The organism is Psychrobacter muriicola 2pS (assembly GCF_904846535.1).
GTDB classification, from domain to species: domain Bacteria; phylum Pseudomonadota; class Gammaproteobacteria; order Pseudomonadales; family Moraxellaceae; genus Psychrobacter; species Psychrobacter aquimaris.
On record NZ_CAJHBC010000003.1, the window covers coordinates 1 to 230686 of the forward strand.

The 230686-nt window shown below is 42.7% G+C and carries 178 protein-coding genes, 1 tRNA gene, 1 other RNA gene and 2 pseudogenes (1 of these 182 cut by a window edge); 80 read left to right on the forward strand and 102 right to left on the reverse strand.

What is annotated here, in order from left to right:
• Positions 1–103: 103 nt before the first annotated feature.
• Entirely contained in the window at positions 104–433 is a 330-nt protein-coding gene (locus tag JMX93_RS04780; protein ID WP_499204022.1) for a hypothetical protein, read from the forward strand.
• A gap of 428 nt (positions 434–861) precedes the next feature.
• Here the strand turns inward: JMX93_RS04780 and JMX93_RS04785 are convergent, their stop codons facing one another.
• From JMX93_RS04785 to JMX93_RS04820, 8 genes are all read right to left on the reverse strand, one after another.
• Positions 862–1230 carry a hypothetical protein gene (locus tag JMX93_RS04785; protein WP_499204023.1) on the reverse strand — a complete coding sequence of 123 codons (369 nt, stop codon included), beginning with the start codon at positions 1228–1230 and terminating at the stop codon, positions 862–864.
• 112 nt (positions 1231–1342) lie between these two features.
• Positions 1343–1771: a hypothetical protein gene (locus tag JMX93_RS04790; RefSeq protein ID WP_499204024.1), complete on the reverse strand. Its 429-nt coding sequence runs from the start codon at positions 1769–1771 to the stop codon at positions 1343–1345.
• A gap of 59 nt (positions 1772–1830) precedes the next feature.
• Positions 1831–6018: an ATP-dependent RNA helicase HrpA gene (gene hrpA / locus JMX93_RS04795; RefSeq protein ID WP_499204276.1), complete on the reverse strand. Its 4188-nt coding sequence runs from the start codon at positions 6016–6018 to the stop codon at positions 1831–1833.
• 213 nt (positions 6019–6231) lie between these two features.
• Positions 6232–6990 carry a hypothetical protein gene (locus JMX93_RS04800; protein WP_499204025.1) on the reverse strand — a complete coding sequence of 253 codons (759 nt, stop codon included), beginning with the start codon at positions 6988–6990 and terminating at the stop codon, positions 6232–6234.
• A 45-nt stretch (positions 6991–7035) separates the two neighbouring features.
• Positions 7036–7353: a hypothetical protein gene (locus tag JMX93_RS04805; RefSeq protein WP_499204026.1), complete on the reverse strand. Its 318-nt coding sequence runs from the start codon at positions 7351–7353 to the stop codon at positions 7036–7038.
• A gap of 171 nt (positions 7354–7524) precedes the next feature.
• On the reverse strand, positions 7525–8118 hold the full coding sequence (locus JMX93_RS04810; RefSeq protein WP_499204027.1) for a DUF1543 domain-containing protein: 594 nt from the start codon (positions 8116–8118) through the stop codon (positions 7525–7527).
• Positions 8119–8209: 91 nt separating this feature from the next.
• Positions 8210–8998 carry a metallophosphoesterase family protein gene (locus JMX93_RS04815; protein WP_499204028.1) on the reverse strand — a complete coding sequence of 263 codons (789 nt, stop codon included), beginning with the start codon at positions 8996–8998 and terminating at the stop codon, positions 8210–8212.
• Between the two features lie 141 nt (positions 8999–9139).
• Positions 9140–10561, reverse strand: coding sequence for an SLC13 family permease (locus tag JMX93_RS04820; RefSeq protein WP_443511633.1), 1422 nt, complete (start codon positions 10559–10561; stop codon positions 9140–9142).
• A 544-nt stretch (positions 10562–11105) separates the two neighbouring features.
• Between JMX93_RS04820 and JMX93_RS04825 the strand changes: the two genes are divergently transcribed.
• A complete protein-coding gene (locus JMX93_RS04825) occupies positions 11106–11264 on the forward strand; it encodes a hypothetical protein (protein ID WP_198331573.1) in 159 nt (52 codons plus the stop codon).
• 49 nt (positions 11265–11313) lie between these two features.
• Here JMX93_RS04825 and JMX93_RS04830 read toward each other — a convergent pair whose 3' ends face one another.
• Positions 11314–12009, reverse strand: coding sequence for a YoaK family protein (locus JMX93_RS04830; RefSeq protein ID WP_499204029.1), 696 nt, complete (start codon positions 12007–12009; stop codon positions 11314–11316).
• Positions 12010–12119: 110 nt separating this feature from the next.
• A complete protein-coding gene (locus JMX93_RS04835) occupies positions 12120–12926 on the reverse strand; it encodes an enoyl-ACP reductase FabI (protein ID WP_060491067.1) in 807 nt (268 codons plus the stop codon).
• A gap of 343 nt (positions 12927–13269) precedes the next feature.
• Here JMX93_RS04835 and folE point away from each other — a divergent pair, with 343 nt between their 5' ends.
• Positions 13270–13866, forward strand: coding sequence for a GTP cyclohydrolase I FolE (folE, locus tag JMX93_RS04840; RefSeq protein ID WP_193013064.1), 597 nt, complete (start codon positions 13270–13272; stop codon positions 13864–13866).
• 403 nt (positions 13867–14269) lie between these two features.
• On the opposite strand, the gene msrB is transcribed toward folE, so the two are convergent.
• The 12 genes from msrB to ffs all read right to left on the reverse strand — a co-directional run bounded on the left by msrB (position 14270) and on the right by ffs (position 30571).
• The gene (gene msrB / locus JMX93_RS04845; RefSeq protein ID WP_499204030.1) at positions 14270–15493 is read right to left on the reverse strand and encodes a peptide-methionine (R)-S-oxide reductase MsrB; all 1224 of its coding nucleotides are present in this window, start codon (positions 15491–15493) and stop codon (positions 14270–14272) included.
• A gap of 177 nt (positions 15494–15670) precedes the next feature.
• A complete protein-coding gene (locus JMX93_RS04850) occupies positions 15671–16975 on the reverse strand; it encodes an iron-containing alcohol dehydrogenase (RefSeq protein WP_499204031.1) in 1305 nt (434 codons plus the stop codon).
• A 176-nt stretch (positions 16976–17151) separates the two neighbouring features.
• Positions 17152–18843: an ABC transporter ATP-binding protein gene (locus JMX93_RS04855; RefSeq protein WP_499204277.1), complete on the reverse strand. Its 1692-nt coding sequence runs from the start codon at positions 18841–18843 to the stop codon at positions 17152–17154.
• 31 nt (positions 18844–18874) lie between these two features.
• Positions 18875–19957 carry an ABC transporter permease gene (locus JMX93_RS04860; RefSeq protein WP_499204032.1) on the reverse strand — a complete coding sequence of 361 codons (1083 nt, stop codon included), beginning with the start codon at positions 19955–19957 and terminating at the stop codon, positions 18875–18877.
• The gene (yejB, locus tag JMX93_RS04865; protein ID WP_443214586.1) at positions 19957–21018 is read right to left on the reverse strand and encodes a microcin C ABC transporter permease YejB; all 1062 of its coding nucleotides are present in this window, start codon (positions 21016–21018) and stop codon (positions 19957–19959) included. The genes JMX93_RS04860 and yejB overlap by 1 nt, the downstream gene beginning before the upstream one ends.
• A 69-nt stretch (positions 21019–21087) precedes the next feature.
• On the reverse strand, positions 21088–21867 hold the full coding sequence (gene gloB, locus JMX93_RS04870) for a hydroxyacylglutathione hydrolase (RefSeq protein WP_198331567.1): 780 nt from the start codon (positions 21865–21867) through the stop codon (positions 21088–21090).
• 118 nt (positions 21868–21985) lie between these two features.
• Positions 21986–23818, reverse strand: coding sequence for an extracellular solute-binding protein (locus JMX93_RS04875; RefSeq protein ID WP_499204278.1), 1833 nt, complete (start codon positions 23816–23818; stop codon positions 21986–21988).
• Between the two features lie 315 nt (positions 23819–24133).
• On the reverse strand, positions 24134–25243 hold the full coding sequence (gene serC, locus JMX93_RS04880) for a 3-phosphoserine/phosphohydroxythreonine transaminase (RefSeq protein ID WP_496191618.1): 1110 nt from the start codon (positions 25241–25243) through the stop codon (positions 24134–24136).
• Positions 25244–25446: 203 nt separating this feature from the next.
• Positions 25447–26349: a hypothetical protein gene (locus JMX93_RS04885; protein WP_499204033.1), complete on the reverse strand. Its 903-nt coding sequence runs from the start codon at positions 26347–26349 to the stop codon at positions 25447–25449.
• Positions 26350–26512: 163 nt separating this feature from the next.
• Positions 26513–29623, reverse strand: coding sequence for a M48 family metalloprotease (locus JMX93_RS04890; RefSeq protein ID WP_499204034.1), 3111 nt, complete (start codon positions 29621–29623; stop codon positions 26513–26515).
• Positions 29624–29681: 58 nt separating this feature from the next.
• Positions 29682–30278: a LemA family protein gene (locus tag JMX93_RS04895; RefSeq protein WP_193011389.1), complete on the reverse strand. Its 597-nt coding sequence runs from the start codon at positions 30276–30278 to the stop codon at positions 29682–29684.
• 196 nt (positions 30279–30474) lie between these two features.
• An RNA gene (ffs, locus tag JMX93_RS04900) (signal recognition particle sRNA small type) lies at positions 30475–30571 on the reverse strand.
• 329 nt (positions 30572–30900) lie between these two features.
• Between ffs and JMX93_RS04905 the strand changes: the two genes are divergently transcribed.
• Complete coding sequence (locus JMX93_RS04905) at positions 30901–31554, forward strand: SIMPL domain-containing protein (RefSeq protein ID WP_404816557.1); 654 nt, start codon at positions 30901–30903, stop codon at positions 31552–31554.
• A 199-nt stretch (positions 31555–31753) separates the two neighbouring features.
• Here JMX93_RS04905 and JMX93_RS04910 read toward each other — a convergent pair whose 3' ends face one another.
• On the reverse strand, positions 31754–32536 hold the full coding sequence (locus JMX93_RS04910) for a DUF4124 domain-containing protein (protein ID WP_499204035.1): 783 nt from the start codon (positions 32534–32536) through the stop codon (positions 31754–31756).
• Positions 32537–32734: 198 nt separating this feature from the next.
• Positions 32735–34144, reverse strand: coding sequence for a type I glutamate--ammonia ligase (glnA, locus tag JMX93_RS04915; protein WP_193013263.1), 1410 nt, complete (start codon positions 34142–34144; stop codon positions 32735–32737).
• 712 nt (positions 34145–34856) lie between these two features.
• Here glnA and JMX93_RS04920 point away from each other — a divergent pair.
• The 5 genes from JMX93_RS04920 (at position 34857) to JMX93_RS04940 (ending at position 39383) form a co-directional block, all read left to right on the forward strand.
• Positions 34857–35480, forward strand: a complete 624-nt coding sequence (locus JMX93_RS04920; protein ID WP_499204036.1) for an anthranilate synthase component II — start codon at positions 34857–34859, stop codon at positions 35478–35480.
• A gap of 103 nt (positions 35481–35583) precedes the next feature.
• Complete coding sequence (gene trpD, locus JMX93_RS04925) at positions 35584–36705, forward strand: anthranilate phosphoribosyltransferase (protein WP_499204037.1); 1122 nt, start codon at positions 35584–35586, stop codon at positions 36703–36705.
• A 70-nt stretch (positions 36706–36775) separates the two neighbouring features.
• Positions 36776–37654: an indole-3-glycerol phosphate synthase TrpC gene (gene trpC / locus JMX93_RS04930; protein ID WP_499204038.1), complete on the forward strand. Its 879-nt coding sequence runs from the start codon at positions 36776–36778 to the stop codon at positions 37652–37654.
• A gap of 220 nt (positions 37655–37874) precedes the next feature.
• Entirely contained in the window at positions 37875–38606 is a 732-nt protein-coding gene (locus JMX93_RS04935; protein ID WP_193013267.1) for a Smr/MutS family protein, read from the forward strand.
• A 144-nt stretch (positions 38607–38750) separates the two neighbouring features.
• The gene (locus JMX93_RS04940) at positions 38751–39383 is read left to right on the forward strand and encodes a DNA-3-methyladenine glycosylase family protein (RefSeq protein ID WP_499204039.1); all 633 of its coding nucleotides are present in this window, start codon (positions 38751–38753) and stop codon (positions 39381–39383) included.
• Between the two features lie 156 nt (positions 39384–39539).
• Here the strand turns inward: JMX93_RS04940 and JMX93_RS04945 are convergent, their stop codons facing one another.
• A complete protein-coding gene (locus JMX93_RS04945; protein ID WP_443558924.1) occupies positions 39540–41534 on the reverse strand; it encodes a mechanosensitive ion channel family protein in 1995 nt (664 codons plus the stop codon).
• 422 nt (positions 41535–41956) lie between these two features.
• Between JMX93_RS04945 and JMX93_RS04950 the strand changes: the two genes are divergently transcribed.
• The 8 genes from JMX93_RS04950 to JMX93_RS04985 all read left to right on the forward strand — a co-directional run bounded on the left by JMX93_RS04950 (position 41957) and on the right by JMX93_RS04985 (position 56637).
• Positions 41957–43930: a TonB-dependent receptor plug domain-containing protein gene (locus tag JMX93_RS04950; protein WP_499204040.1), complete on the forward strand. Its 1974-nt coding sequence runs from the start codon at positions 41957–41959 to the stop codon at positions 43928–43930.
• 352 nt (positions 43931–44282) lie between these two features.
• Positions 44283–45707, forward strand: coding sequence for an adenosylhomocysteinase (gene ahcY, locus JMX93_RS04955; protein ID WP_443214581.1), 1425 nt, complete (start codon positions 44283–44285; stop codon positions 45705–45707).
• A 13-nt stretch (positions 45708–45720) separates the two neighbouring features.
• The gene (locus JMX93_RS04960) at positions 45721–46569 is read left to right on the forward strand and encodes a methylenetetrahydrofolate reductase (protein WP_499204041.1); all 849 of its coding nucleotides are present in this window, start codon (positions 45721–45723) and stop codon (positions 46567–46569) included.
• A gap of 272 nt (positions 46570–46841) precedes the next feature.
• Positions 46842–47729 carry a 16S rRNA (uracil(1498)-N(3))-methyltransferase gene (locus JMX93_RS04965; RefSeq protein WP_499204042.1) on the forward strand — a complete coding sequence of 296 codons (888 nt, stop codon included), beginning with the start codon at positions 46842–46844 and terminating at the stop codon, positions 47727–47729.
• A gap of 62 nt (positions 47730–47791) precedes the next feature.
• Positions 47792–49504 carry a putative bifunctional diguanylate cyclase/phosphodiesterase gene (locus JMX93_RS04970; protein ID WP_499204043.1) on the forward strand — a complete coding sequence of 571 codons (1713 nt, stop codon included), beginning with the start codon at positions 47792–47794 and terminating at the stop codon, positions 49502–49504.
• Between the two features lie 394 nt (positions 49505–49898).
• Positions 49899–51692 (forward strand): acyl-CoA dehydrogenase C-terminal domain-containing protein, encoded by a 1794-nt coding sequence (locus JMX93_RS04975; protein WP_499204044.1) that lies wholly within the window; start codon positions 49899–49901, stop codon positions 51690–51692.
• A gap of 302 nt (positions 51693–51994) precedes the next feature.
• The gene (locus tag JMX93_RS04980; RefSeq protein ID WP_496191631.1) at positions 51995–53779 is read left to right on the forward strand and encodes an acyl-CoA dehydrogenase C-terminal domain-containing protein; all 1785 of its coding nucleotides are present in this window, start codon (positions 51995–51997) and stop codon (positions 53777–53779) included.
• 377 nt (positions 53780–54156) lie between these two features.
• Positions 54157–56637: a site-specific recombinase gene (locus JMX93_RS04985; protein WP_193012289.1), complete on the forward strand. Its 2481-nt coding sequence runs from the start codon at positions 54157–54159 to the stop codon at positions 56635–56637.
• Between the two features lie 102 nt (positions 56638–56739).
• On the opposite strand, the gene JMX93_RS04990 is transcribed toward JMX93_RS04985, so the two are convergent.
• Together JMX93_RS04990 and rsmA are read right to left on the reverse strand one after the other, a co-directional pair.
• Positions 56740–57582: a symmetrical bis(5'-nucleosyl)-tetraphosphatase gene (locus JMX93_RS04990; RefSeq protein ID WP_499204045.1), complete on the reverse strand. Its 843-nt coding sequence runs from the start codon at positions 57580–57582 to the stop codon at positions 56740–56742.
• A 113-nt stretch (positions 57583–57695) separates the two neighbouring features.
• Positions 57696–58559 (reverse strand): 16S rRNA (adenine(1518)-N(6)/adenine(1519)-N(6))-dimethyltransferase RsmA, encoded by an 864-nt coding sequence (gene rsmA, locus JMX93_RS04995; protein ID WP_499204046.1) that lies wholly within the window; start codon positions 58557–58559, stop codon positions 57696–57698.
• A 1553-nt stretch (positions 58560–60112) separates the two neighbouring features.
• On the opposite strand from rsmA, the gene gad reads away from it, so the two are divergent.
• Together gad and JMX93_RS05005 are read left to right on the forward strand one after the other, a co-directional pair.
• Positions 60113–61492 (forward strand): glutamate decarboxylase, encoded by a 1380-nt coding sequence (gene gad, locus JMX93_RS05000; RefSeq protein ID WP_193012286.1) that lies wholly within the window; start codon positions 60113–60115, stop codon positions 61490–61492.
• A 9-nt stretch (positions 61493–61501) separates the two neighbouring features.
• A complete protein-coding gene (locus tag JMX93_RS05005) occupies positions 61502–63289 on the forward strand; it encodes an aspartate:alanine exchanger family transporter (RefSeq protein ID WP_499204047.1) in 1788 nt (595 codons plus the stop codon).
• A gap of 212 nt (positions 63290–63501) precedes the next feature.
• Here the strand turns inward: JMX93_RS05005 and pdxA are convergent, their stop codons facing one another.
• Entirely contained in the window at positions 63502–64593 is a 1092-nt protein-coding gene (gene pdxA / locus JMX93_RS05010) for a 4-hydroxythreonine-4-phosphate dehydrogenase PdxA (RefSeq protein WP_499204279.1), read from the reverse strand.
• A 347-nt stretch (positions 64594–64940) separates the two neighbouring features.
• Between pdxA and dnaB the strand changes: the two genes are divergently transcribed.
• The 3 genes from dnaB (at position 64941) to argF (ending at position 68691) form a co-directional block, all read left to right on the forward strand.
• On the forward strand, positions 64941–66344 hold the full coding sequence (gene dnaB, locus JMX93_RS05015) for a replicative DNA helicase (RefSeq protein WP_192520311.1): 1404 nt from the start codon (positions 64941–64943) through the stop codon (positions 66342–66344).
• Positions 66345–66477: 133 nt separating this feature from the next.
• Complete coding sequence (gene alr, locus JMX93_RS05020) at positions 66478–67584, forward strand: alanine racemase (protein WP_499204048.1); 1107 nt, start codon at positions 66478–66480, stop codon at positions 67582–67584.
• A 189-nt stretch (positions 67585–67773) separates the two neighbouring features.
• Complete coding sequence (gene argF / locus JMX93_RS05025) at positions 67774–68691, forward strand: ornithine carbamoyltransferase (protein WP_193012283.1); 918 nt, start codon at positions 67774–67776, stop codon at positions 68689–68691.
• 115 nt (positions 68692–68806) lie between these two features.
• On the opposite strand, the gene rpiA is transcribed toward argF, so the two are convergent.
• The 5 genes from rpiA to JMX93_RS05050 form a co-directional block, all read right to left on the reverse strand.
• Entirely contained in the window at positions 68807–69466 is a 660-nt protein-coding gene (gene rpiA / locus JMX93_RS05030) for a ribose-5-phosphate isomerase RpiA (protein WP_443511094.1), read from the reverse strand.
• A gap of 124 nt (positions 69467–69590) precedes the next feature.
• Entirely contained in the window at positions 69591–70901 is a 1311-nt protein-coding gene (locus tag JMX93_RS05035) for an arsenic transporter (RefSeq protein ID WP_198331545.1), read from the reverse strand.
• A 67-nt stretch (positions 70902–70968) separates the two neighbouring features.
• Positions 70969–71706 (reverse strand): arsenical resistance protein ArsH, encoded by a 738-nt coding sequence (gene arsH / locus JMX93_RS05040; RefSeq protein ID WP_443214569.1) that lies wholly within the window; start codon positions 71704–71706, stop codon positions 70969–70971.
• Complete coding sequence (gene arsC, locus JMX93_RS05045; protein ID WP_193012279.1) at positions 71696–72100, reverse strand: arsenate reductase (glutaredoxin); 405 nt, start codon at positions 72098–72100, stop codon at positions 71696–71698. The genes arsH and arsC overlap by 11 nt, the downstream gene beginning before the upstream one ends.
• A 124-nt stretch (positions 72101–72224) precedes the next feature.
• A complete protein-coding gene (locus JMX93_RS05050; protein ID WP_499204049.1) occupies positions 72225–72599 on the reverse strand; it encodes an ArsR/SmtB family transcription factor in 375 nt (124 codons plus the stop codon).
• Between the two features lie 195 nt (positions 72600–72794).
• On the opposite strand from JMX93_RS05050, the gene ilvA reads away from it, so the two are divergent.
• The 9 genes and pseudogenes from ilvA to JMX93_RS05095 all read left to right on the forward strand — a co-directional run bounded on the left by ilvA (position 72795) and on the right by JMX93_RS05095 (position 80343).
• A complete protein-coding gene (gene ilvA / locus JMX93_RS05055; RefSeq protein ID WP_499204050.1) occupies positions 72795–74348 on the forward strand; it encodes a threonine ammonia-lyase, biosynthetic in 1554 nt (517 codons plus the stop codon).
• Between the two features lie 374 nt (positions 74349–74722).
• Positions 74723–74869: pseudogene (locus tag JMX93_RS05060) on the forward strand (excalibur calcium-binding domain-containing protein); the annotation flags it as partial.
• 29 nt (positions 74870–74898) lie between these two features.
• A complete protein-coding gene (locus JMX93_RS05065; RefSeq protein WP_499204051.1) occupies positions 74899–75573 on the forward strand; it encodes an FMN-binding negative transcriptional regulator in 675 nt (224 codons plus the stop codon).
• Positions 75574–75697: 124 nt separating this feature from the next.
• The gene (locus JMX93_RS05070) at positions 75698–76138 is read left to right on the forward strand and encodes an RNA-binding S4 domain-containing protein (RefSeq protein WP_193012275.1); all 441 of its coding nucleotides are present in this window, start codon (positions 75698–75700) and stop codon (positions 76136–76138) included.
• Between the two features lie 206 nt (positions 76139–76344).
• Positions 76345–76842 carry a low molecular weight protein-tyrosine-phosphatase gene (locus tag JMX93_RS05075; RefSeq protein WP_499204052.1) on the forward strand — a complete coding sequence of 166 codons (498 nt, stop codon included), beginning with the start codon at positions 76345–76347 and terminating at the stop codon, positions 76840–76842.
• A gap of 134 nt (positions 76843–76976) precedes the next feature.
• A complete protein-coding gene (gene murB / locus JMX93_RS05080; protein WP_499204280.1) occupies positions 76977–78083 on the forward strand; it encodes a UDP-N-acetylmuramate dehydrogenase in 1107 nt (368 codons plus the stop codon).
• Positions 78064–78846, forward strand: a complete 783-nt coding sequence (locus tag JMX93_RS05085) for a YdcF family protein (RefSeq protein ID WP_499204053.1) — start codon at positions 78064–78066, stop codon at positions 78844–78846. The genes murB and JMX93_RS05085 overlap by 20 nt, the downstream gene beginning before the upstream one ends.
• 125 nt (positions 78847–78971) lie before the next feature.
• On the forward strand, positions 78972–79271 hold the full coding sequence (gene ccoS / locus JMX93_RS05090; RefSeq protein ID WP_499204054.1) for a cbb3-type cytochrome oxidase assembly protein CcoS: 300 nt from the start codon (positions 78972–78974) through the stop codon (positions 79269–79271).
• A gap of 208 nt (positions 79272–79479) precedes the next feature.
• Complete coding sequence (locus JMX93_RS05095; protein WP_499204055.1) at positions 79480–80343, forward strand: sulfite exporter TauE/SafE family protein; 864 nt, start codon at positions 79480–79482, stop codon at positions 80341–80343.
• Positions 80344–80493: 150 nt separating this feature from the next.
• Here the strand turns inward: JMX93_RS05095 and JMX93_RS05100 are convergent, their stop codons facing one another.
• Both JMX93_RS05100 and JMX93_RS05105 read right to left on the reverse strand, forming a co-directional pair.
• Entirely contained in the window at positions 80494–81648 is a 1155-nt protein-coding gene (locus tag JMX93_RS05100) for a DEAD/DEAH box helicase (RefSeq protein ID WP_193012270.1), read from the reverse strand.
• Positions 81649–81934: 286 nt separating this feature from the next.
• Positions 81935–82150, reverse strand: coding sequence for a cold-shock protein (locus JMX93_RS05105; RefSeq protein WP_011513806.1), 216 nt, complete (start codon positions 82148–82150; stop codon positions 81935–81937).
• 465 nt (positions 82151–82615) lie between these two features.
• On the opposite strand from JMX93_RS05105, the gene aroQ reads away from it, so the two are divergent.
• A complete protein-coding gene (gene aroQ / locus JMX93_RS05110) occupies positions 82616–83158 on the forward strand; it encodes a type II 3-dehydroquinate dehydratase (protein WP_496191644.1) in 543 nt (180 codons plus the stop codon).
• A 138-nt stretch (positions 83159–83296) separates the two neighbouring features.
• Positions 83297–84598: an ABC1 kinase family protein gene (locus JMX93_RS05115; RefSeq protein ID WP_193012268.1), complete on the forward strand. Its 1302-nt coding sequence runs from the start codon at positions 83297–83299 to the stop codon at positions 84596–84598.
• Between the two features lie 48 nt (positions 84599–84646).
• On the opposite strand, the gene JMX93_RS05120 is transcribed toward JMX93_RS05115, so the two are convergent.
• Positions 84647–85477 carry an ion transporter gene (locus JMX93_RS05120; protein ID WP_193012267.1) on the reverse strand — a complete coding sequence of 277 codons (831 nt, stop codon included), beginning with the start codon at positions 85475–85477 and terminating at the stop codon, positions 84647–84649.
• Between the two features lie 400 nt (positions 85478–85877).
• Between JMX93_RS05120 and JMX93_RS05125 the strand changes: the two genes are divergently transcribed.
• A complete protein-coding gene (locus JMX93_RS05125) occupies positions 85878–86627 on the forward strand; it encodes a YebC/PmpR family DNA-binding transcriptional regulator (RefSeq protein ID WP_443558961.1) in 750 nt (249 codons plus the stop codon).
• Positions 86628–86730: 103 nt separating this feature from the next.
• Here JMX93_RS05125 and JMX93_RS05130 read toward each other — a convergent pair whose 3' ends face one another.
• Positions 86731–87303, reverse strand: coding sequence for a methylated-DNA--[protein]-cysteine S-methyltransferase (locus tag JMX93_RS05130; protein WP_499204056.1), 573 nt, complete (start codon positions 87301–87303; stop codon positions 86731–86733).
• A 65-nt stretch (positions 87304–87368) separates the two neighbouring features.
• Positions 87369–88790 carry a signal recognition particle-docking protein FtsY gene (gene ftsY, locus JMX93_RS05135; protein ID WP_499204057.1) on the reverse strand — a complete coding sequence of 474 codons (1422 nt, stop codon included), beginning with the start codon at positions 88788–88790 and terminating at the stop codon, positions 87369–87371.
• A 353-nt stretch (positions 88791–89143) separates the two neighbouring features.
• Here ftsY and JMX93_RS05140 point away from each other — a divergent pair, with 353 nt between their 5' ends.
• The 3 genes from JMX93_RS05140 to JMX93_RS05150 all read left to right on the forward strand — a co-directional run bounded on the left by JMX93_RS05140 (position 89144) and on the right by JMX93_RS05150 (position 92527).
• Complete coding sequence (locus JMX93_RS05140) at positions 89144–89308, forward strand: hypothetical protein (RefSeq protein ID WP_499204058.1); 165 nt, start codon at positions 89144–89146, stop codon at positions 89306–89308.
• 84 nt (positions 89309–89392) lie between these two features.
• Positions 89393–90904: a M16 family metallopeptidase gene (locus JMX93_RS05145; protein WP_499204059.1), complete on the forward strand. Its 1512-nt coding sequence runs from the start codon at positions 89393–89395 to the stop codon at positions 90902–90904.
• Positions 90905–90973: 69 nt separating this feature from the next.
• Entirely contained in the window at positions 90974–92527 is a 1554-nt protein-coding gene (locus tag JMX93_RS05150; RefSeq protein WP_499204060.1) for a M16 family metallopeptidase, read from the forward strand.
• A 123-nt stretch (positions 92528–92650) separates the two neighbouring features.
• On the opposite strand, the gene JMX93_RS05155 is transcribed toward JMX93_RS05150, so the two are convergent.
• Positions 92651–93217: a hypothetical protein gene (locus JMX93_RS05155; RefSeq protein WP_193013111.1), complete on the reverse strand. Its 567-nt coding sequence runs from the start codon at positions 93215–93217 to the stop codon at positions 92651–92653.
• Positions 93218–93459: 242 nt separating this feature from the next.
• Positions 93460–94416 carry a D-Ala-D-Ala carboxypeptidase family metallohydrolase gene (locus JMX93_RS05160; protein ID WP_499204061.1) on the reverse strand — a complete coding sequence of 319 codons (957 nt, stop codon included), beginning with the start codon at positions 94414–94416 and terminating at the stop codon, positions 93460–93462.
• A 257-nt stretch (positions 94417–94673) separates the two neighbouring features.
• Here JMX93_RS05160 and rodA point away from each other — a divergent pair, with 257 nt between their 5' ends.
• Positions 94674–95816, forward strand: a complete 1143-nt coding sequence (gene rodA, locus JMX93_RS05165) for a rod shape-determining protein RodA (RefSeq protein WP_193013113.1) — start codon at positions 94674–94676, stop codon at positions 95814–95816.
• Between the two features lie 1237 nt (positions 95817–97053).
• Positions 97054–97395, forward strand: a pseudogene (locus JMX93_RS05170) (septal ring lytic transglycosylase RlpA family protein); the annotation flags it as partial.
• Positions 97396–97573: 178 nt separating this feature from the next.
• On the opposite strand, the gene radA reads toward JMX93_RS05170, so the two are convergent.
• From radA to JMX93_RS05225, 11 genes are all read right to left on the reverse strand, one after another.
• Positions 97574–99013 (reverse strand): DNA repair protein RadA, encoded by a 1440-nt coding sequence (radA, locus tag JMX93_RS05175; protein WP_499204062.1) that lies wholly within the window; start codon positions 99011–99013, stop codon positions 97574–97576.
• A gap of 354 nt (positions 99014–99367) precedes the next feature.
• Positions 99368–100147, reverse strand: a complete 780-nt coding sequence (gene lptB / locus JMX93_RS05180) for an LPS export ABC transporter ATP-binding protein (protein ID WP_406947316.1) — start codon at positions 100145–100147, stop codon at positions 99368–99370.
• Between the two features lie 103 nt (positions 100148–100250).
• Entirely contained in the window at positions 100251–100829 is a 579-nt protein-coding gene (gene lptA, locus JMX93_RS05185) for a lipopolysaccharide transport periplasmic protein LptA (protein WP_499204063.1), read from the reverse strand.
• 90 nt (positions 100830–100919) lie between these two features.
• Positions 100920–101504, reverse strand: a complete 585-nt coding sequence (lptC, locus tag JMX93_RS05190) for an LPS export ABC transporter periplasmic protein LptC (RefSeq protein ID WP_499204064.1) — start codon at positions 101502–101504, stop codon at positions 100920–100922.
• A complete protein-coding gene (locus tag JMX93_RS05195; protein ID WP_499204281.1) occupies positions 101501–102067 on the reverse strand; it encodes a KdsC family phosphatase in 567 nt (188 codons plus the stop codon). Before JMX93_RS05195 ends, lptC begins: the two co-directional genes overlap by 4 nt.
• Before the next feature lie 69 nt (positions 102068–102136).
• Positions 102137–103129, reverse strand: coding sequence for a KpsF/GutQ family sugar-phosphate isomerase (locus tag JMX93_RS05200; protein WP_499204065.1), 993 nt, complete (start codon positions 103127–103129; stop codon positions 102137–102139).
• A gap of 215 nt (positions 103130–103344) precedes the next feature.
• The gene (gene hfq / locus JMX93_RS05205) at positions 103345–103878 is read right to left on the reverse strand and encodes an RNA chaperone Hfq (RefSeq protein WP_193013118.1); all 534 of its coding nucleotides are present in this window, start codon (positions 103876–103878) and stop codon (positions 103345–103347) included.
• 471 nt (positions 103879–104349) lie between these two features.
• Positions 104350–105498 carry a tRNA (adenosine(37)-N6)-dimethylallyltransferase MiaA gene (miaA, locus tag JMX93_RS05210; protein ID WP_499204066.1) on the reverse strand — a complete coding sequence of 383 codons (1149 nt, stop codon included), beginning with the start codon at positions 105496–105498 and terminating at the stop codon, positions 104350–104352.
• A 91-nt stretch (positions 105499–105589) separates the two neighbouring features.
• Entirely contained in the window at positions 105590–107404 is a 1815-nt protein-coding gene (mutL, locus tag JMX93_RS05215) for a DNA mismatch repair endonuclease MutL (protein ID WP_499204067.1), read from the reverse strand.
• Positions 107405–107485: 81 nt separating this feature from the next.
• Positions 107486–108010: a tRNA (adenosine(37)-N6)-threonylcarbamoyltransferase complex ATPase subunit type 1 TsaE gene (gene tsaE, locus JMX93_RS05220; RefSeq protein ID WP_499204068.1), complete on the reverse strand. Its 525-nt coding sequence runs from the start codon at positions 108008–108010 to the stop codon at positions 107486–107488.
• Entirely contained in the window at positions 108003–108626 is a 624-nt protein-coding gene (locus JMX93_RS05225) for a 6-pyruvoyl trahydropterin synthase family protein (RefSeq protein ID WP_499204069.1), read from the reverse strand. The genes tsaE and JMX93_RS05225 overlap by 8 nt, the downstream gene beginning before the upstream one ends.
• A gap of 398 nt (positions 108627–109024) precedes the next feature.
• On the opposite strand from JMX93_RS05225, the gene JMX93_RS05230 reads away from it, so the two are divergent.
• Positions 109025–109147, forward strand: coding sequence for a hypothetical protein (locus tag JMX93_RS05230; protein WP_020443648.1), 123 nt, complete (start codon positions 109025–109027; stop codon positions 109145–109147).
• An 89-nt stretch (positions 109148–109236) separates the two neighbouring features.
• On the opposite strand, the gene JMX93_RS05235 is transcribed toward JMX93_RS05230, so the two are convergent.
• The 4 genes from JMX93_RS05235 to JMX93_RS05250 form a co-directional block, all read right to left on the reverse strand.
• Positions 109237–109569 (reverse strand): YnfA family protein, encoded by a 333-nt coding sequence (locus tag JMX93_RS05235; RefSeq protein WP_193013123.1) that lies wholly within the window; start codon positions 109567–109569, stop codon positions 109237–109239.
• Between the two features lie 2 nt (positions 109570–109571).
• Positions 109572–110384 carry a PhzF family phenazine biosynthesis protein gene (locus tag JMX93_RS05240; protein ID WP_499204070.1) on the reverse strand — a complete coding sequence of 271 codons (813 nt, stop codon included), beginning with the start codon at positions 110382–110384 and terminating at the stop codon, positions 109572–109574.
• A 216-nt stretch (positions 110385–110600) separates the two neighbouring features.
• Positions 110601–110930: a DHCW motif cupin fold protein gene (locus JMX93_RS05245; RefSeq protein WP_198331522.1), complete on the reverse strand. Its 330-nt coding sequence runs from the start codon at positions 110928–110930 to the stop codon at positions 110601–110603.
• Positions 110931–110992: 62 nt separating this feature from the next.
• A complete protein-coding gene (locus JMX93_RS05250; protein WP_499204071.1) occupies positions 110993–111454 on the reverse strand; it encodes a methyltransferase family protein in 462 nt (153 codons plus the stop codon).
• Between the two features lie 293 nt (positions 111455–111747).
• Here JMX93_RS05250 and htpX point away from each other — a divergent pair, with 293 nt between their 5' ends.
• Complete coding sequence (htpX, locus tag JMX93_RS05255) at positions 111748–112662, forward strand: protease HtpX (RefSeq protein WP_499204072.1); 915 nt, start codon at positions 111748–111750, stop codon at positions 112660–112662.
• 194 nt (positions 112663–112856) lie between these two features.
• Here htpX and JMX93_RS05260 read toward each other — a convergent pair whose 3' ends face one another.
• From JMX93_RS05260 to JMX93_RS05270, 3 genes are all read right to left on the reverse strand, one after another.
• Entirely contained in the window at positions 112857–113282 is a 426-nt protein-coding gene (locus JMX93_RS05260) for a hypothetical protein (RefSeq protein WP_443511310.1), read from the reverse strand.
• Between the two features lie 325 nt (positions 113283–113607).
• Positions 113608–114882 carry a saccharopine dehydrogenase family protein gene (locus JMX93_RS05265; protein ID WP_499204073.1) on the reverse strand — a complete coding sequence of 425 codons (1275 nt, stop codon included), beginning with the start codon at positions 114880–114882 and terminating at the stop codon, positions 113608–113610.
• Between the two features lie 285 nt (positions 114883–115167).
• Entirely contained in the window at positions 115168–116388 is a 1221-nt protein-coding gene (locus JMX93_RS05270) for a carboxynorspermidine decarboxylase (RefSeq protein ID WP_499204074.1), read from the reverse strand.
• A 90-nt stretch (positions 116389–116478) separates the two neighbouring features.
• On the opposite strand from JMX93_RS05270, the gene JMX93_RS05275 reads away from it, so the two are divergent.
• Entirely contained in the window at positions 116479–117144 is a 666-nt protein-coding gene (locus JMX93_RS05275) for a DUF924 family protein (RefSeq protein ID WP_443511304.1), read from the forward strand.
• Between the two features lie 166 nt (positions 117145–117310).
• On the opposite strand, the gene rnhB is transcribed toward JMX93_RS05275, so the two are convergent.
• Positions 117311–118174: a ribonuclease HII gene (rnhB, locus tag JMX93_RS05280; protein ID WP_193013132.1), complete on the reverse strand. Its 864-nt coding sequence runs from the start codon at positions 118172–118174 to the stop codon at positions 117311–117313.
• 73 nt (positions 118175–118247) lie between these two features.
• Positions 118248–119555 carry a lipid-A-disaccharide synthase gene (lpxB, locus tag JMX93_RS05285; RefSeq protein WP_499204075.1) on the reverse strand — a complete coding sequence of 436 codons (1308 nt, stop codon included), beginning with the start codon at positions 119553–119555 and terminating at the stop codon, positions 118248–118250.
• Between the two features lie 427 nt (positions 119556–119982).
• Here lpxB and JMX93_RS05290 point away from each other — a divergent pair, with 427 nt between their 5' ends.
• A complete protein-coding gene (locus tag JMX93_RS05290; RefSeq protein ID WP_443511300.1) occupies positions 119983–121065 on the forward strand; it encodes a 3-deoxy-7-phosphoheptulonate synthase in 1083 nt (360 codons plus the stop codon).
• Positions 121066–121215: 150 nt separating this feature from the next.
• Here the strand turns inward: JMX93_RS05290 and pepN are convergent, their stop codons facing one another.
• Positions 121216–123831 carry an aminopeptidase N gene (pepN, locus tag JMX93_RS05295; protein WP_499204282.1) on the reverse strand — a complete coding sequence of 872 codons (2616 nt, stop codon included), beginning with the start codon at positions 123829–123831 and terminating at the stop codon, positions 121216–121218.
• A gap of 371 nt (positions 123832–124202) precedes the next feature.
• Between pepN and JMX93_RS05300 the strand changes: the two genes are divergently transcribed.
• The 3 genes from JMX93_RS05300 to JMX93_RS05310 all read left to right on the forward strand — a co-directional run bounded on the left by JMX93_RS05300 (position 124203) and on the right by JMX93_RS05310 (position 126400).
• Positions 124203–124802 (forward strand): DUF6231 family protein, encoded by a 600-nt coding sequence (locus JMX93_RS05300; RefSeq protein WP_499204076.1) that lies wholly within the window; start codon positions 124203–124205, stop codon positions 124800–124802.
• 154 nt (positions 124803–124956) lie between these two features.
• Positions 124957–125475, forward strand: coding sequence for a peptidoglycan-associated lipoprotein Pal (gene pal, locus JMX93_RS05305; protein WP_193013136.1), 519 nt, complete (start codon positions 124957–124959; stop codon positions 125473–125475).
• A gap of 121 nt (positions 125476–125596) precedes the next feature.
• On the forward strand, positions 125597–126400 hold the full coding sequence (locus JMX93_RS05310) for a 4'-phosphopantetheinyl transferase superfamily protein (RefSeq protein ID WP_499204077.1): 804 nt from the start codon (positions 125597–125599) through the stop codon (positions 126398–126400).
• Positions 126401–126522: 122 nt separating this feature from the next.
• Here the strand turns inward: JMX93_RS05310 and JMX93_RS05315 are convergent, their stop codons facing one another.
• Positions 126523–127407, reverse strand: a complete 885-nt coding sequence (locus tag JMX93_RS05315) for a hypothetical protein (protein WP_193013138.1) — start codon at positions 127405–127407, stop codon at positions 126523–126525.
• Positions 127408–128015: 608 nt separating this feature from the next.
• On the opposite strand from JMX93_RS05315, the gene JMX93_RS05320 reads away from it, so the two are divergent.
• Positions 128016–128774: an IclR family transcriptional regulator gene (locus JMX93_RS05320; protein ID WP_443214541.1), complete on the forward strand. Its 759-nt coding sequence runs from the start codon at positions 128016–128018 to the stop codon at positions 128772–128774.
• 75 nt (positions 128775–128849) lie between these two features.
• Here JMX93_RS05320 and mmsB read toward each other — a convergent pair whose 3' ends face one another.
• From mmsB to JMX93_RS05360, 8 genes are all read right to left on the reverse strand, one after another.
• The gene (gene mmsB / locus JMX93_RS05325; RefSeq protein ID WP_499204078.1) at positions 128850–129779 is read right to left on the reverse strand and encodes a 3-hydroxyisobutyrate dehydrogenase; all 930 of its coding nucleotides are present in this window, start codon (positions 129777–129779) and stop codon (positions 128850–128852) included.
• Between the two features lie 148 nt (positions 129780–129927).
• The gene (locus tag JMX93_RS05330) at positions 129928–131196 is read right to left on the reverse strand and encodes an enoyl-CoA hydratase/isomerase family protein (protein ID WP_499204079.1); all 1269 of its coding nucleotides are present in this window, start codon (positions 131194–131196) and stop codon (positions 129928–129930) included.
• Positions 131197–131256: 60 nt separating this feature from the next.
• The gene (locus tag JMX93_RS05335; RefSeq protein WP_499204080.1) at positions 131257–132039 is read right to left on the reverse strand and encodes an enoyl-CoA hydratase; all 783 of its coding nucleotides are present in this window, start codon (positions 132037–132039) and stop codon (positions 131257–131259) included.
• 82 nt (positions 132040–132121) lie between these two features.
• Positions 132122–133282: an acyl-CoA dehydrogenase family protein gene (locus JMX93_RS05340; protein WP_499204081.1), complete on the reverse strand. Its 1161-nt coding sequence runs from the start codon at positions 133280–133282 to the stop codon at positions 132122–132124.
• A 190-nt stretch (positions 133283–133472) separates the two neighbouring features.
• Positions 133473–134957 (reverse strand): CoA-acylating methylmalonate-semialdehyde dehydrogenase, encoded by a 1485-nt coding sequence (locus JMX93_RS05345; protein WP_499204082.1) that lies wholly within the window; start codon positions 134955–134957, stop codon positions 133473–133475.
• A 295-nt stretch (positions 134958–135252) separates the two neighbouring features.
• A complete protein-coding gene (locus tag JMX93_RS05350) occupies positions 135253–137337 on the reverse strand; it encodes a propionate--CoA ligase (protein ID WP_499204083.1) in 2085 nt (694 codons plus the stop codon).
• A 278-nt stretch (positions 137338–137615) separates the two neighbouring features.
• Complete coding sequence (locus JMX93_RS05355; RefSeq protein WP_499204084.1) at positions 137616–139286, reverse strand: fatty acid--CoA ligase; 1671 nt, start codon at positions 139284–139286, stop codon at positions 137616–137618.
• A gap of 177 nt (positions 139287–139463) precedes the next feature.
• Positions 139464–140660, reverse strand: coding sequence for an MFS transporter (locus JMX93_RS05360; RefSeq protein ID WP_499204283.1), 1197 nt, complete (start codon positions 140658–140660; stop codon positions 139464–139466).
• Between the two features lie 452 nt (positions 140661–141112).
• Here JMX93_RS05360 and JMX93_RS05365 point away from each other — a divergent pair, with 452 nt between their 5' ends.
• Positions 141113–142102: a dienelactone hydrolase family protein gene (locus tag JMX93_RS05365; RefSeq protein WP_499204085.1), complete on the forward strand. Its 990-nt coding sequence runs from the start codon at positions 141113–141115 to the stop codon at positions 142100–142102.
• A 106-nt stretch (positions 142103–142208) separates the two neighbouring features.
• Here JMX93_RS05365 and JMX93_RS05370 read toward each other — a convergent pair whose 3' ends face one another.
• A complete protein-coding gene (locus tag JMX93_RS05370) occupies positions 142209–143000 on the reverse strand; it encodes an ankyrin repeat domain-containing protein (RefSeq protein WP_499204086.1) in 792 nt (263 codons plus the stop codon).
• 303 nt (positions 143001–143303) lie between these two features.
• Here JMX93_RS05370 and JMX93_RS05375 point away from each other — a divergent pair, with 303 nt between their 5' ends.
• Positions 143304–144050, forward strand: coding sequence for a hypothetical protein (locus JMX93_RS05375; RefSeq protein WP_443511288.1), 747 nt, complete (start codon positions 143304–143306; stop codon positions 144048–144050).
• A gap of 93 nt (positions 144051–144143) precedes the next feature.
• Here JMX93_RS05375 and JMX93_RS05380 read toward each other — a convergent pair whose 3' ends face one another.
• The 4 genes from JMX93_RS05380 to JMX93_RS05395 form a co-directional block, all read right to left on the reverse strand.
• Complete coding sequence (locus tag JMX93_RS05380; RefSeq protein ID WP_499204087.1) at positions 144144–144662, reverse strand: Rrf2 family transcriptional regulator; 519 nt, start codon at positions 144660–144662, stop codon at positions 144144–144146.
• A gap of 93 nt (positions 144663–144755) precedes the next feature.
• Positions 144756–145997, reverse strand: coding sequence for an NnrS family protein (locus JMX93_RS05385; protein ID WP_499204088.1), 1242 nt, complete (start codon positions 145995–145997; stop codon positions 144756–144758).
• A gap of 349 nt (positions 145998–146346) precedes the next feature.
• On the reverse strand, positions 146347–146784 hold the full coding sequence (locus tag JMX93_RS05390; protein WP_499204089.1) for a DUF3429 domain-containing protein: 438 nt from the start codon (positions 146782–146784) through the stop codon (positions 146347–146349).
• A 79-nt stretch (positions 146785–146863) separates the two neighbouring features.
• Positions 146864–148285 carry a DASH family cryptochrome gene (locus JMX93_RS05395; RefSeq protein WP_499204090.1) on the reverse strand — a complete coding sequence of 474 codons (1422 nt, stop codon included), beginning with the start codon at positions 148283–148285 and terminating at the stop codon, positions 146864–146866.
• Between the two features lie 199 nt (positions 148286–148484).
• Between JMX93_RS05395 and JMX93_RS05400 the strand changes: the two genes are divergently transcribed.
• Positions 148485–148715, forward strand: coding sequence for a hypothetical protein (locus JMX93_RS05400; protein WP_193013153.1), 231 nt, complete (start codon positions 148485–148487; stop codon positions 148713–148715).
• A gap of 80 nt (positions 148716–148795) precedes the next feature.
• Here the strand turns inward: JMX93_RS05400 and JMX93_RS05405 are convergent, their stop codons facing one another.
• Entirely contained in the window at positions 148796–150280 is a 1485-nt protein-coding gene (locus JMX93_RS05405; RefSeq protein WP_499204091.1) for an aldehyde dehydrogenase family protein, read from the reverse strand.
• 338 nt (positions 150281–150618) lie between these two features.
• Here JMX93_RS05405 and JMX93_RS05410 point away from each other — a divergent pair, with 338 nt between their 5' ends.
• The 7 genes from JMX93_RS05410 to JMX93_RS05440 all read left to right on the forward strand — a co-directional run bounded on the left by JMX93_RS05410 (position 150619) and on the right by JMX93_RS05440 (position 159061).
• Complete coding sequence (locus JMX93_RS05410; protein ID WP_499204092.1) at positions 150619–151221, forward strand: TetR/AcrR family transcriptional regulator; 603 nt, start codon at positions 150619–150621, stop codon at positions 151219–151221.
• Positions 151222–151538: 317 nt separating this feature from the next.
• On the forward strand, positions 151539–152750 hold the full coding sequence (locus tag JMX93_RS05415) for an iron-containing alcohol dehydrogenase (protein ID WP_499204093.1): 1212 nt from the start codon (positions 151539–151541) through the stop codon (positions 152748–152750).
• 158 nt (positions 152751–152908) lie between these two features.
• The gene (gene curA, locus JMX93_RS05420; protein ID WP_499204094.1) at positions 152909–153958 is read left to right on the forward strand and encodes an NADPH-dependent curcumin/dihydrocurcumin reductase; all 1050 of its coding nucleotides are present in this window, start codon (positions 152909–152911) and stop codon (positions 153956–153958) included.
• 236 nt (positions 153959–154194) lie between these two features.
• Entirely contained in the window at positions 154195–154872 is a 678-nt protein-coding gene (locus tag JMX93_RS05425; RefSeq protein ID WP_193013158.1) for a type 1 glutamine amidotransferase domain-containing protein, read from the forward strand.
• A gap of 47 nt (positions 154873–154919) precedes the next feature.
• Positions 154920–155549 carry a glutathione S-transferase family protein gene (locus JMX93_RS05430; protein ID WP_443214525.1) on the forward strand — a complete coding sequence of 210 codons (630 nt, stop codon included), beginning with the start codon at positions 154920–154922 and terminating at the stop codon, positions 155547–155549.
• A 498-nt stretch (positions 155550–156047) separates the two neighbouring features.
• The gene (locus tag JMX93_RS05435; protein ID WP_443511276.1) at positions 156048–157664 is read left to right on the forward strand and encodes an MFS transporter; all 1617 of its coding nucleotides are present in this window, start codon (positions 156048–156050) and stop codon (positions 157662–157664) included.
• A gap of 107 nt (positions 157665–157771) precedes the next feature.
• Positions 157772–159061, forward strand: a complete 1290-nt coding sequence (locus JMX93_RS05440) for an HlyD family secretion protein (protein ID WP_499204095.1) — start codon at positions 157772–157774, stop codon at positions 159059–159061.
• 150 nt (positions 159062–159211) lie between these two features.
• On the opposite strand, the gene pdxH is transcribed toward JMX93_RS05440, so the two are convergent.
• The 5 genes from pdxH to cysS form a co-directional block, all read right to left on the reverse strand.
• The gene (gene pdxH / locus JMX93_RS05445) at positions 159212–159856 is read right to left on the reverse strand and encodes a pyridoxamine 5'-phosphate oxidase (protein WP_499204284.1); all 645 of its coding nucleotides are present in this window, start codon (positions 159854–159856) and stop codon (positions 159212–159214) included.
• A gap of 46 nt (positions 159857–159902) precedes the next feature.
• The gene (gene glmM / locus JMX93_RS05450; RefSeq protein ID WP_499204285.1) at positions 159903–161285 is read right to left on the reverse strand and encodes a phosphoglucosamine mutase; all 1383 of its coding nucleotides are present in this window, start codon (positions 161283–161285) and stop codon (positions 159903–159905) included.
• 214 nt (positions 161286–161499) lie between these two features.
• Complete coding sequence (guaB, locus tag JMX93_RS05455; protein WP_499204096.1) at positions 161500–162972, reverse strand: IMP dehydrogenase; 1473 nt, start codon at positions 162970–162972, stop codon at positions 161500–161502.
• Positions 162973–163372: 400 nt separating this feature from the next.
• Positions 163373–165364, reverse strand: a complete 1992-nt coding sequence (locus tag JMX93_RS05460; RefSeq protein ID WP_499204097.1) for a mechanosensitive ion channel family protein — start codon at positions 165362–165364, stop codon at positions 163373–163375.
• A gap of 216 nt (positions 165365–165580) precedes the next feature.
• The gene (cysS, locus tag JMX93_RS05465) at positions 165581–167041 is read right to left on the reverse strand and encodes a cysteine--tRNA ligase (protein ID WP_499204098.1); all 1461 of its coding nucleotides are present in this window, start codon (positions 167039–167041) and stop codon (positions 165581–165583) included.
• A gap of 230 nt (positions 167042–167271) precedes the next feature.
• Here cysS and JMX93_RS05470 point away from each other — a divergent pair, with 230 nt between their 5' ends.
• Positions 167272–167868 carry a cob(I)yrinic acid a,c-diamide adenosyltransferase gene (locus JMX93_RS05470; protein WP_499204099.1) on the forward strand — a complete coding sequence of 199 codons (597 nt, stop codon included), beginning with the start codon at positions 167272–167274 and terminating at the stop codon, positions 167866–167868.
• 167 nt (positions 167869–168035) lie between these two features.
• On the opposite strand, the gene JMX93_RS05475 is transcribed toward JMX93_RS05470, so the two are convergent.
• Entirely contained in the window at positions 168036–168971 is a 936-nt protein-coding gene (locus tag JMX93_RS05475; RefSeq protein ID WP_499204100.1) for a hypothetical protein, read from the reverse strand.
• A 413-nt stretch (positions 168972–169384) separates the two neighbouring features.
• On the opposite strand from JMX93_RS05475, the gene JMX93_RS05480 reads away from it, so the two are divergent.
• The 7 genes from JMX93_RS05480 (at position 169385) to JMX93_RS05510 (ending at position 178307) form a co-directional block, all read left to right on the forward strand.
• Complete coding sequence (locus tag JMX93_RS05480) at positions 169385–170113, forward strand: glycerophosphodiester phosphodiesterase (protein WP_499204101.1); 729 nt, start codon at positions 169385–169387, stop codon at positions 170111–170113.
• Between the two features lie 443 nt (positions 170114–170556).
• A complete protein-coding gene (locus JMX93_RS05485) occupies positions 170557–171732 on the forward strand; it encodes an acyl-CoA desaturase (protein WP_404816238.1) in 1176 nt (391 codons plus the stop codon).
• 579 nt (positions 171733–172311) lie between these two features.
• Positions 172312–173778: a protein adenylyltransferase SelO gene (locus JMX93_RS05490; protein ID WP_499204102.1), complete on the forward strand. Its 1467-nt coding sequence runs from the start codon at positions 172312–172314 to the stop codon at positions 173776–173778.
• Between the two features lie 360 nt (positions 173779–174138).
• The gene (locus JMX93_RS05495) at positions 174139–176460 is read left to right on the forward strand and encodes an NADP-dependent malic enzyme (RefSeq protein ID WP_499204103.1); all 2322 of its coding nucleotides are present in this window, start codon (positions 174139–174141) and stop codon (positions 176458–176460) included.
• A gap of 207 nt (positions 176461–176667) precedes the next feature.
• Positions 176668–177846, forward strand: coding sequence for a tRNA nucleotidyltransferase/poly(A) polymerase-related protein (locus JMX93_RS05500; protein ID WP_499204104.1), 1179 nt, complete (start codon positions 176668–176670; stop codon positions 177844–177846).
• 14 nt (positions 177847–177860) lie between these two features.
• On the forward strand, positions 177861–178013 hold the full coding sequence (locus tag JMX93_RS05505; protein WP_499204105.1) for a hypothetical protein: 153 nt from the start codon (positions 177861–177863) through the stop codon (positions 178011–178013).
• A gap of 217 nt (positions 178014–178230) precedes the next feature.
• Positions 178231–178307, forward strand: a tRNA-Ile gene (locus tag JMX93_RS05510).
• Positions 178308–178549: 242 nt separating this feature from the next.
• Here JMX93_RS05510 and JMX93_RS05515 read toward each other — a convergent pair.
• From JMX93_RS05515 to JMX93_RS05535, 5 genes are all read right to left on the reverse strand, one after another.
• On the reverse strand, positions 178550–180232 hold the full coding sequence (locus tag JMX93_RS05515) for an NAD-dependent malic enzyme (RefSeq protein WP_198331372.1): 1683 nt from the start codon (positions 180230–180232) through the stop codon (positions 178550–178552).
• 478 nt (positions 180233–180710) lie between these two features.
• The gene (locus tag JMX93_RS05520) at positions 180711–181418 is read right to left on the reverse strand and encodes an ABC transporter ATP-binding protein (RefSeq protein WP_193013523.1); all 708 of its coding nucleotides are present in this window, start codon (positions 181416–181418) and stop codon (positions 180711–180713) included.
• Between the two features lie 64 nt (positions 181419–181482).
• On the reverse strand, positions 181483–182670 hold the full coding sequence (locus JMX93_RS05525) for an ABC transporter permease (RefSeq protein WP_499204286.1): 1188 nt from the start codon (positions 182668–182670) through the stop codon (positions 181483–181485).
• A 77-nt stretch (positions 182671–182747) separates the two neighbouring features.
• Complete coding sequence (locus tag JMX93_RS05530; RefSeq protein WP_499204106.1) at positions 182748–183989, reverse strand: efflux RND transporter periplasmic adaptor subunit; 1242 nt, start codon at positions 183987–183989, stop codon at positions 182748–182750.
• Between the two features lie 365 nt (positions 183990–184354).
• Positions 184355–184720 carry an ATP-binding cassette domain-containing protein gene (locus JMX93_RS05535; RefSeq protein WP_443559060.1) on the reverse strand — a complete coding sequence of 122 codons (366 nt, stop codon included), beginning with the start codon at positions 184718–184720 and terminating at the stop codon, positions 184355–184357.
• A 368-nt stretch (positions 184721–185088) separates the two neighbouring features.
• Here JMX93_RS05535 and JMX93_RS05540 point away from each other — a divergent pair, with 368 nt between their 5' ends.
• From JMX93_RS05540 to JMX93_RS05550, 3 genes are all read left to right on the forward strand, one after another.
• Positions 185089–186216: a siderophore-interacting protein gene (locus JMX93_RS05540; RefSeq protein WP_499204107.1), complete on the forward strand. Its 1128-nt coding sequence runs from the start codon at positions 185089–185091 to the stop codon at positions 186214–186216.
• A gap of 302 nt (positions 186217–186518) precedes the next feature.
• Entirely contained in the window at positions 186519–188807 is a 2289-nt protein-coding gene (locus tag JMX93_RS05545; RefSeq protein ID WP_499204108.1) for a TonB-dependent receptor, read from the forward strand.
• Positions 188808–188919: 112 nt separating this feature from the next.
• Entirely contained in the window at positions 188920–190659 is a 1740-nt protein-coding gene (locus JMX93_RS05550; protein WP_499204109.1) for a multidrug ABC transporter permease/ATP-binding protein, read from the forward strand.
• 105 nt (positions 190660–190764) lie between these two features.
• Here the strand turns inward: JMX93_RS05550 and JMX93_RS05555 are convergent, their stop codons facing one another.
• Positions 190765–192270 (reverse strand): PepSY-associated TM helix domain-containing protein, encoded by a 1506-nt coding sequence (locus tag JMX93_RS05555; RefSeq protein ID WP_499204110.1) that lies wholly within the window; start codon positions 192268–192270, stop codon positions 190765–190767.
• 342 nt (positions 192271–192612) lie between these two features.
• On the opposite strand from JMX93_RS05555, the gene JMX93_RS05560 reads away from it, so the two are divergent.
• From JMX93_RS05560 to JMX93_RS05570, 3 genes are all read left to right on the forward strand, one after another.
• Positions 192613–194883 (forward strand): TonB-dependent siderophore receptor, encoded by a 2271-nt coding sequence (locus JMX93_RS05560; RefSeq protein WP_499204111.1) that lies wholly within the window; start codon positions 192613–192615, stop codon positions 194881–194883.
• A 182-nt stretch (positions 194884–195065) separates the two neighbouring features.
• Positions 195066–195809: a siderophore-interacting protein gene (locus tag JMX93_RS05565; protein WP_499204112.1), complete on the forward strand. Its 744-nt coding sequence runs from the start codon at positions 195066–195068 to the stop codon at positions 195807–195809.
• Positions 195810–196302: 493 nt separating this feature from the next.
• On the forward strand, positions 196303–197028 hold the full coding sequence (locus JMX93_RS05570) for a hypothetical protein (RefSeq protein ID WP_499204113.1): 726 nt from the start codon (positions 196303–196305) through the stop codon (positions 197026–197028).
• Positions 197029–197048: 20 nt separating this feature from the next.
• Here the strand turns inward: JMX93_RS05570 and JMX93_RS05575 are convergent, their stop codons facing one another.
• From JMX93_RS05575 to JMX93_RS05615, 9 genes are all read right to left on the reverse strand, one after another.
• Positions 197049–198218, reverse strand: coding sequence for a beta-barrel domain-containing protein (locus JMX93_RS05575; RefSeq protein WP_499204114.1), 1170 nt, complete (start codon positions 198216–198218; stop codon positions 197049–197051).
• 2 nt (positions 198219–198220) lie between these two features.
• Positions 198221–200473, reverse strand: a complete 2253-nt coding sequence (locus tag JMX93_RS05580) for a type I secretion system permease/ATPase (protein WP_499204115.1) — start codon at positions 200471–200473, stop codon at positions 198221–198223.
• A 70-nt stretch (positions 200474–200543) separates the two neighbouring features.
• Positions 200544–202088 (reverse strand): TolC family protein, encoded by a 1545-nt coding sequence (locus JMX93_RS05585; protein WP_499204116.1) that lies wholly within the window; start codon positions 202086–202088, stop codon positions 200544–200546.
• A 374-nt stretch (positions 202089–202462) separates the two neighbouring features.
• On the reverse strand, positions 202463–203218 hold the full coding sequence (locus tag JMX93_RS05590; protein ID WP_499204117.1) for a D-alanyl-D-alanine carboxypeptidase family protein: 756 nt from the start codon (positions 203216–203218) through the stop codon (positions 202463–202465).
• Between the two features lie 54 nt (positions 203219–203272).
• The gene (locus JMX93_RS05595; RefSeq protein ID WP_499204118.1) at positions 203273–206599 is read right to left on the reverse strand and encodes a UDP-N-acetylmuramoyl-tripeptide--D-alanyl-D-alanine ligase; all 3327 of its coding nucleotides are present in this window, start codon (positions 206597–206599) and stop codon (positions 203273–203275) included.
• A gap of 180 nt (positions 206600–206779) precedes the next feature.
• Positions 206780–209827, reverse strand: coding sequence for an Ig-like domain-containing protein (locus tag JMX93_RS05600; RefSeq protein WP_499204119.1), 3048 nt, complete (start codon positions 209825–209827; stop codon positions 206780–206782).
• A gap of 58 nt (positions 209828–209885) precedes the next feature.
• The gene (locus tag JMX93_RS05605; RefSeq protein WP_499204120.1) at positions 209886–210857 is read right to left on the reverse strand and encodes an OmpA family protein; all 972 of its coding nucleotides are present in this window, start codon (positions 210855–210857) and stop codon (positions 209886–209888) included.
• A 944-nt stretch (positions 210858–211801) separates the two neighbouring features.
• A complete protein-coding gene (locus tag JMX93_RS05610; RefSeq protein ID WP_499204121.1) occupies positions 211802–212470 on the reverse strand; it encodes a cupin domain-containing protein in 669 nt (222 codons plus the stop codon).
• Positions 212471–212593: 123 nt separating this feature from the next.
• Positions 212594–213457 carry a universal stress protein gene (locus tag JMX93_RS05615; RefSeq protein ID WP_198331363.1) on the reverse strand — a complete coding sequence of 288 codons (864 nt, stop codon included), beginning with the start codon at positions 213455–213457 and terminating at the stop codon, positions 212594–212596.
• A 387-nt stretch (positions 213458–213844) separates the two neighbouring features.
• Between JMX93_RS05615 and JMX93_RS05620 the strand changes: the two genes are divergently transcribed.
• The 9 genes from JMX93_RS05620 (at position 213845) to JMX93_RS05660 (ending at position 223619) form a co-directional block, all read left to right on the forward strand.
• On the forward strand, positions 213845–214378 hold the full coding sequence (locus JMX93_RS05620) for a DUF2058 domain-containing protein (protein WP_499204122.1): 534 nt from the start codon (positions 213845–213847) through the stop codon (positions 214376–214378).
• 477 nt (positions 214379–214855) lie between these two features.
• On the forward strand, positions 214856–217042 hold the full coding sequence (locus tag JMX93_RS05625) for a dihydrolipoyl dehydrogenase family protein (protein ID WP_499204123.1): 2187 nt from the start codon (positions 214856–214858) through the stop codon (positions 217040–217042).
• Positions 217043–217093: 51 nt separating this feature from the next.
• The gene (locus JMX93_RS05630) at positions 217094–218413 is read left to right on the forward strand and encodes an ABC transporter substrate-binding protein (RefSeq protein WP_499204124.1); all 1320 of its coding nucleotides are present in this window, start codon (positions 217094–217096) and stop codon (positions 218411–218413) included.
• Positions 218410–220197 carry an ABC transporter permease gene (locus JMX93_RS05635; RefSeq protein WP_499204125.1) on the forward strand — a complete coding sequence of 596 codons (1788 nt, stop codon included), beginning with the start codon at positions 218410–218412 and terminating at the stop codon, positions 220195–220197. The genes JMX93_RS05630 and JMX93_RS05635 overlap by 4 nt, the downstream gene beginning before the upstream one ends.
• Before the next feature lie 99 nt (positions 220198–220296).
• Positions 220297–220953, forward strand: coding sequence for an ATP-binding cassette domain-containing protein (locus tag JMX93_RS05640; protein ID WP_499204126.1), 657 nt, complete (start codon positions 220297–220299; stop codon positions 220951–220953).
• Positions 220954–221017: 64 nt separating this feature from the next.
• On the forward strand, positions 221018–221659 hold the full coding sequence (locus JMX93_RS05645) for a CDP-alcohol phosphatidyltransferase family protein (protein WP_499204127.1): 642 nt from the start codon (positions 221018–221020) through the stop codon (positions 221657–221659).
• A gap of 24 nt (positions 221660–221683) precedes the next feature.
• Positions 221684–222493 carry a sterol desaturase family protein gene (locus JMX93_RS05650; RefSeq protein WP_499204128.1) on the forward strand — a complete coding sequence of 270 codons (810 nt, stop codon included), beginning with the start codon at positions 221684–221686 and terminating at the stop codon, positions 222491–222493.
• 240 nt (positions 222494–222733) lie between these two features.
• Entirely contained in the window at positions 222734–223288 is a 555-nt protein-coding gene (locus JMX93_RS05655) for a carboxymuconolactone decarboxylase family protein (RefSeq protein ID WP_443214502.1), read from the forward strand.
• Positions 223289–223316: 28 nt separating this feature from the next.
• The gene (locus JMX93_RS05660) at positions 223317–223619 is read left to right on the forward strand and encodes a DsbA family oxidoreductase (RefSeq protein WP_499204129.1); all 303 of its coding nucleotides are present in this window, start codon (positions 223317–223319) and stop codon (positions 223617–223619) included.
• A gap of 117 nt (positions 223620–223736) precedes the next feature.
• Here the strand turns inward: JMX93_RS05660 and JMX93_RS05665 are convergent, their stop codons facing one another.
• From JMX93_RS05665 to JMX93_RS05685, 5 genes are all read right to left on the reverse strand, one after another.
• Positions 223737–224348, reverse strand: a complete 612-nt coding sequence (locus JMX93_RS05665; RefSeq protein ID WP_193013484.1) for a TetR/AcrR family transcriptional regulator — start codon at positions 224346–224348, stop codon at positions 223737–223739.
• 185 nt (positions 224349–224533) lie between these two features.
• Complete coding sequence (locus JMX93_RS05670; protein WP_499204130.1) at positions 224534–226057, reverse strand: aldehyde dehydrogenase family protein; 1524 nt, start codon at positions 226055–226057, stop codon at positions 224534–224536.
• Between the two features lie 169 nt (positions 226058–226226).
• Entirely contained in the window at positions 226227–227633 is a 1407-nt protein-coding gene (locus tag JMX93_RS05675) for a YjiH family protein (protein WP_499204131.1), read from the reverse strand.
• Complete coding sequence (gene dld / locus JMX93_RS05680; protein WP_499204132.1) at positions 227614–229401, reverse strand: D-lactate dehydrogenase; 1788 nt, start codon at positions 229399–229401, stop codon at positions 227614–227616. The genes JMX93_RS05675 and dld overlap by 20 nt, the downstream gene beginning before the upstream one ends.
• 51 nt (positions 229402–229452) lie before the next feature.
• Positions 229453–230686 carry the 3' portion of a 5-guanidino-2-oxopentanoate decarboxylase gene (locus JMX93_RS05685; protein WP_499204133.1) on the reverse strand. The gene runs 500 nt beyond the window's last position, so the window shows 1234 of its 1734 coding nt (coding positions 501–1734); its start codon lies beyond the right edge, outside the window; its stop codon occupies positions 229453–229455.

Below are 230686 nucleotides of genomic sequence, written 5' to 3' on the forward strand. Positions count from 1 at the left end.
ATATTATAACATATATAATATATTCATAATTTTGCAACTATTTGCAACTATTAGAATAGTTTTTTCTACGTTTAATCGTCAGAATATTTCGGGAGGCACTAACATGATTCGTTTAAGCTATACTCTCAAATGCTGGGCATTAGGTGTCACTTATTTCTTGGTGTTTTATTTTATGGTGGTCATGAGCGACCCTGGTTTTAGCAAGTATATTTATATGCTGGCACTAAGCACCGTATTATTTCCCGTGGCTAAGCGTGCAGTCGATGTAATGACGGATTTTTTCACACCAAACACCGTATTATTTAACGGATTATTGCCCTCATTATTGATCAACGTGGTGATCTGGATACTCACGCCATTTATTGTAGCACTGACCGTTATAGCATTCGTGCTTTATAGTATGGGTGTGCTGACAGAAAAGATCAGTCACTAATTTTACTCAGGTGCTAAATTTTAGAGCAAAGGTCATATGACGCCACCTTTGCTTTTTTGTTTAATAAAAGATTTATCTGTCGCAGAAAAACAATGACACTTAAAATCAATTCAATGAGATGAATAAAACGATAACACCTGCATCTTGGTTATGATGCGTCTTCTTTTGTCGCGAGAAGACGCAAGAGACTGGTGGCAGTGTATATGACATTGTATTAGAAAAAAACGAGGGATAAAGAGATGCTAAACGATAGCTTGTCTCCTGCCGATATGGTGTATTCAGAATTTAGGGCTTTACTATAATTTATCTTTAGTTCAATAAAAAAGGTTGGGTTAGCGATTGCTAATCCAGCCTTTTTGTCGATGGTGAGTGAAGGTTGGTTACTTAAAATCAGTAGGATATCCATACGATAACCTACTCTATCAAAGCTACGCGCAAATCTCACGAATAGTTATTTGATTTTGATATTTGCCTAGAGACCCATATTGACCGATGGGGCTAATGTTACCAATGACGCAAGTTTCGAAATATTTGTAATAACCTTTTTGATTGAGACTTTTCGAATCTTTAATCAATAACTGCTTTGGGTCTGATACATAGTAAGTGGTGCCATTAGAAACGAATTCATGAACTTCAAAGCTTCTTTTAAACTTACCGCGTAACTGCACTTCTTTTGCCACACTTTCTAGTACGACTGCTTTCACGTCACTATTGCTACTGGCTTGTGTCTCATCACAGCCCGTACTCATAAATATAGTTGATGCAAATCCTAATATTATCAATCTACCTTTAATCATTATTTTTTATCCCACTAAAAAAATTACATCAATCTATACAGTAAAGCCCAGAAAACCTTAGCTCACATAGGGTGCGCCTAGCTCACACTATCTCAGTTCGAGTGTCGCACTCTTACCTGATAGACATGTGACTAACCTCAATGTTCAATATCTCTACGCCATAATATAACGTTGTATCGTGTACACGCCCTGCACTGAACGTTGAAGAGTGATTCTTAGGACGATAACGAACGATGATTTCATCATCTTTATGATATAACGTAACTTCACAAATATTCTTCTTTTCGTTCACTTTTTTGCTAGATAAAACTTGTGTTGGAAATAAAACTTCCCCTAGCGAACTTTCGTGAATGAAGTGAGATGAGATGGTACTTCGTACTTTCTTTTGATAAACATCAGCTAAACAATCTCGATTATGATATACCTTCCATAAATTTAAGAGCTCAAAAACTAAAAAACAAAGACCAACACTCATTATAACATTGAGCAAAAAATGATTACTACTTGTCTGTTCTATACCTTTGTTACCACTATTACTCATATTGACTCACATGAGAAAAATCCATTTATTAATACATCCTTTAGCGGCACTATGATCTCTTAACCCACCTTATCCCACATCTTGCTTAGACGTTTTGGTGACACCGCCATGCGGGTTTTCATCGGTTGCGCGAATAGCTGAATGCGATACTCCTCGACCATCCAGCGATACTCACTAATGGCTTTATCATTGGCACGATTTGCCAGCCGCTCCATATGCACATCAAGCGCGTATACCCCTTCGAGATCGGATTCGAGATTGTGCTCAAGGCGTTCGATACGAATCTCCAGCGCCTCGAGATAGCGTGGATACTGCTGCCAATGGCTATAATCCATGCGATAAACAAAATCAGCCAAGTGCAAATCTTCTAACTGGTCTTCGATATCTTCGATAGACTCACCAAATACCTCTCGATCAAGCATGAGTAAACTCTGGCGAATACGTTGCCAGCGGGTATAAACATTTTTAAGGATTTTTATGACGTTTTGACCCGTCAATAGAAAGTTACCAGCCGCCACTTCCAAGGTTTTCTCGTACTCTTCTGGTGTAAAAGGCAATTCCTCAGCAAGGGCTACGGCAGTATCATCAGCGCTTTCAGGCAAATCGGCACTGTGATCAAATAACACATAATGCTCTTCAAGCGACGCGTCCAATGCCGCGTCGATGACGATGGTTTTTAGCTTCTCCATATCACCAAGTGGGGCAAACGCCAATTTAAATATTTTGTCGATTTGGCTGGTCAGCTGTTTTTTCTTCGCACCAAGCTTACCTTTTATTAAGGTCAAAACGCCAATACGATGCGCCTGCAATGCCGCATTGACATCGGTATATTGATGGATGGATACCGCCTCGCCTGCTTCATCAGCAACCAAAGCAGAAAACTGCTTCATCACTACTCCTGCACTATGATGGTTTTTACTAAAGGCAAAATGCTCAGGGAATTCGGTGTGCGTACCTTGCTGCTCATTCACCGCTTGTCTAGTCTCAGAAGCGTGGCGAATCTGTAGCGTTTGCAGGTCGCGACCCTTTTCGATAATACGATTTTTGTCATCGACCACACAGATTTGTGGCTGCAGATATCGATCAATGCTAGAAGGATTAAAGCTATCAGGCGTCACTGACATAACGCCGCGACGGTTGAGCGCTTGGCACAGCTGCTTAAGCAATCCTTGTCCACCAGCGGGTTGCAATTCATCAAACAAACTATCGGCAGTATCAGGAATCGGTACAATTTGACGGCGGATATCCTTAGGTAGTGACTTGAGCAATTGCAACACCAACTCATAACGCCAACCCGGTACGCCCCATAATAGTTCGATCGCATCAAGCTGCGGTAGCGCGGCAAGTGGCACACGAATGGTCACGCCATCATCGTCGCTTGACGGATCAAAGACATAACGTAGCGGTAGTTTTAAATCACCCAATTTCCACACTTCTGGAAAATCGCCTGTGGTCGGTGCCTGGCTATTGAGCACGTCATCATCGGTAAAGAATAGATATTTGGCATCGGTTTTTTCAACCTCGGCACGCCAATCTTCAAAGGCTTTGCGACTGGCAATATGCTCAGGGATTTTTTTATCATAAAACTGATACAGCGCCTCTTCATCCACCAACAAATCACGGCGGCGTAATTTATCTTCAATGCGCTCGATATCGGCAATTTTATCCATATTATGCTGTAAGAATGGCGCTTGACGCCCCAAGTTACCAGTCACCAGACCATCACGGATAAATATTTCTCGTGACTCAACTAAATTCACTTGCTCATAATTGGTCAGCTGCTTACTGATAATTATGAGACCAAACAAACTAATCTGCGCATAGGCTTTAACCCGTCCGGTCTTCTTCGACCAATGCGGCTCAAAGTAGTGATACTTTAATAAGTTACCAGCGGCTGAGATAATCCATTCAGGTTCAATTTTGGCAACCGTGCGCATAAAGACTTGTGAGGTTTCGACCACTTCAAAAGCCATGACCCAAGGTGGTACTTGTTTAAATACTGTACTGGCTGGGAATATTTTGGCTTTTTGCTGGCGCGCCGCTAAGTATTCACCACGATTTTCAGTTTTATGCGCAATCGTAGACAACAAGCCTGTCAATAATGCGCGGTGTAAATTGGCATATTTAACGGCCTTGAGGTCTTCATCTTCGATCGCGGTAGGATCGCTGCTCATATTTTCTAACGAAGCATTTTTATCAGTACCTTTATCCGAAGCTTTTGCCTCTTTAACATCCGTCAGCTTAAGGTCTGTGACCATTTGTACTAACTGACGATGGGTTTGACTCCACTCACGTACACGCGGGAAGCTCAGATAGTTTTTCTTCGTAAACTGCTTACGCTGATTACCAGACAACTTATTGCCATCTTCATCTTTTTCAAATAGCGCTTTCCACAGACTTAGATAGAATAAAAAATCAGAATCATCTTGACGAAATTCCGCATGCTTTTGATCGGCTTGCTGGCGTTTATTGGCAGGACGCTCGCGTGGATCCTGAACAGCAAGCGCAGCTACTACAATAAGCATTTCACGGATACAATCAAAATCACTACCCGCAACCAACATACGTGCCAGTCTTGGATCGATTGGCATACGCGCCATTTTTTGCCCAGTGGGCGTCAGGCTTAAATGATCGAGACCTTTTTTTGGTTTTGGCTTATTGTTTTGATGAGCAGAAGTTGCTTCGCTTTTAGAAGTAATAGCGCCTAGCTCATCGAGCAACTTATGACCATCAGTAACCAAGCGACTGTCAGGCGGCTCAATAAAGGCAAAATCATCAACGCTACCTAAACGAAGATTGGCCATTTGTAAAATAACCGAGGCTAAGTTAGTTCGCAAAATTTCAGGTTCAGTAAACTCCGGACGACCAGTAAAATCTTCTTCGCTATACAGACGAATACAAACCCCTGGTGCAACACGACCACAACGACCTTTACGCTGATTGGCAGCGGCTTGCGAGATCGCCTCAATCGGTAGACGCTGTACGCGTGAGCGATACGAATAACGCGAAATCCGCGCAAAACCCAAATCAATCACATAGCGGATACCCGGTACGGTCAATGCAGTCTCGGCAACATTGGTCGCGATAACGATACGCCTGCCACGACCTGATGGCTGAAAGATGCGCTGCTGCTCTTCATAAGTCTGCCGTGCAAATAGTGGCAAGACTTCTGTATGCTTTGGCCCATGACGCTCAAGCACCTCTTGTAGCTCACGAATCTCAGCTTCTGTCGCTGCAAATATGAGAATGTCCGCTTGATCGGCATGACCTTTATTTTGTGCATCGCTAAAGCATTCTTCGACGGCGGCCACGACCGCACGTGGCAGATTTTCTTCAAAGTCATCATAGCTGTCATCATCCGAGCTGTTCACTGGCTCATCGGTCAGCGGACGATAACGAACTTCAACAGGAAAACTACGGCCTTCGACATTGAAAATAGGCGCAGGTACGTTGCGTTTTAGCTTATTATCATAGCGGCTAAAATATTCACTAAAGCGTTTGGTATCAAGTGTTGCTGAGGTAATAATCACTTTTAAATCAGGACGTTTGGGTAGTAGCTTTTTCAGATACCCCATAATAAAATCGATGTTTAAGCTACGCTCATGCGCTTCATCAATAATGATAGTATCGTATTTACTCAAGAACCGATCATGCCCCAATTCAGCCAGCAAGATACCATCGGTCATGAGTTTAACAACAGATTGCGCCGTACCCTGCTCATTAAAGCGAATCTTGAAGCTGACAGTATTACCGAGCTGCTCGCCCAATTCTTCAGCGATACGGTTTGCCACACTGCGCGCGGCCAATCGTCGAGGCTGGGTATGCCCTATCTGCCCAGTGATACCGCGACCTGCCAGCATTGCCAGCTTCGGCAATTGCGTCGTCTTACCAGAACCCGTCTCCCCTGCAACAATAATGACTTGGTTATCAATAATTGCCTGTACTAAATCTTCTGCACGTTGACTCACGGGTAAATCAAGATTCAGTTTTTCTGCCAGTTTGTCTGGAATACTATCCATACGTGCCTGCACCGCTTGCTGTGAGCGGCTTTTAATTTTTTCATACTGCGCACGTTTTTTAGTTAGCCCATCATCCGCTTTATCGTCAGAATCTTTTTTATTTTTAGCCACAGTAGCTCGCGCCAGCTCCCGCTCGAGACGACTTAAATAATAACTGTCTTTAGCCAGTACTGGTAAATCAACAACCATGTCGGGCTGTGAAGACGCCTCATCACTGTTCGCCGTCATATTTGAATTATCATTATTTGGGCTTGCTAACTTACTTAATTCATCGGATTTAAACACATTGGTGTTGTTCTCAGTCGGCATATTTGAGGTGTTCTTAGAAGTATTCGGCATATTTACTTAGGCTATTTATTGTTTGGAAGTGGTTAGATTATGAGGGTAATTTGGGCGTGATTCAAGGTGGTTATAGTGTTTGCTTGGCAACTATGCAGACTATTATCTATTTTCAAAACGCTCAGTCAAAATATTTCTAAGCTCATCCGTCATGGGTCTAAATTTAAAATGCTTTGGCTCCATCTGAGCAATCAAAGCATACTGATCATTTTCAATCGAGTTATTCTCACAAGAAAAATGATTCATCTCCTGACCAGTGATGGCATTAATAATATAAAAAGAGGTATCGCTATCTTCAAACTGTGTCAGCTCATAATAATTATTCGGATCCCGCATAACGAGATTAGTACCATTAGAAAGAGTCGTATAATAGGTATCCTCAGTAGCTTGCTGAGCCTCTAATCTTAAAGGATTACCTTGGGTGGCGAAATAATACCTGAGCATATAACCAATATCGCTATTGATCACATCCAAACGTAAATGCTCACCCTCTTGTGTGATGCACTGATAGATCATAAAAGGTTCGTAAATTCGTGGTTCAGTATTGACATTCTCGTCTACTATACTCTCCCACTCCATTCCCATAATGGGCGCATCCAACATGAGGCTTCCATCCTCAGTCAACTTATAACCTGCTGGTACGTCTTGATCTTCGACCGTAAACTGGAGGTTTAACGACTCATTATTCTCTTTTCGAGCATTGTCAGTGTCGTTACTCAGTACCGCTGTAGTGTCGTCCGATGTGTCTTGTTTATTCTTTTTATCCCAAAGTGTTATAGCCACTAGGACAATAAAAAGTCCTATCCCAAGACCAATACCTGCGATAACCCACTTAACAAATCCTCTTATAAAATTTTTCAAACCTGCCAGTCCTATTTTATTTTTGTGAATAAATTATTTGTAAGCTCAAACGCTACTTGTATAAATAATTTGTTGACGAGTGGCAGCCCCCGTAAAGAAAGTCTGCAAATTTTGTAATGGTAGCCTAGGAAAAGGCAGATGCAGCGAAAGTATTAACCTCTCAAACGCTACCATTTCATCAGCTAATGCTTGCGCGACGTCAGGTTGAATTTTTGGGCTTTCATAAATATGATCAATTAACCAAGTGAGTTGTGGAAACTTAGCATTATCATGAATCTGATAAAGAGTGGGTAATAGCTCATCAGAAATTTGGCAACGCGATTTGCGAATCATGCCATTTTTATAGTACATATTTAAAGCCATATTAGAATCTGTCCTTAATTAAATGATGAGACTAAAAATGAAATATATTTTTGTCAGTCAAAGAGACAATTGCAGAGAATATGAACATATTGTCTAAAAACTTGCAAAGAGTGACGGAGATATAACCGCTTTTAGTCCATTAAACTCTAGTCTCGTCAATTGAGAACAAGCCTAGAGTAACTTCCTTAAATTCTTGATACTTAGATAACCAACATACTCTTTATCTTCGTCAGCATTTGCAAGTTCGTGACTATTATTAATCATAGGCTCAATTAAAATCTGTATGTTTAAGACAAGGTCATTCACGTTGTATATATCATCAATATCTACCTCAAATTTATCATCGATGTGCGATGCGGCATTAAAAGGTGTGTCTTGATCTTTATAAGTAAATTGCTGATAAAACTCACTTTGCTTTGCTTGTTTAATAGCATCTGTTTGATTATCAGCAACGATAAGTAGCTTATGGTGAAACTCTTCAAAACTCCCCTGCTGATAGCCGCCTAAATTAATAAAGAACAGTTTTAAACCGTTATCGTTCTCTACTTGATTGTTTGACTCGATCAATTTAATAGTATGGTTTCCCACTTTGGTAATCGCTCTGTATGAATCAATATGCCATTTATTGTTGACTTCTGGCCAATGATTATTGATATCGTCTATCAGCTCACTCATCTGATTGGCCACCCCAAAAAATATATCGTGTTGCTCAATCAAACGATCTTTGGGGCGACCACCAAGTTGTACCATAAATAGTGTTGGCATCTGACGCAGTCCTTATTTAATATACAAAACTCATCGTTAGTCTAATTAATGTAATCAGTTTACTCTAAAAATATGTTGGCAAATTCTACATTTATAACACCCGCCCTGTTCTCAGTGCAAACGCCCAGTCTTCACGACCGTTCATTGAAGCTAATTTAGCCGCAGCCTCATAATCATAAGGCACTTTGATATGCTCAGTTTGCCAGTATTTGCCCTGTTCAGTATCAACACATTTAATAATCGCGTAACTGGCATGGGGCGAATAGGTTTGCATCTTATGCAAAATAGGCAAATCATCTTCATAGGCTGGGTAACCCACGCTACCTGTATTGATGATTATCTGACCTGTCGATAGCGTTACTGTACGTGGAATATGAGTATGACCACATATGATAACGGTGCTATCGATACCGTTAAGCAGTGCCAAAATGGCTAGATTATCACGTACAGTCGGCTGCCCCGTCTCGATATTTTCTAACAAATATACCATGTCATCGGTTGGTGACCCATGGCACAGATAAATATCCTCACTCAAATGACAATCAAACGGCAAATTCTGTAGCCACTTAACCGCTGCTCTAGGTAAGTCCTCGATGATGAAAGCCATGGTTGCGTTGTTGCCAATCTCCGCCGTTGTCGCTTCATAAATCTGTCTATCCTGATTGCCTCGAATAGTAATGATATCGTTCTGATGTGCCATTAAGAGCGCATAGGTATCTTTAGGGGCAATCGGTCCGTATAAAATATCACCCAGATTAACAATTTGATCAATATTACGCTGTTTAATATCAGTCAACACGGCTTCAAGCGCGAAGACATTACTATGAATGTCAGAAATAGCCGCGATAGTATTTAAATGCTTATTATTAGAGTGCGCCATTCTATTTATTCTCCTCACAAACCACTATGTTATACATCGACTAACCGTAAGAAGGAATAGAAAAGAGAAACAAAAAAACCCAATGGCTCGTGAGTATTGAGACATCGGGTTTCATAAGTTATGATTAATGTGATTGCTAAACTATATTAAGAAGAAATAAGCCCACAATCCGACGACAAAGGTAGCAATGATATTAAGAATGACACCCGTACGGATCATTTCGCTCTGTTTAATCAACCCCGTACCAAAGACAATCGCATTTGGCGGTGTCGCAACTGGTAGCATAAAGGCACAAGATGCGCCAATACCGATGACTAATACCAGTACTTCGTGCGGTAAACCCATCTGCTCTGCAATGGCAGCAAATACGGGAACCAGCAGTGCGGCAGAGGCGGTATTAGAAGCAAACTCCGTCAAGAAGATAATAAATGCTGATACCGCAATCATAACCACGATAAGCGGTGCAGAAGACAAGGCATTAGCGACCGTCTCCCCTAGCACCAAGGACGCACCTGATACCTTCAAAATCGTCGATAGGGCGATACCGCCACCGAACAGCATGAGTACACCCCAATCCGTATTATCAGACACTTGCTTCCAAGATACCAAACCTAAGCTCACCACCGCAGCGGCGGCTGATAAGGCAATAACTGCATCAGTATCCGTAATATCAAGCGCGGCACCGATCTTTTTGGAGAAAATCCAGCTCAATGCAGTGACAATAAAGACGATAATCGTCACCACACGCGGTTTATTCCATGCGATAGGTTCGTCTTCAACCAGTACAATTTTACGATTCAGATTGGGTTTAAGGAACAGATACATCGCACCCAATAATAGTGGAAGTAACACCAACATCATTGGTATACCAAACTTCATCCAATCCACAAAGGCAATATTAAGCGCCTTTGCCGCGATGGCATTTGGTGGTGAACCAACGATCGTACCCAGACCACCAAGGCTTGCTGAATAAGCAATACCTAGTAATACAAATACAAAAGTACCACGGTCTTTTTCGCGATCAACTTGCGTTAAAATACCGAGCGCCAGTGGCAACATCATCGCCGCCGTCGCGGTATTCGATATCCACATCGATAAAAATGCGGTCACGCCAAATATCAAAAACACCGCCGTACTTAATTTGCCGCCTGACATCGATAAAATCTTCAGTGCAATTTTTTTATCCAACTGCTGCACATGCAAGGCCGCCGCCAAAGCAAAACCACCAAAAAACAAATAAATGGTCGGATTGGCAAAGCTTTGTAAGCCTATCTCGGCATCGAATTCTGGTATCCCAACTAGGGCACCCACCACTACTACCAATAGCGCTGTAATCGTGACGTGCAACGCTTCCGTTAGCCACAGTACCCCGATGAAAAACAATAAGGCAAGACCCTTATTGGCATTGACATCGAATGGCAATACATTAAAGATAATTATACTAATAACCGCCGCAATAGCGACCACTATCAACCCTTTACCAGTACCCTTTGGAAAGGTATCGGTAAATAAATACTCGTTGCCATCATCAGGAAGATGGCTATCTAGTTTTTGCTCTGACATAAAATGTCCTTATTTTCCCAAAGACAGTGTAAAAAGACGCTAAAATAAAAACGTATGTTAGCGATTGACACTGATTCAACCAGCAACCGTAAAAAATACGTTGTCATAATAACAGATATATAACAAAAATCTGATGCAACAAAGCCCTTATAAGATTTGCAATAAATATTGTCATTTCAAAGGTAAAAAATTACTTTGATGCATTTTACGAAATGCACCTTAAAACAGTACTTTACAGAGATAAATCTTTCTCATGGACCCGTTCACATTTTAATTAAAAACTTAACTCAACAGTTTATTATTGTTAAATCGAATACAGAGTGAGCAACCTATAGCTGAGTAATCGCTTTTCATCAAGTCGCAAGCCTTGTGATGTACGGTTACACATCGTCACTAAACAAGCGTACACTTAGTATGTACAAGCGCATGGTGCTATCTCATACTAAATAAGTCAAAATAAAAATCTAATACCGCTAACAGCTTAACAATTATTTTTTAATAGTATTTATATTGGAAAGTTAATAACAATAAATAGGAGTATTTTATGACAGACACAAATAAAACCGACTCAACCACTAAAATGGCACCAAAAGATATCAATCAAGACGGTTTGGCTAAAGAAGACCAGCAACGTACCGACGACTCAGCACTCGATATGATGCAGGGCATGCATGAACATGAAGACCATGAAGGTGAGAAGTAAGCCAACGTTTTATGATTACCCCAAGCCAAAACACGAAAGGTGCTTATCGTTATGATGAGCGCCTTTCGTGTGTTGGCTCTCTTTTTTCTGGCAGGCGATCTGAGGCGTAGTTATATATAAATGCCGCCGTCAAGACGATAGCAATGGGTACAAATAGAGCTTCATAGCCAACTTTAGCGAATAAAAATGCCCCTACGGCGCTACCACCACAAAAGCAATACCAAATAATGGCTTGAAAACCCAATGTCGGTTTACTAATTGATCGACCAGCCAGCCAGTTGCCAATAGCAGCGCCCATATCTGATGTCAAACCTGTCAAATGGGTGGTACGAATGACTGCACCGCTATAAGTCGCTACCATGGCATTTTGTAATCCGCATGCCATCGCCGCCGCCAATTGTCCTAAATAATCATGCTGTTGATACAACCAGTAGCTGGCCATTAACAGTGCCGCCTCAATATATAGCGCATTACCATAGCGCCTACCCAACTTTAGTGACGTCTGCCCAATCACATAACCGCTCAGTATCGCACCTGCCAAAAAAGACAGTAGCAGCGCACCAATATACAAGATACTACGCACATCCAAGTAAGCAATAGCCGCTGCAAATAGGCTTACGTTGCCCGTGACATGAGAAACAGATAGGTTGGCAAAACCCATTAACGCGGCAGTGTTCACACAGCCAGCACTGAATGCCAGTACAGCACCGCCCCACAATATCCACTTTGGTAGTTTGGTTATCATATTCGCCGCCTAATGGCTTATCACCAAAAATCCACTATTATAACCAAAAAAGGCAACCGATTGGCTGCCTTCCTGATGTATAAAACCTTATAACTAACTATTGAAGAGGATTATTTTGGCTCATCAAGCATCATTAACTGCTCACTGATAGCAACGGTATTAAAACCTGCGTCAACAAACATAATCTCGCCGGTAATACCAGATGCCCAAGGTGATAGCAAGAAAAGAGCCGCATTACCGACTTCGGTCTGTGTGATATTACGTTGTAGTGGCGCAATTTTTTCGCTGATATCGAGCATTTTACGGAATGATTTAATGCCACTGGCGGCAAGCGTGCGAATAGGACCTGCTGAGATTGCATTGACACGAATACCTTCACCGCCCATAGAAGTAGCAAGATAGCGAACACTGGCTTCAAGACTGGCCTTTGCCATACCCATAACATTATAGTTTGGCAATACTGAGATACTACCTTCATACGTCAATGTCAGCATCGAACCGTGACGCATAGCTAATAGAGCACGAGCTTCTTTGGCCAATGCCACAAAGCTATAGCTTGAGATATCATGGGCAATTTGACTACCTTCACGGGTCGTCGCCTTGACAAAATCTCCATCAAGCTGATCCATCGGTGCAAAGCCAATCGCGTGTACCACACCATCGATACCATCACCCCAATGGGCAGTGACTTGCTCAAAGCAGGCGGCAATCGACTCATCAGACGCCACATCACATTCTAATACCAAATCTGCTTCGAATTTCTCTGCTGCCATATCGACACGCTTTTTGATCTTATCATTGGGATAAGTCAGAATTAATGAGGCACCTTCACGGTGCAGTGCCTCAGCGATAGCCCAAGCGATAGACAGTTTGCTGGCAATGCCTGTTACGACAAATCGTTGTCCTTGTAGTAGCATAATGTTTCCTTTTGAGTCGACCAAGATGGTTTAATAATATTACGTTATTTAGAGTGATTAGATACGATGAATATCGCAGCGTAAAAAGTACAAATTATAAGATAAACCATTATACACGAATTAATTTAAGTAAACAGTCGTAAACTGTATTCCCTTGCAATGTCGCCTAATATCGATTAAACACTCAACTGCTCGCCACAGCAGTATGAAGTTAAGCAGTTTTCAAGTATAATCACAGCCCTTCCCAGCTTGCACAATTTTTATAAAAATCCTTTACAACCGTTGTTTGTAAACAAGGATTTAGCGTTAAGCTACACCCACATTTTGGATGGCTGCCAAACTTATGAGTAACACCCCAACAATAGCATCAGATTACCAAGAAAGCGTTGAGTCTTATCGTCAACTGATTCTCTCAACTGGCGAGGATTTACAGCGTCCCGGCCTTGAAGAAACACCGATGCGTGCCGCGAAAGCTTTTGCACATCTAACCCAAGGTTATCATCAAAGCTTGGATGAAGTCGTCAACGACGCCTTGTTTCCATCGAGCAATCGCGAGCTGGTATTGGTACAGAATATTGAGTTTTATTCATTGTGCGAACATCATATGCTGCCTTTTCATGGTATCGCTCATGTAGGCTATTTACCCAATGGTCAAGTACTGGGCTTATCAAAATTTGCCCGTATCGTCGATATGTTCGCCCGCCGTTTACAAGTTCAAGAAAATTTAAGCGATCAAGTGGCACAAACTATTATGGATGTCACTGGCTGTCGCGGCGTAGCGGTAGTAATGGATGCAGCACATATGTGTATGATGATGCGCGGCGTGAATAAGCAGCATTCCACCACACGTACGACGTCGATGCTGGGTGAATTTGTACATGATAACCAAGCACGTACAGAGTTTTTAAGTGCGATCCCTAGACGTCAGCCTGCATTCTAACGCTTCAAATAGCAATAGATAGTCACAAAAAAAGGATACTACGGTATCCTTTTTTAATGCACATCGTTCAATATAGCTGTGATAAAACTTAGCAATCAACCCTTGGTTGGCAATATAACAACAAGGCTTAACTAGAGCGTATTGAACATTCACAAATGGGCACTGCTGATGGCTAAAATTGTTCCAGACAAGGCGCAAGTCAACGATAATGTTAATACCTTAGCTAGAATTGCAACGCAGTATGAGGCAATTTTAGTATCAGCCCGTAGGGACAGAACTCTTTTTTGCCGCTTCATTGTTAAAAAGAGACGCTTAGAATAACTAAACTTACTATTTTTAACGTCGAATCGCCTGAAAAATAGTCCCCGTCAGTGCCATGGTCGAATGTTCAACACGCCCGAACCTAGTTCACTTCATCAATCCAGTTGCCATAACCTTCTGCCTGCATCTGCGCCAGTGGAATAAATCGCATCGCCGCTGAATTCATGCAATAGCGCTTGCCTGTAGGCGCTGGACCATCATCAAACACATGACCCACATGTGAATCAGCATAGCGGCTACGAATTTCGGTACGGCTTCCAAATATCCCGCGATCTTCCTTCTCAACGACCATATCCGCGCTCAATGGACGGGTAAAGCTTGGCCAGCCAGTGCCAGATTTGTATTGATCACGAGAGGAATACAGTGGCTCTCCCGATATCACATCAACATATAGCCCAGGCGCTTTATTATCCCAATATTCATTATCAAAAGCGCGTTCGGTACCGTCTTTTTGAGTGACTTTATATTGAATATCAGTGAGTGATTGCTTTAGATCATCCTTTGCAGGCTTCACAAAGGTATCTGGATTGAACCCTGCACTAGTGTTAGTAGCTGGCGCATTGTTTGATGATACTTGTACGCTATTAGCCGCCGTAGGCTTGAACTGGCTAAAATCCAGCTCATAGTCTTTGCCATAGACACTTTCGATAAATTGATAGCGACCAGAATTAAAGGTATAAGCCTTATAGCGGATTGGATTTTTCTTATAATAGTCCTGATGATACTCTTCCGCAGGATAAAACTTGCTAGCAGCAACAATTTCAATCACAACTGGTTTGCTATAGACACCAGAGTCTTGCAGTGATTGCTTAGCAGCTTCTGCTATCTGCTTTTCTTGTGCATTATTATAAAAAATAGCGGGACGATACTGAGTACCGCGGTCTACAAACTGACCTTTATCATCGCTAGGATCCGCAATTCGCCATAGTGCTTGGACAATACCGTTATAGGTAATTTTCGTCGGATCATAATACACTTGTGCGGCTTCAGTATGCCCCGTACCACCTGCTGATACCGTACTATACGTTGGATTGGTCGATTGACCACCAGTATAGCCGGAGACCACCTCTACCACTCCAGGTATTTTTTCATAACCAGCTTCTACACACCAAAAACAACCACCAGCAACCGTAGCGACTGCTAAATTTGGATCCGTAGGTGCATAAGGATTGTCGATGGAAGTATTTTCCACAGCGGGCGTATTTTCGGTGGCTGCACAACCAACATAAAGAGCACTGCTCGCTACGATAGCGATACCAACAACTTTAGCCTGTAATTTATAATTTATTAATAATTGGCGTGTCATAAGAAGCCCTTAAGAGTAATATTATGTAATGATTGTAACTCTCAGGTATCACCGAAACATTCCCAAATTGTTATATATTTACAATATCTTGAACTATTTAGAAAAATAAAGCCTACTATCCTTTCGGAAATAGGCTTTATTTTTATTTATTGCCAGACTACTAATATGGCAAAATAGTTATGCGACTTTATCGTTATTTTTATTGATCGCCTCATCACTGGCTTGCTTAATTTTCGTTAAAATAGCCTTAATTTCAGATGCTGATAGATAAGTCGGTACTGCATAAGTATCACTGACTTCTTTCGCAGCCGCTTTAGCAATTTTATCAAAATCACTGCTTTGCATACCTTTAACCGTTGGATCAATCTTTAAGGTGGCGATCAGTTCGCGTACTTGCGCGATTAGCTGATCGGCAATCTCAGCATCACTCTTGCCAGCTTGGCCCGATTTTACCATAGCCGTTTTTTTAGCCAGCTCCGCCAATCTTTTTTTGCTCCCTTGACGATTGACGTCAAGCACATACGGCAACACGATGGCATTGGCGCGACCATGAGGAATACTATAATACGCGCCTAACTGGTGAGCGATGGCATGAACGTAACCCAAACCAGCTTTATTAAAGGCGATACCGCCGTAATGGGCTGCAATACCCATCTCTTCTCTGGCTTTCAAGTTGCCGCCATCTTTATAAACCAGCGGTAGGTTTTGCATGACAGATTTCACCGCAGAAGCCGCATAATAGTCCGTCTCTACGCTAGCATTGGCACTCATCCAAGCTTCAAGCGCATGTGTCAACACATCGATACCAGTGTCCGCTGTGATATGCGCGGGCATACCTGTCATAATAACGGGGTCAATAGCCGCTGCTAATGGCACCATTCTTGGGTCGATAGACAAGGATTTTTGATGCGTTTTGTCGTCTGATACCACTGCACCAAGGGTTGCTTCTGAACCTGTGCCAGCTGTCGTAGGGATACAATAGAGAGGTACCGAAGGTTTTCTGGCTTTAAGAATGCCGATAAGCTGTTGCGGTTTGCATCTGTTGCCTTGTGACATCGCAATCATCTTAGCCGCATCAATGACCGAGCCACCACCGATGGCGATAATCGAGTCGCATTTAGCATCGATAGATTTTCGTAGTCCTTCTTCGACGACCTTAAAAGTAGGGTCTGGGGTAATGCCATCATAGACTTTATAACTGATGTTTCTTTTATCTAGATAATCCGTGACTTTGGCAGGGATACCAAGTTTGTTTAATACGGCATCAGTAACGATAAAGACGTTGGCATGTCCTTCATTGATAAGCATATCGCACAGATCCTCACAGGAGGTCTCGCCGATAAATAACATCGGTCTTCTGATAGGTACAATATAAGCAAAGGCTTTTAGCACTTTGGCGCGAGTCTTGGCAACTGCCAAATAACCGGCATACTGCAATGGATTATTACTGACTAATTTAGAAAAACCATTCTGTTTTTTCATAAGCATAAAAATCCTTTTTAATAATGCTAACACTGAGGTCTGTTGAACATCTAAGCAAAGCAAACTACTATTTGAATTTATTGTACCACCGCCATTTTTAGGATGTCGCGATTATTATGAACTGCTATGTTCTGATTATTTACGGTATTCAAATGATTCAGTTTTGACTGTCTATACTAAATGAGACTCGCCTGTAATAACTGCTGAGCATAAGGATGCTGTGGATGATTAAACACCTCTTCAGTACTTCCATACTCTATACACTTGCCCTCTTTTAGCACCATAATATGCTGACACAAGGCGCGTACTACTTTTAGGTCATGACTGATAAATACATAACTTATTTGCAGTTTTTCCTGAATTTCACGTAGCAATCTGACTACAGTGACTTGCGTGGTACTATCAAGCGCGGACGTCGGCTCATCCAATATCAGTAGACTAGGCTGCATAATGAGTGCGCGCGCAAGCGCTACCCGTTGACGCTGACCACCTGACAGTTCATGCGGATAACGCTGTGCAAACGTTAATGGTAAATGTACAGTAGCGAGACTGTCCATCACTGCCTGCTGGCGTGCTGTCTTATCAACGCCTTGCACGAGCAATCCTTCTTCAACGATCTGCATAACTGTCATGCGTGGATTGATACTGGCAAATGGGTCTTGAAATACCATTTGAATTTGCGAGCGAAACTGACGTAGCTCACCCCTGGACAATACTGAAATATCTTGTCCATTAACCATTATCTCGCCACCGACGCGCGCTTGATTGCTAAGCAATTGACTTAACGCAAGCGCTATGGTCGTTTTACCAGACCCTGACTCACCAACGATGCCTAACGCCCACCCCTTTTTTAATGTCATATCGACATTTTTTACCGCATCGAACCAGCGCTTAGTACCGCCAAACAGACTTTTTTCAATTGGGAATTGTACTTGTAAGCTGCTGACGGCTAATACGGTTGATTGCCGACTTTGGTCATCATTATCATCAAATAAACTCAGTGCTTGCCCAAAGTCTTGTTTGATTAACGAGCGGGTATATTCGGCTTTCGGCTGATTGAACACACTGATGGTTTGCCCCTGCTCAATCGTTTGACCTTGGCGCATAACGATGACTTCATCACTGTAGCGCCTGACCAGATTGAGATCATGACTGATTAATATCATCGCCATATTATGCTGACGCTTGAGATCATCTAGCAACTCAAGAATTTCATGTTGCAAGGTGACATCAAGCGCGGTGGTTGGTTCATCAGCGATTAAGATATCAGGCTGCTGGGCTAATGCCATGGCAATCATCACCCGCTGACGCTGACCACCTGATAACTCATGTGGATAACGATTGAGTTTGTCAGCAGGGTCGGTGATATTGACACCATCTAATAAGGCGATAGTTTTTTCGCGCCATTGTTTCTTGGGTACATCGCTGAGACGCAAGGATTCCGAAATCTGCTTGGCGACCGTATGTAGAGGGTTTAATGCGGTCATCGGCTCTTGAAACACCATGCCGATGCGCTGCCCGCGAATAGAGCGCAGTGCAGAATTACGCGACCTATCATTGGCTATCGGTAGTGTCGTCATTATTGTTGCATTTGCTAATTGCACTTCACCGCTAACGGTCAAACTGTCTGGCAACAAGCCTAATAGCGCAAGACTTGCAATAGATTTACCAGAGCCCGACTCACCAACGATGGCCAGTGTCTGACCTTGCCGCAACTCATAAGACAGCTTATCAACCAAAGTTACGCCAGTATTAGTAACAATGCTAAGCTTATCTACTGTTAGCATAAGCTCATTGTCGGCATTACTGTGGTTTTCATTTAAACGGTTATTTTTCTCAATAGCAATTGTCATATTAGCAGGTATCATATTAGCAGGTATCATATTCTCAGTTGTCATATCAGGAGCGCCTCGGGTCAAACGCATCACGCAGCGCTTCGCCAACAAAGATCAGCAATGATAAAATAAAGGTCAAACTAAAGAATCCAGATAGTGCCAACCAAGGTGCATCAAGATTGTTTTTCCCTTGTACCATTAGCTCACCAAGCGACGGTGACCCAGGCGGCAAGCCATAACCCAAGAAATCTAATGCCGTTAAAGCGATAATATTAGCCGTCAATATAAATGGCAGCTGTGACAAGCTTGAAGCTAGGGCATTGGGCAAGATGTGTTTGAGCATAATTTGACTGTCTGAAGCCCCCAGATTACGCGCCGCACGCACATAGTCAAAGTTGCGCGCGCGCAAAAACTCTGCCCGTACCAAACCAACTAATCCCATCCAGCCAAACAATAACATCATCGCAAATAGCATAAAGATACTAGGGCTAAATAAGCTGACCAAAATAATAATCATAAACAGCTGCGGCATACCGCCCCAAACCTCCATGAAGCGCTGCCCTGCTAAATCTATCCAGCCACCGTAATAGCCTTGTATTGCACCGACGACAATACCAATCAAGGCACCTGCAAGCGTCAATGCTAGGCCAAACAATAACGACACCCGCATACCATAAAGTATGCGCGCCAGCACATCGCGACCCAAATCGTCCGTGCCAAGCCAGTTCTGACTATTGGGCGCTGCTGGATATGGAATACCCAGCTCAACGTTTGGTGTCTGATCGGCAAATGGAATCGGCGGCATAATATAAAAGCCCTGCTCATCAATCAGCGTCTGCACCGCAGGGTCTTTGTAATTGGCCTCAGTCTCAAATACCCCGCCAAAAGTCGTTTCAGGATAGGCTTTTAGGACAGGAAAGTAATAATCGCCTTGATACTGCACTAGTAGCGGTTTGTCATTGGCAATCACATTGGCTGCCATACAAATGACGAATATCAGCGCAAAAATAAATAGAGATATGACGCCAAGACGATTTTTGCGAAAGCGATTTAAACGCGCCTGCCAAATAGGATTTAGGCGACGTTTTTTTTCTATAGCAATCGGAGGTGCGGTTGAGGGAGTTGAAGATAATCGACCACTTGACATTAGCGCCCCTCAAAATCAATACGGGGATCAATTAAGTGATAACTTAAATCACTGATTAACTGTAACAATAGTCCCACCAAGGTAAAAATAAATAACGTACCAAATATCACGGGATAATCACGCTGCTGAATGGCTTCAAAGCCTAGCAACCCCAAACCATCAAGTTTAAAAATAATTTCAATGAGAAAATTGCCCGCAAAGAAAATGCCAACAATAGCCGCTGGGATACCTGCGATAATAATCAACATCGCATTACGAAAGACATGACCGTATAAAACCTGACGCTCACCCAAGCCTTTCGCTCGAGCAGTGAGCACATACTGCTTACCCAGCTCTTCTAAAAAGCTAAACTTGGTCAGATAGGTCAAGCCCGCAAAACCGCCAACCGTACTTGCCAATAGCGGCAGAGCTAAATGCCAAAAATAATCTTTGATTTTACCCAGCACGCTTAATTGATCAAAATTTTCAGAGGTTAATCCTTGCAGTGGAAAGATATTCCAGTAGCTACCACCAGCAAAAAATACCAGTAGTATAACGGCAAACACGAAGACGGGAATCGCGTGGCCAATAGCCAGTAGCATGGCAGAGACTTTATCAATCCCTGAACCATGATGCATGGCTTTATAGATACCTAATGGAATCGCTATCATATAAATTAATAACGTGCTCCAGAGTCCAAGCGAGATAGAAACGGGTAGTTTCTCGATAATCAAATCCGTTACTGATTGACCTTTAAAAAAAGACTCGCCAAAATCCAGTTGAGCGTAATTCTTTAGCATTAGCCAAAAGCGCTCAGGAGCCGATTTATCAAAACCGTATTGGGCATTAATCGCTGCAACCATTTCTTCAGATAAGCCACGCGTGCCTTGATAAGTGCTGTTGTTGCTGCCTGCACCAATATTACCAGCGAGCGCATTGTCTTTTGCACCCTGCTCAATAAGCGCCAGCTGCTGCTCAACAGGACCACCAGGCGCGGCTTGTACAATCACAAAATTCGCCAGCAATATCAAAAATAGCGTCGGTAATATCAGTAGCAACCTTTTTAAGATATAACGACCCATAATGGCGGCTTCCTAAAATAAACAAATATAATACCAACCCCAAAAAGTACGATTAGCAGCGGTGACTATTTAAAAGTTGTTTTTAAGCTCACGTAACGCAGCAAATACGGCCAAAGATTTATCGTCATCGATAGTTGCTTTAGACTTAACCCCTGCAATCACACTCGGCTCTTGCGTCCGTAAAAATACATTGACCGCGCGCTCGTGTTCTAAAGTGACTGGCAGCGTCGGAAGACCTTGGGCGGTGTTTTCTTCTGCTTGAGCCAATGCTTGCTGCATTGCTTCATTAGCAAGTTCGATAGATAAACCAAAATGCAGGTTACTGGCAGTATATTCGTGCGCAGGATATAGTAACGTCTCAGCTGGCAGTCCATTTAAACGCTTAAAGCTCTCATGCAATTGCTCAATAGTGCCAGTAAACACACGCCCGCAACCGGCACTAAATAAGGTGTCACCACAAAAGCAATGCTTACTGCCGTCGATATCTAGTATATATGCAACATGACTGGCAGTATGACCTGACACATCCCATACTTGCGCGGCGCAGCCCCATGCGCTTACCGTACTGCCGTCTTTAATAGTCTGATCTTCGTCGACGTTGTGTTCAGTATGAGCAACCAGATGCGTCATCGGATAAGACTCTTGCAGTTCTGCGACGCCGCCAATATGATCATGATGATGGTGCGTGGTCCAAATAGACGTCAGCTCTAGCTCATGTTCCTCTAGATAGGCAACAACTGGCTCAGCTTGACCCGGATCAATGACAATTGCCTGCCTATTATTTTCGTTTATCAATGTCCAGATATAATTGTCATTAAATGCTTTAATCGGGTGAATACGAATACTCATATGAAGTCCTTACCAGTGGTTATCTTTATTACTTATATCTTTTGTTAAATTTTAGAAATCAAGTAACACGTGAAGATGAAGCATTATTTCATTTATGGATTTAAATTATTGTTTGAAGCTATTTTTTCAAATATTGATTAACACCTGCTTCTGCTTGTTTATCCGTCCACCAATAATCAATACCAATGGCGTTGGTTGGCAGTTTTTCAGTATGACGATATTGATTCCAATAGGCGACATTGGTAGCCGACTTACCATATAAGGGCACTAAGTAATATCCAGCACGTAGTAGACGATCAAGCACGTGAGTATATAAAATAATTTCTGCACGGTTCTCGGCATTTGCAAGTGCCGCAACTACCTCATCAATAGCGACGTTTTTAATCCCTATCGAATTATGATTGCCTGGCTCGTTAGCAGCAGCACTACCCCAAAATGCGGCTTGTTCAGCACCTGGTGATAAGCTCTGTGCAAAGATATCGACCACCATATCATAATCAAAACGGCGCATACGCTCATAATATTGTGGCCCATCGACTTGACGTAAGCTTGCATCAAACCCTAGACGCTTTAGATTGCGAATATAAGGCAGCAATACACGTCCCATAGTCTCGCCCGTCATCAAAATCTCAATCTGAGCAAGACTGCCATCTGGCTGATATAACTTCATATCGTCATAATAAAACCCAGCATCTAGTAATAACTGCCGCGCCTTTAATAACGCTGTACGATTAAAGCCACTACCGTCGCTGGTTGGCAATTGCCATTCAGTCAATACCGCTTGCCGCTGAACTGGCTCAAGCTTGGCTAGCAATGGACTTAATACCTGCATCTCAGCAGCAGATGGTGTACCTATCGCAGCAAGATCCGAGCCATGAAAGAAGCTTTGTAAGCGCTCATACTGCCCATGAAACAAGGTTTTGTTCATCCACTCAAAATCATAAGCCGCTGTCAATGCTTGGCGGACGCGAATATCTTGAAAAAGTGGCCGACGCATATTCATCACCAAACCCTGCATCGGAACTGGGTTTTCACTGCTTATGGTTTCTTTATGAATAAAACCTGCTTTGACGGCTGGGAAATTGTAACCGGTAGCCCAATTAGAGGCTTTATTTTCAAGTCGAAAGCGATATTGCCCAGATTTAAAACCTTCAAACGCAATCTCATCACTTTGATAATACACAAACTTAATCATATCGAAGTTGTAACGACCGCGATTGACCATCAAATCACGCCCCCAATAATTGGGGTCACGCACATAGCTGACTGCACGTCCCGCATCGACGCGTCCAAGTTTATAAGGACCACTGCCCATCAATGGTGTCAGCGTGATTTTCTCAAAACCTGTATCAATAGAGGATTTAGCAAAAATAGGGAATTGCCCAACCGTTAATAAAATCTCTTTATTGTCATCGGACTTGAAGACAAACTTTACTTGTTGCTTATCGATAGTTTCAATGTCTTTAATATCACCCAAATAGCTGCGAATATACATCGGTCCTTTGTTTAGTATTGCGTCGTAAGTGGCTTTGACATCGCTACTAGTCACTGGTGTGCCATCCCAAAAGCGCGCAGCAGGATTGATATGATAGATAATCCAACTGGTGTCATCAGGGTCATAAGTCACCTTGCTTGCCAGCTGCGGATACATGGTAAAAGCTTCATTTAGTGAGCCGGTCATCAAGGTATCATACAGATAATCGGTGCCGATCATCGCCACACCCGTGGTCATCCATTTATTGGCTGCGTTAAAAGTGCCACGCGCATCAAGCGACAATGTACCACCTTTGGGGGCATTGGGATTGGCATAGGGCATAAATGGCACGTCAATATAATCAGTAGTACTGTTATGTCCAAGCGCAGTAGTGGTGATGGGTGCCGCGATACTGCCTGGTATCCAGCTGACGGTGATGGTTAGCAAAACAGCTTTTAGCATGGCATCTTTTATCATCATGACGTTGTAACAAACCTCTATGCTAACCAATTTGGATATCAAAAATTAAGGGCTTATAGCAAAATAGTGTTATTGCAAAATTTCATCATAACAAACTTAGGTTTTTTAACCTAATGGTTTACCGTGTTACGTAGCACGAGTGCTGCATCGTTGATATTAAGTATTAACATAGCAGCGATTAAAAAGCCTTGTGCTTATCATTGTATACTTGATAAACATACTCACGAAAAAGGCGCTACCGTTGCCAGTTGCGCCTTTTTTCTTACATCATCTGTATATTAAGACTTTGTATTTAAACCATTATTGATGTGCTTAAGCATGCTTTTTTTCAAATGCGATCATAAAGTCAACCAGTTGCTGTACCCAGTCTAGCGACACCGCGTTGTAAATACTGGCACGCATACCGCCCACATCGCGGTGACCTTTTAAATTCATCAAACCTGCTGCCGCTGATTCTTCTAAAAATACTTTATCAAGGCTGCTGTCTGCTAACGTAAACGGCACATTCATGATAGAGCGATACTTAGGGTCAACTGGATTGCTATAAAAGCTGCTGTCATCAATCGTTTTATACAGCAAATCCGCCTTTTTCTGGTTGATTTTGCCGATAGCAGCAACGCCGCCCTGCTCTTCTAACCAATCAAAGACCAGCCCTGCTAAATACCAAGAATACGTGGCTGGCGTGTTTGACATCGATTCTTTTTCAGCTTGATGCTCATAGTTCATGAGTAATGGGCACCACTCGCTTGCTTGACCTAATAAGTCTTCACGGATAATCACAATAATCAATCCTGCTGGACCGATATTTTTTTGCGCACCAGCATAAATCATCCCAAACTTAGAGACATCAATGGGCTGTGACAAAATGCAAGAAGACATATCGGCGATAATAGGCGCATCCACTTGTGGCGGCTCAAATATCTGCAAACCATGAATGGTTTCGTTGGCACAGTAATGAAAATACGCGGCATCTTCACTCAGGTTCCATTCGCTTTCGGCTGGCACGTCAGTAAAGCTACTGTCTTTACCCGTTGCGACCACATTAACCTCGCCAAGACCTAGTTTGGCATAACGCTGTGCTTCTTTGACCGCTTTACCAGACCAAGTACCCGTCGTCAGATAGTCGGCGCGTCCACCATTTAGCAAGTTTAATGGAATCGCTGAAAACTGTAAGCTAGCCCCGCCTTGTAAAAACAGCACTTTATAGTTATCTGGAATGTCCATTAGCGAGCGCAATTTGGCTTCAGCTTTTTCGGTAATCGCGATGTATTCTTTACTACGGTGGCTCACCTCCATGACCGACATGCCGCGTCCCTGCCAATCAAGCAACTCTTCTTGAGCGCGTGATAATACGGCCGTAGGTATAGTAGCAGGTCCCGCTGAAAAATTGGGTACGCGGTTAGGAGCGGCTTTATTGGTCATAATCAATATCCTAAATATGATGAAGTCATCGTTGTTGTATAAGTTTTAAAGCGGTAGCTTTAGCAGTTCAGTCGTCAAACTATCGCTTTAAAACACGTTGAGGTGGGTCTTATCTCTATTTTTATTTTTAATTACTAGGGTCTAATCAACAGCTATGGCAGCAAGCTGTCAGCCTTTAGTTGTACGGTTTTAATTATAAGCCTTTAACTCTGACTCAATAACTGCTCCCAAAGCTGACGTTTAAGATTACTATCAATAAGCATCTCATCGAGTGTGGGCACAGTAGTAACGTTAGGATGCTCAAGACCATCAGGCAACGCAGTCAATACAGCAACTTTAATCTCTTCGCTACGACCAATTTTAAAGACGTATCCGGCAAGGCTAGCATTAGCAAGCTCTGCTGTATCCATACCCTCACAGATAGGGAACGATGTCGTCTCACAACTGATGGATAAGGCTTGCGTAATATTTTGCCACAGTTTTTGACTGTCATGATTAAGTGCTTGGATATCCACCAAAATCACCCAGTCACCATAGCGACCACCTTGCAAATCAAAGGGCGCTACTTTTTTAAAGCTATCTTCTTTAAAACTGCCATCTTCAAAGCGCTCAGCGTTATTTATACCAGTAATAGCAGTTTTCTGAACAACAGTATCTACAAGGGAGGTAACGGCTGGCTTAGAGATATTATTAGGGGTAGTCGAGTCAAAACTATAGGTAACGGAGCTTTGTTGGTCAGAGTGGCTTAAACCTGTCTCATTAGCATCATCATAATAGTGATTATTAATAGGCTCATCACCTACTATACCTGATAGCGAATCAGCAGATGCTGCTATAGGTGACATCTCAACGCTTATATCATCAGCATTAGAAGACTCAATACTTGGCTGTTCAGTGGTCGCAGCGGCAGAAATAGAGGTCGTACTGATATTATCTATAGTCGAGTTGGCGGTAGCCGGATCAGGGAAAGTAGGCGCAGAAATATCTGCGATACTTCGGGTCTCAGAGCTCGGCTGCACCCACTGATTGATACCCATCATCGCTAAAATCTGGCGCTGCTGCATACGATGCTGCAATACAACTAGCGGCTCTTGGATATCACTCATGCTTATTTACTATCCTACTTATCTAAAATGGATTTACTAACTTTTAATGGCAAGGAAAATATTAAAAAAGGATTAAAAACATATCGCTCCTTCAATACCATTTCCTTCAATATAAAGTTTCTTCATAGCGAAATACTTACTCAGATGCCATCAATGACATTGCTCAAAAAAGCTGCCGAACGCCTAACCAATGATTGGCGAGCATGGATAAGCAGTCATATTCATCTTGACTGACTATCGTATCGTGTAACATCACCGTATGCAATGTACTCAGCCATTGCCGGTAAGTATGATAATCATAAGAATGACTGTCATTGCCCTCGTTATCTGCGTTGCCGTCCTGTCTATGAGCATTATAATCTATTTGATCACCGCCCTGTTGTCTCTGTCTATAATTATCATTACGTTTAGCTTCTGATGCAGAAGACTGACTGGCAGGCGCTATAAAAATAGGCACCGCTTCTATCACTGCCAATAATTGGATACTGTTTATATTTTGCGCAGTCAGTAGTAGCCATTGCAAATTCGCGTCACTAACGGCCGCTAAGTCAATATCGATCAAACGTGCATGACGCCGCAAATCTACGATATAGTGAGCAACACTGTCATTATTATAGCTGAGCGCTGAAATGTGTACTGAGCTATCTAGTGCTGATACGACCTGACCCTTAACATCTTTTGATAAGCGATAAGCCAATAAACTAAGCATGGTTTGCTTCGCAACATCGAGACCATCAAATACCTGTCCTGAAGGGTCAAGCTGAGCATAAATATCAGCCCTACCAGCTTGTAATGTTTGCTGCCATAGCCATAATAGCTGAGGCTGAACGTGCCCCTGTTTTTCGTTTAATACAGTAGAAAGTATAGGTAATAATTGCTGCAGCTGTAGCGCTTGCCATAATGATAAAATCGATGGCAACCGAGAGTCGATATTTCCTGAGTGCGTTGATACTGATATAGGTTTATCGATAGAACCATCATGGCTGGCTATGTTATCAGCGAAATTCTGACTTAAATCCGCCATCAGGTAGTTTTCAAATAGCTCAATGCTACCTTTTTGATAGCGCATCAGCATTGTGCGACACTTTTTTTGCTGCACATAATGTTGATGGTCTTGACTACGATGACTGGCTTCATACTTTGAATGTAATTCATTGATAGCGCTTTCTGATAGGTCATGCTGACTCAGTTGCTTTACCGCCAACGTAATCAATGCACTGTCTAAACGCCGATCCAGACGTGCCACTGCCTCCAATAATTTATGATCTAGTGTATGCGATAAAATTTGCATGTTGCTGCTAATATTAGCTCTAGGATTATTATCGATTTCAGCCGCAGACGTTTTATAGTTAGCAAGTCCAAGCCACATATCGGTTAAGTCATAACTCTCAGTCGTTGATAATATGCGACCTTGATGGCATAGCAGCACTGCTTCAATCAGAGCTTGCGCCCCTAGCGGGTGATAACTGTGATTGAGTATATACTGCGGCAGTGAAACTTTTTGTATATCATCGATACCAATCAATGTATCCGATGGCAAATCGCTATCAGGTTTTGCTTGCCATGGCTTGAGCAACGGATGAATACCGATATCTTGTACTTGAACCTGTAAACGTCCATCGACCACGACATCTTGCTCGATAGCAAACTCCAGTCCCTTATCCGAGTCCAATTCGTTTTTTCTTTCATCAGTAGGAAAAGCAGCGACTTCTTTGTCGATAACATTATGGCAGTTACTAGTAATGCTTTTATCAATTGAATGATTGTTTTGATTAATATCGCTTTGATTTGTATTTAACGTTGATTGAGTTTCAAATATTAATGATTGGGTGTTTTTTTCTTGTTTATTTTTGCTTAGGCTATTTGCCTTTATTGTGCCCCAATCCCCTAATCGGCGCTGCTCATATATCTCTTTTATTTTTTGTTGATTTATGCGTTTTTCTTTAGCCACTTGCACAGCAAAATCATGATAAGCGTTGGCATTGATGGCACTCATTCGCTCAGCCAAGCTCGGATGGGTGGCAAACCAAGAGACGTCACCTAAATCAGCACCACTACTAGCAAAGAAGAAGTGACTAAGGCCATTGACATCGGCGATACTGGTTAAGCGAGAACCAAGCGAATCTTGATGAATGGCTTTCAGTGTTGCCATAATGGCAGGTGAGCGTGTCAGCTGCACGCTGGTAGCATCGGCAAGCAATTCACGCTGGCGATTAAAGCTGTGCTTAATTAACTGAGCACTGGCCATACTTGAGAAGCTTAAACCATGCACTAGGAGTGTCCACACACTTCGCGCTGCCTGACTATCAAGCTTAGCAGTATTTTGCAGCCACTGCGACTGACTTTGTGCTGATGATAGCTGGCTTTTTGATGGGCTGTGCAACTGATTGTAAGCTTGAGAATGCCAATAGCTTACCCATTCACTATGGGTGGTGAAATTGGCGGTTTGAGCTTCAGTGCTACGCGCATGGCTATCGACTGCTCTTTGTGACAAGAGATTGCGTTGATTGACTGCATTATCAAAATAATTGTTATGGCTATTCTGATGACTGAGTTGATGACCAGCGCCAAAACTATTAATAGAATCACTCCAGTCATACAATATTTGTAAGCCTGCTAATACCACCATCAGCTGCAAATTGAATGTCGCATCACCATGCAAGATATGACCATATTCATGGCCAATGAGTCCGTATAGCGCCTCATCAGACAGTTTATCAAGTGCGCCTTGAGTGACGACCAACACCATATCTTGACTATGACGACCAGCGACAAAGCCGTTAATGCCTTGCTCATCAGGTAGCACATAGAGAATTGGCATACGTAAACCTGAAGCAATGGATAGCTGCTGGGCAATCTCATAGTAACGACGGTAGACAGGCGGAAAATCTCGCTCATCACGCACGGCGATATGACGGGCGCTAAACCGAACCTTTGGTACAGGCTCATGCTGATGAGCAACCCCTTGACTATGCTCCCACGCATCTTGGCTGTGGTCAATAAATAGCCGAATGGCGCCCACACGCTGAGCAATAGCGCGACCACCCGCTTCTAAACGCCTGTACTCTAAAAAACTACCGATCACAAAACTGCCGATTGTCCAGATAGCAACCAGTATTAATACCCAATGATAAATGCCACCAGTAAATATCGTCAGCAGTAGCGCCATGATACCCAGCGCTACTGCCAGATGAGCAAAGACAATGAGAAAAAATAGCCCATAGAGCAACAGACTTCGCTGAGTACGGGTGCGCTGTTCACCAAAAAAATCCATCTATATGCCTGACTTAAAAATAGCTAAACGCATCTGAACATATGAATATAATTAAATATCATCCCATATTGACAACAGGTGCTTGAGCGATCACCTTTCTGTCTTCAAACACTAGCGGGCTTAACGGGCGAAAGCCAAAAGTCGTACTAATAAGATTATTGGGAAATACCTCGCGGTCATTGTTGTAAAACATCACGCTGTCATTGTAATGCTGACGGGCAAAGCCAATGCGGTTCTCAGTATTGGTCAACTCATCCATCAACTCTTTAATCATACTGTCCGCTTTTAGCTCAGGGTAAGCCTCCACAACCGCTGAGAACTGCCCTAACGCTTTAGACAGCATACTCTCAGCTTTGGCAAACAGAGCCATATGCTCAAGCGAGTCTGGCTGATGTATATTGGAATCTTGCAAGCTTTGGGCGTGATTACGCGCGCTAATCACACGGGTCAGCGTCTCTTCTTCATGCGTTAGATAGCGTTTAGCGGTTTCGACCAAATTTGGAATCAAATCATGACGGCGCTTCAGTTGTACATCGATTTGGGCAAAACCATTTTTCGCTTGGTTGCGAGCGCGTACCAACTTATTAAATATAGATACGCCAAACACAATCACTAGTAGCACGAATGCAATGAACAACCAAACAAACATCTTCATAAGAAAACCCTAAAGTGTCCAAAATGTTAATAAAAGTTAATACATTGTATTTTAACTCATATTAATCAACCAAAGGTCAAAATCGGACAAAATAAAGGCCAAAAAAAGCCCTTTATAATTAAGGGCTTAATATATCAAACGAGCATTTCTGATTAAATATCAAAACAGCCATCAAATTTTAGGCAAAAAAAAGCGACTCCATCAGCACATCCTCGGCACACATTGTGACTATTACCGTTGCTACCTTCCGGTCCTGGCGGGGTTCATAGAACAATGTTGCGAGGCTACCAATGGAGCCACCAGTTGCAAATTATACAAGAATTTTAAAATATTACAACCCCTATCGCAAAACTCTTTGTTGTATAGCAAAAACACTCTGTAACTTAGGTGACAAAATTCTCACAGCAACCCTGCTAAATTTTGCTATTTTAGTCAATGAAGCTGAGCATACTCGGTATCAACTAATAACTAAAATGGACAGCTTCTCATATAAAGGCGAGCCTTACCTATTGTATGGCTCATCTAAATACCATTGATATAACTCACTTAGGAGATTATTGTGAAAACCACTCTACTTAATAAAGCGGCTCTAACGACTGGCACTGCATTTCTACTCACAGCTATGATGGGCAGTGCACATGCAGAACCCACTGGCTACGACCAGCTTACTTTTCAGACAGAAGTAAAAGAAGAAATCCAAAATGATGAAGTACGAGCCAGTTTATACAAAAAAGCACAGGCAACGGATTCTAAAACTCTAGCGACAACGCTCAATACCTCAATTAATAATGCCATGAAAATTGCTAAGCGCTATCCAACTGTTACCGTGAGCACTGGACAACAACGCACCTACCCTCGCTATGATAAAAACGACAAAATCATTGGCTGGACAGGACAAGCAAACATCGATTTAAAGAGTACCGATTTTGCAGCAACCAGCCAGCTCATCGCCGATCTACAAGAAACGTTGGTGATGGACAATCTGAACTTTGGTGTCTCAGATACCAAGAAAGATGCACTAGAGCAAAAGCTGATGACCAATGCTTCTCGTGCCTTTCAGCAACAAGCTAAAAACCTAACACGCGCTTGGGATGCTCGTGGCTATCGTGTGGTCAATGTGAGTCTAAATACAGGTAGCAACTACCCACGTCCGATGTTTAGCGCCATGAGTATGAAAGCAGGTGCAGCAGATGAATCAGTACCTAGCCAAAGTTTTGAATCTGGCAATAGCACTATCTCAGTGACTGCTAATGGTACGATTGAATTGACTAAATAATTGAGCTAATTTTGCCAGTATAGGTTGGTTAAAACATGGTTTGATCAACTTATACTGTAATAGCGCCGAAGAATGAATAGCTAAACAAAAAGAGGGGCAGTCACTTATCACAGTGACTGCCCCTCTTTTTAATGCCTAAAGACCAAATCATTTAAAAATAACACTATATCTAGTGACTAAATATAATGACTAAGCCACGCTATTTTTTGGTAAAAGCGTCATTAGTCACAGGCTTACTGCTCTGTGCTTTTTGTAGGTTACTGTCTTTTTGGCGCATTTTTAACAGCACTTTTTGATACCAAGGTAGGTTCTGATAGGCTAGAAGCTGTTGTGCGATTTTCTTATTATTTTGCAATGTTTGCGTATTTTGAATCACATAGACTGTACGCTCAACCTGTTTTAGTATCTGCCCTTTCTCATTTTTTAACACAGCTTTTATCTTGTGCGACCCTGGCAAGATATCTACCGTTGCAACAGAGGCGCTGAGACCTTGCGCGATTTCATTACCATCCAAATAAATACTGACACTATCACCTGCTTGTAAATCCGGTTTCACTTGCACATTCACAGCGATATTTTGTGCTGGACGACGATATGCGCGCTCTTCACTGGGTTCAGTAATAGCAAGCTGGTAGTTGATTGCTGGTTTGGCAGCAGGGCTATTTTTAGCAGCAGTATTTTGTGTAGTAGTATTAACACTGCTAGGCGGAGGCGGACTACTCGCATTATCACTGTTGCTTGAGCTGACGGTACTTTCTCTCGTCATGACACCTGTCTGGCTGATTTTTTTGCCTGCCTGCTGCTCATAATTTTGCGGGCGATCGGTAAAGGTGACTTGACCTGTTTTTTCGTCAATAACTTTATAAATAGGCGCAGCATTCACTGAAGGGGTGTAGAGACTTGCCATACTAATCATCGTAGCAGCAATCAGTGCTAACCCTAATTTACTTTTTGAAAAAATCGGTTTTGATAATGAAGTCATAGTCAGTCAACCTAATGAATACCTAATATAATATTATGAATATCTATTATGCGATACTTTGGGCGTTAAATCAGAAATAATTTCAAAGAAGACAGATCCGTTGATTTGGCAAATTATTATTGAGACGTAAAAAAACCAGCTAAGATTTCCTTAACTGGTTTTATGAATTGAGTTTGCTGTGAGCGTATTAGCTATAAATTAGCAGCTGTAGTATAAGTCAAACTCAACTGGATGTACGGTTACATTGACACGTTGTACTTCTTCTTCTTTCAAGGTAATGAACGCCTCTAACATGTCTTTGGTAAATACATCGCCTTTCAACAAGAACTCATGATCGTCACGCAAGGCTTGTAGTGCAACGTCTAAGCTCTCCGCAACAGTTGGGATGAGTGCTTCTTCTTCTGGAGGTAAGTCATACAAGTTTTTGTCAGCAGCTTCACCTGGATGAATTTTATTCTGAATACCATCAAGACCCGCCATTAACAACGCAGCAAACGTTAAGTATGGGTTGGCCGCTGGATCAGGGAAACGTGCTTCAACACGTACCGCTTTTGGGCTACTAACATGTGGAATACGAATAGACGCTGAGCGGTTAGACGCTGAGTACGCAAGTTTGATAGGAGCTTCATAATGCGGTACTAGGCGCTTATAGCTATTAGTCGATGGGTTGGTAATCGCATTCAACGCACGCGCATGCTTGATAATACCACCAATGTAATACAATGCCGTTTCAGACAAACCAGCATACTCATCACCTGAGAAAGTATTAACACCATCTTTAGAGATTGACATATGCACGTGCATGCCTGAACCATTGTCACCAACGATTGGTTTTGGCATAAAGGTAGCAGTTTTGCCAAACTGATGCGCAACATTATGCACAACATACTTTAACTGTTGTACTTCATCTGCTTTTTTGACTAGCGTATTGAAAGCGACACCAATTTCTGACTGGCAAGGCGCAACTTCATGGTGATGAACTTCAACACAGCCTTCACCGATGATTTCTTCTAGACGCTCACACATCACAGAGCGCATATCTTGTGAGCTATCGATTGGTGGTACTGGGAAATAAGCGCCTTTAACACGTGGACGATGCCCCATGTTGCCCCACTCATAGTCATTATTGGTCGACCATGCCGCTTCTTCGGCTGTGATCTTGTGGCTAACGCCAGACATATCAATTGACCATTTAACATCATCAAATATAAAGAACTCAGGCTCAGGACCAAAATAAGCAGTATCACCAATGCCCGTTGACTTTAAGTACTCTTCGGCGCGGCGCGCAATAGAACGTGGGTCACGATCATAACCTTGCAGCGTTGATGGCTCTATAATATCGCAAGTAACGACTACGGTAAGTGAATCAAAGAACGGGTCAAGAAAAGCCGTCTCTGGATCAGGACGCAAGATCATATCTGACGCTTCGATACCTTTCCAACCAGCAATAGATGAGCCATCAAACATTTTGCCATCTTCCATTACTTCTTCATCAATGCTGTGCGCTGGGAAGCTGATATGTTGCTCTTTACCACGTGTATCAGTGAAGCGAAAATCAACCCATTTAGCATTAGAGGATTGGATAAGATCTAGTAGTTTGTTCGACATAAATAGTCTCCGTTGTGTTGATTAGGTTATTGCGATTTGAATTATGAGTGCAATCTGCTGGTTTAAAATCTTTGGTTTGAAAACAGTAAGCGCTGCGTTTAAAGCTAAAAAGCCTGTTCAATATTATGCTTATTATCAGCACTGTCAATATTATTAGTCAAGATAGCGATCTAAGTTATGTTATTGATAAGACCCGTCAGCGTTTTGCTCCGATATTATTCTAACAACATATAACTCATTGTGCTGAACTCTTCAGGCACTTGCTTAATAATAATTACTGAACCACTTTATCACCAAAGATAACCATAACAATAACAATAACAGTGCAAAGGCTATGCCAGTTTTTTATAACGATCACACCACAGAAGCTGAAAAATATTTATTAATAATATTTACAGCAACTTATAGCACCTTTGGCACTATTACAACAGTAGGCTTGCCATCATGGTTGTCACACATATTATTCATGCATAGTCATTAACAACGCATTTACGCACTAAATCAGTGCATAATAAACATATAGATAAAAAATCATGTACTTTTTTAGTGCATTTGAAATATTAACGAATGCCATCTAACAAGTAAAATTTATTTTTATTAACCGCTCATTTGGATCGCTTGTACCCTACATTTGATAGACTGCAAAATAGTGGTAAGATAAAGGCGCTATATAACCATCTCCATAAGTAGAACTCAATTAAGTAGAAAACTAATGATTCTGATGATCGATAATTACGACAGCTTTACATACAATATTGTACAGTACTTCGGTGAATTACAGCAGGACATCACCGTCTGGCGTAACGATCAAACCACTATTGAAAATATTAGAACCCTTGCGCCAGATGCGATCGTCATTGGCCCTGGTCCCTGCGATCCTGATCGAGCTGGTATCTCTTTAGAAGCTATCGAGACCTTTAAGGGTGTGATACCGATACTAGGTATTTGCCTAGGGCATCAGGCAATTGGACAAGCATTTGGTGGACAAGTCGTTAAGGCTGGCGAAGTCATGCACGGCCGATTATCCGCCGTTTATCATACTGACCAAGGTGTCTTTGCAGGCTTACCTAATCCCGTACAAGTCACGCGCTATCATTCGCTTGTCATTGATCAAACCAGCCTGCCCGACTGTCTTGAGCTGACCGCATGGACAAAAAATAGTGATGGCAGTATTGAAGAGATCATGGGTATCCGTCATAAAACGTTTGCGATAGAAGGGGTGCAATTTCATCCTGAGTCTATTTTAAGCGAAGCAGGTTATCAGCTGCTCAATAACTTTTTGCAGAAGCATCAGTTGTCAGCACTAAACTCAGATCAACTACCACAAGTCGGCTAACAGTTTATTAAGGCGTGTCCTAAAAAATCCTTCAATAATTAAAATAAAGTCCATTCTGTTGATAATTTAGAATTAACGTATAACAATATTAAGAGAGATTATAATGAGTACAACAAAAATAAATGAAAGCCCTACCCCAAATAACATTGCCCAACTGTCTGAGGAAGGCACACATAAGCTACTGACGACAGCCTTAGGGCGAATTTTTCAGCACATTGATTTAACCTTTGATGAGATGTATCAGGTGATGCTGATTATCATGCAAGGCAGATGTAGCGACGCCATGATGGGGGCTATTTTGACTGGTCTGCGCATGAAAGGTGAGTCCATCGATGAGATTACTGCCTCTGCCAGTGCAATGCGTGCGTTAGCAGCCAATATTGAGCCAGCCAACTGTGATTACTTAGTCGATATCGTCGGAACTGGCGGTGATGGTGCCAATCTATTTAATGTTTCTACTGCGTCAGCGTTGGTTGCTGCTGCCGCTGGTGCGCAAGTAGCCAAACATGGTAACCGCGGCGTCTCCACCAAATCTGGTAGCTCAGATTTGCTTGAGCAAGCTGGCATCAGTCTGGCGCTTACCCCTGAGCAAGCCAAAGAATGTATCGAAAATGAAGGCATTGGCTTTTTGTTTGCACCCAATCATCATAGTGCGATGCGTTATGCCAACCCAGTACGCCGCGAGCTCAAAGCGCGTACCATCTTTAATATTTTAGGGCCATTAACCAACCCTGCTGGCACACCCAATCTGGTGATTGGTGTCTTTACCGCCCAGCTGTGCGAGCCTATCGCTAAAGTCATGAAAAACTTGGGTGCACGTCATGTCATGGTCGTTGGTGCAAAAGACGGCTTGGACGAAATCAGTCTTGCCACCTCAACCACTGTCGCTGAATTAAAAGACGGTGAGATATCCGTTTATGAAATGATGCCAGAAGATGCAGGTATTGAGTCACAAACCCTTATCGGTCTCGATGTAGACTCTCCAGCGCAAAGTCTTGAGCTGATTCGCGCGGCTCTATCAGGAGAAAAATCTCAAGACCGTGCTGTCCTTAAAGCACGTGATATGATTGCACTAAATGCCGGCGCGGCTATATATACCGCAGGGCTTGCCAGCAATTACCCTAATGGTGTGAGTCGGGCACAGAAAGTCATTCAGAATGGTGATGCTTTACTCAAGCTCGAGTCTCTCGCCAAATACACGCAGCAACTGGCGACGCAGGCTTAATGGCTAAGCACCATTACTGTGCACTCTAGCTATTTTGTCTATTTACATTTAACGATATTCGGATACCAGCATGACTCATACAGAAATTAAGACAGATATTCCTTCCGTATTGCAACGCATTGTCGCCACTAAAGTGGAAGAAGTAAATGCCGCACGCGAGGTATTATCTCTTGAAGATTTACAAGCGCAAGTAGCGACGGATAACAAACCACGTCGTGGCTTTGCGGCGGCACTGCGAGCGGCCAGCACTAAAGAGCATGGTATTGGTATCATTGCTGAGATTAAAAAAGCCTCTCCTTCTAAGGGCGTTATCAATCACAACTTCGCGCCTGCCCTATTTGCCAAGCAATACGAGCAAGCGGGCGCCAGCTGTCTGTCTGTATTGACCGATCGCGATTATTTCCAAGGCGATGATAGCTACCTTATTCAAGCAGCTAATGCTGCAAGCCTACCGATACTACGTAAAGATTTTATGATAGATGTGTACCAGATCTATCAATCTTATCTGATGGGAGCTGACTGCATATTACTTATTATGGCTTGCCTTGACGACATCCAAGTACAAGAGCTACATGCGCTAAGTATCGAATTGGGTATGGACGTTTTGATAGAAGTACACACCAAAGCCGAGCTTGAACGGGCACTCCAGCTACCACGTTCAACGCATAATATTTACGGTATTAATAATCGTGATTTGAATACTTTCGATGTCGACTTGCAAACCACGCTGGATCTAAAAAATATTTTAATCGACGCACTGGCTGCTGATGTGGATAGCGCGCTTAAACCGCTTATCGTCACCGAAAGTGGCATTCATAATAGCGCTGATATTCGTTTGATGTTGAAGCACGATATTCAGCACTTTTTAATCGGTGAACAGTTCATGAAGACTGACCACCCTGGTCAAGCGTTACAATCCTTACTTGCGGGCGTCGCAGCAGACGGGTAAAGTAATTGGCATAGTGCAAGCGCTGATAAGGCTAGATAGCTTATATCGGTAAATTTCTGGCTATTATATAGACTATAGTTAGTTCAATTTAAAAGTGGTGCAAGACAACCGAGTGTAGATGTATATTTAATACTTCAAGCGAGGTTAACGCTGTAACACTTTTATAGTGGAGTGACTATATTAGCTCATTCATTCATCAACCAACGATACGTTAACTTTTATGTCAAACTCTCTATTTTCAAAAGAAATGCAAGACCAGCTCAAAGAGCTAAAAGGCCAACTTAGCAAAGGTCGCGATACCAATTCGCCTGAAGATGAAAACCAAAAACCCACTGATCCCGTATCATTACCTACGCAAAAGCAAGTAAACAAGACTGTCAAGCAAATGGCTAGCGAGCATATTGATGATGACAAAGTGCTGTTTATGCAAGCAATGCATGGTGTCAATCAGCTTGAAGACAAAAACGTGCGCTCACCTGCCAATGCTAGCAAAGCGGGTAAACCTGATGCGACTACCTTGTCTAAACGTGCTGCCGCGCAAGGTAGTGAAGCAAGTGATTTGGGGGCAGGCTTATCAGATATGCAAGCACTACTCAACCCTGTCGCTGCTGAAGCCTATCTATCTTACAAACAGCCGACTTTGCAGAATAAAATCTTTGATCAGCTTAAAAAAGGCAAGCTGCGTTGGTATGACGCCGTAGATATTCATGGTTGCACCATCGAAGAAGCGCGCGTGGCAATGACTCAACTCCTAAGCCAAGCAAAGCAGAAAAACGAGACCATGGTAAAAATCGTTCATGGTAAAGGCAGTGAAGCCATTTTAAAAACGTGCGTCAATGGCTGGCTACGTCAATTACCAGAAGTATTGGCATTTTGCTCTGCACCGCCAAAAGATGGTGGTAATGGTGCGGTATTGGTACTGCTCAAAAAACCTAAAGCTGATGGTGAATAGTTTTTAGTGTTAGATTCAGTAGTGGAAATCAAAAGGACTGCTTGTTTGCAGTCCTTTTTGTTATGCTGGTTTTTAAAATCATTATTTACCTCACATTTAACATCTAGCGATAGCGGTATTTGCATAAATTAGGATCAGACATTTATGAGCATACAAACCATTGAAAACACACAGCAACTAGATGAACACATCAAGGCTCTGATTGTTATCGAGCCAAGATTTTTGTCTATCTATGAACAAATTGGTATGCCCAGTTTACGGCATAATGTTGGTGGGTTTGAGCAGTTGATGCGAGCAATGGTCGGTCAACAGCTATCAGTAGCAGCGGCAAGCAGTATTTGGCAACGATTGCTTGATGCAGACTTAACGAACCCACAGGCAATAATTAAAGCAACAGATGAGGACTTACGAGCGCAAGGGTTATCTAAGCAAAAAACCCGCTATATTCGCTCATTAGTCGATCATGATATAGACTTTGCTGCGTTAGAAACCATGCCTGATGAAGAGGTGCTAAAAGTGCTGACGGCCGTTATCGGTATTGGCCGCTGGACGGCTGAGATGTATTTATTATTCTCTCTAAAACGTGCAGATGTGCTTGCGGTCGATGATCTAGCGATTAAAGTAGCGGCGATGGCGTTATTAGACTTAACAGAACGCCCAACGCCGAAACAGTTAAAGAACCTAACACAAGATTGGTCACCACATCGCAGCGCTGCCAGTTTGTTGCTATGGTCATACTACGGCTTATTACGTAATCAAACTGCTGTCCCTTTATAATGCCAAATACCCAAGTGATGATTCATCTTATCAAACTCGCTTAGTCTAGAATTTAGTATTTGTTTTCTTGGCTGCTCTAATTTTTGTGAATGGTATAAGATAAACGCTTGATACTTACCTCAAGTGCTTATCTTATACATTTTTTAAACCATAATTTTACGGCTGGTTCCATATAGAAAAGCCAGATTTTCTTTTTGCGTACTTGAACTTGATTTTCTTTAACATACGGCTTTTATTTCTCAATGCCTTTAACGCATTGTCTTTTTTACTCTCTACTGATTTAGAGGTTCGCTGACTGCCTTTTTCATCTGTCTTGACGCTATCTTTACTCAAGTCCACGGCATGCTTATCATCGTTATTGTTATCCGTATTGTCGCTAACATCGTCATCAGCATAGCCATCATTTGACAGATCTTCTGTCGTTTCAGCGACGTTATTTTCCTTATTTTTATCTTCAATTTCGTTTTCTATATGATGTTCAAGCTCAGTTTGATTCACGATAAGCTGCTGGGTTGGCAAGGCATGCTCGACATCATATTTCGCCACTTGGTTCAATAAATCAACAAATAAAACGTTCTGTTTATCATAGAACTCAGTCACGCCATTAGCGTTAACATAAGCCTGTAATTGAATGATATAGCAGTCTTGACGTAGCTCTAAAATATTGACCTGATTCCATTCTTGGTTGGTCAAATAATGCTCATCTATAAACTCATCCAAGTCTTTGACCATCTTAAAGACCACATCAATATCAGCAGTGCGTTTAATATATAACTGATGGAAGAAGCGAAACATATCGCGGGACGTAAAGTTTTCAATCTGCATCGATGAAAAATCACCATTTGGTACAGTCACGACCGTGCGCGTCAAGGTGCGCACACGCGATGAGCGAATACCAATATCAATGACTGTGCCTTCATAAGTGCCAAACTTACAATAATCACCAATACGTACGGGCGAATCCGCCACGACCACGACACTACCAACAAGGTTTTCGATGGTTTTTTGCGCACCCAGTGCTAATGCCAAACCACCCACACCCAAAGCGGCAATACCCGTGGTCAAATCAAAACCCAAATTACCGAAGATAACAATCACAGCAAAAATCAGCAGCAACGCTTTGACGACTTTGCGTAGCAGCCCCAAGATAGAGACCCGTTCAGTATAGTTTTTCTTATAACTTAAATTTACCGCACGAGTGAATATAGCATCGATGACTCGTAGCAGCAACCAAGTTAATGCCAACCAAGAAGCAATATCAGTAAAGCGATTGACCGGTTCTCGCAGCGTCACTGACACGCCCGCATATACCATCACTTCTGACAATATCAGCGCCATAATGACCACAGCCAGCGGTAATACGACTTTATTGGGTAATGGCAATGGTACACCGCGCACGCGAGGATAGACGATTCTCAATAGATGGTACAACAGCCACACCAGAATGTAAGTGAACACAAAGCTGCCGATAATCATGGTTAACGCTGCAACCAAATCTGCCATTTGATAACCAAACAGCTTTTTACCTTCTAATGAATCAAAGGTATAGCGAGACACTAGCGTTGGTTCAGTATTTTCTATGACTTCTGGTACTGAGCTGAGCGTATCCGTAGAAAACTGCCAGTACTGCTCTCCCTGCTTAGACACCACTCTTTCAAGTATCAGTGGCACACTTTTTTCGCCTACATTAATCGCACCGACGTTTTCTTGGCTTGGTGGTAGTTGATCGGTTAGATTGCCCTCAGGCGTATTATTAATCTGCAAATCAGGCTGAAAACGCCCTCCCGCATCCAGTGCTTGCTTAAATTGACGGACTATTGTCGTAGGATTGTCAGACTTTGATAAGTTTAAATAATTACTCGCCAGCAGATAATCATTTTCGCCTAGCGCACTAATGAAGCCCTGTACAGTATGCCGCGGTGTATCGCGTCCGAATGAATCTGGTATAGGCGTACTCGCCGATTCCTCACTAGTACTGCCGCCCATCCCCAGTGTGCTAGCTTCAACAGCAAACGCATTATTGGGCAATAAAACACTCAAGAGCATCACAAACAAAAACAAGATTGCCATTAGTGGCATTTTGATCGTTGAGTGTATTGAAGACAACTCGGGGCTAGGAATCATAGGAATCAGGCGATACTTAATAGACAAAACAAACCTCTTAGCATTATGAGTGGTACAACGAAGAACAAATGAGCGCTTCACTATAATAGCAATTATTTATAACAGCAGTGCTTTTGATTACACGTTTTTATGGTCTTCTATGTGAGTTATCTCCTCTCGCCTTTCTTTATGACTTTTAATTTTTTTATAACCTTTAACGAATTCCTTATGAATTTCTACTATGAATGAGAGTGATAATCGTTAAATGAATAAGCCGCAATATATCATGAAAACTACTCAGCTTACCGTGAATAAACATTAGGTTAAAGTGGTTTATAAAGCTGTTTATTTTGTAGATAATGAGCGCAGTTTTGCTTGTCTACTGTTTTTTGTAATTTTTAGCCATATTAACGTCAGTATGGTTACTTTTTATTTATGCATTTTTTAATATGATTACTTTGGAATTTACTATGTCTTTATCACGTTCATCTTCACGTACCTACCTTCGTTTGAGTATCTTAAGCGCATTGGGTTTACTTGCGGTTAACACTGCAATGGCAGTGACACCTGACGTTGCTATCATCAACGATAGCGAGCTACCACAAGTTGAGCTTGATGAAATCATCGTAACAGCAACCCGTACCCCCACTAAAACCAGTAATGTTATTGCACAAACTCGTGTGGTTGATAGTCAAGAGTTACAACGCTATCAGGGTCAAAGTGCCCTCGAAGTACTTAAGCATCAACCTGGAATAAGCTATTACACAAATGGTGGTCCTGGTACTACTTCAAACTTTTATATGCGCGGATATAATAACAAACAAATATTGGTACTCATTGATGGAGTCCGTTACAGCTCCCTGAGTACAGGTGGTGCAACTCTTAGCTTGTTACCTGCTGATCAAATTGATCGTATAGAAATTCTATACGGCGCATCTGGATCAAGCATCTATGGCGCTGATGCTATGGGCGGCGTGATTCAAGTATTTACGAAAGGCACGAACGTTGACAGAACCAATTTTTCAGTGACGGTTGGTGCAGGGTCACATGACGAATATCTGTATGGTGCCAGTGCACAATTTGCAAACCAAACAGGTACAACCTTAAGCTTATCAGCGAGTCATAACGAAACGGACGGCTATAATGCGACACTACCACGTAACCTGCCTGCTCAAACAGATGACGATGGATTTAAAAGCGATAATTACAGCATATCATTTAACCAAAAAATTAATGATAATTTGAAGTTAGGAGTCAATGGTATTTATTCAAAATCAACTACTGATATTGACGCTTATGATGATTACAATACTAGCGCCCCTGCTCTAAAACATGCTTTCTCCGATCAAAATAATGGTGCTGCTAGTGCCTATCTCGAACACACTAACGACAATAGCAATACTAAATTAACTTACGGTTATAGCATTGATGAATCAATAACCTATGAGACTGATTCAAAAAATGGCAGCAAATACGATACTAATCAGCAACAGATAAACTTAGTAAGAGCTCAAGACCTACCGATTGGTAAAGCCATTATAGGAGCTGAATACTTAAATCAAGAGCTAGAATCAAATGTATATACTACCAACGACCGTAAAATTAAAAGCGGATTTTTAGGTTATTTAGTATCACATAATAATATCGATGCTCAAGCAAATGTACGATACGATGATTACTCGGACTTTGACAGCAAAACTACTTACAACTTAGGTGCAGCCTACCACCTTAACCCAGAATTTCGTGTAGGTGCTAACTACGCTAAAGGATATCGAGCGCCTACTTTTAATGACTTATATGGTCCAGCCAGCTGGGGTAGTAATCCAAACTTAAAGCCAGAGACTAGTGATAACTATGAGGCTTTTATCGAGTATATTAACCAAACTCAATCTACTCGTCTTACTGGATATAACAACAAGGTTGAAGAACTGATTGCTAGCGATGGTATCAATACTGTTGAATACCCTTACGGCAAAAACATCAATGTTGATAAAGCAAAAATTAAGGGCGTTACCCTAACCTCTGACTGGAACATGGATAACTATCTCTTTGGTTTAAGCTATGACTATCAAAAAGCAACGGATAATAGTGATTACACTGGTAAAGTCGATTACTTTGGCAATCCTATTAACTACAATGGTAATTATCTTTCTATCCGTCCCGAACATAAAGGTCTAGTGTATTTGGGCTATCGCTTACCAAGCGTAGATATCCGCGCTGAGTATCAATACGTAGGCGATTATTATAGTGGTGTCGCCAATACAGATTCCCAATTGGTTGATTCTTACGGCTTATTGAATATTAGTGGCAACTATAAACTGACTGACAACCTATCTATGACGGCACGTTTAAACAATATTACCAATAAGAAATATGTGACTTTACCTGGCTATAACACCGATGGCACCAACTTCTTCACATCCCTGACCTATAACTGGTACTAAGTGTCTCTTAGCACTATTCAAACTCTCTGAACTCAAAATAAAAAAGGTCATCCATCGATGGCCTTTTTTATGTCTATATCTTTCCGTCCAACACCTTATGAACCTAAGCCGTCAGCTATTTATGTTATCCAACAGGTGACAATTCATGACTCATCTATTACAATAACGACCTCCGAGAGGTGTTGCGCCATAAGTATGAATCATGGATTATGTATTCAAAACTCCACTATTCAGCCCTTATGTTAGGCTCGGTAACTGTTAATAATTATTTCACTGATTATTGACAGCGCAAATAACGGCACCTGCGTTTTTATTCTTTTTATCATACCTTAACCACTGATAGGAGCATATTATGGACGCAGTGTCTAACACCCCATCTGCCCATACGATCGACCCCTCTTTCACTGACTATAAAGTCGCCGACATCAGTCTTGCTGACTACGGTCGCCGTGAAATCACCCTTGCTGAAGCCGAAATGCCTGCCCTAATGGGTTTGCGTAGCCGCTACGAAGCCGATCAGCCGCTTAAAGGCGCGAAAATCGCTGGCTGTATCCACATGACCATTCAGACTGCCGTACTTATCGAGACACTAGTCGCGCTTGGTGCTGAAGTACGCTGGACCTCATGTAATATTTTCTCAACTCAAGATCATGCTGCTGCGGCTATTGCTGCTGCCGGTATCTCTGTTTATGCTTGGAAAGGCGAAACGGAAGAAGAGTACGAGTGGTGCTTACGTCAACAAATCCACGTTGGTGGCGAAGCATCAGGTCAGCTTTGGGATGCTAACTTAATCTTAGATGACGGCGGTGATTTGACTGCTTTGATTCATAATGATTATGCAGAAATGCTTGATAGCATCCATGGTATCTCAGAAGAAACCACCACTGGTGTGCATCGTTTGGTTGAGATGCTAAATAAAGGGTCGCTTAAAGTACCCGCTATCAACGTCAACGACGCAGTTACCAAATCTAAGAACGACAATAAATACGGCTGCCGTCATAGCTTGAATGACGCTATCAAACGCGCTACCGACATGTTCCTTGCTGGTCGCCGCGCCTTAGTGATCGGTTATGGTGACGTTGGTAAAGGCTCTACGCAGAGCTTACGTCAAGAAGGTATGATTGTACGTGTTTCAGAAGTTGACCCTATTTGTGCGATGCAAGCATGTATGGATGGCTTCGAAGTATTGTCACCTTACATTAATGGTGATAACACTGGCGGCGCAGAAAACATCAATACCCGTTTGCTTGAAGATACTGACATGATCGTTACCACCACTGGTAACTACCATGTTTGTGACAGACATATGCTAGCAGCCCTTAAGCCTGGTGCGGTTGTTTGTAACATCGGTCACTTTGACACCGAGATCGACACACAGTTTATGCGTGATAACTGGCGCTGGGTTGAGATTAAGCCACAAGTGCATCAAATCTTCCGCTCGGACGATGAAAACGATTACTTGATTTTGCTTGCTGAAGGTCGCTTAGTGAACCTTGGTAACGCCACTGGTCACCCATCACGCGTGATGGACGGCTCATTTGCTAACCAAGTATTGGCACAAATGTATCTGTTCGAAGAAAAGTTTGCTGACTTGCCAGCCGACGCACGTACTGACAATTTATACGTAAAAGTATTGCCTAAGAAATTAGACGAAGAAGTCGCTGCGGCGATGGTTGCAGGCTTTAATGGTACTCTAACGAAGCTAACTGAAAAACAAGCAGAGTATTTGGGTGTGCCTGTCGAAGGTCCATTTAAGCCTGACGCTTATAAATACTAAAAGGAGCCAGACTGTGACTAAGCCTGCTTTCTCCTTCGAGTTTTTTCCAGCCAAAACCGAGCTAGGTCATGAAAAGCTACTCAGCACTTACGATGAGCTGAATAAGCTATCACCTGCGTACTTTTCGGTGACCTACGGTGCGGGTGGCTCAACCCGCAACCGCACTTTAGATATCGTCCAAGCACTATGCGCACGCGGCGACACTGACATTGCGCCGCATATATCTTGTATCGGTGATGACAAAGCAGAAATCGCTGAATTGCTCGATCTGTATAAGAATTTGGGCATCAAGCGCTTAGTCGCTCTGCGTGGTGATTTACCGTCAGGTCAAGTCGGTATGGGCGAGCTGCCGTTTGCGTTAGACTTGGTTAAGTTTATCCGTGAGCATTCAGGTGACCACTTCCATATCGAAGTAGCTGCCTACCCTGAGATGCATCCCCAAGCGCGTAGCTTTGAGTTTGATATTGACAATTTGATCAATAAATACCAAGCGGGTGCCAATGCGTCGATTACCCAGTTTTTCTATAACGCTGATAGTTACTTATATTTGCGTGATACCTTAGAGAAGCGTGGCATCGATACGGTTGAGCAGCCTTTGATCGCTGGTATCATGCCGATTACCAACTCAAGTAATTTGGTACGCTTTGCCGATAGCTGTGGCGCTGATATTCCGCGTTATGTGCGTAAGCGATTGGCTGACTTTGGCGATGACCGCAAAGCGATTCGCGAATTTGGTTTTGATGTGGTCTATCGTTTGTGCGAGCGCTTGATTAGCGAGGGTGTACCTGCCATGCATTTCTATAGCATGAATAAAATTGAGCCAAACAAGCGCTTGGTTGAAGCACTAGGACTCTCCGCTTAAACCTTTCGTCGAATTTATGGTGTAAAGACTGGCGTTCTTAGGAGCGCCAGTTTTTTATTGCGCCTCCTATTTACTAAAACAAGTTTTTGCTATATTAGGAAAATTTAAACCATCAAGTTATGTAGCGTATGTTGAATATCCATGAATAGGGCTTAAAGCCACTATAAAGTCGTTATCTTTAATAACCTAATGACAAACCCTTTACCCACTCAAACGATATTCTGCTAAGATATTTGAAAATATTATTATTTAAACAATAGGACTAAGCGACTGTGCGACGTTTTTTTTATGACACCAGTAATAACATTAGTGATGAAAGAGGCTTACTCCATCCTCAATTGAGTACTTTGCCTATCGGCGCCAACGTTGAATTAACAGAAAGCATCGCCCATCATTGGTGCCGTGTATTGCGTGCTAATATTGGCGATCAAGGCATTTTATTCGATGGCTTTGGCGGCGAATATCAGGTGCAGCTACAAACCATCAGCAAAAAGCACGCCACTGTGACTTTATTGGCTCATATCAATACGGATCGTAGCGCGTCTATGTTCACTAAAGTCGGTCTGGTGATGAGCCGCGGCGAACGCATGGACTATGCGATTCAGAAATCCACCGAACTGGGTGTCACTGCCATTCAATTATTAAGCAGTCATCATGGCGAGGTGAATTTAAAACCTGCCCAAGTAGAGAAAAAACTGGCACATTGGCAGCAAGTTGCCATTGCCGCGTGTGAGCAATGCGGTCTGAATCGTCCACCGCTTATTATTGCGCCTGTGTCTATCAATGACTGGTTACAAGGGTCAGCGACCCACTCTTTAGATTCACAAATGGACGTTAGCCCTCCTACTGTTAGTCCTATTGTCACAACCCTTAGCCAAGACCCTTATTATCAAATATTACAGCAACCAGCAGATTTGCGGATGCAACTGAGCGTGCCAGCGGCAGGACAACCAGCCATACCTAAGTCGCTACCAGAGGTCTTGAAACAGCAGTCTCCTTATATTGAGCTGTTAATAGGCCCTGAAGGTGGTCTGAGCGTTGATGAATGTCAGCAAGCAGCCAATGTTGGTTTTGAACCTTGGCAAATTGGCTCAAGAATCTTACGCACCGAGACTGCACCCGTGGTGGCGTTGGCAACCCTACAGGCTTTGAGCCATTAAGAGTAAAAATGCCATAGGTGTAATCCTAATTACTGTTCAATTTTGACGTAATGAGTCCAATTATGACTGCTTTCGCTCCTATTTCAATCGCAGACAAACAGCAACTGCTGGCCGATTTATGCGAGCAGCTTGATGATGCCATATTTATCTTGGATGCCAATTTACGCTATCTATCAGTCAATGCCAGCTATGAGATCATCATTGGCTACAGCGATGCATTTCTACTTGGAAGGCCACTTGGCATTTATGCAGCAGAGTTTTTATCAAATGAAGAAAGGGTTATTTTAGCAGATATCACTAACCGTCTAGACCGCAATGGTTTTTATGAAAATGACTTTTCGATGCCGAACCGCTATGGACAAATACTTGACTGTCACATGACTTATCGCAAAATTTGTGCCAATCATAAGACCTACTATGTTGGTATGGTGCGTGATATGTCTGCGGTCGTCAAAGACCAAAAACAGGTGGCTCATTTGCTCAATTATGATCAATTGACTGGGCTACCAAACCGTAAAGTGTTCTTGAGTCAGACCAGCGATTTATTGTTGGACAGCTATCAGGAAGTCGTGATTGTACGCTTCAATATTGACCGTTATCGTAACCTAGCAAGCTTGCTAGGCCCTGATGGCATCAACACTTTGGTAAAAAACTTTGTCACACGCGTGAAGAACCTTAAGCTCGATAATTTACATTGCTTTTCCCATTTTGGCGGCGATGATTTTGCATTATTATTCGAATCTAATGACGCTAATATGGTACGTCATCAACTAGACAGCTTAATGCAAATGTGTGAACGCCCCTTCTCCTTAGATGAGAACACTGCAACAGACGCCAAGATTTATTGTCATGTTTCCGTCGGTGTCAGTTATTTTCCCACTAATGATGACGAACTGACAGGATTATTGACCAAGGCTGAAAAAGCGCTGCATTATGTTAAGCAGCAAGGCGGTGATGACATCTGCTGGTATGATACGGCTATTGATGAAGCCACTGCTGGTAGCTTGCAGTTAGAGGCGGAACTTAGAGCTGCCGCCACTGAAAATCAGTTTGTTCCTTATTATCAACCGAAATTTGAACTGGCTACTGGCATCATTATTGGTTTTGAAGCCCTAGTACGTTGGCAACACCCGACTCGCGGACTACTAAAGCCGATACATTTTATCAATGCCATTATCAATCATAAACTGTCGTTTGAACTGTTCTCGCACATGGCGGTTCAAATTGCTAAGCAGTTATCTACTTGGCAACAGCAAGGATTTTGTCAGCACATCTGTATCAATGCAGATGCAGCCGAATTTAGCCACCCTGAATTTTCTGAGATGGTCAGCAGTTTACTGGTGGAATACCGTATTTCTGCGCAGCAGCTACATATTGAAGTCACCGAATCATCCTTAATTCAGCGTCATGCAAACGTCAAAAAACAGCTTAATTTGCTCAAAGAGCTGGGAATTTGTCTGGCTTTAGATGACTTTGGCACCGGTTATGCGTCTTTAAGTTACTTACAAGAATATCCGTTTGATTTTATTAAAATTGACAAAAGTTTTATATCCAACATCGACACCGATCGTACCCAACATGCCATTGTAAAAGCTATTTTAGACTTGGCAGTTGCACTCGATATGCAGGTGGTCGCCGAAGGAATCGAAACTGAACAACAGCGCGATGTGTTGTTGAAGATGGGCTGCCAACAGGGGCAAGGCTATTGGTTTGGCAAACCAGTGCCAGCAGATGCTGCGACCGACATGTTGATTCAGCAGTACGCCGCCAAATAAACCCCTTTTAATGGATGTTTGTTTATCTAGTATCATTATTACTTTCATATAGTTATTCGTACATTATCTTAGCGCCTAACGTCGATTGTATAACCGATGCAAGATAGGTTCATGACTTATCAGTGCTGTCACCAAACTTGTATAATCCTCTATGAAAGCCTATCTTTTATAGTGAATTTGTTAGGTCTTATAAATTTTTAAGCCGACTCTAACACTCACCATTTTTTAAATATCATATTTATGTAATCAATAATGTAGATGATCTGCTTGACGGCCTATCATTGATTTAGGTTCGCTAAATTAAAGTAGGCGATATCGGTATGCGACACCATCGTGCCCCACTTGCCTACTTCTTCGACTACCATTGATTGCATACTAAAAAGGACAGGAAGTTATGCAATACAAAGCGCCCTTACGTGACATTCAATTCGTGATGCATGAGTTACTTGATAGCGAAAGCCACTATAAAACCCTGCCAGCATTCCAAGAAGCTGACCGCGAGCTAATGGACAGCCTGTTTGAAATGGCTGCAAGCTTTGCTGAAAACGAGCTGTCACCCTTGAATCAAAGCGGTGACGCTGAAGGCTGCCAATTTAATAATGGTCAAGTCACCACGCCAAAAGGCTTTAAAGAAGCATACAAAGCGTATTGTGAGCTTGGCTTCCCAGCCTTATCTGCTGAAGAAGATTTTGGCGGTCAAAACATGCCGTTCTCATTATCGACAGTCATTAATGAAATGGTTGGTACGGCTAACTGGTCATTCTCGATGTACCCTGGTTTATCGCATGGTGCCATTCAAACCATCGAGCATCACGGTACGGACGAGCAAAAGCAAACCTACCTAGAAAAAATGGTCACGGGCGAATGGTCAGGCACTATGTGCTTAACTGAAGCACATGCGGGTTCTGATTTGGGCATCATCCGCACCAAAGCCGAGCCTAAAGAAGATGGTAGCTATAGCATTACTGGTCAAAAAATCTTCATCTCAGCTGGCGAGCATGACTTAACGGATAACATTATTCATATCGTCTTGGCTCGTCTGCCAGGCGCACCTGCTGGCACAAAAGGCATCTCACTGTTTATCGTTCCTAAGGTAACGGTCAACGAAGATGGTAGCCTAGGTGAAAACAATAACGTCGTTTGTGGCTCTATTGAACACAAAATGGGTATCAAAGCCTCAGCCACTTGCGTGATGAACTTTGATAGCGCAACCGGTTATCTAATTGGCCCTGAAAACCGTGGTCTACAGTGCATGTTTACCTTTATGAACGTGGCCCGTATCGGTACGGCAGTTCAAGGCTTAACAGCAGCAGAATATGCGTTCCAAGGCTCATTAACTTATGCCAAAGATCGTCTAGCGATGCGCTCGCTTTCAGGTGTTAAAGCCCCTGAAAAAGTAGCTGACCCTATCATTGTACATCCAGCCGTTCGTAATATGCTGTTGACCGAAAAAGCCTTTGCTGAAGGTGGTCGTGCTTTAGTTTATTACCTCGCACATTTTGCGGATACCGTTGCAAAAGGTGAAGGCGATGATCTTAAGTTTGCTGATCAAATGTTGTCACTATTGACCCCAATTGCTAAAGCCTTCCTAACTGAAACGGGTCTAGAAGCAGCAAATCATGGCGTACAGGTTTATGGTGGTCATGGCTTTATCAGCGAATGGGGCATGGAGCAGAACGTGCGCGATACGCGTATTGCTTGCTTATACGAAGGCACCACTGAAATTCAAGCACTCGATCTACTAGGTCGTAAAGTATTGGGTTCACAAGGTAAACTGCTTGCAAACTTTGTAAAAATCATCCAGACATTCTGTGAAGAAAACAAAGAAAATGACGAGATGGGTCAATTTATTCGCCCACTTGCCAAACACCTTAAAGAATGGGGTGATTTGACTGCACGTATCGGCATGCAAGCCACTGAAAACCCAGATGCAGTTGGCGGCGCTGCTGTGGATTATATGTATTTCAGCGGTTATGTGACGCTAGCCTACTTATGGGCACGCATGGCGTTAGTGGCACAAACTGAACTTGCTAACGGTAGTAGCGAACAAGCCTTCTACGACGCGAAAGTAAAAACCGCGCAGTTCTATTTTGCTAAGCTATTGCCACGTACCACCACTCACGTACAGCGTATCAGCACTGGTGTTGAGCCATACATGAGCATGGACGTTGATCAGTTCGCTTTTTAATTAGACGTTGATCACTTCTAATACTGTCTTTTTATCGGCAACATACTCAGGTGTGTTGCCGATTTTCTTAGCGCTATTAAAATTAATAACGAATAGACTCAACACTTTCAAAAAATCCAATCTTATTTTTATAAAGGCTATCCTTTATCAATACTTTTGGTGTACGCACAATTCACGAAGAAACACACCCGTGCGCAAGCTTATTTGCTAAACTTTGATTATTAACCACTAAAGTTAGACCAAAAGAACAATTCATATCTTTAACAACTTCAATTTTGTTTATTTAAACCAAAGGAATGTTTATGGCTGTTTATAATGCCCCTCTGAATGACATGCGCTTTATCTTAAATGATGTATTTAACGCGCCTAAATTTTGGCAAAACAACGAAAACTTAGCTCATGTCGACATGGAAACAGTCGATATGATTTTGGAAGAAATGGCAAAACTGTCAAAAAACATTCTTTTGCCAATCAACCGCAGCGGTGACGAAGAAGGCGCAACCTTTGAAGGTAATGGCGTCGTCACAACCCCTACTGGCTTTAAAGAAGCCTATAAGCAGTATGCTGAATCAGGCTGGGTTGGCCTCAGTGGTGATTCTGAATATGGTGGTCAAGGTTTCCCAAAGATGGTGACCATGCTGACTGAAGAGATGGTATTCACTGCCAACCAGTCATTTGCCCTCTACCCTAACCTAACCGTTGGCGCGACGCTTTGTCTAAATGCAGCCGCTTCTGAAGAACAAAAACAAACGTATCTAGAAAAAATGTACAACGGCGAGTGGGCGGGCACCATGTGTTTGACAGAGCCACATGCGGGTACTGACTTGGGTATCATCAAGACCAAAGCCGTGCCTAACGATGATGGCAGCTATGACATTTCTGGTACCAAAATCTTCATTACTGGCGGTGAGCATGACTTAACCGAAAACATCATTCATTTGGTGTTAGCAAAAACCCCTAATGCACCAGAAGGCTCAAAAGGTATTTCACTATTTGTCGTACCAAAATTTTTGGTCAATGCAGATGGAAGCTTGGGCGAGCGTAACACCCTAGCAGTCGGCTCTATCGAGCATAAAATGGGTATCAAAGCCTCAGCCACTTGTGTCATGAACTTCGATAATGCTAAAGGTTGGATGGTTGGTGCCGAAAATACCGGTCTGTCGTCAATGTTTATTATGATGAACTATGAGCGTGTGACCATGGGCTTACAAGGCCTTGGTGGTTCTGAGCTTGCTTACCAAAACGCAGCGCTATATGCCAATGATCGTGGTCAAGGTCGTAGCGATACCCAGCTGCAAAGTCCAGAAAAACCAGCTGATGCCATCATTCATCATGCCGATGTGCGCCGTATGCTATTGAATGCCAAAGCCAACACCGAAGCGTCACGTTGCTTTGCCATGTACGTTGCCAAAAATCTTGATGAAGAGAAGTTTAGTACCGATCCAGAAGCCGCTCAAGCTGCCGCCGCACGTGTTGCTCTACTGACGCCAGTGGCTAAAGCATTCTTGACCGACAAAGCACTAGAAGCTACTATTGATTGTCAGCAAGTATTCGGTGGTCACGGCTATATCCGCGAATGGGGTATGGAGCAAATCGTTCGTGATACCCGTATTGCCCAGATTTATGAAGGCACCAATGGTATTCAAGCACTTGACCTACTAGGTCGCAAAGTCGCTCGTAATAATGGTAAGTATGTCACGCATTTCTTGGGTGAAATTCGTGATTTTGTCAATAACATGCAAGCGGATCATGGTATTAAGCAAGCCACACTAGATGCCGCTGATACAATTGAAGCGCTAACCACGACCGTGCTTAGCAATATTAGTGAACGTAAAAATGAGATAAATGGCTGTGCAGTGGACTATATGCATGCCTTTGGTTACCTAGCTTATTCATACATGTTTGCCCTGATGGTTGAAGCAGCTAACGGTAAAGAAGGTGATTTTTATACCAATAAAGCCAAGCTTGCCGATTATTTCGTCGGCCGTATTTTGCCACGCATTGATGCTCATGCGCAGATGGTTCAAGCAGGTAGTGATCCAATGATGAATTTTGATCTGAATTACTTTGACGTACCTGCTAGCTAATTTTTTACTTTTATAATAAAGTAAACCATACCGCACTACGATAAAAGGGACAGTCACGCTACTGTCCTTTTTTTTGCCAAAAATATCATCACGATAATCGTTTCAACAATTAATATAATGAGCGCCACAAAATAACTGCTAACAAAATAGTTAACCGCCCATGCGTTGTTACGATTAAAATAGCGCATGGTCATAAGCATTGAGATCAATACCAATATCCCTAACTCTTAAATTAACAGACTGCAAATTGTCGAGCTTTAAATTAAATATAGAAAATATCACGGCATTGATAAATACAATAATCACTAAAATAAAATATATCCTTGCATATACTGAATAATGACAATGATTGAAATAACCACCACAAGGGATGCAATGTGTCAGAAATAAAACACATTTTACAACAGATTACTGCCTTAAGTGATGTGCCAGATCCTGCGGTACTCAAACGCTTAATCGATGAGCTACGCGTGAGTGATAAAGAGCCTGCGTTAGCCAATCAAAACATTCAAGATCTGATTGATATTTTACGTCAACATCCAGAATATGCAGATGGGCTGTCAAGTTTTGTCTTAAAACTTATTATTGAATATCGTCAAATTGCTTTATATACCGATACTGGCATCATGTCAGATCAAGGGTTTTTTAATAGCCTGCGCCGCCTTATCGGGCATCGTTTTTTACCGCTATTGCCACAAGAAGACTCTGTCGTAGAATTGGTCGGTTATTTATTTGATAAACGCTCTGATGAGCGCTGGCTTGCCAATATTGAAAAAGACAAATGGGATGAGCTGGTCGAGCTACTCAAAGTCGATAAGCAGCATTTAAACTTAGTGGCGACGGCAAAAAACAGTATTTTGAACGCCATTATCATTTTATCCTATCGTATCAGCGGCATTGGCTTGCACCCGGATTTGATGGAATTTTATCCGCAAATGCTGAATTATTCAGCATCATTTGTGGCACAAAATCAAGAAGCGGTCTTGTATGTCAATCAGTACCGTGAAGCTCATGAACTTGATACTTTAACGGACATTACTCCTGAAAAAGCGGTGGACCCAGCGCCGTTATTGGTCATGATTGAACAATGCGAAGATATCGTTGCCACCATACGCAAGCGGATTTATAAAACCGGTATCTCTATTCGCCTAACCAATATGATGCTACGCTTAGATCAAAGCTTGCAGCGTATGCGCATCTTAACTGAGCTGGTAGCAGACAATTATGATAAGCGCGATCAGGCAATCATTGAGCTGATTCAAGCGCTGATTACCACTGCCAGCCGTCGCTATAGTATTGGCTATTTGATTGATAATAATACCAAGCTGTTGTCACGCAAAGTTACCGAAAACGCCAGCCGCGTCGGCGAACATTATATTAGTACCGATAAAGCGGGCTATCAAAAAATGTTCAAAAAAGCATCTATCGGTGGTTTTATCATTGCTTTTATGGCAACGCTGAAGATATTGGCCTATAACCTAGCCCTCGCACCGATGGGACGCGCCTTTGTAAATAGCATGATTTATGGATTGGGCTTTGTTTTCATCCATATCGTTCATGGGACGGTCGCCACCAAGCAGCCAGCCATGACAGCAGCGGCAATCGCCTCTACCATCTCGGACAGTTCTGGCAAAAAATCACACCAGTTAAATAAGCTATCAGAGTTGGTGGTCGATATTTTACGTACCCAATTTGTGGCGATTATGGGTAATATCATGCTAGCAATACCAGTTGCCCTGATTATCTCTTTTGCGTGGTTACAATATACCGGCGCGCCGATGATTAATACCGACAAGGCTGCACACTTACTGCATGATCTTGACCCCTTTCATTCACTGGCACTACCCCATGCAGCAATCGCTGGCGTGTATTTATTTTTATCAGGTCTGATCGCTGGTTACTATGATAACTTGGCAGTCTATAACCAAATCGGTGCCCGTATTCAGCGCCATAAGCTACTTCAATATGTATTACCCAAATCTTGGTTGCAGCGTTTAGGCGGCTTTATAGAAGCCAATCTTGGCGCCATTATGGGCAATTTCTTATTCGGGGTGTTCTTAGGTAGTACCGCAACAATTGGCTATTTATTTGGCTTACCGATTGATATACGCCATATTGCATTTGCCTCAGCCAATCTAGCGCATGGGCTGTTTAATATGTCCGCCAACCAGTGGGATTGGCAGATTGTCTTTGTCTCTATTTTGGGGGTTGCCCTCATCGGTATGGTAAACCTCATGGTAAGCTTCTCACTCGCCTTATTTGTGGCACTGCGCTCTAAAGAAGTTAAATTCCTTGAGTGGAGCCGTTTAACCAAGCAGATTTTTAGTCACATGCTCACCCATCCTTCTGACTTTTTCTGGCCACGTGATAAGCCTATGAAGTATGCTCGTATCGACAGCCAAGGACATATGATTTTTGACGATACCAGCGCTCATAAAGGCGGACAACCTATACCTAATAACTATGTTGTGCGCCGTTTGTCTGATGTAAAAATCCTACCTAAATCTAAGCAAAAAAGCATGCATAATGAACAGGCTATCACAGACATAGATTACGATAATAATATCTCAAATGGTGACGCTGATCCTCTGCTAAAAAGTCGGGAAACACACAACACCACCAATCATATCAGCACTAAAAAAACCATTGAACTCGATGATGGGCTGATAGATGAGGAGCTCAATAGCGTCCCTTATAGCAGTGATATTCAATATGACAAAGCGCATAGAGCATTTCATGAGGATAATGAGACGACTGCCCATTATGAAAGCGATAATAGCAACCCTGAAAGCAAGGCCGCGGGCGATGCTAAAACATCACTGCCTAAACCAAAAAAACCACCAAACCTACCCAGTTAATGGGAAGATTTTGGTGGTTTAAGAAATCGTTTGTCTAAGTCAGATAGCTAGGGCATGTCCTCATTTTAAAAATGGAGATAGAAATGAGGACATGCCTTGATATTATGTTTCTGGTTGTAAGCAATGCGTACTTGACGTGATGATTTTGCCATCGCTCAAGCGATACGCCAAGAGATCATTACCCCAAACGCAGCCGCCGTCAAGTGCACGCGCATACGGTAAATCCACCTCACCTTTCAGCGCTGCCCAATGACCAAATAATATCTTGCGCGTGCGCGGTACTTGCCATTCAAACCAAGGCAGGAAACCCTCTGGCATAAACGCTTCTAACCCTGCTGCAAAGCTAAATTCTAGCGTGCCGTCTTGTTTGCATAGCCGCATACGAGTGAAGTAATTGGCAATTGCGCGCATTTTGGTAAAGCCATTAATATTTGGATGCCAGTCATCAGCAGTCTTACTATAGAAATTCGGCAATAAACGATCCAGCTGTTTTAAACTACTTTGCAGTTGTGACTCTAACTGCTGCGCATAGTTAGCCGCTGCCTCAACCGTCCAATGCGGCGGAATGCCAGCATGTACCAATACCGTCTGCTCATTAGGAAAAGCCAATACCGGCTGATGACGCAGCCATTCCAGCAACTCATCACAATCATCGGCAGCAAAAATAGGTGCTGTCTGATCCTTTTTCTTAATCTTTACAGCACCGCGCCAGACAGCGATCAAATTAATATCATGATTGCCGAGTACTGTCGCTGCGGCGCCTTGCTCACAAAGTGCTTTGACATGACGCAATGTACTTAACGAGTCTTCACCACGTGCCACCAAATCACCTGCAAACCATAGCTTGTCTTGCGCAGGATCAAAATCTAATATTTCAAGTAAATGCAGGTATGCCGCATAGCAACCTTGCAGGTCACCGATGACATACTGATGGCGAAAACTCATAATACCTCTATGCTTTTATGTGATGTTCTTTATGTAAAAATTGTATACTGTCATGATTTTTACATCATAGCTTCTACACACATACTTTTGACGATTAATGATTAATAGGTTAATTAAACCTCTACTTTACGTGCCTGATTGCTCAAATTCACAAAATCCTTCACACTTAAGACTTCAGGACGCGCTTGTGGGTCGATAGCGCAAGCCGCAAAATCGTCCTCGCTCAGCGTTGGCAGCAAGGTTGATTTTTTAAAGATGGCACGTAACGTTTTACGACGATGGTTAAAGGTTTCGCGTACCACAATCGCAAAATACTCTTCGTCTTCTGCCACGATAGGCTTATTGATATGCGGCGTTAGGCGAAAGACTGCGCTGGTGACTTTTGGTGGTGGATTGAAAGCACCACGTGGTACGGTCAATAAATAATCGGTATCACAATGATATTGCATGATGACAGATAGGCGACCGTAAGTCTTGCTACCGACGTCAGCGGTGATACGCTCGACCACTTCTTTTTGCAGCATAAAGTGCATGTCTTGAATCACATCAGCATAACTGAGTAAATGAAAAAGTATTGGCGTCGAGATGTTATACGGCAAATTGCCGACCACACGTAGCTTGCCGCGCTCAGGGCTATACAGCTCACGATAATCGACATGCATGGCATTGTCTTTGATAATCGTAAAGTTTGGATGACTGTTGGCACCGATACGAATACGCAAGCTATCTGCCAAATCACGATCGAGCTCTACCACGGTCATCGCATCGACTTCTGCCAATAGCGGTTCCGTCAGCGCGCCCATCCCCGGCCCAATCTCGATTAAATTGTCATCACGCTTTAAGCGAATGCTCTCAACAATCTCACGGATAACACTACGGTCATGTAAGAAGTTTTGACCAAAGCGCTTACGCGGTTGGTGTTTGGCAGCGCGTAGGCTGTTAGAAATGGATTGAGCATCAAATGTAGTTTTGGACATAAAAAAGTCTTAATGAGTAAAAGATAAAAGGACTATAGCGCTATGGCAACAATATACTGGTTTTATATGCGCTTTTATTTTCTGGCTTTGTAAGACGAAATTATAGCACAGCTCATAATTACACTGTATTTTTGAGATGTTTTAGCGGTAAATCACCTATATCTTAGCGCAATCGATACAGTATTTTTAGTTTACAAATCATTTGCTATAATTTTGATGATATATACGGTTCTCTAGTGAGGACTTGAACCTTTGGCTGTAGCCCAAGTGATTCCAATGGGTATAGACTTTTATATTGAATCAGCATTCATCTGAGTGCACTTAATGAGCTTAGCTTAATGATTACGAAAATTCACCGCTAACTGCTTAGTGACCCTTGCCTTCAAATCCGTAGAAACAAACTTGGAGAATTACTATCTTAAAATAGTCTGATTAATTAAAAGAAGAATACTCCCGTTCTTTTTTCATAAGCAACTTGGAACAAATCGTTGAGATTTCTAAGTAATATATTTCTTGGGTTTTTACCAAGATAACACTCCATAAAACCTTCTAAATTTTTTTGAACCGTCCCGACAATATCGAGGCGGTTCAGATGACTTTCTAATACAATATGAAATCAGAATAATAAATAATTAATACAATCAAATACTTAATTCAAGCGCCTATGATACCCATTTTACGCAAGCATTTAAAGACGTCATAGCGGCTGATGTTAGAATATTGGATTATCCCGAAATTATTCAGGGATTTATTGATAATAATGAGCGCGTGATTAAGTTCTTTAAAGCGCATAGACAGATCGTTACTAACGCAGAATTTAACGCAATCAACAATTCAGACTAATAAATTTAAAGCATGACTTAATCTAAGCATATTAGTCGTTGTCTAAAATTAATTAACTACTACACCTTCAGACGCGGTTTAGCCCTGATAGTAGTATTTTGCTCGTCTAGGCAAAAAAATAATGACTTTTCGGATTATTTTTTTGTCTTACTTTATCTCTCTATTCTCACGTTCAAGTTCTTTAGTTCACTCATCGAACCTTTAAGCTTGTATAACCGTTGAAAATCCATGCTAAAAGGGTCTCAGAGACCTCCATCTTAGAGACAATGGCTTAAATGGCTATCCCTGTGGTGGTGGAGTGATTTGATGCTTCCATAAGTATACTAACAACGCTTTATCTGATTTTAGAGGTACGGTTTACTCTTTTCATCATAATCTCTTACAGTGTTAAGTCTCCGACAATTCCAAGACCGGCCATTATGAGCGCTTGAACAAAATATTGTAAGTTCAAAGACCATTGTGAGGCTGCTGTCATGCTAGCCCATAGGCTTACTTAACAATTTTTGATTAGAGTTCCATATAGTACTTAATTTAGTTAGATAAATTAAATATTTGTTTAATATAATAAATCACTATTTTTAACAATAAAACAACGGTTATGTAAATTTAAATTAACAATAGAACAACATATTTTGAATTTTCAGAGGCGTCTAATATATGTAGGTCGACACAAACAATGATGTTTCAATCACATAATGGAGCGTTAGATTATGCCTTTACATAACAGAAAACGGGTAGATCCTATTGGCGAAGATGCTTATGAAGATCCAATGAGTAATACGTTACTCAATAAATTTCAGTTGCCTCAAAAAAGTACCCAGCCAGAAATTGTTGCCCAGTTTATAAAAGACGAGCTACTCCTCGATGGCAATGCCAAGCAGAATATGGCTACATTTTGTACGACATGGATGGAAGATCAGGTTCATGACCTCATGGACTTATGTGTCGATAAAAACATGATTGATAAGGATGAATACCCACAGACTGCTGAGATTGAAGCGCGTTGTGTTCATATTTTAGCGAATTTATGGAATAGTCCACAATCTCAGACTACCCTTGGCTGCTCAACTACTGGCTCATCAGAGGCTTGCATGCTTGGTGGATTAGCCATGAAATGGCGTTGGCGTCAAAAACGTGAATCAGCAGGATTAGATACTTCAAAACCTAATTTGGTCGTTGGGCCGGTACAGATTTGTTGGCATAAATTTGCGCGGTATTTTGATGTTGAACTTCGCCAAATTCCACTTGAAGGTAATGAGGTTGGTACAAATCCCGAAAAAATAAAAGACTATGTTGATGAGAATACCATTGGCGTCGTTCCTACATTAGGCGTGACTTACACCTGTGTGTATGAAGATGTCGCTGCTATGGCGAAAGAGCTAGATAAGATTCAAAACGAAAAAGGATGGGACATACCTATTCATGTAGATGCCGCTTCGGGTGGATTCATAGCACCTTTCACTCAACCTGACCTTGAGTGGGATTTTCGTATTGATAGAGTGAAGTCTATTAATGCCAGTGGTCATAAGTATGGTTTAGCACCACTAGGTGTCGGTTGGGTGGTTTGGCGCTCAAAAGAAGACTTGCCAGAAGACTTGATATTCTATGTAGATTATCTAGGTGGAAACATGGCAACCTTTGCGCTTAACTTTTCTCGACCAGGTGGTCAAATTGTTGCGCAATACTATAATTTTTTACGATTAGGATTTGATGGTTATAGAGGTGTTCAACAAGCCTGTGTAGATACCGCTCAATGGTTAGCAGATGAAATCTCAAAGTTAGGTCCATTCGAAATGTTTTATGATGGACGAGGTGGTTTACCCGCCCTTAGTTACACCTTAAAAGAAGGAGACTGGGGTTTTAATCTCTATGATTTATCTGACAAAGTTCGCCAGCATGGTTGGCAAATAGCCTCTTATCCACTACCAAATGATCGTCAGGATACCGTCATTCAACGTATTCTAATTCGTCATGGTATCAGTCGAGATATGGCAGCGTTGTTATTGCGTGATATTAAAGCAGCTGTTGAATACTATAAAGCGCATCCAGTTTCACATTCTAGCTCTACTCGTACCTTTCATCACACATAGAAGAGCGTTATGAGTAATCCTACTGTAGTCGGTCAAATATTCGATAAGATAGAGCCTGTTACTGCTTCAGGCTTACATGGATTTTTTCAACTACTTGATACTCAGCCCATAGTATTTATCTTGTTATCATTAGCAGTAGGTACTTATATTGGTAATCGTAGCATCAAGAATATCTCTTTAGGGTCAACAGCAGGTACTTTGCTGGTGGGGGTTGTGCTTTCGATGATTGCACAATCTGTTTATGGTATTACTTATGCCATACCGGGGGTTCTTTCAACCTTTATGCTGCTCCTCTTTATGTATGCGTTAGGGCTTAAAGTTGGACCTCAGTTTTTTTCTGGATTAAAAAAAGGCGGTTTGGCATTCATTAGTATTGGCGTCATTGTCTGGTCACTAAACTGGATTATCTGCTTTTTTGGGGCAAAGTTTGCAGGTTTAGCACCTGGATACGCAACAGGACTTATCTCTGGCAGCTATACCATAACGGCCATACTAGGAGTGGGGCAAGGCGCTTTATCGAGTGGCGCCTATATACCACCGTCAGGGATAACAGCAGAAGAAGTTGGTGCCAATATGGCCGCGGCCTATGCCGTTAGCTATGTCCTATCCACTGTTGGTATCATTTTACTCATTCGCTATTTACCTAAGATTTTTGGTTACAACTCTGCTGAAGAGGCTAAAGCAGCTGAAGCTGATTATAATGGCGGTGCGACAGACCCTTTACCTGGAGCACCTCAGGCATTAACGCTGGGTTTTTCACCGTATGATTTACGCGCCTTTTATGTGACTCACAAAAACATTCTTGGCAAAAGCATCTCAGCGTTAGTCAAAGAATATCCGCAAGCGCCTATCTTACGTTTGGTTAGAAATGGCGCGATTATAGAGTTATCAGACGATCCTATCGTTCAACTGAACGATATCGTTACAGTTAGAGCCAATATTCACGATTTGATTTTTGTAGACAATGAGCTTATCGGACCTGAATCTGATGATCAATTGGCCCGCAATGTTCCTATAGAAGTTGCAGATATTCATATTGGCTCTCATGATATTTCAGGTCAAAATATTGATGACCTCAGCGAGTCTGGAATAGGAGGCGTCACGGTTCAAGCTTTATTTAGAGCAGGTAATGAAATCCCTTTAGGTCCTAAAACACAGATTTCTTTCGGAGATGTGATTAGATTAGCAGGTCCGGATGTGGCCTTAAAAATGGCAGGAAAACGATTGGGAGGACGAGTAATATTACCAACCATGAAGTCTGAAATAATTTATCTCGCCGTTGCGATGGTTATTGGATATTTAGTCGGTATTATAACGGTCCGAATTGCAGGTATCCCATTTGCACTAGGAACTTCAGCAGGTTGTATTCTTGCTGGGATTGCCGTTAGTTATTTTCGCAGTCGTAACCCTGAGTTTGGTGGTCCAATACATGAAGGCGCCAGGAGCTTCTTGCAAGATTTTGGTTTAAACGTTTTTGTAGCGGTTTTAGCAGCCAATGTTGGGCCTAAAGTCATTACAGCCTTACATGGTGATACTCTATTATGGCTAGCATTAATCGGAATAGCAGGTGCGTTAATACCACCGCTCATTGCCTTCTGGATAGGGGTAAAATTCTTTAAACTTAACTCAATTATTGCTGATGGTGCCGTAACTGGTGCTAGAAATAGTACACCTGGACTAAATGCCATTATGGAAGAGTCAAAAAGTTCAGTCGCTGCTATACCTTATCCTGTCAGTTATGCACTTACGACCGTTTTAGCTTTGATTGGTGGTTATATTTCAATAATTTTATCTTGAGTTTTTAGGACTGAAGTTAGTAGCCAAAGATGATTTCAAATCAGTCTATTTAAAGCATACCCCCAACGGAACCATTAAAACTGACCTCTAAATCAATTAATAGACCACTTAAAATAGACTGATATAATTGAACCACTCATATTAGGCCAAATAGTCATGGCTCACACTAAAGTTATCCAGTACTGCATCATAAATTTTGCTAAGTCACCGAATTATGCAAAAGGTCTATTAATAAGCAACTTATCCGCCATCTCATTAGCCATCAGTAGTGCTTGGTATAAACTCGTCGCGCTCGCACCGCCGCGTCCTGCCAAATCTAGCGCCGTGCCATGATCGACAGAGGTACGAATATAAGGCAGTCCTAAGGTTAGGTTGACCGTATCACCAAAACCGTGCGACTTTAGCACTGGCAACCCTTGGTCATGATACATGGCAATCACTGCGTCACAGTTCGCTAAATGCCTTGGGGTAAATAACGTATCCGCTGGCATCGCCTCTGATATATCGACGCCTGCTTTGATAAACTCGTGTAACACGGGATTGATAATCTCAATCTCCTCCGTACCCAAATGCCCGCCCTCGCCTGCATGTGGATTGAGACCGCAGACTAAAATACGTGGCTGTATTAAGCCAAACTTCTCTCGCATATCATCAATGACAATTTGTACCGTTTGGCGTACATTATCCATGGTGATGGCAGCAGGGATGTCTTTTAACGCTAAATGCGTAGTGACGAGCGCAACTTTCATTGCTTGATTGGCGAGCATCATGACAACTTTATCACAGCCACTTTGCTGCATAAAAAACTCTGTATGACCGCTAAACATAGTGCCATCGAGCAGTTTAATATCAGCATCTATCAGTGCGGACTTTTGCAATGGTCCAGTGACGATAGCAGCAACTGTTTTATTAGTTGCCAACTGATGGGCAATGTCTAACTGCTTGGCGACCATTGCCGAATTGCGAGTGTTAATTTGCCCGCAAACAACTGGTTCAGCACAAGATATATTAAGCAGAATAAAAGCCTTATCAACGTCAGTATTTTGCTGCGACATCTGCTCTAAAAAGTTAAAATTAAAGTCGTCGACATCCATATCAATAGTTTGCCAGATAGGTGAATTTGTCAGCACGCCAGCTGCAACCAACTCATCTGCGCGCTTTGTCATAGCGGTGCTATCGGCGGTGACCCAAACTGGGCGTTCAAAATCCTGCAATTTACTCTCAGCCGCTAATAGCAGCACGATATCCATCCCTATACCAGCAGGCTCACCAGTTGTTATTAATAGTGGCAATTTTTTTTGTATATCTTGCATAGTAACTACGCCTTTATATTCATATTAAGTCTTGAATTTTATTGTATTTTTTATGGGAAAAATAAGTGCTGACACTTATATTGTATAGATAATTTTTGACTTATCATAATCCTCATCGAGGATAGATAGTTGTCTATCGGTGCCGAAAAAAGCACATTATGTGTTAAACTTTCGCTTTTCATTATAGCATTTACCAGTCAACACCGAGATCAGGTTTTGGTACTTCAATTATAGTGGCGCGTGGCATTTTATTTGCTGTATCAGCACCCAATTAAACTCCTATATCAAATACACATTTACACCCTCTTTTATATCGACTTTTGACACATTAGGCACTCATGGCAGACAACGAAAAAACCGACGACTTACTCAATCAGACACCGCCGCACAATATCGATATTGAAAAGGCATTACTCGCGTCTTTAATGAGTATCGAAGAGGCGTACGACAAGATTGCTGATATCGTTACCAAAGATGATTTTTATGCAGGGCGACATCAGTATATTTTTGATGCTATTGCCCATTTAGCGGCAGTGAATGAACCCTACGATACGGTCATGGTACACGACTGGCTAGAAGCACAAAAACTCCTTAAAAGTGCAGGCGGCGATAGCTACTTGGCAGATATTTTGAGCCAAAGCCCTGCGACCTTGTTTAACCTGACCGCCTATGCCCAGCGCGTACGTGAGTTATCTACTCTACGCCAATTGATCACGACTGGCAATGAGATGCTCACGCTCGCCTATAACCCTAAAGACCAGACCGTCAGTGATATTTTAGACAGTGTTGAGGGTAAGATATTTAGCATCAATGAGCAACATAACAAACGCGCCGAACAGCGTGGACCTGTGGGTATTACTGCTGTTTTGACCAACGTTATTGATAAGATTCAAGAGCTAAAATCCAATCCTGATGGCATGATTGGTTTACAGACACCGTTTGCTGAGTTAAATAATAAAACGCAAGGTCTACAAGCAGGTGACTTAATCATTGTGGCCGCCCGTCCTTCTATGGGTAAAACCACCTTTGCCATGAACTTGGCGGAAGGGATTTTATTCAATGAAGATCTGCCTGTTGTGGTGTTTTCAATGGAGATGCCTGCTGAGTCTATCGTCATGCGTTTGCTGTCCTCATGGGGCGCAATTAATCAGACGCATCTGCGTTCTGGGCAAATGAATGAAGACGAATGGGCAAAAATGATGAACGCCATTCAACACTTGCAATCTAAGCACCTTTATATTGACGATAGTACAGCGCTGCCACCCTCTGAAATGCGTTCACGCTGCCGCCGTATCGCCAAAAATCATGATGGCAAACTTGGCGCCATCGTCGTCGATTATCTCCAGTTGATGAAAGTGCCAAACTTAGATGGCAACCGTGTTGGAGAAATCTCTGAGATTTCACGGAGTCTCAAGGCGCTAGCACGTGAGCTTGAATGCCCTGTTATTGCTTTGTCGCAGCTTAACCGCAGTCTAGAAAACCGTCCTAATAAGCGCCCTATCATGTCGGATTTGCGTGAATCGGGTGCAATTGAGCAGGATGCCGATTTGATTATGTTTATCTATCGTGATGAGGTTTATAATGAAAACTCAGATCATAAAGGCGTGGCTGAAATCATTATTGGTAAACAGCGTAACGGCCCTATCGGCACTATACGTTTGGGCTTTGAAGGGCAATTTACCCGCTTTATTAACCTAACGCCAGAATACTATCAAAACGTCAGTTATGAGAATGATGAGTAACCAATCTTATAAAGACTAAGGCTTAATCATAAGCTAATAAGTACTTTTTAACAAAATAGCCAGTGCTGCATTAGCCCGATTGATGCGGTACTGGCTTTATAACTTCATAATTCTACTTATAAAGAAGCCAATTATGCGTACTATCACAATCAAACCACAAGCCATTACTCACAACTTAAACCAAGTTAAGAAAATGGCACCAAACTCTAAAGTCCTTGCTATGGTCAAGTCCAATGCTTACGGACATGGCGTGGCTGCAGTGTTGCCAGCATTGCAAATGGCAGATGGTATCGGCGTCGCCACCCTAACTGAAGCGCTGGAAGCTCGGCAGTTGGGCTGGAACAAAACCATTGGTTTGATTGAAGGTGCATTTACCGCTGATGAGTGGCAACAAGCCATTGAGCATGATATTAGCTGCGTGATTCACCATGCACCGCAATTGCAGTGGGCTTTAGAGAATATTCCACCAACCAATAGTGTAACCAGAGTGGTTTGGCTTAAATACAATACTGGCATGAACCGTTTAGGCTTCAATGCTGAAGGCGTTATGGCAGCGGCTAAGCGCCTGCATGAAGCCGGATATCAGTTGATACTAGCAACGCATTTTGCCAATGCTGATGATAGTGCTCATCCATTGAATGCGATGCAGATACAACGTTTTTCGGAGGTATTAGACACCTTACAAGCAACCATTAGCCCAGATATCCAAGGCTCATTATGTAATTCTGCTGGTATCGTTAATTTTCCAGAGCATCATTATGATTGGGTGCGTCCCGGCATTATTTTATATGGTAGCGCCCCTGTGATTGATAAAAGCGCGCATGAGTTAGACTTACAGCCAGCGATGGATTTTAGCGCGCAAATTATCGCCCTGCAAACAGTCCATGCAGACAATGCTATTGGCTATGGCAGTCGCTGGACAGCGCAGAAAGACACTAGAACGGCTCTGGTGAGCATTGGATACGGTGATGGCTACCCTCGTGTCGTAAGCGATGAGGCCTATGTTTCTGTTATCGATACTACCAACAATCAAAGCTACCGATGCGCAGTCATTGGACGGGTGGCAATGGATATGATTGTCATTGACATCAGTACCACGCCAGAAGACATTGCGTTAGACAGCAAAGTAATACTGTGGGGCGATGCACCGCACGTCGATGAAGTCGCCGCACATGCAGGTACGATTAGCTACGAGCTACTATGCCGCCTAAGCAATCGCCCAAATCGTATACAAGTATAATTATGCTGACCTAATCGCTATCCATTTAATAACTGTTTGCCAGACTGATAAATCACGGCAAATTGGACATTTACATTAAGCCTAATTGCGCTATACTAAAAGTTTGTTGTCACCCCAGTATACGCACTGACGCGATACTATTAAAGACTGATGACGTTTCACTGACTGCGATCGACTGCTAGGATTACTATGAGTTTGCGCCATTTTTTGACCTTATCTGATTTAACCAAACAAGAACTAGAAAACCTTATAAAACGCGCCAGCGAATTGCGCAAGATGCAACACGCAGGCGAGATATATCAGCCGTTTGTTGGTCGTACGCTTGGCATGATATTTGAAAAATCCTCAACCCGTACGCGCATCTCGTTTGAGACGGGTATGGGTCAGTTTGGTGGTAGTGCTATATTTTTATCGCCAAATGATACCCAGCTTGGGCGTGGTGAGCCACTAGAAGACTCCGCTCGTGTCATATCGAGCATGGTCGATATCATTATGATTCGTACCTTTGGTCACGAAAAAGTTGAGACCTTTGCTGAATACTCAAGCGTTCCTATTATTAATGCTTTAACTGACGAGTTTCATCCTTGCCAGCTACTAGCTGACATGCAAACCTATTATGAGCATCGCGGTAGTATAGAAAATAAAATCGTCACTTGGGTCGGTGATGGCAATAATATGTGCGCATCCTATATGCAAGCGGCTCATCAGTTTGGCTTTGAGCTACGAGTAGCAGCTCCTTATGGATTTGAGCCTGACCCTGAGCTGATGAAACGTTTCTCGCATTGCGTCAGTATTGTCGAAAACGTGCAAGAGGCAGCGAAAGATTCAAACTTAATTGTCACTGATGTATGGGCAAGCATGGGACAAGAGTCTGAACAAAACACTCGTGCGCGCCGTTTTGCCGCTTATCAAGTAACGCCATCGCTATTAGATAAAGCCGATCCTGAAGTGGTATTTATGCACTGTCTGCCCGCGCATCGTGGTGAGGAGATCTCTCATGATATGCTTGACGACCCACGCTCAGTGGTATGGGATGAAGCTGAAAACCGCTTACATGCACAAAAAGCCTTGATGGAATTCTTATTACAAGACAAAATCAAACTTTAAAAAATATAGTCGTAACCTATTTATTAAAGAGTAAGTATAAAAAAGGCAGACCACATTTAGTATGGTCTGCCTTTTTAATTGTCAGTCGACAGTTATTACTCAGCTAACGAGCCATTTAACGCATCAACGTCTCGACCCCACCGCTACTTGCTTTAAGCAATACATCAGCTTGGTTAGCAGCAAAAATACCATTACACACGACCCCAACGATATTATTCAGTTGCTGCTCAAGCGCTATTGGATTACTAACGTCCAAATCATAAGTATCTAAGATGACGTTACCATAATCAGTCACAAAGTCTTCACGATAAACAGGCTCACCGCCCATTTTTGCCAATTGTCTAGCGACATATGAGCGGGCTTGGGGCAACACCTCTATCGGCACTGGGAATTCGCGGCCGAGTATCTCGACACTTTTACTCTCATCAACCATGCATATAAATTTCTTAGAAGCAGCTGCCACGATTTTTTCACGAGTGAGCGCGCCACCGCCGCCTTTTATCAATTGCAAATGCTCATTGACTTCGTCAGCCCCATCGATATAAATATCAAGCGTACCCGCAAAGTTCAAATCAATAATCTCGATACCAAGGGCACGAAGTTTGTCTTCAGTGACCTGTGAGCTAGCCACCGCGCCAGCAAGCTTTACGGTCGGCAATAATTCAATCAAACAGTTGACTGTACTGCCTGTGCCTACTCCAAGTATCATGTCATCTTCGATATAACTTAGAGCCGCTTTGGCTGCGGCTTGCTTTTGTGCTTGCTGATCACTCATCATAAATCCTTGGCAGAATAAACGTATCGTTTTAAAAAAGGTAAAATGCGCCGCTATTATACCCGATGAGTTTGATGGATGTCAGCGTAATAGCCACGCTAATCGCAAGACATTCACTCAACTTTTAAAATGTAGACAGATAAGGCAACCAAAAAACCAAGGCCAGTAGCGTGACCAATAGTACGGGCGGAGTAATAAGCAGTCCAATTTTCATATATTGCCCCCAGCTGATTTTATAATCCTTTTCTGCCAATACATGGAGCCACAATAAAGTTGCCAGACTACCGATAGGCGTAAATTTCGGCCCCAAATCATTACCAATCACATTGGCATAAATCATGAGCTCTCGAGTAGCAACGGGTACTTGAGCACTATCAATCGCCAGTGCACCAACTAAGGTCGATGGCATGTTATTCATGATAGACGCTACAATAGCAGAGAGGAATCCTGTCCCTAATGTTGCTATTACAGCACCTTGCTGCCCCAACCAATTCAATACTTGTGCACCATAGGCCGTTAACCCTGCATTACCTAAACCATAAACGACCAAATACATGCCGATGGAAAATAATACAATTTGCCAAGGCGCATGACGCAGAACATCGGATACAGAAACGACGGCACCACGACCCCCTTGCCACCAGCGACCGGCGATAGCCATTAACAATAGCGCAGCCACTCCTGTCACAAATGAGATAGCAATGCCCAATGATTCCGTCGTAAAGTAGGCAATAAGTAGCAACGCGAGCAGTGGAAAGGCAGCTTTAAAGACAAGCGGATCTTCAATCGCGGACTCTGGTGCGCTTAGTTCAGCCACAGAGTAATGTTTTGGAATGTGCCGCGCATAGACTACCCATAACACGGCAAGCGTCGCTAATACAGACACGATATTGACTGGTATCATCACCGCTGCATAACGGCCAAAACCAATATCAAAATAATTGGCACTAACAATATTGACCAGATTAGAGGTAACTAACGGCAGACTTGCAGTATCAGCAATGAAGCCTGTCGCGATGATAAACGCCAAAGCGGATGGTGGTGAGAATTTAAGTCGCAGCAAAATAGCGATGACAATCGGGGTCAGTAGTAATGCTGCCCCATCATTGGCAAAGAACGCCGAGATAAATGCGCCTAAAATCACAATCATGGGAAACAATAATCGTCCTTGCCCATTGCCCAGTCTGGCCACATGCAGCGCTGCCCACCCAAAGAATCCAGCTTTATCTAAGATAAGCGAGATGATGATAAGTGCCACAAAGGTAAAAGTCGCATCCCAAACGATGTCCCACACAATTCCAATATCGGAGAGCTGTACCACGCCAAAAGCCAAGGCAACCAATGCGCCACCCATCGCACTCCAGCCAATACCCAGTCCTTTAGGTTGCCATATCACTAAAACCAAAGTCACGATAAAGATAGTTAATGCAAGCATTGAGTAACCTTTCTAGGCTTAATTATTATAAGAGCAAGTATTAGAAAATGAATTATGAGCGGATAAATTAGAGTGATTTTTGATTGACGCGCTGCGACAACTCCTCAGCGCTTTCTACTCGTTCAGAGTAGCGGTCTGTTAGATAGGCTGAGCGTCCACGAGTCAGCCAAGTGAATTTCACCAACTCCTCACAAACATCCACGAGACGCAAATACAAAGGAGACTTGTCCATACGATCATCATCGTTAAATTCTAAAAAAGCTTTAGGAATAGACGATTGGTTAGGTATGGTAATCATCCGCATCCAACGACCCAGAATGCGCAATTGGTTGACCGTATTGAAGCTTTGGCTGCCACCGCTAACTTGCATCACTGCCAAAGTTTTACCTTGGGTTGGACGTACACCGCCTAATGATAATGGAATCCAGTCAATTTGTGCTTTCATAATACTGGTCATACTGCCATGACGCTCTGGGCTCACCCACAGCATACCTTCTGACCACTGCGCCAACTCTCGCAGCTCTTGTACTTTTGGATGATCTGCATCAACAGCATCAGGCAATGGCAACCCCGTCGGATCAAATGTTCGAACCTCACAACCATACCAACGCAATAGACGGCTCGCTTCTTCACTTGCCAGTTTAGAGAATGAGCGCTGGCGTAGAGAGCCGTATAACACCAATATTTTAGGGGGATGGCGCGGGTCATGTGTACCAATTAAAGACTCAATATCAATCGCTTGTATTGCACTTGCATCAATATTGGGCAAATCGATCACATCCAAATCTGCTGTATTATTTGCCATAATGAACCACTTCCCCATCTTCTTTAGTAAAGCTACCCACTGGATTGTCTAATAACTCAAATACGCGTTCTGATGGGCGGCATAATGCGGCGCCTTTATTCGTGACCACGATAGGACGATTGATTAAAATAGGATGGGCAATCATCGCATCAATGATTTGATCGTCAGACAGTTCAGGATTGTCTAATCCTAGTTCATCATTGACAGGCTCTTTGCTTCGTAACAGCTCTCTTGGTGAAAGGTTCATTTTTGCCAAGAGCTCAACTAAGTAATCACGGCTTGGTGGGTTTTTAAGATATTCAATCACCTCTGGATTTTCGCCTGATGCTTTCATGATAGCTAACGTATTGCGAGAAGTACCGCATTTTGGATTGTGAAAAATCAATGATGTCATAGTAATTTTACCTATTTTATGAGTATGCTCAGGGTATGTCGTCAATCTTAACGAAATTGACTAAATGAGCTAAAAATGAGGACACGCCCTAGTAATAAAGAGGTTTGTTAAATCAGTTATGGGCTTACTGGTTGTTTGAAAGACTGTCTGCATCAGCAGGTTTAGCACGCTCACATCTGCTCAGATTTTCCATGAGCGAGGCACACAATTCTGGGTGTCCCGCACAACAATCTTGCAATAGAAACTGAATCACCCCCTCCATATGTGCTAGTGATGCACGATAAATTATATGGCGGCTGTGCCGTTGAGACACCACCCACCCTGCTCGAGCCAGCACCGATAAATGGGCTGACATGGTATTGTGCGGCACAGACAGTTGACGAGCAATTTCACCTGCTGGCAGACCAACGGGCTCTTGGCTGACAAGCAACCTAAAAGCTTTTAGACGAGTATCTTGAGAGAGCGCAGCAAAGCTTGCGATAGCATTAGTTATTTCCATATGTCCAATAATACAGACATATAAAAATCATTCAATACTTCTTGGACAAAATATTGAAATAAAACCAACCCCATCTTTCATCAAATCTTAAAATCACTATAAAAACTGCAATTGAGTCTTGCAAGACCATCAAAATCAGCATAGGCTAATCTATTTAATTTTTCTATTCAATCACACTTTTTATTAGGGAACATTATGCTGTCACATTGGGTACGAGCCATCTTGCAAGCCACCGTCTATGACGTGGCAATTCAAACACCACTTGAAGCGGCACCCAAGCTGACCCAACGTTTCGCTAATGACATTCGCTTTAAACGCGAAGACTTGCAACCGGTCAAGTCCTTTAAATTACGCGGCGCTTACAATCGAATTAGTCAGTTAAGTGATGAGCAAAAAGCACGCGGCGTCATTTGCGCATCAGCGGGTAATCATGCTCAAGGGGTTGCTTATTCTGCCCGTAAACTTGCCCTAAACAATATCATCGTGATGCCGACCACCACCCCTGACATTAAAGTAGATGCGGTTAAAGCACTGGGCGGCAATGTTGATTTGTATGGTGATAGCTTCGATGAAGCCAACCGTTATGCAATCAATCGCGCTGAAACAGAAGGTCTAACCTTTATTCCACCTTATGATGATGAATTGGTCATTGCTGGACAAGGCACCATTGGTCTTGAGCTAACCCAGCAATGGCGCAATATGGATTATGTATTCGTCGCGGTTGGCGGTGGTGGTCTCATCTCAGGTGTCGCGGCATTCTTAGGTGAAGTTGCGCCGCATGTCAAAGTCATTGCTGTAGAATCTGAGCAATCAGCTTCTCTTAAAGCAGCGCTTGAAGCCAATGAGCGAGTTAAGCTTGAGCAAGTTGGACTGTTCGTCGACGGCGTGGCGGTTGCTCAAATCGGCGAATTGCCTTTTGATATCGTTCGCCTGCAAAAAAGTGATAAATCAGGTCCTTTAGTCGAGCCGGACGTGGTGACTTGTACCAATGATGAAGTATGCGCTGCGGTGAAAGACATCTTTGAAGAAAACCGTAGCATCGTTGAGCCTGCGGGCGCGTTACCCGTTGCTGGCATGAAGAAATATATCGAAGCCCATAATCTACAAGGTAAAAACTGCGTCGGTATCATTTGTGGTGCCAATATGAACTTTGACCGCCTACGCTATATCGCTGAGCGCACTGAGATTGGTGAGAAAAAAGAAGCCATCTTTGGCGTGACGATTCCTGAACAAACGGGAGCTTTCTTAAATTTCTGCCGCAGCTTACACGGACGTAACATCACTGAATTTAACTACCGTGCCGATAGTAAAAAATCACCTGACTCTATGGAGCCTGCATCAATATTCGTCGGTATCGCGCTAAAAGAAGGCGACAAAGAGCGTAAAACCATTCGTACCCAATTGGCAGCTGATGGCTATACAGCGCATGACTTGACCGATGATGATATCGCCAAATCCCATATTCGCCATTTGATTGGTGGTCATGCACAGGTCGCAAACGAGCAGTTATTAAGTGTGGTTTTCCCAGAGCGTCCAGGTGCATTGTTGACTTTCTTAGAAAAACTGGGTGATGACTTTAATATCACTTTGTTCCATTATCGCAATCATGGTGCCGCCGAAGGTCGCGTATTGGTCGGTTTGCAAGCGTCTGAGGGTAACTCTCGTCAATTACAAGACGCGTTACTCGATATCGGCTATGACTGCACCATGCTCAATGATAATATCGGCTATCAGTTATTTTTGAAATAAAAATAGACGTCGACTATCAATACATCAATGGCCATTTTTTAATCACTAAAAAACGGCCATTGATGAATGAACAGTAATTATTCGTTGGTAACTTTCATTAATTTATAGCGACCATGATTAGGTGGTAAACCGTGATTCAAAAGATATTGATGTTTGTATTATTACTGGTTTTAGCACTTGTGGGTTATAAGATGCTGCAACCTAAAAACACGACCAGCAACAGCAACCCTATTACTAACGCTGCAACTGATAATCCAGTTGACGCTGCTTTTACCTCAACTGATTTGGATGACATACCGCCAACGTACGTCGATTCAGAGGCAACGTCAACATCAGTCTCGGCAGTAAAACCAGTACTCACGTTATCAGGCTCAGCAGCAAGCTTTACCTGTGATGGCCGAAAGCATTGCTCTCAGATGACGTCATGCGCAGAAGCCACTTACTTTATACAACACTGCCCTAATACAAAAATGGATGGTAACAATGATGGTATTCCATGTGAGCAGCAGTGGTGTCACTGATTTTATATCAAACATAAACTGAGAATAGCATGCATACTCCTGCCATTTTTACCGAAGAAAACCTAGAAAACATTATGAAATTTATCGCAGCCAATCCCTTAGCGACCTTGGTTGCTCAAACTAAAAATGGCATCGAAGCCTGCCATATACCGCTATTCTGGCATAACGATAATTTTATGCCTGATGTTGGTTCTGACATTAACTCTAATGCTCAGCACGGCTATCTTTACGGTCATTTTGGTCGTAAAAACCCTATTTATCAAGACGCCTTACCAAATACTTCGTGGTTAATTATTTTTCAAGATTCTGGACACTATATCAGCCCCAACTGGTATCCTAGCAAAGCCAGAACTCATAAAGAAGTGCCCACTTGGAACTATCAAAGCGTCCATATTCAATCTAAAATTGAATTGCTTGAAGACGCCGATACGCTGAAATGGATATTAGCAACCATGACTGCGCAGCAAGAGGTGCTATCCGACCATCCTTGGTCATTAGATGAGGCACCTGCTGCTTATATCGATGCGATGTGCCGAGGGATTATTGGCTTTAAGCTGCCCATCGATTCTATACAAGCCCAATTTAAATTAAGCCAAAATAAAACCGTAGAAAATATCACAGGTGTGATTAATGGTTTAGCGCAGTTGAAGACAAATGATGCGGCAGAAATGGCTGTGAAAGTTGCCAATCAGAATAATGGCTAAGACGAGCCTTTCTGCTTCACCATAAGAATCTATTTTTAAACATTTTGATAGCGCATGGCTCTTTCAATTTGCAAAAAAAGCACCATTATTATTATCTTACTTTATGGATATCTATGAGGTTTTGATGAGTAAACACAACAAAAACCACAATCAGCCTAACCATAGCCAACCTGATGTCGTGCGTATGCGTCTCGATAAGTGGTTGTGGGCAGCACGATTTTATCGCACTCGCAACCTTGCCAAAGAAGCCATCGAAAGCGGACGGGTGCATTATGCGGGTAGTCGCGTAAAGACAAGTAAAGAGATTATGATTGGCGATGAACTACAGATTCGTCAAGGCTCAGCCACTGCCATGACTGAAAAGACCGTCGTCGTTGAGGCACTAACGGCGCAACGTGGTAATGCGCTCGCCGCTGAAGTTTTGTATTCAGAAACTGAGGAAAGCGAAGAGCGCCGCGCTTATTATGCTGAGCAGCGTAAACTTGCCAATCTTGCACGGCCTGATAATAAGCCCAATAAAAAAGAGCGCCGTGATCTTCAACGCTTTAAACACAAACAAGAGTAAGCTGGTCACAGCACTACCTTAGGCTATAAATAATATCGTCAAAAATCCGTGAGCAAATGACCGTATTGTTTAGCTTCTACCCTTGCCATTCAAGGCATTAACCGTTAGGCTGACAGCCGATTTACTTAATTAATTGCATGCTAATAAAAGCCGCACTAACATGGCGGTCTCTTATAGCATGTTTTTTTGTTATACAAGGTCATATTATGCTGATGAAAACCTGTACTCCGTCTTCTGTATTATTGGTTTGTTTGGGAAATATTTGCCGATCGCCAACGGCTGAAGAAGTCTTTCGTCAGCAAGCAGCGATTGCTGGATTGTCAATCAAAGTAGATTCAGCAGGGACAAGTGACTGGCATATTGGTCATGCGCCTGACACTCGCTCGCAACGCCATGCAAAAGCGCATGGTTATAAAATCAACAAACTGGTCGCCCGCCAAGTCAGTACCGATGACTTTCGTAATTTTGATTTAATTCTAGCAATGGATACACAGAATTTAGCTGATTTACAAGCCATCAAGGACAGCTTGACAGACACAGAGGAGCATTTGGCCAAGTTGGCTTTATTTAGTGAAGAAGATCCTACTTATGGCGGTGACGATGTGCCAGATCCTTATAAAGGCGATGGCGATGACTTTGAAGAAGTGATTGAACGTATTGAGTCAAGCGCACAAGCGTGGATTGAAAGCTGGAAAGCTTGCTAACGATAAAGTTAACTTTATGCCACCTTTATGTCTTGCATCCTTTATAATAAACACTGTGTAATTCATTATCTATCTGCCACATAGGCTATGTTATGACCTCAGTTTCACGCTTGGACTCTAGTACTCAATTTGCCATGACAACTGATTTGCCAGCGAGCTTATTGACCCGTGAATTAGTCGATTTGTCACATGGTAATACCATGGCCTTAGCCTGTGTCGCGGATACTGTCGTGACACTGACGGCTGAAGCACAGCTTGACGATTTTATGGCAAATCATGCAAAAGACATAGCGCAAAACAAGCCGCTATTTGTGTTGTCTGGCGGCAGTAATGTGTTATTGCCAGCGCACCTGAATGCTATCGTATTACAGCCCCAAATGCGAGGTATCAGCCTAACCGCTCAGACAGATAGCCACGTCGATATTGCAGTGATGGCAGGCGAAAACTGGCATGACTTGGTGGTATATACGGTCAATCAAGGTTGGTACGGGCTAGAAAATCTGGCGCTGATACCCGGTCTAACTGGCGCTGCACCCGTACAAAATATCGGTGCTTATGGTGTCCAATTAGAAGACTGCTTACAGTATGTGCGAGCCTATCACTTACCCACTCAAACTTGGCATCATCTCACAGCCACCGACTGCGAGTTTGGCTATCGTGACAGCATATTTAAACGTGCGCCTAATACCTGGTTAATCAGCTGCGTTGGATTCAGACTACATACCGATGCAACCAAAATCCTAGCCAGCTATGGTGATGTGCAAACCGTTGCAAAACACTATGCCGAGCAACACGGTCGTACGCAGCCAGTGCCTGCGGATGTGATGCACGCGATTATCAATATTCGTCAACAAAAACTTCCTAACCCCAAGCAGCTGCCAAATTGTGGTAGCTTTTTTCAAAACCCCATTATTCCTCAATCGCAATTTACTGCTTTACAATCGATCTACCCTACTATCGTCGGCTATGCTATACCTGATGCCCTGGTAAAGGTTGCGGCAGGATGGTTGATTGAACAGAGTGGCTTGAAAGGTGGTGGTATTGCACCAATTGTCACCCATCAGCAGCAAGCCTTGGTGCTGACCAATCACGCCCCTTATTACGCCACTCAAGACGATGTAGCAGATGCCCAACGACATATCTCCGATACGGTCTATGAAAAATTTGCGATTCAGTTAGCGCGTGAGCCAGTTTGGGTAAATACTGATGGCTCTATTGGGTATGAAGAGCATGTGGTCTAAGCGGTTATTATCTAAGCGACTATGGCGTTATTACTTGCGTTCAGCTGAGCGTATGATCAAGCTATTTCGCATCATTAATATTACCTTTTTACTTGGTTCAACAACTGTTATTTTAGTAATCATCAGCCTGTTTACGCCGCTGTTTTCCCAAGCGATTGTTTATCTATTTACGCTTTTGCCATTACCCAGCCTACCCTCTGCTGCCTTGAGCTCACCGCCTACCGCTTATGTGGTATTAGGCGGCGGACTAACCAATGATAATGACAATCAAATTATTCTTAATAGCTATAGTCTTAACCGCGCCCGTACCGCTGCCAGCGCTTATCACGACTTACCCCTACCTATTGTGCTAAGCGGTGCTGAAGCGCCGTGGCTCGGTCAATGGCTCCTTGAGCATGGCATTGATGGGCTGATAAGCGAAAATGCCAGTATGAATACCTGCGAAAATGCGCGTTTTACCGCCAAACGTATTCCACTGCGTCACGTGTATCTCATTACTGACAGCTACCATATGGCGCGTGCTCGTAGACAGTTTGCCTTAAACGGTATCAATAGCACACCACTCAGCGCCCCCTTACCTGTAAGCCGTGACTGGATGAAGCCTGCGCAGAACTTAAGTCATTCACGGCGGGCTGTTTATGAGGTTGCCGCTTATTTGCGCGATGTGATACGTCCGCAGGTAGATTGTCGTCATGCCAACGACGTGACTTCACAGCAGCTGTTAACCCCAAGAGGTAACGCCGCAAAAAAATCTGATGAATAGATTTCAATACAAGCAGGTAGCCAATTAAATATCTTCTGAGAACTCAGCAAAATCACTACTGATCATCCACTACACTTGTGATGAGTGTATAATAATAAAAGAAAATGCTATTTAAGAGAGTTACCATGCTCAGTATATTTTTGTTAATTCCATTAAGTCTCATGCTGTTTGTGGTTGCCATTTGGGCGGTGCGTTATGCTGTCAAATCAAACCAGTTTGAAGATTTGGACAATGCATCACAGCGCATCATATTGGATGATCGCCAAGAGCGTCGGCAAACCATACAGGCTCATGAACACTCAATGCCTGTTTCGCAAAATGACGCTACCACAGCGACTGATATGATCGCTGATGATAAGGCGATCCATCCTGATGATATAAAGTCAGTAACTCAGTCTGACCTTGATAAACATCCAAAAATCTAGCCTTGATCTACCTTATCTATAGTAGAAGCTATTAAAAGTATAAATATATGGCAACTGAGCGCAAATAGTACGAATTGGTGCATTGAGCGAGGTGAACGCCGTAACCATTTATAAAGGCTTTAACTATCTGTATTACTTACTACTAAGTGTTGATTCAATACCGACTATATAAGTAGGTACACCTTTCATTTTTTAGGAGAATCGCCCCATGACCACCGCCTTACTTATTGCGGCATTACTGATGGGATTTTTTGGTTCGCCGCATTGCTTAGGCATGTGTGGCGGTCTGGTGACAGCATTTGGGCTATCGATGAAAGACGTCAGCCCCACCAAACGCCGTGCTCTTGTGGCCACTTACCATATAGGTCGTTTGACCAGTTACGCCTTTTTGGGTTTGATGGCAGGATTGATTGGCATCACTGTACTAGAACCCTTAATGAAAGGTAATAGTACGCCGCGTATCTTACTAGGCTTGGTGTTAGTATTCGTCGGCGTGACCATGCTGGGCGCACCATTTTTAAAAAATCTTGAGCGTTTTGGTATGCGTTTCTGGCAATATCTCAGCCCACTTCGTCAAAAAGTATTTCCACTCAACACCTTTCCGCGAGCATTAACTGCTGGGCTGCTTTGGGGATTTTTGCCTTGCGGACTGGTTTATGGTGCATTACTCATTGCAGTCGTCGCTCACAACCCGCTCAGCGGTGCCGCACTCATGTTTGTGTTTGGCTTAGGAACCGTACCGATGCTGGTCGCCACGCACGAGACCGTTGGCTGGTTACGTGACAAGATTGGTCGTTTTCGCTTGAGACAACTTAATGGCGCTGTCATGGTTTTATCTGGTTTAGCCGTTGTGTTTGTACCTATAGCAATGTCTAGTATGCATGGTGGGCATGATATGTCCAATATGCAAATGAGCGATTCACAAATGATGGATCACAGCAGCCATAATATGATGCCAGCTGATGCCAGCACCTCTCACCAAGGTATGGATCATAGTATGCATGATATGAGTGATAGCACGATCAATATGAATCACCATGAGCATTCTGAAATGATGGAACAAACTCAATAAAAATCATCGATAACAAATACTGTTAAAATATAAAATCATTTAACATCAAAACCTACCACACAAAAAAGCCCTTAACATCAATCATGACGTTTAGGGCTTTTATCATTTCGTCAGCGGCGTACTATAGCAGCACTAATGGCTTAGAAATCACTACTCTTGCCACTGCTCAAGCATAAACTTAGTATCTAAATGCTTCTCTAGCGCTGGTATATTAAAAGCATCATCTTCACTCACAAAACTAATGCTGATGCCTGTTTGTCCAGCACGACCCGTACGACCGATACGATGTACGTAATCATCTGGCTGGTCAGGCAAAGTATAATTGACTACATGACTGATATCATCGACATGGATGCCGCGCCCTGCGACATCGGTTGCCACCAAAATAGAAGCATGACCATCCTTAAAACGCTGTAGATACTTTTCACGCTTTTGCTGAATGACATCGCCTGACAACATCACAATTTTATGCGCTTGACGCAGCTTATGATAGAGGCGCTTGACTTGGTCTTTACGATTGGCAAAGACAATAACTTTATCCACTGCCTCGTCACTGATAATACGCTGCAACGCTTCTAACTTTTGATCTTCTGTCAGTAAGTAAAAGTGCTGATCAACCAATTCGCTGGTTTTGTGTTCCGGCTCGATTTCAACAAACTGCGGCTCATGTAACCAGCGATAGGCCAAATTCATCACATCTTGGTTAAAGGTAGCAGAGAACAGTAAGCTTTGACGGTCTGTATTGGCTGGCATCCGACCTACCAAACGCTTGATGTCAGGAATAAAACCCATATCCAGCATGCGATCCGCTTCATCTAATACCAGTACTTCCACTCGATCTAAATAAACCATGCCTTTATTGGCAAGATCAATCAAACGCCCAGGAGTTGCGACCAAAATATCAACGTATTGACGCTCAAGCTCATGCTGTTGGGTTTCATAATTGGTGCCACCCATGATACAAACACTGTGTAGCGAGGTGTATTTGGTTAGAGCAATGCAATCGTCAAATATTTGCTGAGCAAGCTCACGAGTGGGCGCCATGACAACAGCACGTGGCTCACCCAAATAACGCTCTTCATCATTGGTAAAAGGACGTTTAAGCAAAGCTTCCATAATAGTCAGTAGAAAGGTTGCTGTCTTGCCAGTACCCGTTTGTGCCTGTCCAATAGCATCCTGATTTGCCAACGTATGCGGTAGTATTTGTGCTTGGATAGGCGTCAATGCAGTAAAACCTAGATCACTTACGGCACGTAAGGTCGGTGCTGAAAGTGGCAAATCAGTAAACGTGGTGAAATTACTCAAAAAAATATCCTTTTAAATTAATCGCTTGTTCATTAATGATAAGTAGACTTATGATAAATAGGCTCATAATAAACCGTTATATCGCTATCTAGATTAAGCAACAGCAATATTAAATCTATGTACAGCTGACTGAGATACGGGCATAAAAAAAGCCAAGCCTAACGCCTGATCCTACCAAACATGCTGGTTTTGACTCAACATGGGTAAGATAAAACGGGCTTGACTCAGTAGTATATCAGTAGTGTCTACAGACATTATAGCTAAACCGCTCTAATGACTGGATAGATTACTCTTCTACTTTTCTGACTTCTTCAGCTTGAAGGCCTTTATCACCTTCTACCACACTGAATTCAACTTTTTCGCCATCTTTTAAAGAACGATAGCCATCACCTTGAATCGCGCGGAAATGGACAAAAATATCTTCTCCGCTGTCACGTTGAATGAAACCAAAGCCTTTTGAGTCATTAAACCACTTAACGATACCTTGCTCACGAGCTGACATAATATTGCTTCCTAAAAAAGTCCGCTTAGCCCCAAATTCCTTTGCAACATTGCATATAAACGGGATCTAAGATAATGAAATCAAAAACTTAAAAGTACTACCCTAACTACTATCACATCTATAGCAAATAGCGGTATGTACCAAGACAGCCACTATTTACAAAAATAACGACTATCTTGCTTACTACGCTACTTCGGCATAAGCTGCTTCGACAGTAGCAACAAACTTGCAATAATTATTGCATAAAAAATATCATAGCACGGGTTTTTAGCAACATAAAGACTTTTAACATGATTTTTTGTCTTTAGCTTTATTTTTCATGTAATTTTTTTATAACCTCGCCATCAAGCTGTTATCATAAAGAGAAAGGTTTGATTAAACAGCGCAATTTCATACTTGTATAATACTTAAACCTTATAACAAATAATAAACCATCAACCTCGCTTCATCGTTATAGAGACCATTATGACCTCTTCTTCTCAATCTATACCAACCGTCAAGCCTTCTAAGCAAAATGCCGATAAAACACTCACTCATAAGTTGTTACTGGTTAATGGAGCCAATTTGAATTTATTGGGTAAGCGCGAACCTGAGATTTATGGTCATACGACACTAGCAGATATCGAAGAACGTCTGATTAAACGTGCAGCTCAGCATGGCATTGAATTAATATGCATACAATCCAATCATGAAGGCAAACTGATAGATGACATCCAACATCATGGACTCTTAGCGGATAAAACTGCGCAAGTAGATGCCATTATTATTAATCCTGCAGCCTTTACTCATACCTCAGTTGCATTACGTGATGCGCTCTTGGCCACACAAAAACCATTTATCGAGGTACACTTATCCAATGTGCATGCGCGCGAGCCTTTTCGCCATCATTCTTATCTAAGCGACGTCGCCGTCGGTGTTATTTGTGGTTTGGGGCATTTGGGTTATCAAATGGCATTGTCCTATTGGCTTGATAACCTCTACTCTGTCACAATCAGCGACTCATACTAATTTTGATAACCGAAAATAATCAATTGTATAACAGCGTTTTATCAATGTATTATCAATAGCACACGAGTTAAACAGCAATTGTTTGACTAAAACACTAAAATTACGGCTGAGCAAACAACCCACTATATGGTGATATGAATGGCAAAATCGTCTGGAAAGCGCTTTATGAAATTGGCTGGCATGACAGCAAGTATTGCCGGAAAAGCAGCTAAAAACTCATTTAAGCACCTCTCAAGTGACGAAGAAAAACGTTTGCAAGCACGCTCAGAGCTGATGCAAGATGTGGGTGTCCAGATAGCCGAAACATTGGGTGAAATGAAAGGCGCGGTGATGAAAGTCGGGCAAATTGCCTCTCAATACAAAGACGTGTTCCCACCTGAAGTGGCGACAGCATTAGAAAAGCTGCAAAAAGATGCGCCGCCCATGCCGTATGCTCAGATACGTGCACAAATCGAACGCGAGCTTAAAGCACCTGTGGCAGAATTATTTAGCGAATTTGAAGAGACACCGTTTGCTGCTGCTTCCATCGGCCAAGTGCATAAAGCCGTTTTGCTATCGGGTCAAAAAGTGGTGGTCAAGGTTCAATACCCTGATGTCGATGAGAACTGTGATAGCGACCTCAAACAAGTGCGAATGGCACTAAAAATCGCGGGTGTGCTCAATATGAGCAAACAGTTGCAGGAACAGCTCTTCAACGAGATTCGCCAAAGCTTACATGATGAGTTGGACTATATTAAAGAAGCGCATAACTTACGAGTGTTTGGCGCATTTCATGCAGAAGACGAAGGTCTTATTATCCCTAAGGTCATTAGCAGCCACTCTTCTAAACGGATTTTGACATTAACAGAAGAGATGGGAGAAACGCTAACCGTCGCGGCGACTTGGGACAACGACATCAAACAAGACATAGCCAAGCGCCTGTTCCACTTTACCGCAGGACAACTCTTTGGCTTATACCGTATGCACTGCGACCCACATCCCGGTAACTTCGCCTTTCGCAAAGATGGCAGTGTGGTGGCTTATGACTTCGGTGGTATTCGTAGCTATAGTGACAGCGAAGTTCAATTATTCCGCCGTTTTGCCAAGCATGCCATTAAAGGGGATGTGACTGCACTTGAGCAAGACCTCATCGCTCTTGATATTCGCCGTGATGATGATAAAAACATCCCTGGGGAGTTTTATGAGAAATGGCTATCCATTGGCCTAAAGCCTCTGTCCATTCAACCTTATCAAGAAGGCGCTTTTGATTTTGGTCAAAGTCAGGTGCATCACGAAGCCATTGCGCACATGCGGACGTCGTTGAAATACTTTGGGCAATTCCAGCCTTCTGCAACGACCATGATGCTAGATCGCACGGTATCAGGGCAGTACTGGAATTTGGTCAACCTTGGGGTTGAAATTGACTTATCACCACTCGTTAGTGAATACATCGATGTATAGTAATATAAAATATAGATATTGACGAAAGTAGACAACGCGTCAAAACTGCTAGATATGCAAAGCGTGCCCACAACGATCACAGAATTCTGCTGCGACAGCATGACCAAATTTGCCACAATTAGGACAAGTTACAGGATTGAGTTGAGGTCGCATATTACGCGCCAACTCCGAGGTAAAAATACCCGTTGGCACTGCAATAATCGAATAACCCGTAATCATGACCATGCTCGCAATGGCTTGACCGAGCGGTGTTTTCGGTGACATATCACCATAGCCAACTGTGGTCATGGTGACGATTGCCCAATAGATAGACAGCGGAATACTGGTAAAACCATTCTCTGGTCCCTCTACCACGTAGATAATCGAGCCAAAAATCGTGACCAATAATACCAGCGACAAAAAGAATACCGTGATTTTTTGCTGACTGGTTTTAAGCGCTGAGGCCAAAAAACCCGCTTGTTGCATATAGGCTTTGAGTTTGAGTACACGAAACACGCGTAAAATACGCAAAACCCGTATCACTAATAGATACTGTACACCCACAAACATGAGGCTCAAGTAACTTGGCAGCACAGACAATAAATCGACTACCCCATAGAAACTAAAAACGTAACGAAAGCGGTTGGGTGCTGAAAACCACCTAAGAGCATATTCTATCGTGAATAAAATGGTAAAAAACCATTCGGCATAGAAGAATATAGTGCCATATTGCAGGCGCATGTATAACACACTGTCGAGCATGACCACAGCCACACTGGTCAAAATCGCAATCAGTAATACAATATCAAAGATTTTACCCAAACGGGTATCTGTGCCTTCAATAATGATATGAATGCGGTTACGCAGATGGGTAATGGCTTCAGCGGTTGGTTGCTTCATAGAGTCAGTAGTATCGAGTCAGTAGCGCTATAAAACCGATGGCTTGATGACAACCAATGATTTAAAATACGCTGGATAAGGCCAAGTTAGTCAAAATACATAAAACTGGTTTATAATATTGTTCACGTATCACAGTGAATACAATCTATAAGTTGCCACAGTGTAGCAAAAAAGCACTCTCAACAACATACAAATCGTTAACGTGTCGGTAGCTCTGTTCCTTTAAATAGATAAGGCAATCTATATCATAAAAATACGCGAACCTAGTGTGTGTCATCATGCAGATTGTAAAGTCTTGAGATGTATAAACACTCTCATTAATGACACATTCTAGAATGAAAGATTGTTATTAAATATTTTTTAAGCACAATAAATAATACGCAAAACTTAAGGATGTTATATGGCAGGCCATTCAAAATGGGCAAATATTAAACACCGTAAAGCCCGTCAGGATGCGGTAAAAGGCAAAATATTTACTAAGATTATTCGTGAAATTGTTTCTGCTGCCAAGCAAGGTGATCCCGACCCTGACAAAAATCCACGCTTACGTGCTGTCATTGAAAAAGCACTGTCAGTCAATATGACACGAGATACCATCAACCGAGCAGTTGCTCGTGGTACAGGTGGCGATGACAATGATAATATGGACGAAGTCAGCTATGAAGGCTATGGTGTCGGCGGCGTCGCAGTGTTAGTCGAAACCATGACTGACAACCTTAACCGTACGGTCAGTGAAGTGCGTCATGCTTTTACTAAAAATGAAGGCAATCTTGGCACTTCAGGCTCAGTGGCTTATCTATTTACTAAACGCGGCGAAATCACTTTTAATGATACAAGTTTAGAAGACGAAGTCATGTTGATCGCACTAGATGCTGGCGCGCTTGATATCGAGAATGATGGTGATAGCCTGCTGGTTATCACCGAATGGGAAAGTTTCGGTCAAGTCAAAGATGCACTTAATGCTGCAGGTCTGGTCTCTGACAATGCTGAAGTCACCATGTCACCATCCACTGTTGCGGAAATAGACAATGTGGAAGACGCTGAAAAAGTCATGAAAATGATTGATATGCTAGAAGATATCGATGACGTGCAAGAAGTTTATAGCAATGTGAACTTTTCTGCTGAAGTAATGACACAGCTTGAGCAATAGTATTTATCCCGCAACCATTTATGTGTCAATCATACAAAAGGCCAAACGTTTAAAATGTTTGGCCTTTTTTGTTTAGCAATATCTGACGAGCATTTTTTTCAAACTAAGTTTTGCAAGTGACGCCTTCAAGTGCTAACAAGTATGTTTTCTTATCCAGTCCACCTGTATAGCCACCCAGCCTACCATCGCTAGCAATGACTCGATGACAGGGAACGATAACGCTAAAAGGGTTTTTACTGTTGGCATTGGCCACCGCGCGAAATCCTTTGGGATTATCCACATTTTGTGCCAGTGTCGCGTAGCTGATTGTTTCGCCATAACCGATATCTTGTAATGCTTGCCAAACTTGTTGCTGAAACTTGGTTCCTAAGCTTACATCAATTGGCAAATCGAATGCCTGACGCTCACCCTTAAAATACGCTGTTAATTGCGCAATAGTCTCTATCAGTAGCGCTTGAGCAGGCTCGTTTTTGCTTAGGCTATCGTTATTGATGAACGTAAAACTTTGATCGACAAGCCCATAGTGCTTCTTAAGTTTAGGAATAGATTTCGAGCTATGCCAAGAGTCACCTGCTAGCAGCCAATTGACTTCCACCAGTTTAGGGCTGCTATGCTCATTGACACTCGCAATTAACGTTAACTGGTGTGCTCCAAAAGCTGCTTCGGTGACTATCATGATGCTTCCTTTCAAAGTATGCTGTTTTCAAAACTCATTCATCGACTAAAATGACCTATCGAGCGCTACTCTTTATCATCAGTCTCAAACAAGGCAGCGACAAATTGTTTTGGACTAAAGGCACGTAAATCATCAATCGACTCGCCAACACCAATATAACGAATAGGCACATCTGTGGTTTCGGCAATATTAAAGACCACGCCACCTTTTGCAGTACCATCTAACTTAGTAATAGTAATACCGGTTAATGGTACGACTTTATTAAACAATTCAACTTGGTTAATTGCATTTTGACCCGTGCCAGCATCGAGAACAATCATACCTTCGTGCGGTGCGCGTGGATCGGCTTTACGCATGACGCGTACGACTTTTTCTAGCTCCGCCATGAGATGCGTTTTGTTTTGCAAGCGTCCAGCGGTATCTGCTATCAGCACATCAATGTTTTTTGCTTTGGCAGACTGCATGGCATCAAAAATGACAGAAGCACTATCAGAACCATGACCTTGCGCCACGACTGGAATGTTATTGCGCTCACCCCAGATTTGCAGCTGTTCGGTTGCGGCAGCACGGAACGTATCACCAGCTGCTAGCATAACTGACTTGCCTTCACCTTGTAGACGCTTGGCAAGTTTACCAATCGTCGTGGTTTTGCCCACACCATTAACGCCCACGACTAAAATCACAAAAGGTTTTTTGCTGGTATCAATAATTAGCGGTGCAACTTTCGGCGTTAAGATATCAACCAGTTCAGTTTGCAATGCTTTATATAATGAATGCGCATAAATCAGATCACCACGGTCTGTCTGCTCGGTGAGACTTTTGATAATACGATTGGTCGCGTTGACACCGATATCGGCGACCAATAGCTGATCTTCAACTTCTTCCAATAGCTCATCATCAATCTCTTTGCCACCGATCAAAATACTGACCATACCTTCAGCAAGATTTTTACGCGACTTACTCAGTCCCGTTTTCATGCGGTTAAACCAGCTACCTTTTTTCTTGTTTTCTTGCAGCTCTGTGGATTCGACTTCTGGCTGAGTGGTCGCTTGTACAGCACTACTTGCAGGACTGACATTTGGGCTATCCCCTAGCTGCTCCTGTAACGGCATGATTGGGGCAGTAGAAATAGTGCTAAGCTTAGTATCAATATTTTTATTATCATTATCAGCTGATGAAGCGCTTATAAAGCTTTCAGATGCATTTTTAGACGTGCTTTGCTCTTCTGTCCTCACAATCGGCGCACCCAAAGCAATATTTTGTGCTGCATCAGCGCTTGAGACATCTTTGTTTATCGTGCTGTCTTTTTGCTGATCTGCGACGCTTTTATCATTGGGCGTTTGGATAGAGACCGATTCTTCTTTCTCATCGATAATGGGCACAGATTGCGAAGGCAGACTAGGTAAGGTAATATCATCGTCATCTAATTCATCAAGATCGCCATCGAGATTAATGATCACACGACTGCTATTATTGGAGTTATTCATAAGCTTGCCCTAAAAGTTATCACGATCAGTTATTTGATTATTTTAAATGGGTTGGTATGTCGTCATGTTTTTGCCATGGGTCATGACACACGACAGACAATTTTTAGCGTAGTTTATCATAATTCGAGTTGCGCTCAGACCTTACCATCATAGCCTATCGTCAATTTTTGCAAATCTAGCAAGCCATACCATCCATTTAGAAAGTTTCGCTTAAGATTTGGAAACAAAAATCTGACCTTACACATGCTAAACTTCGCCTACTCTACCAGAGTTTATTGTAGAAAAAGCCTTATTCCAAAACTTACTAATTATTTCACTATCGCTTACTCAACCATCATTTTTAGGAATTATCTATGCCATCACTATCTAACACTGGCAAAACGTACGGTAAAAAAGCAATCAACATCAGCTCAGCTTTACTAGTAGCAACACTGGTACTATCCACGACAGGCTGTAACACCACTCAAGAATTTAAACCAACGGCCAGTGTGATGGTTGGTGCACATAAATCTTTATAAAACCTGCTATCTATCGCTCGTATTGAAAGTGACCTAGGCACTTATCAATTTACAAGTTGCCATTTTATATAAGTAGAACATACCATGCCACTGCCTTTATCATCGTCGCCCCTACATACCGCCTCTCTACGTCTTGCCTGCGCCTTAGCAATAGCAACGACTCTTGCTGCTTGCCAAACCAATACTATCAGCGCTAGCGCATTGTCGACTGTTCAGAATCCAGTGACTCAAAATACTTTGGGTAAAGATGAGGTAGGTCCAAGTAAAGCAAGTCAAGATATTCAGCCATCATCAGCATTGACCATGGATATGTCAGGTCGACATGAATATCAGTTAGAAAACGGTCTAAAGGTAGTTGTAAAAGAAGACCATCGCGCACCTGTGGTAATGACCCAAATCTGGTATCGGGTAGGGTCAGCTGATGAGCCGCTGGATAAAGGCGGTATCTCGCATTTGCTCGAACATATGATGTTTAAAGGCACTACTGATGTTTCGAGCGACGACTATGAGCGCTTGATTGCTAAATTTGGCGGCGTCAATAATGCGTTTACCAGCTACGACTATACAGGCTATTACGAGCTATTCCCTGCCAACCGCTTGTCTTTGGCGCTAGAGCTAGAAGCAGATCGCATGAAAAACCTATTGTTTAATGAGCAGGAGTTTGTCAAAGAGCACCAAGTGGTCATGGAAGAGCGCCGCCAACGCACTGATGACAATCCACTTGCCAAGGCTTACGAGTCATTTCGTTTGCTAGCCTTGCCCGACAGTCCAAAAGGCGAATCCGTCATTGGTCCGATGGATGAGCTTGAATCCATTACCCTTACAGATTTAAAAGATTGGTATAAGACATGGTACGCACCAAACAATGCAACGTTAGTCGTCGTTGGCGACGTTAAGCCGCAAGAAGTACTGGCTCAAGTCAAACGTTACTTTGGTGAACTACCCCCAAGTGACCTACCTAAACGTCCTGCCGTCAGTCAAAAAGGCTTTCGTGGCTATCAGCAAGTCGACTCCGAGCAAGCCGTACAAGTGCCAGTATTATTAATGGGTTATAACGTCCCGAGCCTTGTGACAGCAGGGACAGGCAATGAAAAACAAGCTTATGCGCTCTCACTGGCTCAGGATGTATTAGATGGTGGTCTATCTGCGCGACTTGAGAGTCGATTGATACGCGAACAAGGTCTGCTTACCACCGTAGGTACTTCATATGACTTGCTAGATCGTGGCGATGGGCTGTTTTTAATACAAGCAACACCACGTGAAGGTGTCAGCTTAGCACAAGCACAACAAGCCATCATTGCTGAAATAGAAAAGCTCAAAACCGATCCCATTGCCGCCGATGAAATTGAGCGTGCCAAAACCAATACGGTCACAGGGCTCGTCTATGCGCAAGACAGTATGGAGGGTCAGGCGCGGATGATTGGCTCCTTACAGTCTATCGGTCTTGACGATACGCTGCTTGCCGAATTACCCGCCAAACTCGATAGCGTGACGATTGCTGACATACAAGCTGCTAGCAAAAAGTATTTGGTAAAGGACAATTTAACAGTGATGCATATCATCCCGCCTAAAGACCAAGCAGCGACAGAGAAATAATAGTGTCCTGTTAGCTCTTTATTCGATACAAGCGCCAATCATAAAGACCTTATTTATAAGAAGAAAACCATGACTCAGAATAGTGATTTATTGCAAAAGAGAAAAAAAGCGTTCAACTTAATACCATTAGCAATGCCAACCATGCAAAAACTGTCACATCTTAGTGTTGGTATCTTGTTAGGTCTAACAACATTGACGATGGCAGCACAAGCAGATACAACCAGTGCTGAAGAATATCGTGACTCTACGGCAGTGGATACGAGCGCACCGATTGCCGCATTATCAAAGCTAACCAGCCTTGACGATAACAAACCGTTAAAAGTTACTGTCCCAACGATTCAGCAGTTCAAAACCAAAGCAGGTGTACCCGTACGTTTTGTACAGACGACAGCCTTACCAATTGTCGATATCGACTTACGCTTTAACGCTGGTAGCGCCCGTGATGGCAGTATTAGTAGCACAGGCTTTGGTATTGCTAATATGACCGCTACCATGCTGACGCAAGGCTCTAAACGCTTAGACGAAAATGAATTTACTCGAGCTGTTGAAACCTTGGGCATTGACCTAAACAGCAGTGCCTATAAAGACATGTTTATTGTCTCGCTACGTAGCTTATCTGATGACAAACATTTACTTCCAGCCGTTGATTTAATGACTCAAATGCTCAGCGAGCCCGCTTTTGATGAAAACATCCTAGCACGCAATAAAGCACGATTATTGGTGGGCTTGCAGCAGCAAAAACAAGATCCCAACAGCCTTGCTAGCATCGCATTTAACGAAGCATTGTATGGGGATCATCCTTACGCCCATCCATCAGCGGGTACGCTTGAAAGCGTCCCTACTATCGAAAAGCAACAACTGATAGATTTCAAAAACCGCTACTTGGTCGCAGCAAATGCCTCTGTTGCCATCACTGGCAATCTAACCTTAGAGCAAGCAAAAAAACTTGCTGAAGATATCACTAGCAAATTACCGAAAGGTCAGCCCGCAACTGAGCTGCCTGAACCCAAACCACTGAGCCAAGCCAAGCACATTCATATTCCCTTCCCAAGCACTCAAACTACCGTACTCATGGGACAATTGGGAGATAAGCGCGCCACCGATCCCCAGTCTCAGCAAAAGCAAACCAACTTTGCAGTTGGTAATGAGATACTTGCAGGCGGTGATTTTAATGCTCGACTCATGACTGAGGTTAGACAAAACTTGGGCTACACTTATGGCATATCAGGCTCTATGAATCCCATGCTAGCACGAGGACCGTACCAAATTGGTTTTTCAACGCGTAATGATAAGGCTCGTGCGGCTATCGATGCCAGCTTAGCAGTCATCAACGACACCTTAGAAAAAGGTGTTACCAACACTGAGATGCGCTTAACGACGGACAATCTTAAAAACAGCTTTCCAATGAGTTTTGCGAGCAATGCGGGAATTAATGGCTTACTTGGAATGATGAATTTTTATCAATTACCGAATAATTATCTGACTGATTATGTCAAACGTATCGACCAAGTACAGCTATCAGAAGTCAATCAAACCATGCGAGATACCCTTAAGCCTGATGATTTCTTGATCGTTACCGTTGGACAAGAGGATCCTTGGAAAGATAAAAAGACCAATAAATAGCCATACAAAAAAAATGCTGGGCAACACTATTTAGTATTACCCAGTATTTTTTTATACAATGACACTATTTATGAATGGTTTTAAAAGTCGATACTAAGTTATCCATCCTAGAAAATAAGACACTTAACCAGAAACAGTCACTGCCACGTCGTACATAAAATTTTCAGGTTTATAAGTTGCACCATTATAGGTCAATCGAATCACGTGCTTGTCATAAGAGTCTACTTGATAATCACCATTGGCAAAGTTATGCAGCGCTGGCACTATTAAGAGGGCTTCAATTTGACTGCTGTTAATGCTAACCGAGATGTGCTGCCCACTTCGTGGATATAAGAAATAATCACAGTGGTTATTCACCATCACTTCTGCAGTACGCTCAACAACCTCACTGCCCACTTCTTCTTGTATAAGTTTTGGACAGATATCTGAGCGCTGTGAAGCCAGCTGAGCATAGGAATTTCTGATATTGTCTTCAATATCCTGTAAGTTTCTGTCAGGATCAGTAGGGGAATCCTCTGTAATTAGAGAGCTTTCTTCAGAAAACGTTTCTGGGCTACAGGCACTGATCAATGAAAGAAACAGAAAAACTGAACCAAATAAAGCCACATACGTGTTATTTGATTGCAAAAACGCTTTTTTTGGCTTAGCAGACTGATACGTTTTTACTGTTGCTGAATACCGCTTTTTCATAAATCCTACTTATAATAAACGCTATATGACTTCATAAACCAAATAATCATTAAACATAGGTTTTTAATTCCAGGCTAAGCGAGCTTGATACCGTATCCGGTTTATACAATATAGACCATATTATGATTCTAAACTGTTCATCATTTAGTGCTGCCTTTCATAAGTATTATTATAGCCCTTTTAATCTAATTTTATTACCTTTGGCTCATATTTATTTGATTTTTCGATAGCTTATGGATGACTTAATAGCGGCACGAAGATGAGCTACTGGCGTGATTAAAGCCCCATTTACGATAACCATCCGTGTCTAAATGTATAGCACCCGTAGCATATAGGCCTAAACCAAAATTATGGGATTGCCCCTGATATTGCCAAAACTGACATAAGCCATCTTGCATAGTACTAAGCTGCCATAAGTTATCTTCATAATCTGGTACCCATATATCGATAGCACTGGCATTCATATGCTTGCTACTATCGGCACCGCCTGCACAGTCGTTAAGACCAGGACTCCGATATACCGAGCGTATTTCACTACTGATGGGTAGAATGCCTTGATGCTTTAACTCACCATACAAACGTAATGTCGGGACGATATTTGCCCATAACTCCTGCGGTGGCAGCTGATAAGGCTCATAGCCACATTTGCTCCAGCTTCGTGCTGTCGTGAGTAATTGCGACATAGGCGGGACATTTTGTGCGCCCACTCGTGAATTTAGGTAACGTTGATAATCTGCCACTTGCCTAGCACGGTAGCTATTGCTATTCAACCATGCGTTAAAATCCATACTAATAGAATCATTATAATTGCTATTATAAGTATTGTTCGCCGTGCTGTAGCTGTTATTACTGTAAGTTGTGTTATAAGCAGGCGCGCGCCGATTGATATTCATGCGCTTATTTTCTTCAATAGACAGACTGGCATCGAACTCAAAATCACGCTGCTTTTGGGCTATCAAGCCCTGCATGCTATCGCCACTCAGCATGGTAACGCCAGGATTATGGCTTGTGGTATTTGAAGAAGGTCTGATGTAAGCATTACTGCTACTATCCGCACTACTACCATGACGTACTTGGATACGGCGCTCACTATTGTCACTTATAATAGCGGCATGAACAGAGAAGCTACTGGCACACACGAGTAGTGCAATAATAGGCTTGTGGATCTGCCTATAGGGATGTTTTTTTGTATTAGTCATTGCAAAAATCTACCGCTAAAAACGTTTTATCGATACTATCAAATTTTCAGCAAGCAAGCTAAACTATCGCCTTCAATCAGAGGCGTGTTATTCGTAATTAACACTTATCCTTATAATTTTTATAATTATGTGACTTTATCTCTTATGTGTTACTTTGTCCACGATATTTTACTAGTAAAGATATCATACAATTACTTTAAAGCATGGTTCTGATTTGAAACTTCCCTCTTACCTCAATTGCCAGACACACTTTGCCTATGTCTTCTAATCCGCAATACCGTTTTTCACGTCAGAGCCATCATTTAGGCCAAGGCCATGCACCGACGTTATGGCAGCGTATACATATCGATCCATGGTTGACCCTCCTCTTACTGACGGTTTGCTGCATTGGTTTGACTATTTTATATAGTGCTGCTGGCCAAGATGTCGGCATGGTATTACGTCAAATGGTCAGCTATGGTGTTGCCTTTACGGTTATGTTTATCATGGCACAGATACCGCCTAGTCTTTATCGCACTTTTACACCCATATTTTATTTACTGGGATTAATTCTATTAGTGTTGGTCGATATCATCGGTGAGGTACGTATGGGTGCTCAGCGCTGGATTAACTTACCAGGGTTTGGCAGTGTGCAACCATCAGAGTTTATGAAGCTTGGGATGCCAATGATGTGCGCTTGGTTTTTATCCAAACGTGACCTACCACCCTCTCTATCAAGCATCGCTATCACCTTGGCCTTAATCATCGTTCCTGTGTTATTAATTGCGAAAGAGCCTGATCTTGGGACGTCACTCTTGGTAGCAGCCAGTGGTATCTTTGTGCTTTTTTTGGCAGGGCTATCTTGGCGGTTGATTTCAGCTGCCGCCATATTAGCGATACCGCTTATTGCGATTGCTTGGAATTTCCTATTACATGATTATCAGCGTACACGTGTCTTAACACTGCTTAATCCTGAAGCCGATGTACAAGGGGCTGGGTGGAATATTATCCAGTCAAAAACTGCCATCGGTGCGGGTGGTCTTACTGGTAAGGGTTATTTAGAGGGCACGCAGTCGCATTTACATTTCTTACCAGAAGGTCATACTGATTTTATTATCGCGGCTTTTTCAGAAGAGTTTGGCTTGTTGGGCGTGATTTTATTGATGTTCATTTATTCCTGTTTGCTCCTACGTGCCTTATACATTGCTTTCACCCATCCGGATGTTTATAGTCGATTACTAGCGGGTGCTATTGCCATGTCTTTCTTTGTTTATGTGTTCGTTAATGTGGGTATGGTTGGTGGTATTTTACCCGTCGTTGGGGTTCCTCTGCCCTTCATTAGCTATGGTGGTACAGCAGTAGTGACGTTAATGGCTGGATTTGGACTACTTATGTCCATTCACACTCATAAGCCCAGTTAAATTACAGTTACCAACAACTTTTTAATGAAAATTTAGATTTTATGTTGATACTATTCATGATGCTATTCATATTGATGCGATTAGTGTTTGGACAATATTTGAAGCTAACGTTTGGAATCGAAAAAATACATCCTATCGAAAGCCTTGAATGGAATAAACCAGTAAATTAAGGCCCTCATGCATTTAAACAATGATCTTAAATAAATAATAACCAACCAGAAATAAAGATTTTTAATCATTTCGATTATTTAATTTGTTCATGGCAAGTTGCATGACTTGCCATAAAAACCCTCATATCTACCTTCGAAATTAAATACAAATATTTGATTTAATTGAGATAAATACAAATACCCCTCATATTCTTTCTTACTACAACACTTCGTTGCTAATTGGTACGGATAGGTTTTAATCCTTGTTTTTTACAAATAATTGCGTTAACCTCGTTTTACTGTACTTTGATACATAACCCGTACATAGCTACTAATAAACTTTGCATTTAATTATATTTTGGTTGTAGCTCGTACGTATAGTTAGCGAATTGTAGATTCCAAGCTTTCAAATACACTACTTAATTAACGGTTTAATAACAAAGACACACGCAATACCTTTTAAAACCTTTATTAATTTAGCAATGTGAGAAAGTTTGTAATTAGCACATATAGCGGACTCGACACTCAACCTTTGTATTCAAATTGGGTGTTTTACTAATATCGTTGACTATCATTTGAGCGTTTCATAAGCATCTTTGGTCATATTGTATTGACCCGCTTATGATAATGAAATGAAAAATTACCATACCTTAAAATCTATAAAAGCCCCATTTATTTAGCATCAATAATTATATGAAAAAAAGATTGATGATGTGGCTTTAGAGTTTGTGACGCTGTTAGATTGGTCTAACACTGCCACTCTCAGTCTAAAACTATTAGAGTTAGATTTTAAAGTATAAGTTATAGAGGTATCTATGAATAAGCGTTTATCTGGTTTACTTACCATGTCAGCAGTATTATTTGCTGGCTCTGCAGTTGCTACTAATGCAAATGCTGTAGAAGCAAAAACCTCTCTTGCAATGATTTCACAAGATAACGCCTCCCATATCGATCGTGTACTTGGTGAGCTCAGCCGTCAGCATGATGGTGCATCAAGTTTGGTTAAGTCAGCACGCCAACCGACTTCGTTGGCACTTAGCAGCTCACTGTTAGCCAGTGACACTACTCAACTGACCAATGATGAAGATGTATTAGAGCGCCTGACAGCCGTAGCCTCTAACTCGGTCAGTAAGTTCAAACAAACAGGTCTAGCCTCTTGGTATGGTCGTAAATTCCATGGTCGTAAAACAGCCAGTGGCGAAACCTTCGACATGAATGGCTTAACAGCAGCACATCGCTCGCTACCGTTAAACTGTTATGTTAAAGTCACAAACAAGACTAATGGTAAAAGCGTTGTGGTAAAAGTTAATGATCGTGGCCCATTCCATGGCAACCGTGTGCTAGACTTGTCTTATGGTGCTGCCAAAAAACTTGGTATTACAGGTAAAGGTGTGGGTAATGTTGCTATTGAGCGCGTTTCAGGACCATAATTCTGAGAAAACAGTCTCTCTGAATTAGAACATAAAAAGCGCCTAACACATCAGTGATTAGGCGCTTTTTTGTGGTTCCAGTTTATTGTATTCATTAGCCTCTACGAATAAACTTATAGTCCTTAGAAAGGACTTATGAGATAACTTATAAAACAACCATAATCAAAACCATTAAACCTTACAATTCGAACGCACTTTCAATGGCATCATCAAGACGTTCAACGGCAATCACATTGATACCTTTAAACTGAGGCGCATCTTTAGCAGGTGCGTTGGCTTTTGGAATAATGGCATGCTTAAACCCATGTTTCATCGCTTCTTTTAAACGTTCTTGACCGTTCGGTACAGGACGGATTTCACCCGATAATCCCACTTCACCAAATACGGCCAATGACGATGGCAATGCTTTTTCTTTAATACTTGAGGCACAAGCCAACAATACCGCTAAATCAGATCCAGTCTCTATGACCTTGACACCACCGACGACGTTGACGTACACATCTTGTCCGCTGGTGTGAATACCGCCGTGACGATGCATGACGGCCAGCAGCATGGACAGACGCTGAAAATCCAACCCTAATGCCATTCGTCTAGGTGAGCCTTGTGAATCATCGACTAACGCTTGCACCTCCACCAACAAGGGTCGTGTGCCTTCGCGGCTGACCATGACGACAGATCCAGCAACAGGTTTGTCATAGCGGCTCAAAAATATCGCTGATGGATTGGCGACCTCTTTCAGTCCCATATCAGTCATACCAAAAATACCTAATTCGTTGACTGCACCAAAGCGGTTTTTAACGGCACGAATCATCCGAAAGCGTGAGTCTGATTGACCTTCAAAATATAAGACAGTATCAACCATGTGTTCAAGGACGCGTGGCCCTGCGAGAGTGCCTTCCTTGGTCACATGACCCACTAAAAATAGCGCTGTACCAGTCTGTTTGGCATAGCGAGTCAAGATAGCCGCAGACTCTCGAATCTGACTGACACCGCCAGGTGCAGAATTGATTGCATCCGTATAAATGGTTTGAATAGAGTCAATAATAGCGATGGCGGGCTGCTCTTGAGTCAGGGCTGCACAGATAGTCTCTACATTGGTTTCAGCCAGCACGCGTAATCTATCGGCTGGTAAATCCAAGCGTCTAGCGCGCATAGCAACCTGTGCCAATGATTCTTCACCAGTCACATACAATGCACTACCTGCCAATGAGTCGGCACGTGCCATATTGGTCGCAGTTTGCAACAAAATCGTCGACTTACCGATACCAGGATCACCGCCGATCAAAACGACTGAACCGGCAACCAATCCGCCACCAAGTACACGATCAAACTCACTGATACCAGTTGGTAAGCGTGTGTCTAGCGTTACACTCACGGCATTAAGTGGCATGACCGCACTATGCGTGCCCGAATAGTTTCCTGTTGGTGCACTGCCTGATTCACGAGTTGCTGAGCGATTTGCTGCTGGTTTAGAAACATTTTTATTATGATGTGGCATGCTGACATTGGGTGCTTCGACCAAGCTATTCCATTCACCACAATCGGTACATTGCCCTGCCCACTTACCAAAATGCGCGCCGCAATGCTGACAGACATAACTGCTCTTATTTTTTGCCATAACTTATGAACCTTATTCAAGTGTCCAATCAAGATTAATTGATAAGATATCGTGACGCTCTTATAAGCGTTAATTTGAGAATGATTTTGAGATAAATCAGCCATCGATATGATGAACCAGATCTTATAGAAGAAATGAGGCTAAATGTGATGAATAGCTAGATATAAGAAAAGTAGCAAGCGCTGTCTTGAGAGCTTAATGAAAACTATAAATCCAACAGACAGTTTAAATAGTAACGCGAAAAATGCATTGAGGTGTTAGGGCGTATTGAACACTCGCAAATAGCTACCGCTAATCGCTGCTCATTTAGCAAAAATGTGTTCGAGACAAGTCGAATATTCAACACATCCTAATTCACACTTGAAAGTCTTTACCCAGATAAACGGCTTTCACCAATTCATTTTCTAACACTTCACTAGAAGTACCCTCAGCAATAATAGCACCTTCTGAGACGATATAAGCTTTCTCACAAATGGCTAAGGTATCGCGGACGTTATGATCAGTAATCAAAACACCAATACCACGATTTTTTAGGGTCAAAATAACGTCTTTGATATCACCAACAGAGATAGGATCGACGCCTGCAAACGGTTCATCTAATAAAATAAACTTTGGGTCAGCCGCCAATGCACGGGCAATTTCACAGCGACGACGCTCACCACCTGATACGCTCATGCCTAATGATTTTCGCACATGCTCTAGATGGAATTCACCGATTAGCTTTTCAAGCTCTTGCTTTTGCTCGCTTTTACTCAATTCTTTACGAGTTTCTAAAATAGCCAAAATGTTGTCTTCGATAGACAATTTGCGAAATATAGATGCTTCTTGTGGTAAGTAACCAATACCCGCACGCGCACGCTCATGCATGGCATATTTAGACAGATCCATTTTTCCTAGAGTGACACGGCCTTTATCCATATTGACCAATCCTACCACCATATAAAAACTGGTTGTCTTCCCTGCACCATTTGGACCTAATAAACCAACGACCTGCCCTTGTTCTACGGAGAAAGAGACATCTTTCACAACCCAGCGCTTGCCATAGCGCTTGCCTAGATTTTGCATCGATAATCGCGTGGCAGGCGCTGTATTATTATTGGTTGCCAAAGGGTTTGTATTTTTATTATCACTCATAACTTACTCATACGGTTGCAGAATTCAAGCACTAATACGCTAAGGGGTGTTAATACAGTTACAGTTACAGTTACAGTTACAGTTACAGTTACTATTCAGCTTTTTAGCGGATGCTACTTTGGCTACTATTACTACTGGGCGGAAAGACCAACTCTACGCGCTGATTACCGCCAGCAGTTGCTTCGACATCACCAGCTTTTAGGCTATAACGAATGACATTACCAGAAAAACTTGCACCATTTTGAACCAACTTAGCATTACCCGTTAAAGTAACAATACCAGTGACTGCATTATAATCAATCTTATTGGCTTGACCTTTAGCCAGCCCTTTTTCTTGTGTGACAACCTGTTGCATGGTTGCAGGGCGTCCGGTCGCTACTGCCGAGTTGATACTGCGACCCTGTGATAGGTTAACCGTAATGTTATCAGCGGTCATTTTAAACGTACCTTGAGTGATAATGACACTACCCGAATAGCTGGTAACGCCTGTACGCTCACTATACGTCGCTTTATCAGCCAATAGTTTGATTTCTTGATTGGCATCTGATGGCAGCGCATGACTGTAAAGTGGCAGTGCCAGCAGTATAACCGTTGGCAGCACATGTAATTGACGCAAGCGGCACGATGTTAGATTGAAGCGTGCTAATGATGAGCGCAAAGTAGGCAAAAATTTAGATGTCATAAAAATCACTCGTTTTATAATGGGTAGTAGGATTTGCAAACTTTATGCTAGCTGCTATTTTTATTACATAGTCAATAAGAGTTATTGCAATTAAAACAATGCTTTGTCTTGGCGTTCAGCTGGAGTAAAAGCGACAGCAACTTGACCAAACTCATATTCACCAGTCTCAAGGTTGGCGGTCATGCTAGAAGCTTCAAACCGATTCATGCCTTGTTCAACCTTAACAGGCGCATCACTATATACTTGCCCTGATTTGGTATTGCCCTTAAGGATACTACCTGTCACCTTTATCGGTTCAATATCTGGTGCGTCTTTATTACCTTCACTGACCAGTGAAAAACCCCCTGACAAGCTGAGTTCACCCGTCTGCTGACTGATAGCAGCACTGCCCGCTTCAATACGATAGCGCTGCTCTGCCGATGGCTCCCAATTCATAGTGATGCCTGACATCTCATCTAAATTGGTCTCTGGATTGTGCGTCAATGTTTTGGCAGTCAGCTCATACTCAGTTTCGCCTTTCTCATTAGTCTGTACCGCTTTGATGTCTGTTGCTTCATAATCAACATCAGTCGCTTCCATACTAACTGGTGGCGCTATCTCTCCTTGTTGTTGAAAAAACCAGCCTGCAATACCGGCGATAATCAAGGCAAGGACTATTAAAACACGAGTATTCACGACAAATTATCCTGAGTTTTGACTTCATCAAGCGTATAGTGCGCGATAAAGTCTTGATAGTGTCCATGACCTTTCAAAATGAGGTCACATATTTCACGTACTGCGCCAGTGCCACCTGCTCGAGTAGTGACCATATCACTGCGATTGATGACTTCGGCGTGTGCATTGGGTACTGTTGCAGCAAATCCAACGGTTTGCATCGCTTTAATATCTGGCAAATCATCACCCATATAAGCGCAGTCGGCAGCCGTGATATTGAGCGCTGGATCAAGTATGCTTAGCAGCTCATTTAAAGCAATCAGCTTATCATCACGACCTTGCACCACATGATTAACACCCATTTCCGCGGCGCGCTTATCCACCATAGCACTGCTACGACCTGTGATAATAGCCGTCAAAATACCATAACTTGCTAACGACTTAACCCCTACGCCATCATGGACAGAAAAAGCCTTGGTCTCGATACCATTGGCATCATAGATAATTTGACCATTCGATAAAATACCATCGACGTCCATTATCAACAGTTTTACTTGTCCAGCTTTTTTGATTAAGTCTTGCATCATGTCCCTCTTTCTTAACGCTGTTTTTTAAATTTTATTGTTATAAATCAATATTTTTATTAATTCTCGTTATTTTACACCGGCTTGTAGCAAATCATGTACCGTAATAATCGCTTCTAAACGGTCTTCGTCGTCAATGATTAGCAACTGACTGATGCCATTTTCATTCATTACACTGAGCGCATCTGATGCGCGCATGCTCTTGCTAATGCACCGTGGATTGCTGACCATTACTTCACGCATCGGCGTTTGCAAATCGATGCCTTTTTCTAGACCACGGCGTAGGTCACCATCTGTAAATACCCCAACCACCTTATCATTATCATCGGTCACCACCGTCATACCTAACCGCCCAGCAGACATAGTGAAAAGCGCTTCTTGCAGGGGTGCTTGCTGATGAATGAGCGGTAAATCTTCCGATCTAGTATGCATTAAATCTTCAACTCGCGTTAGCAGCTGACGACCTAATGCGCCTGCTGGATGCGATAATGCGAAATCTTCTGAGGTAAAGTTGCGCGCATGTACTAAGGCAACGGCTAATGCATCGCCAAGTGCCAATGTCGCCGTGGTACTAGAGGTAGGAGCAAGATTAAGTGGACAAGCCTCTTGCGATTTACCAAGCGTCAATACAATGTTAGCGGCACGAGGTAACATACCGCGCTTATCACGGCTAATACTGATCAGTGGAATATTTAGATGTTTGACCACTGGCAGCAGCATCTTAATCTCATCGGACTCACCAGAGTTAGAGATGGCAAGCAGTACATCACCTTTTACCAACATGCCTAAGTCGCCATGCCCTGCTTCACCAGGATGCATAAAAAAGGCTGGCGTACCAGTAGAGGCAAACGTCGCCGCTATTTTACGCCCAATCAATCCTGACTTACCCATACCAGTGACCACAACTCGACCTCTACAAGCCAAAATAATATCGCAAGCTTGCGCAAATCTATCGTCTATCTGCTCTGTTAGTAAAGCCAACGCCGATATCTCAGTATTAATCGCTTCGATAGCCTTACTGATAAATTGCTCATGGGTTAGATTGATTGGGGTATTACTCATGGATTCGCTCTATTTTATAATGAATCAATCACGTATTTTACTATACTATGCCCAATATTAATAATAATCTGCGAAACCAATCGCTAACAGCTCTGCATGTAATCTCAGACCATTATTATACGTTTATTTATACAAAAAAAACCCACTATAAAAAGCAGGTTTTGATCGGACAAATCATATATTAATAATACACCTTGGATAATGAATCTTGCTTTCTAACCATTGTTATCATTAGATTCATCGTTTGACTTATCCTCAAAACCCGTATTGTCTGCTGGATTTTCGAAGCCACGGTCTTGACCAAAACCGCCGCGCTCAAAGCCGCGATCCTGACTCTGACCAAAGCTACCACGCTCAAAGCCACGATCTTGACCTTGGCTAAAGCCGCCACGATTAAAACCACTACGACTAGACGCAAAACCGCGCTCTTCAAAGCCACCTGTACTAGCAGGATTACTACCACGCTCAAATCCGCCGCCTTGATAACCTGCTGGAGCAGTGCTTTGCGGTTGAGTGCTAGTACCTGTCGTTGTCGTACTGCTACGTGGATTACGTGCTGGCACGACGGTTGAGATAGCGTGTTTGTATACCATTTGACTAACTGTGTTTTTGAGCAATACTACGTACTGATCAAATGATTCAATCTGACCTTGCAGCTTGATACCATTGACCAAAAAAATAGAGACAGGAATGCGATCTTTGCGCAGCGAGTTCAAAAACGGATCTTGTAAAGTTTGTCCTTTTGACATGAGAGCTCTCCTAAATATTATTAATTATGTTTTAGTGCCAATTATTTTAAGTGTTAATTTAATTATAATGGCTAACGGCAGATACAATAATAAATTTTCTTTATAAAACGTATCTAAATAAACGCTAATTGTTCTTAAGTGATTCCACTTTATCGCGAATACATTATTATTGTAAATAATTAAGTAACTAGTTGTTTCATTAGTTATTCTTATCAACAAACGTCAATTAATATTGATTAAATACACAGTTAGGCTAATACCACACCTACTATTTTGATGAATGTAAATTATAACAGCTATCTACAATATATTTTGATACTAATTGTCATTACTTTCTAATAGTTGTATAGAGCTTTTTGCAACACTGTGCTTTCAGTACACAATACCGTATTTATAAGGTATTAACTCGTACCAGATTTTGAAGCGCTGGTAGTTTTGCTATAACTGATAGCTTTAGTATCATTGATAGCTTTAATATAAATAGTCTCTTGCCTGTGCCATCGTCGTAAATGTTTTTACCACCATATCGCGGTCTGCAGAAGAATCTTTATCGCTAGATGCATCTGCTGCTAACGCCATATCTATGGAGGTATTAGGCAATTGCATGACTTTACGTAACCATGTGTACTGTCGTTTTGCCAATTGTCTTGTCGCATATAATGCCTTATTTTGCATTTGCTGACAAGCAAGCACCTCGGTCTCGCCATCAGATAAGCTTGATTTATCTGATGACTGAAGCACCCCAAAAGCACTGTAAAATTGTGCTTTGTCTAGATGAGATTGTTCAAAGACTGGGTGATTGATATGTACTAGGTATTCTAATACTTGTCGATAACCAACACAGCGCATGGATGGCAGGTTTGGCGTCAAAGGATAGCGCTCCAGCAGACCAATGACCTCAGTCACCAACCCATCATTCCACATGATATCTAAACGCTGCTCGATACGTGTATGTAACCATGGACGATCAGGCATGACTGTCAATGCATGCCATTGCTGGTTGGGGTTATTTGCCAATGCTTTCTTGGGCTTTCGCTGCCAGTCACTTATAGGGATGTTAGTTTGCAGATAGACTTCAACTGCTCGGGTGATGCGCTGAGTATCAGTCGCATTAAGGCGCTCATAGCTGATCGGATCTATCTCACCCAAATAGTCGTAAAGTGTACTAATGCCTTCATCTTGCCGCCACTGCTCCACACGTACGCGAACGCTATCATCACTGTCAGGTACTGGAGATAGCCCGTCTAGCAACGCCATGTAATACATCATAGTACCGCCAACCAGCAAAGGTATTTTGCCATTCTCGTGACAGCTATCAATCAAACGGGCAACGTCATTCACAAATTCAGCGACGCTATAACTCTGCATAGGATCGATAATATCAACCAAATGATGTGGATAACGCGCCAACTCAGTAGCTGTTGGTTTCGCTGTACCGATATTCATATCACGATATATCAGCGCTGAATCTACTGAAATTAGCTCATAACGCCCTGTATCATATAACTCATAAGCCAGTGCAGTCTTGCCACTTGCTGTCGGCGCCATCAAACACACCACGCTATTATCCGCTAAATTAGAGTTTAGGCGATAAGATGAGCTATCAGATGAAAGTTGCATAGAATTGCCTTTATTAATGATATTAGTAGCAATAAATAAATTTGAGCTGTGTCATTGCTAAAATTTGCTTATTAGATTTTTGTCGTTACAGCTATCTTGACTCAGGCGCTGATAATAGTATTAATGTTGCTAATTGATTACCATTTATAGCTTTGATCGCATGCTGAGTCAGTAACGCGTCGATATCCGCTAAGAACACCATTAAGTCTTGTTTTGACATTTGCATACTCACGGCAGAAATTTGCTGATTAATGTCATCTGCACCGGGCAACAATTGATATTTTTTATATACTGTATTGCTAAGTAAACTTGACTCAAATAACGAACCAATCTTTGATTGCCAATTCTCTGCACCAATCAGTACACATTGGCTTTGATGATAAAATAACAACCAAGGCAGCGCTTTATCCTCAATACATGTCGTGTCAACAGATTCAATTAACACCTCATTTAAATGAGTAACAACGTCTAGGCAATAAGGCAAAGATGTCGAATGTATTGCTACATCGTTAGCGATATCGTTGGTGTTTTGACTTATTTTTTCAGAAACACTTGATACGTTTAAGGTTTGAGGCGAATACCTATTTTCTGACAACTGATAGGGTTGTTTGGGCGCTTTAACCTGATGGCTTTTGCTTGAATGAATGGTCGGTAGTGTCTTTGGCATTGCAGTAGTGAATGCCTTATTTATAGACAGACTATTATCTACTGTCTGACTATCACCTACTATCTGAATATCATCATTAGAAGACTTGATCGTCTCTGTAGTCACTACCGTTTTAAGTTTTGTCCGAATCGCATGACTTATATGCGCCATGATATTATTGAGCGGACTTATTTTAATGCGCTGTTTAGATGGATGCACATTAACATTGAGCCACTGAGTGGGCAAATCAAAATAAAGCGCATAGCCAATACCTACCAACTGAGCAGTTTGGGCAAGTTGGCGTAGCTGATTGCTTATCAATGCTTCTTTTACCAGTCTGCCATTCACATAGATTAACTTTGGTAAGGTATCCTGCGAATCAGTGATAGGCCATAACCAACCCTTAATGCTTGCTTGATCGGCAATGCTATTATTGGCATACTCTCTGGATGGCTGCATTAAACTGGTGAGGTCTATCGCTATTTCTAATGCCTTCTGGGTTAACGGCGACCCAGTCGCTTGCTCAAGACGTGATAATGGCAAAGGATTGACACTATTATTGCTATTAGCCTTTGTAGAAACAGCACTTAAAGACACTGAACTTAAGGGCATTGAATTTGATGACATCGCACTTGAAGAAAGTGACAGCCGTTTTTTATTGTCATGAAAGAGCGTCAGTGCCACATCTGCGCGCGCCAAAGCCACTTCGCGCACAATCGTTTCAATATGACCGAACTCCGTCGCAATAGATTTCAAGTTACCACGGCGGGCTGGTACATTAAAATATAAATCCTTAACCGTAATGCTCGTACCACGATGATGTACAACTGGCATGAGCTTTGCCGCATCATCTAACACACCGGCGACTTGCAACTGGCGACCAATGCCACTGTCGTCATGGCTACTGGTTAAGGTCAGTCGAGATACTGCCGCCGTTGCTGCCAATGCTTCCCCGCGAAATCCCAACGTCGTAATACCCTGTAAGTTAGCGACATCCGCGACTTTACTGGTTGCATGACGAGTAATTGCCATGACCATATCCTCGGGATGAATGCCCACGCCATTGTCGACCACTTCAATCATACCCATGCCGCCTTGAGTAATATGTATCTCAATATTGGTCGCACCAGCGTCAATGGCATTTTCTAATAGCTCTTTGACCACTGCTGCTGGGCGCGTCACTACCTCACCCGCTGCCAATTGATTGATGAGCAGCGGCGATAGTTTTTTGATGCGAGTATGAGAATGATTGTCTGACATTTGTGGCATTAAGAGGTATCGTTATTTTACGTGGTAATAAGTAGTGCTAGCAGATATCGATGACTTATATTGAATGTATAATTAAATCTTAATAGAGGATAAATCCAAGTCTTGCGCTTGCCCAGCCTTCGATAGCCGCAGCTCAACTTGACGAGACTCATTATCCTTATCATTGCTAGCAGCTTGCGTCATATCGATAAACAAGGTGGGCGGCGGTAAATAGCTGTCCGCACGGCTTGCCCATTCGATGATAACCAACGCATTTGGCTCATCCAAATATTCATCAAAACCGATAAAAGATAACTCTTCTGGGTCTTGCAGACGATACAGATCAGCGTGATAAACTGGCTTGACTGAGCCGTCTTTTTGCGCGATGTTATAAGGCTCGACCAAGGTGTAAGTCGGGCTTTTGACGGCACCTGTATGCCCTAACGCCTGCAACCAATAGCGAGTCAGAGTAGTTTTACCTGCCCCTAAATCACCTGCTAACCAGACACTACCTGTCAATGGCAACGCTGCCAATTGCTCAGCCAAACGCTGAGTGTCAGATTCTGTATGCAGTATCAACGTCTTAGTGTTTTGGTCTTCTGTTGTACTATTAGGCATCAGGTGTACCTGCCTGCCCTTGCGGCTGTACCTGCATCGTCACAGATGGATTAACAAAGCTTTCACCGCGAATCAGTTTGGCATATAGCTCAGGGTCGTGCCACTCGGTACTGACTTGGTCGCTGAACTCGAACGCTTCTAAATTAAGCTTACCCATTTGCTCGTTCGCCACATCATCAGCAAAGCACTGCGCGTAACCGGTAGCAGTTTCGTGTGCAATCACCGAATAAACGCTGACATCAGATTCACCGTTTTGCATTTGGGTTTGTTTTAGAATTTCTTGCGCCCAAAAGAATATCACGCGTGAGAACTGCTCTGCCGATGGCGATACCGGCAAACTTATCCAGCGCGCACTGAATTTTTTACAGGCAGCGACATACTCAGGGTCGTCTTGATTCCAAAAACAAATCGCGTGATCGAAGCTATCGATAATGTCCTTGATAGACGATTTTAATAAGCCAAAATCATAGACCATTTGCCCATGATCTAAGCGCTTAGCCTCAAGAATCAATTCAATCTGATAGCTATGACCATGGATAGAGTGTTTGCAGCGCTCAGAGCTACAATTACGCACAATATGCGCATTTTCAAATTTAAAAAGTTTACGGATACGCATAATAATCAACCAAAACAGTAAGCATTTTTATGCTAAATATGAATATATTAAAAGTTTGCCGCTACGACTTATCGGCTTGTGGCTTATTATAGCAAATCGTGATGACTCCGTAAGTAAGCACTTATTAATAGCAGTATTGACTAAATAAATCCATGGCATCGAAAATCTACTTATAAAACCCATTTATCAAACAAAGTTTTGAGAAGTAGCATCAAACAAGGGATGGATACAGGATTGACTCGAATCGTAGGTGAATTGTGCTAGCGCTATCTATTGCGACACCTTAAGCATATACTCATTGCAGTACGCACTATTTGCGTCATCAGCATTAATCTAACCTTTAAGCCTGTTTGTTTTGGTTTTAAAGGTATTAAGGCTCATCTCAAGAGGAAAAAACCATGAGTAAAGGTCAAGACAGTAAAAAGAACGTAAAAAAGAAACCGCTATTAACGGCAAAAGAGAAAAAAGCTGCCAAACAATCTAAGAAAGATGACAACGGTAGTATCTTAGGTAAACACTAATATTCATTGCATCAGTATACTGCTTGCAACTATGCCAATCGAACCTCAACGTTTGATTGGCATTTTTTATGCTAGGTGCGGTCTTTATGCTAAGTACTGCGCGGTGCAAACATGATAATTGCCATGCCTAATAGCGCAACTGCCGAGCCCAATATATCCCACGTGGTCGGCCTGATACCGTTCACCGTCCACAACCATAAAATCGCCATCGAGATATAGACACCGCCATAAGCCGCATAGACTCTACCAGCTGCGGTAGGATGTAAAGACAACAGCCAAACGAAAGCAACCAAACTAAGTACGCCAGGGACAAGCAGCCAAACCGACTTACCTTCTCGCAGCCATAGATAAGGCAGATAGCAACCCGCAATCTCTGCCAATGCGGTTAGCGCAAACAGTCCAACGGTTTTTAATTCAGTCAAACCTATGACTCCTCGATCGTGATAAAGCCTGTCATATACTTAACGGCATGACCAGAAATAAACACTCTGTCATCAGCGACCACACAGTCTAAAACCCCGCCGCGACGAGATGCTTGATAAGCGACCAAGTCATTTTTACCCAAACGCTCAGCCCATAATGGTGCAAGCCCTGTATGAACTGAACCCGTCACTGGATCTTCATCGCCACCATTGGCTGGCCAAAAATAACGTGAAATAAAATCATAGTTTTTGTAGTCAGCAGACATAGCCTGACAAGTCACCACCACATCTAAAGGCGCAAGCTGTTTTAGCTGCTCGTTATCGCGCGCTACTGTTAATACGTCAGATTCAGCATTATAAACCACGAAATAGGCTTGAGCATTTTTATAGACCTCAACTGGTGCAATAGATAGTCCTGCAAGCAAACTATCAGGAATATTGTCAAATTTTTCAGGCTTAGTATTGGGAAAGTCCATTTGTATCTTGCCATCGTCTGTTTGCACAATGGTCAATATACCAACCGCTTTAGCTGAAAATTTAATACATTCTAAATGAGGGTTTTTGTTAAATAACACAAAGGCAGATGCTAGCGTTGCATGTCCACAAAATGCAATCTCAGTGAAAGGTGAAAACCAGCGGATGTGATAAATGCCTTTATCAGCAACAATAAAAGCCGTCTCAGATAAATTATTCTCAAAAGCGATAGACTGCATCAAATCATCAGACAACCAATGCTCCGTAATGATAACTGCCGCTGAATTTCCTTTAAAAATAGTATCAGTGAAAGCATCGACGACATTAATTTCTAGTTGCATTTTATATACTCATTTTTATGATTTTTATGGTGTTACTAGGGTGCGTCCTCATTTTAAAAATGGTGATAAAAATGAGATAAATTGCCGCCAAACAAGGAAAATAGCGCAAATAATATCGAGATATTCATAAGCTATTTAACGCAGTTTGGCAAAATTTAGCCATTTTTAGCCCATTTAGAGAATGCTCGATTGAATTGAGGACATGCCCTAGCAATATCAATCGACAATAAATAGTTTAGCACCCATCTTAGTTGACGAACGATGCGCAATCGTATTGTCCGCTACTTGATAAGTCATGCCCGCTGTTAAGGTAAAAGTACGACCATCTTTTAACTCAGTGTTCAGCTCGCCCTCAACACAGAATAAAATATGCCCTTTATCGCACCAGTGATCGGCAAGGTAGCCCGCGGAGTACTCAACCATATGCACATTGATATTGTTAAATTCGCAAGTCTTCCAGTACCCTGTGCCAGTTTCACCTTTGTTTTCTACCGCTTCCACTGTCGTCCAATCGGTAATAGCAAAAGGTATATTTTTCATTTCCATAACGTCATCTCCCTGATTTTATTGTTCATTCATTTATCTCCAATATCTTTACTTACTATACCTCAAATCCAGCGCCGCACTTTATTTAGATAATCCTGATAAGTTTTACCGAATTTTCGTGCCATCATCCGCTCTTCTGGCTGGATTTGAAAGCGCGTCATATAAAGTATAAAAATGGGCAATAATACAAACGCCAGAAAGTGAGAAAGATAGAACGCCCAGCCTAATAATATCAGCACCAGACCCACATACATTGGATTGCGGCTATACTGATATACGCCGCTGGTCACTAAACCAGAGACCTTCTCTAACGCTTGCGGATTGGGTGTGGTCTGAGCTATTCTAAATTGAGTCACACCCATAATACCTAGGCTCAGCCCTATCACACCCAAACACCCTGCCAGTGCAGTTGAACCGTTGAGTGAGAACGTCAAAGTAGGAAGCATTTTAGAGACGCCATACATAGCAGCGGCGGTAATAATAACTTGAGCGACTGGAGGGACTTTAAGTGCTAGAGCGTTCATGATTAGACCTTATAGCGCGTTAAATGACAAACCTGAACATTCAGTGCTCATGATACCTGCTAACTATTTTCGTTTTAATTGTTTACTTTTAGCCCTTTACTATTTAATGGCTTTATCATTTATTTTTATTCTTTACTCTCTAACCATATCACTGTATTTATACGGTTAACGGGGATTGTTATTTATCAAAATAACGCCATTTATGTAAAGTAAAAACATATATAAAAATATAATACCTCATAGAGGATTATGTCTTAAAGCTGTCTTTAAATTTAAATGAGGAAACTGGCATCATGATGCGTATTGGATTGTTCTTATTGACCAACTTAGCGGTGATTGTGGTATTTAGCATCGTGTTTGGTATTTTATCCAGACTCTTTGGGATTGGTGGCGTACATGGCGCGGGCGGACTAAATTACACCAGTCTTGCCATTATGTGCGGCGTATACGGCATGGTTGGTTCGATAGTATCACTATTTATCTCGAAGTGGATGGCCAAAAGATCAACGGGGACGGTGGTTATTGAAACGCCAAGCAATGCCACTGAAAAATGGCTGGTAGATACGGTCGCAAGACAAGCGCGAGCGGTAAATATCGGCATGCCAGAAGTGGGGGTTTTTAATAATTCCCAGCCAAACGCGTTTGCCACAGGCTGGAATAAAAACAAAGCGTTGGTCGCTGTTTCATCTGGCTTACTGCAAAGCATGACACCCGATGAAGTAGAAGCGGTATTGGCGCATGAAATTGGTCACGTTGCCAACGGTGATATGGTCACACTGGCGCTCATTCAAGGTGTAGTGAATGCCTTTGTGATGTTCTTTGCACGTATTATTGGTAGCTTCGTCGATCGGACGGTGTTTAAAAATACCAGTGATAGCCCAGGTATTGGTTACTTTATCACGAGTATTGTGATGGATATTTTGCTTGGATTTTTGGCGTCTGCCATCGTTATGTGGTTCTCGCGTCTACGCGAATTCCGTGCGGATCAGATGGGGGCCAAACTTGCCAGCCGCGAAAAAATGATTAGTGCGCTTGATGCTTTGCGTCCTTCTGAACAGCGTCCAGATCAAATGCCCGAAAGCATGAAAGCATTTGCTATTTCATCAGGACAATCTACGGGCTTTAGTATCGCAAACCTTTTCCGCTCACACCCAACGCTTGATGACCGTATTGCGGCGTTGAGAAATTATAATCCTAGTGATGCGTGATAGAGAATTTTTGAAATGCTACAGGCATAACTTTTACATTAAAGTGTCTAGAAGTTATGCCTTAGTGTGCGTTTATCATGTACATAGAGTTCACCCTACTAGGCTACATATGCACAAATTTTATAATAGTAAATTTGAAACCAGATATTGCAAGAAAAGAAAATTTAATACAAGGATTACTCTATCAGCCGAATTTAGTCAAATTCTTTATGATAAATGTCTCCACATTTATGACACATCCATTGGTTTAGCCAATAGTTATATTTCGTTGGAAATTCATCTTTATTATAACTCAATATTTTCTTCATAGAGTAAACTGCAAATCCTATTAAGCCAATACCTAAGAGCTTAAGAACCCACCCACCAGCTAGCATGAAAATACCGATGACAACCATAATGACGAACATACCGATACTTTGTTTTGAAGGAGGTGCGGCTTTGTTTGCAAGTGTAGACCTAGATGTGCCACTTGTAGTAGTGTGAGCAGCTCCGCCACCTACACCTGCTCTTGCAACGCCACCACCAACTGTGCGACTAGTAGTATTAATTTGTTGAGTGCCAGATTCATATACAACCTCTAGTCGTTGACAATTATCCGAACCACATTTTAGACAATTCATTATAAGTTTCCTCACCTACTAATAGTTAAGTTACATGACGCTGTTTATTTATTCTAAGAATAGTACATGTACAGTAAATCCAAAATTATCAAAATTTAAATCGATGAATGTTGACTATATTCAGATTATAAGAATAATCTAAAACATACATTTAAGCAATATTTAGCAAGTTATATTTATAAATAAATTACATATCCAGTTTATTAGATAATAGCGGATGGCAGGATCAGCTCCCCTGCTTCCTCGTAAAATTAACGTAAAAACCCAGACATAAAAAAAGCCTATCTATAAAAGATAGGCTTTTTTGCTGAATTGAATTTGCTAATTAAATATCAAACTCAAGCGCTCTATCACCTTCGCTATCTTTGATACGCGTTGGCAAACCAATCTTATTCAATAGATTGATAAATGGCTTGGCATCCAGCTCTTCGACGTTAACCATCTTGCCAGCATCCCACTCACCAGTCGCGACCAGTATGGCAGCAGCAACGGGTGGTACGCCTGCGGTATAAGAAATACCTTGGCTACCAACCTCATTATAAGCATCTTTATGATCTGAGATATTGTAAATAAACACTTCGCTATCAACGCCGTTGATTTTGCCTTTGACTTTGTCACCGATGCAGGTCTTGCCCGTATAATTCGGCGCAAGAGAGCTTGGATCTGGGAGAACCGCTTTGACCACTTTTAACGGAATCACTTCTTGCCCTTCAGCAGTCATCACCGGCTGCTCAGAGAGTAGGCCCAAACTTTGTAGCACAGTGAATACATTAATATAATGCTCACCAAAGCCCATCCAAAAACGGATATTTGGTACGTCTAAATTGGCGGATAACGAATGCACTTCATCATGACCACTTAAGTAACTGTTTTGCACGCCAACTACTGGTAGATCGTCAGTACGTTTTACTTCGAACATTTTATTAGACTGCCACTTGCTATCCTGCCAAGAATAGACCGTACCGGTAAATTCACGGAAATTAATCTCAGGATCGAAGTTAGTAGCGAAGTATTTACCGTGGCTGCCAGCATTGATATCAATGATATCAATATCAGTCACCGAACCTGCATCCATCATGTCATAGCCGAGACGCGCATAGGCGTTTACCATACCGGGGTCAAATCCTGCCCCTAAAATCGCCGTGACATTATTGTCCGCACAGCGCTGTTTACGCTGCCATTCGTAATTGTCATACCATGGCGGCGTCTCGCAAATCTTACGCGGATCTTCGTGGATAGCGGTATCAATATAGGCAACACCTGTCTCGATACAAGCTTCCAATACCGTCATATTCACAAATGCCGAACCAACATTGATGACGATCTGAATACCCGACTCTTGAATCAGCTGTATCAGCGCCTGAGTATCCATAGCATCCACTTGGTGCGTATGCAATACCGCAGGCTGCTTGAAGCTATTTTTTTCTATGACGCTTTGGGCGATGGCATCACATTTATCTTGCGTGCGCGAGGCAATATGAATCTCGCCAAGGACATCGTTATGCATCGCACATTTATGCGCGACTACTTGGGCGACACCGCCTGCACCGATGATAAGTACATCTTTTTTGCTAGATTTGGTTTTTTGGTTTGTGTTCAATGAACAATCCTCCTTTGTGTCTCTGTCGATACCATCGATAGTGGCGAGTCAAAACAGAAACGAGTGAATGATATGCGTGAATTAAAAAGGAAGACCGAGGAAAACCCACGCACCCGTCGGGCAAAGCACCATTTGATTGCTGGTTTTTGCCCGTGGCGATTATAACAATTTTTATGACGTCATCGGTAAAAATAATGCATAAAAAACAGACGGGTTAAAGTGATCTAAAAACAGACTTAAGTCTTTGTTTTTTAAAATCCAAACTAATTTACTGAAACAATTAAATCAAGACAAGCTGGCTTTGTAATCTTGATACTCAAATTTGCGCTGCACATCTATACTGCCATCTAGACGACGAATCACAATTGCTGGCATATTAACACCATTGAACCAGTTCTTTTTCACCATGGTATAACCTGCGGCATTACCAAACGCAATCTTATCACCTATCTGTAAATCGTTAGGTAAAGCATACTCACCAAAGATATCGCCTGCCAAGCAAGAACGGCCATAAATAATGGTGTTGTCTGATATGTTAGCTGTTTTAGCCATATCGACAGGTGAGATATTCATCGCTTCTTCGTTAATAGCCGCAATGGGTGCGGACTCGCGATAAATTAGCAAATCCAGCATATGCGCTTCGATAGAAGCATCGACGACAGCTAAGTTTTTTTCATTATGCATGGTATCTAAGACGGTCGTAACCAGTGACCCAGCACCATGGATACTTGCCTCACCCGGTTCAAGATAAACTTGAACACCATATTTTTCACTAAAGCCTTTTAATCTGTCAGCCAGTTTTTCTAGTGGATAATCAGGCGTGATAAAATGAATGCCACCGCCCAAACTCACCCAATCAAGCTGCGCTAAAACATCACCAAATCTGTCTTCGATATCCGCCAAGCTGGCACTAAAGGCTTCAAAGCTGTCATTTTCGCAGTTGTTATGAATCATAACCCCAGTGATGTCACCAAGTACCGCCGCAATCTTGTTTTTATCATGTTCACCCAAACGGCTAAAAGGACGCGCAGGATCAGCGATAATAAACGAGGAATTACTGGTCTTAGGGTTTAAGCGCAGTCCAACTGGTATATTTTTTGCCGCCGCTTGACCTTTAAAAGCATTTAATTGTGAAATAGAATTAAAAATAATCTTATCAGCATAGCTCAACACTTCATCGATTTCATCAGCGCTATAGGCGACGCTATAGGCGTGGGTTTCTTTCTTATCTTTGCTATTAGCATCGGCGTTATTACCAAAGGTCTCATAGCCCAAACGCACTTCATTGAGTGACGATGAGGTTGTGCCATGCAAATAAGGTTGCATCACATCAAACACGCCCCAAGTGGCAAAGCATTTGAGTGCCAATAATGCTTTAGCGCCTGATAGCTCACACAGCCGCGCGATAATCTGCATATTGGCAACGATTGCCGCTTCATCAAGCAAATAATAAGGCGTGGGCGGTAGAGATGATGGGGTGGTTTTTAGCGAAGTTTTTGCATTCATAAGAGGTTACCTAATAGCTGCGGTTGGCATCATGACAGACATAAATATTTGCGCTATAGTAGACTAAATTCATCATAATTAGAATATCTTATGTCACTATCAACCGATTATTCCACCACTACTAGCCAAACCCATTCATCACAGCTCGACCCAAAAAACATTCATTTAGAACATCTTGATGCTAATGCGCGTGCAGTATTGGAGTTTTGGTTCGACAAAGACAATGAGCAATATTGGTTTGCCCAAAATGATGACTTTGATACGCAGATAAAAGATAAATTCGGTGATATCTGGAAAGCTGCTAAGCAAGGTGAATGTGTGACGTGGCGTAGCGCAGACGCGCCAACCGATAGCAATAGCTCAATCACGGCATTGGCAGGAAGACTAGCCGAAATTATTGTCTTAGATCAGTTTTCGCGTAATCTGTGTCGCGAACAGGCCTGTGCTTTTGCCCAAGACGGTATGGCACTAGTCTTAGCACAAGAAGCCATTCAGCAGCCATACTTTGATACCTTACCAATGCAGTGGCGCCGTTTTATGATCATACCGTTTATGCATTCTGAGTCAGCGCTGATTCACGATCGTTATTTACCACTATTTAAGCAGTTAGACGATGCAACCACGCTAGATTTCGAAAATCGACATAAAGATATTATTGAAAAATTCGGTCGCTATCCGCATCGCAATGATATTTTAGATCGTGAGTCAACGGATGCAGAAGAAGCCTTTTTACAGCAACCGAACTCGTCATTTTAGAGCGTATATATTTATATAGTTGATTAAAATATAGGGGCTTCAACTTAGAGAAGTGTAAAGTACAAGGCAACCGAATATAGTTATATACGATATATCAAGCGAGGTGAATGCCGAACTCCTTTATCGTGTAATGAATTGACTATAATAATCAAACACAAGGGCTGAATCAGATAACTGGTTCAGCCCTCTCTAATGACTTTCTGACGGGCGCAAAACTACGTCTATGCGCAGATAATACGCCGTATTTTTCGATCGCCTCCATGTGTGCACGTGTTGGATAGCCTTTATGTTTGGCGATACCATACTCTGGATGCTCAGCATCAAGCGCATACATGGCTTTGTCACGGCTGACCTTGGCCAATATACTGGCGGCAGCAATGCTGGTATGACGCGCATCGCCCTTTACCCATGCTTGGCAATCAATAATCGATTTTTCTATACCCAATTCAGCGAGCATGGCATGATTTAACTCGGGGCAGCGATTACCATCAAACAAAACTTCGACCTGCCTCATAGAGGTGACAAAATGATGGGCAATGGCTTCCAACAACACTTCGGTACATAAGCGCATACCTAGCATCGTCGCTTGCAAGATATTTACTTGATCGATGACCGCTGCTGGGATCTCAGCGACAACATAACCAATAGCATGCTGCTGAACCAATGGATAAAGGCGGTCACGCTTCTTTTCACTCAGCTGTTTGGAGTCCGTCAAGATAGATAATGGCGTGTCTTTTAATGGCTGCATCTCAATTAATCCTGACCAAGTTTCAGGCAATATCGCAGCAGCCACATTGACGCTACCGAGCAACGGCCCACGTCCTGCTTCATCAACACCTATTTGTAGCATTGACTGCTGTAAGCCTTGCTCCACATTGATCGGATACTGAGCGATTAGCTCACCAATATTTAACTGACCCGATAAACGGATAGGCTCAACTAGCTGTAGATATTGACCTTTGATATCAATTTGCTCAATACTTATTTCAATCGGTGTGACAGAGTTGTCGGTTTGGTACTGGTTATTCATAGGGTCGCGGTGTCTTTGTTATTAGGTATCATTGTTATTAATAGAAAAAGGAGTGATCGCAATCGATGATGGCTTAAACCCGATGTTTCGCTTGGATAAACCACTGCTCAATCACACTATTAGCGGGATCATGATTACTCTGCTGTTGTAATAAGTGCTTGGTGGCTACTAGATCTTTTAATTGCTCAGCATAGGCTCGCGGTTGCAGTAGCCGCATGACCGTACGACAGATATTGTCACCACTCGCCTGCTCTTGAATCAGCTCAGGAACGATTGCGGTATCAGCCAAAATATTGGGCAGCGCCACATAAGGCACTTTGACCAAGCGTTTGGCAATCTGATAGGTGAGCTTATTTAATTGATAAACCACCACCATTGGCCGCTCTAGCAGCATCGCCTCTAGCGTTGCAGTGCCAGATGCCAGCATCACAATATCTGAGGCTGCCATCGCTTGTTGACTAAAGGCTGGCTGGCTATCATCATAGACCACAACGATGGCAGCACGCAGTTGCTCTGAGCGCTGATCAATAACATCTTGGACGATGTATTGGTGATTCTGATCGACGGTCGGAATGATAAAGCACAGCTTGGGGTCTAGCAATATCAACTTTTGAATACCATCTAACATCAATGGCAAAATAGCCGTGATTTCACCACGACGAGAACCTGGCATCACACAAATAAGCTGGCTGACATCGTCAAATCGTTCAATAAAAAACTGCTGCAAGCCGTCATTGTGCCAAACCAGCTCACTACGGCGCTGATTGATCGGTGTCTCTAATAATGTTTGATCGATAGTACGCAATAGCGGATGACCGACGCATATTGCTGGATGGTTATGACGCTCATAAACGGACAGCTCAAAGGGGAACAAACACAACACGAGGTTGGTCGCCGCTTTAATATTATGAATACGCGACTCACGCCATGCCCAAATAGAAGGACTGACATACTGCACGCAGAATACGCCTTGCGGTTTTAATTTTTTAGCCACTCTAAGATTAAAATCAGGTGCATCAATGCCAATAAACCAATCAATATCAGCGGCTTTAAATGCGCTTAATAATTCACGGCGAGCTTTAAGTAAGTCAGGTAATTGCGCCATGACTTCTACCAAACCCATTACCGCCAAACGCTCCAACGGAAAAATGCTTTGCAGCCCTTGCGCTTGCATCTTTGTACCACCAACACCGACCCACACAATATCATCGCGTAGATTATTCATCTGCTGCATGAAGTCTGCACCCAAGCTATCACCTGACACCTCACCTGCGACGATACCGATAACTAATGGCACAGTCTGTAATTCAGCACCTTGAGGTTCAGTCTCTGTTTGGTCTATAAAATTATGATATTGATCAGGTGTAGCATAATCTGTCATGACAAGCTCTCGATATGAAAAAATACAATAAATGCATATAAAATAAGAAAATGATTATTATAAAATATGACACATAAAATCTGCGCGAAAGCTCTGTGACGCATAAGCATTCGCTATCCTCACTATTTTATCGTCATACCCTTTATATTGTCATCATACGTGACGATGATACAAATAGCTAAATTAGCTGATAAAAACCAAAAACAACCACTTAACAGGTTAACCCGATTTTCTTTATGGACAGAGAAGTTGAGTCACCATCTTACTTGTTGAAGTTCTCATATACGATTGCCGCTGAACAAGTATAACTAAGTTTTGGTTTCCTCATTCCAGTTATCAGTCAATTAACTGCGCGACTGCCCTTGTCAACCAACACTTTTGTCCGCATAATGAAACTCCCTATAAATCAGCTAGACGATATATAACCATGACAACATCAGTTACCCATAATGCAGATATTGACGACGTGAATATTGAAAAGTTCATTCCTTTGATCACTCCCGCTGAGCTAAAAACTGAGCTACCTTTATCAGATGAAGCCTATAAAACCGTATTAAACGGTCGAAATACCATCCAAAACATCTTGGACGGTAAAGATAAGCGCCTATTTGTGGTCATTGGCCCCTGCTCTATTCATGATATCAAAGCCGCTCACGAATATGCTGATCGATTGGCCGTATTGGCAAAAGAAATCGAAGATAGCGTGTTTGTTGTGATGCGCGTATATTTTGAAAAGCCACGCACAACCGTTGGCTGGAAAGGCATGATTAATGACCCTGATATGAACGACAGCTTCGATATCGAAAAAGGTCTGCGTACTGCCCGTAAGCTACTGCTCGATTTGAATGAAAAAGGTCTGCCTTGCGCCACCGAAGCACTAGACCCGAATACCCCGCAGTACATGCAGGATTTGATCAGCTGGTCAGCGATTGGTGCACGTACCACCGAGAGCCAAACGCATCGTGAAATGAGCTCAGGCTTATCGTGCCCAGTAGGCTTTAAAAATGGAACAGACGGCGGTATGACAGTCGCTGTTAACGCAATGCAAGCAGTGAAAGAAGGTCATAGCTTCTTAGGTCTGTCAGCAGATGGCAAGGTCTCCATCATCAAGTCTAAAGGCAACCCTTACGCACACGTGGTACTTCGCGGTGGTAACGGCAAACCCAACTATGACGAGACTGCGGTTGCGCAAGTGGAAAACGAGCTGGCAAAAGGCAAAACCAATAGCAAGATTATGATTGACTCAAGCCATGCCAACTCAGGTAAAGACCCGTATCTACAACCGATGGTTATCCAAAACGTTGCAGAGCAAATTCAAAACGGTAATAAATCAATTATCGGCATGATGATTGAGAGCCATCTAAAGGGCGGCAATCAAAAACTAACGGCTGACTTGAGTCAGCTTGAATATGGCAAGTCGATCACTGATGGTTGCTTAGACTGGGATAGTACGGTCACTGCCCTATATAATCTACGTGATATGGTCAAAGACGTTTTGCCTAACCGTTAATATTGACAGTCCCTCATCACGATAAAGACCACTCTATCGTGATAAGTTGCTCAGCAAAAAGCCCGTTTGACATATCATGTCAGACGGGCTTTTTTATTCTTTAACTTATCAAGTTTAATTTTTTAAACTTAACTGATAAAGCATGGCATTTTACTCACTTACTGCACCTTCATTTGCCGCACCTAAAACACTGTTTAAACTTTCAAGTACGTGCTTAGAAGAGGCTTTCTTTTGCAACTCAATCAACCGCTCATGCGCCATCTGACGACGTGGCTCAGCCAAGGTATTCCAGCGTGCTAGCACTTGCAATAAGCGCGACGCCAAAACAGGATTGGCATCATCCAACTTTTTAATCACACCAATATAAAGATCTAACCCTTCTACCGTCCATAAGGCCGTCGGCTGCGAGGTAAAGGCGCTGACTACTGAACGTACACGATTGGGTGTATTCCAATCAAAATCTGCATGCACAAGCAAAGATTGAATAGTATCAGCGGTGACGGTATCAGCAGACGCTTGCACACTAAACCATAAATCGATGACCAAATCATTATTTTGGAAGCGATTATAGAAATCCGCCAAATACTCATCAGCATTTAGCAGTTGATGATTGACCATCGCTTTTAACGCGCCGAAGCGCTCCGTCATACAACTAGCATGATCATACTGCTGCTGCGCCCATTCATTTGCGCCATCGACATTCGCGGTCAGCGCCATATCGAGTACTACATTACGTAAGGCACGGGTGCCACGAGCTTCGGCACTATCTTCATAAGCCTGCATAGGTAACTGCTTATAAAGCTCAGCCCATTGATCGTTTAGCGCCTCTGCAAGCTGTTGATACAAGTCGTCGCGCTGCGCTTTCACCAATACTGGATCGTAATCTTTATGAATAGCAGACGCCAGCTCTTGCGCTGATGGAATATCAAGCAAGCGGGCAGCCAACATCGCATCCTCAGCCGCGAGCACAGGCAATGTCTGCGCTAGTGCTTGCAGATAGATATCAGGACTGCTCTTCTCGCCTTGACCTTGTAACAAGATACGATTGACCAGCATCTGCGTCACTTGCCAGCGGTTAAAACCATTGGTTTCATGTTTGAGCAAAAATGCCAAATCTTCATCTTGATAATCATAATTGAGCTGTACTGGCGCACTAAAATCACGTAGCAAAGAGACAACAGGCTCGCGTGCTATGTTTTCAAAGGTAAATGTTTGCATTGCTTGATCGAGGAGAAGCATACGCTCAGCCACAATGTCACCAGTGTCTTTATCAAATAGCGCAGTCGCTACCGGAATAGGCAATGGTTTTGGCGCATCAAAGCCACTGACATGACGGGTGTGCTGACTTAACGTAATGGTCAGTGTCTGCGCTGCATGGTCATAATGTTGATGACCAGACACCATTGGTGTGCCCGGCTGACGATACCAGTCGATAAAGCTTTCAATTTTGCTATCAGTAATACTAAGTGCTGACAAAAAGTCCTCAACGGTGACTGCTTGCCCATCATAACGGCGAAAGTACTCATCCGTGCCTTTACGAAAATTCTCGGCTCCCAAAGTATTGGCAATCATGCGAACGATTTCAGCGCCTTTCTCATAAACAGTCGTCGTATAAAAGTTATTAATCTCAACAAAACTCTCAGGGCGTACAGGGTGTGCCAGTGGCCCTGCATCCTCAGAAAACTGATGAGCACGTAATGTCGCCACATCATCGATACGCTGTACGGCACTCGACTGCTGATCCGCTGAGAATGATTGATCGCGGTAAACAGTAAAGCCTTCTTTTAAGCACAATTGAAACCAATCACGGCAAGTGATGCGATTGCCTGTCCAGTTATGAAAATACTCATGGGCAATAATGGCTTTCACACTAAAGCTACGCGCATCCGTCGTCGTCTCAGGGCTGGATAACACACAAGCGGTATTAAAAATATTCAGACCTTTATTTTCCATCGCGCCCATATTAAACTGACTCACGGCAACAATCATATAGCGATCTAAATCGTAGGCGCGACCATAATTGACCTCATCCCATTTCATCGAATCTTTCAACGCTTGCATACCGACATCACATTTATCGATGTCAGCAGACTTTGCATATATTTCCAGCAACACCTCACGACCTTCACTGGTGGTATAAGAATCCGTCAATACGTCTAAATCAGCGACGACACAGGCAAATAGATAGCTTGGTTTATTGGTTGGATCATGCCATATCGCATAATGACGGTCTGGGGCATCTGACACCTCACCCGCTTCAACCAAGTTACCATTGGCCAATAGTGTTGGATAGCGCTTATCTGCCTCAAGGCGCGTGGTAAATATCGCCAGCACATCGGGGCGGTCTGGATAAAAGGTGATTTTACGAAAACCTTCAGGCTCACACTGGGTGACAAACATCGTCTCATCACCACTGCCCGCCATATAAAACCCTTCAAGGGCAGTATTGGTCTGTGGACAGATGCGTACTTGAATCTCTAAAACAACCGCATCAGGTGCATTAGCAATCGTCAACGTACCTGCTTGTTTTTGATAATCCTCAGCCGTCAATGGCTTACCATTCATCGTAATGGCGATCAGCTCCAACTCCTCACCGAATAATACGAGATCTCCTGCCGTTTGACGTACCATCTTCAGGGTGCTGTCTACCTGTGCATGATCTTCGAACAGCTTAATATCCAAATCAACCGTTTCCACATCAAAGCTAGGTTTTTGGTAATCTTTTAAATTAATTTTACTTGGCGCATGCGGTGGCACATCTGGCATGTCAGGATTAATAATTTGAGCATCAGTTTCAGCAATAGACATGGGTATTCCTATTATTATTTATGGCAAAAAATATATATGGTAAAAAGCATGATAAGTTAGGTTAAGATCGGTCATCAATTGGCACAATTTTTATGACCATTAGCATTATAGCGGCATCTTGCTACATTGACCTAAACTGCCATATTTCAAGAGCAGATCTCAAGTTTATTATGTTCATTGTCTGTTATATTTATCAAAAGGCGATGGCAATGAGAGAGTCGACACATTAAAAGAGCGGCATAATTAGCATCAATCACCAATTGGATAATCGCGATTAAAATGATTTAATAAGGTCACTGATGACCAACACTCGATAAACGGCCTATTATATGACAAAGAAAACTGCCAGTCGCTCAGACATCACGTTACCATTACTGATAGATTACGTTGATGCGCTTCTACCGTCACTAGACATTCAAGAGAACACCTCAACAACGATTGAATCTGCTAATAATGACCCTGAGCTACTGTGGGTCGTCCCAGACCCAAATGCACGGTTAGCCTTAACAACACTGCTAAAAAACACCAAGGCACTACAAATATCGACACTATCAGAGCTCAATCAACGACAACTGCCTGAACGTTATGAGCTCGCCTGTTTTTGGTTGCCCACACTATCACCAGAGTTGCTACAGCATTATATTCCGCTGCTCATGCGCTATCGGGATCTTTATGCGGCACACCTGCTCATCGCCCTTGATGACACCCTAGATTTAAAAGCTTATGGTTTTACCCCATTTGATATCTTGCATGAGCCATCTTTAGAGAGCGATAGTATCAGCCAAACAGAACAGCCTTTACCTGCAAACTCCTCATCAGTATCCGCCACACTTTGGCAGTTCGATTTATATGATTATAAACAGCTCCCAAACTGGTTGAATGCGGATTATTGGGCAAATCCTGAAAATTGGGGTAAGCACCGATGGTAGTACATCCCATATCTATCTGTAACTTCTAGCATTATTTACAGTAATACTACTTACATAAAGTAACATTTAGTATATGATAGATAGCAATTGCCTAAGTTTTATCGTAAGCAGTTCAAAAAACAATTTTAATTAATTAAAATTTTAGGAGCTCATTATGTTAACCAATTTTTCTAAGATCGCAGTGCTCGCTGTATTATCAAGCGCTGTAGCACTAACCACAGGTTGTGCGACCAAACGTGCTACTTCTGAAGTTGTGATTGCGCCACTAGGTATTCCAAGTGGTCAAGCTGGGTACACTGGCGCCGTTATCGTAGATAACTCAAACGTAATTATTACTGAAGCTGAGAATCTACAAGCGGTTGTCTACTTTGCTTTTGATAGCAGTGAAATTACTGCACAAGCAGCGAGCATTCTTAATCAACACGCAAGCTTGCTCAATTCAAATCCAGGAGCTAGTGTTGTTATCGCAGGTTACACTGATGAGCGCGGTAGCCGTGAATATAACTTCGCACTAGGTGAACGCCGTGCTCAAGCAGCACGTGACTACCTTGCGACTCAAGGCGTCGATGTAAACAACATCCGTGTCATCAGCTATGGTGAAGAGCGCCCTGCTGTGGCTGGTAATACTGAAGAAGATTACGCACTAAATCGCCGTGCGGTATTGTCTTACTAAAACCAGTAAAACAGATTACAATCAATAAAGCTCAATATATTTTATAATGGAAAGCCCAGCAATAGTATATCGCTGGGCTTTTTGCATGTTACTAAGCGAACCAATACAACAGACATAATCAATGATGCCAAGCTCTATCTTAAATTTGACTCATGTCCAATATACCCAGCTCGACCCTATGACGTGGTGCGCCACTGCGCAAGTGAGCGAATGCTTATCTATCAACTTTCAAAGTTTGTGGAATAAATCACTGCGGTCAGCAATTAATCCTATATCACATGTGAATTTTCATAAACTTTACAAGCTCAATTGGCATTACTGCCTGCCACCAGTAATTTTATCAACACGTGAAATAGCGCAGCATCAACGTCAACTACAACGTAAAGGCGTTCGATTATTGCTACAACAATTACTGGGTGAGCTAAAGCTCAGCGATACTTTGGATGAATCAAATTTCCCCTATCGGCTTATCGGTAGCAAACATTACGTGTGCTTTAGCCATACAGGCATCAAGGCTCATAATGATATTAACAAAGACGCTGTTCAGACAATCAACACACCATCAAACAGTAAAGTGACCGTAGTTATTAGCCGTCATCGCCCCATCGGTATTGATATAGAAACCAACCCTGTAGCGTGGCATGTGGCACAGCGGTTCTACTCTGAGCATGAAATGGCTGCTTTACAATCCCTGTTACCGCTTCAGCGTGAGATTATCGCTAAGTTACTGTGGCAAATAAAAGAAAGTTTTATCAAAATTCATCAATACAAACTGGCACAAGGTTTAGGAATGGATTATTCCCACCTTATTGCGGATTTAATTCATATTATTAGAGAGCCATCACCTTTAATGGTCATAGCAGACGCTAAGTCCGATTACCGTATCGCGGTGTTATCAGTGCAACAAACCATCGTTATTTTCTAGACCATTTATACATGTTATTTATTCTAACAACTGCTTTTTTACAGACAAAAAAAACGACCCTAAAAAAAGGATCGTTTTTTTCTTACTATTCTTCTAACAACAGTACTTAAACTGTGATTAGATTAGAAACGGTAAGTTGCACCAACTTTAACAATTGGCATCCACTCGAGATAGTCTTTACGTTCTAATTCTTTTTGTGCTATAGCTGCAACATCTTTACCTGTGAAATTAGGATCTCTAACTTCGTTTCCACCTACCTCTGTAACTCCAACGGCAGTATCTGGATTGCTTGAAGTAACAGTTGCATTGGTTTTACCCATGTAAGCTGCACCAATCTCGCCAAACAGACCGAAGTTATTAGTGATGTTAGGACGGAAACCAATAGTACCATAAGGTGCTAGCTTGTTACGATGCTCTATAGTACCTGACAAAGTACCAGTATCAGCAGCATTATAATCGACGTTATCGATTCTGTAGTTAGGGCCTTTTGCATTAGCGGTTACGTCGATATCGTTGTCAGGTACGATGATACCAGCACCCATCGTGAACCAGTTACCAGTAGGGCGTAATTGCACACCTAGATACGGGTTACTAAAGTCTGCATCTTTAATATCATATTCAATATCGTTTACATCAATGTCGCCGAATAGATCAGAAACATCACCACCAGCCCAACCAGCTTGTAATTCAGTTTTCTCGTTTAGTGACCAACCGATGTTAGCACCATAACCTAGTGTACCAACTTCAGCGCTAACAGATGCTGGGTGAATGACTTGTTTGAAGAAACCTGTAGTACCACCAACGATAGCACCAGCAGTGTTGCGAACTATACCAGCGTCAGTATCGTATGCATAAGCAACAGGCTCGGCTTCATACGCAACAGCAACTGGCTCAGCTTCATAAACAACTGCATCGTTACCATCAACAACGATAACAGGCTCAGCAGCTAGTGCAGCAGTTGACGCTAAAACGGCAGCAGAAATTGCTGTTAATTTAATAAGTCTCATAAATACTCTCCTAAAGTGTGGAATAACTTGCCCATAAAAAATGACAATTTAGCTTTTTTTAAATCGATCATTTTGTTGAGCAGATTAAAACAATTTTGGCCGGAAAAGTCACCCCTGTAGGAGCGCTTTTTATTTGCCGTTATGTAAAGATTGCATAGGTATTGTAATAATTACTACACCAATCAGCAAAACTTCGACTTTCTGTTACACAATGCTCTTAAAGTAACTCAACAGCGTAGACATGAATATCGGCTAGCTTAATGTTCATGTAAGGGTATTACAAAATATGTAATTATAATGACCTACCTCTTTATTTAACTCAATGACAGTTATATAGCTTATTACTACAGTTTGTTGTGTTTTGTGAGTTGGTGTAGTAATTATTGCTTTTAGAAAATTTTTCAGACATCCACAACAGTTATATAAATGTTTCTAGATCGTATGACGTTACTATCAGCAGATAAAGTAACTAGCTCTTGTCTAAGCTTGATATTATGCTAAATTAGAGGTTAGGGAAAATGTGTCGCAAGACTGCGAATTTACTATTATTTAGTAACTCCTTGTGGTATTTCCTGCTGTATTCTTTTTATTCTTATTGAGCCACTCATATGCCTAAAGTATCGTCAATTACCCGTGTGTTAGAGATCATCGAAGCGGTGTCTTATGCTTCTAAGCCTCTCTCGCCACTTGAGCTGTCACAAGAGCTAGATATTCCTAAGCCAACCATCCATCGATTGATTCAGAATCTGCTCGATGAAGGGTTTGTGACCGTCGATATTGGCGGCGGCATCATACCGGGCAAGCGTGTACGCAATTTGGGTGTTGAGCTTTGGCAACAGCGACTGTTCTTTAATGAACGACAAATGATTTTGCAAAAGCTAGTCGATGACCTGAAAGAAACTTGCGGTATCGGCGTCCCGTATCAGATGAATATGATCTATACCAATCGCGCACAAACCACTTTGCCGATTCAGATTTATTTGCCTGTGGGTGCAAAGTCACCGATGTGGTGCACTGCCACTGGCAAGCTATATTTAAGTCAGTTACCGCGCGCAAGCCGCGACAAGATACTACAAAACTTATCGTTGGATAAATTTACTAAAAATACGATCACCGATATTGAGGCATTAAATGCTGAGCTTGATCATATCGCTGCTACTGGTATAGGTATCGATAACGAAGAGTTTATTTCTGAGATGGTGGCAATCGCAGTACCGATACGAGACAGAAAATCACGCTACCTTGCTTCGCTTTATCTACACGCACCGACCATACGAGTGTCTTTAGATGATCTATTAGCCCATGTACCACGACTACAAAAAGCAGCGCAAGACATTCAGTCTCTGGTCTATGAGCTACCAAGCTAAATGTTTTCATATAAACCAAAAAGGACTGCACTATTATTATAATGCAGTCCTTTTTGGTTTATATATGAGATAGTATTAAGACAATACGGAGCTATCGTGACGCGCCATGATACTAGAAAAGTCCTTATCACCATTTTCTAGCGTATGTGCTTCATATAACTCTGTCGCTTTAGCACCCATTGGCGTTTCAACATCCGTATCCTTAGCCGTTTGCATCGCAAGGTTAAGATCTTTTTGCATGAGCTTACTCATAAAGCCACCCTTATAGCCATTGCTAGATGGGACGTTTTCCATCACTTGTGGATAAGGATTATAAACTTCTAATGTCCAGTTACGGCCTGAGCTTTGTAGCATAATATCTGACAACACTTTTGGGTCGAGACCGTTTTTGACCCCCAAATTAATCGCTTCTGCCGTCCCAGCCATCAAAATTCCTAACAGCATATTATTGCAGATTTTAGCCACTTGTCCGGCACCGTGGTCGCCTGCATGGAATATATTTTTGCCCATAACTGCTAGTATTGGCTCGGCTTTGGCAAAGGCATCGTCGCTGCCACCCACAATAAACGTTAAACTACCAGCGATGGCACCGCCCGTACCACCGGAGACTGGTGCGTCTAAGAAGTCTATACCAAACTTACTTGCTGCCTCTGCCACCACTCTTGCATCAGCAGCAGCGATAGTACTGCTATCAATGACTAATGTGCCTTTCGGTAATTGTGCCAGCAAGCCATTATCTCCCAGATAGACAGAATGAACATGCTGGCCAGCCGGTAACATACTAATGACGACCTGTGCATTGCTTGCAGCCTCTTTAGGACTATCAGCCACACTCGCACCTGCTTGCTGCAAGCGCTTGGTCGCTTCCGCAGACAAATCATAGACAGACAGTGCATAACCTGCCTTTAATAAGTTTTCTGCCATTGGTGCGCCCATATTACCAAGACCTATAAAGGCTATGTTTGGCTTCGCAGTATTATTTAAACCTGTATCCTTTGTACCCATCTCATCACTCCTTGATGATTGATTATTAATTACACATATATGTATGCAGACCATGCTGCGCACAGTTTTTCGTTATCTATTTGAACTTAATTATTTTTAATATTTAAATATTCCACAGACCTTAATAGTGAATCCAAAAATAAAACTTTTAGCGCACAAGCTGACTGCCTAACGCCTCATCACCCAACCAATCGCCTAACGGATGCTCACCTTTAGCATAAGGATTTACGAAGTGCTGCTGTATGTACGCCTGCCCTTCGCTACTGAGGCAGTCTGCTAGTGAACGCGACCATTGTGGACTGCGATCTTTATCAATAAGCAGCGCACGTACACCTTCTTTAAAGTCCGGATTGGCTGCACAATGTACGGCTACGTTGGCTTCTAGATACAGAACCTGTTCTAGCGATAAATCCGTGACTTTATGATACAGCGCATAAGTTAAAGCAGCGGTCACTGGGCAGCCATGACGATAAGTGTCCACTGCTCGCTGCGTCCAACTGTCATTAGCAAACTCCACATTTAATTTTTCAAGTGCCGCATCATTTTGTAATAACACATCGATATCACCCAATCCGCCGCTGTTCATCAACTGCTGAATAGGTTGCCAATAGGTTGCCAATTTACTCGCCGGCAGTTCAGCTACTGGTTGCGCAGCCAGTGCATGGCTAACGATACTATGGGCACTATTGTCATCGCATTTGTCCGTACTACTAGCTGACACTTGCCAATCGCTCTGTTTTAAACTTTGTATGATGGCACCATAGTCACTACTGGTGACGGCATATTCTGCAAGATTGGCCAATATCGCATCATTGCCATTGCACATCGCCCCCGTTAACCCTAAAAACAAACCTGTCTTCGCTGGCATACGCTGCAAAAACCAACTGCCAGAGGCATCAGGGAACAATCCAATAGTCACTTCTGGCATAGCAAAGCGAGTGCGCTCGGTGACTAAGCGATGACTGCAACCTGCCATCAGCCCCATGCCGCCACCCATGATAATGCCGTCACCCCAAAGTATTAATGGCTTTGGATAAAAGTGCATCTGCCGATACAGACGATATTCATGACCAAAAAACTCTGTCGCATAAGGGTTCGGTAACGGTGCATCGCTAGACATGCTGTCATAGAGCTTACGAATATCACCACCCGCACAAAATGCCTTGTCACCTGCTCCTTGTAACACCAAAGCCACTATCTGATTATCACTCTGCCACTGCTCTAGCTGTTGTGATAATAGTTGACACATCTCAACGCTGAGCGCATTAAGAGATTTTGGGGTATTTAACGTCATTATTCCAATGAGATGACCACAATCTGTCGGCTCAGTACTGAACAATACTGGTGCTTCTTGTGCGGTTTTTTCTACGGCTTTTTGATTATTAATATCATCCGTCGCTGTGATAGCTGCTGTCATAAAAGTGGCCTACAAAAATTAAAAGGGAAAATATTAGAATAAAGTCATATTCAATTTGGCCTATTTATTTTGCCAATTAGGTTTACGCTTTTCTAAGAAGGCTTGTACGCCTTCACGCTGATCTTTGGTATCGAATAACTTAACAAAAGCTTCGCGCTCATGAATAAGGTTTTGTGCAGGTGGGGTATTTCTTGCCGCTTGGATAAGCTGTTTAGAGTAAGTGACGGCAACGGGTGATTGCTTAGCGACTTTTTGCGCAAGTAACTGTGCCGCTTGCAAACCCTCTCCTTTAGCGGCGACTTCTTCCACCAAACCAATACGCAAGGCTGTCTCTGCATCGACGCGCTCACCGCACAATATCATACGCTTTGCCCAGCCTTCACCGACTAAAGCTGTTAGATTTTGCGTACCACCCGCACACGGTAACAGTCCCACACCGGTCTCAGGCAATGCCATTTGCGCATGCACTTCTGCAATACGAATATCACACGCCAGCGCACACTCAAGCCCGCCGCCCATCGCATAGCCGTTGATGACCGCGATACTGACTCCACGATACGCTGATAGCGCTTCAAATGCTTCACCAAACGCTATTGCCATACTAATCGCACGACCTTTATCACCATCAGAGAAGTTATTTAAATCTGCACCTGCCGAAAAAAACTTCTCACCATCGCCATGAATGATTAAGGCATAAACATCATCATTGGCATTAAGGTCAGTAACCAGTTGCTTAAGCGCTGGTAGACTGTCCATCGTCCACGTATGGGCTGGTGGGTTATTCAATGTTACGGTAGCAGTATGACCGTCAATCGATAGGTTTAAGTTGGTATAATCCTTCATAGAACATCCTTGTTATAAACTTTTTATAAAATCGCTTTATTCATAGAGTTGAATAGGCAGGTTATTCATTCATATAAAGTGATTAACGTAACTGACTCAACGCATCATCTTGCAATAGCTGACGCGAGACAATCACTCGCATGATTTCATTGGTGCCTTCTAAAATCTGATGGACACGCAAATCTCGCACATGGCGCTCAAGCGGATATTCATTTAGATAACCATAACCGCCATGCAGCTGTAAGGCTTCATTGGCAACATCGAAACAAAGATCAGTCGACAAACGCTTTGCCATCGCACAATAAGTAGACGCTTGCGAGTCATTGTTATCGACTTTACTGGCCGCTAAATATAGCATTTGCCGTGCAGTGATGGTTTGAGTCAGCATATCTGCAAGCTTAAATTGTACCGACTGTAAACTAGCAATCGGACTCCCAAATTGGCTGCGCTCTTGCACATAATTGGTGGCTGTCTCCAGTGCTGACTGCGCCGTACCAACTGCACAGATACCGATATTGATACGACCGCCATCTAAACCCTTCATAGCGATACGAAAGCCTTGGCCTTCCTCACCTATCAGGTTTTCTGCTGGGACTTTGACATCTTTAAAGCTAATTGTCCGTGTTGGCTGCGCTTTCCAGCCCATCTTATGCTCATTTTTTCCATATTCGATACCAGCACTATTGGCATCTACAACAAACGCTGATACGCCCTTTGGTCCTGCACCACCAGTACGCGCCATCACTACTAATACGTCGGTTGAGCCTGCACCTGAGATAAAGATTTTCTCTCCATTGAGTACGTAATAATCGCCTTGCTTATCGGCTTTGGTACGTAATGAGGCGGCGTCAGAACCGGCATTCGGCTCAGTTAAACAATAGCTGCCAAGCCATTCACCACTGACCATGTTAGGCAAATATTTTTTACACAACGCATCGCTGCCATATTCACCAATCATCCAGCCAGCCATATTATGAATACTCATATAAGCAGCTACAGCCGTATCACCCCATGCTAGCTCCTCAAACACCATCGCAGAGTCTAAGCGTGGTAGCCCTAGGCCATCATAGTCGGGATTGGTATACAGTCCTAAAAAGCCAAGCTCGCCTGATTTCTTAATCACATCGACTGGGAAATGCGAGGTTCGATCCCATTCAGCCGCGTTTGGCTTTAGCTCTTTTTGCGCAAACTGACGAGCAGTTTGGCGAAAGGCGATTTGGTCTTCGGTCAATGAAAAATCCATAGGGTCATCCTTGTGCATGCAAAGCAAATATGGTGGAGAGAAATTAATAAGCCATCAGTTTAATATTATTTATACCGTGTATTTTATACAGTATAACAGCGGCATAATGACAATTATAAAATCATACTTTTCTAGCAAAAAATATGTTGAGTAAGATTGACATTAGACCGAAAATATAGTGGATTGACGATTAAATTGAAATAGTCGTATTGACGCCGCGGCTCGCTTCATCATCAAACCAACGTGCAGTGACCGTTTTTGTTTGCGTATAAAACTGCACGGCTTGCTTACCATAAGGACCGAGATCGCCAAGCTTACTGGCACGTGAGCCTGAGAATGAGAACATAGGTAGTGGCACAGGAATTGGCAAGTTAATACCGATTTGACCAACCTGAATATCTTGTTGGAATTTATGTGCAGCAGCGCCTGACTGGGTAAAGATTGCCGTGCCATTACCATGTGGATTGGCATTAAGCAGCTCAATCGCTTCATCTAAGCTATTGGCGCGCATGATACAAAGTACTGGCCCAAAGATTTCTTCTTTATAAATTTGCATATCTGCAGTGACATTATCAAAGATAGTCGGTCCTACGAAGTTACCCTTTTCATAGCCTTCAACCGTAATACCGCGACCATCAAGAAGCAAACTGGCCCCTTCTTCTACACCAGTACCAATTAAATGCTCAACACGGGCTTTTGCCGCAGGAGAAATCAGTGGACCTAAGTCTTTATCATGCTTACCAGCTGAGACGATTAAGCCTTCTGCTTTGGCTTTGATATCATCAATCCACTCACCAGCAGCGCCCACTAGTACCACAACTGACAATGCCATACAGCGTTGACCCGCTGCTCCAAATGCCGCACCTGCTAGCTGATTAAGGGTTTGCTCTTTATTGGCATCAGGTAAGATAACGCCATGGTTTTTCGCGCCCATCATACATTGGGCGCGCTTGCCGGATTTGCTGGCACGCTCGTAGACATGCTTACCGACGTTGGTCGAACCGACAAAAGAAACCGCTTTAATATCTGGATGGTCACAAATTGCATCGACGGTTGCTTTGCCACCATGCACCACATTGAGTACACCTTCAGGTACACCCGCTTCAATCGCAAGTTCCACCAGACGCATGGTCACCATCGGGTCTTGCTCAGAAGGTTTTAGAATAAAGGTATTACCCGTCGCAATCGCCATTGGGAACATCCATAGCGGTATCATCGCTGGGAAGTTAAATGGAGTGATACCAGCACAAACGCCTAGTGGTTGCCAAATACTATAGGTATCGACGCCTGAGGCGACATTTTCAACGAAGTCGCCAATTTGCAGATTGGCAATGCTAGCTGCGTGCTCTACCACCTCTAAACCACGGAATACATCACCGCGAGCATCAGCAATCGTTTTGCCCTGCTCTGCTGTTAAGATTTCTGCCAGCTCATCCATATGCTCGCGTATCAATGCTTGATACTTTAAAAAGATGCGCGCACGTGTGGTAATTGGTGTTTTTCGCCATGTTTGAAACGCTGCTTGAGCCGCTGCAACAGCTTGATTGATTTCATCGTCGGTGGTTTGTGGGACTTTGGCAATAACTTCTTGGGTGGCGGGATCGGTGATATCAATCCATTCGCTGGTATTAGAATCAACAAATTGACCATTAATGAGCTGCTTGACGTGGTGCATAAGATATCCTTATCTTGTTTGCGAGATTACCCTTTAGCGGTAGTCTTGGTATTCAAAAAAGAGATAAAAAACAATAAGTTTTTATCAATCAAATATAATTTTAAAATGATTTATTTCGTATCATTATTGACTATAACAATAAAACAATTTTAGGGTCAAGCCCTTTATCATTCTTTTAACAAAGTTAAATTTACCGTCCGATTTATCTATCACTATCCGCAGATCATTAACAACAATAAAAAAAGCCCATGAGCATTCATGAGCTTTTTAAAATCAACACGACTATAAAGTTTACTTAATAATCTTTCATAGACTGTTTAATCGCGTCAATCGCTGTTGGATTATCAAGCGTTGACATATCTCCTGTTTCCTTGCCTTCTGCTAAAGCACGAATGGCTCGACGTAAGATTTTGCCAGAACGCGTCTTTGGTAGTGCTTGCGGGAAATAAATTGCCGCTGGCCTTGCGATACCACCAAGGGACTTGACCACAGCACCAATGACTTGCTGCTCTATGCGGAAGCGATTTTCGGTCGTTGCCACTTGCTCATGATCTCTCAGTACGCAAAAGGCGATGGGCAGCTCTCCTTTTAATTCGTCTTGAATACCCACAACCGCACATTCTGCCATCTCTGGATGCGTGCTAATTGCCTCTTCAATTTCTTGCGTGCCAATACGATGACCAGCAACGTTAATCACATCATCAGTGCGTCCTAAAATATAAAAATAACCCTCCTCGTCAGTTACTGCATAATCTGAGGTTGAGTATTGCTTGCCATCAAACAGACCAAAATAGCTACTGACAAAGCGGTCATCATTACGCCATACCGTGGTCAGACAACCGGGCGGCAATGGTGCACGAATCGCGAGCAGTCCTTTTTCGCCAGCTTTACAAGGTTCGCCTGTTTCTTCATTGATGACATGGGCATCATAACCATACATGGGGTAACCGGGTGATCCTTGTTTATGCGGTTTATGATTAAATTTGGGCGTGTTACTTAGGATGGGCCAGCCAGATTCTGTTTGCCAATAATGGTCTAAAATTGGCACACCTAAATGCTTAGTCAGCCAATGGGCTGTCGATTCATCCAGTGGTTCACCTGCCAAAAAGAAGGATTTTACGCTGGAAACATCATAGCGTGTCATCCATGTCTCATCTTGTTTTTTCAGCATACGGACACCCGTCGGTGCCGTGAATAAGATATTGACCTTGTTTGCTTCAACAATTCGCCACCAAATACCGGGGTTCGGACGATGTGGCAAACCTTCGTACATCACACTCGTCATCCCAGCTAGTAATGGCGCGTAAATAGTATAAGAGTGTCCCACTGCCCAGCCGATATCTGATATCGCCCAAAACGTCTCGCCCGCCTTGCCATCGTAGATATAGTCCATCGACGTCGTTAGCGCGACCGCATGACCACCTGTATCACGTTGCACACCTTTTGGCGTACCCGTAGTGCCTGAGGTATAAAGAAGATACGATGGGGTATTTGACTCGAGCCAAACAGGCTCGACAATCGCATTGGCTTCACAGCTGATACGACGCTGGGTCGCATAATCGATATCAATACTTTTTGGCACAAACGGTAAAATACCGCGATTGACGACCAATACATGTTCGGGCTTAATCGTTGCTTGCTCGACTCCTTGATTGACAAGATTTTTATAATTAATAACTTTACCGCCACGCAGACCTGCATCCACCGTGATGACCATTTTTGCTTCGGCATCATCCATACGAATGGCTAAGTTATGCGCAGCAAAACCACCAAATACCACTGAATGTACGGCACCAATACGAGCGCAAGCCAACATCGCATAAGCGGCTTCCAATATCATCGGCATATAAATGACGACGCGATCACCCTTGCCAATACCATGACGCTGTAGCACATCAGCAAAGTAATTGACTTCTTTATAGAGATCATTATAGGTCAGGCGACGCTTGGTATAGTCCGTATAAAGCTCAACGTTATTGCCCAAATCTTTAAACGCATCGACGACTGCAGGAAAGGTTTCTATTAACTCTTGGTTAATCTCAGAGGATAGCCAGATAAAAGCATCCTGCTCTGCGCGCTCTGCAAGATGGCGATCCACACAGTTATAACAAAGATTGGTCTCGCCGCCAACATACCATTTGGCAAAAGGTAGATTGCTGTCATCAAGGATTTGCTCAGGCTCTTTATGCCAATAGATACGCTTGGCTTGCTCAGCCCAAAATTGCTCTCGGTTATCGATGGAAGACTGATATATATCTGCAAAGGTTGGGTTGGTATCAAGTGCCGCTTGGGAGTTTTGGCTAGAGAATGGATTGAGGCTGTGATTATTATTATGATCCCCAGCTTGATTGCTGTCTTGATGATTGGCTTGCTCGTTCATAATGGCTGTCCTTAGCGTAAACGATGGGTAATGCAATAAGATTTTATAAAATGTGATTTTATAATAGAAGCTCTTATGGAACACTATCATAATATAAGTCTGACTATCCCTACCAGAATTGAAAAACCGATACACTACGTATCGATTTAGTAGGTATCGGTTTAAAATGTAGCAGAGCTAACAATAAAGGTCAACTATTAAGCGCTCAATCTATTTTGTTATGATTAACATTAGATTGGCTTAACAGCTGATAACTTTAGCAAATAAGAGAGGTAAAGCTACACCTCAGTTTGATCAGCATACATCTCACGCATCACTTTTTTGTCATGTTTACCAACAGAAGTTTTTGGCAACTCATCGACAAACTTAAACTGACTTGGCACACCATATTTCGGGATAATACCCCGCTCTACGGCTTTCTCGGCAATGGCTTTGATGTCATCAACGCTCGTGTCTTGAGCATCAGACTTTAACACAATCAAGGCCAATGGACGCTCACCCCACTGTTTATCACGTACCCCGATCACAGATACGTCAGCGACCGCTGGATGTAACGACAAAATCGTCTCAATCTCTAGCGATGAAATCCACTCGCCGCCTGACTTAATAACGTCTTTTAAGCGATCAGTGATTTTAATATAGCCATCAGGGCGTATATAGGCGATATCTTGGGTGTGCATATAACCATTTTCCCAAAGCTCTTTGCCAGCATCGTCATTTTTTAGGTAGCTTTGCGTTAGCCAAGGGGCCCGTAATACCAGCTCGCCAGTATTGTTTTGACCAGTACCAACCGACTCATTATTGGTACTCCATATTTGAGCGTTAACCATCAGTACGGGCTTACCAGTCATACAGCGTCGGGCAATGTCTTCATCCTCTGTCATCGCAGGCTCATTTAAGCTAAATTCTGTCAAGCTAATAAGTGGGGCCGTCTCTGACATACCATAACCGGTATATACTTCGATACCTTGTTCCATGGCTGTTTTTGCCAGACCTTCAGTCAATCTTGAACCACCGATGATCATTTTTAAACCATTGAAGCTGGCACCACGATCTTGTGCTTCTTTGAGCACCATTTGCAAAATCGTTGGGACACAATGGGTGATACTGACTTTTTCATTAATAATCAAGTCCATCAATACATCTGGTGCATAGCGTCCCGGATACACTTGCTTCAAACCAGCCATGGTCGCGGTAAATGGAAAGCCCCACGCATGAACGTGGAACATCGGCGTCATCGGCATATAAACATCACCGTAACTGACGCCTTGCTTGTCGGGCAGCATACCTAATGTCGCCGCTTCGGTGAGGGTATGCAATACTAACTGACGGTGGCTAAAGAACACGCCTTTTGGATCGCCCGTCGTGCCTGAGGTATAGAAAGTCGAGGCAATGGTGTTTTCATCAAAATCTGGGAAGTCAAACTCACTATCAGCAGCTTGTAATAACGCTTCATACTCACCTACTACGCGGTTTTGGTTACCACCGAAGACTCCTTCGGATGTCACACCATCATCATCTAGCCAAATAATGTGCTCAATACTAGAGTTTTCAAACTGATAGTTTTTGACCAATGGCGCAAACTCAGAATTGAGCAATAACACCTTTGGTTTAGCGTGATTGATGGTATAAAGAATTTTTTCTGGCGACAAGCGGATATTGACGGTTTGCAAAATATACTCTGACATCGGCACCGCAAAATACGACTCAAGATAACGATGGCTATCCCAATCCATCACTGCCACTATATCACCTGCATCCAGATTCAAACCTGCTAAGACGTTGGCCAAGCGATTGATACGGTTGAACAAATCTTTATACGTAAGGCGTTTTTTGTCAGCATAAACGATTTCTTGCTCTAGCGACACCGTTTTGGCACGGTTTAGCAGCTGTTTAATTAATAAGGGATAATCGTAAGCAGAAGGTGCGCTGTGGTAAATATTTGACATATATGTGACGTCCTTGTTGGTCATGCGGATAAGTTATTATGCGGGTGAATCATGGATAATTGATGGCGTATTGAGCATACTATATCGATAGTAAGAAAAAATCGACGCTATGTAAAGCGACCTTACGTAAGCGTCCTAAGCTGCAATAGCTTGATGAATATTGCTCAAAAACGGCCATCAAACCACGCGTGATTTTGTTTTAATCATACCAAAACTGGCAACCAGTAATGCCAAAATCTGTACAAATAAGAGCAACCATACTGTGAGCGACCACTGCCCACGCGCATAAGCCATGCCGCATAACCACGCGCCCATCGTACCGCCAGCATAATAACCCATATAATATAAACCAGACGCCAATGAGCGCCCTTTTTTAACATTGACGGCGATATAACTAATGGTGGCAGCTTGGGTAATAAAGACGCCTGAGGACATAATCGCAAGACCAGTAATAATGCCCCATAACGGCGTTACCAGTGTTAATAGCACCCCAATCATAGAAACGCAAACAGCCACACGCACTGTGCGGGCTGAACCAAAGCGACGTAATAATGTCGTCGATAATGGCGTAATGATAACGCCTATCAAATAAACGGCAAAGATATTGGCGAGCGCACCGGTACTCAACTCATATGGCGTCTTAGCAAGATGTAGATTGATGAAGGTAAAACAACCCACGAGTGAAAATAAGACACACGCCCCTAACAGACAAGCCGTCACCACATAACGATTGGTTAAATGCTCACCGAGCGTCTGCATCGCGGAACGAAAATTCGGATTGGCCACAAACTGCTGTGACGATGGCAGCATCTTGCCGACCCACAGCGCACCGATAAGGGTCATCGCTGCCATCACATAATAGCCAGCACGCCAGCCGATAAGCTCGTGCAAGTGCCCAAGCAAAAATCGCCCCATAAAGCCGCCAAGTACCGAGCCTGAGACATAGAACGACATCAATTCTGTGACAGCACGTCCCTCAAACTCTTCACCGATATAAGCAATCGTCACCACTGTAATGCCCGGTACAGACAACCCTTGCATAAACCGCCACATGCCCATCCAACCAATACTGGGACTTTGGGCAATTAAAGCGGTGGGTATCGCTAAAAACAATAAAGCGCCAACGATAAAGGATTTACGCCCCACAGCGTCAGACAGCATGCCCAAAAATGGCGACATAATAGCAATCGCCATCACCGTTGCACCGACGATCATGCCAGCTTGCACCTCTGTTGCTGATAGATCCACCATCAATACGGGCAAAATGGCCTGAATAGAATACACTTGCAAAAAAGCAAACATCCCAATCAAGCCGATAGTGAGTTTTAATACCCACGATGTCGAATTGATTGGTGTAGATAGAGGTTGTGGCATATTATTTTGGGATTTACTGATGGTATTTTTCACAGGGATACAGGCTATATTGGACGCGGATTATCTGGCGTGAGTGATAGAAGTAGGACGATAATAGCTGAAATAATGACAAAAAATAATGGCTGATGCTAGAGATATGCGTCATATATGATTTTAGCATACCAAATACCAGACTCTGGTTTCAGTGTGTTATCGATATTGCCTTATTTATACTTGACCAATCATATTATTTTAACAACATTAATAGTGCTAGCCAGCTGGCTTATTGTGCTGCTTGAACACTAAAAATTGCTGCTTTACATACTGCGTAGGTGACGTATATTTTTGACAGCAAGCAGATTACTGTCTACTATTATTTTGACCTATTATATATAAATGCGATCCACAAAAACTTATACCAACAAAATATAACCTGCCGCGAAATCCAACTCACCTATAACAGACTCCTTATCATGCCCAAACACCCTTTTTATTCGCAATTGATTGTCGCTATAGGTGCCCTAATTTTTTCTATAAATGTGTCGGCAGTTACGTTGGGCGAAGTAGCCGCAATTCATAAGCTCACAATTAAAGAGCAACCGACCAAAATATTATCAACCCCGATAGCATCATCGGTTACAGTAACATCACCAATATCAACATCAACCTCGCCGTCAAACTGTATCGCTGATAGTATTATTACGGCGGCTAACCTGTCAGATACGCGTGATAAGGGAGCTTTTTCGGTAGCTAAAAAACCCGTTTCTCGTCAGTTAGCCAATGGCTTCGGTGGCGGAACCATTCATTATCCAACCAACGCAGGCGGCTGTGGCCTGTTAGGCGGAATCGCTGTGATACCCGGCTATGTGTCCTACGAATCTTCTATTAAATGGTGGGGGCCGCGTTTGGCATCTTGGGGGTTTGTGGTTATTACCATCGATACTAACTCTATTTATGATGACCCAGATAGCCGTGCGACTCAGTTGAATGCTGCGCTTGATTATATTCTTAGTGACAATACGGTGGGTGCTCAGATAGATAGTACGCGCTTGGGTGCTATTGGCTGGTCAATGGGCGGCGGCGGTGCGCTCCAGCTAGCGACAAAACGTAAGACGGTTCGAGCCATTGTTCCGCAAACGCCCTATCATGATAAAGACTACGGCGAAATGGACACGCCCGCTCTATTCATTACTTGCCAGAATGACCGCATTGCCTCAAATAAAAAATACAGCAGTCCTTTTTATGATAAGGCTACGGGCGCAAAAATGAAGATTGAGATAAAGAATGGTAGCCATTTTTGTCCCAGTTATCGTTTTAATGAGATATTACTGAGCAAACCAAGTATTGCTTGGATGCATCGCTACGTAAATGGCGATACCCGCTTCGATAAGTTTTTATGTCGTAACGACAATTATGGCAACAATCCTCGTATATCGGCTTACGACTATAAAAACTGCTCATAAAGTAAACGTTTATAAACAATCCACTGATAAACGTCTGACTTATGAGCGCTTAGTATAGAAAAAGGCTACCAAAATGGCAGCCTTTTTTATAAAGTCATTAACGCCATTATTCACAGCTGGCTTTGCCAGTGCGATGATTCACAGCACCATTGGCGGCCAATAGCTTTTGCATATCAACCAAATCTCGCGAACACGCATATGAATAGGCACCTTGATTATACGAGCCCATTTTTTTGTCTTTGGTCGTTGCCACTAGATTTGGATTGGCACCTTGCGCCAATAAGTACTTGACAGTCTCAAGGCGATCATTGCTGGCAGCAACCATAATCAAGGTTTCGCCATCACTCTCTACCGTCTGATCATTTAAATCTACAGGCGCTTTGTCATTCAATAACATATGTACTTTTTTGACAATATTGGTATTTTTTCCCAGCACAGCAGATTTCATGACGTTATATACATCACCGTCATCTTTAGCATAGATATCAGCGCCTTTATTGACTAAGTAATCGACCATATCTTCATAGCCGATAAAGGCAGCCCAGCCTAATGCCGTTTGATTAAGGCTACCTGTATCCTTAACTTCTAAGTCTTGACCATTATTGACCATGTATGTGACCGTGGCTAGGTCACCATGTTTTACGGCATCAAACCAAGTAGCATCTGCACCTGTAGAGGGTTTGTCATAAAACACACGCCAAGAAAGTTTGTTTTGGTTGGCAAGATCAACATTCTCAGCAGCGCTAAAGCGAAAATCCACTTGCGGGATTGGTGCTGTTTGAGCAAGTTGGATAGTATCCGTTTTGGTTGCGCTGTTATCAGTGTTTAGGCTTGAGCAACCTGCTAATAACATCGTTGCAATAACCGCTGATGCGCTCATTTTATCAAAAAATCTCATCACTCAACCTTCAAACATAAATAAAATAGTAAGAAGTATTATACAGATTCATTAAATAATAATCTATAAATTATAAGCTGTGAATGACAATGCTCATCGATGAGTATAAGTTTGCATTAGACTTTATGCTCATACGTTGACTATAACAATCGACATCTTTTTTATAACAGACTTTAGGTACATGACTCACCATACTCTTAAGGTGTAATCTAATAAATAGTATTCGTCATTAAAAAATCTAGGACATTGAAAATGTTTAAGGATTTAAGAACTCAAGCAAAAAAATATTAAGGAATAATTTAAATGACCGATAAAATGCATGATTTAGGCGCAGGATTTTGGAATATACGCGGAGATTTTCGCATTGGCGGTGTTCTAAACATTGGCACCCAGTGCTCGCTGGTCAAGCTATCTTCAGGGCGCTTTATCTTTTTGGACAGTTACGCCTTAACAGGTGATATTCGAGACGAAGTGATGGCACTGACTAATAATGGTCAGGATGTCGAAGCCATCCTCAATGTTCACCCGTTCCATACGGTACACTGTGCCCAAATGGCAAAAGACTTCCCACAAGCAACATTCTATGGCAGTAGCCGCCACCATAAAAAAATACCTGAAGTAAAATGGGCAGATGACTTGGTTGAAAGCGAGGCAGTCGCTAAGCGTTACCCTGAGCTTAAGTTCTCAATGTCACAAGGCATCTACTATATCTCACCCAATGAGATGATTCATGCAGGCTCACTGTTAGCCTATCATCCTGCCAGTCAAAGCTTGCACGTCGATGATACCTTTATGAGCCCACCGATGAAGTTATTAGAGGCGATATTGCCTGAACTGATACTGCATCCAACGACCAAAAAAGCGCTGAAAAACGAACCTGATGCAGGCAAGAAATATTGCGATTGGGCAAGCAATCTGGCACATGAATGGCGCGATGTGCGTAATTTCTGCGCCGCACACTCTTACCTCGTTCAATTCAAGGAAGGCGAGTTTGAGAAAGCATTATTAAAAGCCATTGATAAAGCCCGTCCAAAATTAGAAAAATCTTAATTGACCGTATAATCTCGCATTAAAAGCATAAAAAAGGGAGTGGCCAAGATGGTCACTCCCTTTTTTAAAATGAATCCATCAACATCAAAACCATTAACGAAACAATAAAGATGCCAGTTCATCTTCGTTGTTGAGGATATCTGCCAAGGTATAGCGCTCAAGGACATTAATAAATGCTGTCAATGCTTCAAAAAACACATTTTTTAGTTGGCATGCTGGGCTAATAACACAGCCCTTAGCATTAACTGTCGTTTCATCAATCAGCGTAATAGGCAAACCTGTCGAACCAGTCTGTCGACCATCACTGCTCTTAGCATTCGTGGGTGTCGCAAAGCACTCGACCAAATCAAAGTCCGGCTCCATTTGTTTGATTAATACACCCAAATTGATATCTTTTGGCGCACGAGCCAAACGTATACCGCCATTTTTCCCACGCACACTTTCTATATAACCAAGCTGACCCAACTGATGAATAATCTTGGTCAAATGACTTTTAGAAATGCCGTAACTATCAGAAATATCACTGATATTTGCGAGTAATGGCGGCTCTGGTCTCACTGCCAAATAAATCAATGAGCGTAGCGCGTAGTCACTATAATTGGTCAGTCGCATTCATTTGCGCTCCTTTTTCTTCGTATAATTTTTTTAAGCCAATCAATTTGGTCAAAGTAATTCATCTTTTGACAATGGCATCATTAGATCGCTCTAACCAAACAGACCATCAGGTCTAGGACGTGCCAGCATCGGTAAATAACTGATGCAAAATAGCACAAAACAAGCAATCCAAGCGCCTTGAGCAATCATAATCCATAATAGGTAGTGGCTCATATCAGCTAATGGTAACAGTACTCGACTGACAAATACTAATACCATCAAACCATACATGAAGCTTACCATTTTGGGCGGCTGATGAATGCTACGACCAGTATGACCAAGAGATACTCGCGTCATCATTGCCAACGTCATCATACCAACACCTGCAATCGCAAGTCCATGCATCGCAATACTATGAGTATAGCCCAACCACGGTTGCAGCGCATACAGTAGAAAACTCAAACACATGCCCAAAAATGCAACATATAATGACCAAAGTAATGGCTTTTGCCAAATACCGCGATGATACCAGCCTACCAAACGGATGACATTAACCACTGCTACGCCAAGTGCCGTAATAGTCAGCAGATACTTATTAGGATAAAACAAGTCACTAATAAAAAAGGCTAAGAAAAACAATAAGCTCGCAACATCCTGTATTTTACTATTGCGCAACTTGATGACCTCCGTCGTTCCAACACTAAGACCACGTTCGATAAAGAATGGCACCACGCGGCGACCAATGGTTAATATCAAGCCAATGATCAAGTAAAACCCTAGATAAAGCCCTATCTTAGTCATACTCATATCGGCATTGATAATACCCCAGTAGCAGATTCCGTTGCCAACGGTCAATAACGCCAGTTTCGCTAAGATACCCATTTGCTTATACTGCTTGACCTGTAATACTGCTCGACATATCAAAAATGCCATCGAGGCGATGAATAATAAGTCAAATATTGCGGCGACATATAACAACCATATACTGCTACCCGCAACCGTCATACCAAGCCCAAAACCTGCCCAGCTCAAACGTGCTAGCAGCCAACAGCCAAATATAGCCAGCAGCTTATAACCATGTGGCATCATTACTCCTGTCCATGTCTTTACCGCTGTTAGCAAAAACCCTGCGACCACTGCCAATGCATAACCGTAAACCATCTCATGGCCATGCCAGTACAACGGGCTCAATACCTGTGCGTCGATATCCGTGTGACCAGTAAATACAAAAGCCCATAGCAGCATCGTTACCACTGCAAATAGCGCAGCAGCACTAAAAAATATTCGAAAGCTCAAATTAAGAATAGGATGCGGAGAACTGGGCGGCTTACTAGGTAAATTGATAGATTGCATGGTGGTCTTCTTAGAAGAATATAAATAAAGTCAGTTCTATAAAATTCATATTAAATAAATGTTATAAAACTTGCAATGTATCTATCAAAATATCATGACTGCAAACACTTACCGATTTTAACTTCTGACTTGATATAAAAACGAAGAAAGCAAATTATCAGTATTAGGGCGTGTCCTCATTTTAAAAACGGTGATAAAAATGAGATAAATTGCCGTCAAACAAGGAAAGTAGCGAAAATAATATCGAGATATTGATAAGCTATTTGACGATGTTTGGCAAAATTTAGCTATTTTTAGCCCATTTAGATAACAATCGGTTGAATTGAGGACAAGCCCTAGCCAGTACCATTCATAACTGCACAGCGGTCATGATTAAGGACGCAACCACTATGGCTGTGACATAGGTTCTCACTTTGAAATAGTCTTGCGTAATAATGCACGCTCGATTGAGACCGTAATCAATAATTAACATACTGGCAAATCCAAGAATTAACAACCAAATAAAACCGATGGCTGATAACATTAAAAACCCTAACCATAGGCCTATCGCGATCATATTACTCACTAAGGGCAATATAATCGCCCATCTATTATCATCAGCTAAGCTCAAATGGTTGCCCCATTGCGCACCAGCCATAAAAGAGGCAATCACCAGACCATAAATACTCAATACATCAGTTGTTGCCCCTAAGTAGGGCAAACTATCAATGTTTATAGCAAGTAAAAGTGCACAGGCGACAAACGGAATAGCACCTGCAAAGGTTAGATAAGGGCTTGGTTTTTTCATCGTTCATACCTATCTTGTATTTAGTCTGTTGATATTTCTAACATATAAATTTTTAACCAGTAATTTCAACATATATTAATTAACCGCTTTGCCCTACCACCCCTTGCCACTGACGAACAAAATCACCATTTGAATCGTATTGCTGAGTTTGTTTGTTGAGATTAAATTGCCGACATCCTCTTGGGTCAGCGCCGACACTAGCTAAGTACTGCCAATTCCCCCAATTACTCGCGACATCATAGTCGATAAGATGCTGTTCAAAATAGGTTGCACCATAACGCCAGTCTAAACCCAACTCATGAATAAAGCAGCTAGCAACGATTTGTCTGCCTCGATTGGACATATACCCTGTTTGCTTAAGCTGATTCATGCAGGCATTGACGATAGGATATGGCGTGGTGCCATTCTGCCATTGCTGCAAACGCTGATCATCGAAACGAGTGGCTGGTAACTGATGACCAATTCCCTTAAACAAAAATAAGTTTCTTCCATGTTCAATCGCATACCAATAAAAATACTCGCGCCACAGCAGCTCAAACCAAATCCAATACGTTGACTCATTGGCGATAACCTCACGCTCATAATGACGTAAGCGGTTCAACAATATATTGATAGACAAGCAACCATTTGCCAGCCAAGGCGAGAATTTAGTGGAATGCGTCCAGTCATCCAGCGCATTACGTGTGGTTTTATACGTGCGCGGCGCAGCAGAATCAAAATAGTGAGTTAAATGAATCATTGCATTTGCTTCACCACCTTTAAAACTATGTGCTTGCTGTGCTTGCTCATCAAATGGTAGCGCTTTAAAAAGGTAGTTACTACGTCCTATCAACGCATCAGGCATTGGCGGCAGCGACTTTGGCATAGGAGAAACAGCCACCTCATAGTCCGCATTCAATAAATCATGGCTTGCTTCTACCTTTTTGCGAAACTGCGTAAAGCTTTTCGGCAGGTCTTGTGTCGGTAAATCAGCAAATAGCGTATGGGTTGATTGACTGTGCCATATTATCTGCGGATATTTGCTCTGCAAGGCAACATAGCCTTTATTTTGATTATAATCTGCCGTGTGGCTGACACAGATATCGGTGACTTTTTGCTGCTCAATGAGCTGGCATAACTGAGTAAAGGGGCTTGAGGCAGACTCTACATTATCTGACGACAAATGACTTTTTGATAAACAGCTTGGCGACAGATACAGCAATCGATTACCAAGGCGCTGAAGCGATTGATCCAAATCAGCCAAGCTCTCAGATAAAAATTGCTGACGAACAGCGCCCATCTCATTAAAGTGGTAAGCTTGACTGCTATCTTTCGATTCAAGGCTATCAGCCAAAAAATCAGCATAGATGAGCATCAGACTCCCTTGGTTGCTTTCAGCCAATGTCGCCGCTTTGACTAACGTCTCATTGTCCTCTATGCGCAAATCGTTATGAAATAATACCAATACCACTTTTTTATTGACTGACTTATTTGATGCATTGCCTGATTGGTGATTTGACATACTCTCGATTCCCAAGTCGTTAAACACGCTCACTTAAAGCTGAGTCTAGACTATAATATTTTAGAATGTGACACACAGTATAGAGCGTGTTATCTGTTCAACTTAAGTCGCTAGCATCGTTGTTATCTGCGTTATACTAACCATAAGCATTGACTATGACTGAGCTGACTGCTTAGATGGTTATAACTAGGAGAATGTCATGACTAAAGAACACGCTGCCCTTGAAAAGCGCAAAATCATCGATAAGTTTTTGATGAAACTCACTAAAGAAGATCCGCAAATGTATTATGCCAGCACTTATGAGGTCGCTCGTAGTATCCACACTATGATAAAAGAGCACACCAATCGCTTGTCGGTAGATGACCAAGCACTCGTTAGACATATGACCGTCGAGGAGATACAAGGCTTGCTAGGCTTTCACCTTAAATAATCACACTTTCAACGTTCCCATAAAAAAAGACCGCTATAAAAGCGGTCTTTTTTATTATTCTTCATTCTAGTCTGATGCTATTAAAATGGATACTCACGTGGTTCGTTTTGCATTGAAATCCAATGCGTTCTGGTGAACTCTTCAAGCACCCACTCGCCATTAAAGCGACCAATACCTGAGTTTTTCTCACCACCGAATGGCGTATTGCTTTCATCGTTGACTGAAATGTCATTGATATGGGTCATACCTGCTCTGATACCGCGAGCGAAACGTAGACCTTTCTGCATATCAGCAGTAAATACGGCGCTAGACAAACCATACATAGAATCATTGGCTATCGATAATGCATCGTCTTCATCTTTAGCACGAATAATACCGACCAATGGTCCAAACACTTCATTACGTGATAGATTCATTTCGCGAGTCACTTCAGTAAAGATGTGCGGCGGTACTACTTGGCCTTTAATTTCGCCACTTAGTATCATTTTTGCGCCTTCTTCCTGCGCTTTAGTGATTTTTTCTTTGAGCGATTTGACTTGTTTTTCATTGATAATTGGACCAACAGCAGTGTCTTGCTTATTAGGATCGCCTACATTCAATGTTTTGACATGTGCTAAGAAACGCTCAACGAAGTCATCATAAATCTCGTCTTCAACAATCACTCTGTTGATGGCGATACAGATTTGACCTTGATGCAAGAATTTACCAAAGGCAGCAGCTTTCACCGCTTGCTCAATGTCAGCATCTTTTAATACCACAAATGGACTATTACCACCCAGCTCGAGTGCTACTTGCTTGATGTACTCACCGCCATTGGCAAGCTCACCGATATGTTTACCCACTGAGGTCGAACCTGTGAATGACACTAAGCTTGGCGCTTTATGCTCAACGATTGCATCGCCTATCTCGCTACCTGAGCCGACTACTACGTTTAACAGACCTTTTGGCAGACCCGCTTCTTCAAACACTTTTGCAAGTAACAGACCACCAGTTACTGGCGTATCGCTAGCAGGCTTGAGCACGACAGCATTACCAAGTGCTAATGCTGGTGCGATAGAACGCTGGGTCAAATGCAGCGGAAAGTTCCATGGGCTAATGACTGCTACCACCCCGATTGGCTCGCGATAAATAAAGTTTTCTTTACCAGGGGTGTTTGATGGGCGGATCTCACCATGTACACGGTTAGGGAACGTTGCTGCCTCAAGTGTAATCGCACGTGTCGCACTAAACTCAACCATCGCTTTGATCCGCGTACTGCCTGACTCTTTAATCAACCAGTCGACGATTTCATCTTGGCGCTGATCTAAGATATTGACTACCTTATACATAACAGCTGCACGCTCAGCTGGGGTCGTTTTCGCCCATTCGGCTTGAGCTTGGCTAGCAGCATCGTATGCTTCATTTAGCTGATCTTTAGTCGCTTGCTGAATCTCTACAAGCGTATCGCCATTATAGGGATTAGTGTTGGTATTAATGCTATCATCTTTACCTTTTTGCCATTCACCGCCGATGAATTGCAAATGAAAATCATTGTAGGCACGGCTACTATTATCATTGGTTGACATAATTATCCTTATTTTTGCTTTGTTATATAAAAATTTATTTTCAGTACTTTAAATAAAATAGTTGAAGCTGTCTTATAGGTAGGAAATTCATAGTCACGGTTAGATCATAAATTGAAATGAAAACTTTATGGTAACTGATAAGAACAAAACCTACCTTGATAGACGACTGGTCTAATGCTACCATAGCTACTAATAAAACAAGACTACTTTGTCAGTGAATAGTGTTGATAAAACGTAACACATATAAATATATCCTATTACAATACGCCATCAACATGACGTTCAAATGAACGCTGACTATCTTATATATACCGCCACTAGAGGAGAAAATCCTACCTATGTCTAATATAACAGACACTACTACACCAGATACCAAAGCTCACTTACTTGCCACTGGTTACCAATTAATAGCCAAAAAAGGCTTTACCGCTGTCGGCCTAAAACAAATCTTAGACACAGCTGGCGTGCCTAAAGGCTCTTTTTATCATTACTTCGCTTCTAAAGAAGCTTTTGGTGAAGCGATCATTAATCATTATTTTAGCTTGTATAAAGCCCGTCTAGATATCATCGACGCACAAGATGTCAGTGCCCAGAAAAAGCTATATGATTATTTTCAAAATTGGTATGACACCCAACAAAATGGCTGTGACCACGAGAAATGCTTGGTTGTTAAGCTCAGCGCAGAGGTGGCCGATATGTCAGAAACCATGCGTAAAGCACTTGATGCGGGCTATCAGCAAACGACCATGTGGCTCGCTGAGCAGATTAAGGCGGGCTGGACAGATGGGTCTGTACCCCGTCACGATAATATATCAGCTGAGAGTATGGCCAAACGTTGGTATTTCGCTTGGCTTGGTGCCAGCCTAATGGCTAAGATTAGTCAAACAAATACGCCTCTAGCAGAAATTTGGCACATGACGACGACTCAGATGGGACGTTGATAACAAACCATACTTTTAACGTAAGCATCAAGGCATGATGAACATTCATAACGCTCATAGGTACTAGCTGTCAGTATTGTGCTTGAGTATTCAATATGCCTTATTGCTCTCTGTTTCCTGAATCACTCCTTCGAATACATTTGCATTTGACTCAAACAGTTATACGAGAGTTTTGTAAACACTACTAGACGACTGGTCTAATTGGTGTACAATGCGCATCAAGCTTCAGAGTAAATGCACCAATAAGTATTGCTTACCATTCATTGTTTAACGTCAAAATATTTGACGGAACCATTTTTATCAACATTAGGAATTTTATGAATAACTTTCAATATTACAATCCAGTACGCATCGTTTTTGGTGAAGGCCAAATCGAACAATTATCAGATCTAGTGCCTACCGATGCACGCGTACTTATTACTTATGGTGGTGGTTCAGCACAGCGTACCGGTACATTGGACGAAGTAAAAGACGCTTTAGCAGCGAACGGTAACCGTACGATATTTGAATTTGGTGGTATCGAAGCCAACCCAGAATTCACCACGCTATTAAAAGCAGCAGATATGGTGAATGAGCACAACATTGACTTCTTATTAGCAGTCGGCGGTGGCTCAGTAATTGACGGCAGTAAATTTGTTGCACTAGTATCTTCATTGACTGAAGAAGATGGTACTGTCTCACGTGATCAAGCTTGGGATGCATTAACGGGTTATTGCAAAAACATCGACTCTGCTATTGACCTAGGTGCGGTATTGACTATTCCAGCGACTGGTTCTGAGATGAACTCAGGCGGCGTCATCAACTACAGCGAACGCCAAGCAAAACTACCATTTGGTAACCCACTTGCCTTCCCTAAATTCTCAATTCTAGACCCAGTCAAAACGCTTACATTACCTGAACGTCAGGTAATGAACGGTGTGGCTGATGCATTCGTCCATGTGATGGAACAGTATCTGACTTATCCAGTCAATGCTAAAGTCCAAGACGCTTTTGCTGAAAGCTTGCTCAAAATCCTTATCGATGAAGGTCGAATAGTTAAACAAGATCCAGAAAACCTAGAAACACGTAAAAATATTATGTGGACGGCGACAATGGCATTGAACGGTCTGATCGGTACTGGTGTACCGCAGGATTGGACAACCCATATGGTCGGTCATGAGCTGACATCGCTACACGCGATCGATCATGCACGTACATTAACTATCTTATTGCCATCAGTGATGCGTGAGCTAAAAGAAAGTAAAAAAGAAAAATTGCTTCAGTATGCACGTAACGTATGGAACATTACCGATACTGACCTAGATGACGATGCCATCATTGAAACTGCCATTGTTTACACTGAAAACTTCTTCCGCGAGCTTGGCTTGCCAGTTAGCCTAGAAGATGCCAATTTGACTGAATCAGCGATTGATCCAATCATCAAACAACTAGAAGCACACAACATGGTTAAGTTGGGCGAGCACGGCAAGAATGATTTAGAAGTGTCACGCCGTATTCTGCAACGTGCCATTAGTAGCAAAGCTGCTTAATAAAAACACCACCGTAATAAGAAACACATATAGTTATGCTATTTATAGTAGTTACTCAGCACTGAGTAGCTACTTCATTCACAATCAAAACCTCAGAACCAGTAAAATATTAAGACCCATAGAATCTTAAATTTAATAAATAGAAAAGGAATCTAATAATGAGCTTTGATAAGCAACAAAACCAAAAAACAAACCGTCAAATCAAATTGGCAAGCCGTCCAATAGGTGAGCCAAAAGCCGAAAACTTTGATATGGCAACCAGCGATATCCCATCGCCAAATAACAATGAAATGCTGCTGCGTACCGTTTACCTATCATTAGATCCATACATGCGTGGACGTATGAGCGATGCAAAGAGCTATGCTGATCCGCTAGACGTTGGTGATGTCATCATGGGTGCAACCGTGGCCCAAGTTGTAGAGTCCAATATTGACAAATTTGCTGTGGGCGACTTGGTTGTTTCAAACTCAGGCTGGCAAGACTATAGCGTCAGTGATGGCGAAGGTGTCTTAAAACTTGACAAGAACATGCCGAACCCTTCTTATGGTTTGGGCGTACTAGGTATGCCAGGCTTTACCGGTTACATGGGTTTGACCGACATCGGTAAGCCGCAAAAAGGTGAAACCTTGGTCGTCGCTGCCGCAACGGGTCCCGTTGGTGCAACGGTAGGTCAAGTTGGCAAGCAGTATGGCGTACGTACTGTTGGTGTGGCTGGTGGTAAAGAAAAATGTGACTTTGCTGTCAATGAGCTCGGCTTTGATGTCTGTATTGACCATAAAGCCGATGACTTTGCCGAGCAATTAAAAGCGGCGTGTCCAGATGGTATCGATATCTATTACGAGAACGTCGGTGGCAAAGTATTTGATGCGGTCATGCCATTATTGAATGCTCATGCACGTATCCCAGTCTGTGGTCTGGTTGCGCAATACAACGCCACTGAGCTGCCTGATGGTAAAGATCGTTTGGGCGTATTGATGGGCAATATTCTAAGCCGTCGTCTAACCGTTAAAGGGTTTATCATTTTTGAAGAATATGGCGACCACTTCCCAGAATTCTTAAAAACCATGAGCAAATGGGTCGAATCAGGCGATGTTAAAACCAAAGAATATATCGCTGAAGGCTTAGACGATGCGCCAAACGCCTTTGTTCGCATGCTAAATGGCGATAACTTTGGTAAAACAGTGGTTAAAGTATCTGACGTTCAGTAACTCATGTTAAATAATTGACGATAGGTAATAACTATTGTTAATAACCACTTAACAACACAACTTGCTAAGATCACTACTGAAAGTTACGTCTGAAGCAGGAATAATATTAACGGTCACCACTTATACTGATAACGTTTTGGTCATCTGGCTCGCCATTTGAATGAATCCCCTATCAATAAAAATGTGGCTGTTAATGATTTGCTTTACTCACATATAAACAATAAATAAGGATAATTATGAATATTTTAATGGTACTAACCTCACATGATAAATTGGGCGATACTGGCAAAAAAACGGGCTTTTGGCTAGAAGAATTTGCCGCGCCGTACTATGCTTTTATCGATGCAGGCGTCAACGTAACACTAGCCTCTCCTGCTGGTGGCCAGCCGCCGCTTGATCCTAGCAGCGACACTGAAGACACCCAAACCAAAGATACCAAGCGTTTTAAAGAAGATAGCGATGCTCAAAAGCAGCTTGCCAATACTAAAAAACTCGCTGATATGAAAGCCGAAGACTTTGATTCAGTCTTTTATCCGGGCGGTCACGGTCCACTATGGGACTTGGCAGTTGATAAAAATTCGATCAATTTGATTGAGACTTTTGTCAAACAAGACAAACCTGTCGCCTTTGTTTGCCATTCTCCAGCCGCTCTTAAAAACGTCAAAATTGATGGTGAGTATTTAGTAAAAGGCAAAACAGTGACTGGCTTCACCAATTCAGAAGAAGACGCCGTTGGTCTAACAGATGTCGTGCCATTCTTAGTAGAAGACGCCCTAAAGGCCAATGGTGCTAACTATGAAAAAGCCGCTGATTGGGAGTCATTTGTTGTTGAAGATGGTTTATTAATCACAGGTCAAAACCCAGCGTCTTCAGAAGAAGCTGCCAAACGCTTAATCACTAAGCTAAAAGCTTAATATCGGTTGAACGTTAATATAACCGTCCATGCAAAAAGGCCACTATCATGATTCGCTTACATCATCTCAATCAGTCTCGCTCATTACGTATTTTATGGCTCTTAGAAGAGCTGGGCGTGCCTTATGAGATCATTAGTCATCAACGCGATGCTGACACTCATTTGGCACCAGACAGTTTAAAGGCGATACATCCACTCGGTAAATCTCCGGTTATCGAGATGGATGGTCAACTTTATGCTGAGTCGGGTGCGATCACTGAATTATTGATTGAGCGATTTGCACCAGAGCGTCTGCGCCCTGCTACAGATAGCTCGGATTATGGGTATTATCTGCAGTGGATTGACTTTGCAGAAAGCTCGCTGATGTTGCCATTAATGCTTGAGCTATTTACCAAAAAAGCAGGCATTGATGACAATGATTTTTTGAATGGCTATATCGATACAGAAAAAACCAGATTGTTTGAGTATCTGGATGCATCGGTTGAAGGTAAGTCGTTTATTGTGGGTGATAAGCTAAGCGGCGCTGACTTCATGTTGTCATTTGATTTGATCATTCTTGCTAAGCGTCAAAAACTCGATGCTTATCCACATATCAAACAGTATGCCGAACAGTTGGCCAGTCTTGATAGCTATCAGCGCGCTATGCAGTTAGAAGCAAAATATGACGAATCAATTTAACGTAATACATTAACTGATAAACCTATTTTCTGATAAACAAAAACAGCTCTTTATAGAGCTGTTTTTTATGTTCAAAGGTGGCGTGAGTAGGAACTTTTGAAAATTTAACTGACTTTTTTAGCGAGCGGAGGATTCATACATGCTAGCTCAGATAACAGGCAAAAAGCACCGTTCAACGTCATGACATTCTTAAATTAGGTGAGCAGTTTTTAATGTAGTGCAAACCGAGAGTGTGAGACAGTCAAACATGCTATCTATACACAAAAGACAATGGTCTTCATATCTTTTAACTTAAATTTTAATCAGTTAGTCAAGCGTAATAAATGTTCAACAAAAACCATGATAAAATATCCCGAACAGAGTTTAGAATACTTTTTTGGCTCTGTCAGCCTATTAAATGACTTGGGACTCCTTGAGTTTCATACCAATCAAACGAGCGCGATGCTTGTCTAAGAAATGCTCTATGCCATTCTATCCTTCTACGCAGATTATCCATCCATGAGTACTGAATACCAGTTTAAGCCCCATGAACGACCATTCATGTTGGGCTCGCCTGCCACCCCTGATCATCCTGTACGCCGTAAAGTATTTTATTTGCTGATTGGTATTTTTATTGGCTTGACTGCCAGCTTTCAGAATGGTTTATTGGTCGCCAATCTTACCCAAATTCAAGGTGAGATGGGCTTAACGCCAGTAGAAGGTGGCTGGATATCAGTCGCTTACAATATGACCAATGCTTGCGTCACGGTACTACTGTACAAAATTCGTCAGCAATTTGGTATGTCGCTATTTAGCAAAATCACTCTTTTCTTTTTGTTGGCAGCCACCAGTATGCAGTGGTTGGTCAGTAGTAATCTACTCAGTACGATGACTGGAGTTAACATTGAGCCTTATTATTTAGAACTACTCGCCCGTGGCTTTAGTGGTGTAGTGGCTAGTGCGATGACGGTATTGTCTATTTTTTATTGTCTACAAGGCATGCCAACTGCTCGGCGTATCAGCGGACTGATATTGGGGTTTGGCTTGGTGCAGTTTGGCATTCCACTGTCACGGATTATCTCGCCTTATCTAGCAGTTGATGGTCAGCTTGAAGGTTTGTTTTTATTCCAAGTGGGATTATCGCTGATTTGCTTTGGGCTTATTAACATTCTTGAGCTACCACCGGGCAATACAGAAAAAGTCTTTGAAAAACTTGATTTGGTGAGTTTTGGCTTTTTTGCCAGTGGTCTGGCTGCCCTATCGGTATTTTTAGTACAAGGTAGGATTCAATGGTGGACGACGCCTTGGCTTAGCTATCCATTAATCATTGCCGTCGTGACTATTTCGATTGCTTTATGGATTGAGACGCACCGCAAAAACCCTATGTTACAAGTGCGCTGGATGCGTAGCCGTAACATTATTGCCTTTATGATTACCGGTGCCGTCATGCGTATTTTGCTGTCTGAGCAAAGTGTTGGTGCCGCAGGCTTACTAGCAAACCTTGGTTACGGTAATGACCAGCTGATTGTTTTTTATGCCGTCATTTTGGTGGCTAGCATACTAGCATTGGTGATTAGCATTTTTACAACCAAGGCGACGGATCTACGCCGACCCGTTATTTTTGCAGTTACACTGATTGCGATTGGTGCATGGATAGATACAGGTGTGTCACTAAATTCTGCCCCTTATATGTTTTATTTCAGTCAGTTTATGATTGCTTTTGCCGCCGTTTACTTTATGGGACCAATGGTATTTGAAGGTATGTTTCGTGCCATTGCTAACGGGCCTGCCTATATTATTAGCTTTTCGGTGATTTTTGGTATTTCACAAACCGTGGGTGGTTTGGCAGGTGCCGCAGGTATTCAGGCATTTACCACCATTCGTACCCAGATACATTATGCTGATATGGTCAGCTCAATGGATGCCAGTAATCCTGCTACGATGACCCAAATGCTGCAGGGTGTGCAACGCCAAGCAACGGTCGCAGCTTATGATGATTTGTTCTTTTTGATGGCCGTGAGCGCCACCATCACTGCGCTATATTTATTGATGGTTTATCTTTATTATCTTTATCATAAACGCAATCCACTTGGTAAAGAACTTGCCGCATTGGCAGAAATGATGAGTAAAAAATAGCAGATGATAATCATACGAATTTTCTGCTATTACCTTTTTTTCTTATGCTAATTACTATATTTTTAAAAGTTATCTACTATGTTTATTAAATTCATTAGGAGCGCATCATGAGCGAAGACAAATTGAATGATCTTGATGACCACAATCAAGACACCGCTCAAGCTGCCACCCAAAACACTGCTGAAAACAATCAGATACCATCCGATGCGACCACAATAGAGAGGACTCTAAAGGAATCGACAAATGATGATACTGTGACTGTACCGAAGAAAGAGGAGTCGGTAGTGACGTCAGTTGCTGATGCTGATGAAACTCCAATGCCGCCAAAAGAGCCTATTCCTGACGCTACAGGTTGGTCGCCTAAAAAGAAATCTTACTTTAACCTAGGCTTATTGATTGCTCTAATTATTATTGGCGTACTTTTGATTCTTTATGCGTGGAAGCTACCGCCCTTTACGCCTACGGTTCAGCAGACTAATAATGCCTTTGTAAAAGGTCAAACAACGATTATCAGCCCGCAAGTTTCTGGCTATGTCACAGAAGTAGCAGTGCAAGATTTTGAAAATGTACAAGCGGGTGATTTGTTGGTTAAGATAGACGATCGTGCCTTTCAGCAGCAGCTCGAACAAGCACAAGCCAATATCGAAGTTGCTATGACCGACCGCTCAAGCAATGTGCAAGATACGGGCACCAGTCAGGCGCAAATCGAAGCACGTAAAGCGGACTTATATAGTGCCAAAGTTAGCGTTGATAGTGCACGCGAAGACGTCAAGCGCTATCAAGGACTTGATGCCATTGGTGCTGTGTCGAAAGCAGAAGTTGCTCATGCCCAAGCTCAGCTCGCTCAAGCACAAGCTGGCGTTCAGCAAGCAGAAGCCAATTTACAAGTCGCCCTTGAGGCTAGCAAAAAAACCAGTGGTAGCCGCTCATCACTCGATGCCAATATTAAAAATGCAGAAGCAGTTGCTAAGCAAGCAAAGATTAATTTAGACAATACGATTATTACTGCCCCTGAATCAGGACAACTGAGTCAAGTCAGCGTCAAAGCTGGGCAATATGTCAGCGCGGGCACACAGCTCATGTATGTGGTTCCAAAAGGCGTGTGGATTATCGCCAACTTTAAAGAAACCCAAGTGGCAAATATGACTGTCGGTGAGCCTGCGACTATTCATGTCGATGCGCTGAGCGGCGTTAAATTTCGTGGTCATGTCAGTAATATTTCACCAGCGACTGGCAGTGAATTTAGCGCAGGCGCATCAAACCCTGCGACTGGCAATTATATTAAAATCGCTCAACGTATTCCGGTACGGATAGACTTAGAACAAGGTCAACCTGATCTTGCTCAGTTGCGCCCCGGTATGTCCGTTTCAGTCGATGTCGATACTAAAACGAATTAGAGTGTATTGAACATTCACGAATAGGCACTGCTATTCGCTAAAACCTCTCCAGTGAAGGCGTAAAATAAAAAGCCAGTCCAGATGTCATAATCGCTATGACGCCTAGACTGGCTTTTCTACTTATATGCAAATATGAATAGCGCGCTTGGGTTAAGGTAGCAGGCGTTTGGTAATCCAGCTTTCGCTATTGTCTTTAGTATAGACAATACGGTCATGCATGCGATTGGCACGACCTTGCCAAAACTCAATCTCATGAATGGTAATCTCGTAACCACCCCAAAACTCTGGTGTTGGCACTTGGCTATCTTCTGGATATTGGTTTTGTAGCTCATCAAACTTGGCTTGCATCACCTCACGATTAGCAACTTCGCCACTTTGAGGTTGGCTGACCCACGCACCCACCTGACTGTCGTGAGGACGCTTTTGAAAGTAAGCAGCTGACTTATGAGCATCGATTTTAGCAATACTGCCACTAATACGTACTTGGCGCTCCAATTCGTGCCAAAAAAACAGTGCCTCAGCATTCGGGTTTTCAGCAATATCTTGACCTTTAGCACTTTCATAATTGGTGTAAAAAACCACACCATTCTCGGTAATCTCACGCATGAGAACGATACGTACACTTGGTTTATTATCAGAACCGCACGTCGCAAGACTCATGGCATAAGGCTCTTGGACCTTTTGCGCTATTGCTTCATTCATCCACTCTTTTAACAGCTCAAATGGAGAGTCTGGGACAGATTGTTGATCAAGCGCCCCTTTTTCATATGACAAACGTTGATCGGTAAAATCCATGCTCATGGTCATTCCTTATTTATTTGTTGTTTTACAATTAACACGATCAGCCCAATACCGCTTTGATTTGATTAGCCAAATCGTTTGCCAACACATCACATTCGATTTCATCATCTGACTCAACCATTACTCGTATCATAGGTTCTGTACCTGACTGGCGAATGAGAAGACGACCGCGACCCTCTAAAGTTGCCTTTGCTTTGTCAAAAGCAGCGACCAGCTCTTGGTGTTCAAAAGGATCTTGCATTTGACTCAAACGCACATTGACCAGTTTTTGTGGCAATTTTTCAAACCCTTCGGTCAGATCACTGAGCGCTTTACCGCGTGCTTGCATCACCGCCAGTACTTGCAAACCAGCGATAATAGCATCGCCCGTACGACTCTTATCTAAACATAAAATATGACCCGATGGTTCGCCACCTAGTATCCAGCCATTGGCTTCAAGCTCATGCATTACATAGCGATCACCGACTTTTGCACGAGTAAATTTAATATCTGCTGCTTTGAGTGCCAGCTCTAAGCCCATATTACTCATCAGCGTACCAACCACACCCTTAGCTTTATTCTGACCTTGGGTTGCCAGTACGTATAAGATACCATCACCATCGACCAACTTACCTGCCTCATCGACCATGACGATACGATCACCATCACCATCTAGCGCAATACCCACATCTGCTTCGTGCTCGATGACGGCTTTTTGCAGACTTTCAGGATGGGTAGAACCGCAGTCGGCATTGATATTGATGCCATCAGGCGTATTGTTAATAGCAATCACATTGGCACCCAGCTCACGCATCACTCTTGGTGCCACGCTATAGCCTGCACCATTAGCACAATCCACGACGACTGTTAGATGACTCAAGTCATATTGATAAGGAAAACTGCCTTTACAAAATTCAATATAGCGACCTTTGGCATCATTGATTCGATTGTTTTTACCCAATTGTGCTGGATCAACAATAGGCATGATCACGTTATTGTCCGCCTCAGAGGCACTCATAGAGGCACTCATAATGGCTTTTAGCTTGTTATTAATAGAGTTTTGCATCTCATCAGTCAGTTTTTTGCCATCACCTGAAAACAGTTTGATACCGTTATCATAGTAGGGATTGTGCGATGCTGAAATGACCACCCCAGCATCTGCATTGAAACTACGGGTCAAGTGCGCAATCGCTGGTGTGGGTAATGGTCCAAGCATATGCACATCAACACCAGCGGCATTAAACCCCGCTTGTAATGCACCTTCAATCACATAACCTGACAAACGAGTATCTTTACCGATGACCACACTTGGCTTGCGCGCAGGATTGTCATTATTCTCTATCAGTACACGTCCCGTCACATAACCCAATTTTAAAATAAAATCCGGTGTAATCGGTGACTCACCAAATTTTCCGCGAATACCATCGGTACCAAAGTAGCTCATCATGTATGCTCCCAAATCTAAAGGTGAAAGGCCAGACTCATACGCAAACAATAACGTATAAACAGTCTAAGTAGTTGTTCTAATAATCTGTTTGTGTATTTTACAAAAAAAACAGCCAACAATAACAAGGCATTGTTGGCTGTTTGTATCTTAAGGTCACTACAGCACTGCAAAACAGCTATCTTTGACGTAATGCAGGATTATAAAACATCTTTTAATTCACACGATAGTTCGGTGCTTCTTTAGTGATTTGCACATCATGGACATGTGACTCTTTCATACCCGCCGATGTCACCTTGATGAATTGCGGATTGGTACGCATGTCTTCGATGGTCGCAGATCCTGTATAGCCCATTGAAGAGCGCAAGCCGCCAACCAACTGATTAACGATACCAGCGACTGGACCTTTATAAGGAACACGGCCTTCGATACCTTCTGGTACTAATTTTTCTACGCCATCTTTGGCATCTTGGAAATAACGGTCTGATGAGCCATTTGAGCCTGACATTGCACCAAGGCTACCCATACCGCGGTAAGCTTTGTAGTAACGACCTTGGAACAGCTCAACCTCACCTGGCGCTTCTTCAGTACCAGCCATCAATGAGCCTACCATAATGCACGATGCACCAGCGGCAATGGCTTTTGCCATATCACCTGAATAGCGAATGCCGCCATCAGCGATAAGCGGAATACTGTCTTTTAATGCACTAGCGACGTTATCAATGGCTGAGATTTGCGGTACACCGATACCTGCGATGATACGTGTGGTACAGATAGATCCAGGACCAATACCGACTTTTACCGCATCAGCGCCTGCATCACGTAGTGCAAGTGCGGCATCACCAGTTGCGATGTTGCCACCGATGACTTGCACGTGTGGGTAGTTTTTCTTAATCCAGGATACTTTATCAATCACACCTTTTGAGTGACCGTGTGCCGTATCGACCACGATAACATCGACGTCAGCAGCGATTAATGCTTCAACGCGCGCTTGGGTATCTGCACCAGTACCAACCGCTGCACCGACACGCAGACGACCTTTCTCGTCTTTACACGCATTTGGATTGTTTTCGGCTTTGGCAAAATCATTGACCGTAATTAAGCCACGTAAACGGAAATGATCATCGATAACGATGACTTTTTCAATACGATGCTCATGTAGCAGACGTTTGATATTTTCGTTGCTCTCACCTTCATGCACCGTAACCAACTGATCTTTTGGCGTCATGATTTTGCTGACTGGCAAAGACAAGTTGGTTTCAAAGCGCCAATCTCTGTGAGTCACAATACCCACAACATTATCAGTGCCCTTTTCTACCACAGGTACACCTGAGATATTGTTATCTTGGGTTAGCTGTAGCAGATCACCAATCGTCATCTCTGGATGCACGGTGATAGGATCGACTACTGTACCCGCTTCAAACTTTTTGACACGGCGTACTTGTGTGGCTTGCTTGGCGATATCCATGCTCTTGTGCAAGATACCCATGCCGCCTAGCTGTGCCATCGTGATGGCCATTTCAGATTCAGTCACGGTATCCATCGCCGCAGAAATTAGCGGTAGATTCAGTGTGATGTTTTTGGTCAAACGGGTAGACAGATCGGCAGTTTTTGGCAAGACTTCAGAATAAGCTGGCAACAATAAAACGTCATCAAAGGTTAAGGCTTCATCGACAATTCGCAACATACAGACCCCTAGTGGTGGTTATTTTGATGGGTGGGATTTTCGCATTAAGACAATCAACCAAAATCACCGATATGACTTTATGAAGCTAAAGTCTTGAAATTAAAGACCTTGAATCATAGCGTTTTAGATAATAAGCAACGAGCCAGTCGTTGTTTATCATTAAACAAACAGCGACACTCGAAAACTGCAATTGATTGAGGCTAGGTAAGTTTGCATAAATATAGCGCGCTCCTACTCTTAATCGCTCATTTATCCCTTAAAAATAACGCCATATTATAACAAATAAGCTGACAAATCGCATGCTATATTTGTCAGCTTATTTTACTAGCACCTGTCTATCGATATCGACGCCTTTGGCGCCCAGTTGTTCAAAAACACAGAAAGTACAATCACTCGCTACTTACTCGTTTTTACCCCTCAATATCAAACGCTCAGCGGGCAGATAAGCTTTTTGTTCGCTATATAAATAACTCAGCATCTGCTCACGTATCTCACAGGCTAGCGTCCATGCTTCTATGGGACCTACCGCTGAAACAGCGCCGCGCAGGTGAATGGTGTTTGCAGTCACCTCAACGACAAACATTTCAGGCTCAGTTTTGTTGTCCCAAAGCTTGTTCTCTTTAGTCACCGATATAAACTGCTGGCGAATGGCATCAATATCTGCGCCATAATCAATATATAAAAATACAGGACAGGTCTGATGTACTTCTGTATGTGACCAGTTCTCTACCATTTCAATGATCAATTCACGCATCGGCACGATTAATCGACGTTCATCCCATGTTTTTAGTACTGCATAAGTGTAACGCAGGTCTTCAACAGTACTAAAGTTGCCATCCATTATCACACTGTCGCCAATCCGTACCGGCTGGGTCACTGCCACCTGTACGCCAGCAATGATGTTACCCAATATTGGCTGAGCGGCAATACCAATGACCACGCCAGCAATTCCAGCCGACGTCAGTAAAGTTTTGCCAAGGCCTTCCATATTGGCAAACTCACTCAGACCTATCCAAATACTGCCCAATACCATGACAAATATGAAGACGCGGCGAAATATCGATACATAAGTGCGACGACGGCGCACTTTATCAAAATGCTCCTCTCCTAGGTTTTCAATCTGCATGTCTTGATAGCGATTAGCAAAAAAGTTAATAACGCGGATGCCAAGCCACAAAGTACTAAATACTAGCCCAATCCAGATAAGCGGACGAGTTGATGACGCAACCGCATCTAAATAAGGAAAGCCGCCTGACACCAAAGTAAAGACGAGCGAAAAACTGATGGTAAAAGTCAACGGCACGGTCAGCTTATTGACCAAATCTGCCACACCATTGCTACTACCGACATAATTGATGTATTTCTCATCATCGATATAACGGCTGATAATTTTTTCAGCACCCTTACTAAGTAACCACCCGACTCCCATAGTCAATAAGAAAAATAGCGCTAATGCTAAAAACTCCCATAGTGCGATACTGAAAATTTTAAGCTTCAGCCACGCAGGTAAATAACGCTCAAATTCCGCTGGATGATATTGCTCATAGAGATTGTCAATATTACCCACTGTCTGTGCAGAAAACACCCAAATAGGCGCAGCATCACCAACTCGTACTCGTTGCAAATAGATAGGAACACGGCGCTCACGGTAGTCGATATAGCCTAGCTGAATCGAACGTCTAGGTATACCCATAATACTACTAGTATTACCAAGTGGCGGCTCGATTAAACCATCTGGGCGATCTGGTAGATCATCAAAAACATAAAGCTCTTTTTCCGATAACAAAAAATCCAGCTGCTTTGATAGCTCAAGCGCATGGTTACGCTGAATGGTCTGATCGATTAAATTCATGTTAAGTGCATAAGCGGCCAAGTCATATTGTTGCTTCATGACTGCTGACTGAAAAAACTCTAAAGTCGCCAGTGGCGTGGTTAGGTTTGGTGGCTCAGACAATGGTGGCAAGCCTACATTGAGCTTATCTAGCAAATAGTAGCTTTCATTAAACTCTCCTGTCAGTGCTGAATCACCCTGTAGCGTTCCAGCCTGCTCTACTGCGCTGCGCTCAGTGGGATCAAAAATCTCTTCTGCCACTCCAGAGATGCTGAGACTCTCATCTTTAAGCGTATTGATTTTCTGAGCGGCATACTCAGCCAGATCGTCGGGTTTGTGAGAGGGCTGAGATGTCGCTTGCTCACTCGTAGTTATCTCATCGTTATTACTCGCAGCATTGACGGGCATACCAATAGCCATCATGGCTATAACCATACATCCAAGCAGTAATTGCCAAGTGTGGTGGAAAATATGACGTGGCTCTTTATTTAAGTCATGATCGTAGTCAGAACTCGTGACCGTTCTGTGACAATCAATAGGGCTATTTTTAAAAGTATTCATATTTGATAAATCACTGGTTTGCGAGAAATGATGGGTAAACAATGCACTGAATAAATTTTAACTTAATTCAATATACAAAAAAAAGCCAGCGCAAAGCTGACTTGATTCATTACGATAATTGTAAGGCGTTAATTTATTCTATCAATCGCATTTGAACATTTGAGAAAAAATGATATAAATCGCTGTCAGTTAATACGTTTTTCAGTCAGTCATTTTTTAAGCACGGCGCCATGTCGTACCAGCACGGCTGTCTTCAAGCTCAATGCCAGCTTCTTTCAACTGCTCACGTATCTCATCAGCACGCGCAAAGTTTTTATTAGTTTTGGCATCCGCACGCTCAATGATTAAACCATCGATAGTCGCATCGGTTAAACCATCATCCGCCTTGTCACCAATCACTGCTTGCAAAAACTGCTGAACTGGCTGTTGTAAAATATTGAGCACCTGTGCCAATGCTTTGAGCTGCTCTGCCAATTGCCACGCGGTGTCTACGTCTTCAACTTTAATGGCTTTATTAATATCGCGCGCCAGCCCAAACAATACGCTAATCGCTGTTGAACTATTAAAATCATCGTTCATAGCTTTGATAAAGTCTTGCCCAGCGCTGCTGCTATAAGCGTCATTTATTAGCGTATCACTGACTATGAGCATCTGCCCTTTTTGTTGTTCAGCCAATTTTAACGCATTATACAATCTGCTTAGGCTATTATGTGCTTCATCCAATGCACTATCAGAGAAGTTTACTTGGCTACGATAATGACTTGATAATAGGAAAAAACGCACTGTTTCAGGTAGGTATTTTGCTATCACATCGCGAATGGTTGAAAAGTTAGCTAATGACTTGGACATTTTTTCGCCATCAACATTAATAAATCCAACATGCATCCAGTTGCGCGCATATTCACAGCCAGTCGCGGCTTCAGACTGCGCTATCTCGTTTTCGTGATGCGGAAATTGCAAGTCATGACCACCGCCATGAATATCAAAGGTATTACCTAAGCACTTGGTCGACATCGCTGAACATTCAATATGCCAACCTGGACGCCCTTGTCCCCATGGTGATGCCCATTGCGGCTCATCAGGTTTCGCGGCTTTCCACAGCACAAAGTCAAACGGATTACGCTTGTCATTTTCGACATCGACACGTGAGCCTGCCTGCATCTCATCGAGGTTACGCTTAGACAATTTGCCATAATCTGCAAAGTTATCGACGGCATAGTAGACATCACCATTGTCGCCTGCGTAAGCATAGTCACCTGTAACCAATGTCTCAATCATATGTTGCATGTCATCAATATGGTCAGTCGCTCTCGGCTCAGCATCAGGTGCCAAGCAGCCAAGTGCTGCGAAATCTTCGTGCATGGCTTCAATAAAACGCTGAGTTAATGCACCAATCTCTTCGCCATTCTCGGCGGCGCGCGCGATGATTTTGTCATCGATATCGGTGATGTTACGAACATAATTGACGTCATAACCCAATTGCGTGAGCCAACGTACAACCATATCAAACCCAATCATCATTCGAGCATGACCGATATGACAATAGTCATAGACGGTCATACCACACACATACATGCCTACTTGCCCTGATTTGAGTGGTACAAACTGACGTTTTCCGCCAGTCAGTGAGTCATAAATAGCAAGCTGAGACATCGCATCGGCAAGTGGTGTGGTCATGGTTAAAAAGCCTTTTAATATAAATGAAATAGATAAAATAAAAACAAAAATATAATCAATGCTTGGGTATTAAACAGCACTGATTACGGTTGTTATGAATGTAAAAGCAGCGGCAAAAATAGCAGCAATATAAAACTTAACCCATTATCTTAGCGAAAACAGCCATAAAATACTACAATGAGCCCGCAACTAACATCATTCAATCATAAAAAACTGTTAAGGATTTAGATATGGGCAATCGTTTAAGCAAAATATATACGCGTACTGGAGATGATGGTAGCACTGGCATGGCTGATGGCAGCCGCGTCAGCAAAGCAGACAACTTATTTAGTGTCATGGGTGATATCGACGAGCTTAACTCACACATCGGTCTGGTACGTGCTCAATTACAGCATAATAAAGGGCAGTCTATTGAGAAAGAGTTTTCTCAAGCTTTAGTCATCATTCAGCATTTACTATTTAACATCGGCGGTGAGCTGGCTATGCCAGAATATGAAGGCGTCAATGCCACTCACATTACATGGTTAGAACAGCAAATTGATGCGATGAATACTACCTTGCTGCCGTTAAAAGATTTTATTTTGCCCACAGGTTCGATATTGGTCAGTCAACTGCATATTGCACGTACGGTCTGTCGCCGTGCTGAGCGCCAAGCAGTGCTATTACAAAACGAGCGACCACAAGCGATTCGCAGTACGGCCGTGAGCTTTATCAATCGCTTATCGGATTGGTTGTTTGTCGCTGCTCGCTTTTGTACAGATCCCAATAAAGTCTCTGAAGTACTGTGGGACAGTCAGGTATTACAAAAGTTCGATGATGGCAAATAATTACACTTGACTACTTCAATTGACTAAAACGCTAAAATAAAACCCTAGAATCAGATCCTAGAATAAAATGAAAAAAGCCCGCAACCTTAACGTTGCGGGCTTTTTACTGATTTAGCTATATTATTCAGTAAAGACAATATTATTCGACAACAGTGTAAACCTTCTAATTAGTAAGTAGCGCTGTCATCTTCAATAATGACCATATCGATGCTTTCATCTTTAGGTACTGACTTTGGTGCAGCTGGTGTGGCTGGAGTTTTAGTCTCAGGAGTGGCTGACGTGCTGCTATCCGTATTACTACTGCTTGGATTGTTAATAGTCGGTGGCGTTGCAGGCTGAGTAGGACGAATTGGCTCAACTGGCGTGACAGTTCTAGGCTGACGAACGGGTTCTGACTGGCTGTCATCGTTTTGGGCTGCACGGCGCTCAGCGTTAAGTTGGGCGCGCTGCGCATCCATCGCTGATTTGAATACAGAACCTGCCATCACATCAGCGACCACGGTAATCAATGCTGGTTGTCCAGCAATACGTGTGCGTACCTGACCGCCTTGGGTGCCAACGACATAGGTAAAGGCATCATCAACCAACATATTATTATTGATACGAATATTATTTTGCGCTAAGCGTGATTGTAGGCTCGGCAGATTATTAGCTGCTTGTACTTGACTGGCTTGATATAAATCTTCACTTGGCAGCGTCATGCTCACGCTTGCCTGACAAGTCGTCATACCATTGTCATTGGCTGCTTGTAAGACCGCTGCATTTTGTACATCAATCACAATACCGTTGGTTTTATTAGTGATGGCGCCACTAGCGAGGCTGATCTCTGCATCATTTGCGTAGTTGGCGGCCAGCGTTTGTGCTTGTTGATTGAGCGTATTTTTTAACGCAGATTTCAGGCGATCTTGTACCATAGGATCATCACAGCTTACGGCCATGGCTGCCGCGTTTTCACTAACCGGCGCTTCTTGCTCAGTCACTTCTGCCGTTTCAATATCATCGTCTTTTTCTGAGCGATCACAACCAGCAAGCGCTAAACCACATACCAGGCCAATACCAGCCACTTTATACCACTTGCTCACGTTTTTATTTGCTACGCTCATATTTCTTTTGCTCCAATTCACTGATTCGTACCATCGCTAACGGACAGTATTTAACATTTAAATTATAAAACTCAAATCTAACCGAAACAGGCATTGAGATAGATTTGAAAACCACATTATTATACGGTGTTTGAATGGGATGGTCATCCATGTAGCTGACGGATATACAAATAACGTCCAGCATTATGTACAAAATCCAGCTTTGGTTGCAAAAAAACTACAAATATATATTTAATATAATGAATATTGAGATGATGATACAAAATTCTAGTAGCTCAAAAATTTTGATAGGTACTTTGGCAAATACGCGTTGGTAAGTAATAGCGTTAGATGCTATTTGTAACAGACTATATAATATTCCAATGATATTGCTCAAAAATTATATTGCCCAAAATAGGTGATGGTTACCGGTTATGATAGATCTTAAAAACACCTTGCTACTCGGTCATCGTGGTGCGCGTGGCGAAGCATTAGAAAATACTTTTTCAGGTTTTGAGCACGCTCAACACTTAAATATAAAGGGCTTAGTAGGGGTTGAGTTTGATGTACAACTGAGTGCGGATGGTCATTTAATTGTGTTTCATGATGACACGCTGCAACGCATGTGTGGTCAGCAAGCACGTGTTGATCAGTTGAACCTTGCTGAGATTCAACGCCATTCGCAGTTTGGTCATCAGATTATGACGTTAGAGCAGGTCACGCCGTTGCTAAATGGCTTTACTGATATTGAACTGGAGATTAAAACGCATGACCGTACTGATTACACTAAATTGGTAAAAGCATTGACACGCAATCTCATCGATAGCCCACTTGCCAAACTACCCATAGTATTAACCAGCTTTGATGTCGAGCTGCATGCTCGCGTGCAGCGCAGTACTTTATTAAAGCATATACCACGTGGGCTACTTATTCGTGAGCCCAAACTATTGAAACAGGCACCCAATACTGCCTTGCAACTTGACTGTGTTCAGCTGGGTATCCACTACCCTCTTATCAGTCGAGCGGTCATTGAACATAGCCACCGCTATGGCCTGCCAGTTAGTGCATGGACGGTCAATGATATTGATACGATTAAACAGCTGATCGTATGGCAAGTTGATGTGATTATCACCGATTACCCGAGTCATTTACTGCTAAATTGATAAGCACAGCTTTGATTTGATTTATTTAAAATCATCTACATATCTACGGCGTTACTTACACTTCTCCTCAATGCCTGATAAGTCATTCGTTATTTTCGTCAACACATTCCATAATCAATACAAGTTATTGTTATTTAGCAATATTTTTCTAGTGTATAACTGTTCACTTTACTCTGTTTTTACGGTAATATAGAGGCTGAAATTTATATCATTAGGAATACTATATGATTGCTAAGAAAGTAATAGGCTTACCACTTAAAGGCTTGCGTTTTGCTGTTAAGTCTGGTGATACGCTTATACAGTATGCTGGCACTCAAGCGTTACGCATCAAGACGTGGCTCGATACTAGCAAAAGCAAAACTGATGACGCGGCTGACAAGTTCTCTACTACTAGCGGCAATGAAGATGCGAATGCAGTGATCAATTATGAAGGCATTGACCCTCTGGAACTTGAGTTTCAAAAGTCACCAATTAACTTGGTTCCAGCAATTTTTTTGATTGCAACGCCTATTGCTGCTGCTGTCATTACGCCGTGGTACTTGCTAACTCATCAGGTTAGTGCACCGGTCTGGGGCGTATTCGGTGCTTTTATGGTATGGACAGGTATTAGTATTACTGCAGGCTATCACCGCCTACTGTCGCATCGTGCTTATAAAGCGCATCCTTTGGTAAAAAACTTTCTATTACTAGGCTCAACCCTAGCTGTTCAAGGCTCAGCCTTTGACTGGGTATCAGGCCACCGTACGCATCACCGTCATGTTGATGATCGCATGGAAGACCCTTATTCAGCACAGCGCGGATTTTTCTTTAGTCATATTGGTTGGATGCTACGTAGTTATCCTAGCGGTCGCTTTGACTATAAAAATATTCCTGACTTGACCAAAGATAAAGTGCTACAGATTCAGCATAAATATTATGGTCTATGGGTATTGGCAACTAACGTTGCTATGGTTGCCGCTGTTGGCTGGTTAGTTGGTGATGTTTGGGGTACGTTAGTCTTAGCAGGTCTACTACGTTTGGTACTGACGCATCACTTTACCTTCTTTATTAACTCGTTATGTCATATGTTTGGCACGCGTCCTTATACTGACACCAATAGTGCCCGTGATAACTTCTTCTTAGCCATATTTACGTGGGGTGAGGGTTATCATAACTACCATCACTTCTTCCAATACGATTATCGTAATGGCGTAAAATGGTGGCAATATGACCCAACCAAATGGTTGATTGTTGGCCTATCAAAGCTTGGCTTAACCAGTGAGCTACGTACGGTTGATGACACGACTATCAAACATGCAGAAGTGCAAATGCAGTTTAAAAAAGCACAACAGCAGATTGATACAGCATCTGTGAGCGGTCTTGATCTTCCTCATGCAATGAAAAGCTTCCAAGATCGTATTAAGTTTGAATATGATGCCTTTATGCAGACTGTTGAAGAATGGCAAGCGCTAAAAGCCAAAACCATTGAGCTGAAAAAAACAGAGTATGCCGATCGACTGCATGAAGTTGATGACAAGTTAAAGCATGACTATGCTAAGATCGAACAAAAAATCCTTGAGCATAACAGCAACTTGAAGACAGCGTTTCGCTCTATTGGAATAAGTAAAAAGGCTGCATAATAGCTGCTTACTTGGCTGTATTTTATTACCTTTGTGATGAACGATGATTGTAAAGTTTCTCCTTCCCTCTATCTGCTACAGATAGAGGGATTTTTTTGCTCATCGTTTATATGACGTGTCGAATATTACTTTATAAAAGTAAAAAACAAAGAGGATAAGTGGAAGCAATATCTTTGATAGGCTAGGGTCTGTTGAACATTCAAATATGGTACTGGCAGAGGCTATTTTTTAGACAATACGCAGTGAAATTTTTGACGCCTAGTCATTCTAGGTTAGACAATTTCGCCATATATTGGCAAAAAATAGTCCTGCTCTGAAAGGCTGATGCTAAAACCACTCTAAACGTTGTTGCAAACCTAGCTAATGTCTCGACATTATCGTCGATTTACGCCTAGTTTGGTGCGATTTTAGCGATCAGCAGCCCTAATATTTGAATGTTCAACAGACCCTAAATGCATTCAAACTTACTCATGGTTTTTGGTTATGCTATTACAAGAGATGGACAGAGTGCAACGATGCTATATGAGAGCTATGTTATAGTGAGATTCTCACTTTTATATTTGAATGGAAACGGCCTGTATGCGTTATCAAAATACCTATGTCAACCTCGACACGCGCCTTTATCATGAGCAACCGCCTACGCCACTGGAAAATCCACGTGCTGGACACTTCAACACCCAAGTTGCGCAGCAGTTAGGCTGGACAGATGATGAAGAGCTGATGACAAACTGGGTTGAGATACTTGGTGGTCAATACGTGCCAGCGGACTTTAAGCCATTGGCCATGGTTTATGCTGGTCACCAGTTTGGACAATGGGCCGGACAACTGGGTGACGGGCGCGGCTTACTCATGGCGCAAGTACTCGATAACAATAATCAATTGCAAGACTTGCACCTTAAAGGTATCGGTCTGACACCTTACTCGCGAATGGGTGATGGTCGCGCTGTGTTGCGCAGCACCATTCGCGAGTATTTATGTGGTCATGCGCTTACACAATTAGGCATTCCTTCTTCTAATGCTTTGGGATTTGTTGTCTCCGATACCAGAGTGCGACGTGAGCGTATGGAGGTAGGCGCGGCATTAATGCGGGTGGCAGATAGTCACATTCGCTTGGGTCATATCGAGTGGATTGCCAGCTTTGCCCCTGACTTGCTCGCTGAGTTCACCGATTATATGATCGACACTTATTATCCAGAGTGCCGTGATAGCGACGCTCCCATACTGACATTTTTAACCACAGTGGTTGAACGAACCGCGCGGATGATCGCTGACTGGCAACTGATTGGCTTTGCTCACGGCGTGATGAATACCGATAACCTCTCCATCACTGGTAGCACCTTAGACTTTGGTCCTTTCGGTTTTATGGAGCGATTCAATCCCGCTTGGATCAACAACCACTCTGATCATACTGGTCGCTATGCTTACCAGAATCAACCTGCTATCGGTCATTGGAATCTCAATGCTTGGCTGCCACATTTTATGCGTTTAGATGGTGTAACACGTGAGGCGTTAGCAGACTGTCTAGCGCCTTATGAAGCCACATTTATGCAGCACTATCAGCAAGGGCTTTGTCGTAAGCTTGGGTTGCCCCATCAAAGAGAAAGCTTAACCTTAGCCTTTGACTGGTTAACCTTACTAGAAGACAACTTGTTGGACTATACCAATAGCTTTCGTGCGCTACTCGGTTTGGTCGCGCCGAGTGAACACCATTATGAAGAGCAGCTATTGTCAACCATGACGAATGAGCTTAGCGATGATGCCCAACAAGTCTGGCAAGATTGGTCGACTCGTTATGTGGCTCAAATACAGCAGCTGCCACTTGAGCAAGTTATCAACGATATGACAGCCAACAATCCTGTTTATGTACTGCGTAATAGTATGGCGCAGCGTGCCATTACTGCAGCAGAACAAGGACAGTTCGAAGAAGTGAGTCGAGTGTTCGATTTACTGGCTGACCCTTATCAGGTACAAGCAATCGCTACCCATCTCGATACAATGCCGCCTACCCCACATGCGCCGCAAATGCCGATTAGTTGCTCGTCTTAATAAAATATTGTTAAACTGCTATTCTGTAATATTTTGAAACATTATGAGATTAAGGTTGATATTTAACTCTATTTTTTGGCATTATTAATTGGCTAAATAATGAATATCATTTCATTATATTATCCGCACAATTCGCCGCTGTTGACTAGGCAGTGAATTGCCAATAATGCTAGAATAACTGTTTTTGCTAGATTACTTTTTTGATCCAATCCTTAGTTGCTAATCCTGCCACTTTGAATTATTAGCTGTTTAGCGTTACGTTACCCTTAGAGGATTATCATTCCATGATTTTTTGAGGGTAAAACGTTATTTTTATCACCATTTACTTTATTCCAATTTATTCCAACCATGGCAATTATTATGAATGACGATACCACTTTGAATACGGATAACCTTCCTACAGAAAAAGAGCAGTTTGAACAAGCTGCCTTACATTATCATGAGTTCCCACGTCCAGGTAAAATCTCTGTTACCCCTATTAAGCAGTTGGCAAACCAACGTGACTTAGCACTTGCTTATTCACCAGGTGTGGCAGTTCCTTGTCTTGAGATTCAAAGAGACCCGACATTAGCGGCTAAATATACCGCACGTAGCAACTTGGTTGGTGTTATCACCAATGGTACTGCGGTACTGGGTCTAGGTAATATCGGTCCATTGGCATCAAAGCCTGTGATGGAAGGTAAAGGCGTTCTATTCAAAAAATTCGCAGGTATCGACGTTTTTGATATTGAAATTGCCCAAAACGATCCAGATAAATTCATCGAAGCAGTCGCTTCTCTTGAGCCTACTTTTGGTGGTATCAACCTAGAAGACATCAAAGCACCAGAATGTTTCAAAATTGAGCGTGAATTACGTGAGCGCATGAACATTCCAGTATTCCATGATGACCAACATGGTACGTCAATCATTGTTGCAGCAGCGATGCTAAACGCACTATTGATTACTGGCAAAAAAATCGAAGAGATTAAAATTGTCTGTTCAGGTGCTGGTGCCGCAGCCATTTCTTGTTTAGATATTATTTGCGCACTTGGGGTGAACAAAAATAACATCTTTGTTTCAGATTCACGCGGTATTATTACTACTATTCGTGAAAACCTTGACGAAACCAAACAGCGTTATGCACGTGAGACGACTGCGACCACTATCGACGAGGTTATGGACGATGTCGATATGTTCCTTGGTCTATCTATGCCTGGTACGTTATCTGAAGATATGGTTCGCCGCATGGCAAAAGACCCTATCGTCTTTGCGCTTGCCAACCCAACGCCTGAGATCATGCCAGAATTGGCGCACGCCGTACGTCCAGATGTCATCATGGCAACCGGTCGCTCAGACTATCCAAACCAAGTAAACAACGCTTTATGCTTCCCTTATATCTTCCGCGGCGCATTAGATGTTGGTGCGACGACTGTTAACGAAGAGATGAAAGTGGCCTGTGTAAGAGCTATCGCTGCGATGGCACACGTTGAAGCAACACCGACCACAAGCGCTAGAAATATCGAAAAAATGCAAAGTTTCGGTCGTGACTACTTGATTCCAGGTCCGCTAGAGCCAAATCTAATCATCGAGATCGCATCTGCGGTCGCTCAAGCGGCAATGGATTCAGGCGTTGCAACCTTACCTATCGCTGATATGCAAGCTTACCGTCAGCGTCTGTCTGAGTTTGTCTATAATTCTGCATTCGTGATGAAGCCAATCTTTGCTCGTGCCAAATCCGATCCAAAACGTATCGTTTACTGTGAAGGTGAAGACAATAATATCTTGCTCGCTGTGCAAGTTGTTGTTGATGAAAAGCTGGCAAAGCCTATTTTAATTGGTCGTCCTTCAGTCATCGAAGCCAATATCGAAAAATTGGGTTTGCGTCTAAAAGATGGCGAGAACATTACTATCGTCAACATTGATGATGACCCTCGTTATAAAGACTACTGGCAGGGCTACTACGAGAAGAATAAACGTCTTGGTGTGAGTATTGAACTTGCGCGCCGTGACGTTCGTCGCAAGACCACTTTGGTCGGCTCACTATTAGTCGAAAATGGCGCTGCAGATGGCATGGTTTGTGGTACGTTTGGCCATTATCAGTTGCATTTAAAATATGTACAAAGCGTTATTGGCAAAAAAGCAGATGTGAACGACTTCTATGCTATGAATGCTGTACTAATGCAAGATCGTAATATTTTCATCGCTGATACTTATGTCCACGAAGATCCAACGGCTGAACAATTGGCTGAGATGACTGTCCTAGCGGTTGATCAATTACGTCGCTTTGGTATTGTACCGCGCGTCGCGCTAGTCTCTCATTCTAACTTTGGCGCTTCAGATCGTACCAGTGCTGTCAAGATGCGTAAGGTCTATCAACTGCTGACAGATATGAACGTAGACTTTGAGTTCGACGGCGAGATGCAAGGTGACGCAGCGCTGAATGAGCATATACGTTTAAACAATATGCCATCAAGCCCGTTAAAAGGTGCAGCAAACCTGCTCATCTTACCAACGCTTGACGCATCAAATATTGCCTTTAATCTGCTCAAGACAGCAACTGGTAGTGCCTCTATTGGTCCTATTTTATTAGGTACTAGCAAACCGGTACATATTCTCACACCATCAGCTACTGCGCGTGGTATCGTTAATATGACGGCTCTTGCCGTCACTGAATCTCAGGATTTGGCAAGCGAAAATCAGTAATATATCCTGCGCCACATAGTAGTATCTGTTGTCGAGATGGTCTCTATTATTCATTTATAGAGGCCGTCTGCTATACTAAAACCAGCCAATGCTATTAAATAGCGTTGGCTGGTTTTTTTTGCTCATTATAAACTGGCTAAGACGTAGCACAGCCTTATTCAGTATCAGTCATCACTTGCTCAATTAAAACAAAAGATAGAGGATATCATGCAAATTTACCTTGTCGGCGGCGCAGTACGCGATCAACTATTAGCACGTCCTATCAAAGATAAAGACTTTGTCGTCGTCGGTGCAACCGTTGCAGAAATGCTTGACGCAGGATTTCTGCAAGTGGGCGCAGATTTCCCTGTATTTTTGCATCCTAATAGCCATGAAGAATATGCACTGGCACGCACTGAACGCAAAGAAGGCTTGGGATATAAAGGATTTAGCGTACATGCCAGTCCTGACATCAGCTTAAAAGAGGATCTACAACGTCGAGATTTGACAATTAATGCCATGGCAATAGAAGTCACTAGCTTAACTGATGACACTCCTATCAACGGTGACGTCATTGACTATTATGGTGGCATGGCTGATATAGACAGTAAAACCTTACGCCATGTATCAAATGCGTTTAGCGAAGACCCACTACGGGTGCTCCGAACCGCTCGCTTCTATAGCCGTTATTATGACCTAGGTTTTGTCATTGCTGATGAAACTTTAATTTTGATGCGCCAATTGGTTGACTCAGGAGAGCTTGCACATTTAAGTGCGGAGCGTATTTGGCAAGAATCTAGCCGTGCAACCATGCAGCTATCACCGCACGTATACTGGCAACAACTGTTTGATATTGGTGCTCTCACAGAATATTTTTCTCCACTACATGAAGCTTGGGCTGATGCTCATATACGAGAGACAGTGCAGACAGCGCTTTATTTCGCAGGCCAAATGAAATTAAACTTATCACAACGTTGGGCACTATTAATGGCAAGTCTTAACGCAGGTTTATTTAGGTTGATAGATAAAGACCTTGATGCTAATGAATCAGCAATCGCCAAAAACATTAGCAAAATAGGCAACGCCGCTAAGGTACCAAAAGTACACACCCAATTTGCGACTCTCTTCACTCAGCAAGCCACAAAACTAAATGCGATAAATCATTTAAATGCGGCTGAAAAAATTGACCTCATACAAACTTGCAGCGCTCATAAAGAGCCTGATAAGCTCTCGCAACTACTCGTGTGCAGTCACGTCTTGCAGTTGGCAACACAGCACCGTCAGATGATGCTAGCACTGAGTAGCTTTCATGCCATTAGTATGCAAGATATTGATTCAAAGCTGACAGGCCCTGCGATTGGTGCAGCACTCAGACAAGCCAGAATTGAACACTTACTGTTAAGCTAAGGGCGGACAATCTTATGATGGTACAATCGCTTGCATTGCCGATTACACGAGAAATGTGTGTCAATGCTGGTGCTTTCGAGGTAAATATTTTACCTGAAGTATATAATGATCAATCACTCAATAATGAACAGCAACGAAATATCATCGATGCTATCCCTATGCTGTAAGCAAATCGACCTAACAAGATTGCCCATTGTATGATTTATCTTATACAAGTAATTATGTCACTGATGCAATCATCACAGTCGAGGGTAGTCTCTGCCTTATATTGGTTATTGGTCTTATTTAGTAGAAAAATAGGGTTTTATTAAAAATATCTCTATTACTTCTTATGTTTTACTTGAAAAATTAAATAAATCAGGTATCATTGTGCGTCTAACGTTAGGGCCCATAGCTCAGTTGGTTAGAGCAGAGGACTCATAATCCTTTGGTCGTAGGTTCAAGTCCTACTGGGCCCACCAAATTTAAATCCTTACAAGCCAATGCTTGTAAGGATTTTTTATTGTCTAAAATTTAATGGAAAACAATCATTGAGCTATGCTGAAAAAATGGTAAAAGCAAACTTGGTAAACTCATGGATTTGATAGAAGCAAAAAAGGTTGCCAACACTATATATAATATAGCATTAACAACCTTTTTTCATTTAGTGTTTTACTTAGATTATATGCTTAATATTAGAATGCGCTATATCTAATTTATAAAACTAGAAAGAAGTACGGCGATAATTACGATATTCAGGTAACCAAAAATTCGCTTTTAATCGGCGTTGTAAATTCTCCACCGTGATGGGTAGTGCCAGCTTATCTTGAACTGCTTGCAATGCCACTGCATAAGCTATTTTTTCACTAATCTCTCTGATAACTTTAATAGGCGGTAGTATGGCACCTGGTGCTTTTTCGTATTCCATTGATATATCTGCAAGGGCTTGGCTTGCCGCCATTAGCATATTATCGCTGATACCCGTCGCCCGTGCTGCTAAAACACCCAGACCGATACCGGGAAATATGTAGCTGTTATTACACTGAGAAACTTCAAAAGACTGACCGTTAAAAGTGGTATGGGGAAAAGGACTACCCGTTGCAATAATTGCCTTACCCTTACTCCAATTAGTCACTTCTTGCGGCGTTGCTTCCACACGAGAAGTTGGATTTGAAAGCGGTAGTACAATTGGGTTTTCAGTATTAACACATAATAATTCGATCACCTCTTGGGTGAACAGACCTTTTTGTCCACTGACGCCGAATAATACGGTGATTTCTGCTTGTTTGACCACTTGCGCTAAACCCAGCTTTTGACTTTTGTCCCAGTGCTCAATAGCAGACTGCTTTTGCACTAACGGTTCTTGGAATTTTTGTAGCTCTGTCATGCTATCAGTAAGCAGGCCATAACGGTCAACCATAAATACTTGACTGCGAGCCTGCTCTTCAGTCAACCCTTCACGCTGCATTTGACGAATGATATGCTCAGCAATACCACATCCTGCCGATCCTGCCCCTAAAAATGCTATTTTTTGCTGACTTAGTTTCTGACCTTTATTTAGGCACGCTGCAATCAAAGCACCGACCGAAACCGCAGCAGTCCCTTGAATATCATCATTGAAGCAGCATAACTGGTCACGATATCTGTTCAATAAAGGGGTGGCGTTTTCCTGTGCAAAATCTTCAAATTGTAATAACACCTCTGGCCAACGACGCTTAACGGCTTGAATAAATAAATCGACAAACTCATTATATTCATCACCAGAGATGCGTGGATTTCTCCAACCCATGTACATAGGATCGTCAAGTAGCTGTTGGTTATTGGTGCCGACATCCAGCAAAATAGGTAGACAATAAGCTGGGCTGATACCACCACAAGCCGTGTACAAAGCTAACTTACCAATGGGAATACCCATACCACCAATACCTTGATCTCCTAGGCCCAATATACGTTCGCCGTCAGTGACAACGATTACTTTGACGTTTTGTTTGGTGGCATTTTGCAGCATATCATCGATTTGATGGCGCTCAGGATATGAGATAAACAAACCCCGTTTACGGCGATAAATTTGCGAGAATTTTTCACACGCTTGACCAACTGTTGGCGTATAAATGAGCGGCATGACTTCCTCAATATGCTGCTCAATTAGATGGTGAAATAAGGTTTCATTGGTATCTTGTATATTACGCAAGTAAATATGCTTATCCATATCATTAGTGAATGAGCGCAGTTGATGATAAGCACGTAATGATTGCTCCTCAATCGTCTCAATATTATGAGGTAATAGCCCGGTTAAATTAAAGCTATCACGTTCTTCTGATGAAAAAGCACTGCCTTTATTCAGTAAAGAGGTCTCTAGTAGAGCTGGTCCAGCAATGGGAATATATAAAGGACGTTTGTTTGACATAATGGAATCTTCTTATTAAGGACGTATGAGTGGAAACTATGCTAGTGCTGCATTATACATAGCATCAGCCCATATTTAACAATAGATAACAAATCATTTTGAGTAAGCATGGTTCTAAACTTGATGACACTGATACATTTACCTATAAATAATATCATTTTCTATGGAGATGCCTAAAAGGAATCAAATGCCAAGTTGATCTTAGTCAAGCACATGAAAACTCTGTATCTATCCCAACAGAGCCTAGGAAATGGTGTAGTATATGCATGAACAGATAGGATGCTAGTACATATTGAATAAAGAATAAAGCCTGCTAGCTACTTGCTCGATTGCTACTTAGAACCAAAGCTTTATCGATTATTGCTATTTATTTTAATACTCTAAATTTATTGATAAGTATATCTACTTGTTGATAGATGTATTTAGCTTTTACCCTAAATTTTTATAAAAAGGGTTTTTTATTATCCATACAATATTTTTAATTATTCAACGTATCACTCTCAATACGACCATCAACCAAATTAATCGTTCGATCGCAGGATGCTGATAAGCGTGGATCATGAGTGACCAGCAATACTGCGCAATCACGTTCCTGATTGACCTTGCGGAACAGCTCAAACACCTCGGCAGCTGTAACGGTATCAAGATTACCCGTAGGTTCATCAGCCAATAACAATGCCGGCTCAGTTATCAAGGCTCGTGCAATCGCCACACGCTGTTGCTGACCGCCTGATAGCTCGTTAGGCTTACTACCAGCGAATCGCTCTAGACCAACAGCTGCCAATAGCTCTCGCGCTTTTTGAATAGCAACCTTATTCGGACGACCCTGTGTCAACGTTAGAGGCATTAAGATATTGTCTAATGCGCTAAAAGCTTGAATCAGATGATGGAACTGAAAGACAAAGCCAATACTACTGCCACGTAACGCGGTGCGACCGGCATCACTCATAGCACTGGTTGCTTGACCCAAAAGATATAACTCACCGCTGGTTGGCTGATCCAGTAAACCTAGTATATTTAGTAGAGTGCTTTTACCCGAACCTGAAGGACCAATCAGTGCTGCAAAGTCATTAGTACTAATAGTTAAGTCAATACCGTGAAGCACTTCAATCTCATTAGGTTGACCGATATTATAAGACTTTTTTAGTGCCTCTAAACGCAAGACTTCGTGAGATTCACTAGGCATAAGGGTTGACGTCTTATCAAAAGGACTAGCAGAATGATTATTAAAAGTGGCACTGGAATCATGATTAGACATAACGAATAGCCACCACTGGATCGAGTGCTGCTGCTCGCCGCGCTGGGATAGCTGCTGCTATAACACCTGTTAGCGTTGCTAGCGACATAGTCACTAAGATTAAGTTTATCGATATTGGAATCGTAAATATATTGGGTCCAAAAGTATTAAAAGACCAGACCAATACATAACTGACACCACTACCAACCATGGAGCCTAACAAGCCAAATATGGCCCCTTGAATCAAAAATATTCGTAGGATTTGCTGACGAGTTGCGCCCATTGCTCGTAGAATACCGATCTCTCGCGTACGCTGTACCACGCTAACTGATAGGACACTGGCAATGCCAAAAGCCACCGAAATTGCCACAAAAACCACAATCATATTGCTAGATAAACTTTGAGCAGTGAGACCATTTAGCAGTTGGGCGTTGGTTTCAATCCAGCTTTCTGCTTGCAACGAGGTTAAGCGCCCAACTTGGGCAGCGATTTCTTCTGCCTCAAAGATATCTTCAACCGTCAAATCAATGACTGTGATACCGCCCGGTAGGTTGAGTAATGACTGCGCTTGTTTTAAGTCTAGATAAACGTAGCGCGCATCAAGCTCTCGTACGCCGAGCTCAAATATACCAGCGACATTGACGACAGCGCTGTTACTACTAAGGTTGCTACTCAGATTGTTGCTGCTATTATCACTACTGTCTTGACCCGTGTCCAAACGTAACTTACTGCCGACTTCTACTCCCAAATCTTTAGCCAGCTCACTACCAATCAACACATTATCTGCGCCGACTCGAAGCTCACCACTGATTAAGTATTCATCAAGTGGGATAATGTTCTGATAGCGCACCAAATCAGTACCCACTAATATCACCGACTCTAGTGCCTCACCACGCCTGACAAAACCTGGCCCAGATACGTTTGGTGATACTGCAGTCAATAAAGGTAATTGATCTAAAGTGTCAGTGATTTGCTGCCAATTATTGATTGAACGCAATCGTTGCGGACGCTTGTCTTCTTGTATCAGTTGCAGGGTATCAGCAGCAGCAGGCGCTATTAGGTTGACTTCGTCTGGCGGTAATAAGCGAATATGTGCCTGACTGCCGAGGGTACTATCGATAAGATTAGTCTGTAACCCTTGAATCAATGCCGTTATGAATATGATGACCGCGACACCTATCGCCACTCCTAAGGTAATCATGAGCGACTGTATGCGTCCCTCACGTAAAAAACTGATGGCAATAGTAGCGTTAATCCAAAGTTTACCGAAAAAAGCCGTCAATTGACTGTCTCCGCTGCTTGGCTCTTATCAGGTGCCGTCGTCATCTTGTTAGCCTCAGTATCGGCAAAAGGTGCGGCTTGCAGCGTAGTTCTAACTCTTTCGCCATCAGCCAACGAGGCTGTCGCATCAACCAATATCTCATCACCTTCACTCAGTCCCGAAAGTACCTCTGATGCTGCCAACCCGCGCAACCCCAATCTTACTCGCTGGCGCTGGACTTTACCATCACGCAATAGTAAGACTTCGGCGTTGTCTTCTTTAACATTGGCCAGTGCATCATTAGGAATGACTAAGGCTTTTGCGCGTTGATCCGTTTCGATATTCACTGATACTGTCATATCTTGACGCAAAAAATCAGGTACAGGGTCAACAGCCAATCTCACCTCTACCGTACCGCGTTGCGGATCTATGCTTGGTGCAATAAAACTAATACGTACTGGGAACGGTTTATCCGGATAGGCATCGGCAATAGCGACAGCTGGTTGCTGCAAAGCCAGTCGAGATAAATTACGTTCATCAAGCGGCACTCTTATTTCAGTCTCACCATCGAGGGCAATAGTAAACAAGCTCTGACCCGGCTGTACCAAATCGCCTATCTCGACATTACGGGTCAGAATAGTGCCTGATACTTTGCTACGTACTTGCGCTTTGTTGAGCTGAGCCTGCAGTGCTGCGATACGAGCACGTAATAAATCTTCTTCAACACCACCAGATGAGAGTGCATTTGCTCTCAGGCGTGCATTTTCAAGGTTATTGCGGGCTTGAGCTTGGGCTTGAATCGCCTGCTCCAGTTCTTCATCAGAAATGGCCGAGATGGCCGCCAATTCACGCCTACGCTCGACATTACGGGCAGCTTGCGCCAACGCTACTTCGGCATTGGTCAAATCCACCACTGCTTGTGGACGAGTGCTACTAATCAATTCCGCCAACTCGGCTTCTGCTTGACGCACTTGGGCTGCAACGTCATCGGAGCTCAATACCAACAATAAATCTCCTGCAGCGACTTGTTCGCCTTCTTGCACCAGCCGCTCTAATACGATACCTGATATCTCACTACCAATGTCAGTATTTGATACGGCGACGACCCGTCCAGTCGCTACTACCGTCTGCACCAAAGGCATCGAAGATATTCTATAGCTTGGTAATAGTGGTCCTTGCCACCAGCGAAAGGCAAAAAATCCCGCAACAATGATGAGCAGTAGTGCGCTAACAATAAGTTTATAAGGAATAGCGCGCAATGAGTTTCTCCAGTTCAGAACAAATACCTAGTGGTTTACAGTTTCTACTAAATCCGATCGTTATGCGAGTTTACTTCAAATATTTTACTAAAATAATAGTGGTTGGTGGATTTTTTTAGGAAAATGAGCAAATGATTTATATTAATTAACCAGATAATAAAGTGACTTTTTAACTAAAATAGAGGATATCAACTCATAATTTTTTAGATTTAAAATTATTTATTAACTGAAAATCATCCTGTTTGTATGATTATATTTTGCATGGTTATATTAGGAGCATTTGCTTCATTACAATAATTAAGATGTTAAAAAACCCTTCATGCTATTATTTATATAGCATGAAGGGTTTTTTATTACCGAATAAATCAGTGCGATATAAACAGAGTAAAACGCTCATGTTGTCCAACCCAAGCGATATGACCATCATTCATGACCTCGTTGATAGGCTGACCGTAAATCGTAATGTGACCATCCGTTTTAAGCGCAGTTCCTGTGTGTTGACCCAAAACTGTATGCAGCAACGTGCTTTTACCCGCGCCATTTGGTCCGATAAAGGCGACCAGCTTTTGGCTTGGCACGGTTAGCTTGTCTATTCTTAACAATGCTTTATGACCGTGCGAGATATGAATATCTTGCATCGACAGTAACTCACCTGCATCACTACTATTTATACGACTGTCTCGATTCGCTAGCGATGTCTTTGATGTAGCCGTAAAAAATGAATGAAACATAAATACCCTCTCCGATTAACGGCGGCTACTACGCACGAACAGCCAAATAAAGAATTGACCGCCAAGCAACGCTAAAACGGTGCCAACCGGTACATCCATATGCATCGTCTAAGAGTCACTATCGCTGATCATTACAAGAAAAATATCAATCATCGTATGACACCAGCCCGTTTATGATTGTAAATAAATTAACCTATGGTATATTATCGTAATAAAAACCTAGGTGACATTAATAATCATTAGCATTTGAATTTTTTTATGCATAGCAATTATTACATTTCTATCTCGCCCTTAATCAGTAGCCAATCATTCATTGATTAAAACTTTCTGCTTAACGATTATTTGAATTTTGGCTTGGATGACATTTTATGGCTCAATCACCTGCTCAGTACGATTTCGATAAAACACCGCTAGACATGGCTGACAAAGACCAGTTTATGAGTCATGTCAATGAAGAGCATCAAGATGAACTCGCTATGTTTATCAATGCCTTCACTACCACGACAGTGAGTGAGCACGAGATCGCCTCGATAAAAGAGCTGTATACTGATGGAATATTGATGGATGTCACAGCCACCAACCATGACAACGACACCTTAACAAACAGCACCATGCTTAGAAGTCAATATTTTATCGATTTTACGGCTCCTATTAGTGAATCTATGACGCTACAAGAGCAATATATAACGCTATTGCAAACATCTGCCAATAAGCTTGGCAAGCGCACTATCAAGCTTAAAGAACAGCGTTTTACGGTCATTGATGGCTATTACGCCAGCCCCAATATGTATCGACTGGTGGTAACCGCACCCGATAGTACGCCACTCACTCATCCTGGCTACGCGTATTTGTTTGAGCTGGATTCGGATGGTCTATCTGCTACAAAAAATCATTCAAAAGATAGCGACAAACCTTTACAGCGCTACTATACCTTGCGAAAAGCATGGCGAGATTCGAGCAGCTCGTCCGTCCAAGCATGGATAGACGTTTACATTCATGGCGACACGGCGGGAGGCATTTGGGCGCGTGCACTTGACTGTGGCAGTCAAATCAAAACGGTACGTGAATATCCAGAGAAAATAGAACATCTCAGCACTGGTCAGTGCTTACTCATCTGTGATGAAACCTCTTTGCCTACGGTAGCCAATCTATTGGAAAGCTGGCAGAATCCTTTACCGCCTCTTGTCATTGCCATCACTAATGATCCAGATGATATCCGTTATTTACATACGCTAACACTCAGTAATCAACTGCGCCACGATGCGCATTTTTTGCAAGATAATTTGTGCCACCTGATTAACACCCCAACGACTGATGTTACTGAGCAAATAATGGCATTATTAAACACACAACTCGCGAGACTGCCTCTCAAGATTGGCAAAGTATGGGGTGCTCTGGAAGCAGCGGATATCAAATCATTACGACAGCAACTAAAGGCAAACCTTGGGTTATCACGTCAGGATATGGTCATTAAAGTCTATTGGCGTGCGCAATAATCATTATTTTTTATAGACAGCATCTTTTTATAAATAGCCTTTTTTTAAAACAGTAGGCATTTAATCATCAATAGAAAGTATTTAGCCATCTACCAAACACTTGTGATGGCTCATAGATTGAGCTATTAATAATCGTTGCTGCTGCCATAGCGTGACTGACCAACTTTAGACGACTCGTGGTACCGTTTATCAAAAACGTACACTTAATACGATAAAATATATTGAGATTTAATCCAGTAATATATTGTAATGAAAATGATTATCATTATAATGAGCATTTAATCTATGTGCTGGAAATATTCATGCAACTGTCTCGCTTATACTCTGCGTTATTTCGCCCTAATCCTTTAAGTATATCTCGTCATCCATTTTTACTAAAATCACTGTGCTCATCTTGTTTGTCCACATCGGTAATATTACTGGGTGCAAGCCAAGCCGTATGGGCACAAACAGATTCAAGTATCGATGCTCAATCCAGTGCCCCAAGCGTGGTCCTCGATGAAATTGTCGTGACCAGTAGCGCCGATGCTTCAGCAGACGGGCTGCCAACCGCTTATGAAGGTGGTCAAGTTGCAACTGGTAGCCGCGTGGGAATCTTGGGCAATCAAGACATTATGGATACGCCGTTCTCGACCACATCATATACCAATGAATACATAGCCAATCAGCAGGCACAAAGTGTGGGCGACCTGCTCAAAAAAGACCCGACTGTCCGTGTCGCGAGAGGCTATGGTAACTTTCAAGAAGCGTACTTTATGCGCGGCTTTGTCACTACCTCCGATGACACGATGTACAATGGTCTGTACGGTATATTACCAAGGCAGTATATCGCGACTGAACTGTTTGAGCGCGTTGAAGTTCAGCGCGGTGCTTCGACCATGCTAAATGGTGCTGCGCCCAGTGGTGGTAACGCTGGCGGTACGATTAATCTATTACCAAAACGTGCTGGCAACGAACCGCTACGTGAGCTGACCTTGGGTTATGGTCAAGGCGATCAAGGCAAAGTGGCAGTAGATGTTAGTGATCGCTTCGGTACAGATGATGCCTTTGGCGTTCGTTTTAACGCTGCTTATCAAGATGGCGACAGTGCAATCGATGACGAATCTTCAACATTGGGTCTGGTAGCGTTGGGATTAGATTATAGAGGCGATCAGTATCGACTATCAGCTGATTTGGGCTGGCAAGACAACAAACTCAAAGAAACTCGTCCTAGTGTCACACTTGCTGGTGTTTCTAGAGTACCAAAAGCACCAGACGGCTCAAAGAATTGGGCGCAGCCTTGGACGTATTCAGATGAAGAAGATGTCTTTGGTACCATTCGAGGAGAATATGATTTTACTGATAATATTACCGCTTATGGTGCTTATGGTGTACGAAGTGGTGAGGAAGAAAACTCACTGGCTAATTTAACCGTCAACAACGTTGATGGTGCGGGCACAACTTATCGCTTTGATAACTCTAGAAAAGATCTGGTACAAAGTGCCGAGCTCGGTTTGCGTGGTAAATGGCAAACGGGTGAAGTGGCTCATAATTGGGTACTAGCAGCGGATCTCTATGACCAAGAAGAAAAAGGCGCTTATGCTTTTGACTTTGGTAACCAACTTGCAACCAATTTATATCGTCCTACTGACTACGCTGAGGTCCCTTTTACAAGCACAGCAACCTTCGGTGGTAACTTAGACGATCCAAAATTAACCAACGAGAAGCAATTCCAGAGCTTTGCGCTAGCCGACACTATTTCTATGTTCGATGACAAGTTAAAAACTACTTTAGGTGTGCGTCATCAGAATCTAAAAACCACCAGCTATGATCCTAATACTCAAGTGCAAACTGCTGATTACGATAAAAGCGAGTGGACACCAAGTATTGGTATTGTCTATCAACCGAGCATGGACTGGTCTGTTTATGGTAACTATATCGAAAGCCTAGCGCCAGGTGCAAGGGCACCTCTGACTAATAATGACGGTGCTGTCACCAATGGTGGTCAAAATTTAGACCCTTATGTGAGTGAGCAAACTGAGGTTGGCGTTAAGTATGACAATGGTTTGATTGGCAGTAGTTTGGCGATATTCCGCACTAATGAGCCGCGTGCTTATGTCAATGACTCAAATACGTTTACCGCTGCTGGAGAAAATCGCCATCAAGGGGTGGAATTGACTGTATTTGGTAGCCCGAGCGAAAACATGCGCTTCAATGCTGGTGTTACTTACTTAAATGCTGAGCAAAAAGATACGGGCGATGTGACGTTAGACGGCAACCGAGTCATCGGACTGCCCACGCTACAAAGCAACGTCAATCTAGAATATGATGTTGCGGCAGTCGAAGGAATGACCTTAACCGGCGATATCATTCACACAGGTGCACGTTATGCCGATGCCGCCAACACCTTAAAAGTTGACGGTTATACCACATTAGATCTAGGTGCTCGCTACAAAACCATGCTCGCTGGACAAGACGTAACGCTAAAAGGAGTGGTTACTAACGTTACTGGTGAAGACTATTGGCAATCAGTGGGTGGTTATGCGGGTGCTGGGTATTTAAATGCCGGTGAGCCTACTGCCCTAAAAGTGTCAGCCACTTTCGACTTTTAAGACATGCGGATTAAACCACGTTTATAAGACTTAGATAAAAGGGATTAGGCATAACCTACTCCCTTTTATGCCATCAAAAATACGCAAAAAACCATTCTATTATTGAGCCATTATGTCCTCTCGCGCCACCGTTTCTTTATATCATATGATTTGGGCAAACTATCGTCTGCCTTTTCTTAAAGTCATTTTACTTAATTTGGTGAATGCCGCGGTCAGTGTGGGCATCATCGCTTATATCAACCACACCTTTATCAGTCAGCCTGTATTCAATACCTTATCGTGGTTGAGCTTAGGGCAGTTTACTATGCTCGTGCTGTTATTGTTGGTGACCACCTTTGTGTCGCAATATGCACTCACACGCTTGGGGCATCAGTTTGTCTACGAGCTCAGAACCAAGCTGGTCAAACAAATCATCGATACTAATGTCCCGCAAATAGATCATTTGGGTAGTGCGCGATTACTCGCCAGCTTGTCATCAGATATTCAATCCATTACCGTTGCTTTTGTCCGTATGCCAGAACTGGTGCAAGGTGTTATTTTATCGATTGGTGTGGCGCTTTATTTGGGCTGGCTCTCACTGCCATTACTACTGATAGTCATATTTTGGATTGCAATGACAATTTGGATCAGCACCATTTTGGTCAAGCATGTGTATCATCACCTAAGAGCCATCAGAGAAATTGACGATGCACTGTATCAAGATTATCAATCGATCATAGATGGTCGCAAAGAGCTGGCATTAAATCATCATCGCGCCGAACTGATATACACGCATGATTTTTTAGATCATGCAAAAACCTACAAAGAGCGCGTCATCAAATCAGACACTTATCATTTATCAGCCGTGAACTGGTCTAACATTATGATGTTCGCCGCGATTGGCGTGGTGTTTGCCGTGTCAAATTATCTCGGCATCTCGATGGGCATCGCCACCACTTTTTCTTTAACGATTCTATTTATGCAGTCACCGCTGCTCCATGCCGTCGGTGCCTATCCAACATTGCAAACGGCTCAAGTCGCCCTAGACAAAATACAATCGTTAGAATTGGCTGATTATCAATCAGCATTTAGAACTGGCAACACCAGCCAACACTGGCAAACCATCTCGCTGACTGATGTTAACTATCGCTATAATGTTTCCAATAACAGTGGTGACAACAATGCCGATGATGTCGATGCTCAGACATTAACAGCCAAAGACAGCGGCCGCTCTAGTGATATTTTAAAAAACGTCAATTTAACGCTACAACGAGGCGATGTAGTGTTTTTGATCGGGGCCAATGGTAGCGGCAAGTCTACGCTGGCCAAGATTATCACAGGCATTTTCACGCCTACCACGGGTACAGTAAATATCGACAAACAACCCGTTGATTCACAGAATAATGCTGATTATAGACAACTGTATTCTGCTATTTTTAGCGATCAGCATATTTTTAAGCAATTGATTGGCAGACAAGGACAGCAGCCGGACGAATCACTGGTAAATGCGTGGCTGCATAAATTGAACTTGCAAGATAAAATAAGTGTGGCTGATAACCAGCTGTCTACGGATAAGCTATCGCAAGGACAACGCAAACGCTTGGCTATGCTGATCGCAGTCGCTGAACAAAAAGACATCTTGTTACTCGATGAATGGGCTGCCGATCAAGACCCTGCTTTTCGCCGAGTGTTCTATCAGACACTGATACCTGAACTAAAAGCATTGGGTAAAACGCTCTTTATTATCAGTCATGATGATGGTTACTTTGAACATGCTGATCGACTCTTGCTGATGAAAGAAGGTCGCCTCATTGAGCTTAATGCTGAAGAACGACAGCGTGCCAGTGCCGATGCAATCTCAATGTTGAAATAGTACCAGTTCCAAAAACAAAGCAACAATGATAACAAAAAAGGGGCGTCTGTCTAACAGATGCCCCTTTTTATACTCAAAAACAAAATACTTATTCAATGTACTCTTTTATTTTAATAATTTCTGTAAAAAACCAACCCGTGAAATCACTAAAAAGTCCAATAGCGCAATAACCACAATCGCAATGATGGCGGTTGGGAATATGATAGCCACTGCCAACAAAGGAATAGCGAGCGGCCACCAAACGGTAAAACGCTGCCCACGAGCTGGCGGATTGAGTCCACAATTTTCCTCACTGGCATGACGCGGACGACGCTGCCACCACATGACATAGCCACTCACACACATGGCAATCACCGATAGACAAAACAGTACATTGGCCAGTAAGATCCACCAGCCGAGCGTGCCCATGTGCAGCGCGAGACCTGCCGCCATAAATTTACCAAAAGCATTATAATCATCAAAACGTATATCCGCCAAGATATTGCCCGAATAGCGGTCGATATGTACCGTGCGATCAGCTGTTGGGCTCTTCATATCATAACTCATGGAGTCTTGGCTAAGCGTCCAGACGCCAGTACTACCTTGGGGCAGATTTAATTGATAACGCCCGTTAAAACCAATTTCACGAGCAAATCGATCTACTGTATCAATCATAATCGGTATATTGGGTGCAATACCATCTTTCCCCATGGTAGTGCCTGATACTGGCATCGGTGTCAGTTCAAGCACCCAAGGCACTTCTTTGGCTTTGCCTGAATTTAGGACACTGCCATGCGTAGGTACGACAGCGGGCGTCGACCCATGAACGTGCGGCGCGGCATCAACGTTATCCATATCCATACCAGCGTGGTGCTGACTGTGGTCGATAGACGCCGGTACTGGTGCCACGCCCCACTTCCCTGCAGGAAACTGGCTCCATGCTTGTACGACTCTCTCGCCCCATACGCCTGCCCACGCCATTCCTGATATACAAAAAAACAGCAGCAACACAGATATCCAACTGCCCAAGGTCGCATGAACGGTACGGATAAATGAGCGTTTTTTCTTATTGCTCATAATGTCATTAGGGATAAGCATGGCTTTGATTGATCTGCATTTTTGCCACCATAGATACCAGCCAGACAAGATCAGCAAAATGGTTAATGAGGCAGCGGTTTCTAGAAGATAATCACCAAATTTACCTAATAGCAAATCACTATGGATACTGTCAAAGGTATAGTACAAATTGCTATTCGCAGGACTACTATCAACGATATCAGCTGTGTAAGGGTTCACTGCCACCATATTATCGTGATCTGCTGACTTGATTTGGAATAAGGCAACCGTATCCGTATCGCGTGGTGCAATATATTTTATCAGTGTACTGTCAGGTAGCGTACTTAGCGCATTCTTTGCTTGCGTCGCGATAGGAGCCTGAACCGTCGATTCTGGAATAGCGACAGTTAAACGGTCATTATCACGGCCTGCGGTGTTGGACATAAACAGCATACCGAGTGCGGTACACGCTAGGATAACTAAAAAAGGCGCGACAAACATCCCTGCATAAAAATGCCAGCGCCATACCGTAAAATAGCGTTGGTTGTTAGTAGATTGACGTATGGGTTCGTTCATAAATATGACCTTTAACAACTCTGATTGCTCGATAAACAACATGGATCTATCAATAGCGGTACTTAACAATACTCACTTGTTTACTTACGCTCAGATATACGCGTGCATCATACGAGAAAAGTCATTTAAACACCATCGGTTATGACAATAATTATCGTCATATTGGGACGTTTCCTCAATTTGCATGATAGTCATCTTAAGAGGCTAAAAATGGAACTCCCTTACTCAATATCTCATTAAAAAAGCCTTGTTTGTAAGTTTTAAATGATAATAATAATTATTAATGTTACTATTCCTTTTCTTTTGCTTTCAACACTCCATAACAACTCACAAGGAAATATGATGCGCTTTGTCTCAACGTCTAGATTTGGTCGTCAAAAACGTTTAACGGTAGCAGTGCAACTGGGCTTGGCAATGAGTCTGAGTCACTCAGCTTATGCTGAAGATATATCGAATAGCCTCAAAAATAATAGCGCAGACAACAATGAAGCCAATATCGACCATAGCATCAAAACCAGCATTGAAAGCACGCTTAAGAACGATAAAACTGAGAACAATGAGACTGCTGGGCCATCAGCCACTTTGGATGCTATTACTGTCTATTCAGATGGCTATCGTAGTACTGGCACCAAAACCGCCTTAGACCCCAATGATGCGCCCATGAGCTATACCAAAATCGATCAAGCGCTATTACAAAAACGTCAAGCAGACAGTGTCAATGCAGCGTTACGTTATGAGCCAGGAGTGAGTGCGGAGAGCCGCGGTACTGTGTCTATCTTTGATGAATATAATATTCGCGGTTTTAAGACCTACTCCAACTTTTATGATGGGCTAAGATTGCCTTATGATGGTGCTTGGAATTTGATGCCGCAAGTAGACATTTATGCAACTGAAGCGGTAGAAGTGTTAAAAGGCCCAGCATCTTCACTCTATGGCTACGCGTCACCCGGTGGTATGGTCAATCAAGTAGCCAAAACGCCAAAAAGCACCCAAGCATCTGAGGTGCAGGTGCAGCTGCGACTTGGCAATCAAAATCTAAAAGAAATAGCAATCGATACGACAGGCCCTGTTTCAGACACGCTCAATTATCGTTTGGTGGCATTAAAACGTAAAAAAGATGGGCAAATGCAGACCACCGAAGAAGAGCGTACACTGATTAATCCCTCACTTGAGTGGCGACCAACGGATGGTGTCTCTGTTCTTGCCAATCTCTTTTATCAAGATGACCCAGAGATGGTGCCTTCCACTCCGCTGCCTGCCGTTGGCACTGTCTATAATGCCAGCTATGGCAAACTGGGGAGTGATGCTTATGCGGGCGACAAATGGAATCGCTTTAGCAAAGAAGTATTTATGCCCAGTGTCACCGTCAATTGGGACATCAATGATAAGTTAACGTTCAAACACATACTTCGCTATACCGATGCAGAGTCTCAGCAGCGTAATATGTATAACAATAAACTTACTGAGGGTAGCGATAAGATATTGAAGCGTAGCGCTTACACTACCGATGAAAGTATGACCAATTGGACCACAGACAATCAGCTTGCTTATAAACTAGATACTGCCAATACCTCCCATAACCTGTTGTTCGGGGTTGACTATCAAGAGACTGACAGTGCTGCCAACTATCGCGATACACTGGCAAATAAAGCACCCTCTATTGATCTGTCCAATCCTGATTTCTCTCAGATCAATCCTGATACGCTACCACTCGATACCTACTCCCAAAAAGATGATATCGAGCAAAGCCAAATGGGTATCTATGTGCAAGACGAGATGACGTGGCAAGATTTGACAATCGTGGCTGGACTGCGTCATGACAACTTCAAAAGCCGTAACCATCAGATATTTGCTAGTGAAGGCTTGGTATATAATGAGTCAGATACAAACAATGATGCCAAAGAGACCAGCGGGCGCATCGCTGCTATATATGACTTTAGTAATGGCTTATCACCTTATGCTAGCTACTCGCAATCATTCCAGCCCGTTGTTGGCAGTAACTCTATAACTGGTAAATCATTTGAGCCTACTACCGCCGATCAGTTAGAAGCCGGTATCAAATATCTCTCTGCCGATCGAGCCACACAAGGGACACTGGCCGTTTTTGATATCACACAAGAAAACGTCATAGTTTCAGAACCGCCTAACTATGTGCGAAAAACTCAAACAGGTGAAATCACGTCCAAAGGATTCGAGGTTTCAGGCAGCCACCTACTCAATGACTGGATAGATATCAATGCAGGCTACAGCTATACCGATGCAGAGATTACCGAGGACGAGTTCAACCCTGAGGTAGTCGGTAACACGCCAGCGCAGACTGCCAAGCACAAAGCGACGCTATGGGCAGATTATTACGCCACAGATAAGCTCACTCTCAACGCAGGCGTTCGCTATGAAGGCGGTATGCAACTTGATAAACAAAACTCAGATGAGCTACCAAGCGTGACTTTGGTAGATATCGGCGGCAACTATCAAATCAATCCGATGCTCACTGTCGGTGCTAGCATCAACAACCTCTTTGATAAAACCTATGTCGGCACTTGCTATGACATCAATAACTGCTGGATGGGACCTGAACGGCAAATGTCAGTCAGTCTAAAAGCCAATTTTTAATCATCTCAAAACTGTTTATTGATTAAATGAGCAAAATTCCATACCGCCAATCATACTTGTTGAAAGTGGTATTAATAATGAACAACCATCAAATCAGTTTGATGGTTTTATTCTGATGGTTTAGTCACAATATAATAGAAAACACTTTGAGCACTACCGTTATAAAAGAAGGAAAATATATCATGGCAAAACCCAATCCAAGATTACTTGAAGTCATTCGTACGACATATATCACGCCAAATATGTGCCGTGTCACGCTTGGTGGTGATGATTTACTAGACTTTCCAATCGATCAAGAAAGTGCTTATATCAAACTCATATTTCCTCAGGGCGAAGATGCTCGACCACTGATGCGCACGTATACTGTGAGCATCCAACGTAACGATGAAATCGATGTCGATTTTGCTTTGCATGAGGCTGAAGGCCCTGCCTCGACTTGGGCGCGAAATGCGCAGGTGGGTGACCAAATATTGGTGGGCGGCCCCGGCCCAAAGAAACTCATCAACAATGATGCCGATTGGTTTTTATTGATTGGCGATATGACTGCCCTACCAGCGATTACTGTCAACCTTGCCCAGCTGCCTGATGATGCACGCGGCTATGCTGTACTTGAAGTGACGACTGAGGCGGATCGTCAAACCCTCCAAAAGCCAGAAAACATCGAAATCCACTGGGTCATTAATGCCACGCCAAATGCTGATAGCAGCCCATTACTTGCGCACACTAAAACCCTGACTTGGCTGACAGGACAACCTGCGGTTTGGGCGGCTTGTGAATTTCATAGTATGCGCGCCCTGCGCCAGTATTTTAAAGCAGAGCGTCCGATAGCAAAAACGCATTTATACATATCGAGTTATTGGAAAGTTGACAACACCGAAGATCAGCATAAAATCGAGAAGCGCAATGATGCAGCAAGCGTCGACTAATAGGGTCGATTCACTTTAAAAAGAATACAGCGATGCTGGGATGAATTTTTCGATGCCTCTGGAGTGCAAAGCGCACAGCAAGCGAGGAAAGTTTATACCAGCAGAGTACCATATCTATCGTATCTTTTTTATATTGAACGGACTATACGCGACGTGCATTTATTATTTTGACAGTCTTTACGCTTCTTTAAGCGATGCGATGATATTCAATGATTCATCGTGGCGCTTAAGGGATTTTTTTGCTGTTTGTTGAAGTAGAAGAGGAAAGAAAGACGTTATTCGCCACAATCTTTCAAAAGTTGCCTCAAATCAATTACTCTCTATAATCTTTCACCTTACACAAATTGAATATGCCTGACTTCAGAACTTTGTTTAAGGAGCATTTTCAAAACCAGCATTGTTAATGGCTTATATCAATAGCAACGCGCTTCATTATTTGATAATCTCAATATATTGAGTACACGCTATAATATAAAAAAGGTGAAGCCATCTAATGATAATATTCCGTGAAAAATGGCTTTGGGCATTGTGTCTTGCAATATTAGTACATGTAGGATTTTTCTTTATCTTCTATTTAAATATCACTAAAGAAGATCAGGCACAGGCGGCTGATAAACCTGTAAATACAGCTAAGACCTTGGTTACGACTGATGTAAAGAACGATTACACACCCAGTATTGCCAAAACCTATACTGAGACCACCAATCAAAATACAAATCTTGATAAAGTCCGTCAAGATGATGTTAAGGAAACCAAGCGGACGACCAATGCAGAACCACTTAATACATCAAACGAAGAAAAAACAATGGCTTCTCAAAATGTTGAATCAGGTAATAACTCCATTTCTAAAGAACTAACTCCTACGCTCAAGAACAGAATCCAAGACAATCAGAACCTAAACCCTCGATCAGATGAAAATCCTCTGACTATGGCTTCAAACAGTGATGAGACTTTAGAGAATATCAAAAACCGTGCAGGCTTACTGGCTATAGATACGCCGAGACAATCATCTAATATCCAACTAGATAAAGCGTATCTTGCAGCAAAATCTGAAGTGGACGACATTAATAACCAACTTAGCGCTGCCATCAATGAAGTTAAAAAACGCAATCAACAAAAAATTGATGAGAGACAGCAACTAAGGAATGGCGCTAACACGACAGAAAATCAAAACAGTACTGGGATTTATGAACAAGAAATTAAAAATGATGGATTATAAAAATGCTGATGATTAAAGCCTTACCGCTCACCCAGACCTTCTGATAAGGTTTTAGTAATAGGTTTGGTCAAGTAAGATAGTACCGTACGCTCCATCGCTTTTATATCTACAGAAGCGGTCATACCTGGTTTGATGACAATTTTGTCTTTCCGGCCCTCGAACTCAGCGCCAGTAATAACGATCAATACTCGATAGTAAGGCTCTTCTCCTTTGGGCGTTTGCTCCATTAGCGTATCTGGACTAATGTAACTGACGGTGCCATTCATCGCACCAAATATCGAATAATCATAGGCATCAAGCTTGACGTTCGCATCTTGACCTTCTTTGACATAAGCAATGTCAGCAGGACTGACCTTCGCATCTATGACTAAATCACTACTGGTCGGGAGAATCTGCATGATGGTTTCACCCGGTTTGACCACACCGCCAATAGTCGTCACATTGATATTGTTGATCTTACCTTCTGTCGGTGACAGCAAACGCTTTTCCTCTAGTACTTGCAAACTGTCTCGCAGCTGCTCAAGCTCAGTATCTAGCTCCTCTTGTGCTTTGGTCATCTCAGCTTGAGCTTCTTCAAAATATTTATTACGCTTATTATTAATTTGCGCCTCAATGTCAGCGACTTGACGACTCAGCTTTATGACGTCTGCCTGACTGACATCACCGTATTCTAATAACGGCTCATTCATACTCAGCTCTTGTCTAGCCAGCACGAGCATTTTTTCAAGAGATGCGACATCTTCATTGATTGCTTGCCGACGGCGATTATAAAGCGCCGTTTGGTTCTGTATGTACTCTGGATAATTTTTAACATCTTTCGTAAATACCAGAGGCGTTTCAAAAATTTCTGCATTGAGACGCGCCAATTTGGCTTTCAATGCCGCTGTTTTAGAAGCAGAATTGTCTACTGCTGCTTTTGCGCGCTCTTCTTCTAAAACAACCAGCAACTGCCCTGCTTTCACCTCTTGACCTTCAACAACCGCTAGCTCTGTTAATACGCCACCTTCTGATGCTTGAATTTCCTGCGTTCGAGCACTTGCAATCACCGTTGCTTTGGCACGCGTTACTTGATCAATTTTGGCAAAGGAAGCCCATATGAGCAAACTCACAATACCGACTAAAGCAATCCAAATATTCAATCTTGAACGGCCAACGTTCAGTTTAGTGGGCATATATTTGTAGTCTGCCATATCTATTGACCTTGAATATGTGTTGAATTTTTGGTGATAATAGGCTGTATCTTGCTGTCTTTATCTGCTGATTGACTCGTCTGGTTCTTTGTTTGCTCTTTCGTTCTTAACTCATCAAGAACGGCCTGTTTTGGACCATCTATAATGATACGTTGATTGTCCATGATAATAATTCGATCAACCAATGCTAGTAATGCTGTTTTATGCGTAGAAACGATAAATGTCTGTCCATTGGTCAGCTCTTGACGCAAAACTTGTAGGCAACGTTGCTCTTGCCGGTTATCCATAGAAGCGGTAGGTTCATCGAGTAAAAATACATTTGGCTTGGTCAATAATAAACGAGTAAAGGCAACGAGTTGCTTTTGTCCGCCTGACAGTCCGCGTCCGCCTTCACTAATAGGCAAATCCAGACCGCTCGAATGGCTCGATACCAAGTTGATCAGTCCTGTTTTTATCAATGCTTCTTGGAGCATGTCATCGTCAGGCGCCGCCATTCCTATCAGTAAGTTCTCTCTTAATGTTCCTTGAAATAATCGATGATCTTGTTGCAAGTACCCCAAGCGCTCACTTAACGTTTCGCGACTGATCTGATGTATATCTAAACCGTCTAATAAAACCTGCCCTTTCGTAGGGGCATATAGTCCCGCCAGCACTTTTAGTAAAGTGGACTTACCTGATCCTATGGGCCCAAGTATGGCGATACGCTCCCCAGCACGAACGATTAGTTTATTAATCTTGATAGCAGGTCTGTCATTGTCCTTATAGTTAAATATCAGGTTATCGCACTGATAAGAACCATTGATACGACTGGGTGATAAAGGATACGCGACGTCATGATTATCTTGTTCTAAGTCAAACAAGGATTCAATATTCGATTTAGCAGCTTTGGCATGAGCATATTGCACAAGCAAACTTGGTATAGCCATAACAGGCGCAAGTACTCGACCGCCAAGTATTGAGCAGGCAATCAATCCACCCATCGTCATGTCGCCCTGCATCACCACAAATGAGCCTACAATCACAATGCCAACGTAGCTCACTTGTTGCAACATTTGCGTGAAGTACGTTAAATTATCATTAGCGTGTTTCATGTCTAGGTCATTTTTGATTGTCAAACTCATGACATCAAGCCAGCGTGACAAAAACTTCCAATTGCCCGCACCTGCTTTTATTGTCTCAACGCCTTCTACCGCCTCTACTAACAAGCCTGTTTTATAATAAGAGGCCTTCGCACCTTCAGCCGCAATGGCATCAATGCGTCGACGAGCTGACAATCCCATCACTATAGCGATCAAAGCGGCTATCACTGGTACGAGCGCAACAAACGGCGACCCAATAAAAGCCACCAAACTGATAAAAATAATGGTCATCGGTAGATCGACCAATCCAAATAAGGTACTGGCCGTAAAAAAACTGCGGACTTGTTCATAGCCACGTAACTGCGCTGCCATAGAACCAACCGATCCTGGCATCTGATCAATGCGTACTTTAAGCAATCGCTGGAATACTTCGCGAGACAAATACTGATCGAGTCCCACAACCACTTTGTCCATAATCCTTGATCGTGAGAATTTCATAAACGCTTCGAAAATGATAACGAGAAACACACCACTGGCTAAGATAATGAGCGTATATTCACTACGTGTTGGTATCACTCGATCATAAACTTGCATGGAAAATAGCGACACTGCGAGTGCCAGCATATTAATCAAAAAGGTGGCCATAACCGCTTCAAGCAAAATGCCTTTATAATTGCCCAAGTCAGACTTAAGCAATTCAGAAAAAGAGACTTTGCGCTGTTTGATAGGCTCGTCTTTTAAACGAATTTTGAGTATTAACGAAAACTCATTAGTACGTGTGTGAACTTGGTCTTTTTCTTGGCGAAAATTCCAGCTTTTTTGCGGGGTTTGACTCTCAATGACACCCCATCCTATATCAGGACGATAAGCCAGTAAAGGCAAAAAAGCGGCGTCTGGTTGTTCTAATATTTCTGGTATATCTGTTATACCGATACCTTTTAGAACAGCAATGACTCCGCCTATTTCCTGAATACTTTGGCCTTTATTTTCAGGTCGCTCACTATGTTTTTTGACGATATCATTCAGACGTATATTATCTACCGGATACCCTTGCTGACTGAGTAAACGCCTGATAGCATCTACTAGGGTTGAGGCCATATCAATCTGATCAAGATCGTTATGCGACTCACCCTGACGAATAAAAGCAGCTTCTGTCTTTTTTAAGTTTGAACTCATATTCATCGCTTATTGAGTATTTAGGACAGCCATCCATTGGTAGCCCTGATTATTTTTAGTATCGTTTCGCTTAGCGGACTTCATTGTCCTCAACGATGGGCGTAATGCTGTAGTCTTCGTTCAACATGATATGTTCGCCTCTATTAAGGCTTTCTTCCGCAGCGGCAGGTAATCTGATCTCTATATACTCATCATTTAACTTTTCATCTAATTCTGATTTATAACCCAAGTTACGGCTTGATCTTTTTTTATCCTGTTTATTTAGCCACTCTTTTACTGGGTCTATCGGATTAAATAAAGTTACGGGCTTACGATTATGTCCAAACTGTTGCCACGGCATAACGCCAAAGTCCACTTGCAACCGATGAAACGCGCCCAGTATATCTGCACGCGTTTGTACCAGCTGTACTTGATAATCATTGTGTTCACGAACGGCATTCAATACTTCAAGCCACGACTTACGACCAGCGATAAATTGCCGACGATAAGAGCTCACCACGATCTGTGCGCCTGCAACGGCAGCGACTAATGAAGTCTCTCTGTCTTTGGCACTCACAAACTGCTGATACTGAACCTGAATGTTTTCTATCACACTGCGACGTGCTGCTTCTTGAGTTTGCACCAAACTGTTGACTTGGGCCTGTGATGCTCGTGCTAAAGCCAAATTAGAGAAACCTGCACCAGGTGCATAACTCAGCCCCAGTGAGAACTTCCCTTCATTTTCACTGTCTTCATGATAGTAGGCATGCTCATATTGGGCATAAACAGTGGGATATCGGGCAGCCTGCTGAGACTCGACCCCTTGCTTGGCCGATTCAATCTGAAACTGTTCTTTTACGATGATAGGGTTATAAAAGCTGAGCTGATCAAATGCCATTCTTTCAAAATTGCTTGATTGCTGTTTGGCTTGATTCACGAGCACCTTGATATTTGGCAGGTTCATTGCACTGACTTGAGACAATGGCTGACCAATGATTTGCTCAAGTCTAGCGGCTGCAATACGTTGCTGCTCGACTGCTCCTTGATAAGCCGTTTGCTCCTGCAAAATACGATTCGTCACCAGATCAAGCTCAATACGAGCTGATACCCCTTGATTGACACGGCGCTGCATCATGGCTTCAAATTCGTTCAGCTCTTTTAAGGCATTAGAATGAACTTCTTGTTTTGCGATAGCTTGAATATAACTTTGCCAAGCATCAATGGTTGTCTTGGCCACGAGGTTTTGTTGCTCATAGATATACTCAACTGCCGCTTTGTCATCGAATATTGCTTGGTTAACATCTGCTGTGAGCTTACCGCCTGTCCATAAAGGCTGACGAAGGGTCACTTGTGAGACAAAATCATTGTCCCTATCGTAGCCTGAGCTCACACTTGGCGTCGGCAAAAGATTCAACTTAGCGGCGTTAATACCTTCTGTTGTTGCTTGTTGACTGGCCCTCGCTGACCCCACTAAAGGATGCGTCTGAATGGCTTGAGTAATCAAACTATCGACTCGTAAGTCCTGTACTGCTGCTTGCGCTGTCATAGTCAAACACGTACCAACCGCCAAAAGCGCAAAACAATGACGCAGGGGCAATTTACGAATTAATTTTTTTTGATTTAACAAATTATTCATATTAGGGTTCAGTAGTTAGCCATATAAAAATATCTTTGAATACGTTTTGATATTTTTACTCTAAACCTTACTAAAACTTATCTGATAAGGCAAACAGATAATGAACAAATAATGAACAAATAATGAACAAATAATGATTAATTTTATAGATAATACATAATTAAAGATTAGTGCTTAGTATTAATAAAAATAACTTAATAATGAATATGTTTTTTTATAGAATTACTTATGAAATTAAATGATAGAAAAATTAAAATCCTGACTCATAAAATTAAATATAAAATTTTTAGACTAAAAAACGCTAACAGGTTTGGTTTGAGTACCAAACCTGTTAGCGTCATTAAAAATTCTTAAATTAATACACACAAAATAGATTAAAAGTAACTATTCATGATTTTTTCAGACAGCTCATAACAGTTATCTCGACTCTCAGCGCCCAAAACAATACTGATATAATGCATATCATCATCAAGCCAATAATTGACAAGATTAGAACCAATACCCATTAAAGTACCTGTTTTCAACCCTTTAATATTTGTGTGAGAGCGCATAAGCCTATTGGTATTGATAACTTTTTTACCATTAAACTCAAAAGACTTTAGAGAGCAGTAGGAAGCGATTGCAGCATATTGACTGATAAATACTTTGGCAAGCTTACTCATATCTTGGGCAGTCGTATAAGCGTTTTTCTCAAGTCCTGAAGAACTGGTCCAATGACTGTCTGTCAGGCCGAGTAAGTGTGACTTACGTACCATTTGCGACACAAAATGCCACTCAATACTAGAATGCCAGCATGCTAAAGCAAATGCTGCCTCATTAGAGCTGGCGATTAAAGCGGATTCAATAAGTACTAGTAAAGGTACTTTTTCCCCTTTTTTATAAAACTGATAGTATCCACTGCTACCCTTTAATAAGTCTACAGGCATCTCAATCAGAGTCGTTACAGGATCAACCTTATCCTGTTTTACTTTATCCCATACCAACATAACGGTCATTAATTTAGCCAGCGATGCCATCATTTTTGGTATTTTTGGCTGAATAGCCATAATCAAACGTTGGCTGCTTAACTCATTGTTCTGTAGTTTAAAACTCTCTACCAGTATGGCGGCATCAGTGTTAAAAACATTCATAGCAGTACCTCTTACCTTAGTGGCTTCTATGTCTTGATTGCAGACAACTCAGTTTTAATCATCTAAAAAAATTTTATTAAGTCCGATACCGTTAGATGCTTTGATAAAAATATGGTCACCATCTTTAATAAACGTAGGTAGTTGGATAGTCAAAGCTTGTGTATCTTGAAAACAATAAGACGCTATATCTGATTTTTTAAGCGTATCAACCAATACTTTGATCTGTTTACCAACCAAAATTAAAGTTCTAAAATCCATTGTTTCAATGACAGACATCAGTGCTAAGTGATACTTGCTACTATCATTGCCAAGCTCCAACATATCACCCAAAATTAATATTTTTTGGTGAGCAGGTACGGCTACTTGCTGAAAAGTTTCAAGCGCAGCTTGCATTGATAATGGATTGGCGTTATAAGCTTCGTCATACAGTGTGATTGGTGTACCTTGATAACTCATTTCAAGTACTTGTCCGCGTCCAGCAACGGCTTCAAATGACTTCAACCTAATAATGGCCTCATGAATAGACAACTGGTAATGCTTGACCACTGCTAAGATAGCCATCGCATTTAGTACCATGTGTTGACCACGAGTCGTCAGATTCAAAGTATAAGTCTGACCATCAATAACAATCTGTGCTTGGGCATTTTTTTGAGTATAGCTTAGCAGCTTAATCATAGCGTCATCATGCTCACCATAGCTGATAACGTGAACGCCCCACGTATTCGCCAAACGCTCAATCAAATCATATTGCTCAATATCTCGGCAAACAACGGCTAAAGAACCAGGAGCCATACCTTCAAAAATACGCGATTTTTTGAGTGTAATATTTTCAACATTATAATGATACTCAAGATGAGCGGGTGCAATATTGGTAATCAAAGCCACATCAGGGCGTACCAAATCCGTATTGGCAGACATAGACCCAATGGCCATTTCCAACACCCAATAGTTGATGAATTGAGGCATACAAGCCAAATTCCACGCGATACCTGCTGGTAGATTTGCACTAGATTGCGTATAACCAGCCTCGCCAAAACCATTTAAAGTATGGGCTAACATATGGACTGTCGTGGTCTTCCCTGCACTACCCGTAACACCAATGACTTGACCACCAAAGGCTTGCCGAGTATAACGACCAATATCAATAGTCGCTTGGCGCACAGTGTGCACGTACAATACGGGAACGCCTATGTTTTTATAGGCCAATAAATCATCGGTAATAATTGCGGAAGCCCCTTTTTTTACTAAGGCCTCAACCGCTGTTTTAGCCAGATAGCCTACCGCCATGGTTTTGCCTCGAGCCACTATCATCTGACCTGATTCAAAACTTGGTGGCCAAATACAAAGGCCTGTCGCCGACCAATCTTTTGATGGTGCGACCAGCCACCTTCCCTTGGTGGCTAATATAAGCGTACGGGCTGTCAATACAGATTTTTCTAAATGCGGGTTATTTACTTCGGACTGCTGCGGTTTTTCTGCGTTATTTGTAGGGGTTATTTTATTAGTGCGCTGATACTGCTTAGTCGCTACTCTTGGATACTTTGCTGTTTTCAAAAAATTTAGGTACGCAATCAGTCCAGATAGATAATGCTCCACATCATCAATGCGTAATCTAAACGAATGATGGCGAATGAAAAAACCATGCAAAATAGTCTGCGGCGCTTTATAAAACATCGCCATCTCTGGAAAGAAAAAACCATTCATTAAATGATTGGCACGCACATGTAGTGCCTGATAAAATCTTTGAATATCAAAACTCTCCAGCACATCATAAAACTCTGGATGTTCATCCAATTTTAAAAGCATTTTGTGAAATGCCATTGATAGCTCGAGCAATGTAGGAAAAGTGGTGATACGGTTTTTGATAAAGTCGGTATAGCCTGCGATGTTATTAACCGCGAACTGGAAGTACTTTTTTTCAGGTTTGTAAATGACAAGCTCATTTGAGCAATAAGACAGCCAATGATCATGCGCTTGGTGGTGTTTGGCTTTGATAAAATAATCAAAAGCACGAGTCACACAGTCGAGCCAACGCTCATCTTTGGCCAAGCCATATAAACGCATCAGCGCAAATGCGGCTTCTCCGTCATAATAAATGATACGGTTTTTTGCTTTTAGGGATAGATCTTGACTATGTAATACATGTACAAAGCTACCATCCTCTTGCTGCATAGCAACGATGCCTAGGGCTAACTTATTTGCTAAATTAATATAATCAGTAGCTAATGGTGTCTCCGTAAATACCTGCAAATACTTAACCAGTGCGAGTATGGCGACGGCATTTGCCCCCAGTTTAATTTCTCCACCAGTATCTACTACATAGGCTTTATCATCATAGACGTGAATCAATTGATGAGTCAGATAGCTCATTGCCTTATCAATACTGCTCTGCATCTCAGTCAAACTTGGCTTGGCAGGTATCGCTGATGCTGTCTCTGAGCGGTCGATGGCATCCTCAACATTGCGACGATCTAAATGACAACAGGCTTCATAACCTTCTATCAGTGCATAAGTACTACTGGCATGACGTAAGCTATTATAAGTATCTATCGTGCGACCAAAGCAGGGAAAGTGACCATATATATATTGCCCAGAAGGCTGAACTTGTCTGGATAAATAATGTGTCGCCAGCTCAATGATAGGCTGGGTAGAGTCTGCCGATAGTGGTAACAGCTTACGATGACCTTTAAAGCGTGGCTGTATATCAAGGTTATGACACGCGCCCGTATCCGCATCAATAAATATACCCGCGGTGTTAAAGCTGATTACTGGCAAATCATCGCTAAAATTAGGGATCTGGCTACTACCATGGCGAGTTTTAAAGTAGACATTCAGATTGGTGGTATTTACCTGCGCATGAGTAACGGTATTCCCTGCGTATAGACAAGCATTGGCATTTAGCTCCATTTCTGTCAGCAGTAGCCACGGCTCTCGTACGCCTACAAAAGCAATACCTGAGCGATAGTAATTTCTTTTAAAGTTTTTTAGACTTTGCTGTAAGTTTGCCCAAGTCATTAGCGACGCTTGATTGAGCCACTCAAGTCTTAGCCAAGTAATGGGTGATTCAAAATTTTCTGATAATTTGTCAATTTTTGCAATAATAATAGGCAGTATGTTTGCAAAATTATCAAAGCTATTGATAGTATCCGCTTCAAGTTTTTTCACTAAATCATCAACAATAAAACTAACTGTTTTAGCTTTTTTATGACCATCAGATACAGACAAAACAAATGTGTTAAGCAAAGTGTCAGTCGCAATATTTTTTATACGATTATTATTATCTAATTGAGTGATATGATTTTGTGACCAATTATCATAAATGGCAGAAATATTATCCTCTAAATAGCTCATCAAACGCTTAATTTTTGTATATTCATCCATGTTTTTATGATCCCTTATAATTTTTATTTTGTAATACTTTCGAAACTAAATATAAGGCAATTATATTAAAAATCTATATTTGAACACTATTAACTGTACCCTAAAAGAATTAGGTATATAGTGCGAAAAAACGCTCCCATTTCGAGAGCGTTTTGAATATCTAAATACGATTAGCCAATATTAAATAACATTAGTGATATTAGTATCGATATAAATCTGTGTAGATACATCCTCACCTAATTGCCAAGCATTGTATATGTCAGTGCCTAAGGTAGTCTGTTCAACGTTAGACCAGCCATCACCCTCTAAGTTAACGGTATCATCACTATCACCTTGGACGTAGATAGCAGAATTAATATCTTCTGCTGCTATGTTTAAGATATTAGCACCAATACCACTGATATCGATGATATCAGGTTGCATAATATCAGCTAGACTGATAGCTTGATCAGCACCCTCAAAGCTTAGGATATCGAATCCTTCATCTGAGACTAATAATGACATCTGAGGAAGATCGATAGCATCAGCATCATCTGCCAGTGTGAAGCTATTCTCTAGCATCATACGAGCCGAAAATGGCACAGGCGGTGTGTAATCACTAGTGATGTCTATGCTAAGCGTAGCGTTATCCGTATTACCATTACCATCATCAATCGTGTATTCAAACTCATCCGTCTGACCAATCCCACTGACATTCTTAGTCGGCGTGTAAGTATACGAACCGTTAGAGTCTATGACCAGCGTACCATAGTCACCTACAATAGTAGTCTCGCCACTAACAGGATCACCATTGACGCTAGTCACTGTTATCGCTTGTCCAACACCATCATCATTGCTAGTGACATTGCCGATGATTGGGGTCGCATCTACAATAAGATTATTAGAATCCGTCAGTATGCTAGAGTCCGTTTCGACATTTATTCGAGTCAACGCTCCAAGATCTAATAGCGTACCGGCATTACCAACAACGACATAGTACGTCGCACCGCCAGAGAAAGTGTTAAGTTGCAAAGGTGCACCTTCCCAACTTCCCAAAAGAGCACCAGCGATGCCTGGACTATAATCGAGCCAGTTTGTTTGCACCTGAACCAATGAAGCTTGGTTGCTACCATCCACTTGCCTATAAATAAGAAGATCAAGATCTTTGTCAGTCCCAAGATTTACCCCTAAAAGCTCATCCCCGCCGCCAGATACAGTAATCTGCTGTGTGGTACCAGTCGCTACATCTACCGTAAACGCAGTGCTTGCGGTCAGCAGATTAACGCTGACCGTATCACCGATCAGACCAAGGCTAATAAGACTGCCAACATCTCCACTAGGGCCACCATTGAGGGTTGTTACGGTCGGTGCCACTGTAAGATCAGTAGAGTTCTGATCATTAACAGCTATCGGCGCGACCGTGTCAATCGCGATATCGGCAGTGGCTGCAGCCCCTACGTTTCCAGCAGGGTCTGTTGCGGTGGCCGTTAAGGTCTCTGGCCCTTCGCCCATGGCAGCCACGTTTGCTTGAGTGACAGCAATGCTCCAGGTATTTTCAGCCGTGACGATGGCGGTACCGATCACGGCACCTGCGCCATTGGTCAAGGTGATGGTGTCACCTGCGACGCCCGTCCCGGTGACGTTAAAGCCATCCGCTGCTTCTTGAGCGTTGACGATGTCATCCATCGCAACAGGACTGTTGATGGTTGGGGCAAGAGGTGCGGTGGTGTCAACCACACCTACAGTATCAGTCAAGGCCTCTGAGGTATTACCAGCAGCATCTGTGATGGTTGCTGTGACGTCAAGTGCTTCACCTTCAACAGGTGCTGGTACTTTAACGGTGACGCTGCCATTGATAAGGTCATCAGGTGTCACGGTTTGTTCTATACCATTGACACTTACGATGTCACCAGCAACCGCATTGCCTGGAAGACCGACGATGACATCCACATTACCATCTATATCAGTCTCATCAGCTGTGATAAAGCCATCATCATTGCCCACCGTGGTGGTGAGCGGCGCATCAGGCGCGACCGTGTCAATCGCGATATCGGCAGTGGCTGCAGCCCCTACGTTTCCAGCAGGGTCTGTTGCGGTGGCCGTTAAGGTCTCTGGCCCTTCGCCCATGGCAGCCACGTTTGCTTGAGTGACAGCAATGCTCCAGGTATTTTCAGCCGTGACGATGGCGGTACCGATCACGGCACCTGCGCCATTGGTCAAGGTGATGGTGTCACCTGCGACGCCCGTCCCGGTGACGTTAAAGCCATCCGCTGCTTCTTGAGCGTTGACGATGTCATCCATCGCAACAGGACTGTTGATGGTTGGGGCGTCAGCGTCAGCATCAGCATCAGCATCAGCATCAGCGTCAGCGTCAGCGTCAGCATCAGCATCAGCATCAGCATCAGCATCAGCATCAGCATCAGCGTCAGCATCAGCATCAGCATCAGCATCAGCATCAGCATCAGCGTCAGCATCAGCGTCGGCATCAGCGTCGGCATCAGCGTCGGCATCAGCATCAGCGTCGGCATCAGCATCAGCATCAGCATCAGCGTCGGCATCAGCATCAGCATCAGCGTCGGCATCAGCATCAGCATCAGCGTCAGCGTCGGCATCAGCGTCGGCATCAGCGTCGGCATCAGCGTCGGCATCAGCGTCGGCATCAGCATCAGCATCAGCATCAGCATCAGCATCAGCATCAGCATCAGCATCAGCATCAGCGTCAGCGTCAGCGTCAGCGTCACTGTCATCATCGTTGTTAGAGTTAGAGAATGTAGCGCCTATTAACCCTACTCCTGCAAGACCAACTAGCCATGGCAATGCATCAAAGCTCTCAGCTTCTGTAGCACCTACCCACCAAGGTGTCGCTTGGGCATTCCCACCTAGCGCCTGACCTTGTATATCACCCATCTGTAGCTCAGTGACATAATCTGCCACTTCACCTGTATCAGGAATATAGTAATAATAACTACCATCTTCAGCGACGCCAATGAGCGCGCTATCAATATCATCATAGAATCCTTCAATAATAAGATCAGGGTCTAGACTGTCATTTTCAAAAGAAATATGAAGATTTTTATCTATTCGCTTAGTAACAATATTGTTCGGAGCTCGACCAGTTGCTTCATCAAGGAGCTCATAATTAATTTTATCAGCGGCTTTTATTGTAGTAGGTGTGCCCTGCTTTGTGACGACCTTGTGTTCAGCAACCGTTTCATTTTGCGTGTTTACTTTGACAGTGATAGTGCTCATAGAATCATCCTTGATTAATTAATTCTAAATGAAATAAGTATCAATTTAGAATGATGAGTTAATTTGGTTGGTTGTCTTGGCTAACAGTAGCAACAACTCGGCGGTTATTTTGCCGTCCCTGCTCAGTATCATTGGTATCGATAGGCATAGACTCGCCATAACCTATAGCGCTTAAACGCATAGCGTCAATACCATATTGATCTATTAAAATATCTTTAACGAGGTTTGCACGGGACTGAGAAAGCTTGAGATTATAACTTTCAGACCCTCTGCTATCGGTATGACCTTCTAAGGTAACGTCCGATTTTGGATAAGAATGAATAAAATTCACCATACCATCTAGCACAGCATGATTATTACTTGTCATATGCGCACTATCAAAATCAAACAATATATTGAATTGCTTAGGATTTTTAATTTTTATTTGATTGTTAGTCGAAGAACTTTGGAAAGAGGTTTGCGGTAGCATTTGGTTTGCCGTATTACAATTTGATAAAACACGGCTTATTTGATGGTTTTGACGCATACTTTGATTTAATAATGACAAGGCTTCATCAGCTGATACTTGCTGAATAGCAGGGTTGCCTGCCTTTGATAGACTTATTTTTAAATACGTCGTTGTTTGAGGTATAAGCGGATAACTCTCAGAATAAGAAACAATCTTACCGCTTTCTTTATCTAAGATAGAAGCACTAATAAGCTGAGAGCCATGGCAAATAATTTTTTCTGAATAATAACCATTCTGTAGACTGGTATGAAAAACCTCATCACGCCCAATACTTATATTGATATTATTTTGATTCTCACTATCATCAGCATGACGAAAAACAACAATCCTACTCTCACTGGCTTTCAAATTACTGTCGATGGGTACGCGAAACAATTCGCCATTTTTGTCCCACACAGCTTGTTTAACTTGATAATGAGCATCAGAATCAAATGACATTCGCTCATTTTTTACCGTTTGACAGCCTAATAAACTAATTGCTGCACAAAGTGTTACTGGTAATAGTAAATTTCTGCTATCCATAGCATTTCATCCTAATAAACGAAAAATTCAGTAAAGATCTATCCCTTTATTTTCACCTTAGTATTTCTAGATAACCAAACAAAAAAATCTAATACGCTTTTTTATAAAGCGCTTACTTTTTCATTATTACCACAACATAAACTTTATTATAGCTCGCTATATTTTTATTGCAATCATATAATTTTTTTAAACTCTATAAATATTCTTATTTTCAAATATAAAAAAACTGTTTGAGCTAGCTTTGTACGATCAACTATTAAACCTATGAAAATCATTAATTGGCATAACCTACTGTTTATTCTTCGCTTTCTATCATTGAAATCAATTTATTCAAATATGTGAATATATAAGAATAGATTAACTCCTATAGGTTTTTTTAATAACTGAGGATGCGTTTTTTACCACGGAGATATAGAGGAATTAAGATCGTTTCTCATGCAGGAATGCTTAGGTGGTAGCTGAATTTTTTCGACGTAAATATTTATCATAAAACCGCTAAGTGAGTGCCGATAAAGCGATGAGGCATAAAAAGCTAGATGAGAAATCTCAATCAATGACTCAGCATGACGACTTATCGCACTACTTCGGTAGAGAAAATGTTGTTGTCTAGGATTTTTTATTAATAAGAAGACCAGTAAACGAAAGGAATGGTTGTTGAAAAATACCCATTAGACATGGCTATTCAACATTTTTTTTAATAGCAAAGCTATATAGGTATAAATAAAATTTATGATAGTCGAATATTATATATTGAATAATATATGAAATGGTCACTGTCACTTGATACTCATGGAGATAGGATTTTTAGTGGAAAGCGACTTTGATAGTGCGGCATTGATTGTACGTAGATAATATAGTGCCTAAAGCCAGCGTGAATAATCTACAACCAAACAACTTGGTTATAGATTATTCACGCGCACCGCATGCTCAGCTCAGAAAAATGCTTACAACCCTATCACTTGCATTAAATGACCTGTCTTGAGATACACCGTTGCCCCTTCTGACCCTGCCTGCATTTGCGCATGCTCACCTGCTGGCAGACGTATCCATCCGCCGCGCTGATAAACGTTACCCTCATCTATCAACTCACCTGCTAAGACCAGTATTTCTGCACCGCCACAGACTGCCTCATTAAACAGTAACTCGCCTGCCTTGATACGCTGCAAACTCACTTGCTCATTATCACCTGAGAATAGAGGACAAACATCTCGGCTGTCCTGCTTTTGCCAATGAGCCTTATCTTTAGTATCGATAGCCACATAACGAGATTCATCAGACGGCATTTGACGTAGCTTGACGAAAATCACTGCTCCTTCATCACTATAAGGCTTGTGTCCCGAGGTCGGTGGATTACGCAAATACCAACCTGCTGGATAATGTTTGTCATCTGCAGAAAAAGTACCTGACAATACTAAAATTTCTTCACCACCTGGATGTAGATGATGCGGAAAATAAGAATTGGGCGCATAGCGTACAAGGCTGGTGGCACGCGCTTTTTCTGCACCCACACGGTCAAGCATCACGCGCTCTACCCCATTTTGTGGTGACTTAATCCACTGGTGTTGTTCAGATGTAAGGGCAGCGCGGCGAGTAAAGTCTGCGTTAATAAGCATAAAACCATGTCCAAAAACAGTATGATGAGATGACCCTTTAGCAAACGTCAGTGATGATCATTGAACGTTATCGACAGCTGAAGGCGCAATGATTGCACCTCGCTATTATACCTTACTAGGTTTTCAACGTACTAAAATCACAGGAGATAGCGTACTAGCGATAATTTCTGTCGTGGTACTACCAAGAAATAATTGTTGCAATTTCGAGTGCCCGTAAGCACCCACTACCATCATATCAATGTTGTTTTCTACCTGAAATCTTAACAAGCCGTCAACGGCATCGGAGGCAGATAAATGATGTGCCGCTACGCTAAAACCTGCGTCCTCCAATTGTGCAGCTGCGGCGCTTAAGCTCTGTTTTGACGCGTCGTTATGATTGCCTATCATGACAATATGACCTTGCAATCCTTTTAATACAGGACTTCTTGCAACCATCCATGCTGCTTTGATAGCGGTTTTGCTACCATCAAAAGCTATCATGTATGAGCTGGGTTCTTTGAACGTCTCTGAGCAAATCAATATTGGAACGTCAGATGCGCGGGCAACGGTTTCGATTTGGCTACCGATATTAATACGGCTGCTTTTGTGATCTTCACCTCGGCGTCCCATGACGATGGCACGATTTTCTGCTTTAAAATGTTCAATGGCAGGTAACAGCTTGCCGCGACGTTGATAGATACGAATATCGACTTGAGTAAAGTTGCCTTGGATATGGCTTTTTGCGTCTTGCACCAAAGCATTACTATAATTGTTCACCACCTTCGCTCTTTGCTCGTCTAACTGCGTCAACTCTTCCAATAAAAACTGGCGGCTATTGACTCCTATTGCGCCTGACAAATCGCGTCTGGTCGAGGCTGGAACCTCACTCACATGCAACAACGCTACGGGTAAATTTAACTTACTGGCATACCATGCTGCATAGTCACAAACCGATTCAGTCACTGCCGAGCCGTCTATACAGGCTAAAATGTGCTGTGATGTTGTCATATTTCATCCTTAAATTTAACAATTTAATCCTATACAGCTTTCTATGCCCACTCTAAACATGGTCACCGAAAAACATGGTTACCAAAAAACATAGTGGCAAAAAAAAGCGTATCCACTGCCTTGATAATAACCAATTTAAACGGCTTCAGCCAGCGATGTGTGTCTGCTTCTAGCATAATAGTAAGTTTATTATCATCCTCATTTCTCAAGGTTTTAAAAAGCCTTTAGAAGCATCGTCTTAAAGCACTACCTTCAAACATTGTCTTGATAGACTGCCTTGCTACACTAAAAAGTCTTGTCATCGTCTAACAACATGCCGTAGCAAATTTTGCTACAATGGCTTTTTAGCATTTATGATTTAAGTGTCCTTATCTAGGTGATAGAATTATGGCAAAAAACGCCCTACAGGCTCAGTTATTAAAAGCAGGATTGGTGGATAGCAAAAAAGCCAAGAAAATCAGCAAGCAGACTCAGCATGCCAAGCGTACTGGTGACTCAGAAAGCATGGAAGCAAAAAAAGCGTTGGCAGAAGCCCAAGCGAAGAAACTAGAAAAAGATCAAAAGCTCAATCAAGAAAAACAACGTATCTTAGAAGAGAAGATGCTCAAAGCCAATATCGTACAAATGATTAAGCAGCATCAGATTGCTGATACCAATGGCGATGTTAATTATCAATTTGTCGATAATGCTAAGGTTAAAAAAATCTTTGTCACTCAAAAACTATATGACCAAATCGTCGCCGGTCATGTGGTAATTGCACGCTTAGAAGAAGGCTATGCCCTCCTTCCTCGTCCGTTGGCAGATCGCATCGATGTGAAAATGGAGGGCTTCATGGTCGTGTCTAACGATACATCAGAAGAAGTACTGGCAGAAGATGATCCTTATGCCGCCTATGTGATTCCCGATGACTTGATGTGGTAACCGTTCAATGTCTTGATGCTCATGATGTAAGCGAAAAGCCTTTCATGGACTATATCAGTCTATGAAAGGCTTTTTATTATGTGACAAATGAGCACCTTTAAGCGAGCCTTGCTGCTTTGGTTGAAAAACGTAACAACGCTCTAGAACCGTAGCATGCTTGATGCTTTTCTTAATGAGAACGTTGTATCCCTTAACTTTGGGCAAAAAATTTTCTTTAGCATAAACATCAGTCATATTTATCGTTAGATTGAACATGCATAAATATAAATACTAGCCTACGAAACTTAAGCCCTATATTATGAATACCCCTGATTTAGTTAGCTGTTTTATTATAAATAAATGAACAAACCATGCAAAAAACTTAACGTAATTGTTATTACCACTAACTTTTCATTATCACTAACACGGTCAAGGTTCTTAATCATAAAAGAATGACGATGACTTTAGCCTTCGCTCTACTACTTAGCCGGATATTTTATGATTAAAAGAATATTGTTGATACTGTTAATATTAATATTGGCAGCAAGCTTTTTCTATTTTGACCTCAATCAATTACTAACGCTTGACGGCTTAAAAGGCTCAATGGCGCAATTTAACGACTATAAAACGCAATCACCATTATTAATTATCGGTGGATTCTTTTTACTCTATGTCGTCGTCACCTCCCTATCCTTACCGGGCGCCGCTATTTTAACCTTGGCAGCTGGCGCATTATTTGGTTTATGGCAAGGCTTACTGGTTGCCTCCTTTGCCTCCAGTATTGGCGCGACACTCGCCTTTTTAACCTCACGTTATTTACTACGTGATACGATTAAGCAGCGCTTTCCTGAGCGTCTTGCGGCTATAGATGCTGGCGTTGAAAAAGAAGGCGGATTTTACTTATTCACCCTACGCTTAGTGCCGATATTTCCCTTCTTTTTAATCAACCTATTGATGGGTGTCACCGCGATTAAAGCAAGGACATTCTACTGGGTAAGCCAAATCGGTATGCTAGCGGGTACTTTTGTATTCGTTAATGCCGGTACGCAACTGGCGCAAATTAACAGTTTGTCTGGGATTTTATCGTTTAATTTGATTGTCTCATTTGCGTTGTTAGGTTTCTTCCCATTAATCGCAAAAGGCATATTAAATATGCTAAAAAAACGCCGCGTCTATAAACACTATAGCAAGCCTAAAAAATTCGATCGTAATATGATTGTGATTGGCGCTGGTGCTGGCGGACTAGTCACCAGCTACATCGCGGTGACCGTCCGAGCAAAAGTAACCTTAATCGAAGCAGGTGAGATGGGCGGTGACTGCTTAAACTATGGCTGTGTACCCAGTAAAGCCCTCATTAAAAGCGCAAAAGTGGCAGAACAAATGCGCCATGCTGAGCGTTACGGCTTGGAAAATACCCCACCAGAGTTTTCATTTAAAAACGTCATGACCCGCATCCATAAAATCATCGCTGACATCGCCCCAAATGACAGCGTCGAGCGTTATACGGACTTGGGTGTCGAAGTGCTAAAAGGCTATGCCAAATTCATCGACCCGTGGACAGTAGAGATCGCGCTAAACGATGGCGGCACGCAAACACTCACCGCACGTTCCATTGTTATCGCTACTGGCGCGCGCCCATTTATCCCAGATTTGCCGGGTTTGGAAGAAACGGGTTATGTGACCAGCGATACTATATGGAAGAAATTTACCGAATTAGAAGCAGCACCGAAACAACTGGTCGTCCTTGGCGGCGGACCAATCGGCTCTGAGCTGGCGCAAGCCTTTGCACGCTTAGGCTCCAATGTAACCCAGATCGAAAGAGGCGCGCGTCTCATGAAAAAAGAAGACGTGGAAGTTTCAGAGTTTGCGCAGAAAGTGCTCGTGGAGAGTGGTGTGAATGTCTTAACCTCGCATCAAGCGATGTGCTGTGAAACTCGCAATGGTAAAAAGTTCATTATCGTTGAGCCGCAAGGCGACAGTACAGATAAGCAAGACCGTCAAAACAAGCAAGAAATCGCGATTGAATATGATGAGTTGCTTTGTGCCGTCGGACGTAGTGCCCGCTTAGAAGGTTATGGTCTTGAAGATTTGGGCATCGAAACGAAACGTACCATCGAGACCGATGATTATCTAGAAACCCTCTATCCAAATATATATGCTGCAGGTGATGTCGTCGGCCCTTATCAATTTACCCATGTGGCCTCCCACCAGGCATGGTACGCTGCCGTAAACGGTTTGTTTGGACATTTAAAGAAGTTTAAAGTAGATTACCGCATCATTCCGTGGACGACTTTTATAGACCCAGAAGTCGCACGCGTTGGCTTAAATGAGCAGGAAGCTATTGAAAAAGGCATCGACTTTGAGATTACCCGCTACGACTTTAAAGATTTGGATCGCGCGGTGACAGAAAGCGCCAATGATGGCTTTATCAAAGTCATTACCCCTAAAGGCAAAGATAAAATACTTGGCGTGACCATCGTCGCTGAACATGCTGGGGACTTAATGCCAGAATTTATACTGGCGATGAAGCACGGTTTAGGGCTGAATAAAATACTCGGCACTATCCATATGTATCCAACGTGGGCTGAGGCTAATAAATACGCTGCTGGTGAATGGAAACGCAATCATGCGCCTGAAACGCTATTAAACTGGCTTGAGAAATACCATACATGGCGTCGAGGTTAGGTGAGTTTTTGTTAACTGCGCTGAAAACATATCATCATAACGGAAACTTAAATGTACGTTATTAAATCTCTGCCCGCTTTGACCACGTTAAAAAATCTAAGCCGCTATAGTGCCTATGCTGTAGCGCTTAGCATTTGTACCGTTATTTCTTCCAGCATCTCTGCCAGCACCGCTTCCTCCATTACCGTTGCCAGCACTGAAGAGCCCTTGCATTGGCAGCAGATAGAGGCGCAAAGTAAAAACCAAGATGTCTACTTTTATGCATGGGGCGGTGACCCGCAGATAAATGCCTATCTACAATGGGCCGCCAAGCAAGTCGATGATAAATATAATATTAACTTAGTTCATGTCAAATTGAGCGACACCAGTGAAGCCGTCAGTCGCGTACTCGCGGAAAAGTCTGCCAATAACAACGATGAAGGCAGCGTGGATCTCATCTGGATAAATGGTGCCAACTTTGCCACCATGAGTGAGAATTCATTATTACTGAAACAATGGGCGAACAAGCTGCCTAACTTCGCGCTGACCGATCCAGAGAATAATCCTGCCGTTAACTTTGATTTTGGTGTGCCAACCGATGGTATGGAAGCGCCATGGGGACAAGCCTCGCTGACCTTTTATTACGACAGCTTATCAACTGACAAGCCACCAACCACTTTAAATGAGCTGGTCAATTGGACGGCGCAAAACCCCGGGCGTTTTAGTTATCCAAAGCCGCCTGACTTTTTAGGAATGAGCTTTTTAAAATACGCTTTAGTCATGCTACACGAAAAGCAAGATGCTAAAACAGGCGAAAATATCAAAGCACAGCTCAACCTGCCAGCCACTGAGCAAAATACAGATATTATATTAGCCCCTTTATGGACGTTTCTCGATGACTTTCATCCCACCTTATGGCGTAAGGGTGAGCAATTTGTGCAAACGGGCGCGCACATGCGCCGTTTGGTCGATGATACCGAGCTGAGCTTGGCATTTAGCTTTTCCGCTCCCGAAATTCCTGCAGCAGTGCAGCGTTATGATTTACCCCAAAGCATTCGTAGCTATGCAATGAGTGATGGCAGCTTAAGTAACACGCATTTTGTGGCCATTCCTTATAACGCCAGCCATCCGCAAGCCGCGCAGCTGGTCGCCAACTTTTTGCTGAGCCCAGAAGCACAGGCAAAAAAGCAAACCCCTGCTATATGGGGTGATAAAACCGTACTTGTTCCCTCTACGCTCAACCCTGAGCAACAAGCACTATTTAAAGACAATAAACCACATCCTAGCGCCCTGCCCTTTGATAGCATCAAACGTACCGTGAGTGAACCACATCCAAGCTGGGTTGATGCCATTATGCAAGGCTGGCAAGCGCGTTATGGGGTCAGCCCATGAGTAGAGATACTAATCATAAAACGGCAAAGGAAAATGTCCATTTTGCAACAATCACTGGCATAACTGCGCCTTATAAAACAGATCTATTTACGCGTATCGTCTCCTTTAGTCCGACATTTTTACTGCTGCTACTGATATTACCGGTACTTGGTGGTTTGGTTTGCGTGCTGTTACCTGCCTTTAGCTGGGTGCCTGCACTTGAGCAAACGACGGTTAGTCTACAAGGCTTTAACGATCTTTGGCAGACGCCTGGTCTTAGCAAAATGGTAACATTAAGCATCGCTACTGGATTAATCAGCACGCTATTCGCTTTTGTCATGACCTTAATGATCTTGGCGGCATTTTTTAATAGCGTTTGGCTGACTCGTATTGAGCATTTGCTGAGCCCAATCTTGGTCATTCCTCATGCAGCGGCAGCCATTGCGGTTGGTTTTTTAATTGCGCCTTCTGGTATGTTTTCACGCCTCATCTCACCATGGCTAAGTGGTTGGGAATTGGCTCCAGACGGTATTTTTCCACATGATCCCTACGGCATCAGTATTATCTTGGGTTTAACCTTAAAAGAGCTACCGTTTTTATTACTCATGGCGCTAGGCGCTTTGGCACAACCAGAGCTTGGTAAAAAGCTACGTCAGCAGTATAAAGTCGCGCTAAATCTCGGCTATTACCCCATTACTGCCTTTTTTAAAGCAGTACTTCCTGTCCTCTATCCTTTTTTACGTTTGCCTATCTTAGCCGTGCTTGCCTATGCCAGTGCCAGTGTCGAGATGCCATTGATATTGGGTCCGAACACGCCGCCAACGCTGGCGGTCACTATCATGCAATGGTTCAACGATGTTGATTTAAACTTACGCATAAAAGCCTCGGCAGGCGCGTTATTACAGCTGGCGTTGACGGGTGGTTTAATCTCCTTGTGGCTAGGCGCCGAGAGAATCCTTAAAACTTGTTTTAATGGCACGTTGGTCAATGGCAAGCGCAACTATGCCGATGCGCTGTGGCAAAAAATCACCGCAGCGTTGACCACTGTGGTGATTGGCTTTATCTTGCTAGCGCTCATTGGGCTGGTAATGTGGTCAGTGGCTGGTTTTTGGCGCTTTCCCGCTGTATTGCCAGAGCAGTTGGTGTTATTACATTTTCAAAGTGCCTTTACGCAAATGGGTACGCCGTTATTTAATACCATTACAATCGGTATCGTGAGTACCGTATTTGCCATTGTGCTGACTTTATTGTGTTTAGAAGCGGAGCAATTAAGTAAAAAATCACTCTCAACATTTACCAGTTTTATTATCTATTTGCCGCTGTTAGTGCCGAGCATTGCTTTTTTATTTGGCTTAGTATGGCTACAGCAACTGGTGAATAATCAAACAGCGTTTTTTAATGTGGCATTTACCCATCTGCTCTTTGTGCTGCCCTATGTGTTTTTATCGCTTGCTAGCAGTTATCGACGTCTAGACCCTCGTTTTGCTCATGTAGCGGCAAGCCTTGGTGCGACGCCAGCCAAAGTATTTTTGCAGGTCAAATTACCACAACTGTTTGCGCCGATTTTGATAGCCATTGCTCTTGGTTTGGCGATTAGCTTCGGTCAATATTTGCCGACATTATTAGCAGGCGGTGGACGTATCGCTACCATTACCACAGAAGCGGTGACCCTCGCCAATGGTGCCAGTAGGCGCACCAGTGCGGTGTATGCCATCATCCAAATGGCGCTACCGTTAGTTGGGTTTATATTGGCGTGGATATTACCAAAGTATTGCTTTAAAAGTGGTAAAAATAGCAGCCGTTAAAACGTTTTTTGAAATACATTCATTTTGAAGAGCACTGATTCTAAATAGCACTGATTTTGAAAAACAACTCACTATAAAAACGCAGATAAAAGGTCCTTGATGCAATCCTCTTTACAGATAAAAAACTTGCAGTTATATCGACAAGGCGAGCTATTACTGAGCCTAGACGAGCAGATTACTGGTGGTGAAATACTAACCGTCATGGGCCCCTCTGGCAGTGGTAAATCGAGCTTATTAAACTGGCTCACAGGTATCTTGCCAAACGGTTTTACCGCTACTGGTGACATCTGGTTAAATGATAAAAACCTGAGTCATCTGCCGACGCACCTACGTCACATTGGGGTACTGTACCAAGATGCCCTACTGTTTTCACATTTATCGGTCGCGGGTAATATCGCTTTTGCAATGCCTCAAGACAATAAGAAAGGCTATAAGAAGCTCAATAACAAACAGCGCCGTGAAAAAATAGAGCAGGCACTTGAACAAGTGGGATTAGCAGGTATGGGAAATCGCCATCCTGACAATTTATCAGGCGGACAACAAGCACGCGTGGCGCTACTGCGAACCTTGCTCAGCGCACCAAAAGCGATACTACTCGATGAGCCTTTTAGCAAACTCGATACCCAGCTTCGGGTAGATACGCGGCAACTGGTATTTGAGCAAATTCGCACTCATAAGCTCCCTGCTATCATGGTCACGCACGATCATAGAGATGCCGAGGCCGCAAACGGTAAAATCATTCATTTAGACCTGTAGTTTCAGAATTGTAGTTCTATACATAGAGTCTTAAACGTCAAAGTGAAATACAAAAGGCAAGCGCATGCTAGACAAATTTCTTACGCCCATGATTAAGCGGATACTAAGCCCTGTCGTCGTTGTCTTGCACAAACGCGGTATTACGGCTGATCAACTCACGGTGGCAGGCTTTTCAATCGGCATGTTAGCCTTGCCATTACTCGCGTTTGAGCTATGGTATGGTGCACTGGCAGCCATTGCATTGAACCGTATCTTTGATGGTCTCGATGGCGCGCTAGCTCGCCATGCCAATCAAAGCTCAAGCGCAGGCGGCTACTTAGATATTACACTCGACTTTCTCTTTTATGCAGCAGTTCCACTGGGTTTTATCTTGGCAAACCCTGAACAAAATGCCATTGCTGGCGCTTTGTTACTCGCTACCTTTATCGGCACAGGCTCTAGCTTCTTAGCATTTGCCATCGCGGCAGAAAAGTTTACACTGGATAAACCACAGTTTAAATATAAGAGCTTTTACTATTTAAATGGTTTGACGGAAGGTACCGAAACCATCGTGCTGTTTGTCGCCTTTTGCATTTGGCCACAGCACTTTGTATTACTCGCCAGTATTTTTGCCACTGCCTGCGCGATTACGATTTTTACCCGTATCCATGGCGGCTACCACACCCTTAGGCAGCTAGAAGGAAATATCGATAAAAACAGTATATAAATAGGATAAGAAAAGAGGCAGCTAATGACTAACGAAGTATGGTGGCGGCTTGGGTTCTTTTTGAGCATCTTAGTGATTATGATGCTGATTGAATGGCGCATGCCTGCACGTAAAGCACCGATCAAAAGTAGAAAACGCTGGTTCGCTAACTTTGGCTTGGTTTTTATCTCATCCGTTATTGCTCGTCTAGCGGTGCCTGTCGGTCTAACGGCTGTGGCGCTGTATAATCAGCAGCATGGGATTGGTCTATTTAATATCATCAATTTGCCAAGCATCCTAGTCATCATACTAAGCTTAATATTGCTCGACATCATCATTTACTGGCAACATCGATTATTTCACCACGTGCCTATACTATGGCGTTTGCATAAAGTTCATCACGCTGATGCACATGTCGATGCCAGTACAGGGCTTAGGTTTCATCCTATCGAAATCGTTTTAAGCATTCTAGTGAAGCTCGTCGCCGTCAGCTTGTTGGGTATCCCTGCCATCGCCGTGCTGATATTTGAGATTGCCCTAAATGGTTTAGCGATATTTAATCATGCCAATATTCGCCTGCCGCCTGCGATTGAAAAACCTGTACGCTTAATATTAATGACGCAGATTTTGCACCGTATTCACCATAGTCAACGCGTCAGTGAGACCAACTCAAACTATGGATTTAGCGTCATCTGGTGGGATTGGATTTTTGGTAGTTATAAGGGTGAAGCACAGCAGTCTGATAATGAGCTAGATATTGGACTAAAAGAATATCCAGCAGCCAAACAAAATGCCTCGCTATGGGGATTATTGGCAATGCCATTTAGCAATGACTTGGTTAAGAAAAATAAATAACTGTCTCGATGCTGCCTACCTTTGAATGTAAATCAAAGTTACAAATACTTGAGTGTTCATTCAAATAAAATTTGAGCAGTTACTCAAAATGATTTATAGTGGCTGCAGTTGTCGAGCTATTTGAGAAAATATCATCTGTCAAATTGATCAATCACTCAAATATATATCAGTTATTTTCCAGTAGATCGCCACACCTGATTTTTACAACCATTTATCAACCACTATCAGAAGGATTTTCACATGACTGAATTTACCCTACACGACAAAAATACTGCCCCAGCAGAAAGCAAAGACTTGCTTGATGTATCTATCAAGGCGTTTGGCAGAGTCCCAGGTCTACATGCCGTCATGGCTGAAGCACCTGGACTGTTAGAAGGCTATCAACGTCTGCATCAGTTGTTTTTAGATAGCAGTTTTGATGATGAGGAAGTCACGGTCGTCTGGCAAACCATCAACGTCGAACATGAGTGTCATTACTGCGTTCCTGCCCATACAGGCATCGCCAAAAGCATGAAAGTAGATGAGGCCATTACCGAAGCATTGCGTAACGAGACACCATTACCGACTGAAAAATTAGAGGCGTTACGCGACTTTACACTATCGGTCATTCGTGATCGTGGTAACGTTAATGATGACGCGGTACAAGCATTTTTGGATGCAGGCTTTACTAAGCGTCAGATTTTAGAAGTGGTACTTGCAGCGGCTCAAAAAGTGATGAGTAACTACACCAACCACCTCGCTAACACGCCAATAGACAGTATTTTTCAAAAATATGAATGGCACAAAGCTAATTAATGCGTTATTGACGGAATCAGGGAGCACTATGAATGAGTCAGAGAAACCATTACGCATAAACATCGTATCAGATGTGGTTTATCCATGGTGCGTCGTCGGCTATCGACAATTGGCAGCGGCATTAAAACAAACCAACACCGCCCATGAAATTCATTGGCATCCATTTGAGCTGAACACCAAAGAAATACGCGCAGCCGAGCAATACTGTCAGCAACAAGGCGCCCAAAGTGTGCCGTCCATGATTTTCAATGAGCGTCACTTAATCAGCGGTGCTCAAGGCGTTGACAATTATAAAAGCATCTTACAGCAGTTGGCGGAGATGCCAGACTAAATCATTTTTCATTGATGGTTAGGTCTTTAATAACAAGGGTTGTAGAAGCGTTATTAGTCTTAGACTATGTAATGCCTCTACAACCCTTTTTCATGACCTTTTTTTATGATACGAATCCTAAACCTTCGCAGGCTCATCAATACGCAGCGCTTCTATAGAGAGCGCCATATCTTCAGCCAACGCTTGCACCGCTGCACTCTCGACATCACGCTGCGCAAAAGCACGCAGCCCCATGATTTCCGCCTGTAGTCGTCGTCCAAGCCTAGTCGCGTCAAGCTCAGTATCAAGCTCACCCAGCCGCTGTGCTTCGGTAAAGTAATTTATAAAACGCAGCTCCATATCTGCCAGCAGCATTTCAACTTTTTGTAGCGCTGTCTGCTCACGAGCACCAAGCTCTAGTAAGCTTTTGACCAGCATGCAAGCCTGACTCGGCAAACCTTTATCACGAATACCGCCCAGCTGACGTACAAAAGCGGCCAACCCCAGCAACGGTGATTGATAAGCGTCCATTACCCGCTCAAGCTCACTCAAACCTAGGCGAGCATAGTAATCTAACGCTTCTTGAAATAATCCATCTTTACTGCCAAACGCAGCATAAATGCTTCCCGGACGCATATCGAGCGCCTCTTCTATATCTTTTAAAGAAGTAGCATGAAAGCCTTTTTGCCAAAAAAGCTGTAACGCGCGTTCTAAGGCATCCTGACGGTTATAAAGTGCGGTACGTGACATAGTTTTTCCATCTCAAAAGCCGTAACCTCATGTAAAAATAAGCACAGCGATAAAATTTGAATGATTGCTCAATTTTATCTTGAATGGCATTCTTAGTCCAGTAAAGTTAATTTACAAAGCAAATACCTCATTTAGCGATTGGTAGCAATATCAATGTCATAATGAGATATGAAAGCGCCCAACGTTTAAGCCGTCAATAGCACATGCTTGCTTTTTTGATATGCAGACAAGCCATCCACACCCAGCTCACGCCCGATACCGCTTTGCTTAAACCCGCCCCACCCTGACTCTGGCAATACAATCTGTTGTTCATTGATCCAAATATGACCCGCTTGTATCTGTAGCGCCATCTCTATTGCCGCCGTTTCATCAGCGCTGACAATGCTCGCCGCCAACGCATACTTACTATCATTGGCTAAAGCAATTGCCTCTGCATGGTCTGTAAACGTCTGACTCACTAGTACTGGCCCAAAAACCTCTTCTGTCCATAATTGACTGGTCACTGGGACGTTGGTATAAATGGTCGGCATCGCAAAATACCCTTGCCGATTTAAAACCTCACCACCAGTGAGACAAGTCAGGCTTTCGGCAGCAGCAATGTCAAAATATTTTTTTACTTGATTCAGTTGCTGCTCACTAACCAGTGGACCCATTTGCGTGTCAGTGTCAAAGCCATCACCGATTTTCAGACTTTCTGTCTTAACTTTTAATGTCTCAAACAACGACTGAGCAATGCTTTCATGAACAAGCAGCCTTGAGGTGGCTGAACAGATCTGACCAGCATTGGTAAATATACCACCGATGATTAAATCACAAGCGTCGTCGATATCAGCATCTGCACATACGACGATGGCTGACTTACCGCCCAGCTCTAGACTGATATCCTTGATACCTTTTGCCGCTTGGCTCATGACCTTTTCACCAACAACGTTGCTACCGGTAAAAGAAACTTTGTCAATCAAAGGATGGCAGGTCATGGCAGCGCCCACTTCGGCTGCACCCGGTAAAATATTAACGACTCCTTTCGGTAGTTTAATATCAGACAATATATTGCCCAGCATTAACTCTGGCAATAATGTCACCTCAGAGGGTTTCAATAGCACCGTACAGCCGGCAGCCAATGCAGGAGCTAACTTCCAAGCAGTGGTCACCATCGGAAAATTCCATGGGACAATAAGGGCGCAAATACCAACAGGCGCATACGTTTTTAGCAAGCGTATGCCTGACTCGCTGGTGGATACCTCCGACCAAGTCGCTTGTTCTGTGATGAGATTGGCATAATAGCGATAGCAGGCAATGGCATCGCTCACGTCTATTTTTGCCTCTTCAATGGGCTTACCATTATTTAACACAGACAATCCAACCAATTTGTCAAACTGCTGCTCCATCGTCTCGGCAATGGCATTGAGATACGATGCACGCGTGCTTACGGTGGTTTGCGACCAAGATGGATACGCGGTAGCAGCCGCTTTGACTGCCATTTCTACCTGTGCTTTGGTACACAATCTAGTTGTAGCGATGATTGCTCCCGAATTTGAGTCATATAAATCATAGTTTGCATCATAGCTATCTGCGCCAGCAATATCGGTAGCAGGCGCTTCAATAGTCATCCATTTGCCATCTATATACGCTGCATTTAACATCACTTCATCTTGAACCGTTTGGCTGGCGCTTTCTCTCGTTAAACTGTTAGCATTCGTCATTTCCATGATGGTCAATCACCTTGTATGGTTTGATATAATTGTCTTTATACGTATTATCTTTATAAGTACCGCTGTCAATCATTCGCTAGATAATTGGTTTACCTGACTAAAGAATAAACCGACTATTTAGCACATTATCGTTACACTAGAGGCTTGGTTGATATTGGCTGCATGGCTAATAAAGTAGATGCGCCACTGAGGTAATCACCACCAAACTGATAAGAGTACGAAGAATAAAAATCATAAACAGCTCTAACACATTGAGCTTAATATTTGATTTCAAAATCAGCGCGCCCACTTCAGACATATAGATAATCTGAGTAATAGAACATGCACCAACGATGAATCTTGTCATCTCACTCTCAATGCTTTTACCAACCAAGGCTGGCAAGTACATATCCGCAAAGCCCATAATCATGGCAGGTGCAGCTTTTGCCGCTTCTGGAATCTGTAACCATTCAAGCAGCGGTACTAGCGGTGTAGCCAACCAGTTGAAGACAGGCGTGTACTCTGCTAAGCCAAGGCCAATGGTACCAATCGCAAAGATAACAGGGATCAGTCCAAAGTAGATGTCGAACAGATTGTTTAGGCTGCGTTTGAACACGTGACCCAAGCTAGGCATAGAATGTGCGCGAGTAACTGCACGATTGACCGCCCATTGGTATGTTGTATACTCAGCAGGAATGCCTTCGTCTAGCATGCTTTTACCGGAGTGATAAGTATCAGGCTTTAGTGATAATGGCGGTATACGCGGCATAATAATCGCAGCGATAAAGCCCGTCAGAGCAATGGTCAGATAAAAATAGACAAAATTATTGTCCACGCCGATAGTTTTGGCAACCACATAAGTGAAAGCGATAGAAGTCACTGAAAAGGTAGTTGCAATGATGGCCGCTTCACGCTGGCTGTAGAAACTCTTATCATACTCTTGCATGGTGACTAGCAAGCCGATAGAAGCCGCACCAAACCAAGAAGACATCGCATCAACCGCTGAGCGTCCTGGCAACTTAAACAGCTTGACAAATATTTTGCTCGCCAGTGTGCCCAAGAACTCCATGAGACCAAAGTCAGTCAAAAACGGCAGCGATAAAATAGCAAAGAAAAACAACGGAATCAGAATAGGAATCAAGTCTTCGAAAATGACGCCGCCCGTATTACGATTGATAATAAACTCAGGGCCGACTTGTAGATAAATCATCCAAACAAACACCATACCTAACAAACGCGTGGTGAGCCAAAACCAATCAACATCAAAAAGATTTTTTATTAGTGAACCTTCCTGCAAATTGGGTTTTAAAGCCTTTACTGCTAGTGCCCCAAGACAGGAGATGGTCACTATCGCCATGGTGATATAGACCACAAATCCGCCCAATATTGCTTGCAAAGTATCGGTCAACACGCCCAATAAAATTGTGACCTTGCCGTCCCATTGAAACGGAATGATAAATAGTGCAATACCCAATGCTGAAAATAGTAAGAACTTCCACATTGACGCACGCCACTGCTCTGCTTGCGGCGTTTCTGAATCGAAAGCAGCGTTTCCTAAGATCGGTTGCTGCGACTTATCGAGATAATTCGTCATTTAATTCCTCCTTGATGGGCGACAATCGCCAATTTTTCCATTTTGCTGTCTGACCAATGCCTGGGTTTAGCGAATTGGTCGGATCTAGTTTTTTATAAAAATTATGTAGTGCAGGTTTTGCGGTATATACATGACCGACATTGTGTTCAGCAGGGTACTCTATACGACGTTGATCGTAGAGCGCCAACAACTCATCCTTGAATTTATTTGCATCCACTTCAGGGTATAACAGATAGTCTTGATGCATGACATGACAGAAAAAATGCCCCAAATAAAAAGTTTTACTTACCTGCTTTTGTAAGTTAATAGGTAGCACTTCATCCCAATCTACGGCATTCCTTGGTAAGGCAATATCGGTAGACAACAGCTCTCCAAACTTTGTGTGGTTAAGGTTGTGATAACGAAACATGGCAGCGGTTGCGGCACTGCGAAACACCAATAATGCTTGCGACTCTTCTGCTGTACAGAGATGTACGACGCCTTGATGCTGCTGCATATGGGACTGTAGAAATGCTTGAGCGGCGGCAATATGATGATTACTACCATTATCACTGTCATTCGCGACTTTAATGATTAAATGATAACGATAGGAGCGCGCCTGCTCAGCCAAAGAGTCTGGTAATGACGGCGGCATGAAAACACCAGCTATTTGTAGCATTCGGTCTGGTAAAGTCTGAGGCAGTCGCCATTTAGCCAAATAATGACCAATCTTGGCTTGTAACCGATACAACCCGCCTATCTTACTGGCAGGCAGTTTTCGCATACTTAAACAAGTATCACGGCCATGGCGCATGGTAATATCGTTATAATTTTTGTGCATATATTCTGCCAAAATAGGCAGGTTCAGCGCACTTTTTAACCACTGTTGCCTGAGTGTGGTCAAAGTATTGGCATCATTGGTCGAGATATAGAATGTTTGCTCTTGCGTCGATTTGGCAAATGTCGCGACTCGAACCGCAAAGACGATGACTTTGCCTGCTGAACCAGAAGCTTCATATAATCCGTTAGGGTCATTATTAAATCTGGCAGGCGTGTCTGCCTCGCAATCGCGCACTTTGTGTTGATAATAGTGGTTTGTACAGGACTTACTGTTGGCACTCTCTGGATTTTTATTGAACGTGCCAGTTTGTAGGTTTCCAAGCATCTCTTCTGGATCTGCACCTAAATCAATGCCTAAGTGATTGATTAATTCAAACTCACCCATAGCATTACGTTTGGCAAATAGCGACATCTCGGTATACGCCGGACCACGCTGCACCAACATACCGCCAGAGCTGTTGCAAATACCGCCAATCACCGAAGCACCAACACAACTAGAGCCCAGCACTGAATGTGGCTCACGCCCTAATGGCGTAAGCTGAGACTCCAACTGCTGAAGGCTAGCTGCTGGCAATGCAATAAGCTCTGCTGCGTCATTGAGGAGATGAACACCGCCCAATAGTTGCATAGAAATCACGACGACTGCTCGATCGTACTCTCCATACGGTGTGGAGCCTCCGGTCAGCCCAGTGTTAGCGGCCTGCGCAATAATGATCACATCAGCCGTCGCACAGAGGTTAATGACGCGCCATAGTGCCACAAGAGAGTCTGGTATCACCACTGCCACGACAGCATTCGTGATAGCCGCAATCGCCCCTTGTGTATACGACTGCTGCTGACTGGGCTTGGTCAATACATTGGTCGAACCAACAACGGCAGATAAATCCGTTAATAAGCTTGCCAGCGAAGTACTTAAGCGACCAGACGAGCGGTTAGAATGTGGCATCATAGACGTTCTTCCTTGAGCGACCAGTCTTTAGTATGCTTAGTGTTGGTATTGTTAGCTAAAGCAGGTAAACGTCTTACCCATTTCAATCAGAAAGTCATCGGCTTCATCAATTTCATAAATGATGGGTTGCTTGCCTTTGATGTCTTCTTTTAAAGCGTCGAGCAGTTGCTGTTTTGCTGTAATTCTGCGATAGCCTGCGCCAAAGCCTGCTGCTAATGGCTCAAAATGCGGCGTCTTAATATTAACCCCGATCAGTGGCAACCCACCCTTCTCCATATAACGACGAATTTCACCATAGCCTTGGTTGTTCCAAAGCAGTACAATCAATGGCAGCTCAAGCTCGGCGGCACAAATGAGTTCCGCAATCGTAAACTGAATCCCACCATCGCCAATCAAGCTGACAACCGGATTTTTTGAGCCAATTATGGCCCCAATGGCGGCAGGCAAACCATAGCCTAACGTGCCAAAGCCCGTTGAGGAGTTAAACCATTTACGCGTTGCCAATGCCTCAAAACCAAGATTGCCGCTATAGACAGGCTGCGTCGAGTCGCCAACGAAGATGACGTCTTTCACTTCATCTCGAATCAACTGAAGTAGCGCATTTTGCCCAGAAAAATCTGGTGTCACATCATTTATTAGTGCTTGTTTTGCCTCGTTCACTCGTGATATCGCTTGATGATTTAACGCCTGACCCTCTAAGCGTTTACAGAGACCACTCACAGCCATTTGTGCATCAGACAATACCGCAATATCAGCTCTAAAAGGACGCTGCAATTGCTGGGCATCGCAGTCAATGCGAATCAACATACCGTTGATTTTAAACTCGCCATTAAAGAACACGTCATAATCAGTCTCACCCAGCTCAGTACCAATCGCCAACACCCAATCAGCCTCAGCAATAACGGCGCGACCTGCCTCTAATGACTGATTGCTACCCAAACTTAACGGGTGGCTAGGTGGCAGCAAACCTTTGGCATTGATGGTCAAAAACGTCGGTGCATCGATAAGCTCTGCCAGTATTTGCGCATCATGATCGACATCGACGCAGCCACCACCATAAAGTATCACTGGATTTTTTGCCACTTCTAGAGATTCAACAATCAAATCTAATTGCGCAGGATTCGGCAGTGGTCTCATTACCTGCGGTAGCGTTAAATCATGTGCATCAGCTGAATTGTTTGCAAAGTTATTTAAATAAGGTGTTAAATTAGATGGCTTGGCGACATGACTGGCATCGGCGGTAATCACATCAATGGGAATCTGGATATGCACTGGCCCTGGACGT

Coding starts and splice junctions, on each gene's coding strand:
- JMX93_RS05550 (WP_499204109.1), top strand. CDS start 188,920: ATGTCCTCTCGCGCCACCGTTTCTTTATATCATATGATTTGGGCAAAC.
- mutL (WP_499204067.1), bottom strand. CDS start 107,404: ATGTCAGACAATCATTCTCATACTCGCATCAAAAAACTATCGCCGCTG.
- ftsY (WP_499204057.1), bottom strand. CDS start 88,790: ATGAATAACTCCAATAATAGCAGTCGTGTGATCATTAATCTCGATGGC.
- JMX93_RS05535 (WP_443559060.1), bottom strand. CDS start 184,720: ATGTTTCATTCATTTTTTACGGCTACATCAAAGACATCGCTAGCGAAT.
- JMX93_RS04975 (WP_499204044.1), top strand. CDS start 49,899: ATGCAATACAAAGCGCCCTTACGTGACATTCAATTCGTGATGCATGAG.
- serC (WP_496191618.1), bottom strand. CDS start 25,243: ATGACCAATAAAGCCGCTCCTAACCGCGTACCCAATTTTTCAGCGGGA.
- JMX93_RS05515 (WP_198331372.1), bottom strand. CDS start 180,232: ATGTCAAACAAACGTCCTTTATATATTCCCATTGCTGGACCAGCTCTA.
- JMX93_RS05560 (WP_499204111.1), top strand. CDS start 192,613: ATGCGCTTTGTCTCAACGTCTAGATTTGGTCGTCAAAAACGTTTAACG.
- radA (WP_499204062.1), bottom strand. CDS start 99,013: ATGGCAAAAAATAAGAGCAGTTATGTCTGTCAGCATTGCGGCGCGCAT.
- JMX93_RS05050 (WP_499204049.1), bottom strand. CDS start 72,599: ATGGAAATAACTAATGCTATCGCAAGCTTTGCTGCGCTCTCTCAAGAT.
- JMX93_RS05505 (WP_499204105.1), top strand. CDS start 177,861: ATGATGGTACAATCGCTTGCATTGCCGATTACACGAGAAATGTGTGTC.
- JMX93_RS04835 (WP_060491067.1), bottom strand. CDS start 12,926: ATGCTACTACAAGGACAACGATTTGTCGTAACAGGCATTGCCAGCAAA.
- JMX93_RS05115 (WP_193012268.1), top strand. CDS start 83,297: ATGGCAAAATCGTCTGGAAAGCGCTTTATGAAATTGGCTGGCATGACA.
- JMX93_RS05460 (WP_499204097.1), bottom strand. CDS start 165,364: ATGAATACTTTTAAAAATAGCCCTATTGATTGTCACAGAACGGTCACG.
- JMX93_RS04780 (WP_499204022.1), top strand. CDS start 104: ATGATTCGTTTAAGCTATACTCTCAAATGCTGGGCATTAGGTGTCACT.
- JMX93_RS05615 (WP_198331363.1), bottom strand. CDS start 213,457: ATGACAACATCACAGCACATTTTAGCCTGTATAGACGGCTCGGCAGTG.
- JMX93_RS05585 (WP_499204116.1), bottom strand. CDS start 202,088: ATGAATAATTTGTTAAATCAAAAAAAATTAATTCGTAAATTGCCCCTG.
- mmsB (WP_499204078.1), bottom strand. CDS start 129,779: ATGGGTACAAAGGATACAGGTTTAAATAATACTGCGAAGCCAAACATA.
- JMX93_RS05625 (WP_499204123.1), top strand. CDS start 214,856: ATGATTAAAAGAATATTGTTGATACTGTTAATATTAATATTGGCAGCA.
- JMX93_RS05130 (WP_499204056.1), bottom strand. CDS start 87,303: ATGATAGTCACCGAAGCAGCTTTTGGAGCACACCAGTTAACGTTAATT.
- ahcY (WP_443214581.1), top strand. CDS start 44,283: ATGGACGCAGTGTCTAACACCCCATCTGCCCATACGATCGACCCCTCT.
- JMX93_RS05195 (WP_499204281.1), bottom strand. CDS start 102,067: ATGCAAGACTTAATCAAAAAAGCTGGACAAGTAAAACTGTTGATAATG.
- JMX93_RS04970 (WP_499204043.1), top strand. CDS start 47,792: ATGACTGCTTTCGCTCCTATTTCAATCGCAGACAAACAGCAACTGCTG.
- gad (WP_193012286.1), top strand. CDS start 60,113: ATGCCTTTACATAACAGAAAACGGGTAGATCCTATTGGCGAAGATGCT.
- JMX93_RS04820 (WP_443511633.1), bottom strand. CDS start 10,561: ATGTCAGAGCAAAAACTAGATAGCCATCTTCCTGATGATGGCAACGAG.
- JMX93_RS04890 (WP_499204034.1), bottom strand. CDS start 29,623: ATGGATTTTTTTGGTGAACAGCGCACCCGTACTCAGCGAAGTCTGTTG.
- JMX93_RS05320 (WP_443214541.1), top strand. CDS start 128,016: ATGCCTAAAGTATCGTCAATTACCCGTGTGTTAGAGATCATCGAAGCG.
- JMX93_RS04805 (WP_499204026.1), bottom strand. CDS start 7,353: ATGGCTTTAAATATGTACTATAAAAATGGCATGATTCGCAAATCGCGT.
- curA (WP_499204094.1), top strand. CDS start 152,909: ATGAGCTTTGATAAGCAACAAAACCAAAAAACAAACCGTCAAATCAAA.
- JMX93_RS05555 (WP_499204110.1), bottom strand. CDS start 192,270: ATGAACGAACCCATACGTCAATCTACTAACAACCAACGCTATTTTACG.
- JMX93_RS05035 (WP_198331545.1), bottom strand. CDS start 70,901: ATGCTTGCATTAACTATCTTTATCGTGACTTTGGTTTTAGTGATATGG.
- JMX93_RS05355 (WP_499204084.1), bottom strand. CDS start 139,286: ATGTCAAATATTTACCACAGCGCACCTTCTGCTTACGATTATCCCTTA.
- JMX93_RS04875 (WP_499204278.1), bottom strand. CDS start 23,818: ATGATAAAAGATGCCATGCTAAAAGCTGTTTTGCTAACCATCACCGTC.
- JMX93_RS04830 (WP_499204029.1), bottom strand. CDS start 12,009: ATGATAACCAAACTACCAAAGTGGATATTGTGGGGCGGTGCTGTACTG.
- JMX93_RS05240 (WP_499204070.1), bottom strand. CDS start 110,384: ATGCAACTAGAAATTAATGTCGTCGATGCTTTCACTGATACTATTTTT.
- JMX93_RS05105 (WP_011513806.1), bottom strand. CDS start 82,150: ATGTCAGCTCGTGAGCAAGGTATCGTTAAGTGGTTTAATGACTCAAAA.
- argF (WP_193012283.1), top strand. CDS start 67,774: ATGAGTTTGCGCCATTTTTTGACCTTATCTGATTTAACCAAACAAGAA.
- JMX93_RS04860 (WP_499204032.1), bottom strand. CDS start 19,957: ATGTCAAGTGGTCGATTATCTTCAACTCCCTCAACCGCACCTCCGATT.
- folE (WP_193013064.1), top strand. CDS start 13,270: ATGAGTAACACCCCAACAATAGCATCAGATTACCAAGAAAGCGTTGAG.
- JMX93_RS04940 (WP_499204039.1), top strand. CDS start 38,751: ATGAGCATACAAACCATTGAAAACACACAGCAACTAGATGAACACATC.
- JMX93_RS05655 (WP_443214502.1), top strand. CDS start 222,734: ATGACTGAATTTACCCTACACGACAAAAATACTGCCCCAGCAGAAAGC.
- JMX93_RS05245 (WP_198331522.1), bottom strand. CDS start 110,930: ATGGAAATGAAAAATATACCTTTTGCTATTACCGATTGGACGACAGTG.
- lpxB (WP_499204075.1), bottom strand. CDS start 119,555: ATGACAGATTATGCTACACCTGATCAATATCATAATTTTATAGACCAA.
- JMX93_RS05640 (WP_499204126.1), top strand. CDS start 220,297: ATGCAATCCTCTTTACAGATAAAAAACTTGCAGTTATATCGACAAGGC.
- JMX93_RS05140 (WP_499204058.1), top strand. CDS start 89,144: ATGCCATCACTATCTAACACTGGCAAAACGTACGGTAAAAAAGCAATC.
- rodA (WP_193013113.1), top strand. CDS start 94,674: ATGTCTTCTAATCCGCAATACCGTTTTTCACGTCAGAGCCATCATTTA.
- JMX93_RS05145 (WP_499204059.1), top strand. CDS start 89,393: ATGCCACTGCCTTTATCATCGTCGCCCCTACATACCGCCTCTCTACGT.
- gloB (WP_198331567.1), bottom strand. CDS start 21,867: ATGAGTATTCGTATTCACCCGATTAAAGCATTTAATGACAATTATATC.
- JMX93_RS05605 (WP_499204120.1), bottom strand. CDS start 210,857: ATGGATAGCAGAAATTTACTATTACCAGTAACACTTTGTGCAGCAATT.
- JMX93_RS05480 (WP_499204101.1), top strand. CDS start 169,385: ATGATAGATCTTAAAAACACCTTGCTACTCGGTCATCGTGGTGCGCGT.
- JMX93_RS05495 (WP_499204103.1), top strand. CDS start 174,139: ATGAATGACGATACCACTTTGAATACGGATAACCTTCCTACAGAAAAA.
- JMX93_RS05575 (WP_499204114.1), bottom strand. CDS start 198,218: ATGGCAGACTACAAATATATGCCCACTAAACTGAACGTTGGCCGTTCA.
- JMX93_RS05415 (WP_499204093.1), top strand. CDS start 151,539: ATGAATAACTTTCAATATTACAATCCAGTACGCATCGTTTTTGGTGAA.
- JMX93_RS05400 (WP_193013153.1), top strand. CDS start 148,485: ATGACTAAAGAACACGCTGCCCTTGAAAAGCGCAAAATCATCGATAAG.
- JMX93_RS04785 (WP_499204023.1), bottom strand. CDS start 1,230: ATGATTAAAGGTAGATTGATAATATTAGGATTTGCATCAACTATATTT.
- miaA (WP_499204066.1), bottom strand. CDS start 105,498: ATGCAACTTTCATCTGATAGCTCATCTTATCGCCTAAACTCTAATTTA.
- JMX93_RS05490 (WP_499204102.1), top strand. CDS start 172,312: ATGCGTTATCAAAATACCTATGTCAACCTCGACACGCGCCTTTATCAT.
- JMX93_RS05600 (WP_499204119.1), bottom strand. CDS start 209,827: ATGAGCACTATCACTGTCAAAGTAAACACGCAAAATGAAACGGTTGCT.
- JMX93_RS05315 (WP_193013138.1), bottom strand. CDS start 127,407: ATGAGACTTATTAAATTAACAGCAATTTCTGCTGCCGTTTTAGCGTCA.
- JMX93_RS05260 (WP_443511310.1), bottom strand. CDS start 113,282: ATGAATTGTCTAAAATGTGGTTCGGATAATTGTCAACGACTAGAGGTT.
- JMX93_RS05335 (WP_499204080.1), bottom strand. CDS start 132,039: ATGAAGGATTATACCAACTTAAACCTATCGATTGACGGTCATACTGCT.
- JMX93_RS05340 (WP_499204081.1), bottom strand. CDS start 133,282: ATGGATTTTTCATTGACCGAAGACCAAATCGCCTTTCGCCAAACTGCT.
- JMX93_RS04980 (WP_496191631.1), top strand. CDS start 51,995: ATGGCTGTTTATAATGCCCCTCTGAATGACATGCGCTTTATCTTAAAT.
- JMX93_RS05125 (WP_443558961.1), top strand. CDS start 85,878: ATGGCAGGCCATTCAAAATGGGCAAATATTAAACACCGTAAAGCCCGT.
- JMX93_RS05095 (WP_499204055.1), top strand. CDS start 79,480: ATGACCACCGCCTTACTTATTGCGGCATTACTGATGGGATTTTTTGGT.
- JMX93_RS05150 (WP_499204060.1), top strand. CDS start 90,974: ATGACTCAGAATAGTGATTTATTGCAAAAGAGAAAAAAAGCGTTCAAC.
- JMX93_RS04905 (WP_404816557.1), top strand. CDS start 30,901: ATGATGGGCAGTGCACATGCAGAACCCACTGGCTACGACCAGCTTACT.
- JMX93_RS05475 (WP_499204100.1), bottom strand. CDS start 168,971: ATGAGCGTAGCAAATAAAAACGTGAGCAAGTGGTATAAAGTGGCTGGT.
- JMX93_RS05005 (WP_499204047.1), top strand. CDS start 61,502: ATGAGTAATCCTACTGTAGTCGGTCAAATATTCGATAAGATAGAGCCT.
- JMX93_RS05385 (WP_499204088.1), bottom strand. CDS start 145,997: ATGCAATCTATCAATTTACCTAGTAAGCCGCCCAGTTCTCCGCATCCT.
- JMX93_RS05370 (WP_499204086.1), bottom strand. CDS start 143,000: ATGAGATTTTTTGATAAAATGAGCGCATCAGCGGTTATTGCAACGATG.
- JMX93_RS05085 (WP_499204053.1), top strand. CDS start 78,064: ATGAAGAGCATGTGGTCTAAGCGGTTATTATCTAAGCGACTATGGCGT.
- pal (WP_193013136.1), top strand. CDS start 124,957: ATGTTAACCAATTTTTCTAAGATCGCAGTGCTCGCTGTATTATCAAGC.
- arsH (WP_443214569.1), bottom strand. CDS start 71,706: ATGGCAAATAATACAGCAGATTTGGATGTGATCGATTTGCCCAATATT.
- murB (WP_499204280.1), top strand. CDS start 76,977: ATGACAACTGATTTGCCAGCGAGCTTATTGACCCGTGAATTAGTCGAT.
- rsmA (WP_499204046.1), bottom strand. CDS start 58,559: ATGTCCAAAACTACATTTGATGCTCAATCCATTTCTAACAGCCTACGC.
- JMX93_RS05660 (WP_499204129.1), top strand. CDS start 223,317: ATGAATGAGTCAGAGAAACCATTACGCATAAACATCGTATCAGATGTG.
- JMX93_RS05395 (WP_499204090.1), bottom strand. CDS start 148,285: ATGTCAAATCACCAATCAGGCAATGCATCAAATAAGTCAGTCAATAAA.
- JMX93_RS04815 (WP_499204028.1), bottom strand. CDS start 8,998: ATGGCGCACTCTAATAATAAGCATTTAAATACTATCGCGGCTATTTCT.
- glmM (WP_499204285.1), bottom strand. CDS start 161,285: ATGAGCTACTTTGGTACCGATGGTATTCGCGGAAAATTTGGTGAGTCA.
- JMX93_RS05380 (WP_499204087.1), bottom strand. CDS start 144,662: ATGCGACTGACCAATTATAGTGACTACGCGCTACGCTCATTGATTTAT.
- JMX93_RS05365 (WP_499204085.1), top strand. CDS start 141,113: ATGCCCAAACACCCTTTTTATTCGCAATTGATTGTCGCTATAGGTGCC.
- JMX93_RS05570 (WP_499204113.1), top strand. CDS start 196,303: ATGATAATATTCCGTGAAAAATGGCTTTGGGCATTGTGTCTTGCAATA.
- dld (WP_499204132.1), bottom strand. CDS start 229,401: ATGATGCCACATTCTAACCGCTCGTCTGGTCGCTTAAGTACTTCGCTG.
- lptA (WP_499204063.1), bottom strand. CDS start 100,829: ATGACATCTAAATTTTTGCCTACTTTGCGCTCATCATTAGCACGCTTC.
- JMX93_RS05670 (WP_499204130.1), bottom strand. CDS start 226,057: ATGGAAATGACGAATGCTAACAGTTTAACGAGAGAAAGCGCCAGCCAA.
- htpX (WP_499204072.1), top strand. CDS start 111,748: ATGATGCGTATTGGATTGTTCTTATTGACCAACTTAGCGGTGATTGTG.
- JMX93_RS05225 (WP_499204069.1), bottom strand. CDS start 108,626: ATGCGTATCCGTAAACTTTTTAAATTTGAAAATGCGCATATTGTGCGT.
- msrB (WP_499204030.1), bottom strand. CDS start 15,493: ATGACACGCCAATTATTAATAAATTATAAATTACAGGCTAAAGTTGTT.
- JMX93_RS04790 (WP_499204024.1), bottom strand. CDS start 1,771: ATGAGTAATAGTGGTAACAAAGGTATAGAACAGACAAGTAGTAATCAT.
- JMX93_RS05310 (WP_499204077.1), top strand. CDS start 125,597: ATGATGCCAAGCTCTATCTTAAATTTGACTCATGTCCAATATACCCAG.
- JMX93_RS05275 (WP_443511304.1), top strand. CDS start 116,479: ATGTCACTATCAACCGATTATTCCACCACTACTAGCCAAACCCATTCA.
- JMX93_RS05155 (WP_193013111.1), bottom strand. CDS start 93,217: ATGAAAAAGCGGTATTCAGCAACAGTAAAAACGTATCAGTCTGCTAAG.
- alr (WP_499204048.1), top strand. CDS start 66,478: ATGCGTACTATCACAATCAAACCACAAGCCATTACTCACAACTTAAAC.
- JMX93_RS05500 (WP_499204104.1), top strand. CDS start 176,668: ATGCAAATTTACCTTGTCGGCGGCGCAGTACGCGATCAACTATTAGCA.
- JMX93_RS05430 (WP_443214525.1), top strand. CDS start 154,920: ATGATTCGCTTACATCATCTCAATCAGTCTCGCTCATTACGTATTTTA.
- JMX93_RS05665 (WP_193013484.1), bottom strand. CDS start 224,348: ATGTCACGTACCGCACTTTATAACCGTCAGGATGCCTTAGAACGCGCG.
- JMX93_RS05360 (WP_499204283.1), bottom strand. CDS start 140,660: ATGCCACAACCTCTATCTACACCAATCAATTCGACATCGTGGGTATTA.
- JMX93_RS05545 (WP_499204108.1), top strand. CDS start 186,519: ATGCAACTGTCTCGCTTATACTCTGCGTTATTTCGCCCTAATCCTTTA.
- JMX93_RS05290 (WP_443511300.1), top strand. CDS start 119,983: ATGACAACATCAGTTACCCATAATGCAGATATTGACGACGTGAATATT.
- JMX93_RS04910 (WP_499204035.1), bottom strand. CDS start 32,536: ATGACTTCATTATCAAAACCGATTTTTTCAAAAAGTAAATTAGGGTTA.
- yejB (WP_443214586.1), bottom strand. CDS start 21,018: ATGGGTCGTTATATCTTAAAAAGGTTGCTACTGATATTACCGACGCTA.
- rpiA (WP_443511094.1), bottom strand. CDS start 69,466: ATGAGTGATCAGCAAGCACAAAAGCAAGCCGCAGCCAAAGCGGCTCTA.
- JMX93_RS05390 (WP_499204089.1), bottom strand. CDS start 146,784: ATGAAAAAACCAAGCCCTTATCTAACCTTTGCAGGTGCTATTCCGTTT.
- JMX93_RS05645 (WP_499204127.1), top strand. CDS start 221,018: ATGCTAGACAAATTTCTTACGCCCATGATTAAGCGGATACTAAGCCCT.
- ilvA (WP_499204050.1), top strand. CDS start 72,795: ATGCTGTCACATTGGGTACGAGCCATCTTGCAAGCCACCGTCTATGAC.
- JMX93_RS05580 (WP_499204115.1), bottom strand. CDS start 200,473: ATGAGTTCAAACTTAAAAAAGACAGAAGCTGCTTTTATTCGTCAGGGT.
- JMX93_RS05375 (WP_443511288.1), top strand. CDS start 143,304: ATGACCGATAAAATGCATGATTTAGGCGCAGGATTTTGGAATATACGC.
- JMX93_RS04850 (WP_499204031.1), bottom strand. CDS start 16,975: ATGAAAAAACAGAATGGTTTTTCTAAATTAGTCAGTAATAATCCATTG.
- JMX93_RS05075 (WP_499204052.1), top strand. CDS start 76,345: ATGCTGATGAAAACCTGTACTCCGTCTTCTGTATTATTGGTTTGTTTG.
- JMX93_RS05525 (WP_499204286.1), bottom strand. CDS start 182,670: ATGATTACCTTAGGAGTGGCGATAGGTGTCGCGGTCATCATATTCATA.
- JMX93_RS05440 (WP_499204095.1), top strand. CDS start 157,772: ATGAGCGAAGACAAATTGAATGATCTTGATGACCACAATCAAGACACC.
- JMX93_RS05610 (WP_499204121.1), bottom strand. CDS start 212,470: ATGCTTATTAACGCAGACTTTACTCGCCGCGCTGCCCTTACATCTGAA.
- JMX93_RS04895 (WP_193011389.1), bottom strand. CDS start 30,278: ATGAAGATGTTTGTTTGGTTGTTCATTGCATTCGTGCTACTAGTGATT.
- guaB (WP_499204096.1), bottom strand. CDS start 162,972: ATGTTGCGAATTGTCGATGAAGCCTTAACCTTTGATGACGTTTTATTG.
- trpC (WP_499204038.1), top strand. CDS start 36,776: ATGACTCATACAGAAATTAAGACAGATATTCCTTCCGTATTGCAACGC.
- JMX93_RS05230 (WP_020443648.1), top strand. CDS start 109,025: ATGAGTAAAGGTCAAGACAGTAAAAAGAACGTAAAAAAGAAACCGCTA.
- JMX93_RS04810 (WP_499204027.1), bottom strand. CDS start 8,118: ATGCCAACACTATTTATGGTACAACTTGGTGGTCGCCCCAAAGATCGT.
- glnA (WP_193013263.1), bottom strand. CDS start 34,144: ATGTCGAACAAACTACTAGATCTTATCCAATCCTCTAATGCTAAATGG.
- JMX93_RS05565 (WP_499204112.1), top strand. CDS start 195,066: ATGGCAAAACCCAATCCAAGATTACTTGAAGTCATTCGTACGACATAT.
- arsC (WP_193012279.1), bottom strand. CDS start 72,100: ATGACATCATTGATTTTTCACAATCCAAAATGCGGTACTTCTCGCAAT.
- JMX93_RS04990 (WP_499204045.1), bottom strand. CDS start 57,582: ATGAGTTTTCGCCATCAGTATGTCATCGGTGACCTGCAAGGTTGCTAT.
- JMX93_RS05270 (WP_499204074.1), bottom strand. CDS start 116,388: ATGAATGCAAAAACTTCGCTAAAAACCACCCCATCATCTCTACCGCCC.
- tsaE (WP_499204068.1), bottom strand. CDS start 108,010: ATGCCTAATAGTACAACAGAAGACCAAAACACTAAGACGTTGATACTG.
- JMX93_RS04885 (WP_499204033.1), bottom strand. CDS start 26,349: ATGAGTGATATCCAAGAGCCGCTAGTTGTATTGCAGCATCGTATGCAG.
- dnaB (WP_192520311.1), top strand. CDS start 64,941: ATGGCAGACAACGAAAAAACCGACGACTTACTCAATCAGACACCGCCG.
- JMX93_RS05350 (WP_499204083.1), bottom strand. CDS start 137,337: ATGAACGAGCAAGCCAATCATCAAGACAGCAATCAAGCTGGGGATCAT.
- pepN (WP_499204282.1), bottom strand. CDS start 123,831: ATGCCAGATGTGCCACCGCATGCGCCAAGTAAAATTAATTTAAAAGAT.
- trpD (WP_499204037.1), top strand. CDS start 35,584: ATGAGTACAACAAAAATAAATGAAAGCCCTACCCCAAATAACATTGCC.
- JMX93_RS05435 (WP_443511276.1), top strand. CDS start 156,048: ATGAGTACTGAATACCAGTTTAAGCCCCATGAACGACCATTCATGTTG.
- JMX93_RS05590 (WP_499204117.1), bottom strand. CDS start 203,218: ATGAATGTTTTTAACACTGATGCCGCCATACTGGTAGAGAGTTTTAAA.
- JMX93_RS04920 (WP_499204036.1), top strand. CDS start 34,857: ATGATTCTGATGATCGATAATTACGACAGCTTTACATACAATATTGTA.
- JMX93_RS05425 (WP_193013158.1), top strand. CDS start 154,195: ATGAATATTTTAATGGTACTAACCTCACATGATAAATTGGGCGATACT.
- aroQ (WP_496191644.1), top strand. CDS start 82,616: ATGACCTCTTCTTCTCAATCTATACCAACCGTCAAGCCTTCTAAGCAA.
- JMX93_RS04825 (WP_198331573.1), top strand. CDS start 11,106: ATGACAGACACAAATAAAACCGACTCAACCACTAAAATGGCACCAAAA.
- JMX93_RS05620 (WP_499204122.1), top strand. CDS start 213,845: ATGGCAAAAAACGCCCTACAGGCTCAGTTATTAAAAGCAGGATTGGTG.
- JMX93_RS04935 (WP_193013267.1), top strand. CDS start 37,875: ATGTCAAACTCTCTATTTTCAAAAGAAATGCAAGACCAGCTCAAAGAG.
- JMX93_RS05405 (WP_499204091.1), bottom strand. CDS start 150,280: ATGTCAACCAATGATAATAGTAGCCGTGCCTACAATGATTTTCATTTG.
- JMX93_RS05120 (WP_193012267.1), bottom strand. CDS start 85,477: ATGAAGCAACCAACCGCTGAAGCCATTACCCATCTGCGTAACCGCATT.
- JMX93_RS05070 (WP_193012275.1), top strand. CDS start 75,698: ATGAGTAAACACAACAAAAACCACAATCAGCCTAACCATAGCCAACCT.
- JMX93_RS05635 (WP_499204125.1), top strand. CDS start 218,410: ATGAGTAGAGATACTAATCATAAAACGGCAAAGGAAAATGTCCATTTT.
- JMX93_RS05595 (WP_499204118.1), bottom strand. CDS start 206,599: ATGGATGAATATACAAAAATTAAGCGTTTGATGAGCTATTTAGAGGAT.
- JMX93_RS05345 (WP_499204082.1), bottom strand. CDS start 134,957: ATGCACCACGTCAAGCAGCTCATTAATGGTCAATTTGTTGATTCTAAT.
- JMX93_RS05200 (WP_499204065.1), bottom strand. CDS start 103,129: ATGAGTAATACCCCAATCAATCTAACCCATGAGCAATTTATCAGTAAG.
- JMX93_RS05250 (WP_499204071.1), bottom strand. CDS start 111,454: ATGAACGCTCTAGCACTTAAAGTCCCTCCAGTCGCTCAAGTTATTATT.
- JMX93_RS05410 (WP_499204092.1), top strand. CDS start 150,619: ATGTCTAATATAACAGACACTACTACACCAGATACCAAAGCTCACTTA.
- JMX93_RS05675 (WP_499204131.1), bottom strand. CDS start 227,633: ATGACGAATTATCTCGATAAGTCGCAGCAACCGATCTTAGGAAACGCT.
- JMX93_RS05330 (WP_499204079.1), bottom strand. CDS start 131,196: ATGACAGCAGCTATCACAGCGACGGATGATATTAATAATCAAAAAGCC.
- hrpA (WP_499204276.1), bottom strand. CDS start 6,018: ATGACGGCGAACAGTGATGAGGCGTCTTCACAGCCCGACATGGTTGTT.
- rnhB (WP_193013132.1), bottom strand. CDS start 118,174: ATGAATAACCAGTACCAAACCGACAACTCTGTCACACCGATTGAAATA.
- JMX93_RS05065 (WP_499204051.1), top strand. CDS start 74,899: ATGCATACTCCTGCCATTTTTACCGAAGAAAACCTAGAAAACATTATG.
- JMX93_RS05630 (WP_499204124.1), top strand. CDS start 217,094: ATGTACGTTATTAAATCTCTGCCCGCTTTGACCACGTTAAAAAATCTA.
- JMX93_RS05540 (WP_499204107.1), top strand. CDS start 185,089: ATGGCTCAATCACCTGCTCAGTACGATTTCGATAAAACACCGCTAGAC.
- JMX93_RS05650 (WP_499204128.1), top strand. CDS start 221,684: ATGACTAACGAAGTATGGTGGCGGCTTGGGTTCTTTTTGAGCATCTTA.
- JMX93_RS04950 (WP_499204040.1), top strand. CDS start 41,957: ATGTCTTTATCACGTTCATCTTCACGTACCTACCTTCGTTTGAGTATC.
- ccoS (WP_499204054.1), top strand. CDS start 78,972: ATGCTCAGTATATTTTTGTTAATTCCATTAAGTCTCATGCTGTTTGTG.
- pdxH (WP_499204284.1), bottom strand. CDS start 159,856: ATGGATTTTACCGATCAACGTTTGTCATATGAAAAAGGGGCGCTTGAT.
- hfq (WP_193013118.1), bottom strand. CDS start 103,878: ATGTCAAAAGGACAAACTTTACAAGATCCGTTTTTGAACTCGCTGCGC.
- cysS (WP_499204098.1), bottom strand. CDS start 167,041: ATGACCACACCACTTGCCGATGCGATGTCTCAGCTTGCTATTTATGAC.
- JMX93_RS05300 (WP_499204076.1), top strand. CDS start 124,203: ATGACAAAGAAAACTGCCAGTCGCTCAGACATCACGTTACCATTACTG.
- JMX93_RS04855 (WP_499204277.1), bottom strand. CDS start 18,843: ATGATACCTGCTAATATGACAATTGCTATTGAGAAAAATAACCGTTTA.
- JMX93_RS05160 (WP_499204061.1), bottom strand. CDS start 94,416: ATGACTAATACAAAAAAACATCCCTATAGGCAGATCCACAAGCCTATT.
- JMX93_RS05520 (WP_193013523.1), bottom strand. CDS start 181,418: ATGCCTAGTGAATCTCACGAAGTCTTGCGTTTAGAGGCACTAAAAAAG.
- lptB (WP_406947316.1), bottom strand. CDS start 100,147: ATGAGTGATAATAAAAATACAAACCCTTTGGCAACCAATAATAATACA.
- JMX93_RS05470 (WP_499204099.1), top strand. CDS start 167,272: ATGGGCAATCGTTTAAGCAAAATATATACGCGTACTGGAGATGATGGT.